Below are 228,347 nucleotides of genomic sequence, written 5' to 3' on the forward strand. Positions count from 1 at the left end.
ACGCGAACAGAAGATCCTCACCCTCCGCTTCTACGGCAACCTCACCCAATCCCAGATCGCCGACCAGATCGGCATCTCCCAGATGCACGTCTCCCGCCTGCTGACCAAGGCGCTCACCAAGCTGCGCGGCCAGCTCGCGCCGGATGCGATCTGACCCGGTTCGCCACGATCGGGGGTGCCGGCTGAGGCCGGTGCCCCCGTTCTGCACCGGTCCTGTGCGGTTACTACTCCCGGCTGCCGCTACCGTTTAGCGGATGCCACCTACTGCCGACCTTCCCGGGTTCCTGCACAACGTGGCCCCGATCCTGGACAGCTGGGGTTATCTGGCGATCGGCGGCGTCATCGTGGTGGAGAGTTTCGGCGTGCCCGCGCCCGGACAGACCATCATGGTCGCGGGGTCGATCTACGCCGGTGCGGGGCGGATGAACATCTTCCTCGTCGCGCTGATCTCGTTCGTGACGGCGGTGGTCGGCGACAACATCGGCTACTGGATCGGGCTGCGCGGCGGCCGCAAGATCGTGAACCGGTGGGGGAAGTACATCTTCGTGACACCGGCGCGCCTGGAGAAGGCGGAGCAGTTCTTCGCCAAGCGCGGTAACCGGATCATCGTGGTGGCCCGGTTCATCGACGGGCTGCGGCAGCTCAACGGTGTGATCGCCGGGATCACCCGGATGCCGTGGAAGACGTTCCTGCTCTACAACGCGATCGGGGCGGCGCTCTGGGTCGGGTGGTGGTGCACGGTCGCGTACCTGCTCGGCGCCAATCTGGTGCCCATCATGGGGCGGGCCCACGAGTACCGGTGGCCGATCATCGGCGTGCTCGGGGCGGCTCTGGCGATCTACGTGTCGCTGCATGTACGGCATGTCCGCAGGCGCCGGGCCCGGTCCGCTCAGCTCGCGCTCGAGGAGAGTCAGAGCCAGGCGTGACACGAGGACGGTCCCGGTTTCTCTGCTGACGGGGTGAAGATTGCCGAGCCGGGCTATGCGGATCCTGTGCGGTCGTTAGGCACCGGTGGTTGTCAGTCACCGAAGGGAGTCTGGACAGTGCAGCGGTTCACGTTCGCGGGGCGTACCTGCGTGATCACCGGGGCGGCCGGCGGGATCGGGGAGGCGCTCGCGCTCGATCTGGCGCAGCGGCGTGCCGAACTGGCCCTGGTGGACCGGGACGTCGAGGGGCTGGAGCGGGTGGCCGGGCTGGCCCGGGAACTGGGGGCGGCGGGCGTCACGGCGTACCCCGTCGATCTGAGCGATGGCGGCGACCGCCTGGACCTGGCCGCGGAGATCTCGTCGCGCCAGGGCCCGGCCGATCTGTTGATCAACAACGCCGGGGTGACGCTGATCGGGACGTTCGAGGAGAACCACACCGCCGACATCGACTGGCTGCTGGAGATCAACCTGCACGCGGTGATCCGGATGACCAAGGCGTTCCTGCCACAGCTGCTGTCCCGGCCGGGCGCGCACCTGGTCAACATGTCGAGTCTGTTCGGGCTGTTCGCGCCGCCGGGCCAGGTGGCGTACGCGACGAGCAAGTACGCCGTCCGCGGTTTCACCGAGGCGCTGCGGCACGAACTTGCGCCCCGTGGTGTCGGGGTGACGGTGGTGCACCCGGGCGGGGTCCGCACCAACATCGCGACGAGCGCCCGGCTCAGCGGAGTCGACCCGGACAGCGAGGAGACCGCGGAGGGCCGCCGGTTCGCCGCGGCGGCGCTGACCCTGCCGCCGGAGGAGGCGGCCCGGCAGATCGTGGCGGCCGTGGAGAACCGGAACCCGCGGCTGGTGATCACCCGGGAGGCGAAGGCCGGCGACCTGCTGACCCGGATCGCCCCGGCCCGCTACTGGGCGATCACCCAGCGGCTGAGCCGCCGCCGGGTCCGGGTGGACTAGAAGCGGGCGAAGCGGGGCCGGTCCAGACCGCCGATCGCGGTGAAGTCGCCGCCCGCGTCGAGGACGCCGATCGGGTCGGTGGTCAGGACGCGGACCCCGGCGACACCGTTGGCTTGCGGGTTCCACTCGGTGAGGCGGCCGTCGCCGGTGACCGCGGCCAGTTTGACGCGTGGGGCCGAGCCGTCCAGGCAGGCGCCCCGCGGTCCGTTGCGGGTGGTGAGGCAGACCCGGTCGAAGTGGCCGCCGACGTACGTCACCTCACCGACCGTGGTGATCGCGGTGGCGTCGCCGTCGAAGACACGCTGCCAGCGGGTCGTGCCGTCGAGGGTGTACGCGACGGCACGGCCGCCCTGTCCGCCGGTGGCCGCGTACACGCCGGCGCGGTTCACCGTGATCGCGTTGACCTCGGCGGCGACGCTGGGCCGGAAGTAGCGGTCGAGGACGCCGGTGACCCCGTCGACGGCCGCCAGGCGTACCGATCGACGGTCGTCGTTGACCTCGCGGAAGACGCCGCCCAGGAAGACCTGGCCGCCGGAGACCGCGAGGGTGCGCACGCGGTCGTCGGCGCCGGCCCGCCAGCGGGTGTCGACGCGCCCGGTGGCCAGCGAGAAGGCGGCCAGGTTGCGCAGTGCGTGCCCGCTCACGGCGGTGAGGCTGCCGCCCAGGTAGAGGCGGCCGTCGCCGATCGCGAGGGCGTACGGCGTGCCGGCGATGTCGTGCCGGAACGAGGTGACGGTGCCGGCGACCGGGTCGATCCGGGCGATCGAGTCACGTTTCGCGCCGCCGACCCGGTGGAAGCCGCCGGCCGCGTAGACGGCGCCGCGGGTGGCGGCCAGTGCGCGAACCGTGCCGTCCGCCGGGGGCGCCCAGTCCAGGAGTGCCCCGGTACGCCCGTCGAACGCCGCCAGCCGCTGCCGTGGATACCTGCGCCCGCCCCACCGGGCCTCGGTGAACCCTCCGCCGACGTACACCGTGCCGCCCAGGTAGGCGATCGCGTACACGGTCCCGTTGAAGGTGGGCGCGGAGCGGGCGGCGGATTCGACGGCCCGGGCGGGGGCCGCCACGGACAGGGCGAGCAGGAGGATCAGAACGAGCAGTCGCACATCGGTCTAACCATCCCGGATGGGGGAAAGTCGCGCGATCTCCTCCGCCTGCGGGCCGCTCGCGGGTATCGGCGCGGGCCGCTCCAGCGTGGCCTGGTCCGGCTGGCGCAGGCCGAGCATGACCAGCCAGTCGACCAGTTGCCGGTGCACCGCGTCGGGCCCGTTCAGCTCGTGGGTGACCGGCCAGTCGGCGGGGTGGACCAGCATGGCGTCGGTCTGCCAGCCACCGAGCCCGCCGTGCGAGCCGACCAGTTCCTCGAAGGCGCACACCTCCAGCGTCCCCGGGTCCACCGAGCTGATCACCACGAGGTCGCCGACGTGCGCGGCGCTCTGGTGGCGTAGCAGGTCGGCGCGGGTGTACGGCCCGTACGGCAGGAGCGGGTCGGTCCCGGTGACCGCCCCGTCGCGCAGCCGGTGCGTGCCGCCCGGCCCGTACGCCACCGGCCCGTCCTCGTCCTGCACCACCACGAGACCGATCCCCGGGTGGGCGGTCAGCCCGGTGATCAGTTGCGGGTGGTCGTGCTCGATCACCGCCCGCCCGACCCGGCGCGGGAACCGGGTCAGGTAGATCATCGACAGGTTGCCGGAGGACACCACCAGCGCTTCCGCGGCCAGCCGCTGGACCACCTCGTCGAGGCTCTCGCCGAACCGCTGCCGGAAGGTGGGTCCCTGGCTCTGGCCGTGGTCGGAGAGCACCACGAGGTGGTAGCGGCGGGCCGCCTCCGGGGCGAGGCGTTCCAGCACGCCGAGCATCCGGTCCAGGTTCTCCAGCTGGCGCATCGACTCCGGGCGGGCCGGGCCGGCGTGGTGCGCCACCTCGTCGTAGTCGACCAGGTCGCAGTAGATCGCCGGGACGCCGCGGGCCATCTGCTCGGCGACCAGCGACACGTTCACGTCGCGCAGCAGCATCGAGGCCGGGCGCAGGGCCAGGAAGGCGCCGGACCGGCTGACCCGGGGTCGCAGGTTGCGGCGCCGCTGGAGGCGGGCCTGGTGCAGCTCGGTGAAGACCTCGGCCACCCCGAGGACGAGGGCGCGGGTGAAGCCGTACGGGGAGGCCATGAACGCCGCCCAGCCCCGGGCCGAGCGGCCGGGCAGCGCCGCGTGGCTGACGGTCAGCAGGTTGGTGGCGGCGTCGCCGCTGAACGCGTTGCCGATGCTGACCCCGCCGTCGCGCAGGAGGCCGCGGCCGTCGCTGAGCCGGGACTCGATGATCGCGGCGTCCCGGGGCCGGTTGGAGACCATCACCCGGCCGGTGTCCTTCTCGTACCAGCGGAAGCCGGGGATCTGCCGGGTGGCGCCGTGCAGGATGCCGGCCTGTGAGGCGGGGGTGGTCGACGGGAGGCCGGTGTGCCAGCCGCGTGCCGTGTGGCTGCCGGTGCGCAGCCAGTCGCCCAGGACCGGCAGGTTGCCGGCCCGGATCGCCCAGCGCAGGACCGGTTCGGCGACCCCGTCCAGCTGCACCATGAGCAGGCCGGGCTCGGTGCCGGCGGGCGGGCGGCGGAGGGTGAGGAGGCGGCCGGCGGCGCGGCGGCGGACCCCGCGCATCAGGCGGCGGGCCTCGCGGACGAAGGTGTCGTCGCTGCCGCTGTCGACCATCCAGTCGAGCAGGGCGGCCACGATGACGGCCAGGATCGCGGCGAACACCAGGCTGGGCAGCCCGCTGATCCGGCTGCCCGGGTCGAGCCGCAGCGCCACCACCATCACGACGACCTGGGCCACCACGCCGAGCAGCATGGCCGCCCAGCCGCCGAGCGCCGTGATGCCGAGCAGCAGCAGGGGCCGCAGCACCGCGCCGACGGCCGCGACCAGCACCACGAGCCCGAGGGTGTCGACCACGTCGGTGCCGGCCACCCCGGGCATCAGCCACAGGGTGAGGGTGAGCACCACGAACGTGAGGATGGCGCTGCGCAGCACGGCCCGGCCCCGGTGGACGGCCCAGCGTGCTTGGGTGCGAATGGCCACGAACCGACGATTACACACCGGTGCATCCGAACCCGAACGAGGGAAGGAGGTGCCACCCACCCCGAGGGGCGGATACCTTCGGGCCGATGCGCTTCCGGTCGGCGTTCTCGCTCCTGATCCTTCTGCTCGCCGGGTGCGGCGAGCCGCCGGCGCCCGTGCCCCGGGCGGAGCCGCTGGTCGTGGCGGGCTACCTCACCGAGTGGAGCGTCTACGGACGTGACTTCCGGGTGAAGGATCTGGCGGCCGAGCGGCTCACCCATCTGACGTACGCGTTCGGCCGGGTGACCGGCGGCCGCTGTGCGATGGGTGACGCGTGGGCCGCTCATCGGCGCCTGGTCACCGCGGCGGACAGCGTGGACGGCGTCGGTGACACGGCGGCCGACCCGCTGCGGGGCACCTTCGGTCAGCTGCGCAAGCTCAAGAAGCGGCACCCCGGCATCCGGCTGCTGTGGTCGTTCGGCGGCTGGACCGGCTCGGCCGGGTTCACCGAGGCGGCCAAGGATCCGGCGGGGTTCGCCGCGTCGTGCCGGCGGCTGCTCGCCGATCCGCGCTGGGCCGGGCTGTTCGACGGGATCGACGTCGACTGGGAGTACCCGAACGCCTGCGGCACGACCTGCGACGACAGCGGCCCGGGTGCGCTCGCCGGGATGCTGTCGGCGCTGCGTGCCGAACTCGGGCCGGGTGCGCTGATCAGCGCCGCGGTGCCGGGTGACCTGGGACGGTTGCGGGCCACCGACTACGCGTCGGCGGCCCGGCACGCGGACTGGCTGGGTGCCATGACCTACGACTACTTCGGCGCGGCCGGGAGCGGGTCCGGCACGGCCGCGCCGCACTCCCCGCTCGAGCCCTATCCCGGCATCCCGCGGGAGACCGCCACCACCTCGGCGACCGTGGACGAGCTGCTGCGGGCCGGGGTGCCGGCCGGGAAGCTGCTGATCGGGGTCGGCTTCTACGGGCGGGGGTGGACCGGCACGGCCCGTGGGCTGGAGGACTACCGGGTGCTGGTGGGCCGGTGCCCGCCGACCGGGACGCTGGGCGGTACGGCGTACGCCGACTGTGGCGACCAGTGGTGGTCGTACGACACCCCGGAAACGGTCGCCGCCAAGGTGGCGTACGCCCGGAAGCGCCAGCTCGGCGGGCTGTTCGCCTGGGAGCTGTCCGGCGACTCCCACGACGGCGCGCTTCTGCGGGCGCTCAGCGGGTGATCCGTACCCAGACGTTGTCCAGCACCCCGTTGAACTGGTCGTTGTCCCGGTAGGCGCCCTTCGACCCGATGCGCAGCGGCTGGTCGTTGAAGACGGTGAGCCCGGCCGGAACGGTGGTCCGGCCCCGCACCACGTTGTCGACGTAGATCGTGAGCGACGTGCCGCTCCGCTGGCAGCGCACCCGGTGCCAGCGGCCGTCCGCGGTGGTGACCACGCTGCGGGCGATCCGGATGCCGGGCTGCCGGACGTCGACCAGCACGCAGCTCGGATGGCCGGCGGCGCCGTCGATCTGGAGCTTGTACTGGCTGCTCGTGGTGGAGTAGCCCTTCTGGACGATGTTCTGCCCGGGGCTGGTCTGACCGGGTGGCAACAGCACGTCGGCGCCGAAGGCGATGTCCCGGGTTCCCGGATTGAGGTCGGCCGAGGTGCCGCTCTGGAGGACGACGTGCGGGCAGACGAGCCGGATGCACTTGCCGGGGAAGGCGACCGCCGCGCCGAGGCCGTGCGCCACGGTGCGGACCCGGCCGCCCTGGAAGGAGAGCATCCGCAGGGTGTGCCCGTTACCCGATTCGTCGGCCAGGGCGCCGGCCCGGGCGTTGAAGCTGTAGTGGGCGATGAGCAACGGCTCGTTCGCGTGCGCCGGCACGGCGGTCACGACGAGGGTCGCGAGCACCAGAGTCACCGCGGACAAACAAGATCGCATGCCCGAAATAATACTTATGCCCCATTATAGGACCCTTGGTCAGGGACGGAACTCCTCCGGACGCGCCGGTTTGCCCTCCTCCTTGCGGCCGAACAGCCGCCAGCTCCGCTTCTTCTTCTCCACCACCGGTACGGACTCACCGTTCAGCACGTCCAGACGGTGCTTGGCCACCGGGTTCTCCGGCTCCAGCCGCAACGACGTCTGCAACGCCTGCCGGGCCTGATCCACGTGCCCGAGCGCGGCAAGCGTCACGCCGTGCGTGAAGTAGTAGTGCGCCTCGTTCGGATCCAGCCCGACCGCGGTACGGGCCGCCTGCTCCGCGTCACCGAGCTGCCGGTCGGCGGCGACCAGCGCCCACGCCACCCGGTCGTGCCACAGCGGGTTCTTCGGCTCCACGATCACCGCGCGGTAGGCCATGCTCATCGCCTCCTCGTGCCGCCCCAGCAGGGTCAGCGCGCGGCTCGCGATGGCCAGCGGGCGCGGGTCCTCCGGCGCCAGATCGACGGCCCGGGTCGCCGCCTCCAGCGCCGGATCCACCTGATCGAGCGCCAGCCGGATCCGGGCCATCAGGATCCAGCCGGGCGCCGAGTCCGGCCGCTGCGCCAGCACGGGCGTCAGCAGCTCGACCGCCTTCTCCGGCTGCATCTGTTCGAACAGGGCCGCGGCACGCGCCACCCCGAGGTCGCCCGGATCGGCGAAGGCCAGCGCGGGGGCGTCGCTGGGGGAGGTCAGCGCCGCTCCGGATTCGCGGTCAGTGATCACGACGCCCTAATCGGCAAAAACCCGAAGATCTTTAGATGTACGGGAGTGCACAGCACCGCCCGTACCCCGCGATCTCTCTGCCGGGTCCGGACCGTGCCGCGCCCGCCGGGCGTGAGGGGGTGGTCACCGGGTGGCCGGGGCGGTGAGCAGGCGGACCGTGAACCCGGCCGCGGTGGCCGCGCCGAGCAGGCCGCCGAGCCAGGCGGCCGGGGCGACCAGCGCGGCCAGCAGCAGCACGAACGCCAGCCCGGCCGCCGCGACGGCGATCCGCTGGCGGCCGTGGGCGAGCAGGCCGCGCAGGTAGACGCGCAGCGACGGATCGAGACGGGCCACGAAGTAGCCGGCGTAGGCGACCGGGATCAGGACCGCCGCGGCGGCCGCCAGCCGGGCGCCGAGCACCGACGCCCCGGCCGTCCGCCAGCCGACGAAGGAGAGCAGAACCAGGATGATCGCCGTGTAGACCAGGAACTGGCGCAGCGCCACGTCCAGCAGGAACCGGCTGGCGTCCTGGCGCGGGTCCGCCCGCAGCGCGCCGACCAGCCCGGACGCGCCCCGGGCCAGCCGGGTCAGCGCGAACGGGTGATGGCCGACCACGTCGAGGGCGGCCAGCTCGTGCCGGGCCACCGCGTTGTCCGGGGCCAGGCCGAGCGCGTCCCGCAGCGCCTGGCGGGCCCGCTCGATGAGGTTCAGCTGCTTCATCACCATGGCGTAGGTGATCCGGAAGTCGGCCTCCTCCGGGTCCAGCCGGATCGCCTCGCGGGCCGCGTGCTCGGCCTCCACCGGGTGGCGGCCCTCCTCGAGCAGCGCCCAGGCCAGCCGGTTGTACCGGTACGGATTCTCCGGCTGCCGGTCGGCGGCGGCCCGGGCGGCGGCGATCGCCTCGTCGTGCCGGCCCAACTCGGTGTGCACCCGGCTGAGGACGGCCAGCGCGTCGGGCGACTCCGGGGCGTTGTCGACCGCACGCCGGGCCAGTTCGTCGGCGAGGTCGGGCCGTTTCAGGGCGAGCTGGGCGTGGGTCATCAGCACCAGTGCGGCCACATGGTCCGGTTCGGCGGCCAGCAGCGGGCCGAGCAGTTCGGCGGCGGCCGCCGGCTCACCACGGCCCAACCGGATCCGGGCCAGTTCCAGTTCGCGGGTCACGTCTGTGGGTCCTCGACCGGGACGGTGGCGAAGGCCCGGACCGGGAAGCTGCCGAACTCGGCGATCCGCGGCGGCACGGCGGTGAACCGGGCTCCGGACGGCGGCAGCTCACGCAGGTTGGTGAGGTGCTCGACGATCGGGATGCCGGCGGCCAGCAGCAGCGAGTGCGCGGGGCGCTCACCGCAGGTGGCCGGGGACATGTCGTCGATGTTGACCGCGTCGATGCCGACCAGCGCGGCGCCCCGGTCGACCAGGAGCCGGGCGCCGTCGGCGGTCAGGAAGGGCGCGCCGGTCGCGTACGCCGGGGTGGCCCAGTGCCGGTCGGCGCCGGTGTGCAGCAGGACCGCCCGCCCGGCCACCGTGACGTGCGCGAGCGTCTCGGCGGTGACCCCGCGCTCGCCGCCGACCGCGCGGACCACCACGGCGGGCAGCCCGGCGAGGCGCTCCAGCGGCAGGCCGGCCAGGTCGGTGCCATCCGGGTAGCGGTGGTACGGGCTGTCCACGTACGTGCCGGTGTTGCCGACCATGCTGATCCGCTCGATGCAGAACTCGGTGCCGGGCGCGTAGACGCCCCGGGACGCCTCCCGGGTCAGGTGCGGGGTGATCTCCGGGCCGGGCAGGCCGGGAAAGGTGACCAGGCCGGCCTCGATGACGTGGCTCAGCTCGACGTATCGCACCCGCTCGACCGGCGTGCGGCCGGCCGGCGGGTGCGGTTCGGCGAGGATCCGGATGCCGCGGACCTCGGCCCGCTCCACCCGCTGCGGGGCGAGCGCGGCCACCAGCAGCGCGGTGACCTCGACCTCGGTGACGTCGGCGTGCGGAATGTCCAGGCGGAACCCGCGCGCCCGCAACTCGCCCCCACCCTCGAGAGCGACCTCGGCGTCGAACTCGGCCCGGTAATCCAGCACGGCTCCCCCTATCGCAACTCGATCACACCTTCGGTGATCAACCAGATGCCGAAGATAGCGAAGAGTGTGGCAGCTCCGTACTTGATGACCTTTTCGGGCAGATGCTTCCCGAGGTAGCGGCCGACCAGGATGGCGAGCGCGTCGGCGGCCACCATGCCGATGGTGGAGCCGATCCACGTACCGAACCAGCCGTGCTGGGTGGCCAGGGTGATGGTCGCCAGCATGGTCTTGTCACCCAGCTCGGCCAGGAAGAACGCGCCGCCGACGGCCAGGATGGCGGATCCGGTGGAGCGCTCGGCCTTGTTCTTCTCGTCGTCGGTGAGGGCGTCGCCGCGCAGCGTCCAGGCGCCGAAGGCGAGGAAGGCGATGCCGGCGACCAGCGAGATCCAGCCGGTCGGGAGTGCGGCGCCCAGCCCGTAGCCGATGCCGACCGAGACCAGGTGCACCACGGCGGTCGCCACGGTGATGCCGATCAGCACCGGGACAGGGCGGTAACGGGTGGCGAACGTCATCGCCATGAGCTGTGACTTGTCGCCGAGCTCGGCGACGAAGATGACCGCGAAGCTGATTACCAGCGCGGCGAGGAAACCTTCCAACTTTCCACTCCCGGTGATCACGACCGGGCTCTGGGCGCAGGGCGACCTCGACCCGGCCGTCAATGAATACGGCCTGGTCGAAGGTCTCGCTCGCCTTGTTGGAGGCCGCGCGGCCGGAGCCCGGCTAACCGGGATCAGTATGTCGACCGCGACATTGGGAGCTACTCCCCTTCGCGTGGTCGAGCATAGCCCACGTCCTGGTCAGCGGCCCGGTGAGGAATCACACGGGCCGCTGACCGGCCGTCCGCTCAGCGGCCCGCGATGAACCGCTGCAACCGCAGGCGCTCGCTCACCGGGACCGCGCTCTTGCCGGTGGCGGCCAACGGGGTGGGCTTGGCGATCGGCTCGCACTGCTTGTCGGAACGGTTGCCCTTGACCCGGGCCGGCAGCGCGCCGGTGGCCAGGTAGTCGGCGATCGAGTTGTCGACGCAGGTGCTGCCGAACAGCGACCCGGCGTGGGTGGTCCCGTCCACGCCCTCGATCAGGGCCGCCCGCGGGAAGAGCTTGCGGGCGCGCAGGGCTCCGGTGTACGGCGTGGCGGCGTCCAGGGTCTCGCTGATCAGTAGTGCCGGCGGAGCCTTGGCGCCGTCCACCTCGACCGGGCGGCCGGGGTCGCCGGCCCAGTGCCGGCAGGGCGCGTTGTACCAGGCGTTGCCCCAGGTCTCGAACGGCGCCTTCTTGTGCACCTTCCAGTTGTCCCGGGCCCACTTCTTCCAGTCCGACGGCCAGGCGACGTCGGTGCACTGCACGGCCAGGTAGACGGCGTACCCGTTGTCGTTCCCGGCGGCCTGCGGGTGATCCTCGTCGTAGAGCCGCTTCAGGCCGGCCGGATCCTTCTTGGTGACCAGGTCGGAGAACGCGCGGGCGACCTCCTGCCAGCCGAAGACGTAGTAGCCGGCCTGGAGGAAGACGTCGGTCAGCTCGGCCGGGCCGATCACCCCGGCCGGTTGCGCCGTCAGCGCGGCGAGCTGCTGGTAGTAGGCCTTCTCCACCTCGGCGGCGGTCTTGCCCAGGTGGTAGAGCGAGTCGTACTTGGCGAGCCAGGCGAAGTACACCTTGATCGACTTGTCGAAGGCGACGTCCTGGTCGAGGTTGGAGCGGTACCAGACCCGGGTGGGGTCGACCACGCCGTCGAGGACCATCCGGTACACCCGCTCCGGGTACTTGGTGGCGTAGACCTGCCCGAGGTAGGTGCCGTACGAGAAGCCGTAGAAGCTGATCTTGTCGACCCCGAGCGCGGTGCGGATGCTCTCGATGTCGCGGACCGTGTCCACGGTCTTCATGTTGTCCAGCAGGGCGCCACCGGCCTTGGCGCAGGCGGCCGCGTACGCGGTGGTCCGCGCGTGCCAGGCCTTCTCCACCTCCGGGGTGCTGGGCACGTAGGCCGGCCGGTTGTAGCCCGTGTAGTCGTCGTCGCAGGTCAGCTTCGGCGTGCTCGTGCCCACTCCGCGCGGGTCGAAGCCGATCCAGTCGTACGCCTTGCCGGCCTGTTTCGGCACGTGCTCGCCGAGTGCCGCCATGCCCAGGCCGGCGCCACCCGGTCCGCCCGGGTTCACCAGGATGACGCCCTGGTACTTGTCCTTGGGCACGGTGGCCTTGACCCGCGAGACGGCGATCTGGATCTTCGTGCCGTCCGGTTTCGCGTAGTCCAGCGGCACGGAGAGCTGACCGCATTCGGCGCCGCTCGACTTGAGCGTCGCGTCGGTGCAGGCGCCCCACACGATCGGCGGCGGCGCGACGCGCGCCGGTTCGGCCCGCACCGCGGTGACCGTGGCACCGACCGTACCTAGCGCGACCGCGGTGGCGGTCACCCAGATTCTTCTCATTACCAGCCCCTTGTGTCCGATTCACCCCCATGCTGCGGGGCGGTCGGGCACCTATCACCCGCCCACGCCGAGACGCCACCTCATAAGGTACTTTTTCTGATAAGACAGATGATTGGCCTTATAGCGACCATTCCGGCAATCCACTCGGACGCGCCACCACGGAATCCCTACCGACCGCCGCCCAGTTTGCAACTATTGCGAACCATGGACGAGTTCTGGCTCCACCCACGGCTGGGGACGGCAACTCGGGACGGACAGGCGCCTCGGTTCTACCTGCTGGCGCTGCAACATGCCGTACAGACCCTGGACGCGGACCCGCGTTGGCAGCAGTGGTGGCACCGGTCCGGCTTCCTCGACTGTGAACTCGGCATCGTCACCGAGGGCCGGCTCGACCACCTGCGCCCCAGCGCCGACCTCCGGCGCGTCGACGACCGGCTGCGCGCGAACTTCACGTGCGCGCTGCCGCCGGCCGGGACCGCCCGCGACGAGCTGGTCCGGCGGGCGGCCACCGAGGTGCGCACCATGTTCGAGCTGATCCGCGAGGCGCTGGCCCTGCCCGACCTGCCGCCGCCGCCCACCCCGTCGGCCCCGCCGGAGGACGCCGGCGAGGTGCCGGTGACGGCCAAGGGCCTGCCGTCCATCCCGCGCGAGCTGGAGCCGCAGGGCTATCTGACGCTCACTCAGGTCCAGGACTTCTTCGGGTCGTGACCCGCTCGGGCCGGTGCGCGCCGGGATCGCGCTGCCGGGGGATCCTCGGCGCCCCGGGCTCGGCATGCGCGGCGGCCGGGGTGGGCGGCGTGGGCGGGCTCGACGGCGTGATCACCACGGCCGCGCCGGCCAGGCCGATGCCGGCATAGCGGACCGGGCGCAGCGCGCGCAGCAGCAGCGCGTGGCCGACGGCCAGCAGCACACAGCCCAGCAGGCAGCCCGGAATCGCCCGGACCAGCGGATATCCGGCCGGCATGTCGAGCAGGGCGGGCAGGTCGCGGAACGCCAGGACGGCGACCACCCCCAGGGACACTGTGGACAGAACGGGCGCGACGAAACGACCCCAGGCCCGCTCGGGGCCGGGGATCCGGTTCAGGTGCAGCAGCGCGGCCACCGCCACGAGCAGCAGCACCAGCAGGATGCTCAGGACACCGCCGACGATCAGCCAGCGGGCGGTGCGCGGGCCCGGCTCGGCGCCGGCCAGGTAGGCGCCGGCCAGCGTCGAACCCGCGATCAGCGACTGGGTCACCGAGGCGGCGCGCGGCGCGGCCGTCCGTCGACGGACATTTCCCAGTACGGCGGGGAGCACCCGTTCCCGGCCCAGCGCGAACAGGTAGCGGGTGATCACCTGGTGCAGCGCCAGCAGAGCCGCCACCACACCGGCCAGCAGCATGAACCGGCCCAGCGTGACGGCCCACGGGGCGAGCCGGTCGGCGGCCAGGTCGAAGAGCAGGTCGGCGCCGCGGACCTCGGCCACCACGGCGGTGCGGTCCGGGCCGGCGGCGACCAGCATGCTCCAGGAGAGGCCGCCGAGCAGCAGGGCGATCAGCAGCACCGCGAGACAGCCGCCGAGCCCGGCGCTGCGGCGGGGCTGGAAGCCCTCCTCGGCATACCCCGCGGTGGACTCGAAACCGGCGAAGGCCAGCACCGCGACGGCCAGCAGCAGGCCGATCGCCGGCCGGTCCAGCACGGTCCAGTCCGTGATCCGGATGGACTCGGCGGTGACCCGGCCGCCGAACGGCTGGAGCACGTTGGCCGCGCCGATCCCGGCGAGCACGGCCACCTGGGCGACCGCGAACAGGCCGATCACCCCGGCCGCCACCTCGATCCGCATGGTGCCGCAGAGCGCGACGACCGCCCAGCAGGCCGCCGCCACCGCCCACCACGGCACGCCACGGCCGAGAAAGCTCTGCGCCAGCGGCGCGGCGGCCACACCGGCGAGCGCGTAGAGACCGAACTGGATCGCGTGGTACCCGGCGATCGCCAGCCAGGCGGCGGCCATCCCGGCGGGCCGGCCGAGGCCCTTGACCACCTGGGCGTACGCCGCTCCGGCGCTCGGACAGCGCCGGATCATCGCGGACTGGGCGCCGCAGAAGAACAGGAGCAGGAGCCCGGCGGCGGCGAACGACCAGGGGACGAGCGGCCCCGCGCCGTCGGCCAGGACGGCCGGGACCACGGTGACCAGGGTGACGATCGGGGCGGCGGCGGCCAGCCCGAGAAAGGCGATCGAAGCGGCGCCGACCCGGCCGGCAGCCAGCCCCGGCGACGGATCCTCCTCGGAGATCTCCACGGGTCCATTCAGTCGCACCCACCCGGCTTTGACAACCGTACGTATCGACGCACTGACCGTTCGTGACCAGATTGGCACGAACCCCGAACCGCATGCGCGTTTTCCTCAGCTGCGCTCACGCCCCGCCGACTGCAACCAGGTGCTCGCCACCCAGCAACTGACGGACTTCCTTGCCGTCGTAGCCGACCGGCCCGACGAGGCCGCCGCACAGCGCGCCGCCGTGGAGTGCGCGCAGCGTGCGCTCGGCGCCGATATCGCGGTCCTGACCGTCGACTCCTGCGCGACCGCCGCCGTGGGCCTGCCGGCCGAGGAGATCCCGCTCTTCTCGCTGACCGCCGACCACCTGCCCGGGCGCCGGTCCACGATGTGGGCCGGCGACGTCCGCTACCACCTGGCGGTGGCCCCGTTGGGTGGCTCGTCCGCCGGCATGCTGGTGATCGGCCGTCGCTCCGGCGCGTTCACCGACGAGGAGGTCTGCCTGCTCCGCGGCATGGCCCGGGTCCTGGAGCTGAGTCTCCAGGCGGTGCACCTGGTCGAGGCCGAACGCAGGCAGTCCGAGGAGAACGCCCGCCTGATCGACTCGTTGCAGCGCCGGCAGCGCCTGTTCGACGAGCTCAGCTCGGTACAACGGACGATCGCGCAGCGCGAGCCGCTGAGCCGGATCCTGGACCGGATCGCCGGGGCGGCCGCCGAGCTGCTCGGCGTCGACATCGCCGGGCTCACCGTGCTGGAGAGCGACGACCCGGGCCGGATGAGCCTGATCTCCGCCGCCGGCATCCCGGACGAGCTGATGTCCCGGATGCAGCGGATCCCGGTCGCCACGCTGGGTGTCGTCGGCCTGGCGATCATGGGCGACGAGCTGGTCGCGGTGGACGACTACGCGGCCTCGCCGATGGCCGTGCCCGAACTGGTCCGCTCGCGGCTCCAGAGCGTGATGGCGGTGCCGGTGCACGAGAACGGCGTCGTGGTGGGCGCCATGTTCGCCGGTTCGCACACCGAGCCGCGGGAGTGGGACGAGACCTCGCGGGAGGTGCTGTCGGCGTTCGCCGAGCACGCCAGCCTGGCCGTCACCGACGCCCGGGCGCTGCACGAGATGAACGCCGCGTTCCACGACGCGCTGACCGGGCTGGCCAGCCGCTCGCTGTTCGTCACCCGGCTGGAGAACACGCTCGGCGGGGACCGTACCGGCGGGATCGCCACGCTGCTGATCGGCCTGGACCGGTTCAAGGTCATAAATGACTCTCTCGGGCACCAGGCCGGCGACCGCTTGCTGGTCATGGTCGCCGACCGGCTGCGTGACTGCCTGCGTCCCGACGACACGGCGGCCCGGCTGGGCGGCGACGAGTTCGCCGTGCTGCTGCCGGACAGCGGCACCGCGGACGCCGCCGTGCTGGTGGCCCGGCGGATCGTCACGGCGATGCGGGACCCGTTCGACCTGGACGGCCGGGAGACGTTCGTGACGTGCAGCATCGGCGTCGCCTTCGGGGAGGCCGGCACGCACGACGCCCAGGAACTGATGGTCCGCGGCGATCTGGCCCTGTTCGACGCCAAGAAGAAGGGCAAGGACCAGTACGCCGTGTTCGACCCGGCCATCCGGGAGTCCTTCCAGCGGCACCTGGAGATGGAGGCCGACCTGCGCCGGGCCGTGCTGCGGCACGAGTTCCAGCTGCGGTTCCAGCCGATCGTGCGGCTGGCGACCCGGGAGATCTCCGGCCTGGAGGCGCTGGTCCGCTGGCAGCACCCGTTGCGCGGGATGGTCCCGCCGCTGGACTTCATCCCGCTGGCCGAGGAGACCGGGATGATCGTCCCGATCGGCGAGTGGGTGCTGCGGGAGGCGTGCCGGCAGGCGGCCCGCTGGAACGCGCAGCGCGGCACGGACGCGCCGCTCACCGTGAGCGTGAACCTGTCGGCCGTCCAGCTGGACCGGGCCGACCTGCCCGAACTGGTGGAGTCGGCGCTGGCCGACAGTGGGCTGGCCCCGCACCACCTGGTCATCGAGCTGACCGAGTCGCTGCTCGTCGATCATCGCGCGGAGATCGTGGAACGGCTCAAGACGATCAAGGCCCTGGGCGTGCGCCTGGCGATCGACGACTTCGGCACCGGCTATTCGTCGCTGGCCTACCTGCGGCGCTTCCCGGTCGACATCATCAAGATCGACAAATCCTTCGTGGACGATGTCGGCGACGTGCCGGCGGCCGCGGCGCTCACCCACGGCATCATCCAGCTCGGCCAGGCGCTGCAGCTGTCCACGGTCGCCGAGGGCATCGAGGACGCCGGCCAGCTCAGCGAACTGGCGGACGGCAACTGTGAACTCGGCCAGGGCTACTACTTCGCCGAGCCGCTGACCAGCGACGCCATGCAGGAGCTGCTGTTCCCACCGCCGGCCGGGTGAGCGGGAAAGGGTGACCACGCACGCTCAGCCCGGCGGGCGCGGCACCGGGCGCGAGTCGCGACGGCCTCGCGGGTCTGGTACGGCGGGTACGCGCAGCCCGTACCGGTAAAGGTTTGTTGATTGGTTTGTAGCGAACAGCCAACCGGTGTTCCCCTCCGCTTCACGTCCGGGGCAGACCGTGGTCGGTATGCATGTTCTGCTGACCGTCGTAGTGCCGGTCTACGCGGTCGAGGGCTACCTCTACCAGTGTCTCGAGTCCCTTCGCGCCGGCCTGACCGCGGAGGAGAACGCCCTGGTCGAGGTCATCGCCGTGGATGACGCCTCGCCGGACGCCTGCGGCTCGATGCTGGACGGGTACGCCGCCCGCCACGGTGACCTGCGGGTCGTCCACCTGCCCGGCAACGTCGGGCTGGGCCTGGCGCGCAACGCCGGGCTGGCCGAGGCGCGCGGCGAGTACGTGTGGTTCGTGGACAGCGACGACTGGCTGCCGTCCGGCTCGGTCCGGGCCGTGCTGGAGCGTCTCCGCGAGACCCAGCCGGACGTGCTGCTCCTCGACCACCTGCGGGTGCACGAGAACGGCCGGTTGCAGACCGACGCCAGCTCGCCGCTGCTGGCCGGATCGGTGGACCTCTCCCGGTTGCTCGGCGTGCAGCACACCGCCTGGAACCGGGTCATGCGCCGGGAGTTCCTGGCCAAGCACGAGCTGCGCTTCCCGGCCGGGTGGTACGAGGACGTCCCGTTCAGCAACCCGGTCCTGATCGCCGCCGAGCGTCTCGACGTGCTCAACCGGGTCTGCTACCACTACCGGGTCGGCCGGTTCGGCGCGATCACGGCGACCCGCAGCGACCGGCACTTCGAGGCGTTCGAGCAGTGGGACCGGCTGCACGCGTGGTTGTCCGAGGCCGGTGTCGCGCCCGCGCTCAAGGTCCGCATGTTCACCCTGATGATCAGCCATCTGCTGGTGGTCGCCGGGAACGAGAGCCGGGTGCACCCGTCGCGGCGGCGCGCCTACTTCCGGCGGATCGCGGCGCTCTACCGGCGGCACCGTCCGGACGGCTACCTGCCGCCGGCCGGCACCCCGGGCCTCAAGCACCGGCTCGTGGCGGCGAACAGCTACAGCATGTACGCCGCCCTGCGCACCGGCTACCGGGTGGCCGGGCTGCGCCGCCGGGCCACTGAACGGACACCCGCGGTTTCCCGGGACGTCCCCGCGCCGCCACGGACGGTCCAGAGCACCTCCCTACGGTGACTCCCGTGCTTCGACCCGCCCGTGAAACCGACCGTGACCTGGTCCTCCCCTGGCGCAACCACCCATCGGTACGCGCCGTCAGCCTGACCACGCACGAGATCAGGCCCGCCGAGCACGCCGCCTGGTGGGCCGCGCGCGGCGGCGACGTCCTGATCTACGAGGAGGACGGCGTCCCGGCCGGCGTGGTGATCTTCAACGGCTCCACCTGGTCGTTCTACCTCGACGTCGAGGGGCTCGGCCCGCGCCTGCTACCGGCGTGGATGCGGCTGGAGAAGGAGGCCGTCGAGTACGCCTTCGGCACCCTCGGCCTGACGACTCTCGGCGGCGAGACGCTCGCCGACAACAAGCGGGTCCTCGCCCTGCACCGGCGATTCGGGTTCCGCGAGACACGCAGATACGAACGGCTGGTCGACGGCGTGCCGAAGACCGTCGTCTGGACGGAGAGAAGCAGATGAGCAGCAGGAAGCCGTACATCGTGGCGGAGATGTCGGGCAATCACAACGGTTCGCTGGACCGTGCCCTGGCCCTGGTGGACGCCGCGGCCGAGGCGGGCGCCGACGCCATCAAGATCCAGACATATACCGCGGACACCATGACCGTGGACGTCAAGCACCCACGTTTCCAGATCTCCGCGGGCCACGACCTGTGGGGTGGAGACCACCTCTACCAGCTCTTCGAGCGGGCGCACACACCGTGGGACTGGCACGCGCCGATCTTCGAGCGGGCCCGGGAGCGGGGCATCACGCCGTTCTCCAGCCCGTTCGACCGGACCGCCGTCGAGCTGCTGGAGAAGCTGGACGCGCCGATGTACAAGCTCGCCTCCTCGGAGATCACCGACCTGCCGCTGATCCGGCTGGCCGCCTCGACCGGCAAGCCGGTCATCATCTCCACCGGCATGGCGACGCTCCGCGAGATCACCGCCGCGGTCGAGGCCGCCCAGGGCGCCGGCGCCACCGACATCACCGTGCTGAGCTGCACCGCCTCCTACCCGGCGCCGCCCGAGGAGACCAACCTGCGGCGCATCCCGGTGCTGGCCGACGCGCTGCGACTGCCGATCGGGCTGAGCGACCACACCATGGGCATCGGGGTGCCGATCGCCGCGGTGGCGTACGGCGCCGTGCTGATCGAGAAGCACTTCACCCTGGACCGGGCCGACGGCGGTGTGGACTCGGCGTTCTCCCTCGACCAGGCCGAGCTGCGACTGCTGGTCACCGAGTCGGAGCGGGCCTGGCAGGCGCTGGGCACCACGGCCATCGGCCCCACGCCGGCGGAGAAGGAGAGCCTGCGGTTCCGGCGCTCCCTCTACGTGGTCACCGACGTCCGGGCGGGCGACCCGGTCACCGAGGAGAACGTGCGGTCGATCCGGCCCACCGGCGGGCTGGAACCCGACCTGATCGGGACGGTGCTCGGGCGGACCTTCACCGTCGGCGCGGCCAAGGGCACGCCGCTCACCTGGGACCTGATTTGATCATCCGGTAGGCGCGTTTCGCGGCCATCAGCGCCCTCCCGGTCACCCGGCTGCGGTGGAACCGGAGCTCCCACTCCATCCGGCTCAGCTGGGAGTCCCGGGAGGCGATGATCTGCTCGGTCCACTCCATCATGGCCAGCAGGTGGCTCGCCTGGTAGCGCTGCCGCCAGAGGGCCTCGGTCAGCTCGCCGTACCCGGCCACGTCCAGCGGCGCGGTGCCCGGCTGCACGGCGAGCAGTGCGAGCCGGTGGGCCCGCCGCTCGGCCGGCGTCAGCCCGAACTCGGCGGCGTCGATCGTCACCTGGAGGTCCACGGCCGCCCGCAGATCCTCCTCGGTCACGCTGCGCCCGGCCATGCCGGTCAGGATCGCGGCCAGGTCGGCCGCGCTCGCGGTGATCGGCCACGGGTGCGGGCGGGCCCAGGTGACCAGACGGACCGCGAACTGCCACAGGGCCCGGACCAGCGCGATCTGGGTGGGCATCGGCTCGGTCGGCGCCCAGCGCGCGGACAGCACCGCCGGGCCGTCCGGGGTGACACCGAGATCGGACAGATCGGCCAGGGCGGCGGCGCCGTCGATCAGGCCGTCCCGGGACTGTCCGGCCAGCCAGGATTCGTACTGGGCGATCTCCTGGCGGAGCCGCCGCACATCGGCCGCCGCGCACAGGTCGAGCAACCGCTCCTCCAACTGGTAGCCGGCGGCCGGACGCACCGTCCCGGCACGGCGCAGCCCGTGCGGGTCGCGCGGGGCCGGCCCGGTCCGGATCTCCGAATCCGGCGTGTGGATGCCGTGCTCGTCGCCGACCAGCACATCGGGCCGCCGCGCCGGCCGGTCCCGGTCACCGGGCGCGTGCGCGATGACCAACCATCCGCCGGCCACGGTGTCCTCCGCACCGGCCCGCAACGCCCGGTCGATCAGCCGGCGCGGGTCGCTGAGCACCGGACGGCCCCGGAAAGCCGTGGTGTAGGCCCGCGCCAGCACGGTGCGCAGCCAGGGCCGCAGCGGCGACGCGACGTCACCGAGGGTGTCACCCCCGATCAGTACGGTCGGCGCGCCCGGTTCCGGAAAAGCGGCATACGCCGTGCCGATCTCCAGGCCGGACCCGGTCAGGGCCGCGGTGAGCTGGGTGCGGGCGGCCGGGCCGTCCATCGCCTCCGCCGGGCGCCAGGCCGCGTCGTCACGGTGCCCGGCACCCGGGTCCAGCCGCACCGTGTGATGCGCCCCGAGCTGGTTGTCGTGCATGAGGATCAGGGCGCCGCCGGGGCGTACCGCTCGGGCCAGACGGTCGAGCAGCTCGGCGGCCGACAGCTGGTCACCCTCGGCCGAGTTGAGCCGCTGGATGCCGTCGGTGGCGACCACCAGGTCGTACCCGGCGGTCAGGTCGGCCTTGCCGAGCGCCCCGGCCAGCACGGTGACGGCGGGATGGGAACGGGCGGCCTGTTCGGCGTCGGTGAGCGAGCGCAGCAGCCAGGTCACCTCGGCACCGCCCGTGGTCAGCGCGGTGACCAGCTCGTCCGGGTGCGGGCCGGCGACCAGGACGGTCCCGCCGGGGCCGACCAGCTCGACGCTCAGATGGGTGAGCAGCGGGTTGTCGCGCGCGACCGGCTCGGTCCAGCTGAACATCTCACCGCCCACCCGCACCAGATCGGTCAGCGGTGGTGCGGCCGGCGCCGCGGCCATGTCCGGACGGTCCGGCATCAGACGTACCCTTCCTTCGACCAGCCCAGCAGCGTGCGCAGCTCCTCGGGTCCGGCCAGTTCGTCGGCGCCCAGCTGCGCCCGGGCGAGCCGGTGGCAGGCGGCGAAGTCGGTCTCCCGGCCGTACAGACCGGGCCATTGGCGGTGCAGCCGCGGCTCCCCGCCGAACGTCATGTCGGCGTTGTCGAGGACCATCGGGTCGCCGTAGACCGCCGCCTCCCGGCCGGCCAGCAGGCCGTACCAGATGGCGCTGCACAACCGGTTGGAGACCACCCGCCGGTGCCGCCGCAGCTCGGCGAGCTGTTTGACCAGGAAGTCCCGGTCGTGGTCACGCCACCAGAAGCCCCGGTAGCCGTGGCAGATCACCCGGAACCCGGCCCGCTCGTAGAGCCGGCGCACCGCGCCCATCCGGTACTCGTTCCAGTACAGGCAGGCGGTGACCGGGCCGTTCTCGGTCGCCCGCACCTCGTCGACGAGGCGCTGGTGGTCGCCGTGGACCTGCTGCCCCTCCCACCCGTGGAAGGGGTAGAAGATCGTCCCCTCGCCGGGTTCGCCGCCGGCCGGGGTCGTCTCCACCAGGTAGGCGAACGGGGCGCCCACCACGACCACGTTGCGCCGGCCCTGCGACCAGGACCGCCGCCGGGTCTCCTCGGACCAGACGAGCAGCCGGGAGCCGGCCACGTACGGCGTACCGGGGGCCAGGCCGTCCCCGATGTTCCAGCCGTGCTGGAGGTAGCCGTGGATCCGGGGCGGATGCGACGGCTCGGGCATCCCGCAGTAGCGGGCCAGGATGTGCGAGTGGCCGTAGTGATGGTTGGCGTGGTGCATGTCTGTCCGCTCCGTCCGCGTGCGGAGCCGCACGTTATCAGCCGTAACCGGGGCTGATCGCACCACTTTATGGCTGTTCAACCGATTCTCGCGCCACAGTTCACCGGCCCGCCCCGCAGAATTCAGGCGCCGGTCCCGCCACGGGGCCGCCTGCCCCCGAACGGCAATGTTGATCTACAGTGGATGCAGGTCGGGGTGGACGCCGCCACGTCCCCCCGGCCGCCGAATCCCTGATGGGATAACGTCCCAGGAGATGGACCCCTACCTGAACCGCGCCAGCCTCACGGCCGTCGCCGCGGGTGGCACGCTCGGAGCCCTGGTCCGCTACGGCATCGCCACCGCGTGGCCGACCGCACCGCACGGTTTCCCCTGGTCCACCTGGCTGATCAACGTGACCGGCTGCTTCCTGATCGGGGTGCTCTACTCCCGGGTCGAGCCGCGCCTGCCCCGGCTGTTCCTCGGCACCGGGTTCCTCGGCGGCTACACCACCTTCTCCACGGCGATCGTCGAGACGTCCCAGGCCGGGCTGGTCTACCTGGCGGCCACCCTGATCGGCGCGGTGGTGGCGGTCGCGGCCGGAAGCGCCCTGGCCCGATGACGGTCCTGCTGGTGGCCCTCGGCGCCGCGGTCGGCGCCCCGCTGCGCTACCTGACCGACCTGATGCTGCGAAACCGGTTCGGGGCGGCCTTCCCGTGGGGCACCCTCACCGTGAACGTCACCGGTTCGTTCGTCCTCGGCCTGGTGCTCGGGCTGCCGCTCCCGGCCGGCGCGGTGGCGCTGCTCGGCACCGGATTCTGCGGGGCGCTCACCACGTACTCGACCTTCAGTTGGGAGATCCTGACGCTGACCCGGCGCTCCGAGATCGTGGCCGCGGCCGGGTACGCGCTGCTCAGCATCACGGCCGGGATGGGCGCCGCCGGGATCGGCGGCGCCCTCGCTCAGGCGGTCAGCTGACCGGGGTGAGCTCCCGCTCGATCCGGGGCTCGTCCGGCTGCGCGGGCGGCTCGTGGGCCACCTCCGGCAGCCAGCCCAGCCACTTCGGCAGCCACCAGTTCGCCCGGCCGAGCAGTGCCATCACCGAGGGCAGCAGGACCGCCCGGATGATCGTGGCGTCCAGCAGGACCGCGGCGGCCAGGCCGATACCCAGCTCCTTGGTGGCGGTCAGCGGCAACGTGGCGAAGAGGGCGAACACCGCGACCATCACCACGGCCGCGCTGGTGATCACGCCGGCGGTCCGGCCGATGCCCTCGCGCACGGCGTCCCGCGTCGACAGGCCGCGGTCGTGGCCCTCGCGGATCCGGCTGACCACGAAGACGTGGTAATCCATCGACAGCCCGAACAGGATGACGAAGAGGAACATCGGGATCCAGTTGGTGATGCCCCCGCCGGAGACGAAGCCGAGCGGTTCCTCGAAATGCCCGTACTGGAATACGTAGACCAGCATGCCGTAGCAGGCAGCGACCGACAGCAGGTTCAGCACCAGCCCGGTGACCGCGACCACGATCGACCGGAACGACACCAGCAGCAGCAGGAACGCCAGCCCCAGGACGAATGCGAAGACCAGCGGCAACGTCCTGTCCAGCTGCTCGTTGTAGTCGACGCCGCCCGCGGTGGACCCGGTGACCAGCGCCGTGGCGCCGTCGATCCGGCCGAAGGTGTCCGGCACGACCTGATCACGCAGCAGGTTCAGCGCGTCGACGGCGACACTGTCGCTCTCCCTGCCGGCCAGGCCGACCGAGACCACCGCGACGTTCCCGGCCGGGTTGATCTCGACACCGACCGGCTCGGCCAGCTTCCCGCCGCTGTCCCGGACCGCGGCCTCGAGCCCGGCCAGCGCCTTCTCGAACTCCGCGCTCTTGACCGAGTCGTCCTTGACCACGATCTGCGCCGGGGTGGTCTTGCTGGGGAAGGACTCGCCGATGGCGAGGAACGTCTGCACGACCGGCGCGTCCGGCGAGACGTCCTGGATGGCCTGGCCCCGGGTCTTCAGATCGAGGGCGGGGTAGGCCAGCGCGCCGAGCGCCGCGACGGCGACGATCGCGGAGATCAACGGCTTGGCGAGTACGACGTCGAGCAGCGCGTTCCATACCCGGCCGTCACTGTTCCGCCGGTACAGGCCGGGGATCTTGAGGGCGTCGACCCGGTCGCCCAGCAGCGAGAGCAGGGCGGGCAGCACGGTCAGCGAGCCGAGCACGGCGGTGGCCACCACCAGGATGGTGCCGGCGGCGAAGCTGACGAAGACGACGTCCTGGGTGAAGAACATGCCGGCCATGGCGATCATGACGGTGAGCCCGGAGACCCAGATCGACCGGCCCGAGGTCTGTGCCGCGATCATCAGCGCCCGGTGCGGGTCGGCTCCCCGGCGGCGCTCGTCGCGTTCCCGGCGGATGTAGAACAGGCAGTAGTCGACACCGACGGCCAGGCCGATCAGCAGCATGACGTGCGTCGTCTCGTCGACCGCGGGAGCGAACCGGCTCGCGGCCGCCATCAGGCCGATCGCGGCGACCACCGACATGATCGCCAGGAGGACCGGGAGCAACGAGGCGACCACCGCGCCGAAGGCGACCAGCAGGATGCCCAGCGTCACCGGGATGGAGAGCATCCCCAGCCGGTTCAGGCCGCCCGTCAGCTCCTCGTCGACCAGCTGGTCGGCGCTCGCCGAGCCGGCCTCGGAGATGTAGAGGCCGGGGTGGGCGCTCTGCACCCTCGCCACCGCGTCCAGGGCCGGGCCGACCCGCTCCGCCGCGGTCCCCGGGTCACCGGTGATGCTGAAACTGATCAGCGTCGACCGGCCGTCCGCCGACTGGATCGGCTCCCGCACGCCGGTGACGCCGGCGGTCGCACCCAGAACCTCGGTGATCTCGGCGGTGGCCGCCGTCCGGTCCGACTCGGCCCGGTTCTGGATCAGCACCATCTCGCCGGCCGGCTGCTCCGGGAAGCCGGCCGCCGCGACGATCCGGTCGGCGTCGCCGGAGTCCCCGTGCCCGGCTGTGCCCTCGTCCGCCTGCTTGGTCCCGATCATGCCGCTGAGAACGACGGTGGCGGCCACGAAGGCGATCCAGCCGAGTATGGCGAGCACCCGATGGCGGGCGCTCCAGATCGCGGCACGAGCCGCGATTCCCTTGACGTCTTCCCTGTTCTCCATGGAAAAGACGCTATGGATTCCGAAGTGGCCGAACGATATGGCGGCCACCCGGATCCGGGGTAGGGCTAGCCCTACGCCTGGAGGTAGGCCAGCACCGCCAGGACCCTCCGGTGCTGCTCCTCGTCCTGATGCAGGTTCAGCTTCGTGAAGATGTTGCGGACGTGCTTCTCCACCGCGCCGTCGGTGACCACCAGCGCGCGGGCGATCGCGGCATTCGACATGCCCTCGGCCATCCGGCCCAGCACCTCACGCTCGCGCGGGGTGAGGCTGCGCATCGGGTCGTCGCGCCGGCGCCGCACCAGCAGCTGGGCCACCACCTCCGGGTCCAGCACGGTGCCGCCGTCGGCCACCCGGCCCAGGGCGTCGAGGAAGTCGCCCACCAGGGCGACCCGGTCCTTCAGCAGATAGCCGACCGCGCCACGGCGGTCGGCCAGGAGATCGTCGGCGTACGAGACCTCGACGTACTGCGAGAGCACGAGGATCGGGCTGCCCGGCACCGCGGTCCGGGCCTCGACGGCGGCGCGCAGCCCCTCGTCGGTGTGCGACGGCGGCATCCGGACATCCACGATGGAGACGTCCGGACGGTGCTCCTTGATCGCCTCGACCAGGGAGGGCCCGTCGCCGACGGCCGAGACGACGGTGTGACCGTTCTCCTCGACGAGGCGGATCAGGCCCTCGCGCAACAGCACGGCATCGTCGGCAATCACCACACGCATGCCGCCATGCTGTCAGATCGGCAGGGCCGCCGTGAGCCGTGTGCCCGCACCCTCCGGGCTGTCCACCGCCAGCACTCCCCCGGCGGCCCGGACCCGGTCGTCCAGCCCGGCCAGGCCGTGCCCCTTGGCCAGGCTCGCCCCGCCCACGCCGTCGTCGCTGACCGTGACGATCAGGCCGGTGGCGATCCGCTGCACGCTGACCTGCACCTCGTTGGCGTGACTGTGCTTGGCGACGTTGGTGAGCGCCTCGGCCACCACGAAGTAGGCGGTGGACTCGACGGCCGGGTCGAGCCGGTCGATCGGGGGCGCGTCCAGGTCCACCGGGACGGTGCACCGGCCGGCCAGCGCGGTCAGCGCCGCCCGCAGGCCCCGGTCCACCAGGATCGGCGGGGCGATGCCGCGGGACAGGGCACGCAGTTCATCGAGCGTCTCCCGGGTCTGGGTCAGGGCCTCGGCCACGATGGCGCGGGCCCGCTCCGGGTCGTCGGCGAACTGCTGCTCGGCCCGGCCCAGGTCCATGGCGAGGCGGACCAGCCGCTGCTGCGGGCCGTCGTGGATGTCGCGCTCCAGCCTGCGCAGCGCCACCGCCTCGGCCGAGACGGCCGCCGCCTTCTGCCGCTGCGCCACGTCGCGGGCCTCCTCGGCGGCGGCCACCTGCCGGCGCAGCTCCCAGGCGCCGATCAGAAGGCCGCGGGCGAAGTGCGCCTCCATCAGCGCGGCGCCGCGGACCACCCAGTACAGGGTGCCGGTGAAGAACAGGCCGATGCTCACGTTGAAGAGCATCCGGGTGCCCGTGCTGTCGTCGAAGCCGAGGAGTTCGTGCAGCTCGTAGTTGTCCGGCGGGTGCGGCAGGGCCCAGTCCCACAGCGGGTAGGTGAGCCCGGCGAGGGCAGCCGCCCACCAGGTGATGACGAAGCAGAAGGCAAGGGTGTTCGGGATGAAACGGAAGATCGCGTGCACCAGGTCGAGCCAGGACTGCCCATCGGAGAGCGGGCCGAAGGTGCGGCGCAGCAGCCCCTTGCCGCGGACCTTCTTGTAGATCGGCTGAGGGATGCTCCGGCCCAGCACCGGGGCGATCCGAGCCCGCTCGGTGATGGCGAACCCACGGGCGAACATCAGCGTGCCGACCATGATCGGCAGGCCGACCCAGATGACCACCAGGCCGATGCCGAGAGCGAAGCCGGTGATGCCGACGACGAGAGCGATCAGGCCGAGGGGGAATCCGACCAGCACGTACTGGGTGTCGATCCCCAACTGGCGCAGGAACCGCCGGGTGGGATGGGGAGCGGGCGCCGGCCCCGCGTCTGTGGTCGTCATGCCCTAGACGCTAGGCACCGGCGCCCGCCCGTGCGATCCCGTTGACCGCCGATCAGAAGGTAGGGATAACCCGACCTGTTCTCAGTGGTGGTCCGCCATGTGCTGGCGCAGCGGCACGATGAACGTGTCAGCGGCGGTCGCGGTGGACGCCGCCGAGGCCGACGACACCTTCCAGCTGCTGTGACCGGGCATGGCCGGGGTCTTCTTGCCGTACAGCCAGCGGGTCAGGAACGGCTTGAGGTTCTGGCCGGACACCTTCGAGGCGAGGGCGATGAAGTCCTGCGTCGAGGCCGACTTGCCGCGGTACTTGCGGACCCACTCGCGCTCGAGCTTGGCGAACTTCTTGGCGCCGATCTTCTGCTTGAGGGCGTAGAGGACGAGCGCGCCACCGGCGTACACGTTGGGGTTGAAGACGTCCCACACCGACGCCGAGCCCTTCGGGCGGGCGACCGGGCCGTACTCCGCGCGCAGCATGTCGCTGGCCTGGTAGACGGACTTGAAGTAGGCGTCCGGGTTGGCGAAGCCGGTGTACTTCTTGAAGGTCTTCGTGTCGGCGGCGTAGAGCAGCTCGTACCAGGTGGCGTGGCCCTCGTTCTGCCACACGTCGCTCCACGACTTCGGGGCCACGCTGTCGCCGAACCACTGGTGCGCCAGCTCGTGCACCATGATCGGGTTCAGGATGTAGGCCGGAGCGCCGAACAGGCCGGTGTCGTAGAGCGACAGGGTCTGGGTCTCCAGCGCGAAACCGAGGTCCGCGTCGATGACCAGGGACCCGTAGTTCTCGAACGGGTACTTCCCGACCTTCTTCGTCATGTAGGTCAGCTGGGCGCGCTCGACCTTGGCCTTGGCGAGCAGCTTGCTCGACAGACGGCGCGGGACCACGTCGCGGATCTGCACGCCGCCGACGGCCTTGCGGTTGTAGACCACGAAGTCACCGGCCACGATCTGGGCGAGCTCGCTGGCCATCGGCTTGCCCTCGCGATAGACCGAGGTGGTGTAGCCGCCGGCGGTGGTCGTCCTCAGGTGGCGGCCGCTGGCCACGCCCTTCCAGCCGGACGGGACGGTCACCGCGATGGTGTAGGTCGCCTTGTCCCGCGGGTGGTCGTTGCTCGGGAAGAGGTTGTGCGAGGTGTCCGGCTGGCCGGCGAGCACCGTGCCGTCCCTGGTCGCGATGAAGCCCTCCGGCGCGTCGCCGGTGGCCGAGACCGGGGTGGCGGTGAAGTTGTTGACGGTGACCCAGAAGCCCTTGTTCTTCGGCAGGTACGCCGACGGCGTGATCACCAGCTCCTCGCCGGACCGGCTGAACGTGGCCGACTTGCCGTTCACGTAGACCGAGCCGACGCTGTTGCCGGCGAAGTCGAGGTTGAACCGGGACAGGTTCTGGGTGGCAACCGCGCTGATCGTGACGCTGCCGTTGACGGTCTGCGCCGGGTTCTTCGCCGGGTGGTTGAGCCGCAGGTTGTAGTTGGTGACGTCGTAGCCGCCGTTACCGAGCAGGGGGTAGAGCCGGTCGCCGAGGCCCGCCGAGCCGGGGGTGGCGCCCGCGGACGCGGACGCGGGCGTGACACTCCCGGCGATGCCGACCAGAACGGCCGTGCTCACGGCCAGCGCCCCGGTCAGCCGGCCATTGATAATCTTGAACATGGACGCGACGGTACGCCCCCGGCGCAACGTCGATCAACGACCTTACGGCTGGACCACGGTGAGCCGGGTGAACTCGCTCGGCAGGTGGTAACCGTCCCAGACGGCGCCGAAGGTCAGGGCCGACCCGAAGGGCACGATCCGGTCCACCCCACGGCCGCCCAGCTCGGCCGCGAAGGCGTGCAGCTCGGCCGGGGCGAACCCGAAGTGGCTGACCGTCTGGTCCTGCCGGCTCATCGCCGGCACCAGGTCGGACAGCGAGTCCACCCGGGCGAACGGGAACGCGCCCGCGCCGATCCAGCGCCGGGGTGCCCGCTCGGCGCCGGCCAGGGTCACCGCGGTCACCCGGTTGTCCGAGAGGTCCAGTTCGGTGGCGGCGCCGGTGGCGGCCAGCCCGTACGCGTTGACCCGCTTCTCCACCGCCATCGCCGCGTCGACCGTCCAGCCGCGCCTGCCCACCGCGTCGAGCAGCAGCTCCAGGAACTCGGCCCGGACCTGGGCCGGATCCCCGTCGCCGACCAGGAACACGGTCCGCGGCGACGAACAGGCCGCCTGGTCGAACCAGTACGCGTCGTTGGCGAACCCGGTCACCGCCGCCCGCCGGGCGGCCGGGTCGGCGGCCCGCCAGCCGGGCACCGACAGCACCGCCCAGGACGTCCGGTCCGGGAAGGTGAGGTCTCGCGCCGACGGCCGCAGCGGGTGCCCGCGGATGGTGTCCACCGCGGCGTCCCCGCCCCAGATGACCCGCAGGTCGCACCACCGGCTGAGGGCGGCCGTGACCGCGTCGTGGTACCCGTAGGTGACCATCCGCTGGGTCCGCCCGATCACCGGGTCGCCGTCGACCGCGTTGAGCGCCTCCAGGATGGCCTCGGCCGCGCCCGCCGAGCGCGACGAGATCCGGACCACGTTGTGGTTGCCGGCCAGCGCCGACAGCGCCCACGAGTAGACGAAGATGGTGTCCACGTTGGCCGGGGGCAGATGGAAGACGTTGCCCCGGGGAAAGACCAGGGCGTCCGTGCGCCGCATGGCGGCGACCGCGCGGGTCAGCTCGGCCGGGCGCAGGAAGAAGCCGAGCGACCCCAGCTCCGGGAAGCGGCGGGCCACGGCCGGGGCGAGCAGCCGCCGGGCGAGCGCCGCGAGGAAGTCGACGACGCGCGGGTCGCCGACGGTGAGCCGGTCCTCCGAGGGGGCGGTGAGGTCGCCCTCGGCCCCGAACCTGAACCTCATGCCGCGCTCCGATACGTGTCCGAGCAGCCCCGGGCCTCGGCGCGCGGCAGCCGGCCGAGCACCGAGAACCGTTTGCCGGGCCAGACGCCGTCGTCGATGCCGTGCACCACGCCGAGGTCCTCGGTGAGCAGCACGTGCCCCGGGTACGACGTGGGCAGGGTGCTCACGACCTCCAGGAGGCCCGGTTCACCGGGCGGGAGCTCCGCCCAGGTCTCCGGGTCACGAACCACGACGTCCGCGAAGTCGGGGCAATACAGCGAACCACCGTCCGGGCCTTCAAGAAAGATCGTCCCGATCTGCTCGACCATGCCGTAGAAGTTGTGGATCCGGGTGAGTCCGGCCCGGCCCAGCCTTTCGCGGAACTCCTCCGGCGAGACGGCCTGATCGATCAGCTTCTTCCATCCACCGGAGTGGATCAGTATACCGTTGCCCAGGTCCAGCCCGTGCGCCAGCGCGGTCTCGTAGAGGTGCAGCCAGACCAGGTAGGTGAACCCGAAGATCAGGAACGGCTGGTCACCGTGCCGGGCGAGGAAGCCGCGGATTCCCTCGACGTCGACCGTGCCCTCCTCGTCGAGCGCCCAGACGTGGTCGCGCCCGAAGGTGGCCATGCCGAGCACGCCGGCGCCACGGGCGCTGAACGAGCGGCGGTCCTTGAGGATCGACCTGGTGTCGACGATCAGCATCGGCTGGCGTTTCGGGCCGAGCACGGTCTGGAGGGTGGCGCCGAGCTGCCGGGTCTGGGCCGCGGCGGCGGCTTTGTCGAGATAGACCCGGCTGACGTCTCCCGTGGTCCCGCTGGAGGTGAGCACCTTGAAGACCTCGTCGTCCGGGATGCTCTTCAGTTCCAGGGTCTTGAAGAGCCGGACGGGCAGCCAGGGAAGATCAGCCACCGAAGCGGCGGACGAAAAGCCGCTGGCAGCCAGGATCCGGTCGTAGGGCTCGCAGTGGCGACGGTGATGCGCCACCAGCTCCTCCAACTCGGGAAGAAGACGCTTCTCGCGATCGGTCTGCGGCAGGGTGAAGACACTCACAGCGACGCCTCCAGCGCCCGGTAGTCGGTCTTGCCGTTGGGCAGCAGCGGCAGCACCTCGACCGTGCGCACGTCGACGCCGGTGAAGTGCGCTCCGAGCCACTCGGCGATCTTGGTGCGCAGCGCCCGGACCTCGTCCTCGGAGAGCCCTTCGGCGAAGACATGGATCCGGTCGTCACCGGCCACGGCCGCGACCGGGAACTGCCGCTCCACGTCGTCCAGATTGATCCGGACGCCGAAGACCTTGCCCATCCGCTTGAGCCGGCCGGTGATGTACAGGAAGCCGTCGTCGTCGAGACGGCCCAGATCCCCGGTACGCAGGACGCCGCCCTGGTCGTCGCCCCGGGCCAGATCGGCGGCGGTCTCCGCGTACCCCATCATGACGTTGGGCCCGCGGTAGACGACCTCGCCGTCCTCGATGGTGAAGGCGCCGCCGGGCATCGCCCGGCCGACCGAGCCGGGCTTCCCGGCCAGGTGCGACGGTGGCAGGCAGGCCATCCGCGGCCCGGCCTCGGTCTGTCCGTACATGACGAACATCCGGCCGCCGGCGGCGTCCATCCGGCCCGCGAAATCGGAGACCAGGCCGGTCCGCAACCGGCCACCGGCCTGCGTGAGGGTACGCACGGACGGGTGCTTCGCCGGGTCGAAACGCAGTCGCCGCAGCATCTCGTACTGGGACGGGACGAACGCCATCGAGGTGACCCGGTGCTCGTCCACCGCGGCCCAGAAGTCCCGGCGCATGATCCCGGTCCGGTCCAGCACCACGGTAGCCCCGCGCAGCAGGTGCGAGTGCAGCACCGACAACCCGTACGAATAGAACAGCGGCAGCGTGGTGATCGCGACGTCGTCCCCGGTGACGCCGAGGCTCTCGGCGACCTGTTCGGCGTTGGCCAGCACCGCCGAGCGGGAGAGCCGGACGAGTTTCGGGTCGCCGGTGGATCCGCTGGTGGTGAGCAGCAGCGCCAGGTCCGGGTGTACGTCGGTGGTGGTGTACCGCGCGCGCAGCGGGGCCGGGTCGATGTCCGGGTCGAGCGGGAGGACCGGCACGCCGAGCCGCAACGCGGCGAGGTAGGTGGCCACCGCGGCCATGGTCGTCGGCATCGGCAGGAACAGCGTGGAGGAGGGAAGCGAGGCGGCAGCCGCGTCGATCATGGCCGGGGTCAGCGTCTCGCCGGTGGCCGCGTCGACGACCCGGGCGCCGGGGTGGAGCAGGTTCACAGCGTCAGACCTCCGTCGACCCCGATGACCTGCCCGGTGACGAACCGGGCCTGCTCGGAGAGGAGGAAGGCGATCACGTCGGCCACGTCCTCGGCGGTGCCGAGCCGGCCGAGGGCGGTGTTCGCGATCCGTTCGGCGCGGCCGGCCTCGTCCAGGGTGTCCAGCATGTCGGTGGCGATGAAGCCGGGCGCCACCGCGTTGACCCGGATGCCGCGCGGCCCGAGTTCCTTGGCGGCGGATTTGGCCAACCCGGCCACGGCGGCCTTGGAGGCGGCGTAGACGGCCTGCCCGGCCGCCCCCTGGGCGCCGGTGATCGAGGCGGTCAGCACCACGGCCGGGTTCTCGCCGCGGGCCAGCAGCCGGACCGCGTTCTGGAGGGTGTGGGCCGCGCCGGCCGCGTTCACCGCGAAGAGCCGCTCGATGGTGTCGTCCGCGGTCATGCCGAGCATGCCGGCGGAGTGTGTCCCGGCGTTGACGACCAGGGCGTCCAGCCGCTTGAACGTCTCGAAGGCCAGCCGGGCCAGGGCTCTACTGGTGGCCGGGTCGGCGATGTCGCCGGCCGCGTGCACGACCGTGACCCCGAACTTCCCGGCCAGCTCGGCGGCGGTATCGGAGGCGCCGGCCTCGTGGTGGCCGTGCAGGACCAGGTCGTATCCCCGTTCGGCGAGGCGGTGCGCGGTGGCCCGGCCGATTCCGCGCGACGCCCCGGTGATCAGGGCGGCACTCACTTGACGTCCACCCCGTATTTACCGAGGATTCGCACGGCCTCAGCAAAGCTGGACATATTGATGACATCATCCGTGTCAATCATTACCGAGAATTCATCTTCGATCGTCGCGACGAGTGACATGTGCGCCAGCGAATCCCACTTCTCATAGTCCTGGTAGTGCAGGTCGTCCACGGGCGCGTCCGCCGGAAGATCGAGGGCGGTACGAAACGCCTCGCGTAGTCTCTGCAGCTCAGTCACGAGATAGCTCCAAGGTGGGGTGTTCAGAGGAACCCACGATCCCGCAGGTTCCCGGTCGCCACGACCAATCCAGGCTGAACTGGGAATGAACTGATCGCAGCATTTTCCCGCTCTCCGGGAATTGCGGTCCGGGCTGGTTATGCTTCCGCCTCGTACCGGCCTTCCGCTCATCCCCCGGAGAAAACCTTGTCTGAAATCGCCGGCTCCTCGATCCTTGTCACCGGCTCCACCGGTTCCTTCGGCAAGGAATTCCTCAGGTACGCGCTGACCCACCTCGACCCGCACCGGATCGTGGTGTTCTCCCGCGACGAGCTGAAGCAGTACGAGGTCCGCCAGATGTTCGGCGACGACCCGCGCCTGCGGTTCTTCATCGGCGACATCCGGGACGAGAAGCGTCTCGCCCGGGCCATGCACGGGATCGACCACGTGGTGCACGCGGCCGCCCTCAAGCAGGTCGACACCGCCGAGTACAACCCGTCGGAGTTCGTCGCCACGAACATCAACGGCACCCAGAACGTCATCGACGCGGCCATCCACGCCGAGGTCAAGAAGGTCGTGGCGCTCTCCACCGACAAGGCGTCCAGCCCGATCAACCTGTACGGCGCCACCAAGCTGGCCGCCGACAAGATCGTGATCGCCGGCAACCACTACGCCGCCACCCACCCGACCCGGCTGGCCGTGGTCCGCTACGGCAACGTGATGGGCAGCCGCGGCTCGGTGGTCCCGTTCTTCCGAAGGCTGGCGGCCGAGGGTAGGAGCCTGCCGATCACCGACAAGCGGATGACCCGGTTCTGGATCACGCTGGATCAGGCGGTGAAGTTCGTCGTCGACTCGTTCGACGTGATGCAGGGCGGCGAGCTCTACGTCCCGCGGATCCCGAGCATGCGGATCATGGACCTGGTCGAGGCGGTCGCCCCCGGCGCTCCCACCCACGAGATGGGGATGCGGCCCGGCGAGAAGCTGCACGAGGAGATGATCGCCGCCGACGACAGCCGCCGCACGCTGCGCTTCAAGGACCGGTACGTGGTCCAGCCGGTGGTCGCCAGCTGGGGCTACAAGACGCCCGAGGGTGGCGAGGAGGTGGCCGACGGCTTCAACTACCGCTCGGACAACAACGACCTCTGGCTCTCGGTCGACGAGATGCGCGAACTGCTCGCGGAGAACTGATGCTGCCGTACGGACGACAGTCGATCGACGACGCCGACGTGGCGGCGGTCGTCGCGGCGATGGGCAGCGACTGGCTCACCACCGGACCGCGGGTCGCCGCGTTCGAGGCCGACCTCGAAGCGGTCGCCGGGGCGCCGTGCGTGACGGTCACCAACGGGACGACGGCGCTGCACGCGGCCTATGCGGCGACCGGCCTGACCGCCGGCGAGGAGGTGATCACCACGCCGATGACGTTCGTGGCCACCGCCTCGGGCGCGGCCGTGCTCGGCGCGACAGTGGTCTTCGCCGACGTCGAGGAGGACACCGCGAACCTCGACCCGGCCGCCGCGGAGGCCGCGGTCACGTCGCGGACCAGGGTGATCTCGGCGGTCGACTACGCCGGTGTGCCGGCCGACTACGACCGGCTCCGCAAGATCACCGACACGGCCGGGGTGTTCCTGCTCGGCGACGCGGCGCACTCGATCGGGTCGGCCTACCGGGGACGGCCGGTCGGCACGCTCGCCGACCTGACCACGTTCTCGTTCTTCCCGACCAAGAACCTCACCACCGGCGAGGGCGGGGCGGTCGCCTCGATCCGTCCGGAGCTGCTGGAGCGGGTGCGGGACTTCCGGACCGTCGGCTCGATCCGTGACCCGCGGCGACTGCGCCGCGCCGACGAGGGCGGCTGGCACTACGAGGTGCACGAGTTCGGCCTCAACTACCGGCTGCCGGACGTGCTCTGCGCGCTGGGTTCGGCCCAGCTGCGGCGGCTCGCCGCGTTCAAGGCCCGCCGGGCGCGCCTCACGGCACGCTACGACGAGCTTCTCGCCGATCTCCCCGGCCTGCGTCTTCCGGCTCAGCGTTCCGACGTGGACCCGATCAGGCACCTCTATCCGGTACGCGTGAAGGACGGCCGCCGCCGGGAGGTGTACGACCGGTTGCGCGCCGCCGGTATCGGGGTGCAGGTCAACTACATCCCGGTCTACTGGCACCCGGTCTTCGAGGACCTCGGGTACCGGCGGGGCATGTGCCCGGTGGCCGAGTCCTTCTACGCCGAGGAACTGTCCCTGCCGCTCTTCGCCGACCTCACCGACAGCGACCAGGACCGCGTGGTCGAGGCGCTGCGCGGGATCCTGGGGAGCTGACGGGTGCACCACGGGAACCACTTCTACGGGCACGCCCAGGTGCTCGCCGGGTACTGCGGGCTGGACCCGGACGATCCGCCCCGGATCGAGGGCTACCTCCAGCACGGCTGGAACGTGGTGGACGGGCTGGGCGGGGGCACGCCGTACGCGCCCGGCGCACCGATCTTCGTGTGGTCCGAGCGGACCCGCCGCCGGGCCTGGTCAATGGGCCGCCCACTGGCCACCGTGACCGGCGCCCCGTTCCTCTACCTGCTCCGATCCGAGCCGGACAGGGCGGACGAGGGCGAGCGGGAGGGCACGATCTGGTACCCGTTCCACGGCTGGGAGGGCCAGCGGGTCAGCGGCGACCACCTGCGCCTGATCGACGAGATCACAGCGACCGAGACCGGCCCGGTCACGTTCTGCCTGTACTGGAACGAGTACCGCGACGACCGGATCCGGGCCGCCTACGAGCACGCCGGCCGGGTCGTCTGCCACGGCTACCGCGGCTACATGCGGCGGCAGACCGACGCCCGGTTCCTCCACAAGCAACTCGCCGAGCTGCGCCGGCACCGCCGGGTGGCGTCGAACCGGCTGAGCACCGCGATCCTCTACGGCGCCGTGGCCGGGTGCGCCCCGGCCGTCTACGGCGACCCGATGCACCTGGCCGGGGAGGACACCCCGACCGCCGAGCGGATCCGCCGGGAGTGGCCGGAGCTGCACGGGACCGAGCCGGACCCGGACCGGGCACGGGCCGTCGCGCTGGCCGAGCTCGGCGACGGGCACCTGGCGCCGCCGGCCGAGCTGCGCGCGATCCTGGGCTGGCCGGCATGATCACCCTGATCGGCGGCGAGATGCCGGAGTACGCCGAGCAGCGCCCGCCGGCCGGCGGCCCGCTCCACCGGCGGCTGATCGGCCACCTGCCCACCGGCATCCGGGTGCTGATCGCCGGCCCGCACTCCGAGGCGCTGGTCCGGGCGGTGGCCGACCGTCGCGAGGTCAGCCTGCTGCTGCGCTCCCGGCCGGACGCCGAGCGGGTGGACGTCCGCGACGTACGGGTGCTCTGCGGCACGCTGTCCGAGTTCACCGACACCGACCGGTACGACGCGGTGATCGCCCTGGACGGCGCGGGCCGCCTCCACTCGCCGGAAGGCCCGCCACTGGACTGGGCGGAATCGGTCCGGGTGCTCAAGCGGGCGCTGCGTCCCGGCGGCACGCTGCTGCTCGCCGTGGAGAACGAGCTGGGCGTGCACCGCCTGGTCGATCCGGGCACCCCGACGGCGGCCCGGGCCGGGGACGCCTGGTCCCCGCTCGGCGAGTTCGGCAGCGCGCCCGGCCGTCCGGACCGGCTCGCCGCCGCACTCGGCGCCGAGGGACTGCCGGTCGCCGCGCTGGCCGCCGTCTGGCCGCTGCCCGAACGCCCGACCCTGCTGGCCACCCCGGAGACCCTCCGGTACGGGCCGCTGGACGCGCTGGCCGCACTGGCCTCGGCGGCGGCCGCTCCGGCGTACCGGGAAAGGTCCGTCCTGAGCGATCCCCGCCGGCTGGCCGCCGCGGCCGTGCGCCGCGGTCTCGGCGCCGAGCTGGCGCCCGCCTGGCTGGCCGTCGCCCAGCTCGCCAACCGCCCGGGCCAGGCCGTCCCGCTCCCGCCGGCACTGATCGCCGGCCCGGGCGGCGCGGTCACCGAGCTGGTGAAGAGCCCGGACGGCGCCTGGTCGCTCCGGGCCGTGCAGGGCTCCGGGGAACTGACCGGACCGCTGCCGTCCGGCCGGCTGCTGGAGGAGCGGCTGCTCACCGCCGCGCTCGGGCACGACCTGCCGGGCCTGCGCCGGCTGCTCACCGGCTGGATGACCGAACTGCCGAACGTGCCGGCCGGGAACGTGCTGGTGGACGGCGACCGGTACGCCCGGCTGGACCCGTCGGCGCCGGACCGGGCGGACGCGCTGGCCCGCTTCGCGCACACGCTGGCCACCGGCGGTTACCACCACCCGTGGCCGGGGGTCACCGACGTCGCCCGGCTCACCGACGTGCTCGCCGGGGCGGCCGGGCTGACCACCGCGCCGACGCCGGCGCCCACGGCCGGCGACGAGCTGCCGGACATCCGGCGGCGGCACGAGGAACAGCTCGACGCGGTGCGCCGCCGGCTGGCCGACGCCGAGGACCGCGCCCGGTTCTACGAGGTGGAGCTCGGCAAACGCGAGGCCGAACTGGGCCGCGCCAAGCTGCAGATCGCCGCGTTCAGCGGCTCCCTGGGATTTCGCGCCGCCAAGGCGGGCCTCGGCATCGCCCGGGCGGCCCGCAACCGCATCCGGAACAGAGGCAGGCAATGACGACGCTCGGCATCATTCAGGCCCGGATGGGCTCCACCCGGCTGCCCGGCAAGGTGCTGCGCCACCTCGGTGGCCGGACCGTCCTCGACCGGGTGATCCGCGCCGCCCGGGAAAGCGGCGTCCTGGACGACCTCGTCGTGGCGACCACGGTCGAGCCGGACGACGACGCGGTCGCCGCCGAGTGCGCGGCGATCGGGGTGGACTGCTACCGCGGGCCGGTCGACGACGTGCTCACCCGGTTCCTCGGGGTGCTGGAGACCCGGTCGGCCGAGCACGTCATGCGGTTCACCGCGGACTGCCCGCTGCTCGACCCGCGGCTGGTCGCCCGGGCGTACCGGGTGTTCGAGGCGGCCGGGGCGGACTACCTGACCACGTCGATCACCCGGACGCTGCCGCGCGGCCTGGACGTCGAGGTGGTCCGGGCGGCGGTCCTCAAGGAGATCGACAAGCTGGCGTACGACCATCACCGCACCCACGTGACGTCGTACGTCTACACCCACCCCGCCGAGTTCGACGTGATCGGCCTGACCGTGCTGCCGGACCTGTCGCACCTGCGGCTCACCCTGGACACCGAGGACGACTGGCGGCTGATCGAGGCGATCGTCGGCCACTTCGGCGACGCCCACACCTCGGTCTCGTCGATCGCCGCTTGGCTGGGCGACCGTCCCGAGCTGGCCGAACTGAACGCGCACATCCGGCAGAAGGAGCTGGAGCAGGCGTGACCGACTGCACCGAGCGGCACTCAGCCGCACCTGGCAACGGCCTTGCAGGCGAGGGCCAGGAGAGCACGCCGAAGGCAGGCACAGCGTGACGAGCATCGGGATCCGGTGTGACGCCGGACCGCGTACCGGGGTGGGCCACCTGGTGCGGTGCGTGGCGCTCGCCGAGGAGCTGACCGCCCGCGGGGTGGACGTGCACTTCCTCAGCGACCTGGGCGGGCTGGAGTGGGCCGCCGCGCAGCTCGACCAGCGCGGGCTGCCCTGGCATCCGGCGCCCTACGACGAGGTGGGACTGGTCGCGGCGGCCGAACGGCTGAACCTGGACGCGCTGGTGGTGGACTCCTACACGCTGCCACCGTCGCACAGCCGGGCGGTCCGTGGCACCGGCCGGACCGTGCTGGCCATCGTGGACGGTGACCCGCGCGGCCAGGACGCGGACATCTACGTCGACCAGAACCTGGACGCCACCATCGACATCGGGGACGTCCGGCTGGCCGGGCTGGACCATGCGCTGCTGCGTGCCTCGGTGCGGCGGTTGCGGCCGTCCGCTGCGCCGGTGCACTCGAATGCCCGTACGCCCAAGGTTGTCGCGTTCTTCGGCGGAACCGACGCCTACCGTGCCGCGCCGCGGGTGGCGCGACTGCTCGCCTGGACCGCGGCGCCCTTCGACGCCACCGTGGTCGCCGCCGACGACGGACTGCGCACCGAACTGCTCGCGGTCCCGCCCGGCGAGGGCCAGACCGTCCATGTCATCGAACCGACCGACCGCCTGCCCGAACTGCTCGCCGACGCCGATCTGGTGGTCAGCGCGAGCGGCACGTCGACGTGGGAGCTGCTGTGCCTGGGCCGGGCCGCCGCGCTGGTCTGGGTCGTCGACAACCAGATCCGGGGGTACGAACGGACCGTCGCCCGCGGTTACGCGGCCGGCCTGGGACGTCTCGGGGAGTTGGGCGGGGAGGCGGTGACCACACTGCGCCGGCTGCTGCTGAACCCGGGCGACCGGACCGCCCTGGCCGTCCGCGGATGGGCCGCGGTGGACGGCCGGGGTGTCGAACGGGTGGCGGACAGCCTGCTCAGGGAGCGGTCACCTCGATGACGACCTTGCCGACGGCATGGTTCTCGACGGCCTCGTGCGCCTCGGCGACCCGGTCCAGCGGGAACCGGATGATCGGCAGCCCGGCCTCCTCCCCGACCCGGAAGGCGCCCGCGTTGGCCGCCTCGGCGACCGCCGCCACCGCGTTCGCCTTCTGCTCGGGCGTGGTCGTGTAGGTGAGCACGAAGTCGAGGCTGACGTTCTTCAGCATCGCCTTGAAGCTGGGCACGCTGACCTTCCCGCCCACGTAGATGGCGATGTTGCCGCCCGGGGCGATCACGTCCAGGTCGAGGTCGAGGTTCGCGGTGTTCACCTCGACGATCACGTGCGGGCCGCCCGGGCTCAGCTCCCGGACCCGGGCCGCGACGTCCTCCTCCCGGTAGTCGATCACCGCGTCGGCGCCGGCGGCGAGCGCGAGGGCCGCCTTCTCCTTCGAGCTGACCGTGGTCAGCACGGTGGCGCCGGCCCACTTGGCGAGCTGGATGGCCGCGTTGCCGACCGCACCCGCGCCACCGGCGACCAGCACGGTCCGGCCGTCCAGCGCGCCCGGGGCCAGCCGGGCCGGGCCGTCGGCGGCCAGGGTGAGGCAGCGGTGCGCGGTGAGCGCCGGAATGCCCAGGTCGGCGCCGACCTCGAACGGGACGTCGTCGTTCATCCGGACCACCTGGTGACGGGGCAGCACCACGTACTCCTGGGCGGTGCCGTTCGCGCGGCCGTACCCGGCGTCCCACACCCACACCCGGTCGCCCGGCTCGAGAGCGGAGACGCCCTCGCCGAGGGCGTCGACCACACCGGCCCCGTCCTGGTTCGGCACCCGGGGTGGGGCCACCCCGTCCGGCACGCCACGACCGGCCCGGGTGCCGGTGTCGGTGGGGTTCACCGCGGAGAGAACGATCCGGACGCGGACCTCCCCGGCGGCGGCCAGCGGCAGATCACGGTCGACGAGTCGGAGGACGGAAGCGGGGCCAGTTTCGGGGAAGACGGCGGCGCGCATGTCTCCCACCCTATTCGCGCTCGGTAGCGGCAGCCCGCCACGTTCCGCCTAGAAGTGGGCGGTGATCCGGCGGCCCGGGCCGTCGACCGTGATCCGTCCGCCGTACGGCAGCACCCACTGCGGTGCGGTGTGCCCGAACTCCACGCCGAAGACCACCATGGCCTCCGGGTGGTAGGCGTCCAGCGCCTTGAGCACCGCGGCCCGCTGCTCCGCCCGGTACTTCTCCCGGTCCTCCGGCGGCTTCGGCGCCGAGAAGACGCTGGCCTTCGCGGTCGCCACCAGCACGGCCGGGAACTGCTCCAGAAGGCCGCGCTCGCCGGCGTTGCGCAGCATCCGGAACACCTCCTCGCCCGACGGCATCTCCTCGGACGTCTCCAGCAGCAGGACCGAACCGGCGTACCGTTCGGCCGGGTGGATCCAGCGCCCGGCGGCCAGATTCCAGTGCAGGATCTCCAGGCAGCCACCCCAGGTCGGCCCGCTCACCACCCGGTCCGCCCGGTGCCACTCCCAGCCCGGAGCGTTCACTGACGGCGCATGCTCGGTCAGCGACCGCGGATCCTCCCACCTGATCTCCTCCTCGCGGATCTCGGCGAGCGGATGGATCTCCAGGTCGGTCTGCTCGAACAGGGCCACCCGCAGGGAGGCCGCGTGCACCGGGTCGACCTCGCCGCCGGCGCCCAGGTGCAGCTGCGTCGAACCGCCGTGATAGGCCGGGAGGCCGTGGAACCAGAGCCAGTTCAGCAGGTTCGTGTTGTCCGAGAAGCCGAGGAACGGCTTCGGATCGGCCCGGAACACCGCCGGGTCGAGATGCCGCAGCACGGTGATCTGGTCGTCGCCGCCGATGGTGGCCAGCACCGCCCGGATCGTCGGGTCCGCCCACGCCGCCGTCAGGTCGGCCGCCCGCTCCTCCGGCGAGGCGCCGAACCGGCGGGTGGCCGGGTACTCCACCGGCTCCAGACCGAACTCCTCCCGGAGCCGGCGCATGGCCTGCTCGTGTATCTCCGGGAAGAGCGCGGGCGCGGCGAACGAGGGTGAGACGACGGCGACGCGATCGCCGGGACGGAGCTTCATGACTCTCATTCAACCCACCCCGGCAACCGCTTTCAGGCCACCGTCGCCGTGCCCAGCACCTTCCCGTCGCGGTCGGTGATCAGGATGGCGTCGACCTCGGCCGCCTTCACCGAACTGGCCCCGGTCAGCTTCGCCTCGCCGTCCAGCGTGTCGCCCCAGGCGGCGGCCTGCTCGGTGGCGCCGCTCCTGGTGCGCACCAGGCACAGGAAGGGACCGTTCCCGGACATCCGGCTCACGTCCAGCCCCACTTCGACACCCCACTTCTTGGGGGTGATCGACGCCTGGCCGGTGAGACCGCTGCCCGGCGCCGGCTGGAACCGCGCGCTGATCAACTGCACGCTGGGCAGCGCCTCCGGACCGCTCGGGGTGCCCTCGCCGGTGTTCGTCATGATCCCGTAGCCGATCGCGGCGGCCGCGATGAGCGTGACCGAGGCGGCGGCCAGCCACCGCACCCGGTTCACCCGGGTCTCCTTGAACTTCTGCTGCCGCATCCGGCTGAGCAGGTTCTCGATGTTCTGCGGGCTCGGCCGGGCGGCCGGTGAGACCGCGAGCGCCGCGCCGCCACCCAGCTGCCGCGCGTCCGGCAGACTCTGCAACATCTCCGGTACGGGGGAGAGCCGGTCTAGTTCGGCCCGGCACTCCGCGCAGTCGTGCAGATGTTCGTCGAGCCGGTCGGTGTCCGCCTCGTCCAGACCGCCCAGGAGATATCCGCCCAGCAGACGATGCAGAGCGCCGTGCTCGTCAAGATCGCTCATCGCAACATCCCCATCTCCTCGAAGACGGTTCGCAGTGCGCGGACGGCGTAGTAGGCCCGGGATTTGACGGTGCCCTCCGGCACCGACAGCTTCCGCGCCGCGTCCGCCACGCTCTGCCCCTCGTAATACATCGCCTGGATGACCGCCCGGTGTTCCGGCGAGAGGCGTTCCATCGCCTCCGCCACCAACCAGCCTTCCACCATCTGATCGACATTGTCCGCCGACGGCACCGAGTTGACCGCGTTCTCGTCGGCGACCAGCTTCGGACGGCGCTGTTCGGCCCGCCAGGCGTTGGTCACCACGTTGCGGGCGATGGTGAGCAGGTACGACCTGGTCCGTCCCGGTTCCGGGTCGAGGTGGTCGATGTGCTTCCAGGCTCGCAGAAGTGTCTCCTGAACCAGGTCCTCCGCCTTGTGCCGGTCGTTCACGTACCGGGAGACGAAGTTGATCAGGACGGCATAGTGTTCGGTGTAGAGCGCGGTCATCAGTTGCTCGTCGGGGTTCACCCGTCGCTTCATCGGCGCCAGCTCTCCCCTCGGGTTCGGCCCGGCCACCTCGGTGTACATCGTGGCATGTGGACCGGTTCAAGGAACGCCCCGGAAAACCGGAAAACGCCGATGCCCGGCACCCTTCAGGCGCCGGGCATCGAGTCTGGAGATTCAGGTCAGCAGGATCCGGGGCCGCCGTACCGGAAGGTCCGGGCGCTCAACTTGGTGACCGTGTAGAGGTCGCTGGTGCTGCGGATGTGCATCTCCGCCGCGGGCCCGTTGAGGTAGGTGAGGCTGCCGACCCGGGCGGCCGTCATGTCGTCGCCTTCCTTGCCGTTGCCCATCTGGGTGCAGGGGGCGGCGGTGGCCGCGGCCACCTCACCGAAGACCTGGACCAGGCCGGTCTTGGAGAAGTCCACGGTCGGCCACAGCCGCTCCGGGAAGTAGCCCACCCACTCGGTGTCGTAGGCGATCCACCAGGCCCCGTTGAAGTACTGGATCCCGAACCGCTTCGTGATGTCCCGCGGCAGCGTGTCGCCGGGCCGGATGTTGTCGCTGTACTGCACGAAGCCGCAGCCGTTGTAGCAGGTCGGCTTCCGGTCCACCCAGTGGTAGACGAACAGGTGCGGGTCGTCGTCGCCGTTGACCACGCGGTCCACGTTCCACCCGACCTCGACGATCTGGGCGCCGTCGGCGGACTGCACGGCCAGTTCGGCAAGCGTGTGGTAGTCGGATCGGGCCAGGACCGGCCGGCTGATCGTCAGGTTCGCGTACGCCCCGTCGGAGACCGCGGCCTGCGACCCGACGTTGTAGAGGAAGTGGACGGTCGGCCTGGCCGCGGCGGCGGTCGGGGTGGGGCTCGGCGGCTCCGGCGGCACGACCGTGGTCGTCTCCTTCTTGAGCACCCCGGAACGCGTGGAACGGCCCTTCGGCGCGTACTCCTCCTCGGCCTCCTCGCCGCTCGCGTCGGGCGCGGCCGCGTCCAGCCCGGCGGCCTTCAGTGCGCCGCTGCTGGCGCCGTCGCGCCCGGTCTGGAGCTCCTGGGGCCGCTGACCCCAGGGCAGCTTCGTCGGCGGGGCCTCGACCGGCGTCTCGCCACCCTCCGCCGGACCGGGGTCGGCCGGCGCCACCGCGGGGGCCGTTCTCTCCGGGATCTGCTCCGCACCCGCGTTGAGGGTTGAGACGACTCCGATGGAGCCGACCACGGCTGCGGTGAGGCCCGCGGCGAACAGCCCGCGGCGTGACTTCGACACGTGTCCGTCCTCGGTGTGGGGGCATCGGAGGCGGGTGCGACGGCCTCCGGCGACCGGTTCTCGGCGGCGCTGGTCACCATATAGCCATCGCGATTGGGCAGGGACCGCCTGAGCAGCGGATTCTGTCGAAACGGCCGATCGGGGTAGGCCGATCTGGTGACAGACCCCCCAAAAATCTCGACACAGTGTGGCGGCGTTGTCGCTCAACGCAGTTTTTCGCACCACGCCTCGAAAGAGGCAAAGCTCGCCAAGCCTCTTTCGAGCCCGAAGCCTCCGGTGAATTCGCCCCACACCGGTGGCGATCATGTGATAAAACCTATCTGGTCTATAGGTTTTGTATGCCTGCCGGGAGGCTGCCGTGTCCGACCACCTCGCCATCGCGCAGTGGCACTCCGCCACCGCACACGACTGGGCCGTCGCGCCCCGCTTCAATCCGGTGGACCGCTGGTACCACCGGCTCGCGGTGGCCGACGATCACGAGGTCTGGTTGCTCACCTGGCTACCCGGGCAGGCCACCGAGATCCACGACCACGGCGGCTCGTCCGGCGCGTTCTTCGTGCACAGCGGCGACCTCACCGAGGACACCGTGTCGACGGTCGGCGGCCGGCCCCGGATCGTCTCCCGGGAGCTGGGTGAGGGCGTGGGCCGCCGGTTCGGCGGCCACCACATCCACCGGATCGTCAACAACGGCATCCGGCCGGCGGTCAGCGTGCACGTCTACGGTCCGGCGCTGACCAGCATGACCAAGTACCGGCTCGGGCCGGACGGCCTGGAGGTCCTGACCGTGGAGCGGGCCGGCGCCGAGTGGTGAGCCCGGCTACTTCGGGTAGACCACGCCGGACCGGCCGCTGTACAGGTTCCGGGTGCCGTCCAACCGATGGCCGGTGTTCGGCGCGTCCAGCCAGATGATGTAGGCAGCGCCCGGGGTCAGCCCGGTTACCGTGGTGCTCACCGCGCACCCGCTGCCCGGCGCCACCTCCTGCCACACCGGTTGCGGCTGCGGGCCTTTCACCAGCTTCTGCGGCACGGCCGCCACCCGGTAGTTCGAGTTGAACTGGGTCGGCCAGTCGACCCTGAGCGAGCCCGCGCCCGGGGTCACCCGGACCGGGATCAGCGCCGGGTCGGTCCGCGGCCAGAGCTTCGTACATCTCGGGTCGGGGGTGGGCACGGAGAGCGAGACCTCCGGTGTCGGGCTGGGGGTGCCCATCGTGACCGACGGGGACGGGGTCGCCTGCCCCTGCTGCACGAGCAGCCAGGACTCGCCGTCCCGCGCGGCGCCGTCGGTCGTCGCGGTGCGCTCGCCGAGGCCGAGCGCGGCGCAGCCGCCGAGTGTGAGCGACGTCGCCGCCAGCGCGATCGCGATCCTGGTGTGCCGCACGTGCCGTCCTTCCGATCGGGGTCCCCTACTGATCGGCGGCGGCCACCGGGGTTTTAGGGCGCAGCGGCTCGGTGAATCGCCAGCCCTCGGCGAGCAGGTCGTCGACGGCCCGGATCGCGGTGCGCAGGCGGCGCCCGTACGGCCCGGTCAGCTCCACCCACGGCGTGCCGCCGGCCGCCAGCCCGGCCCGGAACCGCCCGGTCATCCACTGCCGCAGGTGTTCGCCGTCACGCAGCCCGTCGTCCTCGAACGGCACGTCCGCGCAGTCGGTCAACAGGTAGAGGTCCGGCGCCCGGACCAGCTCGCACACCGCGGGCGAGGCGCTGCCCAGGTAGCGCTCCTCCCAGACCGTGGTGGCGAAGGCGTCCGTGTCACCGAAGATCACCGGCGAGCCGGCACGGGCGGCCGCGTCCTCGTCCGCGCTCTGCTCGACCGCGACCGTCACGAAGTCCGCCCGGTCCCAGGTCACGTCGAAGACGGTGGCCTCCGGCCGGTCCGTCCGCAGCTCGGCGAGCTTGCGCTCGGTGAGCTGCCGGCCGAACTCGGGCACCCAGCGGGTGCCCGCCCAGACGCCGCCGCGGGTCCGGTAGTGCCGGGCCAGGGCACGGGCCATGGTGGTGGTACCGGTCGACTCGGCGCCCACCACGATCACCCGCCGGGCCAGGTGGCCCCGGGCGCCGGCCCGCAGCCGGTCCCAGTGCGCGGCCGGGTCGGCGCGGACCGCCGTGCCGGAGACCGGCACGCGGAGCCGGTCCGGGTCGAGCAGGACCGGCTCGGCGTGGAAACGGCGGGCCAGCTCGGCCCCGTACGCCTCGGAGGAGAACACCGCGTCCACCCGGTCGACGCCGGCCGCCTCCCGGAAGACCGCCATGTGCAGGTCCCACACCGCCGGGTCGGCGTAGTCGATCGGGTGGTCGTCGTGCACCCCGGCGAACCGGACGTTCGGTCCGTGCTCGGCGCGCAACCACGCCAGCCGATCGGCCAGCGGGATGCTCTCCGCCGAGGAGGGCGCCACCACCACGGTGACCCGTTCGCAGGCGGCGGCCGCGGCGTCGATCAGCGCGTGGTGGCCCTCGTGCGGCGGATAGAACTTCCCGACGATCAGCCCGTGCCGGTACCTCACGCCGGAACCGCCCCGTGCCGTGCCCGCAGCGCGACCCGCCACGAACGCAGGCCCAGCACGCACAGGAGCAGGAAGGCCACGTACAGGATCGCGGTGAGCCAGAGATCCTTGTACGCGTAGAGCGGGATGTAGATCAGGTCTGCGGCGATCCAGATCCACCAGCTCTCCACCAGCTTGCGGGTCTGGCCGTAGGTGGCCAGCAGGGACAGCGCCGTGGTGAGCCCGTCGGCCAGCGGGACCGTGGAGCCGGTGAGCCGGTCCAGGAAGAGCCAGAGACCGGCGGTGAGCAGCACCCCGGCCACGATCAGGCCGATCCACTCGGGACGGGTCGTGGAGCGGACCTCCAGGGCGGACCGGTTCTGGCCGCCGTACAGCCAGGCCCACCAGCCGTAGAAGCCGAGAATCACGTAGACGATCTGGAGGGTGGCGTCGGCGTACAGGCCCGCCGACCAGAAGACGACCATCAGCAGGAGCACGTTGAGGATGCCGAGCGGCCAGTTGAGGATGTGCCGGCGGACCAGGAGGCCGACATTCACGAGTCCGGTCAGGAACCCGAGCACCTCGGCCCAGGAGGTCGGCACGCCGAACGCCACCAGCGCCGGACTGTTCAACCAATCGATCATGGGGACAGCATCACCGCCGTACGCCCGGGAGGGAACCGGGTTATCCGGCGGGACGCAGGCGGTGGCCGGCCATCTCCAGCTCACCGTCCTGGACGGCGACCGCGGTCTGCAGGCCGGAGTCGTCCCGGAGCAGCACCGATCCGCCCTCGATCCGGTAGGTGCCGCGGGCCGGCCGTCGCCGGCCGGCCACCTCACCGGCGTACGTCCCGTCGGTCCGCAGACTCAGCCGGACCACGCCGTCGGCGCTGTGCCACGAGCCCACCACGGCGTCGCTGACCGCCAGCGGGGGCCGGGGGCCGCCGGAGCCGGAGTACGGGCCCGGCGAGCCCCCGAGCGCGATGGCCAGCAGCGAGGTGGCGTCGAGGACGGTGAAGTCGACACGGGAATCACAGACAGGGGTCACGATCAGCGGCTCCGGGGGTGTCGGGTCGGGGTCGGCCCCTACGGTCGGCACTTCCGGCCCGCGACGCTGGATTCGCTGAGTTGCGAACGGGAGCGGTCCGGTGCGCGTTCGGTTGCCGGTCAGCCGGTGGCGCGCAACGCCGCGGTCACCGCCACCGTGAACTTCTCCAGGTAGTCCTCGCCGATCGGCTGCCGGGCCACGGCCAGCCGCCAGTAGAGCGGGCCGAGGATCATGTCGACGGCCACGTCCGGATCGGTGCCCTCGGGCAGCTCGCCGCGGGCCACCGCCTGCCCGATCAGCTTCTCGCCGACGGCCTGCTGGTGGGTCCGGAGAGCCCGTTGCAGGGTCTCGGCGATCTGCGGGTTGCGGGCCGCCTCGGCCATCAGGTCCGGGATGATCTGGGACGCGATCCGGTGCTGGAGGGCCGTGCTCACGATCATCAGGAGGAGCTGGAGGTCGCCGGAGAAACTGCCGGTGTCGGGAAGTGGAACCTTCCGCTCCGCGACATCCGAGATTATCTCCATTACCATTTCTAGCTTGTTGCTCCATCGACGGTAGATCGCCGTCTTGCCGACCCCGGCACGGCGGGCCACCGCCTCGATGGACAACCGGCCGTAACCGACCTCCGCCAGCTCACTCATGACGGCGTTTCGGATCGCCACGGTGATATCGCCTCGGAGCACCGCCGCTCCGGCTGGTGCGCGCTTGATTGTCGCCACACGGTCACTATAGCGCTACGACGTAACGGTTGCGTTCCGCCGTTTGGTCAGCTACCGTCACAGCCACGTCGATACGAACCCGTTCCATCGGCATCGGCGGGGGCCTGTCATGCTGCATGCTGTGACCTCGCACCAGGCATCGGATCCCGCCGCGCCCTTCGGGCCGACCAGATCGGAGCACCACCCCATGCCAGAGACGGCGGTCGCCGAGACCGACGCCGGCCTCTCCCTCAAGGAGCTGGCCCGGCGCAACGGCCTGAGCGCGTCCGGGCGGCTTCCGAGCCTTCCGGACTACACCCGGCAGCTGTGGGCGTACCGGCACTTCATCCGGGCCCACTCCAGCGCGAAGATGACGTCCGCACTGGGCAACACCAAGCTCGGCGCGGTGTGGCAGGTGCTCACCCCGATCATCAACGCGGCTGTCTACTACGTCATCTTCGGCCTGGTCCTCGGGGGCCACGAGGAGATGCCGAACTTCATCGCGTACCTCTGCATCGGTGTCTTCGTGTTCCAGTTCACCCAGTCGGTGGTGCAGACGGGGACGAACGCGATCACCGGCAACCTCGGGCTGATCCGCGCGCTGCACTTCCCCCGGGCCAGCCTGCCGCTCTCCGCCTCGCTGGTGGAGATCCGCAACTTCATGGTGGCGGTGTTCGTCCTGATGGGCATCGTGCTGATCACCGGCGAGCCGATCACCGTCGAGTGGCTGATCGTGGTGCCGGCCCTGGTCCTGCAGTCGTTCTTCAACGTCGGCCTGGGCCTGTTCATGGCCCGCTACGGCTCCAAGGTGCGCGACGTCAAGCAGCTGATCCCGTTCATCATGCGGTTCTGGCTGTACGGATCGGCCGTTCTCTACCCGGTGACGAAGTTCCAGGATCTGCTGAGCGGCTGGCAGCTCCAGGTGGTCGAGGCCAACCCGCTGCTGGTCTACATCGAGCTGATGCGCCACGCGCTGCTCGAGGAAGCGACCCTGGCGAACTCCCCGACCGTGCTGTGGATCGAGGCGGTCGTGTGGACCGTGGTCGTCGGCATCGGCGGCTTCGTTTACTTCTGGCGCGGAGAGAAGGGCTACGGCCGTGGCTGACAACGAGCGGATTCCCACCGTCATCGCCGACGAGGCCCACATCATCTACAAGGTCCACCAGGCCGGTGCGTCCAGTTCCAGCCCGCTGGCCAGCTTCAAGCGCCTGGCCACCCGGAGCAAGAACTCGAACATCCGTGAGGTGCACGCGGTCAAGGGTGTCAGCTTCGTGGCCTACAAGGGCGAGGCGATCGGCCTGATCGGCACCAACGGCTCGGGCAAGTCGACCCTTCTGCGCGCGGTGGCCGGCCTGCTGCCGGTCTCCCGGGGCGCGATCTACGCCTCCGGCCAGCCGTCCCTGCTGGGTGTGAACGCGGCACTGATGAACGAGCTGCCCGGCGACCGCAACGTCGAGCTGGGCTGCCTCGCGATGGGCATGTCGCCGGCCGAGGTGCGGGCGAAGAAGGACGAGATCATCGAGTTCTCCGGCATCAACGACAAGGGTGACTTCGCCACCCTGCCGATGCGGACGTACTCCTCGGGCATGTCGGCCCGGCTGCGCTTCTCGATCGCGGCCGCCAAGCAGCACGACGTGCTCCTGATCGACGAGGCGCTGGCCACCGGTGACGCCAAGTTCCGCAGGCGCAGCGAGGCCCGGGTCCGGGAGCTGCGCGCCCAGGCCGGCACGGTGTTCCTGGTGAGCCACAGCGAGCAGTCGATCCGGGACACCTGTGAGCGGTGCATCTGGCTGGAGGCCGGCTCGATCCGCGCCGACGGCCCGACCGACGAGGTGATGAAGGAGTACGAGGCCTTCGCCCGCAGGTAGGCCCCGCACTCCCCCGGTGGTTCAGTTGACCGACAGGTGCACGTGGTTGGTGTGGTCGCTGGACGGGTCGCCACCCGCCCCGCTGTACGACTTCCAGCCACTGCTCGGCAGCCAGATCCGGCGGTACCAGATCACGTACAGGACGTCCAGGTCGTCCGCGTTGTTGATGAAGTAGTTCGCCAGGTTGTTGCCGTACGTCTTGTCGGCTCCCGTGGCGTCCCCGCCGAAGGTCCCCTTCTCCGCGGAGAAGTCGCAGGCCCGGCCCTTGGGGTGCTCGCCGCTGTTCTGCGTACGCCAGCACTTGGTGAACCGGGTGAAGCCGTCCGCCCGGGCCTGCTTGTAGGCGTGCAGCAGGGTCGCGGTGATGCAGCCGCCGGTGCCGGTCGGGTCGTCCTGGTTGCAGCTCGATCCGCCCGGGCCCGGCTCCGCGTCGGCACTGCCGCCGCCGTCGGAGGAGGACGAGGCGTCCGAGCCCTGGTTCGCCGCCTTGAGCGCGGCCTCGGCCTTGGCCTTCTGCTTCGCCATCACGGTGACCTGCTTCTGCTGGTCCTTGATCGCGATGTCGATGGAGTCCTTGGCCTTCTGGCGGTCCTCGCGGGTGGTCTTCAGTCCCTGGATCGCCCGGCTCTGGTCGGCCGCCACGATGGCCAGGGTCTCGGCCCGGCCCAGGAAGCCCTCGGCCGAATCGGCGGCGAGCACGGCTGACATCGGCCCGGCCCGGCCCGCGGTGTACGCCTGCGTGGCGATCAGGTCGAGCTGCTCCTGCTGTGGCCCGAGCTCGGTGTCCAGGCGCTTGAGCTCCGAGGTCAGCTTGGTCTGCTGCTCCTTGGAGGTCTTCAGCTTCTTCTTGGCCTCGATGTAGCCGCTGGAGGCCTTCTCGAGTTGTTCGATGAGGGACTTCGATCCGCCCTCACCGTCGTCCCCGGTGTCTCCGGGGGCGGCGAGCAGCCGGGGGGCCGCGGTGGCCGGCGACGCGACGACGGCCAGTCCGCACGCGGCGACGAGCAGCGCCAGCAACGCCGCTAATCGCCGCGCAGTGTTCTGCTGCACAGGCATTTCCTTCCGTCGGCCGCCGGCCGGGTTAGCTGACGGGTTCGGGACGAAGGAAATCCCTACCGCGAGTAAGCGGATTCACCCCGGGATGCGGCTTATTCGCGACCTACCTTGAGCCTCGCTCGCCGTAGGCCGACAACGGTGGCCCTCACCGTCGCGAATACGTCGCACATTGGTTCCCCGGCTCGCCATTGACGGCGATTAGGCGGCGGCCCCCGCGCGGGAACCGCACCGACCATACCCACTCGATCGACAGATCGACAGTTCTCGTACGCACCGCAATTGCCCCGACACGACAGGTGATTGCAATTACGGAATGTGTTTGCGAGGTAACTCTTTTAGCGGTTCCCGGGGTCTGATCCACAGCGATATCTCGGGTAAACTGGCCGCCGGTCCTGCCAGGACGGCACCGCCCCCGAGTTGCCGGCAGGCCGCCGCCCAATCGTCGCGAGACGAGCCGGGGAACCAGGTTCACTGGGGTGTATCCGCAGTTTGCGGTAGGGATTGCTTCCGTCCCGAACCCGTCAGCTAACTCGGTCGGCGGTGTCACGGAAGGAACTGTTGATGGCAGCAAGTCCCCGCCGGTGGCTGATACTTGCCCTGGCGCCGCTGGTGAGCGCCCTGATGTTCATGGCGCCCGCGACTCCGGCCGCGGCCGAGCCAGGCGGCTCCTCATCCTCCGCACAGGAGGAGGACGAGGACGCAACTCTCAACGACGTGATCGAGTCGACCAACCGGCGCTACGCCTCCGCGAAGTCCGCGGTGACGCAGTCCACCAAGACGCAGGCCAAACTGGCCAAGCAGATCCAGGCGGCGGAGGCCCGGCGGGACGCACTGATCCCCGAGGTCGACCAGATCGCCAAGCAGCAGTACATGACCGGCAACCTGAGCGCCATGGGCTTCCTGCTCAGGTCCCAGGACTCGGGCGACTTCCTGACCAAGGCGGTCTCCCTCGAAGAGATCAACAAGCTGCACGACGCCAAGCTGCACGAGCTCAACGCGGCGATCACCGAGATCTCGGAGAGCAAGGCGCAGCTGGATGCCGAGGTCAAGGCGCAGCAGCAGAACGCCGCCGTGATGAAGAAGCAGAAGGACGCGGCCGACAAGGCGTTCCAGCTGGTCGGCGGCAAGTCGGTGACCAAGGGCCTCGTGGTGGCGGACTCACCGGAGGCCGACCCGGCGCCGCGGAACGGCTCCGGCGGTTTCTCGTCGGAGGGCTGCACCGAGGACGACCCGACCACCGGCGGCTGTGTCACCAAGCGCACGCTGCACATGTACAAAGAGACCAAGAAGGCCGGCTTCAACATGTTCGTCGGCTGTCACCGCACCGGCGGGCCCTTCGAACACCCCAAGGGCCGTGCCTGCGACTGGTCGTTGCAGAAGAGCGGATTCTCGTCCTACGACACCGACAAGGAATTCCGGTACGGCAACAACCTGATGGCGTTCCTGGTCCGTAACGCCGACGAGCTCGGCATCTACTACGTGATCTGGAACAGGATGATCTGGTTCCCGGCGTCGGGCTGGAAGGAATACCACGGGGTCAGTGCTCACACCGACCACGTACACGTCTCGATGCTCTGACGGACTTCACGAGAACGGCCCCCGCCCATCCGGGCGGGGGCCGTTTTCACGTGCTCAGTGCACCGCGCGCCGGACCGGAGCGCGGCCGTGCGGCTGGGCCGGCGCCGGGCCCGGCGGCACCGCGGCCGGAATCGGCATGGTGACCGGTCGCACCTGGGTCACCTCGAGCTCCTTGCCGTGGTGGACCAGGGTGAGCCGGGCCTGCCCGCCGCCGTTGCGCAGCGAGTAGGTCACCTCGTCGGATGTCACGTTGACGCGCAGCCGCAGACCCCGCCAGAGCAGCGAGAACTCCAGGTTGTTGATCCGGCTGGGCAGCCGCGGCGCGAAGCTCAGCTGGCCGTTGAAGTCCCGCATGCCGCCGAGGCCGGCGACCAGCGCGATCCAGGAGCCGGCCAGGGACGCCACGTGCACGCCGTCCCGCGCGTTCCGGTGCAGGTCGTGCAGGTCCATCAGGGCGGCCTCGCCCAGGTAGTCGTGGGCCAGCTCGAGATGCCCGGTCTCGGCCGCCATGACCGCCTGGATGCAGGCCGACAACGACGAGTCCCGGACGGTACGGGCGTCGTAGTACGCGAAGTTGCGCGCCTTCTCCTCCGGGGTGAACGCGTCGCCCCGGATGTACATCGCCATCACCAGGTCGGCCTGCTTGACCACCTGCTTGCGGTACAGGTCGAAGTACGGGAAGTTGAGCAGCAGCGGGTAGCCCTCCGGCGGGGTGCCCTCGAAGTCCCACTCCTGAAGCCGGGTGAAGCCCTCGCACTGCTGGTGGACGCCCAGCTCCTTGTCGTACGGGATGTGCACGGCCGCCGCCGCGTCCCGCCAGGAGGCCGCCTCCTCGTCGTTGACCCCGAAACCGCGGGCCAGGTCCGGGTGCCGCTGGCAGGCGTCGACGGCGGCCATCAGGTTCTGCTGCGCCATCAGGTTGGTGTAGATGTTGTCGTTCACCACGGCGGTGTACTCGTCGGGCCCGGTGACGCCGTCGATGTGGAACCGCCCGTGCCGGTCGTGGTGGCCCAGCGACCGCCACAGCCGCGCCGTCTCCACGAGCAGCTCCAGGCCGACCTCACGCTCGAAGTCGAAGTCCCCGGTGGCCTGCACGTAGCGGCGGACCGCGTCGGCGATGTCGGCGGCGATGTGGAAGCCCGCGGTGCCGGCCGGCCAGTAGCCCGAGCACTCCTGGCCGCGGATGGTCCGCCACGGGAAGGCCGCCCCCGACAGGCCGAGCGTCTGCGCCCGCTCCCGGGCCAGGTCCAGCGTCGAGTGCCGCCAGCGCAGCACGTCGGCCGCCGCGGAGGGCTGGGTGTAGGTGAGCGCCGGCAGCACGAACGTCTCAGCGTCCCAGAACGTGTGGCCGTCGTAGCCGGGGCCGGTCAGGCCCTTGGAGCCGATCGGCCGCTTCTCCGCCCGGGCGCCGGCCTGGAGCGTGTGGAAGAGGCCGAACCGAACCGCCTGCTGCACCTCCGGGTCGCCCTCGACCTTGACGTCCGAGTGGTCCCAGAACGCGTCCAGGTAGTCCTGCTGCTGCTGGACCAGACCCTCCCAGCCGTCCAGCCGGGCGCTGGCCAGGGCCGCCCCGACCTGGTCGCGCAGGGCGGGCAGCGAGCGCATGCTGGACCACCCGTACGCCGCCAGCTTGACCACCCGCAGCTTCTGCCCGGGCTCCAGACGGCAGGCGACCGTGGTGCGCAGCCAGTCCGGGTGGCCCTCGGTGGTGATGGCGTGCCGGCCCGGGGTCTCGACCAGGTGCTCCATGGCCGCGGCCATCCGCAGGTCACTGGCCTTGGTGCGGTGGATCAGGATGCCGCCGGCGGGCTGCTCCATCATCTCCTCGGCCAGCAGCGGGCGGTCCAGCACAGCCGCCACCCGCGGGTCCTTGCTCATCGGCGGCAGCTGCTCGTTCGCCACCAGCTCGGATTGCAGGATCAGCCGGGCCGAGGTCTCGAGGGGCTCCACCTCGTACAGGAAGGCCACGACCGCGCGCTGGGTGAACGAGACCAGCCGGACGGTCCGCACCCGGACGCCCTGGCCGGACGGGGACACCCACTCGACGCACCGCTCCAGCAGGCCCGCCCGCAGGTCGAGGCAGCGCTCGTGGGAGCGCAACTCGCCGTACCGGACGTCGAACGGCTCGTCGTTGACGAGCAGGCGCATCAGCTTGGCGTTGGTGACGTTGACCATGGTCTGGCCGGACTCGGGAAAACCGTATCCCGCCTCGGCGTGCGGCAGCGGCCGCAGCTCGTAGAACGAGTTCAGATAGCTGCCCGGCAGACCGTGCGGCTCGCCCTCGTCCAGGTTTCCGCGTATCCCGATGTGGCCGTTCGAGAGAGCGAATACCGACTCTGACTGGGCCATCAGGTCCAGGTCGAGCCGGGTCTCCCGGATGTGCCAAGGGTCGACGGGATAAGCCCGTTCACGGATCACGGTCGTGCCTCTCGTAACTGATTTCAGAGGAGGTCTTTGAGATCTTGCACCACGACGTCGGCGCCGTGTTCGCGCAGCGCGTCGGCCTGGCCCACCCGGTCCACGCCGATCACGATGCCGAAGCCACCGGCCCGGCCGGCGGCCACGCCCGCCTGGGCGTCCTCGAACACGGCGCAGTTGGCCGGGTCGAGGCCGAGCAGCTCGGCGCCCTTGAGGAAGGTGTCCGGCGCGGGCTTGCCGGGCAGACCCAGCTCACGCGCGACGACGCCGTCCACGCGGGCCTCCAGGAGGTCGGCGATCCCGGCCGCCTCCAGGACGTCCTTGCAGTTGGCGCTCGCCGACACGACCGCACGGCGTAGACCGGCGGCCCTGGCGGCCTTCAGGTACTCCACCGATCCGGGGTAGACCTGGACGGCGCCTTCTTTGATCTTCTGTAGCACGAGCACGTTCTTGCGATTGCCGATGCCGTTGACGGTCTCCCGATCGGGGGTGTCGTCCGGGTCGCCCTCGGGCAGGGTGATGCCCCGGGACGCCAGGAACGTCCGGACACCGTCGGCACGCTGACGGCCGTCGACATAACGGTGATAGTCGACGCCGGAATCGAACGGGACAAAAAGTTGATCATGATTTGCCGCCCACGATTCCAGGAACGTATCGAACGTCTGTTTCCATGCGGCGCTGTGCACGAGCGCGGTCTGCGTCAGCACGCCGTCAAGATCGAAAAGGCAAGCGGTCACCTGTGAAGGAAGTCCGAGCACGCGCCCAATGTAGCCGGACGCGATCCACGAGGAGCGCGGAAGGGCGTCTTCACATTTCCATGATGTTTCACAAGGCGTTCAACCTGCTGTTTCACCGGGGATCCGGCACGGACTCCAGACCGATACGTAGGCCGATCGAGGTACCGATCGGCCCGGTGGCCGTCGTGACCTCGTCACAGAGCTGATGGGCCAGCCAGAGACCCCGGCCGCCGACCTCGAACGTCTCCGGCGTGCGCACGCGGTCCAGATAGGCGCTCGGGATGCCCGGGCCGGAGTCGGTCACCACACACCACACCGAACCGCCGTCGATCCGCAACACCACCCGGCCCCACCCACCCGCGTGCAGCACCACGTTGGTGATCACTTCGTTGACGGCCAGCACGAACCCGTCCCGGCGGTCACCGGCGAGCCCGGCGACGCCCAGCAACCGGGTGATCTCGTGCCGCAGGATCGTGATGTCGTCCCGGCCGAAAGCACGGTCCAGCAGCACCGGCCACGCCCGCGAGGGGCCGGAAGCCGCGCGCACGCCCTGGCCGTTCCTCTCCTCCACCGTGCAGCAGCCTACGCGCTGTGGCCGACCGGTAGCGGGAGGCATCCGTGAACGCGCCCGGAAGTGGCGCGGGACCCCCGGTCAGCGCCAGCCGACATCGATCCGATCACCCCGCTCGTCGAAGAAGTGCACCGCGTCCATCCGCACCGACACGGCCAGCGGATGACCGGGACCGATCGCCGGGTACGGCGCCAGGCGCACCGCCAGCTCGGCCGGCTTGCGGTGATGCTTGCCCACCTCGCTCAGCACCCCGACACGGCCCTGCGGGGCCACCGGCTCCGGCGTCTGGCCGGCCAGACGTTGCAGCGCCTTCCTGAACCCGCCACCGACGCTCCGGGTCTCGGTCACCGGGCCGCTCATCTCGTCCACCACGATCGCCGTGGCGCCGATGTCCAGGTACGCGAGCGACTCGTGCCCGTGGTGCTCCAGGAAGCGGATCCGCCCCTGGAAGACGGGCCCCTGCGTGTCCGGCGTGACCGGGGTGAGCGCCTCGGCCCGGATGCCGACCACGATCCGCTCGCCGTGGTAGCGGGCCACCGCCCGGGCGCGTGGGTCGTTCCACGGCATGTAGAGCGTCTGCTCGCCGAAGCTCAGAGCGATGTACTGGTCCAGGTGCACGTAGACCGCGGCCTCGAGCAGGTTCATCTTGGGCGAGCCCAGGAAGGCGGCGACGTACAGGGTGGCCGGGCGCCGGTACACCTCGGTCGGCGTGCCGACGTCCTGGAGCACGCCCTTGCGCATGATCGCGACGCGGTCCGCCATGGTCAGCGCCTCGGCCTGGTCGTGGGTCACGTACATGGTCGTCACACCCAGCTCACGAGTCATGCTCGTGATCTCGGCGCGCAACTCGGCGCGGAGTCCGCTGTCCAGGTTGGACAACGGCTCGTCCATCAGGAAAATGCCTGGTCGGCGCACCATGGCGCGGCCCATCGCGACCCGCTGCCGCTGACCGCCGGAGAGCTGACTCGGCCGCCGCGCCAGAACCTCGCCGATGCCGAGCGCGCCGGCGATCGCGTCCACCCGCTCCTGCCGCGGCGTCGGCTCGATACCGGACAACTTCAGCGGGAAACCGATGTTCTCCGAGACGGTCATGTGCGGATAGAGCGCGAAATCCTGAAACACCATCGCGATGCTGCGGTCCCGCGGCGGCAGCTCCAGCACCGGCTCGCCGTTCAGGAGGATGTCCCCCCGCGTGGGATCCTCCAACCCGGCGATCATCCGCAGCACGGTCGACTTTCCGCAGCCCGAAGGCCCGAGCAGGACCATGAACTCCCCGTCCTGCACATCCAGGCTGACGTTGTCGACGGCAGTGGTGCCGTCTGGCCAGATCTTGGTGACCTCTTTCAGCGCGACGGTGGACACCGTCAACCTCCCGCATCGACTGTGATCCCGATCCCACGACGGTCGGCGATCGGGTACTGACTCTGCGAGTGGCTTCGATGCTTCGCCATCGGGCGAAAGTGCCATTTGCGCATAGTGATCAATCGATTACGGAGATCGCACGTTTTTCCCGCTCTCTCATGTGCACGTGCACAGAAAAAACATTTTTCATCGGTACGCGACACAAGCCCACAAAAGCACTTTCTCGCCCCGCCAAGCCCCGCGATCAATTGCCACTCAAGCCTGTGCCGCGCCCGCCGGGCTGAGCTCGGTGGCCCATCCACCCACCCACGCGGCCCACCCACCCACCCACCAAGCCGATCCCGAACGCCCGACCCCACCAGCCCCGTTCTCGAACGCTTCCCCCGCCAGTGCCAATCTCGGACGCTTGCCCCCGCCAGCGGCGATCTTGGACGCTTCCCCTGCCAGCGGCGATCTTGGACGCTTCGCCACCGCGGGCGGTGGTCAAACGTCCAAGATCAGCGCACAAGCTTGCGGGTGCTCACGGCGGAAGCGGAAGCTGCCTGAACAGCAGCCAGCACCGCGCCCCTCCACTCTCCCAGCGGCAATCTTGGACGCTTTGCCACCGCGGGCGGTCGTCAAGCGTCCAAGATCGGCGTAACGGAGTAGCGGACGCTTTGCCACCGCGGGCGGTGGTCAAACGTCCAAGATCGGCGTGGCGGGGTTGCGAGGGCTAGCGGGACGCCTTCCAGTCCTTCACGGCGGTGAGGGTGAACGTGAACAACACGGCGGCCGCCAGGAGGGCCGTGGCGAAGATGGCATAGCCCAGGAGGGCCACGACGACCAGGAGGAGGACACGCCCGTCCCAGCCGAGGACGGCGCCGCCCGCACCGGTCGCCGGGGCGCCCTTCTCCATCCGGGCGGTCAGGTCGTAGTGACGCATGGCCAGGGCGAACAGCAGCAGGAAGACCACGGCGGGCGGAACCGGCCCGTAGAGGCCCACGGCCGCCACGGTCAGGTATTCGGCGGCCCGCAGGGCGGCCGGCACCAGCCAGTCCAGGGAGCCGTCGTGCCGCACCCGGGCGGGGAAGCCGCTGACCAGCACCGGGATCACCACGAGCGCGAGCACCCACGGGCGATGGCCCGGCCCGGCGGCGGCCGTCGCGGCCACCGCGGCCATGGCGTAGACCGTGAAGAGGGCGGCGAACGGCAACGGCCGCCCGGCGCCCACCCGGCTCAGCACCGACCGCACCAGCGGCCCGTCGTCGCGGTGCCGCATGGTGTCGACCGTGTGCAGCACCCCGACCCGCATGGAGAGGGCCCGCAGCGACCGCAGCCCCAGCGTGTAGGCCGCCGCCAGCAGACCGAAACCGACCAGGGCGGCCAGCGTCACCCGGCCGTCGGTGAACGCGGCCAGCACGGCGATCAGCGCCCACCGCTCACCGATCGGGAAGACCACGATCCGCTTGGCCCAGTAGATCAGCGACCCGCGCTGGCTCTGCGCCTTGACCGAGGCCGCGGTGAGCCGCGCACCCACGCCACCGGACGCGGCCGGGGCGGGACGGGCGGCGGCCTCGTCGTGCAGGGCGCCGTACCAGGTGTCGGTCATGTGCCGGGCGGTCTGGAGGATGATCGCGGCGATCGCGAGCGGCCACGCGTACGGCAGCCCGATCCGCTCCGCCCCGGCCGCCAGCCCGGCGTAGACCGCGTACTCCTTGGCCCGGTCGGCCATCGTGTCGAGCCAACCGCCGAAGGCGTCGAACTTCCGCGTGTACCGCGCGAGTTGCCCGTCCACGCAGTCGAGCACGAACCCGAGGTAGAGCAGCACCCCGCCGAGCACCATGGCGACCCGGGAGGCCTGCCAGAACAGCAGCGCCGCGGCGACCGCGAAGAGCACCGACAGCCCGGTCACCGCGGTCGGTGTCAGCCGGAGCCGGGCGGCGGCCCGGGTGACCAGCGGCGACCAACTGCTCACCGCGTACGTCGTGAAGAAGTCGTCCTGTTCCTTGACGGCGAGCCGGAGGCGCGCCGCGTCCTCGTCCACCGCGGCGACCGCGTCCCGTGCCCCGGCCAGTTCCGCCTCGGTGGTGACCTGCTCGGCGTGCAGCAGGCGCACCCGGGTGGCGACCGGCACGAACCCGTCGGCGAGCATCTCGGCCAGCACGTCGGGGTGGTCGGCGGCCTTCTCCAGCAGCGGCAGCTCGGCGGGGGCGATGCACATGGCGCCCAGGTAGCGCACGGTCCCGCCGCCGGGCGGGGCGGCGATGACGCGGCCCCGGTCCTCTTTGAGCTCACCGGCCGGGTCGGCGGCGACGAGCACGGTGCTGCGCCCGGCCGGTTCGGTGGCCAGCGTCCAGAGCAGGCTGCCGTGCGCGACCAGGTTGTCGGCGCAGATCAGGAGGGGGACACCCGCGTCGCGGGCCTGCCGGGCCAGCTCCCGCAGGCGGACGGCCTCGCCGTCGCCCGGGGTGAGGCGGTGGACCGCCGGGATCCCGGCCGCCCGCAGCGCACCGGTCAGGTCGCCGGCGAGCCGGTCGGCGTCACTGTCCGGGATGGCGGGGCCGGTTCGTGCGGTCAGAACGGCCAGCGTCACCGGAGCACCACCGCTTGCCTCCTCAGCCTGACGGACCGGTCCTCACCAGGCCCGAAACGCGGTCCAGGTTAACAGCGGGCGTCACGTGGGTACGGGTCACCCTTACGGGAGCTGACTCGCTCGCATCCACCCGTGGAACGAGGGACGGCCCGGCTCCCGTACCTACCGTCGAAGTGGCCACGGCAGAGAGCCGGGGCCGCCGCCGAAGGAGTGGATGACGTGACCAGCCCCCTCAGGACCCGCTCGTTCTCCCGCCCCCGTCACAACCGCCGGATCGCCGGTGTCTGCGCCGGGTTGGCCCAGCGTTTCGGGATGCGCCCCGGCACCGTCCGGCTGCTGTTCGTCCTGTCCTGCCTGCTCCCGGGCCCGCAGTTCCTCGTCTACCTGGTCCTCTGGGCGCTGATGCCCAGCGAGTGACGCCCGTCGGAGGGCGTGAGCCCGAAAACGGGTAGGCGACACCGGCCTGGTCGGCTCCCCCCGTACGCCGGCCGGTGATCGCCGGTGGCGTGGGGGGGGCGGGCGGGGGGGGCGGGGGGGGGCCCCCCCCCCCGGGGGAGGGGGGGGGGAGGGGTACCCGGGCCGGGGTTAGCGCTCTCCGGGCAGTGCGGCCCGGAGAGCGACGACCACCCTGGGTCATGGGTTGGCGAAGGTCACCGTGACCGTCGAATAGCCCAGCCGTGCGAAGAGGCTCTCCAGCATGCGCTGCGTGTTCTCCCGGGCCCGCTCGTCCAGCCCGCTCGCCCGGGCCGCCTCGGTGATCCGCTGCTGGGCGAGCTGATAGACCTGCTGCTGCTTGCCGGGATCGTCGCGGAAGGCGTCACCGATCCGGTTGAAGAGCCCGCGCTCCTCGGCGACCACGTAACTGCGCTCCATGTCGAGAGCGGCCGTGGACTGCTGCGGGGCGGGCAGCCTCAGCTCGATCGTCTTCTTCTCCTCATCCACCTTGAGCGCGTCACCGGCCAGGCCGCCGAAGTCGACATAGGCCTCGACGGTGCCCGAGCCGACGAACAGTGTCCGCCGGTTGATCAGGAAGTCGGGGATGTTGTCCCGGTTCTCCTGGAGATCGACGATGACCTGGAACGTGCCGTCGGCCGCCACGAACCGCTCCAGGTCGCGCATGGACTCGAGGAGCACCGGCTGGCTGCGGTCGGTCGTCCGGTCGGCGAACGGGTTGTCGAAGGTGGGCAGCACGTTGATCGCGCGCAGCCCGAGGCAGGACGCCACCAGCAGGGCGAAGACGACGCCCACGAAGATCAGCAGCCGGGCGAACCCGCTGGGTCCGCGCTGAACGGCCGGGAACTCGCTGGTGGGCTCGGGGTCGGGGGATGCGGGGGCGGGCGATTCAGCCATGTCTAAACGGTACGGAGGGGGTACGACAATCCGCGACCCGAGCACCCACCCGGACGCCTCACCGCGCGAAAGCGTTCAAACCGGTCAGCTTCTGCCCGATCGACAGCTGGTGGATCTCCGACGTCCCCTCGTACGTCAGCACGCTCTCCAGATTGCTGGCGTGCCGCATCACCGGGTACTCCGCCAGGATCCCGTTGCCGCCCATGATCGTCCGGCACTGCCGTGCGATCTTGATGGCCTCCCGCACGTTGTTGAGCTTCCCGACGCTGATCTGCTCCGGCCGCAGCGGCCCGTCCTGCCGCTCCCGCCGCCGCCCCAGATGCAACGCCAGCAGGAACCCCTTCTGCAGCTCCAGGGCCATGTCCGCGAGCTTGGCCTGGGTCAGCTGGAACCCGGCGATCGGCCGCCCGAACTGCTCCCGCGCGGCCGCGTAGTCGAGCGCCGTGTCCAGGCAGTCCCGGGCCGCCCCGAGCACACCCCAGATGATGCTGAGCCGGGCCTCGGTGAGGCAGGACAGGGGCGCCATCAGGCTGCGGGCGCCGGGCAGCCGGGCGCTCTCCGGCAGCCGGACCTCGTCCAGGACGATCTCGCCGGTGCTGGACGCGCGCAGCGACATCTTGTGGCTGATCTCGCGGGCCGTGTAGCCGCTCACGTCGGTCGGGACGACGAATCCGGCCACGCCCTTGTCGGCTCGGGCCCAGATGATCGCCACGTCGGCGATCGGCGCGTTGAGGATCCAGGTCTTCACGCCGTCGAGCACCCAGTCGTCGCCGTCCTTACGGGCCCGGGTGGACATGCCGGTCGGGTCGGAGCCGTGGTCCGGCTCGGCCAGGCCGAAGCAGCCGATCGCCCGGCCGGACGCCAGCGCCGGGAGCCAGGCGAGTTTCTGCTCCTCGGAGCCGTAGCGCCAGATCGCGTACATGACCAGGGAGCCCTGCACCGAGATCAGCGAGCGGATCCCGGAGTCGGCGGCCTCCACCTCCATGCAGGCCAGGCCGAGGGCGACCACCGACGAGCCGGCGCAGCCGTATCCCGTCAGGTGCATGCCGAACAGGCCGGCCTTGCCGAACTCGACGGCCAGCTCCCGGATCGGGGCATCGCCGTTCTCGTACCACTCGGCCACGGCCGGACGAACGTGATCGTCGGCGACGCGGCGGGCGAGAGCGCGGGCGTCGCGCTCCTCATCACTCAGCAAATCGTCAAGATCCAGCAGGTCAAGAGGTCGAACACCCATGACTCAAGCTAACCGCCGGGCGTCCAACATCGACAGACCCGGATGAGATCAGGCCTCCAGGACCAGCACCCGCGCGTGGATCTCCTTGCGCTGCTGCAGGGCCGCGCGCAGGGCGCGGTGCAGACCGTCCTCCAGATAGAGGGCGCCGTGATATTCCACGACATGGGGGAAAAGGTCGCCGTAGAAGGTGGAATCCTCGGCGAGCAGCTTGTCCAGCGCCAGCTCGCGCTTGGTGGTGATGAGGTCGGCGAGCCAGACCTTGCGCGGCGGAATGTCCGCCCACTCCTTGAGCGTGGTCTGGTGATCGGGGTACGGGGCTCCGTCCCGGACCGCTTTGAAGATCACGGCGGCTGCCCTTTCCGTGAGAACCGTATGCCAGCGTAACCCCGGGCCGGTCAGACCTCGCCCGCCGAAGTCCACCGGCCATGATGCACCACGGAGTCCACCGGACGGTGCCCACGCCGCAGTGACGGTGACCTCTTGTCCTCCCCCCGGTACCCGATCGTCAGTGCTCCGATCGGGCGGAACTCCGGCGGCACCCCGAACGCCTCCTTGAAGGCGTCCACCCGGCCGGCGGGCAGCCCGATGAAGCACGACCCGAGGTCCTCGTTGACCGCGGTGAGGTGCATGAGCAGGGCGGCGAACCCGGTGTCGATGTCCCAGAACGGCGCGGGCCAGCGGGACTCGTCACGATCCGCCCAGCCTTTGTCGGGCTGGGCGTAACGCTCCAGATAGGCCGATTTGTTGGACAGCGCCACGATGATCAGCGGCGCCGTCCGCATCCGGGCCAGCCAGCCCTCGGCCGGCCCCTCGGCATCCGCGGTCGCCGCCCAGAACCGGTCGCGATCGGCCCGCCCGGTGAGGACCAGGAAACTCCAGCCCTGCGAGAAACCGGCCGACGGCGCCCGCAGCCCGTGCCGGACGATCTTGTCGACCAGCTCCGGCGGGACCGGGCGGTCCGGGTCGTAACCGCGCACCATCCGCCGGCGGCGGACCACCTCGTCGAACTCCATCAGGCCCGGATGCCCCAGGACGTCGACCAGGCGACACCGGGCTGAAGGACGACCAGGTCACGCCCGGTCCGGAAGGCATCCGGCGGGCAGGTCATCGGCTCCACCGCGACGGACCGGCGGAACCGCTCGCCGTGCAGGGTGTCGGCGGTGAAGACCTGCCAGTAGCGGTACTTGTCGTCGGCCCAGACCACGATGTCGCGGCCGGAGGCCGGGTCGGACAGGGTGACCGCGGTGATCCCGTCGGGGCCGAAGTCGATGTCCCCGAAGGTGGTGTCCAGCACCAGGTCACCGATCCGGCGGGGCTCGCTGAAGTCGAACTCGGTCCCGGCGATCTTGGTGGCGCCGATCGGCAGCAACCGGTTGTCCGCCAGGATCCGCGACCTGGCCGGCACGTGGAGCACGGTGTCCTCCACGGTCACGCCGGGCAGCCGCAGGTACGGGTGGACCGAGTACCCCCAGGGCGCGTTCGACTCCGAGGTGTTCACCACCTCCTGCACCGCCCGGAGCCCGTCGGCCGACACCGACCAGCGGTTGCGCAGGCGCAGCGACCACGGGTAGCCGACCTGGGCGGGCAGGTCGTACTCCAGCGTGACCGCGTCGGCGGTCTGCTCGACGGCGTGCCAGCGGGACCAGTTGACCAGCCCGTGGATGGCGTTGTGCCGGGCCGGCTCGGTGAGCGCGAGCTGGTACGACCGCCCCTCGAACTCGTACTTCCCGTCCCGGATCCGGTTGGGCCAGGGCGCCAGGATCTGCCCGGCCGAGCCTGGGGCGATCTCGTCCTCACCGAAGCCGTCCAGCAGTTCGGCGCCGTCGACGGAGTACGCCCGCAGCGTGCCACCGATCTCGGTGACGACGGCGCGGTGCCCCGCCTCCTCGATCGACCACTGGCTCCCGGACCTCGCGGCTGACTCTGCGCTCATACCCGCGACACTATCCGGCGTCCACCCGCTCCGGCTCGGACTGGTAGCGGATCAGCGCGGGCGAGGTACACGCGAGCACCACGGCCAGTCCGGCGGCGACGAACCCGCCGCCCACCCAGGACGTGCCGACGCTGGTCAGGTCGGCGGTGGCCCCGGCCCGCAGGTCACCGAGGCGGGGTCCGCCGGCCACCACCACGGTGAACACGCCCTGGAGGCGACCGCGCAGCCGGTCCGGCGCGAAGGTCTGCATGATCGTCTGCCGGTAGACCGCGCTGACCAGGTCGGCCGCGCCGGCCAGGGCGAGCATCAGCACCATCACCCACAGGTGGTCGGCCAGCCCGGAGAGGCCGATCGCCACACCCCAGCCGACCACCGCGACCACCAGGGCCAGCCCCTGCCTGCGGACCCGGCCGATCCAGCCCGAGGTGAGCCCGCCGATCATCGAGCCGATCGCGATCGCGCTGTACAGCCAGCCGACCACCGAGCCGCCGCCGAACTGGACCGCGATCGCCGGGAACAGCGCCCGGGGCATGGCGAACACCATGGCGATCAGGTCGATGGCGAAGGAGAGCAGCAGCACCGGCTGGGTGACCAGGAACCGCAGGCCGGCGAGGATGCCGCGGAGTCCGGCGCTGGGCCTCTCGGCGTGATCGTCGTGGACCGCGGGCGGGATGTCCGGCAGCCGCCAGGTGGCCCAGAAGGTGACGGTGAACAGCAGGGCGTCCACCGCGTACGCCACGGTCACGCCGGCGCCGGTGGACCAGACGCCCATGATCACGCCGGCCGTGAGCGGCCCGAGCACCCCGCCGGTCGTGATGGCCGTGTAGTTCAGCGTGTTGGCGGCCGGGACCAGGCCCTCCGGGACGATCCGCGGCACGATCGCCTGCCGGGCCGGGGAACTGACCGCGAACCCGGCCGACTGCACCGCGGTGAGCGCCAGCAGCAGGTGCCCGCTGCGCACCCCGAGCAGCGCCTGGATCAGCAGCGCGAGCGTGCTGACCCAGGTGATCACCGAGCTGCACAGCAGCAGCCTGCGCCGGTCCACCACGTCGGCCACCGCGCCGCCCCAGAGACCGAAGATCAACAGCGGGAGCAGCCCGGCCACGCCGAGCAGGCCCACCCAGGTGGGCGATCCGGTGATCGCGAACATCTGCACCGGTACGGCCACCGCGGTGAATTGGAAGCCGAAGTACGACGCGCCGTTGCCGATCCAGGTCCGCCGGAACGTGGGCACGCCCAACGGCCGCGTGTCGATCATCCAGGACCGCGGCCGCCGGATCGCCTGCGTCAAGGCGCCAGCCTCTCCACCACCCAGCCCGGACCGGTCGCGCGGTAGCGGAGGCGGTCGTGCAGCCGGCTGGTCCGGCCCTGCCAGAACTCCACGGCGTCGGGCCGCACCCGCAGCCCGCCCCAGTGCGGCGGGGCCGGCACCGGACCGGTCCCGAACCGCTCGGCCACCGCGGCCAGGCGATCGTCCAGCGCCTCCGGCCCGGGCAGCACCGTCGACTGCGGGCTGGCCCAGGCGCCGAGCTGGGAGCCGCGCGGCCGGGACGCGAAGTACTCCTCGGTCTCCGCCTGCGAGACCCGCTCGACCGGGCCGGTCACGATCACCTGGCGCTGCATCGGAAACCAGGGGAAGACCAGGCTCGCGTACGGATTGGCGGCCGTCTCCCGGCCCTTGCGCGACTCGTAGTTGGTGAAGAAGACGAAACCGCGGTCGTCGTACCCCTTGAGGAGAACGGTCCGCGCCGAGGGACGCGCCCCGGCGTCCGCGGTGGCCACGATCATCGCGTTGGGCTCCGGCAGGCCGAAGGCCGTCGCGTCGGCGAACCAGAGCGCGAACTGCTCCGGCCAGGTGGCCGCCAGAACACTCTCGGTCAGCGGCGGCCACTCCCCGTAGTCACGGCGCATCCCGGCGGGTGACGGTGCTTCGGCGCCCATGCCGCTCCCTCGCTCTCGACCCTTCCCCGGCGCAAACTACTGAGGTAACCCCGGGATGTGAAACGAACCGTAAATCCCCCACCGCGAATCGTCAGTTGAACCAGGATGGGTGTCATCCAGAGCACAATCGCGATGGGTCGACCATGCCGTTACCCGGCGGGCAAGATGAATGGCCCACCGCAGTTCGGTTCCACAGGGAGTGCCGTGACCGACTTCAAGCCGGGGCTCGAGGGCGTCATCGCGTTCGAGACCGAGATCGCCGAGCCCAACCGTGACGGTGGCGCCCTGCGATACCGCGGCGTCGACATCGAGGACCTGATCGGGCAAGTCTCCTTCGGCAATGTCTGGGGCCTGCTGGTGGACGGCAGGTTCGGCCCGGGGCTGCCACCCGCCGAGCCGTTCCCGGTGCCGGTGCACTCCGGGGACATCCGGGTCGACGTGCAGTCCGCCGTCGCGATGCTGGCGCCCTACTGGGGCCTGTCCCAGATGCTCGACATCAGCGACGAGCAGGCCCGCCGCGACCTGGCCCGGGTGTCGGTGACCGCGCTGTCCTTCGTCGCCCAGGCGGCCCGCGGGCTGGGCCTGCCGGCCGTCCCGCAGAAGGACATCGACAAGGCCGAGACCATCGTGGAGCGGTTCATGCGCCGGTGGCGTGGCGAGCCGGACCCGCGGCACGTCAAGGCCGTCGACGCGTACTTCATCTCCTCCTGTGAGCACGGTCTCAACGCGTCCACCTTCACCACCCGGATCGTCGCCTCCACCGGCGCCGACGCGGCCGCCTGCATCTCCTCCGGGATCGGCGCGCTCTCCGGCCCGCTGCACGGCGGGGCGCCCACCCGGGTGCTGCACATGATCGAGGCGGTCGAGCGCAGCGGCGACGCGGCCGGCTATGTGAGGGACCTGCTGGACCGTGGCGAGCGGCTGATGGGCTTCGGCCACCGGGTCTACCGCGCCGAGGACCCGCGGGCCAAGGTGCTCCGCCGGATCGCGAAGGACCTGGGCGCCCCGCGCTTCGAGGTGGCCGAGGCACTGGAGCGGGCCGCGCTGGCCGAGTTGCACGAGCGCAAACCCGACCAGCATCTGTGGACGAACGTGGAGTTCTGGGCCGCCGTGGTGCTCGACTTCGCCGAGGTCCCGGCGCACATGTTCACCTCGATGTTCACGTGCGCCCGGGTGGCCGGGTGGAGCGCGCACATCCTGGAGCAGAAGAAGCTCGGGCGGATCCTGCGGCCGGGTCTCCACTATGTGGGACCGGAGCCGCGGAAGCCGCAGGAGGTCGAGGGCTGGGATCAGCTCCCGCATAATGTGTGACCGTGGCTGACATCCGGATCCCCGACACGATCAAACCCGTAGACGGCCGTTTCGGCTCGGGCCCGAGCAAGGTCCGTCCCGAGGGTGTCGAGGCGCTCTCCGCGGTGTCCCGCACCTTCATGGGCACCTCGCACCGGCAGAGCACGGTGAAGGACCAGGTGGCCCGGCTGCGCCGTGGCCTGGCCGAGTTCTTCTCGATCCCCGACGGCTACGAGGTGATCCTGTCCAACGGCGGGACCAGCGCCTTCTGGGAGGTCGCCACCTTCGGCCTGGTCCGGGAGAAGGCCCAGTTCGCCGAATTCGGCGAGTTCGGCGCCAAGTTCGTGCAGGCGGTCACGGACGCGCCCTTCCTGGCCGAGCCGACCGTGCACCGGGCCCCCGGCGGCCAGGCGTCGTATCTGAGTGCCGAAGCCGGCGCCGACGTCTACGCGACCGTGCAGAACGAGACGTCCACCGGTGTGGCCGTCCCGGTCCGCCGGGTCGAGGGCGCCGACCCGGGCGCGCTCCTGCTCACCGACGCCACGTCGGGCGGCGGCAGCCTCGACGTGGACGTCCGGGAGACCGACGTCTACTACCTGGCCCCGCAGAAGGCGCTCGGCTCGGACGGCGGGATCTGGCTGGCCCTCATGTCGCCGGCCGCGATCGAGCGGGCGTACCAGATCAAGGCGTCCGGGCGGTACATTCCCCAGTTCCTGGACCTGGTGACCGCGATCGAGCAGTCCCGGCTGGAGCAGACCTACAACACTCCGGCGCTGGCCACCGTCTTCCTCGCCGCCGAGCAGGTCGACTGGATGAACGCGCAGGGCGGCCTGTCCTGGGCGGTCAAGCGCAGTGCGGAGAGCGCGGCGGCGATCTACGGCTGGGCCGACCGGTCGTCCTTCGCGCAGCCGTTCGTCACCGACCCGGCGCTGCGGTCGGCCGCGGTGGCCACCATCGACCTGGAGGGTGTGGACGCCGCGACCATCGCGAAGGTGCTGCGCGCCAACGACGTGGTGGACACCGAGCCCTACCGCAAGCTGGGCCGCAACCAGCTCCGTGTCGCCCTCTACCCGACCGTCGACCCGTCCGACGTGACCGCTCTCACAGCCTGCATCGACTATGTGGCCGAACGTTTGGGTTAGTCATATTGACGGCGCTCCGCGCGTACCGATAAAGGTTGAAGGAAGCCGCCGCCGGAGAACGAAGATCATCTCCGCTGGTCAGCAGTTTGACGGCGTGGCTTACCCCCATCGGGTGACCAAGGGGCGTACCGTGTTCCGAAACGCGCCCGGGTGAATGACTCTCGGGAGCACAGGCCAACGCGACGAGACGGAGGCAACGCATGCGGCCGGTACGCTTCGTCGCCCTCTCTGAAGACGGTCAGGCTCTCGTGCTCGCCGACGAGGTCGGGCGCCTGCTGGCTCTCCCCATCGACGAGCGCGTCTCCGGGCTCCTCACCGAGGGTCCCGCGGCTCCCGGCACGGCCGTGGCGGTCCTGTCCGGCGAGTCGGCGCCCTCGCTGTCCCCGCGTGACATCCAGGCCCGCATCCGGTCCGGCGAGTCCGCCGAGGATGTGGCCCGCATCGCCGGTGTCCCGGTCGACCGGGTCCTGCGCTACGCCGGCCCGGTCTTGCAGGAGCGGGCCATGCTGGCCCAGCACGCTCGCCGGACCAGGCTGAAGACATCTGACTCCGGTCAGCCACTGTCCGAGGTGGTCGACGGCCGTCTCGCGCAGCACGGCATCGACACCGAGAAGATCTCGTGGGACGCGTTCCGCCGCGACGACGGCACCTGGCGCATCGTCGCCACCTGGCCGTCCGGCAAGGCCACCGCTCAGGCCATCTGGGATCTGGACAAGGGCCGTCAGGTGGTGTCGCCGCACGACGACATGGCTCAATATCTGTGCGCCGAGCGCCCCACCCAGATCCTCGGCCAGGAGCCCGCTCCCGAGCGCGGCGGCCACGGTCTGCCCGGTCCCGCCCGGAGCACCGAGCCGAGCCGTGGCGGCCACGGTCTGCCCAGCGCCGACCCGGTGCCGTCCCGTTCGGGCCGTGACCCGATCCGGGCCGGCCGTGACGCGCTGCTGGCCTCGCTCGACCGGCCGCTCGAGAGTTCGTCCGGCCGTGGCCTGGAGCCGGCTCCCCGCCGCCCGGTCGCCGGGGGCGCCGCGGCGCTGATGGGCGGTGGTTCGGGTTCCGCCTTCGACGACGACGCCGACCTGCCGAAGGAGGTGCCGGCCGTGCCGTCCCTGGCGGTGCTGCGCCCGCGCCGCACGGTGGGCCAGAGCACCTCGGCCAACACCGAGTCGGAGGAGAGCAGCAAGCCGCGCAAGCGTCTCCCGAGCTGGGACGACGTGTTGTTCGGCGGCGGCCCGGCGGCCCGCGAGTCGTCCTGACCGGCACACGCCTCTTCGTCGCCGTCTTCCCGTCCGCGGAGGCCCGCGATCATCTGCGCCGTCACCTGCCGGCGCACGCCGCCCGCCGCCCGGACAGGTGGCATGTCACCCTGGCGTTCCTCGGCGAGGTGCCGGAGGAGCCGGTCGTCGAGGTCCTGACCACGGTTCCCCGTCCCGGCCCGGTGCGCCTGCACCTGGCCGGCAGCGGGCGGTTCGGCCCGGTGCTCTGGGCCGGTCTGCTCGGTGATCTGGAGCCGTTGGCGGCCTTCCGCGAGCGGGTCCGGGTCGCGCTGACCGAGGCCGGGTTCCCGATCGACGGGCGGCCGTTCCACCCCCATCTGACGATCTCCTACCGGTTCGACCGCCGCATCGTGGCGGCGCTCGCCGACTATGCCGGACCGTCCTGGGAGGTCGACGAGTTCTCCCTGGTCAGCAGCGCGGACGGCGAATATCACCGGCTCTGGGCCGGTCCGCTCTGACTCCTCAGGCGGACGGGCCGGTCTCCCGGCGCAGGATCAGGCCGGCCGCCTCCAACGTGGCCTCCACGCGGAGCCGCTCCAGATCCAGGTCCGAGCCGGTCAGCGACTGTAAACGCTCCGGGACGCCCAGGCAGCGGCACGCCATCCGCAGGTAGGTGTCGTAGGCCAGCATGACGGCGTTGAACAGCGCCTCCGACTGCGCCACCAGCCCGCTGCGCCGCTGGTGGTCGAGACGGCGCAGCTCGTACGCGATCCGCTCGATCGGCGGCAGGCGCAGCGCGGCCAGGCGGGACGGGTCCCAGCTCTTCATCCCGCGCTCGAGGCGCCGCAGCGAGGCGCCTTCGTGGCGGCCTCGCGGGCCCCGCTCGACCCGGCGGCGGGACCGGCGGGCCAGGTGGCGTTGGGCGGCGCGGTCGCGGCCGTTACGGGCGCGCAGCTCGCGGCGCCCCCGGCGGGTGAGCAGATGACGCAGGTCGGACGCCTGGCCGCTGAGCATGATGGTGGCGGCGCACGGCAGGATCAGCAGCGCCGAAAGCGCCGCCGACAGCACAGCGAGATGCGCGATCGCCACGGTTAGACGCTAGGCCCTGTCCGGCCAGGCGGGAATACCCGTTTGGTGGACCCGGCCTGCCGACCTTGCCGGGATCCCGGATTTCTCCGGGATCCCGGACCGATCAGACGTTCACGCCGGAACCGGAGTGCGCGAGCGGTTCGGCGTGCGCGCGGGACGCACTCCGCGGCCGCGGCACCACCGGGGTGACGGCCAGCCGGATCCGCCGGCTCGACCGCCTCTCGATCCGCAGCCGCTCGCCGCTGGCCCGCAGCTGCCAGGCCAGTGCGCCCAGGGCGGCCACGAAGCTGACCAGACCGGCCGCCCAGATGCTCGACGGCACCCCGAAACGCTCGCCCCACCAGCCGGAGAGCGTCGCCCCGATCGGTGTCGTGCCGAGGAAGACCAGCACGTACAGGGCCATGACCCGGCCCCGGTACTCCGGGTCGACGCCCATCTGCACCCGATGGTTCGCCCCCTGGGCCAGGTAGATCGAAAAGAAGCCGGTGGGCACCAGCAGCAGCGCCGCGACCGCGAAGTTAGGCGCGAACCCGACCGCGAACTCGAACACCCCGAAGAACAGCGCCGCGCCGATCACCTTGTAGACGCCGGGGCGGGTCCGGCGGCGGGTGCCGGCCAGCGCGCCACCCAGCGAGCCGATGGCCAGACACGTGGTGAGCAGGCCGAACGACGACGGGCCGGCGTTGAACTCGATCTTCGCGAGGGAGGCCAGCGTGACCGGGAAGTTGAAGCCGATCATGCCGATCACGGCCATCATGCCGATCGGCAGCAGCAGGTCGTGCCGTTTGCCGACGTAGCGCAGGCCGTCGATCACCCGGGCGTCGGCACCGGCCCGGCGGTCGGTGCCGTGCAGCTCGGCCTGACGCATCCGCAGGTAGGTGAAGACCGGCGCGACCGCCAGCACGGTCGAGATCAGGAACACCCCGGGCGTGGAGAGCACCGCGAGCAGCACGCCGGCCAGGGCCGGGCCGCTGATCCGGGCGATGTTGAAGGTGGCCGCGGAGAGCGCCAGCGCGTTCGGCAGCAGCCGCAGCTCGACCAGCTCGGAGACGAACGCCTGCCGCACCGGGGTCTCCACCGCGTTCGCGATGCCGAGGAGCAGCGCGGACACGAACACGTGCCACAGCTCGACCACGCCGGCCGCGACCAGCACCGCGAAGAGGATCGCGAAGGCGGCGAAAGCGGCGTTCGCCGCGACCAGCAGCTTGCGCTTGTCGTACCGGTCGGCCAGGCGGCCACTCCAGAGGGTCAAGACCATCACCGGTACGAACTGAAGCGCCGTGACCATGCCCAGTGCCCCGGGTGAGTCGCCGGAGAGCTCGAGTACCAGCCAGTCCTGGGCGGTGAACATCATCCACACCCCGACCAGCTTCACCAGCTGCCCGCCGGCGAACAGTCGGTAGTTCGGAACCCGCAGGGATATGAATGTGGTGTTCAGGGCTGCCCGCACGCGGTATGCGCCTCCTAGGTCGTACGCGTCATCGCCGAGTGATGAAGCGGAACGACCTCGGGTCGGGGTCAGCCCCGGGCGACCCGCTGCAGGATCTCCGCAGCGTGTGCCAGGGTGTCCCGTTCCTCGGGAGTGAGCCGGTCCAGCTGGACGGCGAGCCACTCGTTACGGGCCCGCTCGTGCAGTGCGTAAACCGCCCGGCCCTCGTCCGTGGCGGCCAGGATCACCTGGCGCCCGTCGGTCGGATGCGGCGTACGCGCGACGAGCCCGCGTTCCTCCAGCTTCCCCACGATCTTCGTCATCGTCGGGGGCTGGACGCGTTCCACGTCGGCGAGCTCACGCGGAGTCAGCGCGCCGGCCAGCTGGAGGCTGGTCAGCGCGGACAGCTGACTGAACGTCAGATCACCCACGGGGCGGGCCTGCCGGACCCGCCGGCTGAACCGGATGATCGCATCCCGCAGCGTCTTGGCCAGCGATTCCGCTGTCGTGCGCTCCGTCGTCATCACCCGCTCCATCACGGTCCTTAGCCTAGCTAATGAGCATGGCTAACGACATCCGATTATCCGTATGACAGCCGTCACCGGGCACGCTAGCGCACCCGGTTGACGGCCGAGAATCCTCAGAGGATCCAGGACTCCAGCGGACCCCTGGTGAAGTACAGGACGAACAGGGCGGCGATGCCGTACATCATCGGGTGGATCTCCCGTGCCCGGCCGGTGGCCACCTTCAGGACGACGTAGGTGATGATCCCGGCCCCGATGCCGTTGGAGATCGAGTAGGTGAACGGCATCAGCGTGACGGTGAGGAACGCCGGCAACGCGATGGTGTAGTCCGTCCAGTCGATCTGCCGGACCGCGGTCATCATCAGGAAGCCGACCACCACGAGCGCGGTCGACGCCGCCTCGAACGGCACCACCTTCACCAGCGGCGCGAAGAACATCGCCACCAGGAAGAGCGCACCGGTGACCACGCTGGCCAGACCGGTTCGGGCGCCCTCACCGACACCGGACGCGCTCTCCACGTACGACGTGTTGCTGGACACACTGGCCGCGCCACCGGCCGCCGCGGCGATCGAGTCGACGAGCAGGATCTCGGTGGACCGCGGCGGCATGCCGTCGGCGTCGAGCAGCCCGCCCTCCTGGCCGACCGCGACCATCGTGCCCATGGTGTCGAAGAAGTCCGTCACCAGCAGCGTGAAGACGAACATCAGCGCGACCAGCGGACCGGCCGTCGACCACGAGTCGAGGACGTTGAACTTCCCGATCAGCGACAGGTCGGGGGTGTCGATGATCTGCTCGGGCAGCGCCGGCACGTTCAGCGACCAGCCACCCGGCTTGACCACGGCCGGGCCGAGACCGGCGATCGCCTCCACGATGATCGCGATGACCGTGGTGCTCAGGATGCCGATCAGGATCGCGCCCTTGACCTTGCGGACGAACAGCACCAGCGTGATCATCAGGCCGACCACGAAGACGAACGTGGGCCAGGTCACCAGCTTGCCGCCGAGGCCCAGCTCGACCGGGACGGTGGTGTTGGCGGCGTCCGGCACCCGGTGCACGAACCCGGCGTCGACCAGGCCGATGATCATCAGGAACAGGCCGATGCCCACGCCGATCGCCGTCTTCAGCTGCGTCGGCACCGCCTTGAACACCGCGGTACGCAGCCCGGTCAGCACCAGGATCGCGATCAGCACACCCTCGATGACCACCAGGCCCATCGCGTCGGCCCAGGTCATCTCGGGCGCGATCTCGTACGCCACCAGGGCGTTCACACCGAGGCCGGCGGCCAGCGCCAGCGGGAACCGGGCGACCACACCCATCAGGATGGTCATCACGCCGGCGACCAGGGCGGTACCGGCCGCGAGAGCCGCGATCGGCAGCTTGGCGCCGGTCCCGTCCGTGCCACCGGCCAGGATCAGCGGGTTCAGCACCACGATGTAGGCCATCGTGAAGAACGTGACGAAGCCGCCACGCACCTCGCGGCTCATCGTCGAGCCGCGCTTGGATATCTCGAAGAACCGGTCGAGGGCCTTCTTCGCCGTGCCGGTGCCCGGTTCGCTATCTACAGACATGGGACCTTCCGAAAGGGGGCGCATGAATGAACGCGCGCATGCTTTCAGATGCAACTACCTCGGTAAAAGCCGTGCGATGTTACAACTCTCACGCGCTGCGCCGATGCGATCCGTAATGGCCGTACCCTGGCGGAGTGAGTGACCTGTCTCCCGCCACGCACACCGGCGACCCGTTGCCGGCCCTCACCGTGGTGACCGGGACGAAACCACGGCCCGCACCACTCGATCCCCCGATGGTCCCGTTCGCGCTGGCCGGCGTCGCGGCCTTCGCCGTCGCGACGTTGATCACATGGTTCACCGATGCGCCCGACCTGTGGTTCCAGACATCCCTGGCCGGGCTGCTGTGGGGCATCCCGGGCACACTGACCATGGTCGTGCACGATCGGAACAGGCGGCGCCGCCGGGCGCTGACGCACCCGGAGTTCACCGTCGACGGCTAGCTGTGGCCGTAATCCTCGGCCGGCTCGCCGGACTCCACCGAGCCGTGCCCGCGGCTGACCGCCACGGCCTCCACCTCGCTGTCGTCGTACACCGTGGGGAGTTCGTCGACCGGCTGCTCGGCCGCGCTGAGCAGCGCCTCCGAGTGGGCGCCGCAGCCGTGGTCGGCGCTGACCGCCCGGCCGTCGTCCGGCGCGTACAGATTGCCGCACACGCCGAACATCTGCCGCATCGTCCCGGCGAGCGGAAGGTAGAAGCCACAGGTGCCGCAGCGGGCGTTGCGCGGGGCGGCCGCGGAGATCGGCGCCTCCGGGCCGGCGTCGCCGTCATACCACCGCTGGGCCGTCTCCATCCGGCCGTCCTTGGACATCACCCGGGACCGGCCGAGGCCCAGCTCCCAGGAGACGTCCTCGACGGCCGCGTCGTCGCTGAGCACATAGCCCGGGGTGAGCCGCTCGTCGTCGGGCGCGGTCGGCATCAGGTCGCCGACACCCAGATCGCCCGGCTGCACCCGCTCGTTCCACGGCACCCAGCCGGGGGCGAGCAGCGCGTCCGGCCCGGGCAGCAGCACCGTCTCGCAGACCGTGACGTGCCGGCTGCGCGGGACGCGGGTCACCGTCACGGCCCAGCGCCAGCCCTGGTAACCGGCCAGATGGCTCTCGAAGAAATGGGTGACGACACGATCGGCCTCGGCGACGGCTTCGAGATGCTCACCGATGTCGCTGGGATCCACTTCGGTGATGGCACCACGGGCCACCCCGACAGCATCGGCACAGACCTGGTCGAGTCGGGCGGCGCGGGTGGTGGTCCTGGAGGTCACCCGCCCATTGTTGCCTACCGAACCCGGGTCCCCGCAACGACTCCCCAGATAGACCGGCGCGGAACCGGGCGCGGGTCGCCCGCATCAGTCAGGATGGTTCCCATGCCGCTGCTTCCCACGCTCGGACGCACCGTCGGCACCGGCATCAAGGCCGCCCGCCTGCTGGTGCGCGGCTCGGTGCGCGGCGGCGCCTGGGCCACCCGCCGCGTCGGCTCGGCCCGCGCCCGCGGCGCCGCCAACGAGATCGGCATGATCCGGCTCTTCGACCTGCACGCCGTCTCGTGCGCGGGCGACGCCCTCATCGCGATCGGCCTGGCCGGCACCATCTTCAGCGTCCCGCTCGGTGAGGCACGCAGCAAGGTGGGGCTCTACCTGCTCATCACGATGATCCCGTTCGCGCTCCTCGCGCCGATCGTCGGGCCGCTGCTCGACCACTTCCGGCACGGCCGGAGGTATGCGCTGGCCGCCACCTTCCTGGGCCGCGCCTTCCTGGCCTACGTGATGTCCGACAACCTGCTCGAGTGGGGTCTCTATCCGGCGGCCTTCGGGGTGCTCGCGCTCTCCCGGGCGTACGGGGTGGCCCGCTCCGCCGCCGTGCCACGCCTGCTGCCGGAAGGTGTTGGGCTGTCCCAGGTGGGTGCGCGGGCCAGCGTCTACGGCACCTTCGCGGGCATCCTGGTGGCGCCGATCGGCCTGCTCGCCTTCAAGTTCGGGCCACAGTGGCCGCTGCGGGTCGCGACCCTGATCTTCCTCATCGGCATGGTGGTGTCGCTCCGCCTGCCGCCCCGCGCCGACTCCGACCCGCCCGAGGAGCTGCCCCGTGCCTGGCACACCGTGCTGCGCATGGGCCGCGGCGGGGACCGCCCGCTCTCCGGCCCCCTGGTCGTCGCCACCCTGATCGGCAGCAGCAGCCTGCGCCTGCTCTACGGCTTCCTGCTGCTCTTCCTCACCTTCGCGATCATGGGTGGCCAGCTGACCACCTCGGTCCTCGGCGTGGAACTCGCCCGCGGCGCCGCGGTCGGCCTGGTCGGCGCGGCCCTGGCCATCGGCACCTTCGTCTCCACGGCGGCCGGCACCGGCCTGCGCATCCGCCGGCCCCTGGCCCTCCAGTCCAGCGGCCTGATCGTCACGGCCGGCGTGGCGGTGCTCACCACGATCTTCTACAACCTCGCGACGGTCACGCTGCTGGCGCTGCTCACCGCGATCTTCAGCGGCATCGCCAAGCTGACCGTGGACGCCAGCATCCAGGAGCGGGTCCCGGAACGGCAGCGGGCCACCGCCTTCGCCCACTCGGAGACGGCGCTCATGCTGGCCTGGGTGGCCGGCGGCGGCCTCGGCATCATCCCGTTCGACGGCCGTCTCGGCATCGGCTTCGCCGCCCTGCTCGCCGTCCTGGCGGCGGCCCGGGCCGCCTGGTCGGCCGCCCGGCTGCACAACGAACGCCTCGCGGGCCGCCCCGACGCCCTCCCCCTCGACCCCGACGCCGAGCCGGACCAGGACGTCACCGGCCCCACCCCGGGAACCCGCCGGACCACGGGCCCTCTCCGGTCCTCCCACGGCGCCGACCCGGACACCACCGATTTGGACGACCTCTGGACCTCGACCACCATCGACCCCGAACCGACGAGCGGGTCGCGGCCCATCCCGCCCGGCCCCGGCGGTGACCCGGCCCGCCGCACCACCGCGAAGGCGCCGCGCGCGGCCGGCCCGACCTCCCGGACCCGCAAGGTCGCGGCCGCCACACCCACCCCTCGCCGCCCATCGGACACACCGGCCCCTCGCCGCCCGGCCGACACCGGGTCCGGCGACACCGAGCGGCTCGATCCCCCGGCAGGCCGCCGCTGGTGGGGAGGCAAACGCAAGAGCACGGCAACGGGCCCCGCGCGTGAGCCGGACGGTGCGGCCCGCCCCACCGCACGCACCAAGAGCCACGACTGGGACGACCTGGCCGACGACGAGCCCACCACCCGGGATCCGGCGGCGCCCCCCGGATTCCACGTCTACCGGCCGTCCTCCGCCCCACGCGACGACCCCGAATCGTGAAGCGGGCCACCACAGCCCCACACGCCGCGCCCTTGGGTGTTGAGAGGCCTCCGCGAGTCGACCAGAGCCCAAGATTGAAGACGCAACGTGGATCTTGAGGATTGGGGCACCGCCAAGAGCCTTCTTCTTGACTGCCGACGGCCGAGTCCGCAATCCCTCGCCGATAGGACGTGTCACCCGGCGCGTTCTTGAACGATTTGCCACCGCTGTGGGTGGCCAATCGTTCAAGAACGCATAACGTTGGCATCCAAAGCGGGCGAAACGGGCGCCTGATTCCGACCAAAGACCCATTTCAGCCTAGTGCGGTGGACGGCGGGCCCATTCGGCGATTCGCCCGACCGGGCGCTTGACGTAGAACCACGAACACCCAGGAAGAAGACTCCCAAGCGGCACCCAGCACTCAAGATCAGGACCGTGCCAGAGCCATGACCCGGAGAGCCTCGCCGCACGACATCAAGCCGGGGCGGCGCGGGAGAACACGACCACGACAAAGACGGAGCGCGTGCCGGAGAACACGACCGCGACTTGGCGAATCGCCGTCGGCCGCACGAGACTGATCCGGTGAACGGCGAGGACCTGTGACCGCGTACCCCCTCTTGATCGTGACCGCGGTGGCCGCCGAGGCCGATGCCTTCCGCGCCCACCTCGACCCGGACCGTGCCGTGGTCGAGGCCGTAGGCGTCGGGCCGGCCGCCGCCGCCGCCGGAACCGCCCGCCTGCTCGCCACCGGCCACTACCGCTCGGTGCTCAGCGCCGGCATCGCGGGCGGTTTCCCCGGCCGGGCCCCGGTCGGCAGCCTGGTGATCGCCACCCGCAGCATCGCCGCCGACCTGGGCGCCGAATCGCCCGACGGCTTCCTCCCGATCGAGGAGCTCGGCTTCGGCAGCAGCGTCCTCGACGCCGATCCCACCCTGGTCAAGGCCCTAGGAACCGCCCTGCCCGAGGCGATCCCCGGCGAGATCCTCACCCTCGCCACGGTGACCGGCACGGCGGAGACCGCCGACCGCCTGGCCACCCGCTTCCCTCTCGCCGCGGCGGAGGCGATGGAGGGGTACGGCGTCGCCGTCGCCGCATCCGGAGCCGGCCTGCCCTTCGCCGAACTCCGCGCCGTCTCCAACCCGGTCGGCCCCCGCGACCGTGCCGCCTGGCGCCTGGCCGACGCGTTCGCCGCCCTCCGCGCCGCCACCCCGGCCCTCAACGCACTCCCTTGATCAAACCCCTTCCCTGTACGCCGAAGCCCGCCCGCCTGCCCCCTCAACGGACGGCATCGCCTCCTGAAGGGGCTGTTTGAGGGGCGCGCGACAGCGCTGGCCGGCTGAGGGAACGGCAGGGCGGTGGTGTGCGCAGGCCGTACCGGAGAAGTGCGGCGGTTTGCGGGGAACTGACCTGATCGCGGGCTTCCCGAACCCTGATCACGAAGGCCGCCGAGTGGATCATTTACATCGAGGCTGTTGCCGTTGGCGGCCGCGGGCGGCATGCTGCGCTGAACAAAGGATGTGACCGGGAACACCGCCGCCGGCTCCGAAGCGAGGATCGATGAACGACGTCAGCGGCACCGCAATGTCGGCGGGAGCCCGGGCCCGGTTGATCGGCGCCGGATATGCCGCGCAGGGGCTCGGTTACGCGACGGTCGTGACGGCGCTGCCGGAGTTCAAGGACCGTCAGGGCATCGACGACACGTTCGTCTCGGCGATCCTGCTGCTGGTGTGCGTCGCGGCGGCGGGCGGCTCGGTGCTGGCCGACCGGATCGCCGCCCGGTGGGGCAGCCGGTACGCGCTCGCCTCCGGCCTCCTGATCGTCGGTCTGGGTCTGGCCGGGACCACCTTCCGGTCGCCGAACGCGGTGTTCGCGGCCATCCTGCTCGCCTACGGGGTGGGCCTGGGCGCGGTGGACGCCTCGCTGAGCATGCAGGGTGTGCTGGTGCAGGCCCGCCTCGGGCGCAGTGTGATGAGCCGGCTCTTCGCCGCCTACACGGCCGCGGCCATCGTGGCGGCGCTGCTCATGTCGGCGGTGCTGGCTGGCGGCGTGGGGGCGGCCGTGGCGGTGGCGGTGGCGGCGCTGTTCGCGATCGTCGTGGGACTGGTGGGCTGGCGGCTGTTCGAGCCGGGGCGCACCCTGCGGTCGGCGGTCGCGCATGCCGGGGGCGGTCGCGGCGTACGTAGGGTCGTGGTGGTCTGCGGGATGTTGATCTTCACGGCTTTCCTGGTGGACTCGGCGGTCAGTACGTGGAGTTCGGTCTACCTGAAGGACTCGCTGGCCGCGGCCGCCTCGGTGGCGCCGCTCGGGTACGCCGCCTACCAGGGTGCGGTGCTGGTCAGCCGGCTGGTGGCCGACCACATGACGCCGCGGGCCGGGCGGGTGCCGCTCGCGATCGGTTCCCTGGTGGTGTGCGGCGTTGGCTGCGGTCTGGTGGTCGTGCTGCCGGCGGTGGGCGCCGCGGTGACCGGGTTCGCGATCGCCGGCGTCGGGGTCGGCGTCCTGGTGCCGCTGGCCTTCAGCGCGGCCGGTGAGGCGGCTCTGGCCAGCAGCGACGAGGTGATCGCGAAGGTGAACCTGTTCAACTACGGCGGCGCGCTGGGCGGGGCGGTGCTGATCGGGGCGCTGTCCGAGCCGATCGGGTTGCGCTGGGCGTTCCTGATCCCGGTGGTGGCGGTGATCGCGACCCTGCCGCTGGCCCGGCGCCTGGCCAACCTGACGGTAACCGCACCGACGGTCGACAAAGCGCCGGCCTGACGGTGACCCACCGACCGTGGACAAAGCGCCGGCCTGACGGTGACCGCGGCGAACAAAGCCGCCGGACCGACGGTGACAAGGACCGCCGGACCGGCGGTGGGCGCCCGCGGAGGCATAAGCTGTCGCCGTGCCGAAGCTGGTGGATCACGACCTGAGGCGGGCGGAGCTGCTGGCGGCGGCCTGGCGTGTGGTCCGGGCGCGCGGTGTCGAGGGCACCACCACCCGGGCGATCGCCGACGAGGCGGGTTGTTCGCTCAGCGTGCTGGCCCACTTCCTGGGCGGCAAGGACGACATCCTGGTGGCCGCGCAGCGGGCGGTCTACGACCGGATCGTGGAGCGCGCCTTCCGGATCGGTGGTGACCTGTTCGGGCTGGACGCGTTGCGCGCCGCTCTGGAGGCGGTGCTGCCGATCGACGAGGAGCGGGCCGCCGACGCGCATGTGAACGTGGCCTTCGCCGGGGCGGCGCTGTCGCATCCCCGGCTGGCCGAGTCACGCCGTGCCTCGCACCGGGAGATCCGCGGCCACCTGCGGACCTGCCTGCGGGAGGCGCGCGAGCTGGGTGAGCTGCGCGCGGGGGTCGACGACGAGGCCGTGATCGACGACTTCATCATCCTGGTCGAGGGCAGCACCCTGCTCAGCCTGGTGGACGGCTGGGCGGAGGAGGGACGCGCCGAGCGGCTGTCCCGCCTCGCCACCACATTCACTGATCAGTTGCGTGGCTGAGCCGCGATCAGATCCCGGTACCAGAACCAAGAATCCTTTTTCGTACGCTCAAGCGTCGAAAAATCAACGTAAATGAGCCCGAAGCGCTCGTCATACCCCGCGGCCCACTCGAAGTTGTCGATCGCCGACCAGACGTAGTAGCCGTCCACCCGTACCCCGGCGGTGATCGCGTCCGAGACCGCACGCAGGTGAGCGTCCAGGTAGGAGATGCGCCGCTCGTCGTGGACCCGGCCGTCCGGCCCGGGCGGCGAGTCATGGAACGACGCCCCGTTCTCCGTGATGATCACCGGAGGCAGGTCCGGGTACCGGTCGCGCAGCGTCACGAGGATGTCGGTGAGCCCGGCCGGCACGACGGCCCACCCGAAGTCGGTCCGCTCGTCGCTCTTGACCGGCACCGGCGAGAACGGCATGTCCGCCGGAATGTCCACTTCGAGCACACCGGAGTAGTCCTTCCCTGCCTTCGGCGCCTCGATCATCGTCGGCTCGTAGTAGTTGACCCCGTAGAAGTCGAGCCGCGCCCGGATCAGTTCGAGGTCCCGGTCGAGCTGGGCCTCCGGCACTCCGACCCCGGCCCGGATCAGCTCGTCCGGATAGTCGCCGAGCAGGATCGGGTCGGAGAAGGTCCAGTTGGTGAGCGCCGAGAAGATCGCCGCCGCCTCGACGTCGGCCGGATCGTCACTGGCCGCCGTGACCGGGAAGTGCTGCTGCGCCACCCCGATGGACCCGGCCCCGTGGGTACGCAGGACCCGCACCGCCAGCCCGTGCGCGAGCAACTGGTGGTGCGCCGCAGGCAGGGCGCCCAGTCCGAGTCCACGGGCCGGGGCGTGGTCGGCGAGCGCGTACCCGTACAGGGTGTGCACGTTCATCTCGTTCATGGTGATCCAGTCCCGGACCCGGTCGCCGAGGCGCGTCACGAGGGCACTGGCGTGGTCGGCGAGCCGGTGCGCGGTGTCCCGGTTCATCCAGCCGCCGGCGTCCTCCAGTTCCTGCGGCAGGTCCCAGTGGTAGAGCGTCGGCACCGGCCGGACCCCGGAGGCGAGCAGCCTGTCCACGAGCCGGTCGTAGAAGTCGAGGTCACCGGCGAGCACCCGGGGCCAGGAGAACGAGAACCGGTAGTCGTGCACACCGGCCTCGGCGATGAGGTCGACGTCCGAGGCGTACCGGTGGTAGTGGTCGCTCGCCACCCGGGCGTCCTGGCCGTGCCGGACGGCCCCGGGACGGGCGGTGAAGGTGTCCCAGATGCTCGGGCCCTTGCCGCCCGCGTCGGCCGCGCCCTCGATCTGGTACGCCGAGGTGGACATGCCGAACCGGAAACCGGGTGGGAACTGGGGGTACACGGTGGTTCCTTTCAACGCAACGCCCGCAGGCGGGGCAGGAGGGCCAGCGCGACCAGCGCGATGGCGGCGGTGAGCAGGTAGAGGGTGGGATAGCCGCCGAGACCGGTGACGATCGGCGCGGCCAGCACCGGGGCGAGCAGTTGCGGGAGGGTTCCGGCGACGTTGGCGACGCCGAGCATGGTGGCGCGGGTCTCGGCGTCCGGCAGGACGTGGGTCATGACCGCCATGTCGACCGCGATGTAGGCGCCCCAGCCGACCCCGACCAGTACCGACGCCCCGATGACCACCGGCACGACGGGGACCAGGGCCATCAGCGCGGTGCCGAGGGCGAGCAGGACCGCCCCGGCCGCCACGAAGACCTTGCGCCGTTCCCAGCGGTCGGACAGCACTCCCCCGGCGAATCCGGCGATGCCCGCGAAGAGCACGTTGACGACGGTCACGATGAGCACCCAGGTGGCCGCGTCGCCGACGCGCACCCGGTCCGACAGGTAGTAGAGCAGGTAGACCAGGACGAGGGCGTTGACCAGGTTGAGCAGGAAGCGGATCAGCCAGGCCCAGGCGAACTGGCCGCCCGGCCACGCCCAGTGGATCCGCTCGCGGGCGGAGACCACCGGTACGTCCCGGTAGACGAGCAGCAGCGCCCCGCCGAGCGCCGGGACCGCGATCGCCACCGCGACGTAGCCCCACGATCCGGAGCCGACGGCGACCGCGATGGCGGTGCCGAGCACCACGCCGACGATCTGGGCCACCCCGAAGAGGGCGCCGACCGTGCCGCGCTGGTTCTCCGGCACCCGGTCGCCGATCATCGCGGCCAGCGCGGCGAGCGGCCCGTTCAGGCCGACCTGGACGAGGATCCAGCCGGTGGCCATGGTGCCGGTGGTGTCCGCGCCGGAGAGCACGAGCAGTCCGGCGACCCCGGTGACGGTTCCGGCCAGGAAGATCGGCCGACGGGCCCGCAGCCGGTCGGAGAGGATCCCCCACAGCGGGTTGGCGACCATGGAGGCCGCCGCTCCCCAGGCCGTGACCAGGGCGAGCAGCGCCTCCTTACCGTCGTCACCGGCGAGCCGGGCGGCCTGTTCGGGCAGCAGGATCTGGATCGGCCCGAACCAGCCGGCCGCGATCCCGATCATGGCCAGCGCGTAGGCCGTCATCCAGCGACGGCCGACGCGCGCCTCGACAAGGGTCACGCACGTGCCCTTTCCCACATCACCGTGTACGCCTCGGCGCCGCTCAGCAGTTGCGACCGGAGCAGCGGCCCGTCGGATCCGGCCTGGTTGATCAGGTCGGTGACCCAGTCGGCGTAGAGGCCGTACTGGGCGACGCCGTCGGTGTTGAGGTCGAAGGTGCGGGTGCCGTAGACCTGCCGGGTGACGGTGGTGCCGTTGACCGCGGTGAACGGGTAGGTGAGCGGGCTGGATCCGGCGTTCAGACGGGGCGCGGCCTGCGGGCCCAGCCCGTTCACGTCGGTGCCCACGCCGTACCCGGTGATCTTCGAGCCGTTGGAGAGGGCCCGATGGGTGCGCCATTCGTCGAGGAAGGTGCCGGTGGCCTGGCCGTCGTCGGTGGCCGAGAACGCGTAGCTGGCGACGAAGCCGCCGAGCCCGAGGAGGCGGTTGACCATGGAGGGGTCGGACCAGGTGTGCACCGAGGTGACGCCCGGGTAGCCGGCCCGCTCGGCGAGATCGAGGACCGCCGACGCGGTCTTCACCCCCATGTGGTCGATGTGGATGATCATGCCGCGGGCCATCATCGCTTCGACGAGGTACGTGCCGAGCTCGGTCAAGCCGCGCGTGTTGCAGATCTTCCCGCTCGGGTAGACCGGCAGGATCGTCCCGGCCGGCAGGCTGATCCCGAGTGCGAGCAGCTTGGCGATGTCGTCGCTGACCAGCGGCTGCTCGTTGTCGGACGGCCCGGTGCAGCTGGTCGCCTGCCACCAGTGCCCGGTGGAGATCAGGTTGCCGACGTTGACGGCCGCGCCGGTGACGCCCTCGTCGAAGCGGGTGCCGCCGAACGCGTTGTCGAACTTGTGTACCGGGTAGAAGCCGCTGACACCCATGCTCGCCAGCTCGTCGAGCCCGGCGTCGATGTCGGCCGTGGTGCACTGCGGCACGCCCTTGACCTCCCGGCAGCCGAAGATCTCCGAGTTCTCCACGCCGATGGTGACCGCGAGCTTGCCCTGCGCGGCGATCTGCCGGACCTGCTCCGGGGTGGTGGCCAGGCGGAACCAGCCCTTGCCGGGCCCGCCGCTGCGGGCGTCCACGTAGTCCTGCATCTTCCGGAGATAGGTGGACTGCGCCCTGATCTGGTCCATCTCGTCACAGGAGGTGTGCTCCGCGGTCAGCCCGCAGATCACCCGGTTGGCCACCAGCAGCACGTTGAGCACCCGCTGGCCGGACTGCCAGGCCCGTTCCAGGCTGCGGAAGTAGGACGCCTCGTGCAGCATCGTGTCGTGTTGCGGCCAGTCGCCGAAGGTTGGCCAGCCGTCCTCTGCCGAGCTGATCGGGTCGGTGCCCGCGATGATGGCCTCGAGCAGGGCGCCCCAGCCGAGGGTGGCGTGCGAGGCGCAGCCCCGGAGCGCGACCGGGGCGCCACCGGAGGCCCAGGCGTCCCCGCAGTGCAGCGACCCGCCGAACGCCTCCGCCGCCGTGATGTGGGCGTGCGCGTCGATCCAGCCGACCAGCCGGCCCTGCGCGTCGACGCCGGCGGCCGGGGTGCCGCTCACGCCGGTGGCGATGTCCGGGATCGCGGCGCAACCGGTCGCCGGGGTGAGCACGAAGGTGGAGCCGCCGGCGCCCAGGCCCCCCAGGTAGTTGCCCATCTGCTGCCCGGTGGCCGTGGACACCAGGCGGTGCTGGCCGTCGGCGGCGCTGACCGTCCAGTCGGCACGGTCGCCGTACTCGGAGCCGGCCCAGACCCAGCCGAGGACGCTCTGATAGATCGCGGCGCCGGTCGAGTCGCGCACCTGGTAGCGGCCGAGCTGGGTGGCCTCGAAGCGGAACTTCTCGGCGCTCGACGCGGTGCCGGTGAACCCGTACCCGACGCTGTCCTTGAAGACGTACCTGTTCGAGGTCTTGAGGGTGACGCACGCACCCTCGAGATCGTTTGCCGGCGCCCAGTTCGCGGCGGCGTAGGCGGGCGCGGGCAGCCCACCGACGAGGCCGAGCACCAGGACGCCCGCGACCAGCGAACGAGCCACGCGGCACCCCCTTGGTAGATCATTTGATCCGACAAGGCGGAGTGTAAGAACGGTCACACCTTCGAGGCCAGAGGGAGACGTGAATATTTTTCTCTGGAGTCAGATGAGAAGTAGCGTTGTGGCGTGACGCTCTCCCTGGCGGTCTCCCCGTGCCCCAACGACACCTTCGTGTTCCACGCGCTGATCCACGGGCTGGTGCCCGGCGCCCCGCCGGTGGACCTCACCTTCGCCGACGTCGACGTCACCAACACGGCGGCTCTCGACGGCCGGTTCGACCTGGTCAAGGTGAGTTACGCGGCACTGCCCTGGCTGCTCGGCGACTATGAGCTGCTGCCCTGCGGGGGCGCGCTCGGGCGTGGCTGCGGCCCACTGGTGCTGACCCGGGACCGCGCGGACCTCAACGGCGCGACCGTGGCGGTGCCCGGTGACCGCACCACGGCGTACCTTTTGTTCCGCCTCTGGGCCGCCGATCAGCGCCCGGCCCGGATCGAGGTCGTCCCGTTCCACGAGATCATGCCGGGGGTGGCCGAGGGCCGCTTCGACGCCGGCCTGGTGATCCACGAGGCCCGGTTCACCTATCCGAGGTACGGGCTGTCCGCACTGGTCGACCTCGGTGAGTGGTGGGAGACCGACACCGGCCTGCCGATCCCGCTCGGCGCCATCCTCGCCAAGCGCGGCACGGTCGACCCGGCCGCCGCCACCGGGTGGATCCGCGAGTCGCTACGGCACGGCTGGCGTGACCCGGCCGCCAGCCAGGACTTCGTCCTCGCCAACGCGCAGGAGATGGAGCCGACCGTGGTGAAACAGCACATCGAGCTGTACGTCAACGAGTTCACCCTGGAACTGGGCGAAGACGGACTCGCCGCCGCCGACGCCCTGCTCGGGCGCGCGGCGGCGGCGGGTCTGACGCCTGCGGTGCCGTCCTTGCGGTAGCGGAACCTAGATCTCGAACTCGCGGGCGACCGCGTGCACCAGCTGCGCGATCTTCAGCGAGGTCTTCTTGTCGGGGTAGCGCCCACGCTGCAACGACGGCTGCACCGTGCTCTCCAGCACCTTGATCATGTCTTCGATCATGCTGGCCAGCTCGTCCGCCGGGCGGCGGCGCAGCTCGGCCAGGGAGGGCGGCGCGTCCAGCAGCTTCACACCGAGGGCCTGCGCGCCCTTGCGGCTGTCGACGATGCCGAACTCGATCCGCTGTCCCGTCTTCAGCTCGGTGACCCCCGCCGGCAGCGATCCCTTGGGCAGGAAAACGTCACCACCCTCGTCACTGGTGACGAACCCGAATCCCTTCGTCGCGTCGTACCACTTCACTCGACCCGTGGGCACCGCTGACCTCAACTTCACTCAATGGACACAACCGCTCACGGCTAGGCTATCCAGAGGAGCGCTCGGACCCAACTGCAATCTCACTCAACACTGCCGGGAATGTGGTGAGATCGGACAGAACGCGAGACGCCCCGGCCTCCCACAGCTCCCGCTCGGAACAGGGGCCGGTGAGCAGCCCGATCCCGGGGACGCCGGCGGTGCGGGCGGCCACCATGTCGGCCGCATGATCACCCACATACCACCGCACCCCGTGCTCCACCAGCGCGGACGCCTTGCCCTCGGCGAACAGGTCACCGGCCAGTTCGTCGGCCCGCAGGCCCAGGTGGTCGAGATGCAACCGGGCCAGCCGGCCCAGCTTCGAGGTCACCACCACGACCCGCAGCCCGGCCGCCCGCACCGCGGCGAGCGCCTCGACGGCGCCCGGCATAGGCCGGCTCGGGGTGACCGCGTGATCCGGATAGAGCCCCCGGAAGGTGGTCACCGCCTCCTCGACCGCCTCCTCCGCGAACCAGTGCCGCAGCTCGGTCCGCAACGGCGGACCGAGCCGGGAGACGGCGAGGTCAGCGTCCACGTGCACACCGGTGAGAGCGGTGAGCGCCCGGTACGTCTCCCGGATGCCCGGCCGGGAGTCGATCAGGGTCATGTCCAGGTCGAAACCGACCGCACCACTCACGGGTGACGGCTGGCGGCCCGGTAGCTCAGGCTCTCCACCGGAAGCGGGAAGGTCTGGTCGTCACCGAACGGGGACGGAGCCGCGGCACGGTCGGAGATGAGCTCGGACACGTGCAGCTTGCCCTTCATGTCCACGCCCCGCAGTCCGGCGACCTCGTTCGCCGGCGTCGACGAACCCGCGGTCTGTGCCTTCGCCACTTTCGGTCCTCCTCAGATCGAGGTCCGGCCACGCCCGGACCGGACACCATCGTCCCATGAACGTTAGCGTTGAAGACGATGGCCACCACATTCGCCGATCAACTCCGGTCGCTGCCCGACGAAGCACTGGGCGCGCTCATACAACTGCGCCCCGACCTCGTCGTGCCGGTGCCCGCCGACATCTCGGCCCTCGCCGTACGCGCACAGTCCCGTAACTCGGTCGCCCGCTGTCTCGACGGCCTCGACGAGTTCACGCTCCTCGTCCTCGACGCGGCCCGCCTGAGCCGGGCCGCCGACACCGCGCTGACCTCGGTCGACGCGATCCTCACGCTGACCGAGGGCGCCCCCGGGGAGGACACCCGGGTCGCGATCGACCGGCTCCGGGTCCGCTTCCTGCTGCACGGGCCGCCCGAGGCGCTACAGATCGTCGGCGCGGTCGACGAGGTCACCTCCCCCTACCCGGCCGGGCTCGGCAGGCCCGCCGACTACCTGGACGCGCGGGCCGCCGCGCTCTGCGCCGACCGGGCCAAGCTGCGCCGCACCGTGCTGGCCGCGCCGCCCGGCGCCCGCGCCGTGCTGGACCGGCTGGCCGCGGGTCCCCCGATCGGGGCGCTCAACCGTGACTCCGTGGCCGAGCCGGTGAAATGGCTCGTCGACCAGCACGTGCTGGTCCCGGTCTCGGAGGCGGGCCGCGCCCCACGGCCGGACGGCGACCTGGTCGAGTTGCCCCGCGAGGTGGGCATGCTGCTGCGCCGCGACACCGGACCGCTCGGTGTGCTGCGGCCGGTCGCGCCGGTGCCGGACGGCCCGTCCCGCGACCCGCAGGCCGCCGACTCGGCCGGCGCCGGGCAGACCATGGAGGCGGTCCGCGCCACCGAGGCGATCCTCGAGGCCCTCGCCGCCGAACCCGCCGCCGTGCTGCGCACCGGCGGCCTCGGCGTCCGCGACCTGAAACGGCTGGCCAGAGCGGCCGGCATCGACGAGACGGGCGCCGCGCTGCTGATCGAGACGGCGTACGCGGCCGGTCTCCTCGGCGAGTCCGAAGCAGCGCCGGCCCGGGCCACCACGCCCGCGCAGGACGTGTTCCTGCCCACCGGGGCGTACGACCTGTGGCGCGCCATCGGAGTCGCCCACCGCTGGGCCGCCCTGGCCCGGTCCTGGCTCGCCATGACCCGGCAGCCCGGACTCGTCGGCCGCCGCGACGAACGCGACCGGCCGGTCAACGCCCTCGCCCCGGACGCCGAACGCGCCGGCGCCCCACAGGCCCGCCGGGAGGCCCTCGGCACCCTCGCCGACCTGGAACCCGGCGCCGCGCCCACGGTCGACGACCTGCTCGGGCTGCTGTCCTGGCAGGGCCCACGACGCGCCCGCGGGCGGGAGGCGGCACACCGGGACGCGTACTCCGGCGCCGCCCTGCTGGGCGTCACCGGATTGGGGGCGCTCACGTCGTACGCCCGATTGCTGCTCGCCGGCGGAGAGACCGACGGCGGCGACCCACTCGGGGTGCATCCGGAGGATGCCCATGCCGACGCGGTGCGCGCACTGGACCGGCTGCTGCCCGCCCCGGTGGATCACGTGCTGGTGCAGGCCGATCTGACCGTGGTGGTGCCCGGCCCGCCCGAGCCGGAACTGGCGGCGGAGCTGGACGTGCTGGCCGAGCCGGAGTCGGCCGGAGGCGCGAGCGTCTTCCGGGTCACGCCGGCCAGCGTGCGGCGTGCCCTCGACGTCGGCTATCAGGCCGCCGACCTGCACGAACTGTTCCGTCGCCGCTCCCGGACCCCGGTGCCGCAGACGCTGACCTACCTGATCGACGACGCGGCCCGCAGACACGGCGGGCTGCGCAGCGGCTCGGCCGGCTCCTACCTGCGCAGCGACGACGAGGCACTGCTCGCCGAGGTGGCCGGCGACAAGCGGCTGACCACCCTCGACCTGCGCCGGATCGCGCCGACCGTGCTGGTCAGCCCGCGCCCGGTGGCCCGGCTGCTGGGCGCCCTCCGCGAGGCCGGGTACGCACCGGTCGCCGAGGACGCCGGCGGCGCCACCGTGCTGACCAGGCCGAAAGCGCGCCGGGCCCCCACCCGCACCGCCCGCGCCCCCGAAACGGCCGGACCGGTGCTGATCGGTCCCCGGCTCGCCGGCGTGGTGGAACAGCTGCGGCGCGGCGACATCGCCACCCGGGCCGCGCGGCGCGCGCCGGTCACCGTGCGGGCCGCGCACGGCCACGCGGTGCCCGGCCTGACCGCCGTCCAGCAGCACACCCAGGCCATGGCGGTGCTCCAGCAGGCGGTCCGCGACAAGGCCCGGGTCTGGGTCGGCTACGTCGACTCGCACGGCGCGACCCTGTCCCGGCTGGTCCGCCCGGTCTCCCTGAGCGCCGGTTACCTACGGGCCGAGGACGAACGCGGCGAGAGCCTGCACACCTTCGCCCTGCACCGCATAACAGCGGCGGTCACCGAGGAGTGAGAGCTTTTGCCGGGTCGCGCGCCCCCGTATTGCGCACGACCCGGCACCAGTGACACGCGCCAGGGCGGCGGAACGTTGCAGTCGATTTCAAAGATCGTGTTGTTTCTGGTCAGGCCCTCGTCGTCCCCGTACCGCCGGACGCGTGGCAGACTGGAGGGTCGGTTTTCCCCAGGTTCGGAGGCGTACAGGGTGAGCGGCGGACCACTGATCGTGCAGTCGGACAAGACCCTGCTCCTGGAGGTCGACCATCCGGACTCGCAGGCCTGCCGGATGGCGATCGCGCCGTTCGCCGAGCTGGAGCGGTCACCGGAGCATGTGCACACGTACCGGTTGACCCCTCTCGGCCTGTGGAACAGCCGGGCCGCCGGGCACGACGCGGAGAGCGTGGTCGACGCGCTGATCAAGTTCTCCCGCTACCCGGTGCCGCACGCGCTGCTGGTCGACGTCGCCGACACGATGGACCGGTACGGCCGCCTCCAACTGCTGAACGACCCGGTGCACGGCCTGGTCCTGCGCGGCCTCGACAAGATCGTTCTGATCGAGGTGGCCAAGTCGAAGAAGCTGGCCGGCATGCTCGGCGCCCGCCTCGACGACGAGACCATCGCGGTGCACGGCTCCGAGCGCGGCCGCCTCAAGCAGGCGCTGCTCAAGCTGGGCTGGCCGGCCGAGGACCTGGCCGGTTACGTGGACGGCGAGGCCCACCCGATCGCCCTCAAGGAGGACGGCTGGACCCTGCGCTCCTACCAGCAGGAGGCGGTGGACGGGTTCTGGGCCGGCGGCTCGGGTGTCGTGGTGCTGCCCTGCGGCGCGGGCAAGACGCTGGTCGGCGCGGCCGCGATGGCGCAGGCGTCGGCGACGACCCTGATCCTGGTGACGAACACGGTGGCCGGCCGCCAGTGGAAGCGGGAGCTGCTGGCCCGCACCACACTCACCGACGAGGAGATCGGTGAGTACAGCGGCGAGCGCAAGGAGATCCGCCCGGTCACCATCGCGACGTACCAGGTGCTCACGTCACGCCGCGGCGGCACCTTCACCCATCTCGACCTGTTCGGCGCCCGTGACTGGGGCCTGGTCGTCTACGACGAGGTCCACCTGCTGCCCGCGCCGATCTTCCGCTTCACCGCGGACCTCCAGGCCCGGCGCCGCCTCGGCCTCACCGCGACTCTGGTACGCGAGGACGGTCGCGAGGGTGACGTGTTCTCGCTGATCGGCCCGAAACGCTACGACGCCCCGTGGAAGGACATCGAGGCCCAGGGCTGGATCGCCCCGGCCGAGTGCGTCGAGGTCCGGGTCACCCTCACCGAGGCGGAGCGGATGGCGTACGCGGTGACCGAGGCCGAGGAGCGTTACCGGGCCGCGGCCACCGCGCGTACCAAATTGCCGGTGGTGAAAGCCCTGGTGAAGAAGCACCCGGGCGAGCAGGTGCTGGTCATCGGCGGTTTCCTGGACCAGCTGCACGAGTTGGGCGAGTTCCTGGACGCCCCGATCGTGCAGGGCGCCACCACGAACAGGGAGCGGGAGCGGCTGTTCGACGCGTTCCGTGACGGTTCGCTGCGGACCCTGGTGCTGTCGAAGGTCGGCAACTTCTCGATCGACCTGCCCGAGGCGGCGGTGGCGATCCAGGTGTCCGGCACGTTCGGTTCCCGCCAGGAGGAGGCCCAGCGTCTGGGCCGGGTGCTGCGCCCCAAGGGCGACGGCCGCCAGGCCCACTTCTACACGGTCGTCTCCCGCGACACCATCGACACCGAGTACGCGGCCCATCGCCAGCGCTTCCTCGCCGAACAGGGCTACGCCTACACGATCGTCGACGCCGACGACGTCCTCGGCCCGCCCCTACCCAAGGTCGACTAGCTCAGCAGTGCCGCGATCAGGGCGATGGCCACGACGGCGACGGCGATCACGTTGAGGGCCATCACTCCCCGGAAGCCGCTGGATTTCTGCTGGCCGGGTGCCCCGAGCCGGCCTTTGGCGAAGGTGACGGTGGGTGCCATGTACTCCAGGGCCACCCCGGTCTCCGGAACGGTGAGGTCAAGGGTGGCCCGGCCGGTCCGAGGGGGGAGGAAGTACGGCACGTACACCTCGACGCGGTGCGGGCCGGGGGCCATGCCGACCGGCCGCTTGCCCCAGCCCGTACCGGGCTGCTCGACCCCGTCGACGAAGATCTTCGGCGAGAGCGCGGCGTAGAGGAACGCCGACGGCGGGTATCGCAGGTCGATGATCGAGGGGTTCATGTCCTAGCGCTTCCAGATCCGTGTGGGTGAGGTGGTCACGTTGCCGGCCTTGTCGTACGCCCGCAGCTGAAATTTGATCGTCTTGCCGTACTTCTTGGTGTTGATCGAGAAGGCGTAGCCGGCCTTGAGGTCCTTGGCGACGACCTTGCCGTTGATCATCAGCTCGACCCGGGCGATCCCGTTCCTGTCGCTCGCCGCCGCGGTGACCTTGACGGTTCCGGTGACCTTCGCCTTGTTCTTCGGCGCCTTGGTCACGGACAGTTTGGGCTTGGTGTTGTCCACGATGACCGGCCAGTTGAACCGCTTGGAGTTGCCGAGCCGGTCGGTAACCGTCCAGGTCAACGTCCTGGCGCCGTCGGCACCGGCCGGGATCGACCCGGTGTAGGGAGCCACGGTGTCCGCTGCGGACCCACTGAGCTGTGCCTTCGCGACACCGGCCCGGTCGGTGGCGGTGATCGTGCTGTAGATCCGGGTGCCGCGGACGAGTGAGTTCCAGGCCGGCGCCACCGAGGTCACCTGCGGCACGTCGGCGTCGACGAAATACCCGGTGGTGATGGTGCTGATGTTGTCATTCTCGTCACGCAGGGTGAAGACCGGCGGGGTCATGCCTTTGCGGGCGTTCCACTTGAAGGTCCACGGGCCGCTGGTCCGCCAGGTGGTCCCGATCGGTTCCGGCGCGTCCATGGAGATCTCCAGGATGTCGCTGGGGACGTCGGTGAGCTCGATGGTCAGGGGCAGCGCCGGGATGACCGTGCCGAAGGCCGGGGTGATGGTCGCGGTCGGCAGGTCGCGGTCGATGTTCACGGTGGTGGTGGCCGTGCCGACGTTCCCGGCCGCGTCGTGGGCACGGATCAGCAGGTCGACCGGCCCGGCCTCCCGGATCCCGCCGAGGTAGGGCTTGAAGCTCACGGTTTCCCAGACGCCCGTGCCGGAGTCGGCCAGGCGCATCGGACCGTGCCACACCTCGACCCTGACCACACCGACGTTGTCGCTCACGGTCGAGGTGAAGTAGGGGTTCAGCCCGACAAGGGTGCCGGACGGGATACCGAAGTCGTTGACGACCGGCGCGACGGTGTCGGCCACCGGGTCGTCGGCGGCTCGGGCCGGAAGTCCCGCCGATAGCAGCAGCAGAGTGGACAGTGCGCTGACGGCGCCCCCGCGTCGCATGATCATGGGCGACAGGCTATCCAGGGCGAGAACCAACGTCGATCGTACGTTTGGACGATCCCGTACCGTTCCCCCTCTATTCGGGCACGATCGGGCCTGGCTGGAGCATCGCGGCGAGCAGGTCGCCGCGTTCCTCGACGCGTTGCAGGGTCTCGATGGCGCCGCACTGCCCGGAGGGGATCTCGCCGGTGGCCATGGCCATCACCTCGTCCCAGGTCAGCGGGGTCGACGCGGTGGGTGTGGCGCCGGCCCGCAGGGAGTACGGCGCGACCGTGGTCTTGAACGCGTTGTTCTGGCTCCAGTCGATGAAGATCTTGCCGGGGCGCAGCTGCCTGGCCATCTTCGCGGTGATCGAGCCGGGCACGATCTTCGCCAGCTCCTCGGCGACCCTTTTCGTGTAGCCGGAGACCACGTCGGACGACTGGGTTCCGGAGATCGGGCAGCACAGCTGCATGCCCTTCTTGCCGGAGGTCTTGGGATAGGCGGTGATGCCGTCCGCGCTCAGCCGGTCGCGCATCAGCATGGCCACCGCGCAGCACTCGCGCAGACCGGCCGGCGCTCCCGGGTCGAGGTCGACGACCAGCAGGTCCGGGTCGGCGCCGATCCGCCACTGTGGGGTGTGCAGTTCGATGGCGGCCAGGTTGGCCAGCCAGACCAGGGTGGGCAGGTCGTCGACGACCACGAAGTCGATGGTCTCCCGGCTCTTCGTGGAACCGGGTACCGGCAGTCTTTCCAGGCGTACCCAGTCGGGGGTTCCGCCGGGTCTGTTCTTCTCGAAGAAGTGCGCCTCGTCGACCCCGTTGGGGTAGCGGATGCGGGTGACCGCCCGGTCCCGTAGGTGCGGCAGCAGCACCGGAGCCACCCGGGTGTAGTAGTCGATCACCTCGCCCTTGGTGAATCCGGCCGACGGGTACATGACCTTGTCCAGGTTCGAGAGTTCGAGGTCGCGGCCCTCGATGTGCACCAGGAACCGGTCACGAGGCATCGTCGGCGCACTCCTCCGGCTTCTTGTCGTCGCGCAGCCGCAGGAAGCGGGGGAAGCGCAGGCGACGGTCGGGGGTCAGGTTGCCGTACCGGATCTCGGCCACGAGCTCCGGTCGTACCCAATGGGCGCCTTTGGAATCCACCCGCGGCACCGCGCCGGCGGCGAAGGGTGAGTCCGTGGTGGCCAGCGGCGCCAGCCGCGAGAGAAGGTCCTTCTCGGCGGCGGCGCCGATGCCGCCGCCGACCCGGCCCCGGAATGCCAGGCCGTCCGGGGTGGGTACGCCGACCAGCAGTCCGCCGAGTTTGCGCACGCCGGGCCGCCAGCCGCCGATGACGTAGTCGCCGGTCCGGTCGAACTTGACCTTCACCCAGTCCGCGGAGCGCTGTCCGGGCAGGTAGACGGAGTCGGAGCGTTTGGCCATCACGCCCTCGAGATGGTTCTCCCGGGCGGCCGTCTCGGTGGCCGGGCCGTCGCCGAACGACGGTGGGACCATCCAGCGGGTGCCGGCCAGGTCGAGTTCTTCCAGGCGCTCGCGGCGGGCCAGGTACGGCAGTCCGGTGTAGTCCATGCCGTCGAGGAACAGCAGGTCGAAGATGAGGTAGGTGACCGGGAGGCCGGCCGCCAGCCGGGTCGCGCGGTTGCGGTCGCGGACGTGCATGCGCTCGGCCAGCGCCGTGAAGGACGGCCGCCCGGCCGCGTCGAGGACGACCATCTCGCCGTCGAGCAGGGTGCCGTCCGGCATGCTCAGGTCGGCGATCTCCGGGTAGGCGGCGGTGACCAGCGCTCCGGACCGCGCGTACAGGGCCGGTGGCCCGCCGCTGAACAGGGCCAGCACCCGGACGCCGTCCCACTTGAACTCGTAGCTCCAGTCCGGGCCCACCGGCAGCCGGCCCGCGGTCGCGAGCATCGGGGTGAGCGGTGATCCGGACACCCGATCACCATAGGCAAAAGCGTTCACCTTACGCAGGCGTCCCAGTGATGCCATTCTGAGGAGCATGCGAGCGATCTGGAAAGGCGCTGTCTCGTTCGGTCTGGTGTCGATTGCGGTCAAGCTGTATTCGGCGACCGAGGAGAAGGACATCCGCTTCCACCAGGTGCATCGCACCGACGGCGGGCGGATCAAGTACCAGCGCACCTGCTCGGTGGACGGCGAGGTGGTCAGCTATGACGACATAGCCAAGGGGTACGACATCGGCGGCGGCGAAATGGTGATCTTGACGGATGAGGATTTCGCCGAGCTGCCGTTGAGCACGTCGCGAGCCATTGACGTCCTGGAATTCGTTCCGGCCGAGCAGATCGACCCGATCCTGTTCGCCAAGGCGTACTACCTGGAGCCGGAGGGGCAGGCCGCGAAACCGTACGTGCTGCTGCGCGACGCCCTGCGGGACGCCGACCGGGTGGCCATCGTCAAGATCGCGATCCGGCAGCGCGAGCAGCTCGCCACCCTGCGGGTCCGCGACGACGTGCTGGTGCTCAACACCATGATGTGGCCGGACGAGGTGCGCACCCCCGAGTTCGGCTTCCTCGACGACGACATCGAGACCCGGCCGGCCGAGCTGGCGATGGCGAGCTCGCTGATCGACTCGATGGCCGGCAGCTTCAAGCCGGACGAGTTCACCGACAACTACCGGACCGCGTTGCAGGAGGTCATCGACGCCAAGGTGGAGGGCCGCGAGGTGGTCCAGCCGGAGGAGGCCGAGGAGGCGCCGGCCGCGGCGATCGATCTGATGGCGGCGCTCAAGGCCTCCGTCGAACGCGCGCGCCAGGCCCGTGGTGAAGATCAAAAACCTTCCGGGGGTACGGGCGAAGCGTCCCCACCCGCGAAGAAGGCGGCCACGCCCCGGAAGAAGGCGGCTCCCGCCAAGAAGGCCGCCCCGGCCAAGAGCACGACCGCGAGGAAGACCACGTCCGCCGCGAAGGCCACGAAGAAGTCCGCATGACTAGGCTCCTCCCATGGGTGATGTATGTGGGGTGGCCCGATGGCGTTGACGTGGGCGGAGTCTTACCTGGGGCGGGTGCGGGCGAGCGTCGGCGACTCCGACACGATCTTCTTCGTCGGCGCCCGGACGATCGTGCTGGACGAGCAGGGCCGACTGCTGCTGATCCAGCGGTCGGACAACCACCGGTGGGCGATTCCGGCCGGCGCCATGGAACTCGGCGAGAGCATGGCGGAGTGCGCCGTCCGTGAGCTGTGGGAGGAGACCGGTCTGCGGGCCACGTCTCTGACGCCGTACGCGTTCTACACCGCGTATACCTACACCAACGAGTACCGGCACACGTACCAGCAGGTTTTGATGTCCTTCGTCGTGCACTCGTGGGAGGGCGAGCTTCTGCGGCAGACCGAGGAGAGCGTGGACGCCGGGTTCTTCCCGCTCGACGCGCTGCCCGGGCAGAAATCGTTCGTGATCGACGAGGCGCTGGCCGACCTCGCCACCTTCCAGAAGACCGGCATCCTGGTGATGAAGTAAGGGTGGCCTAAATCGCGATGCGGTCTCCTGTTCGCTGAGGCAGGATTGCGCTTCGTGAGCACCAAGCGCCGCCGGCTGAGCCTGGATCTGTCCCCGTTACGCACGTCCCGGGACTTCCGGCTCGTCTTCACCGGTGGGGTGGTGACGGCTTTCGGGTCGTTCATCAGCTATGTCACCATTCCGTACCAGGTGGCGGAGCTGACCAAGAACCCGCTCATGGTGGGCCTGATCGGCGTCTGCGAGCTGCTGCCCCTGCTGATCATGTCGTTCGTCGGCGGCGCGCTGGCCGACTACATCGACCGCCGCCTGCTGGTCCGCGGCAGTGAGTTCGCGCTCGCCCTGATCTGCGGCATTCTGCTGGTCAACTCGCTCTCCGACGAGCCGCACCTGTGGCTGCTCTACGTGGCGGCGTTCCTGACCGCCGCGGTGGCCGGCCTGCAACGTCCCGCACTGGACGCGATGCTCCCCCGGCTCGTGAAGCCGGAGGAACTGCCGGCCGTCATGTCGCTCCACTCGCTCGGCATGCAGTTCGCCCAGCTCTTCGGCATGCCGCTGGCCGGGATCCTGCTGGCCAGCTTCGACCTGGCCTGGGTGTACGCGTTCGACCTGCTGACCTTCGCCGTCTCGCTGATCTGCCTGACCCTGGTGAAGGCGGTCCCGCCGCCGGTGGCCGCCGACCGCCCGTCGCTGAACAGCGTGGTCACCGGTCTGAAGTACGCGAAGTCCCGCCCCGAGCTGCTCGGCACCTACCTGGTCGACATCAACGCCATGTTCTTCGGCATGCCGTCCGCGCTCTACCCGTTCCTGGCCCAGAGCCTGGGCGGTCCGAAGGTGCTGGGCCTGCTGTACGCCGCACCCGCGGTCGGGTCGCTGATCGCCACGTTCGGCTCCGGCTGGACCGCCCGGGTGCACCGGCACGGCCTCATGGTGCTGATCGCGGCCGCGTTCTGGGGTGTCGGCATCATCGGTGTCGGCCTCTCCGGCACCCTCTGGCTGACACTGTTCTGCCTGGCCTTCGCGGGTGCGGCGGACATGGTCTCCGGCCTGTTCCGCATGATCATCTGGAACCAGACCATCCCCGACCATCTGCGCGGACGGCTGGCCGGCATCGAGATGCTGTCGTACACCACCGGCCCGTTGCTGGGTCAGCTCCGGGCCGGCGCGATGGCCCGTACCGGCCTGGGCGTGACCGGCTCCATCTGGATGGGTGGCGTCCTGTGCGTGGCCGGCACCGTGGCCCTGGCCGCCGCCCTGCCGAAGTTCCTCAAATACAACGGCAAGGACGGCATGGCCCTGAAGAAGGCCGCGGACGAGGAGTGGGTGGCCACCGCCGACGCCCGCGCCGGGCGATGAGCTACTTGACCTTGACCGCGTCGAACCTGGTCTGCGGCTGCCGGATGCTGCTGCCGGCGTAGACGACCATCCACGTACCGGACTTGGTGGCCTTGAACTTCTTGCTGTACTTGCCACCGGTGCCGGTCGTGGTCTGCCCCTTGTACGTGTAGCTCTTGGCGCCGCTGGCCTTGAAGTAGAACCGCAGCACCGCACCCTTGAGGCCGTACTTCGCGCCGTACCCCACCGGGTCGGCTTTGAGGACGCCCTTGTGGGTCAGCGCGCTGTTCTTCCTGACCGGCTCCGGGGTCGCGTCGTAGGTCAGCGATGTCGGCCGCTTGACGTAGAACGTGTCGACCCGCTCCACGACGTGATCGACCAGGTCGTCGCCGAACCACTCCAGCTCGGTCCGGATGGTGTACCGGCCGGGTCCGTCCAGACCGCCGCAGATGAAGACGTAGTCCGTCAGGTAGGCGTAGTCGCCGCTGCGTGAGGCCTGCTTCGGGAACAGGAAGTCGACCGCGTCGCCGTCCGGTCCCATGACGTCCGCGGAGACGCTGACGTAGTCGTCCTCGGCCACCGGGTCGTACACCTTGAAGGTCACCTTCACCCGGTTGGCGCAGCCCGCGTCCCCGTCGAGCACCACGGTGCCGGTCGACAGCGTGACACCGGCGAGCCCGGGCGCGGCCTGCGCCGGTGAGGCGGCCAGCGCCACGGTGGTGAGCCCGGTGAAAACGGCCAGAGCCGCCGCGGCGCAGCGGCGGGCAAGTGACTTACGCATGGATTCCTCTCCCCCAACGAACGGACGGTTCCGTCTCGTTGTCACGCGAGAGCATCCTCCATGCACCCGGTCGCCACTTTCCAGACGAGGAGCGCACTTCTGGCCTTCGGTATGTACAACCACTGGCCGAACAGTCAGACCGAAAGAGCCGAGACGGCTTTGCCGCTTTCCAGGCGTCACTAGTTCCGGTTGCCGACCGCGGCCCGGGCGAACGCGGGCGCCCGGCCGTTGGCGACCTCACCGGCGAACCACGCGCCGAACCCGGCCAGCACCAGTGCGAGCAACTCGACGGCGAACAGCCCACCGCTCACCACCCGGTCCGGCTCGCGCACCCGCAGCATCGCGATGACCGCGAAGACCACCAGCACGCCCACGCTGAGCAGACCGTGCAACACACCGAGGCGGCGGTCCCGGGCACGCCGGGCGAACATGACGTCGACGGCGCCGGCGACCATCACGAGGGTGCCACCGATCAGGCCGGCCACGATGTTCCAGTACGCCAGGGCGCCCAGGATGTTAGGGCCGCCCAGCAAGTCGGCGATATCGAACAAAACCGCCATAACGAACAGGCCGAGCGGGAACATCACCAGAATCGGGTGAACCGCCTGGCCCGCGACATTCAACCGGGTCTCCATCAGGTCTTCGCCTTCCCACCTGCGAAAATACAGGTTCGTCTCCGCGTCCGGAGTTGGCCTACCCGGTGTTTTCGACGGGCAAACGCCTCGGTGCCCACTGATGAAGCAGACGAACCCGCACTGAGCGGCTTGTTCGCAATCTGCGACATGGCAGGTTGAGTGATGGCGGACTGCTGGGTGGCGTGCTTCACTGCAATGAGAGCAAGGGCGGAGTTGGAGGGAGAGACAAGCAACGGCACCCGGCGGCAAACGGGTGCCGTTGTCCGCCTCTGAGCCTTCGTTCGTTGCGACTCGAGCGAGGCGGGAAAGAGTCTCGCGCCATTGGTGGCTCCGCTCGTTCCCTCCTCGCAAGAAACAGCGATGAGGAGTTCGCCATGCGCACACGGATCTACTATCGCGGTCCCGACGCCCTGGTGTCCGACGATCAGTTCGTCTGGCACCCCCATTCCGCGCCGCAAGTGTTCGCCATCTCCGATCTGCGCAATGTCGGCCTCGTGCAGGCGCCCTCACGCATCCGCCCGTACGCTCCGGCTCTCGCCGCGGGCGCTCTCGCCGCCGCGGGCGCCGGCTGGACGCTGCTACCGGATCCGGCGATCTACGTTCTCGTCTTCCTCGGACTGGCGGTACCGGGCGTAGCCATGCTCTGGCGCGAGCCAGGCCGCTGGGAGTTGCACGCGCAGTACCGTGGGACGGCCGTCGTGCTCTACTCCTCCGCCGACGCGAGAGTCTTCAATCAGGTGAGCCGGGCCCTGCGCCGCGCCATGGAGGACACCCGGCGGACACCCTGGGGTTACGGGCTCGCAGCCGCCTGACCTGCGCCTTCGCGAGGATCTCTCGGGTGATGTTGCTTTTTGATCAAAACCGCCCCTGACAGCGGTCGTTCTGATAGGACAGTACTAGGATGTTCCGCGACCTCGCTGGTTGCCATGTGGCAGACAGCCAGGTCGCAGGCCGAGACTTCACCACTACCCAGCGTCACTCCACTTCGACGATGAAGGACTCATGACCGAGGGTGACTCGCCGACCATCGCGCGCCGGCGCGTACGTCTCGCGCTCCGCGAAGCGCGCGAGCAAGCCGGGCTCACCCAAAATCAGGTCGCCGAAGAGATGGAGTGGTCGCACAGCAAGGTCATCAGAATCGAGCGGGGCGATGTCAGCATCTCCGCGAACGATCTGAAACCGCTGTTGAACTACCTCGGAATCAAGGACAAGGCGATCGTCACGGAGTTGCTCGCCGATGCCCGCCTCGCCCGCACACGCCAGCGAAAAGCGTGGTACCAGGCCCCGGAATTCCGCGACACCCTCACCGATGACCTGCGTAAACTGATCGAGTACGAGAATGAGGCCGCGGAGATCCGCTCCTACTCGATCTATTACATACCTGGCCCTCTGCAGACACGCGACTACGCGACCGCACTGATGGCCCGGTATGAGGACGAGCTGAGCGAGGACCAGCGCAGGTGGCGGGTCGAGGCCCGAACGAAACGTCGTGAGACTCTGCTCGGGCGCGCCGGGGACGTGCAGATACTGCTGATGGTCGACGAGTCCGTGCTGAGCCGCGCGGTCGGCGGGCCGGCCGTCTTCGCGGATCAACTGCGCGACCTGAAGCAGCATGCCGAGGACGGTTCGGTCCGGGTCCGGATGGTGCCGTTCTCGCTCGACGCCTCGGTCACCAACAACGCAAGCTTCGACCTGCTCATGCTCGGTGGCGGCGAGGTGCTGTACCGGGAGACCGGCTTGACTGACGAAATGGTCGAGGACCAGGAGATGGCCGCGAAACACCGCGCGCGATACGACCGGGTCTGGCAGGAGGCCGCGGATGAAGCGGACACGATTCAATTCATCGAACGGCGGATCAAAGAGCTGGAACGCGCCGATACGGACCGGCCGTCCCGGTAACCGATTTTGACAACACGAGCATGATTCCTTTGAAAGGTCCCCAATGCAGAACGAGATGAACGTGCCCGCCTGGCGTAAGAGCAGCCGGTGCGGCACGTCGACGTGCGTCGAGGTCGCGAAGGTGAACGACCAGTACCTGATCCGCGACTCGAAGGACCCCGAGGCCGCCCCGCTCAGCTTCGACCAGAGTGAGTGGGACGCCTTCGTGGAGGGTGTGGCCGCGGGCGAGTTCCGCTTCTGAAGTCGTCGGCCCGCCCGCTCTGCACATAACGTTCTTGCAGAGCGGGCCGGTCAAAACTATTCGCAAAACAGCTTTATCCCAATAAATTGGCGCCGCATATCTCGCATTCCGTGAGATAAGCGGCATTTTCTCTTTTTCATTCATGTACGTGCTCAGCCGAGTCCGGTTCATTCGCATACCGTGGATTCCGAACCGTCACGGAGGTGCACACACATGATCAAACCGACGGAAGAGCCACGGTGGCGCCGGAGTGGGCGATGTGCGACCGGCACCTGTGTCGAGGTGGCCAGGATCGGGAACCGGTTCCTGATCCGTGACAGCAAGAACCTCGGTGCCACGCCCCTCGACTTCACGAAGGAGGAGTGGGACGCGTTCGTGGCCGGAGTCAAGGCCGGAGACTTCGGTTTCGACGAATGACTCACCTTCCTCCGATGGGTCCGGATGCCGCGGGCCGAGCGCGGCATACTGCAGTGGTGGACGGCAACCCGGACGCCACCGACCCCGACCGCTTCGCCACGCTGCACGAGGCGGCCGAAACCCTGCTGGACGAGCTCACCGAGCGCTACCAGGTGGAGCGCCGGGAGGGCAAGGAACCACTCGGGCGCGACGAGGCGCTCGTACGGACCGTCCGGCTCATCCCCCGCACGCCCACCGCGGCCCCGCTGGCGGTCCAGTTCTCCGACCCGGGCCTGCGCCTGCGCTTCGGCCGCTGGTGGGACGAGTCTCTGCCGACCTGCTCCTGTGACGCCTGCGACGAGGACCCGAAAGTCCTCATCGACCACCTGCGGACCCACGCCGATGCGCTCATCGAGGGCGGGCTGTGGGAACGGGTCCGCCGAGGGCTGAGCGGGTCCTGGTTCGAGACCCGGCTGATCGGCTCCGGAGTGAAATCCGACCGCGAGGGACCCCTCTCGGCGGACGGGGCCAGGGACGCCCGGCGTGGTGGTTTCGCCGCGCCGATCCAATGGGCGCCCTGGCAGCTCCGCTCGAATTAGCCGTGTGCCGGCCGGCCGGGCTCATCCGGCCGGCCGGCCGCCCAGCAGACTCACCGCCGCGCCGACGGCCCGCCGCCGCAGCACCCGGGCCATCGAGAAGTCGCCCTGGCAGAAGCGCGTGAAAGCACGCCAGCCCAGCGGGCTGGCCAGCACGGCGTGGACCAGCCCCGGGTGGCGGCCGAACAGGCTCAGCAGACGGCGCCCGGCCGCCATCTCCGGGGCGAGGTCCGCTCCGATCAGGCGGTCGTACTCGCTCAGGTCACCACCGCAAGCCGCGACCGTGCCGGCCCAGGTGCCCGAGCGCAGCGCGTAACTGATGCCCTCCCTGGTCCAGGGTTCCAGCAGACCGGCCGCGTCACCGGCGACCAGCACCCGGCCACGGCGCACCGGGGCGGAGTCGCTGCGGCAGCGGGTCAGATGGCCGGAGTCGCGCAGCACCACACGGTCGGCCAGGCCCAACCGGGCGACGAACTCCCGCAGATAGCCCTTCGTCTCGGCGCCACGGCCCTTCGCCATGATCACGCCCACGGTGAGCTGGTCGCCCTTGGGGAAGAGCCAGCCGTACGAGCCGGGCACCCGGCCCCAGTCGAGCAGCAGCCGGCCCCGCCAGCGGCGCCGGTCGGTCTCGCTCGCGGCCAGCTCCACCTCGAGCCCGAGATCCTGCTGGTCGAAGACCACCCCGACGTGCCGGGCGGTCACCCCGGCCGAACCGTCCGCGCCGATCACCACCCGCGCCGTCACGGTGCTGTCGTCGGCCAGGGTCACGGTGGCCGTACCCTCCCCCTGGAAAACGGCCCGGACCAGGGCGTTCTCCCGTACGATCGCTCCGGCTCGAACCGCGGCCCGGCACCAGGCGTGATCGAAGTCATCGCGCTGGACCATGGTCACGACCGGCCCGTCCGCGGAGCGGCGGGTGAAGCCGCGGCGACCGTCATGGGTGAAGGTCACCGCGTGGATCCGATCCCGGGCCGGCACGTCGAGCCGGGGCGCGCTCAGGCGCATCGAGACGCCGAGCAGGCCACCGCCGCACGTCTTGTAACGCGGGTGCTCGGCCCGCTCCAGCACGATCACCCGAGCCCCGGCGGACGCCGCCGCGTGCGCCGCGGACAACCCCGCCGGACCTGCTCCCACCACCGCGACGTCCCACTCCGGCCCCTGCTGCACAGTCCGAAGTTTAGATAACGTGACTTGTGAAAACGCTTTCACGATCACACGGGGTCATCGCTTGAGCACGGTCGAGACGTCAGAACCGCGGGTCAGCACCCGCTCCGTCTACATCACCTTCATCTTCCTCGGGGTCGCCATGGCGACCTTCGCGTCCCGGATCCCGCAGATCCGCGACCACCTGGGACTCACCCCGTCGGAACTCGGGCTGGTCCTGCTCGCCATCGCGGCCGGCTCGATCACGTCACTCCCGCTGGCCGGTCACCTGGTCCACCGGTTCGGGTCGCGGGCCATGGTCGGCACCATGGCGATCATGCTCGGCGCGTCGCTGTCGGCCGCGGCGGTCGGCTACCACTTCGGAGTCGTCCCGGTGGTCGTGGCGCTCTACCTGTACGGCTTCTCCACCGGCGCGTGGGACGTCGCCATGAACGTCCAGGCCGCCGTCGTGGAACGGAAGATCGGCCGCTCGATCATGTCCCGGTTCCACGCCGGGTACAGCGTCGGCACGGTCGCCGGGGCACTCGTCGGCGCCGCGGTCGTCCAGGCCGGGATCGGGGTCACCTGGCACGTGGTCCTCGCCTGTGTGCTGGTGACCGGGGCGGTCGTCGTGTCGGTCCGCGGATTCGTGCCGGACGAGACCGAACCCGAACCCGGCGGCGGCACGTTCAGCGCGCTGGCCGCCTGGCGCGAGCCGCGCACCCTGCTGATCGGCGTGTTCGTGCTGGCCTTCGCGCTCACCGAGGGCGCCGGCATCGACTGGATCAACATCGCCCTGATCGACGACTACGGCACCACTGCGGCCACCGGCACGCTGGCCTTCGCGCTGTTCCTCGCCGCCATGACGGTCGGCCGCTGGTACGGGCCCAACCTGCTGGACCGCTACGGCCGGGTCCCGGTGCTACGGGCGCTCGCGGTGATCGGCCTGGGCGGCCTGCTGCTCTTCGTCTTCGGACCGTCCACCCCGGTCGCCTTCGCCGGCGCCCTGCTCTGGGGCCTGGGCGCGTCCCTCGGCTTCCCGGTCGGGATGAGCGCCGCCGCCGACGAGCCGGCCCGCGCCCCCGCCCGGGTCGGGGTGGTCGCCTCGATCGGCTACTGCGCCTTCCTCGGCGGGCCACCCCTGATCGGCTTCCTCGGCGACCACTACACGGTCTCGCGAGGACTGCTCGCGGTGGCGATGCTGCTGGTCCTGTCGATCGTGCTGACACCGGCCCTGCGCGCGCCGGCTTGATCCAGGACCACTCGGACAAGGGTGAGTGGGCAGCTCAGCCCGGCGGGCGCGGCACCGGGCGCGGGTGGGCAGCGGCTCGCGTGGAACCGGCGGGACGGCGCGGGTTCGGCGGGGGCGGTGTTCGCGCGTACCCCTAGATGGGTTTTAGTTGATCCTGATCGGAGGCTCGATGCGGTGCGCGGTCAACGGTGAGGCCGGGCGCAGCCAGGACGCGTGCGGATCGCCGTCGGGGTCGGCCACCCAGTCGTGACAGATCCGGTCGACGCCGATCGGGTGGATGGTGAGCGAGCCGTCGGGCGTGATGTGCATGCGCAGAAAGCTTTTGGCGTCCTCGATGCCCTGACCGGCGAACAGCTCGTTGACGTTTACGTCGAAGCGGGTGGCGATCAGCAGGTACAGCGCCACCACCTGGCTGGAGGCGAGCGCGATCACCGGGCCGTAGACGAAGGCGGCCACCGCCAGTGGGCCCGGCCACGGCCAGTCCCGGAACGGGAGCTGCAACCACACCCACGTGCCGCCGATCGCCAGGGCGATCTGGGTCAGGCCGTGCGCCACCCCGAGGACCCAGTGCCGGGCATGGCCGTCCGGTTTCGCGAAGGCGATGGTTCCGGCCATGATCAGTACGAGCATGAGCACCAGCGGGATGCTGAACAGCCGCTGGATGTTGCCGCCCTGACTGGCCGCGCCCGCCATGGCCAACATGGTCAGCGTGTGGATGACGCCGAGCAGGTTGGCGAACCCGGCGTTGCGCCGCGGGATCCGGTGGAAGACGCCCCAGCCCATCCGCCGTGAGGTCGGCGCGTCCGGGAAGGCGCCGCGCAGGTCGTACCGGAGGCTGCGGCTCCGGCTACGGGTCAGCGTCTCCTTCGGCGGAACCATGATGTGGTCCGGCAGGTTCTGGGTGCCCAGCGTGTACGCCCCACCGCCCCCACAGGTGATCAGCTCCCGGTCCTCCCCGGAGAACCGCGCGTAGTGGTGCAGGTCCCCCGACACCAGCACCCGCACCTGCGCCTGTGTCGGCGCCAGGATGGTCCGGATGAAGTAGTCGACGGCGTCGTACGCGTGCGGATTGTCCTTCGCCTTCACCCACGTCGGCGACGGCGTCATGATGATGACCCGGTCGTCCGCGCCGACCTGCTCGGCGGCCTTCTCGAAGTACAGCAGCTGCGGGTCGTCGATGTACGCCCCGAACTGCTCGTCCACCGCGAACAGCCACCAGTCGGCGGGCAGCTTCACCGCGAAGTACGAACGGCGCTGCTCGGTACGCCAGCCGCCGATGTGCCCGTCCTTACGCCGGGCGAACAGGCGCAGGAAGGCGGTGAGCCCGTCGTACCAGTCGTGGTTGCCGGGCAGCGCGAACAGGGTCGGCCTCGGCGCACCGGCCGGCGCCTCCGGAAGAGCCGCACGGTACGGGCCCTTCATCCGGTTCTCGTAGCCGTCGCCGCTGGCCAGCGGATAAACCTGGTCGCCGCCCATCAGCAGCAGCCGGCCGCGGGGCAGCCGCTCGCCGTCGACCTCCAGCTCCTCCTGCGACAACAGGTACGCCACCGAGTATGTGGCGTCGAACCCGTCCCCCAGGTCGGCCACGTAGTCCAGCCACAGCTCGCCGGTCGCCGTGGTGGAGTGGTCGAAGACGTCGCCGTCCAGTGCGTTCTGCAACTCACGCTTGTCCAGGTACGCCCCGAAGAACAGGTGCAGCACCGCCCGCAACCCGGTGCTGAGCAGGAGCAACGGCGCCAGCCAGCCGATCGGCCCTTTCCGCGTGAAGCCGAGCTCCTGTGGGTCGAGGCTGCGTGGCCGGTTCGGCACATTCGTCTCGGGCCGGGCAGGGTGCTGTCGGGGAACGATGGCCACCGAACGATCCTCCCCCGATGAGCGGGTGTCCGTCTATGCAGTAAGATGACTAACCGTTGCCGCCTTAGCTCAGTCGGCTAGAGCGACGCACTCGTAATGCGTAGGTCGTCGGTTCGATTCCGACAGGCGGCTCAGTGAGAAAACCCCAGGTCAGTGACCTGGGGTTCTTCTTTTGAACAGGTCCACGACGGTGTCCGGAGCGGTCCCGGTCCGCATATAGTCCGCACCCCGAGCCGCCTGATCGAGGCGGTCCGCCACTTGGTCGAGGTCGTCCTCGAACAGGTCCGCGTAGACGTCCAGCGTCATCGCCGCCGAGGCGTGGCCGAGCATCCGCTGAACCGCCTTGACGTTGGCGCCGGCCGCCACGGCGAGGGAGGCCGCGGTGTGCCGCAGGTCGTGCGGGGTCATACCGGTCAGGCCCACCGACTCGGCCGCCGGCGTGAAGAACCGGGGACGGAAGTTCGTGTTGCGTAGCGGGCCGCCATTCGGGGCGGTGAACACGAGCGCGTCCTTCGGCTTTCCAGCCACGTGGGCGGCCAGCTCGTCGACGAGGAAGCGCGGGATCGGGACCGAGCGCCGCTGGTGGTTCTTCGGGGTGCCCTCGATCAACTGGCCGCGGACCTCGCTGAACGCCACCGCCACGGTGACCCGGCGCCGCAGCAGATCCAGCCTGCCGACCCGCAGCGCCGACATCTCGCCCCACCGCAGGCCCGTGTAGGCCAGGAAGCGGACCAGCAGGCCGTACGGTTCGCAGGCGTCCGCGAGCGCTGTCACCTGGGCGTGGTCGAGGAACACCGGTTCCTCCCGCAGGACCCGGGGCAGGCGTATGCCGTCTGCGGGGTTCCGGGAGATCCGGCCGTCGCGGAGAGCATGGCTCAGGATCATGGAGAAGACGCGGTGCGCGTACCGGACGGTTGCCGGAGCGAGTCCCGAGGCGGTCATGCGCTGCACCCAGGCGGACACCTCCGCGTACGAAACCGCGGACAGCGGCATGTCTCCCCAGGTCGGGAGGATCTGCCGCCGGAGCGCTACGCCGTGCCGGGCGCGGGTGGTGGGTTTGAGCTGGACTTGCGCCTCCAGCCATTGCGCTGCCCAGTTGCCGACCGTCACCTTGGCGCGGGCCGGGTCGGTCCAGTCGCCGCGCGTGATTGCCGAACGGGAAGCCGCCTCCCAGCGCTCAGCGTCGACCTTGCGGGGGAAGTGGCGCGAGTGCTCCTTGCCGGCGGCGTCACGGACTCGGGCACGCCATTTGCCGTTGGGCCTCTTCTCGATGCTCATGGTCAGGCCGCCTCTTCTAGCCAGGACTGCACCTCGACGGGGTCGTAGCGGAGGTGTCGGCCTACCTTGCGGGCGCGCGGACCCTGGCCGCGGTGGCGCCACTGGTAGAGGGTGCCGACCGGGATGCCGAGGAAGTCGGAGACGTCCCCCACCGACCAGAGCCGGGGCGCGATCGGGAGTTGCCGAACAGTCGCTCGCTTCACCTGTGGGTCACCTCTCGGGTCAGGCCGGACGGACAGTCAGAGGAGTTCGGTGGGTCGGAGCCGACGCGTTGCCGAGCGGCGTTCAGTTGTGCCCGGCGGTGGATTCGTTCGGATATCGCCCGTAGTAGTCGGTGTTCCAGTGCGGGCAGGTCGGGGTCGTCGTGCCGGGCCATCTCCCAGGCGACGGCCGGCTTCTCCGCGGCATCGGGTTCCGGTTCGTCGGTGGTGATGCCGAGCAGTGCCTTGACCCAGGCGTGGGCGTCCGCCCGGTGGTCGGCGAGGGTTTTGCCGGACCAGTCCCGGGAGACGAGCACGCGTCGTCCGCCGATGCCGAGGGTCGTTTTCTGGTGCACGCGTCCTTTGCAATGGCCGGGCCGGAGCCTGCCGTGGGCCTTCTTCGGCTGCACGCCGTAGAGCAGCCAGTTCGAGCACCGCTCGGAGCACGGAGTGACCCGCAGTTCGTGCCAGAGCCGGTCGAGGTGCTGGCGTTGCGGGTCGCTGCTCACCTGGTGACAGTCCGCGGCCGACTTGGTCACGTACTTGGTGATGTAGCCGATCGTCCGTTCGGCATCCCGCGTGCCCGGGTCGACACCCTTGGCCTTGACCTGGGCACCGAACCGGACCAGATGGGCGGGCTCAGCGTCCGGGTCGTCGTCGATCGCGTCGAGAGCCTCGCCCCAGGTCGACAGCGGGCGCCCGGTGTCCGGGTCCACCCACGACTCCGTCTTGCTGTCCCAGGTCGGTGGTCGGTCGATCGGGTAGCGGAGCCGGTCGGCCGCCGGCCACCACACCTGGTGATAGGTGGCGGTGGCGACCAGCTCCAGCATCGCCCGCGGGATGGTGCCCCGGATCGCGAAGTGCGCGTGCGGCGCGAGCCGCCGTTGAGGCTCGACACAGCCCGCGTACTGGACGTTCCAGCCGACCGCGCGGCGCAGGTTCTGCCAGTACCGGTCGAGCAGCCGCGGGAAGTGCACCGCATCCCACGCCGCGCGCCGGTAGTCGTACTTGCTGGGGTCGACCGGCGTCCCGAGTAGCGGGTCACCCTCGGTGTGCCAGCGTCGGCACGAGCAGGGCCGCCCGGTGTGGATGGAGTGCACGGGGCCGTAGCTGTCCAGGGTGAGGGTGAGCCACATCGACGGCCGATGTTCGACCCCATCGCTGCCGACGTAGGTGCGGCCGACGGTGCGCGCCTCTACTTTCTGCCGGGGTAGGTCGGGCACGTCCTGGCGTCGCTTGGTCGACCGCACCCGCCGCGGGCCGCCCTCGTCGTCGTCTTGGGCGTCGCGGTTGTGGCCCGGCGCGATGCTGCCCCGCAGCCCTTCCGCGGCGATCTCCTGCTCTACCGCGCCGATCGCCGTGTCGATCCGGTCCAGCTCTGTGGCCCGCTGGTCCGGGTCCATCGCGGCGAGTTGGAGAGCGGCCCGCTCGAACTCCAGGTGTGCCCGTGCGGTGATCAGGTCCCGCTGCCGGGGCGTGGCCGGTGCCGGACCGGGCAGCGGCTCATCGGCCCGATGCCAGCCCTCCCGGATCTGGACCTGCCGCAACCGTCGTGCCCGCTTCGCACACGGCGGGCACTTCGCTTCCAAGGTGGCGCCGCACGGCAGGTCGACGAGTTCCGTCTTCCCGGTGGCCAGGTCGGTCCGGCGGAGCGCGATCGGGCGGATGCAGACGCCGTGGTCGATGGCCAGATCTTTGAGCGCGTCGACGGCGCGAGGCTGGGCGAGGCGCGCGGCCCGGGAGCCCGGCCGAGGCGTAAGCGTCTCGGCCGGAGCGGGGATCAGGGTGGGTGTGGTCATCGGGTCACCTGCCCGATGACCGGCACCCCGTTGGGCCGAGCGACCGGACGCACCGGTACCGCGTTCACCACGAGAGTCGGAGCCGTAGTCGGAGCAGAGACCGGAACCGGGGCGGCGGGTGCCTCAGTGGGAGCCGCTGGCGGTGTGCCGGTGAAGACGAGCTTGACCAGGGCCATGAACGCCAGCGCGGGGACCGCCGACAGCAGCCACCCCGACGGACTGGGCTGGGCGACGGCGAGCTGCGCGCCGAGAGACAGGGTGCCGGCCGCGACGAGCAGGCAGAGCGGGTAGCCGATGGAACCGCCTGTCCGACGCCGCCGCTTGATGGTGAGTAGGGCGGCGACGGGGACGAGTTCGGAGATGACGGCGTTGACCCAGCCGAACGCGTCCGGGGTTCCGGTCGGGACGTGCCGCATGGTCCAGTCGTGGACGTGGGAGAACGACGCCCACCCGGCGGCCAGCGCCACGGTGGCCAGGATGGCGGTCAGGGTCAGGCCCTCGATGCGTTCGGCGGTCAGCTTCATACCGCACCCCCGTAGGTTTTGGCCATGTCGCGGACGGTGTCGTCGTCGCAGTAGCTGAGCCGGACCCGCATCGGTGTCGGGTCACCTTCCAGGACGACGTAGCCGATGCCGGGTTGGGTTTGCGGGATCCGGTCGCACAGGGCTCCGCGGTCGCGCATGCCGTCGCCCAGGACCATGTCGACCTCTGCCGGTTCCGACAGGCGTAGCCCGATCCGGGTCGGGAACAGGCCGCGGGCGGGCAGCACCTCCTTACGGGGGTCCTGGATCGCCGCCACCACATGCACCCCGACGGCGCGGCCCTGGGTGAGCACGATGCCGAGTGCGGCCTTGATCCGGTCCTTGAGCTGCCGCTCGGTGAGGTAGGCGGTCAGGTTCGCCAGCTCGTCGACGACCAGCACGATCAACGGCTCACCCGGGGTGGGCAGGTGCTGGCGGGTGTGGCCCGCCAGCCTCGCGGCGCGTTCCTGGGCGACCTGGGCCGCCCGCTCGATCAGGGCGGCCATCTCGGCGAAGTCGCGGGACGCGAACCGGGCGAACAACGGCCGACCGATCCCCAACTCCATGCCGCCCTTGGGGTCCAGGCCCCACAGCTCGACCAGCCCCGCTTCGACGCCCCCGGCCAGCGCCCGGACGATGGACCAGATCACCGACCCCTTGCCCGAGCCGGTGGCCCCGACGATCAGGACCTGGGTGCCGAACAGCCGCAGCCGGTAGGTTTCGCCGTCCTCCTGCACGCCGATGGGTAGGGAGGTGTAGTCCGGCCGGTAGGGCACGGGCAGCGGCTCGACCGTCTCGTGCAACGAGTCGCCGCGCATCAGGACCAGGACCACGGTGGCGTAAGTCGGGCCGGGCATCGCCTTGACCTGCCGCACGCCGAAGGTATGGGCGAGCCGCTCACTGGCTTTGGCGAAGTCGTCGGGGATCTGGCCGGTCACCATCCGCACCAGCACCTCATCGCAGTCGGCGCGGCATCGGACTCGGCGGATCTGCGGGATGATCGTGCGTTTGTCGTAGGAGATTGACAGGTTTGCGGTGACCATTGCGGCCATCCATCGCCGCCGGTAGAGCAGCCGCCGGGCCTTGGCGAGGATCGGCCACCAGCCGAACCGCAGCCACGTCGGCCGATGCCCGAATGCCCAGCCTGTCGAGGCGACTGCGATCCCGCCGACGAGCGCGGCGAGGGTTTGCCAGCCGTGGACGGCGTAGAGCCAGATCAGCCCGGTGACCGGCAGTGTGGCGTACCAGTGGCGCACGTAGGTGGTGGTCAGCCAGGCCAGGGCTTTGACCGTTTCCCAGACGACGACGGCCCAGATGGGGAACTTGACGACGGGGGTGCGGACGTTGAGCGGGGCGACGGGGATGGTCTCGCCCCGGATGATGTTGATCAGCGGCATGGTCAGCTCACCGCCTTGCCGTCGGCCTGGTCGAGGGTGGCCAGGGCCTGCCGGATGTGGTCGAGGCGTTTGGCGTCGCTGACGTTCGGGATCAGCAGTGCCCACGCCTCGATCCGGCCGATCACTCCGGCGTAGCGGTTGACGTGTTCCCAACCGGTGAGCGTGCGTTCCCGGAGTTCCTCCTGATCGGCCGCGTCCTCGCAGTTGTCGCAGCGATCCACGTCCGCGGTGAGGGGCTTGGTGTCACTGCAACCGATGCAGGTACGCCATACGGTGTTGGACGGTGTGGTGACGCGGGCAGCGTCGACTACCTTGGGCATCACAGCCCACTCCTTCACTGGGGTGGTGGTTGGAGCGGCCGGGGCGGGGAGAACTTCTTGGCGGTTGTTGGCCCCGCTCCCGGACGCGACTACATGCAGGTCAGCCAGCCTTCGCGCGGCTTGCCTGCTGCGGTGCGGTCATGCCGGTGGCCTTGACCGACCAGGCCAGCCGCGACCGACACTTGTTTGCCGTGCCCTTGCACTTCTGCGAGTCCACGTACGGCGTCAGCATCACGTCCGTGAACTCGACCATCGGCGGATAGCCCGGCACCGCCGAGGCGGGCGGAACCGGCTGCTGCGCCGCGACGACCTTGACCTTGAACTCCTTCGACCCACCGAACTTCCCGGCCTCCGGGTCCAGGTCGAGCATCCGGACCAGCCAGACCCGTTCGCCGGTCTCCTTGTCCCGCAACTGGTCATCACCCTGGCCGCGCTTGTCGAAATCGGTGGCCGGCTCCACCCCGAGGCAGAGCGCACCATGCGGCGCCACGTACTCCCACGGCACCGGCACCTTGATCGAGTTCGGAATCACCGAACAACTCCCCTCCGTCGACACTTGGTTACTTGACTAACCAAGTTGGACAGAAAGCTAGCACATGTACAGCATGGCTAGCCAAGTAAAATCTCTACCGAATCGAGAAGAGTTCTTCGATGCCTGACGGGGGCAACGCGCCCGCAAGATCAACCGCTAGCAGCGGAAATGCGGCTGCGGTGCGCACTACCAGCAGGATCGCCAGGACGGCCGTGCCCGGATCGAGAGCGAGGAGCGTCGATTCGCGGGGTGTCGCCGGCCGCACCGACATCCGCTCAACCACGTCAGCCGCGACGAGACGGCGGCACTGTTCCAGGTGATCGAGTACGCCCTCGCGGAGCGGCCCGGCGTCAGCGAACCGGCTGCCGACCGCCGCAGCCGCCGGAAGGTAGACCGTGGACAGCGTCGCCCAGCCGGTCGCGGTGCCCTGCATGACCCGCTGCCGGGCGATCACCGGCTCACCGGCCGGAACGGCGAGGATCGAAGCGATCCGGGAAGAGGCCGGCGCGCGACCCGTTCCGATGAGCGTGCCGTTCCCGACCTCCGCCAGGTGCAGCGCCTCATGCGTCCGCCGGGGCGGTGTCGGCCGACGCCGCGGGGGAGTCCCGAGCACGAGGCGCCCCTTGCCCTGCAAGCCCTCCAAGTAGCCGAGCTGCCGCAGGTACTCCAGCGCCCGCACCACCGTCGAGCGGGAAGCGCCGAACTCGCGCACCAACTGCGCTTCGCTGGGCAGCATCGACCCGGGCGGGTACGTGCCATGCGCGATCCGCTGCTGGAGCGCGTCGACGATGTGCGCGTACTTCACCGAACTCGGGCCGACCGGCACGCCGCTCACCTCGCGCGATGCCCGGCGAGGGCACCCAGGTCGCAAGCCGTGACGTGCACCAGGGCTTGCGTCCACCGCAGCCGGTACCCGTCTTCGGCGAGTTCGTCGCCCTCCACCCAGACCCAGAACCCGCCATACCACCACGAGATGTCGAGACGAACGTGCCGGACGAGCAGGACAAGGCCGTCGCTGCGGTAGCGGCACGATCCGGCCGGGACATGCAGGACCCGGCCGACCATCTGATCAGCCGGGACCGACAGCAGCGGCGGCATGGAGATCGACAGCACGCTCATCGGTTGTCACCGGCCTCGGTCACCAGTGATGACCTTTGTTGGCAGGGCGCGGCCCGGCCGACGCGGAGCCCATCGCGGTCGCCAACCCGAGGTCCGCGAGCCGCCGCGCCATGCAGGGGTAGACGATCGCGGGCCGACAGCTCAGACACCAGCCGTCCGGGCCGGGCTGATGATCGGCATACAAGCGCCGGGCCAGCCGCCACACGAGCGGACTGTTACAGCCGGTAGGCGGATCGATCGGCGGTGTCTGCCCGCCGAAGTCGAGCGGTTCGGGCATGACGGGACCTCCGCAGCAACGTGGAGAGACACCGAGGCGGACCAGGTGAAAGTCGCGTAGCTGGCCCGCCCCGGTGCCGATCGCCCCCGCTGGACAAGGTCAGCCGCCCGGATCAAACGCAGCGAGCAACGTCAAGCGAAGGCTCAATCTGACTAGCTTGGCTAGTCAGATTGACCGTACGGCTGTCCCCAGACATCCGCAACCCTCTACGTCCCGAAACACCTAGCCTGGCTAGCCAGGCCGTAAGCTGTCGATTGTGAACGTGGAAGCCCGCGACCTCGACGACCTGGAGCCGGACGACGCCCGCCCGGCCTCACAACAGATCGCAAACGTGCTGCGCGCGGCGATCCTGACGCGTCGCTTCGCCCCCGGAGAACGCCTGCCCTCCCAAAACGATCTGGCCGAGCGCTACGGCGTAGCCCGCGAGACCATCAAGTCCGCGCTACGCATCCTCCGCGACGACCGCCTGATCATCAGCCGCCAGGGCAGCGGCGCGTTCGTCCGCGCCCAGACCGACCGCCCTGTCGGCCTACGCCCACACATCGAGGCCGCGTTCGAGCAGTCCCACATCACCATCGACTTCGCCGGCTTCTCCAGCGAAACCCTCCACGGCGCCATCCAGGAACCACTGGACAAAATCCGCGCCGGACGCCTGACACCCGACTCGATCGCCATCCGCATCCTGCTACCCGACCTGGCCTTGCCCGCGGTAATCCCGTCCCGCGCCGAGCCCGCCGGAGACGATCCCGCCGTCCGTGAACGGGCCGCCCGGATTGCTCGTCGTCACACCGAGGCAATCGTCGAATCGGTGGGGGAGCTGGCGACCCTGGGCCTGGTCCGCAACGCCACCACCGAGATCCGGGCCTACGGCACCACGGTTCTGTCGAAGCTCTACATCCTCAACCGCGACGAGGTCTTCTTCGGCTTCTACCCCGTCGTTCGCAACACCGTCTCGGTAGACAAGCAGGCGGTCCCGATCTTCGACGTCCTGGGCAAGGACGTTCCGCTGTTCCACTACGCCGTCACGGGCGACGAGGGCGACGCCGGAGACCAGTTCGTCCAACAGTCCCGAGCCTGGTTTGACAGCATCTGGGACACCATCGCCCACGAGTACACCCCGTGACCCTCACCGACCTGCTCGCCCGCACTCGGTGCCTGCTGATCGACTTCGACGGCCCGATCTGTTCCGTGTTCGCCGGCCACCCTGCCACCACGGTCGCCGATGAGCTGCGGATGGTCATCCGTCGTCGCTTCGGCGGCGAGCTGCCACCGGCTATCGCCGGACTGGACGCCGACCCACTCCAGATCCTCATCGCAGTTGCGAGACTGGACGACGAGCGACTAACCCGCGAGGTCGCCGACGCGGGCCGGGACGCGGAAGTCACCGCCGCGGAGACCGCCGCACCAACAGCGGGTGCCGATGAGGTGCTCCGAGCAGCTCGCGACAAAGGCCGTCAGGTCGCCATCGTCAGCAACAACGCCAATGCCGCCATCCGCGCCTACCTCCACAACCACGACCTGGCCCGCTACATCGACGGGATCGTCGCCCGCTACGACGGCATGGACCCACGCCTACTCAAGCCACACCCTTTCCTCCTGGAACGGGGCCTTGCCGGCATGAACGCAACGCCAATGACCACAGCCTTCATCGGTGACTCAGTGACCGACATCGAGGCAGGCCGAGCCGCCGGCATCCCCACTATCGGCTACGCCAACAAACCAGGAAAACGCCAGCGCCTCACCAACGCCGGAGCCGACATCGTGATCGACTCCATGCACGAGCTAACGGAAGCGCTACACAAGACCGAGACCAGGCCAGCCCGGTGACCGACCAACTCACAGTGCCAGCTACCGTCCTGGCCAACATCCGCCGCCGCTGGCCCGACATCGCCGAACCCTGGGCCGCCCAAGTCGGCACCGAATTCCGCACCCTCTGCGACCGCTACCAGGCCACCCCACGCGAGGTCCTGCCGGCCCGCTACGGATTCGTCACCGCCGTCGACACACCACACGGCCCACTCGTACTACGCAGCAGCCCCGACCCCCACGGAGCCGACCAAGCCGCCGTCGCCACCGCACTCGCCAACCTAGACGCCGCCCCACGAGTCCACGAAGCCGTGACCACCGATCATGGAACCTGGACCGTAATCGACCGCGTCCTACCCGGCACTCCTCTCAGCCAGGTAGCTCCTGCAACCGTCGATCCTCAAGCCCTATTTGCACCGCTGGCGGCGATGCGGGACCAGCCACCACCTCGGCTGGGAATGCCCTCGATCTTCGATTGGCTCCGCGAACGCCTCGAAGACGACCAACTCATCGACCTCCGCCCCGGCACCACCATCGCCCCCGTCAACGAGCGACAAACCGCGCTCGCGCTCTTGGACGACCTAGCCCGCGGCCACGCACCGGCCCTGTGCCACGGCGACGCCTCCAGCGGCAACATCATCGCCAGCGGCCCCACCCACTGGGCGTTCATCGACCCTCGTGGCGTAACAGGCGAACACACCTACGACGTCGCCGTACTCGCGATCCGAGTCACCGCGGCGTTCCCCGCCTCCGAGATTCGGACGTACATCGCCGAGTTGGCCCAGGTCAGCCCCGCCCGCCTTGATGCGTGGATGGCAGTCGCCCAAGCGGCGCGGGTCTAGCACGCCCCCGGTAAGAATTTCGGTACGCGGCAGGCTGGTGGCCTGCGGCAACCCGCGGTGCCACTGCCCTCTTATCTCAAGTCGCATTCGCCAAGGTCTCATTGAGGGTGGACCCCTGCAGCCCAAGATTGTTAGAAGGGCGGCTCGTCGTCGAACTTCCAGTCCGGAGCCGGGAGTTTGAACTCGCCCGGCGGAACTGCCGCATCATCCGGCAAGAGCGGTGGACGTTGCCATCCATATGGTTTCGAGTAGTCGACGATGCATCCTTCAAAGAGGACTTTGCTGAAGTTGGCGTGGCCGTTAGCCGTGGAGGCGAAGTCGAAATTCATTGACCCGCCAAGGAGTCTAGAATTCCGAAAATGAACCCCCGTCCCTTCGAATTTAGTGTGTTCGAAGGAGACATTACCGCCGGTAATTTCGAGGTTGAACGAGCAAGAGGGAAAATTTCCAGAGTCGCCCAGGAATTTGGAGAAAGAAAGATTAATACTGCCGCCTTCGATCTTTACCCATTGTTGAGGATAACTGCCGAAGGTCGCACCACTATTGAAGGTGCAGCTCCGAAGGTCGAGGAGGCCGCCATTGATGCTAGCCGAGTCGAACCCAGCGCCCCATCCGAAAAATTGGGAACCTTGAAGATTGACCAGCCCTGCCTCTAATTCCAACCCTGAAAGCTCGACTCCTTTCGTGAAGTTGATTCGAGTCAGGTGTACTGATCCGCCCGCAACCTTCATGTTTCTAAAGGAGGGCTGAGTTTTTGCGCCGCCAAAACTTGCCCCTTCAAGGTTTAGTACGGTCGACTTCCCAACAGCGATATTCCGGAAGTCCCACTCGTTAATCTCGCTATCGGCCAAGTCGAAACGATGGCCCTGCCAGGAAATTCGGGCGCCGACTCGAAGATGGGCAACAATGATCCGCGCGATTGTGCGCCGCACCTCGTTGTCATCGGTGATATTGCCGGGGGTCATTCGTAGATATCCGCAGAGAACATCGATACAGGTTTGGCGTTCTTCCGGCCAGTCGTCGGCAAGGCTTGCCATCGAGTAAGCGCCTGCAAGTCGAATGGCTGGATGGTCCGAACCTAGTTGCTCAGCAGATTTCGTGAATCTTTCGTTGAGGAGGCGAATTCCACTGCGGTCGTTCTCAATTGAAGCACGTCTGTCGGCGGCTTCGGCAAGCAATCTCGATGCTTCCGCGCGTTCGTCGGCAAGGTGTGCTAGTGCTGAGTTGATCTCTGCCAGTTTGTTTGAGGATTCGACAACGCGCTGTCGCCGGTAGGCAACAATCAGGGCGACGATTCCGCCGATTCCTGCGACGACGGCGAAAGCAAGCTTCAGGAACTCTATTAGGGTGGTTGCGGATACTGACCCATCGCGCTTTAAAGTGGGGAATCCGATTTGCCATAGCCCTGCCCAAACAAAAGCGGTGACCAAGGCTATCCCGCCGAGCATTGCAAGTGCTACGGCATAGTGGATCGGCCATAGGTGCAGTTCGGGAATATCTTTATGGGTGCGCGCCTTTTCGGTCTCTCCAGTCTTCGGGAGGCGGGAGTCGATGGCCTCTTCAGGCTTATCAAGCACGGGCAGAATGGTACAGCAGTCCTGCAACACTGCCTTCGCTGGAAAGCTAGTGATCTAAATCTGGTTCGAGGGCGGCGATAGCCGCGAAGCTCGCAATCTGTGCCAGATGCTGTCTTAATCGTGCGAAGTTGTGTGAGCGGCGGTGAGCAGCCGTTTGTACTGCTGAATTGATCTCTTCTGGATCAAGGCGCCGCGCAAGCGCGGCGCTGGCCGGTTGCGCTCGGCCTGCTGGCGGGCTCCGCCCGGCATCGGCCGGCGAACCGGCCGAAGATCTAACCCAGAAGGTCAATGGTTCGCTAGCTATGACCGGTGCGGCTTGGGTGTCTTGGTATCGATCACCGGTGGTGGCAGATCTGGCCAGTTTCCCCGCCGGGAACGCTGCCACCACCACATGCCACGGCGCCACCAAGAGGCTGGCTTCCATCCCGCTCGCGGCATCTGGGGATGCTCCTCGACTCCCAAGTCAATGCGGCAAATCTGATCGAAGATGACCATCGCGAATCCAACGGCGCTTTGATTCGCCGCATGCTGATCGTGAGCTCCCACAGGTGTACTCGCGAGGTTGCCGAGCCGATCAGCAACCTCGCTGGCAGCACTGACGACCACATTGGGGGCCAGGACTCTAAGCGCTCCATAGGCACCCAGCAAGTCGCCATGGGCCATCAGGGCTCGTTCGGTGATTCGGACGAACATGGAGTGGTACCCAAGGCCGCCACCGAACTTCCGCCCAGCGATCGGCTCTATGGCACGCACAGAGCCGTCGCTCTCGACCACCGACCAGACCGCCGCAGCGAAGCGCTCGTATGCCGTGACTCGACGGTCAACGGGGACGCGTCCGGACTGGGCCAACTTCGGGAGCTGCTGAACCGCCGCAAGCCCTGCTTTCAGGGCGGCTGCGGTCACGGAGGCGGGTTCCACCGGCGCACTATGACAGCGCACAGGTGTCCACAACAGACGCCTTCCGGTGTGTCGTTCCGGCGTATAGGCCAATCACCCTTGCCCCGTTTGGATGATCCGTCCGGATGTCCCAAGCTACGGCGCCGTCGGCGGCTCGTCGGCCGTCTGACTGCCGCGCCGCTTCGCGGCTTGCCCTCGACTCAGGTGGTCGCCGCAGGCGGGGCTCCAGCGGGGTGCTCAAGGTGGGCCGGACCGTGCCAGATTCGTGCCATTTCGGCGTGCCGCGGACGGTCTCCGGCGGTCATGATCAGGCAGCCGGACAGGGCCTCTGCACAGGCATTACGGGCGGATCATGACATGGCGTAGCGATCTTCCGAACTGGATGCAGTGGGTCGCCGTCGAAGAAGTCAACGGTCGGGTGATGCGTCGGCTTGGAGCAGTGCGACGCCGAAGCGGTCGGCTAGGTGCTCAAGCCATCCAGGTTCCTCGTAGACCAGGTCATCGCCCTGCGCTTCGCGGAGACCGCGGAGAAGATCGCGAACCCGGTTCTCCGGGGTGCGCTTGCCAGGCTTGATCCGCCTGTCCGAGGTGATCCACCGGCGCACCGCGGTGTCGATGTAGCCCGCCGGCTCGTGCGGCTGCCAGTATTCGGCGACCTGAACCTCTCGGAGTAGCGCGGTTAGCGCGACAGCCCGTTCCTCCCGCGATTGCCGAACGCTCATGAAGAGATCATGCCGCGACCGGGCTGCGCGGTGCACCCGAGTTCCCTCTGCCAGCGCCTCCCTGCCCTCAAGATCGAGTAGTCCGCATTCAGTCCGCACGAAGTCCGCAGAGGCAGCGGAACGCTGTCAGATCTTGACAAGCGTTTTCGCAGCTCAGCGGACATCCGCGCAGCTAGATCAACGATCTCGTTTGGTCTCGTAATGCGTAGGTCGTCGGTTCGATTCCGACAGGCGGCTCAGTGAGAAAACCCCAGGTCAGCGGCCTGGGGTTTTCCTATTACAGGTCTCCGGTGAGGTCCAGGTCCGCATCGAAGCTTGGTCAAGCTCCGGCCAGGCGCGAGGACGCGAGTGCGTTCAGGGAGACGCCCTGCTCGGCCGCCCGGATTGCCAGGCGGCGGTGAACCTTTTCGGGTACGCGGACCTGGAACTTGCCTGAGTAGTGCCGGTCGGCGATCGAGAATCCCGGAGCTGGAGGAACCTCTACTCGGCGTTGTAGTGGGCGTCGTGGGCCTGGCGGGGAGCGCAGACCGAGGCGCGGCTGCAGGAGCAGCGGGAGCCGTCGGCGTCCATGCGGACCACGACCGCGTCCTTGGGGACGCTGTGGGCCACCACCCGGCCGTCGCCCTCGGGTGTGGTGACGCGGGATCCGACGGCCGGGGCCGAGGCCTGGAACTTCTGGTACAGAGGGTGTTCGTACTTGAGGCAGCACATCAGGCGGCCGCACGCGCCGGAGATCCGCAACGGGTTCAGGGGGAGGTCCTGGTCCTTCGCCATGCGGATGGTGACCGGCTCGAAATCGGTCAGGAAGGTGGCGCAGCAGAGGTCGCGGCCGCACGAGCCGATGCCGCCCTGGACCCGGGCCGAATCGCGGGCCGAGAGCTGGCGCAGCTCCACCCGGCAGTGCAGGGTGGCGCCCAGGTCGCGGACCAGGGAGCGGAAGTCGACCCGGTGCGGGGCGGTGAAGTAGATCGTCGTGCGGGCGCCGCCGTTGCCGGGCTGGTCGAGGACGTGGTCGACGGCCACGACTTTCATCGGCAGGTCGTGGGCCTTGATCAGCTTTTTGGCGGCGACCTTGGCCTCGGCTTTGCGCTTGCGGAGTTGCTCGTCGCGGCGTAGGTCACGATCGTCCGCCAGACCGGCGACCTTCGGGAAACCCGAGGTGTCCTCGTCGACCCATTGCGGCGCCCAGACGCACTCCGCCACCTCGGGACCGTCGTCGGTCGGGACCAGAACACGGTCACCGACGGCCGGGGTGAAGCCGGCTGGATCGAGGTAGTAGAGGCGGCCGTACCGGTTGAAACTGACCGCGCACAGCATGCCCATGCGATCAACCCTACGACGGTTCGCAAGCCGTACCAAATGCCGGGTTTGAACTACCCGCGAGGGTTGTCGCATAGATGCTGCGCAACCGGCCCAATCGACCATCGTTGGCCAGTCCCGTAGACGCCGCACGCCTCGAAAGGACTCTCCATGAACCCCGCCAGGTCGGTGGCCGCAAGTGTCGTCATGCTCGGGTTCCTGACCGCCCCTACGCCGGCGTTCGGTGCGCCGGTCACCTGCGCTCAGCCCGCCCGGTTCGCCGCGCAGTCATCGGCGGAGTTGCTACGGATCGATCGGCTTGAGCTGGGAATCGCCGGCCGGCGCGGGAACGGGGCGGACGTGGAGGGCGACGGCCCGCGCGGCGGGGACGGTCGCCCGGGAGCGGATGGGGGCGGGTCGAAGCCGAGTGCCGATGGCGCTTCGGGCGTGAGCAGCGGTCCGGCCGGTGGAGCCGTCGATGGGCCGGGGAACCACGGGGGCGAGGACTCGGCCGAGGAGCCGATCGGGTCGGAGGACATCGACGGCGACGGCAGTGCCGGCGGATCACGTTCCGCCGGTGCGGACGGGAGCGGGTCGGCTTCCGGCGGCGCGGGCGCGGTTGGCGGCAATGGCATTCTTGGGGGCGAGCAGCGGGCGCGGACTCGGCCTGCCGGGGAGCAGACGGGCAGCGGCCGGAATTCCGCTATCGGGGGTGTCGGTCTCGGTGAGGCGCGCAGCGTGCTCGTCGCCGATGGGCCGGTCAAGTCGGCGGGCGCGGCACGGATCCTCAACGGGCAGGTCGGCCGGGGCGGCGCCGGCGACTTCGTGGTGCAGCAGGCTCCGCCGGTCAAACCCAAGGCCGAGGAGCGGGGTACGGGGGCCGAGCAGTTCGGTCCGGTACGGGTCGGGGCGGGGCGGCTCCGGGCGCGGGCGGTGTGGGCGGCCGGGATGGAGTGCGGGGCCACCGAGGGTGACGCGTCCTCGTCGGCGGCCGAGATCAGCCGGGTGACGGTCACGGGTGGGGGGATCGGTGCGCTGGTCCGCGTACCGGAAATGGTCTCCAGCCGCACCGGGACAGCGCTGCGGCAGCACGCTGGAGGCGCACAGACCGTCGCGTCGGCGACTGTCAACGCGGGACGGATCAGTCTGGTCGACAACGAGGTTCGTATTCGGGTGGTGCGCGCGCCGGAACTGCGGGCCAGCATGACCGCGGGCGGCGAGGGACGGGTCGACTACCGGCCCGCCGTCGTCGAGGTCACCGCCCGGAACGGCAAGCAGACTCGCCTGGCTACCTCTGGTGATCACGTTGACATCACCTTGAGTGAGGAGATGCGATCGCTCGAGTCGCTTCCGGCTCGGCTGACTCCGATCGACGGGCTGCCGCTGCCGAAGGTGCCGGGAATTCCCGGGCTCGGCAAGCCGGAGTCGAGTGCCGTGCCGGTCGGTGGGTCCGGTCTGACACTGCGCATCGCGCTCGGCGAGGTACGTCAGGCGACCTCGGGGGACGCGATCGCGGCCCGCGCCACCGCGATCCGGGTGACCCTGGTGTGCGATGAGGACGCGCCCGGTTACGGTCGGTCCGGGGTGGTCGCTGACCTGGGCATCGGCATGCTGGAAGCGGCCGCGGTGGCCCCGGAGAACGGTCCCGGTCAGGGCAATCCGGGCGGCACCGCCGGAGGCGAAGCGGGACTGCCGATCACTGGCCCGCGGGTCGTCTTCCTGTTCATCGCGGGCGCGGCCCTGGTGCTCGGCGGCCTCGCCGCGGTGTTCCTCACATCACGCCGCCGTCGCAGCGACTCCTGACCCGCACTCCGCCGCCCGGGAAACCCCGAAGCGCGTCGCAAGGCTTACGACACGATCCCACGTGTCGCAAGCCTTGCGGCACGTCCCCGGATAGCCCGCGCGGAACGATCGTGAAGGCCGGGAGCCAGCGGGGGACGGCGGCGGGGCTGGGCCGGTGGAGAGGGGCCGGGTCAGACCAGCAATGGCCCGGAGGCCGGCGGAGTGGGGCCGGGTCAGACCAACAGGGGGGTCTGGAGGGCGGTGGAGCCGTCGAGCAGGCCCTCGGCGCGGTCGTAGGAGTCGGCGATGGTGCGTAGCAGGACGGCACCGAGGGTGGCGGCCGCGGTGGCTTGGGCGTCGGGGGGATGGTCGCCGCCGGCGAGGGTGATCGCCTCGGTGGAGAGGGACGCCTCCGCCAGGGTGACGGCCAGGTCGTCGCGGGTGCGGATCATCCAGTCGGTGAGATCGTCGGCCAGGTCGGCGGTCGCCTCCATGCGGCTGCCCAGGCTGTCGGGGCCGCCGTTGAGGTGCTCGGCCGCACGGCGGCGGGCCGCCTCATACGCTTCGGCGGCCTCGCCCGACCAGCTCCCGGCCGGGGGTAGCGCGTCGGCCAGGTCGGCGTAGGCCCGGGCGTCGGCGCGCAGCTCAGGGACGGCGTCCAGGATGGATGCCGGGTGCAGGGCCGCGACGGCGCGGGCCGCGTCGCCGGGCAGGAGGCGGACGCGGCGCAGCTCGGCCCAGACGTCGTGGCCCTCCGGCGCGCCGATGGTGGCGAGCACCTCGTCGACCCGGTTGAGCAGCGGGGCCGCCGCGTCGAGCAGCTGGTCGAGCCGATCCATCACTGCTGGCCCCGCAGGAGGCGGCGCCGGACGGTCTCGTCGGTGTCGGCGTAGTGCCGGGCACCGGAACGCACGGCGCCCGCCATCTCGGAGAGGCGGTCGGCGGCGTCGGCGGCCTCTCGCGCCCGCGCGGCCAGCACGGCCGTCCAGCCGGCGTAGAGGGCGCGCCCGATCCGCCCTGGGCGGCCGGCGTCGTCGGCGCCGAAGGCGACCGCCGCCGGCGCCAGGTTGGGCATCCGGCGGTCCACGGTGGTCAGAGCGGCCGCCGCATGGTCGATCTGGTCGGCGAGTCGATCCATGTCAGTGCCCCTCCAGCGTGCGGAACTGTCCGAAAACCTCGGCATGCAGCTTCTCCCGGGCCCAGTGGGCGGCCTCGGCCGCACTGGTCACGACGGCGCGCATCTCACGGGCGAACTCGGCCGGCTCGCGATGACGCAGCGGGCCGTGCACCTGAACGTCCACGATGTCGCCCGCGGCGGTCACGACCACCTCGATCGACTGGTCCGGCGAATGCACTGAGACGGTGTGAGCGGACACGGCCTTGTCGAAGTCGGCACGCAGCTCTTCAAAGCGCCGATATCGGTCGATCGCCTCGTCGATCCACGCCTCGTCGATCTCGCGGGCCATCCATGGCTCCTCACCGCGCGTCATGTCGCCGTCGCGTTCCGGGTTGAGACCGTACCCGCTCAGACGACCGTCCCGCTACGCCGCCGCATCCTTTGTGGATAACTCCGGCGGGGGCGACTGAGGGTGACGGCACGCTCTCAGGGAACTACCTTTCGTAATCAACTCGATCCGGTGGCACTTTTCGTCGTACCGGCGAAATACCATCGTCGGGTGAGTCCGCATGAAGTCTTCTCCGAGCTGGTGGGCCAGGACGAGCCGGTCGTGACGCTGCGCCGGGCCGCCGCCGCGGCCGCCCGGATCGTGGCGGGCGAGCCGGAGTCCGGCGGCATGACGCACGCCTGGATCTTCACCGGCCCACCCGGCGCGCGCCGGACGGTCGCCGCGCGGGTGTTCGCGGCCGCGCTCCAGTGCGAGCGGGACGGCACAGGCTGCGGTGAGTGCCACGGGTGCCACACGACGCTCGCCGGCACCCACGCGGATGTGCAGGTCGTGACGACCGAGGGTCTGACCATCAAGACCGAGGAGACCAGGGCCGTGGTGCTCCGGGCGGCGAGCGCGCCGACCGGCGGCCGCTGGCAGGTGGTGATCATCGAGGCGGCCGACCGGCTTCACGAGCGGGCCAGCAACGCGCTGCTCAAGGCGATCGAGGAGCCGTCTCCGCGGACCGTCTTCCTGCTGTGCACGCCGTCGGTGCACCCGGACGACATCCTGGTGACGATCCGGTCCCGGTGCCGCCTGGTGTCGCTGCGCCAGCCACCGGCGGCCGCGGTCGCCGACGTCCTCGTGCGGCGACACGACATCGCGCCGGACCAGGCGGCATGGGCCGCGGCGGCGTCACAGGGCGACGTGGAGCGGGCCCGGCAGCTGGCCGCCGATCCGGAGGCCCGGGGGCGGCGTGACGACGTGCTCTCCGTTCCCCGCAAGCTGACCAGCATCGGCGCCTGTTTCGACGCGGCGGCGCGGCTGGAGGCGGCCTCGAAGCAGGAGGCGGCGATCTCGGTGGCCGAGCTCGACGTGACCGAGCGCGCGGCGCTGGAACGGGCGCTCGGCGCGGGCGGCACCGGCCGGGGGGCCACGACGGCGATGCGCGGCGCCGCCGGCCAGCTGAAGGAGCTGGAGCGCAACCAGAAGCTGCGGGCCACCCGGACCCAGCGGGACGCTCTGGACCGGGCGCTCCAGGATCTGATCGGCTTCTACCGGGACGTGCTGGTCACCTCGATGCGCGCGCCCGTGCCGGTGGTGCACGGTGACCTGGCGGCGGTGTCGGCGGCGGCGGCCGGGAAATGGACGCCGGAGAGCACGCTGCGCCGCCTGGAAGCGGTGCTGACCTGCCGGGACGCGATCGATCGCAACGTGAAGCCACAGGTCGCCCTGGAGGCGATGATGGTCAGTCTCTGGCAGGGCTGAGCGCCGCCGAAATCCAGGACCGAACGCCCGGCGAAAGCAGGGCTGGGCGCCCGGCGAAAGGCAGGACTGGACACCGAGAGGGCGGGCTTAGCGACGGCCGAAAGTATCGGCCAAGCGGAGCAGACCGAGAGGGTTTCGGGCGGGCCGTGTGGCCCGCGCCGGCAAGACCCCGGCGCGGGCCACACGGTTCCCGGGGCCCGGATTCAGTGCAATGCGCTGGCTCCCCAAGCCGGACTCCCGAAACTTCCGACTCCTGACCGAAACGTTAGGCCGATTTGCTCCGGACGTCAACCTTGACGCATAGACGTTGATCGCTTTACTTTACGGACGTCCGACCGCCCGGTTTCCGAAAGTTTCGGAGTGCTCATGTCGACTCGACGCGAGGTACTGGCCCTGGCATCCGGCGCCGCGCTCACCGCCGCCGCCCTTCCCGGCCCAGCCGCCGCGGCCGGCCGTGCCGACGGGTGGGTCGCCACCTGGGCGGCCGCGCCGACCACGGTGCCACCCGGCGACCCGCTGATCCTGAACGGCCAGACCGTCCGGCAGGTGGTGCACACCAGCGTGGGCGGTGAGCGCCTGCGGATCCGGCTGACAAACGAGTTCGGCGCCACCCCGCTGCGGATCGGCGAGGTGCGGGTCGCGATCCGGGCCGGTGACGGCGCGAGCACCGACGCGGTTCCGGGCACCGACCGGCGGGTGACCTTCGGCGGGCGGGAGGCGGTCACCGTGCCGGCCGGGGCCCCGCTGGTCAGCGATCCGGTGCGCCTGGGCCTGCCGTCCGGCGCCGACCTGGTGATCAGCGTTTTCCTGCCGGAGCGCACGCCGGTGACCACGCTGGCCGCCTTCGCCTTCCAGGACAACGCGATCGCCGCCGGCAACGTGACCGGGGCGGCTCGGATCATCCCCACCAGCACGATCGGCCAGTACCTGTTCCTGTCCGGGATCAGCGTGCGGGGCGGTGACGGTGACGACGCCGGGGTCGGCGCGCGGGGCGGTGACGGTGACGACGCCGGGGTCGGCGTGCGGGGCGGTGACGGCACCGGGGTCGGCGTGCGGGGCGGTGACGGCACCGGGGTCGGCGTGCGGGGCGGTGACGGTGACGACGCCGGAGTCGGCGTGCGGGGCGGTGACGGCGCGGTCGTCACGCTCGGCGACTCGATCACCAACGGGGCGAACACCGTGACCAACGCCAACCACCGCTGGCCGGACCTGCTGGCCGCGCGGTTCCGGTCGGCCCGGATCCGGCTCGGGGTGGCGAACGTGGGCATCTCCGGGAACCGGCTGCTGCACGACCCGAACCCGCCGGCGGGCAGCGGAGCCGAGGCGTTCGCGGCATATTTCGGGCACAGCGGGCTGCGCCGGTTCGACCGGGATGTGGTGGCGCAGCCGGGGGTCACGCATCTCGTGGTGCTGCTAGGGGTGAACGATCTCGGTCATCCGGGCACGGTGGCGCCGCCCGGGGAGGTGGTCACGGCGGACGATCTGATCTGGGGGCACCGCCAGCTCATCGCACGGGCGCGGTTGGCCGGGCTGCGGGTGTACGGCGCGACGATCCTGCCGTTCAAGGACGACACGCTCGGCTTCTACACCGTCGAGAACGAGCGTAAGCGGGCCGCGCTGAACGCCTGGATCCGGACCTCCGGCGAGTACGACGCGGTGATCGACTTCGACGCGGCGGTCCGCGATCCGGCCGATCCGCTGCGGCTTGCCGCCCGTTACGACAGCGGCGACCACCTGCACCCGAACGACGCCGGCATGGCGGCGATGGCGGCCGCCGTGCCTATCCGGCTGTTCCGGCCGGGACCGGGCTGAGCAGCGACGACAGCCGGGCCTCGACCGCCCCGGCGATCTCCTCGACCGGCCGGGCGGCGTCCAGCACCAGGTAGCGCTTGGGGTCGGCGGCCGCCAGGTCGAGGAACGCGTAGCGGACCCGCTCGTGGAACGCCCGGGACTCGCTCTCCAGCCGGTCGGCGGCCTCGCCCCGGGAGTCGACCCGGGTCAGGCCGACGCCGGGGTCGACGTCCAGCAGGACCACCAGGTCGGGCTTGAGGCCGCCGGTGGCCCACGCCGACAGCCAGGAGATCTCCTGGACCGGGAGGGTACGGCCGGCGCCCTGGTAGGCCAGTGACGAGTCCACGTACCGGTCGCTGATCACGACGGCCCCGCGGCTGAGTGCCGGCCGGACCACCGTGGCGACGTGGTGCGCCCGGTCGGCGGCGTAGAGCAGGGCTTCGGCCCGGGCGGACGGCGTCTCGGCCCGGTCCAGGACGAGCCCGCGGATCCGGGCGCCGATGTCGGTGGCGCCGGGCTCGCGGGTGACCACCACGTCGCGCCCGTCCGCCTTGAGCGCCTCGGCGAGACGGGTGACCTGGGTGGACTTGCCGGCGCCCTCGCCGCCCTCGAAGACCACGAAGACGCCGGAGCGAGGGAACGCCTCGGGCGGCGACAGCGGCCGTCCGCGCAGTGACCCGATCAGGTCGGGCAGCACCGGGACACCGGGTTTGTCGTCCATCTGCCGGAACGCGCCGATGCCCACCCAGATGCCGATCGCGCCGGCCACCACGAGCAGCACCCGGGTGGCCGAGATGTCGATGTGGAAGAGGCCCATGTCGACCCGGCGGGAGCTGCCGAGGCCGACCAGGATGCCGGAGAGCGTGATGGCCAGCAGCAGGACGGTCCGGACGCCGATCTGCACGACGGCGAAGGTGCGGCCGCGCAGTTCGTCGGCGATCTCCCCGTACAGAAGGGTGGTGCCGGACAGGAACGCCATGCCGGCGCCGGCACCGACCATGATGGCGCCGAAGAGCGCCATGGAGAGGTGGATGGAGAACCCGAGGAACATCACCGAGCCGCTGGCCAGCACGATGCTCATGCCGAACCAGCGTTTGCGGGACAGCTCCTTGACGATCATCGGGCCCAGGCCGATGCCGATCGCGAGGCCCATGAAGATGGTGCCGAAGAGCAGATAGAAGGCCGCCTGTCCGGCGCCGAGCGACTTGGCGAACTTCTCCGCCGCGCCGATCACCACACCGCCGGCCCCGAACGCGCCGAAGATGCCGAGGACCAGGCCGCGCACCAGGGGGGTGTCGCCGATGAACTTCCACCCGTCCAGGAACTGGCGGGTCATGCTCTGCTGGGCGGCTTTCTCCCGGGCGGCGCTCTTGCCGCCGATCTCCTTGATGCCGAAGAAGACCACGAGCGCGGTGGCGAGCCGGGCGAACGCGTTGATGTAGAGCGCCAACTGGATGGGCTGGGCCCAGTCGGGCAGGGAGGCGCCGGACTGCTGGAGGCCGGCGGTGAGCGCGGCGAGCGACAGTGCGGCCAGGATCGGCGTGATCCCGTACGTCGTGATCAGGGTCAGCTGGTTGGAGACCTCGATCTGCGATTTCGGGATGAGGTTGGGGACCGCGGCCTCCTTGGCCGGGATCCAGATCAGGGTGATCGTCTCGCCGATGAAGGTGGCGATGGTGGCCCAGGCGACGGTCTGCGCCGGGGTGCCGCCGAACAGCGGGACGAGCGGGATCGACAAGTAGATGACGAACCGCAGCAGGTCGACGATCACCATGGTGTAGCGGCGGTCGAACCGGTCGGCGAAGACACCGGCGATCGGGCCGAGCAGGAGAGCGGGGATCAGGCGTACGGCGATGGTGCCGCCGAACGCGGCGCCCTGGGCTGCCGGGTTCTCGAACTGGGCGGAGGCGAACAGCGCGGTGGCGAGCAGGCCGACCCAGTCACCGAAGGAGGCGGCGGCGAGCACCAGCCAGAGCCGCCGGAAGGGGCGCCGCCGCAGAACCGAGCGCAGCGCCGCTATGCCCGAAATGTCGACGGGCCCCGGCTCCTGTTGCGTTTCCGTGTTGATGGCCCCTACCTCCCGTGGTCACTGCTCGGAGCACTGTAACCGTCCGGTCCATGGGTCGCGGGGCAACCACGATCGGGTGGAGCAGAGATGAATGTCTTTCGTGTTACCCATCTCACGGGATACCGTGCTGGCGTGCTCACCGACCGCGCCGCCCTGCACCAGCGACTCGACAGGGCCACGGGCCACCTGGAAACCCCGGTCGCGGTGGTGGACCTGGCCGCCTTCGACGACAACGCCGCGCGCCTGAGCGGGCGGGCCGGCGACAAGCCGATCCGGGTGGCCACCAAGTCGGTGCGCTGCCGGACCCTGCTGGAGCGGGTGCTGGCCCGGCCCGGCTGGCACGGGGTGATGGCCTACACCCTGCCCGAGGCGATCTGGCTGGTGCGCTCGGGCGTGACCGGCGACGTCCTGGTGGCCTATCCCACCGCGGACCGCACCGCGCTGGGCGAGCTGGCCGCCGACCCGGAACTGGCCGCCGCGATCACCATCATGGTCGACCACCCGTCCCAGCTCGACCTGATCGATGCCGTCGCCGCTCCGGGTGGGCGCTCACCCGTACGCCTATGTATTGATCTTGATGCTTCCTGGCGTCCCGCCGGGCCGTTGCACATCGGGGTGCGCAGGTCGCCGGTGCATTCGGCCACGCAAGCGGGCGATCTGGCCCGGACCATCGCCGGGCGCGAGGGGTTCCGCCTGGTCGGGCTGATGTGTTACGAGGCGCACATCGCCGGCGTCGGCGACAACCCACCCGGTCAGGCGCTGCGGGCGCGGGCCATCCGGATGATGCAGAGCCGCGCGCTCCCGGAGTTGCGGGAGCGGCGCGCCGCGGCGGTGCATGCGGTCCGCGAGCACGCCGATCTCGAGTTCGTGAACGGCGGCGGCACCGGCAGTGTGGCCACGACCAGCGCCGATCCCGCGGTCACCGAGGTCACCGCGGGTTCGGGCCTCTACGGCCCCACACTCTTCGACACCTACCGGAACTGGCAGCCCGCTCCGGCGGCGTTCTTCGCCCTCTCCGTGGTCCGCCGGCCGGCTCCCCGGATCGCCACCGTGCTGGGCGGCGGCTGGATCGCCTCGGGCGCGCCCGAGCCGTCCCGCCTGCCGGTCCCGTGGCTGCCCGAGGGGCTGCGGTTCAAGGCCGACGAGGGCGCCGGTGAGGTGCAGACGCCGTTGCTGGGCGCGGCCGCCGAGCGGCTGAGCCCCGGCGACCGGGTGTGGTTCCGCCACGCCAAGGCCGGCGAGCTGTGCGAACACGTCAACGAGCTACAGCTGATCGACGGCGAGACAGCGACGCCGGCCCCCACCTACCGAGGAGAAGGCCATGCCTTCCTGGGCTGAAAAAGGCTCAGGCCGACACGTGGCGGTGCAGGTATTCCCTTATCAACGCCTTGGCCTCGGTCAGCACCTCTTCGTCCCCGGACACGTCCCGGCGGAAGGCCAGCTTGATCAGCGCGTCCGCCGCCTCGACCGAGATCTGCAGGGCGAACCGCAGACGGGTCCGGTCGGCCAGGTTGAACTGCTCGATCAGCAGCTCGGCCAGGCGCTCGGCGATGACCGCGTTGTTGTCCCGGTCCGAGTCCAGCAGGTGCAGGTCGACCACGTCACCGAAGTGCAGCGTCCGGAAACCCGGCACGCTGCGGTGCATGTGGATGTAGGCGTCGATGGCTCCGTCGACCGCGTCCCACCAATGGGTGAAGGTCTCGCTGGCGAACCGGTCCGACAGACTCTGCAAATACGCGTCCATGTTGCGCAGCGCGAGGGCCTGGACGATGGCCCGTTTGTCCGGGAAGAACTGGTAGACCGAACCGATGGCGACTTCGGCGCGCTCGGCGAGCAGCGTCGTGGTCAAGCCCTCATAGCCCACCTCGTCCACCAGCTCGGCGCAGGCGTCGAGCATGCGCTGTACCCGGGCCACGCTTCTGCCCTGCACCGGAACCCGCCGCAGCGGGCCGGTGCTGACGGTTGGTGTCGACACGCGTCGCCACTCCCTCTCCGCAGTGAAATCCATCCACGACCATCTCCAACGTCATGAATAAATCTCATCGTTAAATCGAACGTTACTCGGATCAACGAGCGAGCCGCATCGACGGGACGCCGTGTGCCGGTGTCCGCTCGGACGGAGGACAAAGCCCGGAATGACTAGCGTCAACTCCCGCCGCTGGAGCAACTGGGGGCGCAACCAGGAATCGATCGCTGAGGTGCTGCTCCCCGGCGGCGTCGACGAGGTCGCCAGTCAAGTGAAGCAGGCCGTGGAAAGCGGGCGCCGGATCAAGGTGGTCGGGAGCGGTCATTCGTTCACGCCCATCGCCGTCGCCGAGGACCAGCGGATGTTCGTGCACCGGCTCGACGGGCTGGTGGCGGTCGACGGGCCACTGGTGACCGTACAGGCCGGAATGCCGCTGTCCACACTCAACGAGGTGCTGGCCGAACACGGGCTGGCCATGCCGAACCTGGGCGACATCGACGCGCAGACGGTCGCCGGGGCCATCTCCACGGGCACGCACGGCACCGGGATCGCCTACTCCACCCTGGCGTCCTGCGTCGAAGCCGTGACCATGGTGACCGGCGGCGGGACGGTGCAACGGTTCGCGGCCGGCGATCCCGAGTTCCCGGCGGTCCGGCTCGGGCTCGGCGCGCTCGGTGTGCTGGTCGACGTCACGCTGCGGTGCGTTCCGGCGTTCACGCTGCTCGCCGACGAGCGGCCGATGGCACTCGCCGACATCCTGGCCGGGATGGACGAGTGGATCGCGAGCGACCACCACGTCGAGTTCTTCTGGTACCCGTACACCGACCGGGCCCAGCTCAAACGCAACCGCCGGGTCGAGGCCGACGACCGGCCGCTGTCGCGGTTCCGCGGCTGGCTCGACGACGACTTCCTGTCCAACACCGTCCTGCAGGGCGCCTGCGCCGTGGGCCGGCGATTCCCGGCCACGGTGCCGGCGATCAGCGCGGTCTCCGCCCGCGCGCTCAGCCCACGGACCTACACCGGCCGGTCCGACCGCGTCTTCTGCTCACCCCGGCGGGTCAAATTCACCGAGATGGAGTACGAGGTCCCGCGCGCCGCCCTGCCCGAGGTGATCGACGCGCTCCCGAAACTGCTGGACTCGCTGCCGTTCCGGGTGCAGTTCCCGGTGGAGGTGCGGTTCACCGGGCCGGACGACGTGTGGCTGTCGCACGGGTACGGCCGGGAGTCCGCCTACATCGCGGTGCACCAGTTCATCGGCAGCCCGTACGAGCCGTACTTCCGGGCCTTCGAGGAACTGTGCACGCCGCTGGGTGGCCGGCCGCACTGGGGCAAGCTGCACTACCGGGACGCGGAGTCGCTGCGTCCCGCGTACCCCCGCTTCGACGACTTCCTGGCCGTGCGCGACCGGCTGGACCCCCACCGGGTCTTCACCAACGACTACCTGGTGAGGGTCCTGGGCCGATAGCTCACTCCGCCGAGGTGGCCGCCTTGCGCGGGGCGGCCTTCTTGGCGGGGGCGGCCTTCTTTGCCGCCGCCGTGGTCTTCTTCGCGGCCGTGGCCCGTTTCGCCGGCGCCTTCTTGGCCGGCGTCTCACCGCCCGCGGCCGCCGCCTTCTTGGCCGGAGCCTTCTTGGCGGCGGCCTTCTTCTTCGGCGCCGGGCCCTTGGCGCGCTTCTCGGCGAGCATCTCGGACGCCTGCTCCGCGGTGAGCTCCTCCGGGGTCTGACCGCGGCGCAGGGTGGCGTTGGTCTCGCCGTCGGTCACGTACGGCCCGAAACGGCCGTCCTTGACCACCATCGGCTTCTGCGTCACCGGGTCCGGGCCCAGTTCGGCCAGCGGCGGCTTCGGCGCACCCCGCTGCCCACGAACCTTCGGCGTGGCCAGCAGGGCGAGCGCCTCGTCCAGGGTGACGGTGAAGAGCCGGTCCTCGTTCTCCAGCGAGCGGGAGTCCTTCAGGCGCGAGATGTACGGCCCGTACCGGCCGTTGCGCGCGACGATCTCGTTGCCCTCGGCGTCCTTGCCGACCACCCGGGGCAGGGTGAGCAGCTGGAGCGCCTGCTCCAGGGTGAGCGTCTGCGGCGAGTGCGAGGCGAACAGGGACGAGCTGCGCTCGCCGCTCTGCACATACGCCCCGTAGCGCCCGGACTTGACCACCACCGGCTCGCCGGTCACCGGGTCGTCGCCCAGCGAGCGGTCGCCGTTGCCGGCCAGGAACAGCTCGGCCACCTTCTCCGGGGTCAGCTCGTCGGGAGCGATGCCGTCGGGGAGCGAGGCCTTGTCCTCGGGCGTGTCCTCGCCGCCGTCCACCAGCCGGCGTTGCAGGTAGGGGCCGAACTTGCCGACCCGGACGACGACCCGCCGGTTCTCCTCGTCGACGAAGAGCGGGATCGAGTTGACCTCGCGGGCGTCGATCGCGCTGAGGTTCTCGGTGACCATCTTCTTCAGGCCGCCGGCCCTGGCGATCTCCTCGTCCGTCCCGGACTCCGAGCTGCCGAAGTAGAAGGAGGTGAGGAAGGCGAGCTGGGTTCCGTCGCCGGCCGCGATGTCGTCGAGCTGGCCCTCCATGGCGGCCGTGAAGTTGTAGTCCACCAGCCGCGGGTAGTGCCCCTCGAGCAGGCCGATCACCGCGAACGCCAGGAACGACGGGATCATCGCCTGGCCGCGCTTCTCCACGTAGCCGCGGTCCTGGATGGTCTGCATGATCGACGAGTACGTCGACGGCCGGCCGATGCCCAGCTCCTCCAGCGCCTTGACCAGCGACGCCTCGGTGTAGCGGGCGGGCGGCGCGGTGTTGTGGCCGGTCGCGGCCAGCTGGTCGGCGGTGAGCGGCTGGTCCTTCACCAGGTTCGGCAGGCGCCGCTCGGCGTCCTCGGCCTCGGCGTTCTCGTCGTCCGACGACTCCACGTACGCCCGGAGGAAGCCGGGGTCGGTGATGGTCTTGCCGGAGGCGGCGAAGTCGGCCTCCTCGTTCGACGACGAGACGGCGCGGATCCGGATGCTCACCGAGTTACCGACGGCGTCGGTCATCTGGGAGGCGATGGTCCGGCGCCAGATCAGCTCGTAGAGCTTGAACTCGGCGCTGGTCAGCTCCTTGGCGACCTCGCCCGGGGTGCGGAAGTTGTCGCCGGCCGGGCGGATCGCCTCGTGCGCCTCCTGCGCGCCCTTGGCCTTGGTGGTGTATTTGCGCGGCTGCGGCGGCACGTTGTTCGCCCCGTACAGCTCGGCGATCTGCCGGCGGGCGGCGGCCACGGCGGTCTCGGAGAGGTTCACCGAGTCCGTACGCATATAGGTGATATAGCCCTTTTCGTACAGGCTCTGCGCCGTGCGCATCGTCTCCTTCGAGGAGGAGCGCAGCTTGCGGGCGGCCTCCTGCTGGAGCGTCGACGTGATGAACGGCGCGTACGGCCGCCGGCGGTACGGCTTCTCCTCGACCCGCGTGACGGTGAACGGGCGGCCCTCCAGACGGGCGGCCAGCCCGCGGGCGCCGTCGCCGTCCAGCTGCACCACGGTCGAGCCGGCCTTGAGCTGCCCGGTGGTGGGCTCGAAGTCCTTGCCGGTGGCGATGCGGTCGCCGTCCAGCGCGATCAGGGTGGCCTGGAACGTGCGCGGGCCCTCGACCTGCCCCTGCACGGCGAGGCTCGCCAGGATGTCCCAGTACTCCGCGGTCCGGAAGGCCATCCGCTGCCGCTCACGCTCGACGACGATGCGGGTGGCGACGGACTGCACACGGCCCGCCGAGAGGCCGCGCATCACCTTCTTCCACAGGACCGGGCTGACCTCGTAGCCGTACAGCCGGTCCAGGATGCGGCGGGCCTCCTGCGCATCCACCAGGGAACGGTCGATGTCCCGCGGGTTCGCCACGGCGGCCTGGATGGCCGGCTTGGTGATCTCGTGGAAGACCATCCGCTTGATCGGCACCTTGGGCTGGATCGTCTCGACCAGGTGCCAGGCGATGGCCTCGCCCTCGCGGTCCTCATCGGTGGCGAGGAAGATCTCGTCCACCTCCCGGGCCAGGCGCTTGAGCTTGGCCACCTGCTGCTTGCGGCTCTCGGAGATCACATAGAGCGCCTGGAAGCCGTTGTCGACGTCGACGCCGAGCCGCGCCCAAGGCTGCCCCTTGAACGCCTCGGGCACCTCGTCGGCGTTCTTCGGCAGGTCGCGGATATGGCCGACGGAGGCCTCGACCAGATAGTCGGGGCCCAGGTAACCGGCGATCGTCTTGGCCTTCGACGGGGACTCGACGATGACCAGACGGGTCGTCCTGGTGTCACTCGGCACGGCACTCCTTATTGACCTTCAGCGCTCCCTGCTCCGTCCGGCGGAGCACAGACGTTCAACGTAACGCGCCGGACAAGACTGCATTCCCAGGGAACCCCGCAGTCGGATGGTAACGGTCCGGCCACCGCATGCGTCTGACCGCGACACCGTACACCGGGAAGACACTGTTATGTCGGACACAATCCCGGAAGATCATGCGACTACGCTGCCCGGCCAGAACTCATCCGGAGCGGATGAAGGACGTTCCCCCACCAGCTCACGGAGCCGGCGCAGACGCCTGCGACCGGTGATCAGCCAGTGCCGTCCATCATCCGACACGCGGCCGGCCAGACCGGCCCGGACCAGCGCGGCCGCCACCCCGTGCGGATCCTTCGCCGGGTCCAGACCCAGGGCGAACCCACCCGGCAGGGGCTCACCGGCCGCCGCCACCCAGAGCCGCATCCGCGGCCCGGAGAGAAAGAGCTGCGCGGATGCCTCCGGCCAGGCGCGGGCAAGACCATTCAACCTCCGGGAGTACGCCGTGCGCACCTCGAAGATCGGGCGGGGCGGATCCTCCGGCTCGGGTGTGTCGATCGCCTCTTCCGTGACTTCGGGGCTCTCACCTCCTACCCCATCGTCCTGAAGGGGAGCCCAGGTGGCACTCAGGCCGCGCGCGGCCAGCTCGGTGACCAGGACGTGGACCCGCCAGGCGGCATCGACCCGGACCGAGACGCGGGCCGTGCCCCCCATCCGGCCGAGTCGGCCCGGCCCGGCCAGCAGGCCGGCCAGATCGGCGGGTGACGGCTCGGTGGTCTCGGCACTGAACATCGACAGCTGGCGCCCGCCCGGCTCGCTGGGCGCGCCACGCTGCGCGGGCTTCCGCTCCACCGGGATCGGTGGGGGCAGCTCCTCGCGCGGGATCAGCGGCCAGCCGGTCTCGGACATCCGGTCACTGGCATTCGGGCAGGGAGTCGAAGGCCTGTCTCAGCTCGACCGACTCCAGACTCGTGGTGTCCAGGCTGCTGCGCTCGTAATCCGACGTGAGTTTCTCCACGACCCGGGCGACCTCGGTGTAGAAGGACTTGGCCGGGCTGGTGGCCAGCGCCTCGATGCCGGTGCGGGCGGTGCCGTAGGCGTCCCGGATGCCGGCGAGCGAGCCCAGGAAGCCGTCGGCGATCTCCTCGCCGTTCGTCACGTCGGGGACGCCGGCCCGCTGCACACCGGCCCGCGCCTCCTCGCTGGCGCTCTCCGCGCCGTTGAAGAGACGGGCCAGATTCTCCTTCGCCTGGGCGGGCGTGGTCTCGGCCGTCATCTGCTGCTGTGTCCGGCTGGTGAGGGTGTCGATCTCGCTGCGCCACGGGCTCAGAGCGGTGCACACCAGCGCCGCCCAGGCCTGCGCACCGGGTTGGCTGGAGCAGCCGGCCAGGGGTGCGGCGAGCACGAGGACGAGGGCCAGGGTGATCGGTCGGACCGCGCGCATGGAAGCAGGGTACGACTAGGGCCGGACACTCCACACACCTCGATCGAGTCACCAAACGTTTTTCACGTGGCGGGGCCGTCGGCGCCCGGCGGCGGTTGACAACCGTTGCAGAAAGGCACCCGGCCGAGCCGGGTGCCTTTCGTCCTTGTCGGACCTGGTTCAGGAGACGTTGTCCTTCACCCGGGACGACTCCGTGGCGCGGGCATCCTGGACGGCCTTGGCCGTGTCGGCCGCACCGACAGCGGCGGCAGCCGCGGCCGCGGAGGGCTCGTCACCCATCGTGACCGGCTTGCGCTTGCTCCAGAACACCGCGGTCGCGACGATCGCGACCGCCACGACCGCGACGCCGACCCGCAGGGCGGTGTTCGCGTCCGCGCCGTAGGTCAAGGTCACCACGGCCGGGGCGATCAGCAGCGACACCAGGTTCATCACCTTGAGCAGCGGGTTGATCGCCGGGCCGGCGGTGTCCTTGAACGGGTCGCCGACGGTGTCGCCGATGACCGTGGCGGCGTGCGCCTCGGAGCCCTTGCCACCGAAGGCGCCGTCCTCCACCAGCTTCTTCGCGTTGTCCCACGCGCCGCCGGAGTTGGACAGGAAGACCGCCATCAGGGTGCCGGTGCCGATGGCGCCGGCCAGGTACGCCGCGAGCGCGCCAGGGCCGAGGCCGAAGCCCACCGCGATCGGTGCGGTGATCGCCAGCAGACCGGGAGTGAGCAGCTCACGCTGCGCGTCCCGGGTGCAGATGTCGACGACCCGGCCGTACTCCGGACGCTGAGTGCCGTCCATGATGCCCGGGAACTCGCGGAACTGGCGACGGACCTCCATCACGACCGCGCCGGCCGACCGGGAGACCGCGTTGATGGCCAGGCCGGAGAAGAGGAACACCACGGCCGAACCGACCAGCAGGCCGACCAGCGCCCGCGGGTTGGAGATGTTCAGCTGGGCCAGGATCTCGGCGCCGACGTTCGTCACCCCGGCCTCGGTCATCGCGCTGGCCAGGCTGTTCGTGTACGACCCGAACAACGCCGTGGCCGCGAGCACCGCGGTCGCGATCGCGATGCCCTTGGTGATCGCCTTCGTGGTGTTGCCGACCGCGTCCAGCTCGGTGAGAATCTGGGCGCCCCGCTCGTCGACGTCGCCGGACATCTCGGCGATGCCCTGCGCGTTGTCCGAGATCGGGCCGAAGGTGTCCATCGCCACGATGACGCCGACCGTGGTGAGCAGGCCGGTGCCGGCCAGCGCCACGGCGAACAGCGACAGCGTCAGCGACGAGCCGCCCAGCAGGAAGGCGCCGAAGACGCCCGCGCCGAGCAGCAGCGCCGAGTAGACCGCCGACTCCAGGCCGACGCTGATACCGGCCAGGATCACGGTGGCCGCGCCGGTCTGCGACGACTTGCCGATGTCCTGCACCGGGCGCCGGTTCGTCTCGGTGAAGTAGCCGGTCAGCGCCTGGATGGCGGCGGCCAGCACGATACCGATCACGACCGCGCCGACCGCGACCAGCTGCGGGTTCTGACCGCTGTTCAGGATGTCCTCGGCGATGCCCGCGTCACCGAACCCGGCGAAGGTGTCCGGCAGGTAGACGAAGCTCACCACGGCCACCGCGATCGCGGACAGAGCCGCCGAGATGTAGAAGGCCCGGTTGATCGCGGTGAGGCCGTTGCGGTCACTGGGCCGCAGACGGGTGATGAAGACACCGACGATCGCGATCAGCACACCGATCGTGGAGACGATCAGCGGGAAGATCAGGCCGTCCTGACCGAACGCGGCCGAACCCAGGATCAGGGCGGCCACCAGGGTCACGGCGTACGACTCGAAGAGGTCGGCGGCCATGCCGGCGCAGTCGCCGACGTTGTCGCCCACGTTGTCGGCGATGGTCGCGGCGTTACGCGGGTCGTCCTCCGGAATACCCTGCTCGACCTTGCCGACCAGGTCGGCGCCGACGTCCGCGGCCTTGGTGAAGATGCCGCCGCCGACCCGCATGAACATGGCCAGCAGCGCGGCGCCGAAGCCGAAGCCCTCCAGGACGGTGGGCGCGTCGCCGCGGAAGATCAGCACGACCAGCGCGCCGCCGAACAGGCCGAGGCCGACGGTGAGGAAGCCCACCACACCACCGGTACGGAAGGCGATGCCCATCGCCTTCTCCCGGCCGCCCTGCTCCCCGGCCGCCGCGGCGACCCGCAGGTTGGCCCGGGTGGCCAGCGCCATGCCGGCGCCGCCGATGAACGAGCTGAACACCGCGCCGACGATGAAGAACAGCGAGCGGCCGATCTTGACCCAGGTCTCGTTGTCCGTCTCGTGCACCGGCAGGAGGAACAGCAGGACGACCGCGATGACGACGAAGATGCCGAGGGTCTTGAACTGCCGGAACAGGTACGCCGAGGCGCCCTCCTGCACGGCGCCCGCGATTTCCTGCATCTTCGGGGTGCCGCGTTCGGCCTTCAGTACCGATTGGACGAACGCGGCGGCGAAGCCCAGGGCCACCAGGGCGAACACCAGGGCAACGATGACGAATGTGACGTTTGATCCGCTCAGGGACACTCCGCCGCCATCGGCGGCGAGGTCTACCGAGGTCCCGGACATCCTTGTCCTCCTACACCGATGGCGCCCGGACGGCGGACGAAGCCTTCCGAGCGCATTCCCCGGGGAGCCCGGGGAACGATCGACCAGACCCGCGGACGCGGGCCAGCAGTAGCTGATAACTCGCGTACTGTATAGGGCTTACGTGTTGGTCGTCACATGTAGCACCAGGCGTGTTTCTGCGACGATCGCCGCTATGTTAGGCCGCCGTCGATCCCGGGTGGGCAGGGATGTTCGACAGCTTGCAAATGCCTCGCCCGATCTTAACCACTATTTCTGGAAATTTCGCCCATAAGCGGACATAGCGGCGGGAGGTGTCGCGTCAGCGGCGGGTGACCGGCCAGACCATGCGGACCTCGGTGCCCGGGCCGTCCTCCACCGGGCGCACCTGCAGGTCGTCGACGAAACCGGCGAGCAGCGCGAAACCCACACCGGTGGTGAGCGCGTCGTCGGTGAGGTTCTCCGCGGCCAGCTCGTCCGGCGGCAGCTTGGCCAGGCCCACGCTCGCCTCGATCGGGGCGTGGTCGATGACCCGGACCGTGTACGAATCCGAGTCGGACATCTCCATCGTGACGAGATCGGTGAGGCCGTACTGGCGGTGCAGGGTGACCGCCCGGGTGCAGGCCTCACCGATGGCGAGCCGGACCTCGTCGAGCAACTCCTCCGCCACGCCGGCACGCCGGGCCACGGCGACGCCGACGAGCCGGGCGGTGCGCACATGCACCGGGGCCGGAGAGAAGGAGAGCCGAACGGTTGCCATCACGAAGTGGGACCGCTGCCGTCGCGTTCGGTGGCCGCGTCGACCGTTGGGAAGATCGGGAAGACCTGGTCCAGAGCGGTGATCCGGAAGATCTTGAGAAGCGGCTCCTTGGCGCAGACCAGACCGAAGGTTCCGTGCGCGGTACGCAGCCGCTTCAGTGCGCCGACCAGGACACCCAGGCCGGTCGAGTCGAGGAAGTCGACCCGCTCCAGATCGACGACCACATCACGGGCGCCCGCGTCGACCAGCTCGATGAGCCGCTCGCGCAATCGGGGGGCGGTGTAAACATCCACCTCACCGCCGACCTCGAGCACGGTGTGCTCGGCGACGGTCCGGGTCGTGAGTGACAGCTCCATCGGTCCTCCTCCCTGATCTCTCCCCCCGCGAAATCTAACCACCGACCGATCGGGGCCGACGCATGGCACCCACCGTCCTACCCGTTTGAGGTTCGGGGCATACCGGTGTCACAGTGCAATGCGTGACCTCCACCGCCTTCGGTCCTGCTGAACTGCTGCACCGGCTGCGGGCCCGCACCAACGGCACAGCGGTTTCGCCGGTCACCCACATCGAGCGGGTCCCCGCTCGCGAGGGCCGCCCGGCGCCGTGGCCCTCCTGGACCGATCCCGCGGTGCGTGACGCCCTCGTCGCGCAGGGAATCGCCGCACCGTGGGAGCATCAGGCGGCCGCGGCCACCCTCGCCCGGGAGGGCACACATGTCGTTCTGGCCACCGGCACGGCATCGGGCAAATCGCTCGCCTACCAACTGCCGGCACTCAGCACGCTCGCCACGGACCCTAAGGCGACGGTGCTCTATCTGTCACCCACCAAGGCGCTCGCCGCCGATCAACTGCGCGGTCTGATGCGGCTCGGGCTGGACGGGGTGCGGCCGGCCACCTACGACGGTGACACCCCACGCGAGGAACGGGAGTGGATCCGGCAGCACTCGCGCTTCCTGCTCACCAACCCCGACATGCTGCATCACAGCCTGCTGCCGGGCCACAGCCGGTGGGGGGTCTTCCTTCGCCGCCTCCGGTACGTGGTGATCGACGAATGTCACACGTACCGCGGGGTGTTCGGCTCGCACGTGGCGCACGTGCTGCGGCGACTGCGCCGGGCGGCGGCCCGGTACGGCGCCTCGCCGACATTCGTGCTGGCCTCGGCCACCTCCGGGGATCCGGCCGGGTCGGCGTCGAGGCTGACCGGGCTCCCGGTGACCGCGGTGACCGACGACGCCTCCCCGCGGGGCGCCGTGACGTTCGCCCTGTGGGAGCCGCCACTGCTCCCCACCTTCGAGGACTCCGCCGAGGAGGCGCCTCCCATCCGGCGGTCCGCCCTGCGGGAGACGGCCGACCTGCTCACCGACGCGGTCGTGGCCGGCACCCGCACGCTGGCCTTCGTCCGGTCCCGTCGCGGGGCCGAGGTGGTCGCCGCACTGACCCGGCAGTCGCTGGACGAGGCGGTGCCCGGGCTCGGTGACCGGGTCGCCGCCTACCGGGCCGGCTATCTGCGGGAGGACCGGCGGGCCATCGAGCGGGCGCTGCTCTCCGGGGAACTGCTCGGGCTGGCCTCCACCAACGCGCTGGAGCTCGGGGTCGACCTGGCCGGGCTGGACGCCGTACTGATCTGCGGTTATCCGGGCACCCGGGCGTCGCTGTGGCAGCAGGCCGGCCGGGCCGGGCGAGCCGGTGGGGAGGCGCTCGCCGTGCTGGTGGCCCGGGACGATCCGCTCGACACCTACCTGGTGCACCATCCGGAGGCGGTGTTCGGGCGGCCGGTCGAGGCGACCGTGCTCGACCCGGCGAACCCGTACGTGCTCGGTCCACAACTGTGCTGCGCCGCCTCCGAGGCGCCCCTCACCGACGCCGACCTGGGCCTCTTCGGCGACGCGGCGGCCGGGATCGTGCAGCGGCTGGTCGCCGAGGGGGTGCTGCGGCGGCGGCCGTCCGGGTGGTACTGGATCCATCGCGGGCGGCCGGAGGTGGACCTGCGCGGCACCGGCGGGGCGCCGGTGGCGGTCGTCGAGTCGTCGACCGGGCGGCTGCTCGGCACGGTCGACCCCGGTTCGTCGCACGTCATGCTCCACCCGGGCGCGGTCTACCTCCATCAGGGCGTGTCCTATGTGGTGGACGACCTCGACCTGGAGGACGCGATCGCGCTGGTCCACCAGGAGGAACCGGACTGGACCACGCACGCCCGGGACGTCACCGACCTCTCGGTGGTGAACGTCCGGTCGTATGTGGACGCCGGCCCGGTCGGCCTGTTCCTCGGCGAGGTGGACGTGACCAACCAGGTGGTGTCCTACCAGCGGCGACGGATCGGCAGCGGCGAGGTCATCGACACCCGCCCGCTCGACCTGCCGGTACGCGAACTGCGCACGGTGGCCGTCTGGTTCACCGTCTCGCCGCAGGCGCTGGCCGCGGCCGGGGTGGAGCCGAGCGAGTTCCCGGGCGCGCTGCACGCCGCCGAGCACGCCGGGATCGGCCTGCTGCCGCTGATCGCCACCTGCGATCGGTGGGACATCGGCGGGTTGTCCACCGCCGGTCACGCCGACACCGAGGCGCCGACCGTATTCGTCTACGACGGGCATCCCGGGGGCGCCGGGTTCGCCGAGCGGGCCTACGGAACGGCGGCGGAGTGGCTACGGGCGACCCGGGAGGCGATCGCGTCGTGTGTGTGCGAGGCCGGTTGCCCGTCCTGCGTGCAGTCCCCGAAGTGCGGAAACGGCAACAATCCGCTGAACAAGGAGGACGCCGTGAAGGTGCTCGACGTCGTCCTGGGCGCGCTCCCTCCTTCACCACCCGAAACCCGCTGACGCGGCCGGCGTACCGGTCATGTGGGAATAGTCACAACGGAGACCGGCCCCGCCCGGGAGGCGGCTTCCGCGCCGGCCGGGGCGAACCGGAACCGGACCTCGGCCCGGACCACGATCTCCAGCCCCGAGACGGCGCAGCCGGACATGCTCGCCCCGTTGGCCTCGACGTAGCGCCGTGCCACCGCGCAGGCCGCCGCCTGTCCCTCGATGGCGTGCGCTCCCCCGGCCAACGCCCCGAAGTCGGCCGCCACCTTGGCCTGGTGCCTGGCCACCCGGGCAGCGCCGACGGTGGCCAGGCCCGCGGCCAGCACGACCAGCACCGACCCGACCCCCGCCACCAGAATCGACGCGGAGCCCCGGTCTCTCACCGGACAGCCGAGGTCCCTCACGGGACCACCGCCCCCTCCGGCTCGCGGGCCGCGGACGCGCTGGCCCGGACGGTCATCCCCGGCAGGTCCGATCCGAGGATCCGCACCGGTGCCGACACCTCGGCCGTGACCGTCTCCCCGCCCTCCGACACCCGGATGGCGGCGCCCTCCGGAGCCATCCGGCCCGCCGCCGTGGACGGCTCGCCCCGGGCCGCGGACAGCGCGGCCTCCCGGGCCGCGTCCAGGCACTGCATCCGGGTCGCCACCGCCGTGACGGCGGTGATGCCCGCGCTGAGCAGCACCATGAGCGCCGGCAGCCCGGCCGCGAGCTCCGCGGTGAACGAACCCCGGTCCCGGCCGGGCCACCGGCGCCGTCTCACTTCAGCGCCCGGGCGATGAGCGCGCTCAACGCCGACTGCACGGTCCCGCTCGTGATGACCTTGAGCAGGACACCGGCGAAGGCCACCGCGGCGATGGTGCCCACGGCGTATTCGGCGGTGCTCATCCCGGCGTCCCCGGCTTCCGCCTGGAGCCGCCGGTAGTGGGCGATGAGTTTGTGCACTGGACCTCCTCGGTCGGTCGGGCACGGCGCCGGACACGCCGTGCCGGGTTCACAGCACGTCGCGAAGAATCGCGACCATCGACGGCACCAGGCCGGCGAGCACGAAGGCCGGCAGGAAGCACAGCCCGAGCGGAAGGACGATGAGGACACTCGCCCGTTGGGCGGCGGCCTCGTTCTCGACGGCGCGCTCGGCCCGCAGGTCACCGGCGAACCGTTCCAGAGCACCGGCCAGCGCGCCGCCGCTCGCGCTGGACCGGACGGCCGCGGCGACCAGCCGCTCGCTCTGCGGCACCCCGGCCAGATGCGCCCAGGCCTCGGCCGGGCTCGCGCCGAGCCGCAGCGACCGGGCGACCCGCTGGAGCCGGTCACCGAGCGGACCGCCCAGGGCGTCCGCGACGGCGGCGATCGACCGGTCCACCGAGGTGCCGCCCTGCAATGCGGCCGCCAGCAGGTCCGCGCCGAGTGGCAGGTCGGCCAGAGTCCCGGCACGTTCCTGGCGGACCGCGGCCGGTTCCCGGCCGCGCAGGAAGCGCTCCGTCCCGAGGCCGGCCGCCAGGCCCAGCGGGACACCCCACCGGCCGCCGATGAGGCCGGCGACGGCGAGCCCGGCCAGCACCGACAGCAGCACCCGGGTCCGCCGTCCGCCCGGTCGCCCGGATCGGGGGCGCGGCAGCCGCCGCCGACCGGCCGGAAGCATCAGCAACCCGGCAGCCAGCGCCGCACAACCCGCCACCACGATCCCGGTCATCGCGCCACCTCGGCAGGTTGCCCGCGGTCACCGTCCGGCCCGGTCGCCCGCCGAACAGCCGGGCCGGCAACGGTGTCCACCCCCGCCGGGGAGGCCAACCGCGTGGAACCGACCGCCGGGAAAGCCGCCCGTCCCGGTCCGACCCGCGCCGCGGCGCACGCCGAGGTCTCACCGCCCGCTCCGACCAGTGCCGCCGCGCAGCACTCCCGCAACGGGACCCGGACCGGCCCACCGGGGCGCAGCAGCTCCGCCACGCCGCACATCGGCGTCACCGCAGCACCCGCTCGCCGATGCGCTGCGCCCATTTCAGGCCACAGCACTGGAGGATCAGCGCCCCGATCGCGCACCCGGCGCCACCCGGCGTGCGCAGCAGAACGTCCATCGGGTCGCCGCCCAGCACATACCCGGCGCCGATCCCGGCGAACGGCAGCACCGCCAGCAGCCCGGCCGTCACCTGGGCCCCGGCCGCCTGGGCGCCCGCCTTCCTGGCGAGACGCCCGGTCTCCCGCGCGTCCGACTCGATCTGCTCGAGCAGGTCGGCGGCCGGCGCCCCGGTGTGCTCGGCGAGCCGCCACACCGCACCGGTCAGCCGCTGGATCCGCTCGTCCCCGGCCAGCCGGGCCCCGCTCGCCGAGGCGGCCGCCACCACGGCCGCCGGAATGCCCGCACGCAGGTCCGCCACCAGGGAGGTCAGCTCGTCGAGGGTCGCCATCCGCCGGACCGTGCCGCGTTTCCGCCGGTCCAGGCGTCGCCACTCGTGGACCGCCAAACCCGCGTACGCACCCGCAACGACCGCCGCGACCGGGCCACCGGCCGATCCGGCGGCCACTCCGGCGACGGCCGCGGCGCCGAGGGCGAGCCGCCACACCGGCCCGCCGAGCAGGACGACGAGCACCCGCCGCACCCCGGTGAGGTCCAGCCGGGTCCGCCGCCCAGGCAGCCGGTCCCGCGCCCCCCGCTCCGGCCCGGCGACCAGGAACACGCCCGCCACCAGCAACGTCACGAGCACCCAGGTCATGACCGCAGCACCTCGGGGACCGTGATCCCCCGCTCGGCGAGCAGCCGGGCCAGCACCCCGGCGCCCGGGCCGGGGCCGCGGTCGCGCTGCCAGGCCGGCACCACGGTCGCCAACCGCTCCTCCCCCGCCGGCACGAGCACGCTGATCGACTCCAGGAACCGGCCCGCACCGGCCCGCCGGACCTGCAACACCACCTGGAGCGCCGCCACCACCTGGGCGTGCAGCGCGGCCCGGGGCAGGCCGCCGAGCAGACCGAGCGCCTCGAGCCGGGCCGGTACGTCCCCGGGCGCGTTGGCGTGCAGCGTCCCGGCGCCGCCGTCGTGGCCGGTGTTGAGCGCACCGAGCAGGTCGACGATCTCGGCGCCCCGGCACTCCCCGATGACGAGCCGGTCGGGTCGCATCCGCAGCGCCTGCCGGACCAGATCGGTCAGCCCGACGGCGCCGGCGCCCTCCACATTGGCGGTACGGGCCTGCAACGCCACCACGTGCGGATGCACCGGGCGAAGCTCGGCGGCGTCCTCGACGAGCACGATGCGCTCGGTCGGCGGCACCAGCCCGAGCAGGGTGGCGAGCATCGTGGTCTTGCCGCTGCCGGTGCCGCCGGTCACCAGGTACGCCAGCCGCCCCGTCACCACGGCCGCCAGCACCTCGGCGGCGACCGCCTCCACGGTGCCGTGCCGAATCAGGTCCTCGAGGCTGAACGGCCGCTGCCGGAAGGTCCGCAACGACAGGTACGGCCCGTCCGTGGCGATCGGCGGCAGCACCGCGTGCAGCCGGGTGCCGTTCGGGAGGCGGGCGTCGGCGAACGGCTGCCCGTCGTCGAGCCGTCGCCCACAGGCCGCGACCAGCCGCTGGGCCAGCCGCCGCACCTCGTCGCCGTCACCGAACCGGATCGCCGTCCGCTCCAGCCCGGCGCCCCGGTCCACCCACACGTGCAGCCGGTTGACCAGCACGTCGGTGACGGTGGGGTCGGCCAGCAGCGGCGCCAGCGGGCCGGCCCCGATCAGCTCGTCACGCACCCGCCCGGCCAGGCGAAGCACGGCCGTGTCACCGAGCACCGCGGTCTCCTGCCGGACGGCGCTCACCACGGCGGCCGGCGTCGCCTCCACACCCTCGTACGCGAACCGGCGCCGCACCCGGTCCGTGACCCGGTCGCTCGCCAGCTCGCTCATTGCGCCACCTCCGCTGCGCTCCGGCATCGCAATGAGTCCATAACTGAGCCTGATGATTCGCTCGCAAGCTCGCTCATTGCGCCACCTCCGCTGCGCTCCGGCGTCGCAATGAGTTCATGACTGAGCTGAATGATTCGCTCGCAAGCTCGCTCATGCCGCGGCCGCCTTCGTGCCCGTTCCCATCAGTTCGCCGACCAGCCGCCGGCAGAGGTCGGCGAGCGGCCCTTTCCCGTCGGCCGTCGGCGCCGTACCGCGTTCGATGCCCTGGCAGACACCGGGCTCCGGCCGAAGGGTCCCGGCCAGCGGCAGGCCGAGCGCCCGGGCGATGTCGCGCGCCTTGAGCCGGCCGGGCGCCGGGCCGCGCACCACCACCGCCACGTCGTCGCAGTGGACCGACACGGTGGCCGCGATCCGGGCCGCCGACGCGGTGGCCCGCAGCTCGGCCGGCACCACGAGCAGCGCGCGCTCGGCCGCCTGGAGCGCGAGCACGGCCGCGTCGTCGAGTTGCCGGGGCAGGTCGGCGACGATCACGTCGCGGCCACGGCGGGCCGCGTCGAGCGCGGCCGCCATCGCCTCGACCGGCACGCCGGGCAGCTCGTCGCGGTCGAAGGAGAGCAGCACCAGGTCACCGCGGTGCGGCAGGGCGGCGAGCAGGGTGGGCGGGTCGACCCGCCCGTCCGCTCCGGCGAGGGCCGGCCAGCGCATCCCGTCCACCTGCTCCCAGCCGAGCACCAGGTCGAGGCCGCCGCCGAGCGGGTCGGCGTCGATCAGCAGGGTGCGGTGGCCGGCCCGGACCGCGGTGGTGGCCAGCCCGGTGGCGAGGATGCTCGCCCCGGCGCCGCCGCGACCGCCGATCACCGCGAGGGTCCGCGAGGTGGCGGGCGGATCGCTGCGCCCCGCGAACTGGTCGACCACCCAGGGGTCGGCCTCCGGCAGAACCGCCAGGTTGTCGGCGCCGATGAGGTCGGCCACCTGGAAGGCCGTCTGCATCGCCGCCGGGTGGCCGACCAGGATGAGCCGGGACCGCCGGGGCAGCCGGGCCCGGAGGCAGGCGGCCACCTGGTCGGCGCCGACCAGCACCATCGGGGCGCCGGTCCAGCGGGCTCGGGCAGCGGCCGGGTCGGGCGCCACCTCGACCTCGCTTCCGCCGGCCGCGGCGAGGCGCAGCAGGTCGTCGAGCAGGTCCTGGTCGGCGGTCACGATGAGGGGGCGGCGCGGAGCGGGCATCGGGTCTCCAGCGGGGGACGGCGGGGTTGGGCGCCCACCGTCGCCGAGCCCGTACGGCCGCGACAACCACCACCGGCCTCGACTGTGGATAACCACGGGCCCTGTGGACAACCGCTACGCACGGCGATGATCTGATAAGCCGCAGGCATGTGCGTGACCGAGTTGGGTATCTTCGGGAACCACACGGACCGATGGAGTCGCTATGGAGAACTCGATCCGGACCACGCGCGCCGATGACGGGTCGGTCACGGTCACGGTGCTGGGAGAGGTCGACTTCGCCAACTCCGGCATGGTGGCCCAGGGGGTCCACGACGCGATCACCGACTGGTCGCCCGCGGCCGTCCGGGTGGATCTGCGCGACGCCACCTTCATCGACTCGACCGGGCTCGGCGCGCTGATCGAGGGCTACCGCACCGCAGAGGCCAAGGGGGTCACCTTCGAGGTGGTCAATCCGAGCGACACGTTCCGGCGGGTGCTGTCGGTGACCGGTCTCTCCGACCTCTTCGGTCTCGTCCACGAGGACCGCGACGAGGAGCCGAGCCGCGCCTCCGGCGTCTAACGGGAACGACCCCCGTCGGGGGAGACGGGGGCCGCCCTGGGATTCGGCTCCGGGGGGGTCGAGCCGAATCAACTCGGTGATCGCGGGGGGCGCAATCACCGAGCGCCGAAATCACCGGGCGCAACGACAGCAACACACAACCCGGTAGCAAACACAAGTCTGCCTCAGGATCGGGTTCCCCGTCGAGTACCGAATGTGGCCCCTGCAACGCCTCCTGCCCGTCTGACCGTTCTCACAGCGCGTCACGAACAGGCGCGTCCCGCGTTCGGGGCAGTCGTTTCGAGCATGTTGCGGCTACACTTTCGGCCCGTGGGCCTCAGCGCCGCGTTTTTCGACCTCGACAAGACCGTCATCGCCAAGTCCAGCGCGCTGGCTTTCGGACGGCCGTTCTATCGTGATGGGCTGATCAGCCGCCGGGACGTGGTGAAGACCGCCTATGCGCAGTTGATGTTCCGGCTCGGCGGAGGCACCGACGAGCAGTCGATGGCCCGCACCCGCGACTACATGGCGGCCCTCTGCAAGGGCTGGCGGGTCGAGCAGGTGCAGCAGATCGTCGCGGAGACGCTCAACGATCTCATCAATCCCTATGTCTATGCCGAGGCGGCCGTGCTGATCGCCGAGCACCAGGCGGCCGGCCGCGATGTCGTGCTGGTCTCCGCGTCCGGGGACGAGATGGTCCGCCCGATCGGCGCGCTGCTCGGCATCACCGACGTGATCGCCACCCGCATGGCCATCGTCGACGGGCGGTACAGCGGGGCCGTCGAGTTCTACGCGGCCGGATCGGCCAAGGTCGTCGGCGTGAAGCGGCTGGCCGAGGAGCGGGGCTACGACCTGAGCCAGTGTTACGCCTATTCGGATTCGAGCAGTGACCTCCCCCTGCTCGAGGCGGTCGGTCATCCCAGCGCGGTCAATCCCGATCGCGCCCTGCGCCGCGTGGCCGCGCTCCGCTCCTGGCCGGTCATGGAGTTCCGCAACCCCGTACCCCTCGGGAGGCGCCTGCGTGACCGCCCGGCCGTGCCGGTCGCCGCGGCCCTGGGCGTCGGCGTCGGCGTCGCCATCGGCTTCGCCCTCTACGGCCGCCATCGCCGCACTCGCGCCTCCGCCGCCTGAAGATCAAAACCCTTGTCTCGTACGGCTACCCGAACCCGCCGTACCAGACCCGCGACCTCCTGCCACTCCAGACCATGCCGCGCCCGCCGGGCGTGAGTGGGTGGTCTGTCTTCGGGCGAATCGGTCTGAGCATTCGCCTTACGGGGCCTCTTTTCGGGCGAAATCTGGTGATCAAGCGGAGGGCGGCGTAGAAATGACTCGCGGGCCCGGAAACATCGGGCACCGTGCACGGCCACCGGGAACCCACGCGCGATCAGCCACGGCAGGCACGTTGCGGCGGGACCTCCGCTCGAAAGAGCGTCAGGACCGTCGACAACGACTCAGGTGCACGCTTGATAACCCGGTCCGGACGCGCGAAGCCGGCGCCCCCGCGAGGGACGCCGGCTCTCCATGTCTTACGGGTCAGTTCTCGGCCGCGGCCCGATGCCGGCTCCGGATCTCCTGGTAGACGGCGCGGAAGAGTTTCGGCCGGGAGTGGAAGTCGACGCCCCGCGCCCACAGTTCGGTGTTCACGGTGGCGCCGTCGTGCCGTTCGATCAGCACGGTGGTGTCGTTCTGCAACTCCCACCGCCCGAGCTTGTGGATGGACTGGTGCAGGTACACGCCGGCGATGTCGTGCCACCGCATGCTCCGCGAGCGCAGCAGGCCGCGGATGAGCACGCCGTCGCTGCTCACGTAGACGCCGTGCCGCAGGATCCGCCAGGCGCCGATCACCCAGACCGCGGCCAGAGTGCAGGCGACCGCCCGCACCCCGTGCCCGATCAGGTCGAACTGGCGGATCGAGGCCCAGGTGAGCAGTCCGAGAGCGACGGCCTCCCAGACGATGACGAGCCAACGGCCATTACCCGGCGTGTACGGGCGGACCCACTGCGAACCCACGTAGGAAGTATGCCGCCGGTCAGACCGCGGCCAGCACACCGTCTCCGATGACGGCGATCTCCTCGGCCCCGGCCGTGATCGCCGCGGCGTAGTGGCGCAGCCAGGACCGCACCCCGTCGGTGGTGCCGGTGGCGTAGGCGCCGGCCGATCCCACGTACTCCGGCTCTCGGGAAAGGTGACCCACCTCGGCCGTGACCAGGCCGCGGGGGTCGAAGCCCCGGCCGATCAGGGTGAGGCGGGCGGCGGCCCGGGCCACGACGCCGGCCGGCCCGGCGAACGGGCGCAGGGTGATCAGTTCGGCGTGCACCACGGCGGCGAGCAGCATGGGCGGGGTGGTCTCGTTCCCGGCGACCAGCCCGGCGAGCGCGTCGATCCGCTCGGCGCCGGAGGTGAGCCGGCCGAGGTCGTGGTCGTGGACGACACCCCGGGCGGCGAGCACGTGCAGCTTGGCCAGCACCTGACGGGGCGCGCGGGGCCAGAGGTCGACCAGGCCGGGCAGCGCCTCGGCGACCCGGAGCGCGCCCTGCACGACCGGATCTGTGACGGTGCCGCCACGCACGTCTTCGAGGTCGAAACGGCTGCCCTCGAGCGCGGCGCTGGCGACCGCGGCACGCAGGCTGGCCTCCGCGGCGACCTGGCCGCCGTGCTTGCGCAGGGCTCGATGGCGGTGGGCGGCGTCGACGGCGTCCCGCGCGCTCGCGAAGGCGGGCGCCACGTCGGCGAGGTCGAGCAGGGGTGCTAGTGGATCCACCTGAACACGGTAACCGGTAAAAGGACGGAAACACGGGGTGCACAAACAAGCTTGGAAATGGCAAGATTCGCGCAGTAGTGAGCATCAATCCGCCAGTCAGCGCGCGCACGACACCACCGGGCGCGGGCTGCGGCGCAAAACTTCGCGGGATCCTCCGGCGCAACTAGTGTGCAACGAGAGAGAGACCCCGGTCACGGCAGAGGAGCCGCCCTCATGAGTGAGACATTGGAGAACCTGTCCTCGGAGACGCGGCAGTTCCCGCCGCCCGCCGACCTTGCGGCGAACGCGAACGTCAAGGCCGACGCGTACGAGGTGGCCGCCGCCGACCGGCTGGCCTTCTGGGCCGAGCAGGCCGGGCGGCTCGCGTGGACGAAGCCGTGGGACCAGATCCTGGACTGGTCGAACCCGCCGTTCGCCAAGTGGTTCGTCGGCGGCGAGCTGAACATCGCCTACAACTGCGTGGACCGGCACGTCGAGGCCGGCAACGGCGACAAGGTCGCGATCCACTGGGAGGGCGAGCCCGGCGACACCCGCACGGTCACCTACGCCGACCTCCAGAAGCTGGTCAGCCAGGCGGCCAACACGCTCACGGGTCTCGGTGTGACCGCCGGCGACCGGGTGATGATCTACCTGCCGATGATCCCGGAGGCCGCGGTCGCGATGCTCGCCTGCGCCCGGATCGGCGCCACCCACAGTGTGGTGTTCGGCGGCTTCTCGGTGGACGCGCTGGCCACCCGGATCGAGGACGCCGACGCCAAGGTCGTGATCACCGCCGACGGTGGTTACCGCCGTGGCAAGCCGTCCGCGCTCAAGCCGACCGTGGACGAGGCGGTGGCCCGGACCGACCGCATCGAACACGTGCTGGTGGTCCGCCGGACCGGCCAGGAGGTCGCCTGGACGGACAAGGACAGGTGGTGGCACGAGACGGTCGAGCAGGCCAGCCCGGAGCACAAGGCGCAGGCGTTCGACTCGGAGCACCCGCTCTTCATCCTCTACACCTCGGGCACCACCGGTAAGCCGAAGGGCATCCTGCACACCACCGGCGGCTACCTGACTCAGGCTTCGTACACGCATCACGCGGTCTTCGACCTGAAGCCGGAGACCGACGTCTACTGGTGCACCGCCGACATCGGCTGGGTGACCGGGCACTCGTACATCGTCTACGGCCCGCTCTCCAACGGCGCGACCCAGGTGATGTACGAGGGCACGCCGGACACCCCGGACCGCGGCCGGTTCTGGCAGATCGTCGACAAGTACAAGGTGTCGATCCTCTACACCGCGCCGACGCTGATCCGCACCATGATGAAGTGGGGCGACGACATCCCCGCCAAGTACGACCTGTCGTCCCTGCGGGTCCTCGGCAGCGTGGGTGAGCCGATCAACCCGGAGGCGTGGATCTGGTACCGGCAGCACGTGGGCCGGGAGCGCACCCCGATCGTGGACACCTGGTGGCAGACCGAGACCGGCGCCATCATGATCTCCCCGCTGCCCGGGGTGACCGCCGCGAAGCCGGGTTCGGCGATGACCGCGCTGCCGGGCATCAGCGCCGACGTGGTCGACGACGAGGCGCGGTCGGTGCCGGACGGTGGCGGCGGCTTCCTGGTGCTGCGTGACCCGTGGCCGTCGATGCTGCGCACGATCTGGGGCGACGACCAGCGGTTCCTGGACACGTACTGGTCCCGTTTCGGCGCCGGCGCGGGCAGCGGCGACGAGTGGATCTACTTCGCCGGTGACGGCGCGAAGAGGGACGAGGACGGCGCGCTCTGGCTGCTCGGCCGGGTCGACGACGTCATGCTGGTCTCCGGGCACAACATCTCCACCACCGAGGTGGAGTCGGCGCTGGTGTCGCACCCGGCGGTGGCCGAGGCCGCGGTGGTCGGCGCGGCCGACGCGACGACCGGGCAGGCGATCGTCGCGTTCACCATCCCGCGCGGCAATGTCGACACCTCGGGTGACGCCGGTGAGGCCCTGATCAAGGACCTGCGCGACCACGTGGCCAAGACGCTCGGCCCGATCGCCAAGCCGCGTCAGATCATGCTGGTTCCGGAGCTCCCGAAGACCCGCTCCGGCAAGATCATGCGGCGGCTGCTTCGGGACGTGGCGGAGAACCGGTCGCTCGGCGACGTGACCACGCTCCAGGACTCGGCCGTCATGGACCTGATCTCCTCAGGTCTCCAGACGGCCAAATCGGAGGACTGACGACAGTCCATAGAGGCTGGTAGCGCGTCTGCGCTGCCAGCCTCTATGTCTTTTATGCCGGTATTGACAGTATGGCAAGGTCATACTGGATAACCGTTGGTCATCAATATGCTTTCAGTTCCCCGAACATCGGCTCGTTTGCATACGTTCACCTGAGTCCCGAACCCCGGGACCGTTTCACGCCGGACTCCACACCCGGAGCGCGGCATCGAAAACGGAGGTAAACGTAGTGCGCAAGGTGGTCGCAGGGCTGCTTGGCGCCGTGGTCGTGACCAGTGTCGGGGCGATGGCACCGACGATGGTCGCAGCGGCACCCCCCTCGGATCCAGTCCCGTCGTCAGCGGCCGGCGAGGCGGCCCACGTCGATGACCATGACCTGCCCAACCCCCTTGAGGAGAAGCGCCGCGCGTTGCGCGAGCAGGCAGTCTCCGAGGTGATCAGCGGTGAGGCCAAGGTCGAGACCCGAAACGGCAGCAAGGTCGTCAATCTGGGCCGGACCTACGGCAACGGGGGCTTCGGTCACCCCGGCAAGAACCAGTACGTGGAACTGGGCCGTGAGCAGACCGACAAGATCTTCGTGATCCTGACCGAGTTCGGCAACACGCGGCATCCGTCGTACCCGGACCAGGACACGACGACGCAGTACGCCGGCCCGTCGACCTTCGAGGGCCCGCTGCACAACGCCATCCCGGCTCCGGACCGGTCGGTGGACAACTCCACGGTCTGGCAGGCGGACTACGCGCCGGACTACTTCCGGAAGCTGTACTTCGGCACCGGCAAGGACGTCGAGTCGGTCAAGACCTACTTCGAGAGCCAGTCGTCCGGCCGCTACAGCGTCGACGGACAGGTCTCCGACTGGGTCAAGGTGCCCTACAACGAGGCCCGCTACGGCCGGTCGAACGACAACCCGATCGACGCCAACGGCGACGACCCGGCCGTCTGCGAGAGCAGCAACTGCACCAACGTGTGGGCGCTGGTCCGGGACGGCGTGAACCAGTGGTACGCGGACCAGAAGGCGGCCGGCAAGACCGAGGCCGAGATCAACGCCGCGCTCAAGGAGTACGACGTCTACGACCGGTACGACTTCGACGGCGACGGCAACTTCAACGAGTCCGACGGCTACCTGGACCACTTCCAGATCGTCCACTCCGGCGGCGACCAGGCCGACGGCGACCCGCAGCAGGGCGAGGACGCGGTCTGGAGCCACCGCTGGTACGCCTACTCCAGCAGCGCCGGGGCGACCGGCCCGGACTTCAACAAGCTGGGTGGCACCCAGGTCGGCACGAGTGGCCTGTGGGTCGGTGACTACACCATCCAGCCGGAGAACGGTGGCCTGAGCGTCTTCGTCCACGAGTACGCGCACGACCTCGGTCTGCCGGACGACTACGACACCAGCGGGCGCGGCGACAACAACAGCGAGCACTGGACGCTGATGGCGCAGAGCCGTCTCAGCGCCAAGAACGACCAGGGCATCGGCACCCGCCCCGGCGACCTCGGCGCGTGGAACAAGCTCCAGCTGAACTGGCTCAACTACGAGACCGTCAAGGCCGGCGCCAAGAAGGTCGTCAACCTGGGCCCGGAGGAGTACAACACCAAGAAGAAGCAGGCCGTCGTGGTGAACCTGCCGGACAAGCCGGTCACCACCAACCTCGGGGCTCCGTACACCGGATCCAAGCAGTTCTTCTCCGGCAACGCCGACGACCTGAACGTCTCGCTGTCCACGCCGATCGACCTGACCGGCAAGACGACCGCGAGCTTCAACGTCAAGGGCCGCTACGCGATCGAGCTGGACTACGACTACCTCTACGCCGAGGCCTCCACCGACGGCGGCGCGACCTGGACGAAGCTCGACGGTACGGCCGCGGGCGCGCCCTTCGTCAAGGACGGCGCGGGTGCTCCGGCGATCAGCGGCACGACCAAGGACGCCTGGGTCGACATCACCGTTCCGCTGGACGCGTACGCCGGCAAGAAGTTCGACTTCCGGCTGCGGTACGTGACCGACGGTGGCGTCTCGGAGGGTGGCTTCTTCGGTGACGAGCTGACCGTCACCGCCGACGGCGCCGTGCTCAGCACCGAGGGCGCCGAGGCCACCTCGACCTGGACGCTCGATGGGTTCACGATCGTGGGCGCCTCCGTCACCCAGAGCTACCCGAACTACTACATCGCCGGCTACCGCAGCTACACGTCCTACGACAAGTACCTGGCGACCGGGCCGTACAACTTCGGCTTCCAGAACACGAAGCCGGACTGGGTGGAGCACTACAACTACCAGCAGGGCCTGCTCATCTCGTACTGGGACACCTCGCAGGTGGACAACAACACCAACGAGCACCACGGTTCGGGCCGCAACCTCTACATCGACGCCCACCCGAAGCCGTTCCTGAACCCGAACGGGGTTCCGTGGCGGTCGCGGGTCCAGGTGTACGACGCGCCGTTCGGCTTCTACCCGACCGACGGGATGAAGCTGCACCTCAACGGCGTGGAGTCGGTGATCAAGCCGCTGCCCGGCAACCCGGTCTTCAACGACAAGGACAAGTACTACTACGAGGAGCTGCCGAACCACGGCGTCAAGCTCCCCGCGGTCGGCGTCAAGATCGCGGTGCTGAGCCAGGTCGGCACGTCCATGACGGTCGCCGTCTTCTGATTCGCACGGCAACACGCGGCGCCCGGGTCGACACGGCCCGGGCGCCGTTCCACGTTCGGGAACCGATGGCCCCGGCGATTCGTCCTACCTTCGACGCCTCACCCGGGAAGGATTCAGTCATGCGCGCTCGTCCTCCGTACCGGATCGGTCTGGCTTTGACGGCCGTGGCGATCGTCGCCGGCTGCGCCTCGCCCCCGTCCCTAGGCACTCCGCCGGCGTCCTCCTCGTCCTCGACGGCGCCGACACCATCGGAAGCACCGCCGTCGGAAGCACCGTCGCCGGAAGCACCGTCGTCTACGGAGCCTCTGCCGACGATCACGTTGACGAAGAAGCCGCCGAAGGAGCCCACCGATCCGCAGCCGAGCACCGGCTGGCTGGCCGGAATGGTCACCCGTGGGGGTAAAGGTCCGTGTTACGGCATGATCGCCGACGACGGCCAGCGGTACGCGCTCTACTCCACCGCGGGCGTCGAACTGGCCAAGGGCGACCGGATCAATGCGCGCCTGGAGACCACCATGCTGCGCATCTACTGCGGTCCGGGCACCCTGATGGCGATGACCGAGGTGGAACGGATCAAATGATCACGGTGTGGCTTGATTTCCGCACTGCCCGGCATCATGCGTGACAGCGGCGCATAGGCTGACAGGATGGGCGGTCGGGTGGACGAGTCGTGCGTGCTGACGGAAGGACCGTGGAAGCACCGGTTCGTCGGCGCGAACGGCAGCCGGTTCCATGTCGCTGAGGTCGGCACCGGCCCGCTCGTGCTCTTCCTGCACGGCTTCCCCGAGTTCTGGTGGGCCTGGCACGACATCATGGTCCGCGTCGCGGACGCGGGCTTCCGGGCCGCCGCCATCGATCTGCGTGGTTACGGCGCGAGCGACAAACCACCCCGGGGGTACGACGGCTACACCATGGCCGCCGACGTCACCGGCCTGATCCGGGCTCTCGGCGAACGGTCGGCCACCGTGGTCGGCGCGGGCGCCGGCGGCATGATCGGCTGGGCGGCCGCCTCGTTCCACCCGAAACTGGTCAACCGGCTCGTGGTGCTCGGCGCGGCGCATCCGCTGCGGTTGCGGGCCGCCCTCTTCGCCGACCCGCGGGGCCAGCTCTCCGCGTCGGCGACCGTCCTGCGATTCCAGGTGCCGCGCTTCGAGCACGTGCTGACCCGCGACAACGCCGCCCTGGTCGGCGAGCTGATGACCCAGTGGTCCAGCCCGCGGTTCGCGGCCTCACCGGAGTTCGCGGAGTACACGGCCCGCTGCCGGGAGGCGATGCAGATCCCGCAGGCGTCGTTCTGCGCGCTGGAGGCGTACCGGTGGGTGGCGCGCAGCGCTCTGCGGCTCCAGGGCTACCGGTTCGTGAAGCTCATGCAGCGGCCGTCGAGTGTGCCGACCCTGCAACTGCACGGCGAGCTGGACACGGCGGTGCTGCCCCGCACCGCACAGGGTTCGGGACGCTATGTAACCGCTCCGTACGAGTGGCGGCTGATTCCGGAGGCCGGGCACTTCCTCCATCAGGAGACGCCGGACATGGTCACCGGCGAGATCCTGCGCTGGCTCAAGACCCCATCCTGAGCAGCCCCTTAGGCTCGCCTTAAGTGATCTTTAGTGGACCGGTCAAGACCGCTCCGCCTGGCTTAGTGTCACGGTCGTGGGAACGGTGGCACCGCTCCCAGACATGCCACTCAACGTAGCCGCGCCCGGCAGAACGACGCAGTCCCCCACCGTCCCGACCGATGCCCGGCGACCAATCCCCTTTCTCTCCTCGCCGGTCACGGGCATCGGAACGGACAAGGGCTCCCCGCCTCCGAGGCGGGGAGCCCTTGCCAACTTCTGTGTCTCGGCCCTGCGCCGGGTCAGATGCGGTGCTCGTAGCGGTCGCGAACCTCGCCGGCCGGAGCCCAGCCCTGGTAGACGCCGTAGTCGAACTCCTCGAGCCCGAGCTGGCGGGCCACCGGGGCGCGGCCACCGGTGTACTCCAGGCGCAGCCAGTTGTCGGCCTCGGCCAGCACGATGAACGGCTCACCCCGCCAGGTGCAGAGGGTCCGGACGTAGGACATCTCGTCGTACTCGTCCGGATCCAGGACACGGACGAACCGGCCCGGCCGGATCTCCTCGAAACCGTCGAGCGCTGTGGTGCTGTAGATCCGGACCCGGTCGCCGTCGGGCGCCGCGTCGAACTCCTGCCCCTGCCAGGAGACCACGTAGCCGTCGCGCATCACTGCTCACCCACCCGGCGCCACAGCGGGCCGTCCATGTCGAAGATCGCGATCATCCGCTCATTGCCGTCCGCATCGACGCGCCACAGCTGTGCGCCGTGCGGCAGCCGGACACTGTCCACCTTGAACTCGGCGATGACGTCACGGCCCTCACCGGGCGCGAACCCGTTGCCGCGGAACGGGGGCCGCTCGATCACCCAGCCGTCCATGGCACGCAGCGCCTGCTCGTTCTGCCCGCCGTACGGAATCCGGTACAGGCTGGGCCGGTACGCCGGCCAGCGCAGCACGAACGCCTCCTTGGCGTCCGGTTGGAACGGGGACGCCTCGTAGTACAGCCCCAGCGCGCCGAACAACTCCCCCGGAGTGCTCAGGTGCTCGACCTCGGAGGCCCGGTGCACGAACCCGGCCACCCGGTCGTAACCCCGGTCCAGGTAGTAGTCGACCTGCTCGGCGGAGATCGTCTTCTGCATGACGGTGGCCTGCTGCGCCTCGTCGCTGGCCGGCTCCGGAGCCGGCACCGGAGTGGTCGGCGTCTCGGTGACCGGGCTCTCGGCGGGCTCGGCGCCGAGACCGGCCTCGGTGGCCCAGTTGGCCAGCGCGATGATCTGGGCGCCCGGATACTTCGCCCCGACCGGCGTGCCCGGGTTCACGGCGAACGACCAGGCCGGGTCGGGCCAGTTCCGGATCAGCTCGTAGAAGCGGACCCCGACCGTACGGGTCGGCTCGCCGAAGTGCTCGGAGAGGCGGTCCTTGCTGGTGAAGACGATGAGGTAACGCTCGCCCTCCACCTCCTCCGGCAGGAAGGCGAAGCCGGACTCGCCGGGCGCGCTGCCCGGACGGGAGTGGCTGGCGACCGGCACCAGGACCTTGGCGAGCAGCAGCGTCGACAGGAAGACGTCGGTGTTGCCGGTGTCCGCGGCATCCTGCAACTCGCGCTCGACATCGTTGGCCGGGACGAACTCGGCGGCGGCCGGCCCGCGTGCCCCGGTCGACGAACCCGCGACACCCAGGTTGGAGGCCCCGGACGGGGTATAGCCGGCGGTCGACACGGGCAGCGCCTGCGTCGCGAAGGTCTGCGTCGCGTAGGCGGAGGCCGGGCTGCCCTGCGGCGGCAGACCGTAGGCGATCGGACTGGGCGCCGTCGCCGGGTAACCGACGGACGCGGCCGGAACGGCGGAACCCTGACCGGGCCGGTCGAACCCGGACCCGGACGGGGCCGAGTAGGCCCGGTCGGCACCCGCGGCGCCCGGGATCACCGGTGGAATCAGGTTCGTCTTGGTCGTGGCCGCGGGATGCTCCTCGGGGCTCGGCGCGACGGGCAGCGCCGGTGCGATCGAGGGCGGCGGCCCGGAGGGGCCGAAACGGTCCGTGGACGGCGGCGGGGCCGCGCGGTCCCACGCCGCCGGGGCGGGCGGTTCGGTCGCCGGAGCACGGTTCACGCCGAGCGCCTGTGCGGCGGCGGCCATCGAGGCCGGACGCTCGGACGGCGGAGTGACCTGGCGGCGCGGCAGGCCACCGGGCCCCGGGCTTCCCGCTCCCGGACCATCGGCTCCCGGACCAGCGAGATCGGGGCCACCGAGACCCGGTGCGGACGACGCCGGGACGGAGGGGCTGACCGGCTGCGGGCCGGCGGCCGGGACGGAGCCGCCACCGGCCGAACCCGGGCCGAAGCCGGACCCCGGCGAACCCGGACCGAACCCGGACCCCGGCGAACCCGGGCCGAACCCAGGCGCGGGTGAGCCCGGAACGGGGCCGGCGACGGACGGGGCAGAACCGAAATCGGGGGCGGGTGAACCCGGAACAGGCCCGGCAGAGCCGGTAGGACCGAATCCGGGCGCCGGCGATGCCGGAGCGGGACCGCCCGCGGGAGAGGCGGGACGAATCGCGGGCGCCGGCCGACCGGCGTTGCTCACATTCGTCGAGGAAGGGACGAACCCGGCCATGCTCGACATGGAACCGCCGCCGGAAGACTGCCCAGGCTGGCGCCGCGGCAGAGCGGCACCCCCGATCGGTGAGCCCGACGACGGCGCGCCGCCGAACGGAGCACCCGCGGGCGGAGCGCTGCTGAACGGGTCAGCTGAGGGCGGGGCGCTGCTGAACGGAGCACCCGCGGGCGGGGCGCCGGCGGGCGGCGCACTCGCCGGGAGGGTGCCGCTGGGCGGGCCGCTCGCCGGGCGGGCGCCGGTGTTCCCGGCCCAGCTCGGGTTGATCTGCGCCTCAGCCGGGTCATACGGCGCGACGTGCTCGGGCACCGGCGGCGTGTTGGCCATCGGGGTGCGCGTCGGCAGCGGCGCGCGCAGGTCCTGGAGCGGCCCGCGCGGGTCCTCCTCGGGGCTGAACGGCATGCCGGGCCGCTCCCACCCGGGCGTGGCCATGCCCGACCCGGAAGCGCTCCGACCGGACGGAATCCCGGAGGACGGAACCGCCGACGCCGGCGCGAGACCGGGCGGAACGGACCCCGGGCCGACCGGGCTCTGCGGTGCGCCCGAAACCGGGGGCACCGGGTAGGCCGCTGGCGCGGGCGGAGCCTCGTAGGCGGCCGGAGGCGGGTAACCGGCGGACGCGGGCGGAGCCGGCGGCTGGTAGCCCGCGGGAGTGGGCGGGACCGGCGACTGGTAGGCAGCGGGAGTGGCCGGAGCGGTCGTCGCCGCCGGCGCGCGCACCGGCAGGCCGCTGGACGCGGTCCCGCTGGGCGTCCGCACCGGCAGGCCACCCGGCCCGACCGGAGGCTGTGCACCGCCGATGGCGCCCACCGGCGGGGCGCCCGGCGCCGCGGCGGCCGGCGCCTGGTCATAGGTCGGCCCACCGGCCGCGCTCTCCCCGGCCCGGCTCGCCGCCAGCGCCGCCGCGCCGAGCTCCTGGATCTTCGAGGTGGTGTGCGCCTCACGCCCGGGCCCCCGGGTGGGCAGCCGCAGGTCACCGCGAGCGAGCTGGGCCACGAACCAGGCCGGCAGGTAGCCCTCGATCGGCAGGCCGGGGTTGACCGCCAGCCACCACTCGAGGTTGGGCCAGGTGTTGGCCAACTCGGAATACGGCACCCGCCGCGCCGAACCGGCGTAGTCGGCGAGACAGGCCCGCAACGCCGCATTCGACGTGAACGCCAGCACATGGGTGCGGCCGCCGGTGCTCCAGGTGCCCCAGCCGAGCGGCGCGAGGCCGGCCAGTACGTCGGCGGAGACCGGTAACAACAGGTCGACACCGGCGAGAATGCGGAAGTAGGACTCCTGGTCGTCGGTGCGCAACGCATCGCGCATCGCAACCTCGGCGTCCGTAGCCGGTTCCCACTCGGACACGTCCACCCTCTCCCCACGCGTGCCAACGAGCCAACTCAACGCGTATAACCTACAAGGTCAGGCCACAATCACAATGGGCGGCGGTGTGCTGACAGGTAGGTCGCAACATCGGCACGCCGGGGACGAGATCACCCACGCCTCACAGGCGCTCATTGATCACCTGACGCGATCATTCAACAACCGATGGTAACCGCGAGAGCGGGGTAGACCATTACGCGAATGGGCGACCCCGACAGCTCACTGGAACCGCTGGGTCGCCGACCGCTCGGTGTCGAGGTAGTCGTTGCACGAGTGGTCCACGGCGCCCTTGATGTGCCGCAGGATGTGCGACAGGTCCTCGGAGGCCTGCCGCCACTTGGCTTGACGCTCCGCGTACGCCTCCTGGGCCGAACCCTCCCAGGTCTGGACCAGCGGGCCCGCGTCGCGCTCGAGCTGGTCGAGGTTCGACCGCAGCGTGTTCAGCGCCTTCTCGATGTCGGCGCCGGCCTGCTGGAGCGCGCCGAAGTTGACGAGCAGAAGACCGTCATTCATGGGATTCCTCCGATCGATCAGAGCGGCAGAGTGAACGTGCCGCCGGTCTGGCTGACCCGGGAAGCGGCATCGCTGTCGGCCGCGTCGTAACTGGTGCCGGACGAGCGAATCGCCTCGGCGGTCTCGGCGAGCGCGTTGTTGAGGCTGTTCAAGTCCGTCGCGTACTGCTGCTTGACGTGCTCGAACGCGTTCGCGCCCATGCCCTTCCAGGAACTACTGAGAACCGACAACTCGGACATCAGCGTGCTCAGCATGCTCTGCAGCGCGGCGTTCGTGTCGTCGAACTTGGTGGCGGTACTCGCCATCACCGCGGCTTCGGCTTGCGTCTGCGCCATCGGACGTCACCCCTCCCGTTCAGAAATCCGATTCGGACCAACGCTTCATCGACGTGGGCCACTAGGCTAGCCGGTCGCGGCCTGGACCGGGGCCCGCCGCGAACGACATCGGCGACGACGTTAGCGGCCCGGAGCGAGAGACGGCAGTCCTGGTGACGAACCTGTGGATAACTCTGTGATCGTTTCCGGCCCTGTGGACGAACCCCGGGTCCGGCCGCACGCTGCCCTACGATATGGGCCGCGCATGACCGTGGAGGAACGACCGACGACGGAGAGGGGCGGCTCGTGAGCATCGATGTCGCGGTCCCGATGACCGAGTCCCTGGTCCGCCCCCGGCGGCGCGGGCTCGGCGCGAGCACGGAGCAGATCGTGATCACCCAGGTGGCGGTGGTTCTGCTGCTGACCGGGTTCGCCATCGGCGGGATCGCGATGGTGCCCGCGGTGGCCGCCTCGGCCGCCCTGCTGGCGCTGACCTGGCTGCGCCTGCGCGGCCGATGGGCATTCCAGTGGCTGGGTGTCCTGATCCGGTTCGCCGGGCGCCGGCGGAGCGCCCCGATCGACGGCACCACCGCGCTGCTGGGCTATGCGGCTCCGCGGGTCCGGCCGACGACGCTGGATCTACCGGGTGAGCAGGCGGCGGCGCTCGCCGACGACGCCGGCCTCACCGTCATGATCGAGCTCGGTGACCCGGCCGACGAGGCGTCACCCGTCCCGTCGTTCGCGACGGTGCTGCAGGCCACCGGGCGCGACGGCGCCGCTGGCAAGGACCAGCCGGGTGTCCGGGTTCAGCTCGTGCTGAGCGCCGTCTCGGCGCCGACCGCGGGGTCCGGCACCGGCCCACCACAGAGCTCGTACCGGACTCTTGCCGAGGGCAGCTCGCTCGGCCATCTCCGCGCGGTGCTCGCGCTGCGTGTCTCGCGGGCCGGCGGCTGGTCGGAGGAGGAGCTGCACCGCAGTCTGGCCGGCATCACCCGGCGGGTGACCCGCCGGCTCGGCGCGGCCCGGCCGCTGGGCGAGGTGGCGGCCCTCCGGGCGATCGCCGACCTGGCGAACACCGACGCCTCCGGCGGTCCCGGCCCCGCCCAGGAGAGCTGGGCCGGGCTGCGGCTCGGCGGGCTGCTCCAGGCGACGTTCCACTGCCGGCCGGCGGCCGGCCGCGATCTGCCCGGCGCGCTGATCACCCGCATCCTGCATCTGCCCGCCGCGGCGACGACGGTGGCTTTGACGGCGACCGCCCTGTTCGTCCGGCTCGCCGCTCCGGACGCCCCGAGTCTGGAGGCGGCGAGCCGGGCGCTGCGCACGCTGCTCGCCGCCGAGCGGATCCGGATCCGCCGGTGGGACGGCGCTCATCTGCCCGGTCTGGCCGCGACGCTGCCTCTCGGCGGTCCGGCGCCGGACGGGCCGGCCTTCGGTGTCCCGGAGGTGCCGATCAGCCCGGCCGGTCTGATGGTGGGGCGAAACCGGCACGGCGGCCCGGTGCTGGTCCGGCTGTTCCGGCCGGAGCCGACCCGGGCGCTGCTGGTGGGCGGGCTGGGCGGCGCGCAGATGCTCGCGTTCCGGGCCATGGCGACCGGCGCCCGGGTGCAGGTCCGGACGACCAGGCCGCACGACTGGGAGCCGTTCGCCCGGGGCGCGGCCGTGCCCGGCGAGTCGATCACGATTCTTCCTCCCGGCAGCCCGTTCGAGGCTCCGGCCGGGTCGGTGCGGCATCCGGTGCTCACCATCCTCGACACCGGCGCGACGACGGCCGGCCGGGAGCCGTCCCGGGAGGGGGGCTGGCAGACCACGCTGGTGTTCCGGGACGAATTCGGGACGGCGGACGTGCCACACGCCACCGAGGCCGACGTGGTGGTGCTCCAGCCGCTGCTCCCGGCCGAGGCGACGCTGCTCGGTGGGGCGCTCGGGCTCGGTGACACCACGCCGTACCTCACCCGGATGCGGGCCGACATGATCGCCGTGGTGAACCGGCGGGCGGTCCGATGGGCCACCCTGTCACAGACGCCGATCGAGCAGTCCCTGATCGGGCCACCGGCGCGAAATCAGCCCGTCGGGTGACACCCTCGCGGGCATAGATCTCGAAAAGATCCCGGGTTGTCGTTTCCACGAGTGGATCACACATGGCACCATCGCACGCCATGGGCATCCTCATTCGGCTGGTGATCACCGCCGTTTCGCTGTGGATCGCGACCCTGGTGATCGACGGCATCCAACTGACGGCCGATACCGCCACGAGCAAGGCGGGCACGCTGCTCGCCGTCGCCGTGATCTTCGGTCTGATCAACGCGATCCTGCGGCCGATCATCAAGACCATCGGCTGCGGGTTCTACGTCCTCACGCTCGGCCTGGTCGCGATTCTCGTCAACGGTCTGCTGCTCCTGCTCACCAGCTGGATCGCGGGCAAGCTGGAACTGGGCTTCCACGTCGACGGGGTGATCGCCGCGATCCTCGGCGCGCTGCTCGTCGGTGTCGTGAGCTGGGTCCTCAACATGCTGGTTCCGGACGGCGACGACTGAGCCCGGACGACCAGGCCGCGAGTGCCGGATTGGCCTCGTGACCTGGTTCATACGCAAGGACCGCCGAATCCCCCTGCCCTTACCGTGGGGGGATGAGCGACGAGCGGCGTGGATATCTGTACGGCCTCACGGCGTACACGATGTGGGGTTTCTTCCCCATCTACTTCAAGCTGCTCCGCCCGGCCCCGCCGCTGGAGATCCTCGCCCACCGGGTGCTGTGGTCGGTCGTCTTCGTGGCGCTGCTGCTCTCCGCGATGCGTAACTGGCGCTTCCTGTCCCGCCTGCTGCGCACGCCCCGCCTGCTCGGCGGGATCACCCTGGCCGCGATACTGCTCGCGGTCAACTGGGGCACCTACATCTACGGTGTGAACTCGTCCCGGGTCGTGGAGACGGCACTCGGCTACTTCATCACCCCGCTGCTGGTCGTCCTGCTCGGCGTCACCGTGCTGCGGGAGCGGCTCCGGGCCCTGCAATGGGTGGCCGTCGGGATCGGTGTGCTGGCGGTGGCCATCCTGACGCTGGACTATGGGCGGCTGCCGTACATCGCGCTCACCCTGGCCGTCTCGTTCGGCTGCTACGGCCTGATCAAGAAGCGCATGTCGCTACCGCCCGCGGAGGGCGCGTTCGTCGAGTCGGGCGTTCTGGCGCTGCCCGCGCTGGCGTACCTGACCTGGCTCAACCTGTCCGGGAGCGCGGACTTCGGGCACGTGTCGGTCACTCACACGGTGCTGATGATGCTCTCCGGAGTGGCCACCGCGGTCCCCCTGCTGTTGTTCGCCGCGGCGGCGAACCGGGTGCCGTTGGTCGGGCTCGGCATCCTCCAGTACGTGGCGCCGATCCTGCAGCTCGCCGTCGGCCTGCTGATCTACCACGAGCCGATGCCGGCGGCCCGGCTCGCCGGGTTCGGGCTGGTCTGGCTCGCGCTGATCGTCTTCACCGTGGACGGCATCCGCAGCGCCCGGACCGCGGCCCGCAACCGCGCGGCCGCCGCGGCCGAGCCAACCCTCGAAGCCCTGCCCGCCCGCTGACCCGCACAGCGAGAGACAGAGACCGCGAATCACCGAGGCGGCTCGTACGCCAGCATCACCTTGCCGTCGTACCGGACCAGTTCCAACCGTGCCAGGCTGCCCTGGGCGAAGTGCGTGGCCGCCGGCATCGAGAACTCCGCTCCCGGCTGCGCCAGCCACGACCCGAGCTGCTCGGTCTGCTCGTCCGGCCCGTACGCGATGAGCCGGAACGTATACGGCTTGGCCGTCTTGCTGTAGGAGCACTCCATCTCCACCCGGCTCCCGCTGGGCGTGCTGGTGATCCGGACCGTGGCGGTGATCGGCGTGACGTCGTCGACGGGCGTCATGGCGATGGCCGGCCCCGGTGGCGGCGTGTCGGCCGGTGAGTCCCGCAGTCCCCAGAACGCCAGCCCGCCTCCGATCATCAGCACGAGAACCAGCGCGACCGCGGTGCTGAGAAGTCGCCGGGGAAGGGCCCGCACTCGGGGTGCCGCCGGACGGGAGGGCGCCGACAGACCGGGGTCGAGGAGGCGCGCGAAGTCCTCCGCGTCGAGCCGGTCGAGCATGTCCGGCACCTGGGCAAGATCGGCCACCGCTTCCCGGCAGAACGAGCATGTCGCCAGGTGGCGCTCATACGCGGCCCGTTCAATCGGAGACAGCGCACCGAGGACATAGGCGGCGTCGTCGTGCCCGTCCTCGCATCGCATCCGTACCGCCTCCCACCGGGTCACTGTTCCCGGTTTGTGGTACGCGGTTTCGGGCGCGAAGGTTCAACGCAGCCTTAAACCCCCACCTCAAGCCGTGGCGGCCCGAATTCGGAGAGCTATCGCTCGTTCAGGCGGTTGCGGACTCCCCTCCGGACAGCGCTTCGGCCACGTTGCGGGCGGCGACGGTGAGCTTGGCCCGCACCACGCGGGCCGAGGTCAGCATCTCGGCGGCGGGCATGGAGCAGGCGAGGACGAGACGGCGCTCCATGTCCCGGTCGGCCACGACGACGACGGCGGCGGACGCGAGGCCCTGCCGGAACTGACCCATCTCGATCTGCATGCCGCGCCGCTCGCCGGCGGCCAGGTCGGCCTCCAGCGCCTCGGGTGTGGTGAGGGTCGCCGGGGTGAAGGCCCGCATCCCGTAGTCGCGCAGGTATCGCGACCGTTGGTCGGGGGTGAGCGTGGCGAGAAGGGCCTTGCCGAGCGCGGTGGCATGGCCGCCCTCGTCGAAGCCGGGGGCCACGTCGTCCATGAAGGGGGATCGGGCGCCCTCGGCCGACGCCGTGACGGCTATCCGCCCGCCCACGAACCGCCCGAGATAGTGGCTGTATCCACTGTCGACGGCCGCGCGGCGCAGCGCCTCACCGACCGCGGGCGGCCCACGGAAGGCGGAGACCAGCTCCCGATATCGATCAGCGATCTCGAGGCCGACGATGTAGGTGCCGTCCTCGCGCCGGATCACGTAGCCCTCGTAGGCCAGTGTCCGCACGAGGTGGTACGTCGTCGCGACGGTCAGCTCGCACCTGCGGGCTATCTGTTTCACGGTCAGCCCTCGTGGAGCTCGTCCCACCGACTCCAGCACGCGCAGGGCGCGCGAAACGCTCCGGATGAGATCTGACGGCTCCGCTAGGGGGTCACGCACAGCTACCTCCGAAACCAGGGACTTACACCATATGAAGAATCGTGCTTCTACGGAATGCCAAATGCGTGTGGATCACGATCGATCTTCACAGTGGGTGCGATCAATGGAACTGTCCGCATCCGGATAGCCCGGCCCGTCGAACCGCTTCCACCAGCAAAAAGCCGGCGCCGCAACGAAGCGGCGCCGGCTGGCAAGCGAAAACAGCGAAATATGGAGATCAGCCGGTACGGTCGGCGATGAAGTCGCAGAGCGACTCCATGGCCCGCTTCGGCGCCCCATCGGGCAGCGGAGCGAGCTGGGTCCGGGCCTCCTCGGCGTAACTGCGGACCGTCTCCCGCGCCCGCTTCATCGCCGCCGACTCCCGCAGCAGGGACAGCGCCTCGGCGTGCAGCGTGTCGTCGGTGATCGGGCCGGCCGCCAGCAGCTCACGCAGCCGGACCGCCGACGCGTCGGTGTCGTCACCGGCCAGTGCGTACAGCACGGGGAGGGTCGGGATGCCCTCACGCAGGTCGGTGCCGGGCGTCTTACCGGACTGGACGGACTCGCTGGCGATGTCGAGCAGGTCGTCGGAGAGCTGGAATGCGATCCCGATGGCGTGCCCGTACCCGGCGAGGGCCTCCACATGCTCCGGCCGCGCTCCGGAGAACAGCCCGCCGAACCGGGCCGCGGTGGCGATCAGGGACGCCGTCTTCTCGGTGATGACGAACAGGTGGTGCTCGATCGGGTCGGTGCCGCGCGGCCCCACCGTCTCGGCGATCTGCCCGTGCACCAGGCGGGCGAACGTCTGCGCCTGCAGGTGCACCGCCTCGGTGCCGAGGCTGGCCGCCAGATCCGCGGCCTGGGCGAAGAGGTAGTCACCGACCAGGATCGCCACCGAGTTGCCCCAGCGCGCGTTCGCGCTGGACGCGCCCCGGCGCACGGCCGCCTCGTCCATCACGTCGTCGTGGTACAGCGTCGCGAGGTGGGTCAGCTCCACCACGTTGGCCGCGGCCACGACCTCGGGCGACGCCGGGTCGCCGAACTGCGCCCCCAACGCGACCAGCAGCGGCCGGAACCGCTTGCCGCCGGCATCGGCCAGATGCCGGGCCGCCTCGGCCACCAACGGATCGGCGCTGGTCACGTGGACCCGCAGCGCCTCCTCCACAGCGGCCAAAGTCGCCGACACCGACTCGTCCATCGCGGGATCGACGTCGAGGCCCAGCGATGACAGCGCCGTTTCGCGCGGGGTCGGATCACCGGTGCTCACCACGCTTTCACGATGCCATACCGTCCATCCGGTTTCTGTCCCAGGGTGGCACGCGACAAGATCAAAAATCCGACAGCACGGGTACGGGCGACGCGGCGCCCCCGGTAGGCAGGCGATTGAAGTCGGTCACGACCCCCGGGAGCCACTTCCCGAGGGCCCAGCTCGCCGGTGGGCCGCATGTGGATCTCATCCGGGACGTGGGGCGGCTCCCCCCGTACCAGAATCCGTCCTGGATCTTTCAGGACGGCGTCGTGGGGCCGGAGAAAGAGCGAGAGCCCCGACCGCCGGCCGGGGCTCTCGCGTACTGATCATTTTCAGCGCACGAACTCGGACGCTTCCCGGGTGAGATCGATCAGCGGCGCGGGCACCACGCCCAGGGCCACCGTCACGATCACGCCGATCCCCAGCACCGCCGAGGTGAGGAAGCCCGGGATCGACACGGTCGGCGCCGACTCGCCCGGCTCGGACAGCCACATCAGCACGACCACCCGCAGGTACGGGAAGGCCAGCAGCATGCTGGTGATCACGCCGAAGATGACGAGCCAGGTCTGACCGCCCTCGACGGCCGCCCCGAAGACCGCGAACTTGCTGGTGAAGCCGCTGGTCAGCGGAATGCCCGCGAAGGTGAGCAGGATGAAGGTGAAGACACCGGCCAGCAACGGGCTCTTCCGGCCGATGCCGGCCCACCGGGACAGGTGGGTGGCCTCGCCGTCCGCGTCGCGCACCAGGCTGATGATCGCGAACGCCGCGAGCACCGAGAAGCCGTACGCCACCAGGTAGAACATCGTGCCGCTGAGGCCCTCCTCGTTGAGCGCGAGCACACCCACCATCAGGTAGCCGGCGTTCGCGATCGACGAGTAGGCCAGCAGGCGCTTGAGGTCGGTCTGGGTGACCGCCAGGATCGCGCCGATGAACATGGTGAGCACCGCGATCGTCCCGAGGATCGGCTGGAAGCTCCAGCGCACCCCCTCGAACGCCACGTAGAGGATCCGCAGCAGGGCCCCGAACGCGGCGACCTTGGTGCAGGCCGCCATGAACGCGGTGACCGGTGTGGGCGCGCCCTGGTAGACGTCCGGCGTCCAGACATGGAACGGGGCCAGCGCCGCCTTGAAGAGCAGGCCGATCGCGACCATCGCCAGGCCCACGTAGAGCAGCACCTCGCTGCGCTGCGGGTTGGCGACCGCCTCGTGCACCACGTCGAGCTGGATCCCGCCCGCGTAGCCGTAGACGAAGGCCACGCCGAACAGGAAGAACGCCGAGGCGTACGAGCCGAGCAGGAAGTACTTGAGCGCCGCCTCCTGGCTGAGCAGGCGCCGCCGCCGGGCGAGCGCGCACAGCAGGTAGAGCGGCAGCGAGAAGACCTCCAGCGCCACGAACATGGTGAGCAGGTCGTTCGCCGCGACGAACAGGAGCATGCCGCCGAGCGCGAAGACGGTGAGCGGGTACACCTCGGTGGCGCCGGGGCGGCCACCGGCCTGCTGGAGGTCCTTCTGCGAGCCGACGGTGACCGCGGCCTGCGAGACGAACGCTCCGCCCTTCTCGATCGAGCGCTCACCGATCAGCATCAGCGACACCCCGCCGAGCACCAGGATCGAGCCCTGGAGGAACAGGGTCGGCCCGTCGACGGCGACCGCGCCGCCGATGGTGACGGTCCGGGTGCCGCGCTGCCACACCACCGCGGCCAGGGCCGCGACCACGGCGAGAAGAGCAAGACCCAGCTGTACGGCGTTGCGCGCCCGCTGCGGGATCACCACCTCGGCGACGACGCCGAGGCAGGCCGCCCCGAAGAGGATCAGCATGGGCAGCAGTGCCCCGTAGTCGATCGGGGGCAGTTGTAGGGATTCCATGGTCAGCCGCCCACCTTTCCGCCGGCCTCCACCGCGGGGACCGGGTCATTCGCGCCGACGTCCTGCATCGTCGCCTGCACCGCGGGGTTGATCACGTCGGTGACCGGCTTCGGGTAGAAGCCGAGCACCAGCAGGAGCAGGATCAGCGGCGCCACGACCGCCTTCTCCCGCAGGGTGAGGTCCTTCGACATGGCCGGCACCTCGGTGAGCGCCGGGTTGAGCGTGCCCTGGGTGGTCCGCTGGATCATCCACAGCACGTACGCCGCGGCCAGCACGATCCCGAGGGTCGCCACCACGGCGTACCCCTTGTGGGTGCTGAACGTGCCGATCAGCACCAGGAACTCACTGACGAACGGGGCCGTGCCGGGCAGCGCCAGCGACGCCAGACCGGCGAAGAACAGCACCCCGGCCAGCACCGGCACCAGCTTCCCGGCCCCACCGAAGTCGCTGACCAGCGCCGAGCCGCGCCGGGCCACGAACATGCCGACCACGATGAACAGCAGGCCGGTGGCCAGACCGTGGTTGACCATGTAGAGCACCGCGCCGGTCCCGGCCTGCGTGGTGAAGGCGAAGATGCCGATGCCGATGAAGCCGAAGTGGGCGATCGACGTGTACGACACGAGCCGCTTCAGGTCGTTCTGCCCGACCGCGAGCAGCGCCGCGTAGATGATGCCGATCACCGCGAGGACCATGGCGGCCGGTGCGAACCAGCGCGACGCCTCCGGGAAGAGCGAGAGGCAGTAGCGCAGGATGCCGAACGTACCGACCTTGTCCATCACGCCGACCAGCAGCGCCGCGGCGCCGGCCGGGGCGGCCCCACCGGAGTCCGGCAGCCAGGTGTGGAACGGGAAGAACGGCGCCTTGATCGCGAACGCCACGAAGAAGCCGAGGAACAGCCACCGCGCGGTGTTCTGGTCGATCTGGGCGGTGCCCTTCACCAGCTCGGCGAAGTCGAACGTGTGCCCGCCGAGCGCCCACAGCCCGATCACCGAGGCCAGCATGAAGAGGCCGCCGACCAGGCTGTAGAGGAAGAACTTGACGGCCGCGTACTGCTTCTGGCCACTGCCGAACGAGCCGATGATGAAGTACATCGGGATCAGCATGATCTCGAAGAACACGTAGAACAGGAACACGTCCGCCGCGGCGAACACCCCGATCATGGTGAACTCGAAGGCCAGCAACAGCGCGAAGTAGGCCGGCGCCGACCGGGTGCTCTGGTCGACGTCGTGCCAGCTCGCCAGGATCACGACCGGGAACAGGATCGCGATCAGCAACAGCATGACGAGCGCGATGCCGTCGGCCGCGAAGGTGAGCCGGGCGTCCCAGGACGGGATCCAGGCGTACGACTCACGGAACTGGAACCGGTCGCCGCCGATCGTGAACGCGCCCCACATGACGGCGCTCAGCACCAGGACGGCCAGCGACCAGCCCAGCGCCACGATCTTGGCGAGCTCCGCTTTCGTACGCGGAATGAAGGCCACCACCGCCGCGCCCACCAGTGGCAGGAACGTCAGGATGGACAGGAACGGGAAATCTTTCACGCCAACCACCCCAGCTGGATCGCGAGGAAGGCGCCGACCACCAGCATCGCGCCGGTGAGCATGGACAGCGCGTACGAACGAACGAATCCGGTCTGGAGCCGGCGCAGCCTGCCGGACCCACCGCCGACCGCGGCCGCGAGGCCGTTGACCAGGCCGTCGATGCCCTTGCCGTCGAGGTAGACGAGCGCCCGGGTGAGGTAGATGCCGGGCCGCTCGAAGACCGCCTCGTTGAACGCGTCCGTGTAGAGGTTGCGCCGCGCCGCGGTGACCAGGACCCCGGCCGGCTGCGGTTCGAGGGCCGTGCCCCGGCGGAAGAGCGCCCAGGCCAGGCCCGCCCCGATGATCGTGACGACCAGCGACAGTGCGGTGATCACGGTGTGCGAGAGGACGCCGTGCGCCTCCGCACCGTGCTCGCCGAAGACCGGGTTCAGCCAGTCCGGCACGCTGGTGCTCATCAGGAAACCGGCGCCGACCGAGCCGATCGCCAGCAGGATCAGCGGGATCGTCATGATCGCCGGCGACTCGTGCGGGTGCTGGTTGTCCTCGGTCCAGCGGGCCGGGCCGTGGAAGGTCAGCACGAAGAGCCGGGTCATGTAGAACGCGGTCAGGCCGGCGCCGATCAGCGCGGCCATCCCGAAGACCCAGGCCTCCCAGACGACCTCACGCTCGAAGGCGGCCGCGATGATCGGCTCCTTGGAGAAGTAGCCGGACAGCGGCGGGATGCCGATGATCGCGAGCCAGCCGGTGCCGAAGGTCAGCCAGGTGATCTTCATGTGCTTCGCCAGGCCACCGAACCGCCGGATGTCGACCTGGTCGTGCATCCCGTGCATGACCGAGCCGGCGCCGAGGAACATGTTGGCCTTGAAGAAGCCGTGCGCCAGCAGGTGCACGATGGCCAGCGCGTACGCCCCGCCGCCGAGCCCGACGCCGAGGAACATGTAGCCGATCTGGCTGACCGTCGACCAGGCCAGGACGCGTTTGATGTCGTCCTTGGCCGCACCGATGACACAGCCGATCAGCAGGGTCAGCGCGCCGACGCTCACCACGACCAACTGGAGCGTGGTGTTCGCCGAGAAGATCGGGTTGGACCGGGCGATCAGGTAGACGCCGGCGGTGACCATGGTCGCCGCGTGGATGAGCGCGGAGACCGGGGTCGGGCCCTCCATCGCGTCCGGGAGCCAGGCCTGCAACGGGAACTGGCCGGACTTGCCGCAGGCGCCCAGCAGCAGCAAAATTCCCATGACCAGGATGGTTCCGGCGGCCAGCGAGTCGACACCGTTGAAGACGTCCTCGTACTGGGTGCTGCCCAGCTCGGTGAACATCAGGAAGATGCCGATCGCCAGGCCGGCGTCGCCGACCCGGTTCATCAGGAACGCCTTCTTGCCGGCGGTGGCCGCCGACGGCCGGGTGTACCAGAACGAGATCAGCAGGTAGGACGCCAGACCGACGCCCTCCCAGCCGAAGTACAGCATCACGTAGTTGTTGCCCAGGACCAGCAGCAACATCGCCGAGACGAAGAGGTTGAAGTAGGCGAAGAACTTCCGCCGGCCGGGGTCGTGCTCCATGTACCCGACCGCGTACAGGTGGATCAGCGAGCCGACACCGGTGATCAGCAGGACGAAGACGCCGGCCAGCGGATCGAAGAGCAGGCCGAAGTCGACGTTCAGCCGGCCGACCACGATGAAGTCCCAGAGGCTGAGCTCAGCCGACCTCTGCGAGGCCTCCAGCCCGGACAGACTCACAAAGAAGATAAGCCCGAGTACGAACGAGGCCGCCACCGAGGCGACGCCGAGCCAATGGCCCCATTTGTCGGCCCGCTTGCCGAGCAGCAGCAGGATCGCCGCGCTGGCCAGCGGGATCGCCACGAGCAACCAGATGTTGCTCAGCACTCCCGTCGCCGGGGCGTAAGTGATTTCCACGTCAGGCCCCTCAGTACTTCAGGAGGTTCGCGTCGTCGACGCTCGCCGAGCGTCGCGTACGGAAGATCGACATGATGATGGCGAGGCCCACCACGACCTCGGCGGCCGCGACGACCATCACGAAGAACGACATGATCTGGCCGTCCAGGTTGCCGTTGATCCGGCTGAAGGTGACCAGGGCAAGGTTCGCCGCGTTCAGCATCAACTCGATGCACATGAACAGGACGATCGCGTTCCTTCGGACGAGCACCCCGGCAGCGCCGATGGTGAAGAGAATCGCCGACAGGACCAAGTAATAGTCAGGTGTCACTTCTCGGTTCCCTTCGGCGCGACCTCACTCGGGGTCAGCTCGCGGATCGGGAGGATCGGCGAGATGCTCCGCTCGGCTCCGTTACCGTCCGGCAGACGACCCGGCGCGGCCACCGACATGGTGTTCGCGTAGACGCCGGGGCCGGGCTTCGGACCCGGGTAGTTGCCCGGCCGGAACCGCTCCTTCATGAGCGTCAGCTGGTCCCGCTTGTCCTCCTTGGCCTTCTCGACGTGCGCCAGGATCATGGCGCCGACCGCGGCGGTGATCAGCAGCGCCGAGGTGACCTCGAAGCCGAAGACGTAGCGGGTGAACAGGAGCTCGGCGAGGGCCTCGACGTTGCCGTTCTGGTTGGCCGCGTCCAGGCCGACCGACGGGGTGTCGCCGAGCGCGCGGGCCAGACCGGTGCCGATCAGGGCGGCGAAACCGACGCCCAGCACGATCGCGGCGACCCGCTGGCCGCGCAACGTCTCGATCAGCGAGTCCGACGCGTCCCGGCCGACCAGCATCAGCACGAACAGGAACAGCATCATGATCGCGCCGGTGTAGACGATGATCTGGACGAAGCCCAGGAACGGCGCCGAGTTGATCACATAGAAGAACCCGAGGTTCAGCATCGTGACGACCAGCCAGAGCGCGGAGTGCACCGCGTTGCGGGCCAGCACCATGCCGAGCGCGCCGACCACCGCGAGCGAGCCGAGGATCCAGAAGGCGATCTGCTCCCCGGTGGACACCTCGATCATTCGGTGCCCCCCTGCGAGGTCGGGGCCTTCTCGGCGCCGACCGACGTACCGGGGTTGGTGAGCGCCCCGATGTAGTAGTCCTTGTCGGTCTCGCCCAGGCGCATCGGGTGCGGCGGCTGCTCCATGCCGGGCAGCAGCGGGGCCAGCAGTTCCTTCTTCGTGAAGATCAGGTCCTGCCGGTTGTCGCGGGCCAGCTCGTACTCGTTGCTCATGGTCAGCGAGCGGGTCGGGCAAGCCTCGATGCAGAGCCCGCAGAAGATGCAGCGCGCGTAGTTGATCTGGTAGATCTTCGCGTACCGCTCACCCGGCGAGAACCGCTGCTCGTCGGTGTTGTCGCCGCCCTCGACGTAGATCGCGTCGGCCGGGCAGGCCCAGGCGCACAGCTCGCAGCCGATGCACTTCTCCAGGCCGTCCGGGTGCCGGTTGAGAATGTGCCGCCCGTGGTAGCGCGGCGCCGGCTTCGGCGGGGAGAACGGGTAGTCGGTGGTGATCACCTTGCGGAACATGTGCGCGAAGGTCACGCCGAACCCTTTGAAGGAGCCGGTAAACGTGCCCACGTCACACCTCCTTCGTTTCGGGCTCGCCGCCGACGGTGGCGGGGGCGCGTTCGGCCACGGCCCGGCGGGCACGAGGGCTCGGCGGGACCTGGAGGTCCATCGGCGGGACCGGGAAGCTGCCCGGCGGCCGCTGGTGCAACTCCTCCTCGAGGGAGAGCTGCTTCGGTTTCTTCGGCGCCGGCCAGCCCCAGGCGACGGCCAGGACCAGGACCGCGACGATCGCGGTGGTGGTCCACTTGGCGGTGTCCGAGATCTGGCCGCTGCGGCCGACCTTGAAGAACGCCAGGCAGAGGATCCACACCAGGTTGACCGGGATCAGGACCTTCCAGCCGAACCGCATGAACTGGTCGTAACGCATCCGAGGAAGCGTGGCCCGCAGCCAGATGAAGCCGAAGAGCAGGATCAGCACCTTGCCGAAGAACCAGAGCAGCGGCCAGTAGCCGGAGTTGGCGCCCTCCCAGAACGTGGTGATCGGGGCCGGAGCCCGCCAGCCGCCCAGGAACAGCGTGGTCGCGAACGCCGAGACGGTGATCATGTTGATGTACTCGGCCAGGAAGAACAGCGCGAACTTGAACGACGAGTACTCGGTGTGGAAACCGCCGACCAGCTCGGACTCGGCCTCGGGCAGGTCGAACGGGGCCCGGTTCGTCTCACCGACAGCCGCGATCATGTAGATGATGAAGCTCGGCAGGAGCTGGACCGCGTACCAGCCGGGGGCGGTCAGCTCGGTGCCGAAGATCTCCACCGGGGTGCCGGCGCCCTGCGCCTTGACGATCTGCGAGGTGCTCATGGTGCCGGCGGTCATGAACACCGCCACGATGGACAGGCCCATCGCGACCTCGTACGAGATCATCTGAGCGCTCGACCGCAGGCCGCCGAGCAGCGGGTAGGTCGAGCCGGAGGCCCAGCCGGCCAGCACCACGCCGTAGACGCTCATCGACGAGCAGGCGAGCAGCACCAGCACCGAGACCGGTACGTCGGTGAGCTGGAGCGCGGTCTTCTGACCGAACATGGTCACCACGCCACCGAACGGCATCACCGAGAACGCGGTGAAGGCCGTGGTCGCGGAGATCACCGGGGCGATGAAGTAGACCACCTTGTCGGCGGTCTTCGGGATGATCTCCTCCTTGAACGGCAGCTTCATGCCGTCGCTGAGGCTCTGCAACCAGCCCTTCGGGCCGACCTGGTTGGGGCCCGGCCGGACCGCCATCCGGGCCACGACCTTGCGCTCGTAGTTGATCGTGAACAGCGTCAGCAGCAGGAGCAGGACGAAGACACCGACCAGCTTGATCAGAACGATCCACCAGACGTCGTTCTCGAACGTCTCCAGGGTGGGATCGACGGCGTGTGCCGCCACCACGAAAGAACCGCTCATCGCGCCACCTCTTCGGCGAGGATCGGGCCGGGAACCCCGGCGCTCAGCTTGACCACCGCGCCGGCGGTGACGCCGAGACTGCGCCGGACCGTCGAGCCCGGTGAGTTCGTCGGCAGCCACACCACCCGCGGCGGCAGGTCGGTGATCGCGGCCGGCAGTGTGACCGAGCCACGGGCGGTGCTCGCCGTGACCAGGTCACCGTCGCCGACACCCAGCGACTCGGCGAGATCCTTGCCGATCCGGGCGACCGGCGGCCGCGCGGTACCGGCCAGCACCTGGTCGCCGTCGAGCAGCGAGCCCAGGTCGATCAGCTGGTGCCAGGTGGCGAGGACCGCCTCGTCGCCGGCCGGATGAGCGGGCCGGGCCGCCTCGGCGGCGGGCTGTGCCGGGCTCGACGCCGTGCTGCCGGGAAGGCCGCCCAGCTCACGGCGGATCGCCATCACGTCCCCGGTGTTCAGGGTGACGTCGAGCAGGGCGGCGATCGCCTCCAGCACGCGGCCGTCGGTCATCGCCGTGCTCTTCAGCACCGCGCCGAACGACCGCAGCCGGCCCTCCCAGTCCATGTAGGTGCCGGCCTTCTCGACGGCCGGCGCGATCGGCAGGACCACATCCGCCCGCCGGGTCACGGCGGTCTGCCGCATCTCGAGGCTGACCAGGAAGGGCACCGCGTCGAGCGCCTCCTCGGCCAGCCGCGGGTCGGTCAGGTCGGCCGGGTCGACGCCGCCGACCAGCAGGGCGCCGAGCGTGCCGTCCGCGGCCGCCGCGATGATCCGGTCGACGTCCCGGCCGGCCGTCCCGGGCAGCGCGCCCGGCTCGGCCTTCCAGGCCAGCGACAGTTCGGCGCGGGCCCCCGCCTCGGTGACCGGGCGGCCCCCGGGCAGCAGGTTGGGCAGGCAGCCGGCGTCGATCGCGCCGCGGTCGCCGGCCCGGCGGGGCACCCACGCGAGGCGGGCGCCGCTGCGGTCGGCCAGGGCCGCCGCCGCGCTGAGACCACCCGGGACCTCTGCCAGCCGCTCGCCCACGATCAGCAGCGAGCCGGGCGCGCTGAGCGCCGCGGCGACCGCCGGGTCGGTGCCGAGCAGGTGGGCCTCGTCGCCCGGGACGGCCACGACGAGCGCGGCGCCGAGCTTCTCCAGACCCCGGGAGAGGTACGAGGAGATCGCGGTGACCCTGAGCTTGCCCTTGCCGTGGCCCTTGCGCAGCCGCAGGAAGAGGATCGGCGCCTCCTCCTCCGGCTCCAGGCCCACGATCAGCACCGACGGGGCGTTCTCCACGTCCTCGTACGTCACTCCGGTGCCCCCGGCGACGTTCGCGGCCAGGAAGTCGGCCTCCTCGGTGATCCCGGTCGACGATCCGGTGGCACGGACCGGCCGGGCCCGGAAGTCGATGTCGTTGGTGCCGAGGACGGTCCGGGTGAACTTCGCGTACGCGTACGCGTCCTCCACCGTGAGCCGGCCGCCCGGAAGGACCCCGACGCCGCGCTCCCGTGCGGCCTTCAGCCCCTCGGCCGCGGCAAGCAGCGCCTCGCTCCAGGCCGCCTCACGCAGTTCACCGGTGGCCGCGTCGCGGACCAGCGGCGTCATGATGCGGTCGGTGGCGGTGGCGTAGCGGAAACCCCAGCGGCCCTTGTCGCAGTTCCACTCCTCGTTGACCGCCGGGTCGTCGCCGGCCAGGCGGCGCAGCACCTTCCCACGCCGGTGGTCGGTGCGCTGCGAGCAGCCGGAGGCGCAGTGCTCGCAGGCGCTGGGTGTGGAGACCAGGTCGAACGGGCGGGCGCGGAACCGGTACTGCTCGCCGGTGAGCGCGCCGACCGGGCAGATCTGGATGGTGTTGCCGGAGAAGTACGAGTTGAACGGGACGTCGCCGTCGCCGTCACCGACCTCGCCGTCACCGGTGCCGTCGCCGCCGAAGAAGTCGTCCCGGTAGACGTTGATCTGCTCGGCGGAGGAGCGGTCCATCAGGTCGATGAACTTGTCGCCGGCGATCTCCTCGGAGAACCGGGTGCAGCGCTGGCAGAGCACGCAGCGTTCCCGGTCCAGCAGTACCTGGCTGGAGATGTGGATCGGCTTCTGGTACTCCCGCTTCTCCTCCACGAACCGGGAGTCGGCACGGCCGGTGCTCATCGCCTGGTTCTGCAGCGGGCACTCGCCGCCCTTGTCGCAGGTGGGGCAGTCGAGCGGGTGGTTGATCAGCAGCAGTTCCATGACGCCGGCCTGCGCCTTGGCGGCGACCGGCGAGCTGAGCTGGGTCTTCACCACCATGCCCTCGGCCACCGTCTGGGTGCAGGAGGCCACCGGCTTGCGCTGGCCCTCCACCTCGACGAGGCACTGCCGGCAGGCGCCGGCCGGGGCGAGCAGCGGGTGGTCACAGAACCGCGGGATGGCGATGCCCATCCGCTCGGCGACCCGGATGACCAGCTCGCCCTTCTCGGCGGTGACCTCGACCCCGTCGATGACGAGCTTGACGGTGTCGACCCTCTTGGATACGTCGGTCATCAGTGCGCTCCAACCAGGGACTTCTCGGACAGCCGCGGGGCGGTCCGGCCCTCGATGTAGTCCAGGTAGTCCTGCCGGAACCACTTGAGCGTCGACACGACGGGCGTGGCCGCGCCGTCACCGAGGCCGCAGAAGGACCGGCCGAAGATGTTGTCCGCGGTGTCCTGCAGGGTGTCCAGGTCCTTGTAGGTGCCCTGACCGGCGAGGATCCGCCGGTAGGTGCGCACCATCCAGTAGTTGCCCTCCCGGCACGGGGTGCACTTGCCGCAGGACTCGTGGTGGTAGAACTCCAGCCACCGCCACGTGTTGTAGACCGGGCAGTCCTGGTCCGAGAAGATCTGCATGGCCGTGGTGCCGAGGATCGACCCGGCCGCTGACACCCCTTCGAAGTCCATCGGGGTGTCGATGTGCTCGGCGGTCAGGATCGGTGTCGACGAGCCGCCCGGCGTCCAGAACCTCAGGTTGTGGCCCGGCTTCATGCCCCCGGCCAGCTCGATCAGCTCGCGCAGGGTGATGCCGAGGCCGCACTCGTACTGGCCCGGGTTGGTGATCCGGCCGGACAGCGAGTAGATCATCGGGCCGGCCGACTTCTCGGTGCCCATGCTCTTCCACCAGTCCGCGCCGCCCAGCACGATGTAGGGCACGCTGGCGATGGTCCCGACGTTGTTGACCACGGTCGGGCTCGCGTACAGGCCGGCGATCGCCGGGAAGGGCGGCCGCAGCCGCGGCTGGCCGCGGAAACCCTCCAGCGAGTCGAGCAGCGCGGTCTCCTCACCACAGATGTACGCGCCGGCGCCGCTGTGGACGACCAGGTCCAGGTCGAATCCCGAGCCGAGGATGTTCTTACCGAGGTAGCCCTTGGCGTACGCCTCCTGGACCGCGTTGCGCAGCCGCCGGGCGGCGTGCACCGCCTCGCCACGGATGTAGATGTACGCCCGGTTGGCCCGGATCGCGTAGGAGGCGATGATCGCGCCCTCCACCAGCGAGTGCGGGTCGTACGTCATGAGCGGCAGGTCCTTGCAGGTGCCCGGCTCGCCCTCGTCCGCGTTGATCACGAGGTAGTGCGGCTTGCCGTCGCCCTGCGGGATGAATCCCCACTTGAGCCCGGTGGGGAAGCCCGCACCGCCACGGCCGCGCAGGCCGGAGTCCTTGACCAGCTGGATCAGGTCGTCCGGGTGCACGTCCAGCGCCTTGCGCAGCGCCAGGTAGCCGTCGAGTCGTTCGTAGACCCCGATCCGCCAGGCGTCCGGCGAGAGCCAGCGCTTGGTCAGCACGGGGGTGAGCTTCTGGAGGACCTCCGGCCGTAGCTGGGTCACTTCTTCTCCTCGGTGACGCGCGGCTTGGTCTTGGTGATCGGGGTGTCCGGGTCGAAACCGGCCACCGTGACACCGTGTTCCTGTGCCAGCCGCACACCGCGCAGCGTGGGCGCGCCCGCCACCCCGTCGGCCACCGCGCCCTCGCGCGGGTCGGCGAAGCCGGCCAGCTGGTACTGCATCTCCCGCAGCGAGCAGATCCGCGCGCCCCGGGCGGGCGTCGGCCGATCCCCCTTGCGCAGGTTCTCCACCAGCTCGACCGCGCTCTCCGGGGTGGCCTGGTCGACGGTGAAGTCGTAGTTGACCGTCACCACCGGCGCGTAGTCGCAGGCGGCCAGGCACTCGGCGTGCTCCAGCGTGATCTTGCCGTCGGCCGTGGTCTCGTCGTGGCCGACGCCGAGGTGCTCGGCCAGCTGGTCGTAGACCTCCTGGCCGCCCATCACGTTGCACAGGGTGTTGGTGCAGACGCTGACCAGGTACTCACCGGTGGGCCGGCGCTTGTACATGGTGTAGAAGGTCGCGACCGCGCCGACCTGGGCCTTGTTGATGCCGAGCAGGTCGGCGCAGAACGCCACCCCGTTCGGGCTGACATGGCCCTCCTCGGTCTGCACCAGGTGCAGCAGCGGCAGCAGCGCGGACCGTTCCCGGCCGGCCGGGTAGCGGGCGAGGATCTCGAGCGCGGGCTCGAGAAGCTTCGCCGCCAGTGGTTCGGCGGCCGGCGAGAATTCCACCGTTGTCATCGGTCACACCCACCCATCACGGGATCCAGCGAAGCGCCGCCGGCGATCACGTCGGCCAGCAGGGCGCCCTCGGCCATCGCGGGGATGGCCTGGAGGTTCACGAAGCTCGGCTCGCGGTAGTGCACCCGGTACGGATGGGTGCCACCGTCGGAGACCGCGTGTACGCCGAGTTCGCCACGCGGGTGCTCGATGGCGACGTAGACCTGGCCGGGCGGAACCCGGAAGCCCTCGGTCACCAGCTTGAAGTGATGGATCAGCGACTCCATCGATTGACCCATGATCTTGGCGACGTGCTCGAGCGAGTTCCCGAGCCCGTCGAGGCCGAGCGCGAGCTGCGCCGGCCAGGCGATCTTCTTGTCCTCGATCCAGATCGGCCCGGGACGGAGGCGGTCCAGCGCCTGCTCGACGATCTTCAGCGACTCCCGGATCTCCGCCACCCGGACCAGGTAGCGGCCCCAGACGTCACCGGTCGTCGCGGTGGGCACGTCGAACTCGTAGTCCTCGTACCCGCAGTAGGGCATCGTCTTGCGCAGGTCCCAGGGCAGGCCGGCCGAGCGCAGTACCGGCCCGGTGATGCCCAGGGCGAGGCAGCCGGTCACGTCCAGCACCGCGACACCCTGGGTGCGCTGCTGCCAGATGACCTGCCCGGAGAGCATGGCCTCGTACTCCTTGAGCTTCTTCGGCAGGTACTTGAGGAAGTCGCGGATCTTCTTGACCGCGGACTCCGGCAGGTCCTGCGAAAGGCCGCCCGGGCGGATGTAGCCGTTGTTCATCCGCAGGCCGGAGGTCTCCTCGAAGATGTCGAGGATGTACTCCCGCTCGCGGAAGCCGTACAGCATCATCGAGATCGCGCCCAGCTCCATGCCGGTGGTGGCCAGCCAGACCAGGTGCGAGGCGATCCGCTGGAGTTCCATGAACATGACGCGGATCGTGTTGGTGCGCTCGGTGATCTGGTCGGTGACGCCGAGCAGCTTCTCCACGGCGAGGCAGTAGGCCACCTCGTTCGACATGTTGGAGAGGTAGTCCATCCGGGTCACGAAGGTGACGCCCTGGGTCCAGTTGCGGTACTCCAGGTTCTTCTCGATCCCGGTGTGCAGGTAACCGACGACCGGGCGGCACTCGGTCACCGTCTCGCCGTCGAGTTCGAGCACCAGCCGGAGCACACCGTGCGTGGACGGGTGCTGCGGGCCCATGTTGACGACGATCTTCTCGTTGCTGAGCGGGTCGACGCTGGCGGTGAGGGAGTCCCAGTCCCCGCCGGTGACCGTGAAGACCCGGCCCTCGGTGGTCTCGCGCTCGCTCGCGTACTCAGATGTGGTCACTGGTAGACCCTCCGCTGGTCGGGAGGCGGAATCTCGGCGCCCTTGTACTCGACGGGCACGCCACCGAGCGGGTAGTCCTTGCGCTGGGGGTGGCCCTCCCAGTCGTCCGGCATGAGAATCCGCGTCAGGTTCGGGTGGCCCGGGAAGACGACGCCGAACATGTCGTAGATCTCCCGCTCCTGCCAGTCGGCGGTCGGGTAGACCCCGGTGACGCTCGGGACGGTGACGCCGTCGGCCACCGCGACCTCCAGCCGCACCCGGCGGCGATAGGTCATCGAAGTCAATTGATAAGCGATGTGGAATCGGCGCTCATCGGATCCGAGATAGTCCACCGCGTCGACCGACGAGCAGAGCTCGAACCGGAGTGCGGCGTCGTCACGCATTACCTGACACACCTCGACGATGTGCTCCGCGCGTACGTGAAGTGTGAGTTCTGCCCTATCCACGACCACCTTCTCGATGGCTTCGGAGAGGGCCGGATAAGCTTCCTCCAACGCGTCATAGACGTCGTCGAAATACCCGCCGTAGGGTCGTGGGCTGTCAAAAGCAGCAGGTCGTGGGCGGGTCAGGCGACCAAAGCCGGAGACGTCTCCGGTGCCTTTGACGCCGAACATGCCCTTATCCGGGCTGGGCGGCGTCTGTGCGGGAGCACCCAATTCCGCGCCCACCGGAGCGCTACCCTCGGTTCCGGGCTGAATACTCATTTGTGAACCTCCCGCAAATGCGGCTGGAGCTTCATCCAGTTCTCGATCCGCAATTGCTCCTCGCGCCCTTCTTTCACGGCCTGGGTCCATTCCGCACGGCGGACCTTGTCCACGCGGTAGGAAGAGGGCATGGCGCCGGGCGCGACGATCGGAACCCGGCCCTCGGCCTGCCGGGCTTCGAGCATCTTGCGGCCGTTCGGGCCGAGAGGTTGCGCCATGACCTTCTCGCGCATCTTGAGAATCGCGTCGATCAGCATCTCCGGCCTGGGCGGACACCCGGGTAGGTAGATGTCGACCGGGACGATGTGGTCCACACCCTGGACGATGGCGTAGTTGTTGAACATGCCGCCGGACGAGGCGCACACGCCCATCGAGATGACCGACCGCGGCTCCGGCATCTGGTCGTAGATCTGCCGGACGACCGGGGCCATCTTCTGGCTCACCCGGCCGGCCACGATCATCAGGTCGGCCTGCCGCGGCGAGGCGCGGAACACCTCCATCCCCCAGCGACCCAGGTCGTAGTGGGGGCCGCCGGAGGCCATCATCTCGATGGCGCAACAGGCGAGGCCGAAGGTGGCGCCCCAGAACGACGACTTACGGGCCCAGTTGGATACTTTCTCCACGCTCGTCAGCAGGATGCCCGACGGGAGCTTCTCTTCGATTCCCATAACGCATCAGTCCCAGTTGAGTCCGCCGCGTCGCCACACATACGCGTAGGCGATGAAGACGGTGAGGATGAACAGGACCATCTCCACGAACCCGAACAGGCCGAGCGCGTCGAAGGACACGGCCCACGGGTACAGGAAAATGGTCTCGATGTCGAAGATGATGAAGAGCATCGCGGTCAGGTAGAACTTCACCGGAAACCGCCCGCCACCGATCGGTTGTGGCGCTGGCTCGATCCCACACTCGTAGGCGTCGAGCTTGGCCCGGTTGAAGCGCTTCGGCCCGACGATCGGCGCGATGGACACCGAGAACAACGCGAAGAGGGCGCCGAGGATCAGCAACCCGACGATCGGGACATAAGGGTTGATCGTCATGTCTACTCCCGTACGACTGTTAGCCGCTTCACACTAGTTACTGAGGTTGTGCTGTCCTTTGGTCGGGGGTGCCCTAATTCGTACTGACCGAGGTCAGACGGAGGGCGCCACCTTGGTCAATCCATTGATGATGCGATCCATGGCGTCGCCACCCCGGGGGTCGGTGAGGTTGGCCAGGAGCTTGAGGACGAACTTCATGAGCAGCGGCTGCGGCATGCCGTACTTGGTGGCCAGCCGCATGATCTGCGGGTTGCCGATCAGCTTCACGAAGATCCCACCGATCCGGTAATAGCCACCGAACCGGAGACTCAATTCGGCGGGGTACGCCTGGAGCGCGCGCTCGCGCTCCGGTCCGGCCGGCCGGGCCAGGGCTTGCACCGCCACCTCGGCCGCCATCTCACCGGACTCCATCGCGTACGCGATGCCCTCGCCGTTCATCGGGTTGACCATGCCGCCGGAGTCACCGACCAGCATCACCCCACGGGTGTAGTGCGGCACCCGGTTGAAGCCCATCGGCAGCGCGGCGCCCAGCGTCGGGCCGTCCGCATTGGCCTCCTCGCGCAGTCCCCACTCCTCCGGAGTGCTGCCCAGCCAGTCGGTGAGCAGATTTCGGTAGTTCGTCTTACCGAAGGCGTCCGAGGAGTTCAGGATGCCGAGACCGACGTTCACCCGGCCGTCACCCAGTCCGAAGATCCAGCCGTAGCCGGGCAGGAGCCGGCCCGGGTTCTGCGCGCTGCGCAGCTCCAGCCAGGACTCCAGGTAGTCGTCGTCCGCCTTCACGGCCGAACGGTAATAGCGCCGAACCGCCACGCCGAGGGGCCGATCGTCCCGCTTGGCCAGACCGAGCGACAGGGGGAACTTGCCGGACACGCCGTCCGCGGCGATCACCAGGGGGGCACGGAAGGAGACCGGCTCACGCTCCGGGCCGGACTTCGCCTCGACGCCGATCACGTAGCCGTCGTCGTCGGTCACCGCTCCGATGACATTCACCCCGGTGCGCAGGACGGCGCCGGCCTCCACGGCTTGCCGGGCCAGCATGTCGTCGAAGTCCATCCGGGTTCGGACGAGACCGTAGTTGGGGAAGCTGGCGAGATCGGGCCAGTCCAGTTCCAGCCGGACTCCGCCGCCGATCACCCGCAGGCCGCGGTTCTGCAGCCAGCCGGCCTTCTCCGAGGTGTCGATACCCATCCGGATGAGCTGGCGGACCGCGCGCGGGGTGAGGCCGTCACCGCAAACCTTCTCGCGCGGGAACTCGGTCTTCTCGAGCAGCAGAACGCGTACGCCGTGGCGAGCCAGGTGGTATGCCGCCGCGGAGCCACCGGGACCCGCTCCGACCACGATCACGTCCGCCTCGTCTACGACGGGCCCACTCGGGTGGTCGTTCACGGTCCAACCTCCGTCTCGCCCGGACGCTCGTGAATTAGTTCACAAGCATGCCTCGATCGGAGTGTAGGCCGACTATCGAAGATCTTTGCGCTCAGGTTCCCCTAATTGTTCCTGAAGGACTATCACCCCTGCTCAGGGGCAGGGAGGACCCGGTCCGCCACGCCGAGCGCCGGGCCGTCCAGGTGGTCGCGGATAGTGCCGCCCATCGCTTGGTCGAGCGCCACGATGAGCCCCTCCACGAGGTCCTGGGCAAGATCGGGATCCTGCGCCGCGACCCGGCGGAGCCGCGCGGCCAGCTCGGTTGCGCGGCGCGCGTCCGCCTCACCCTCGTCGATCGCGAGGTCGATGTCGGTGTCGTCGAGTTGTCCGAGATCAGTCATGACTCGAACTAAGCAGCACGTTCACTGCCTGGTGGGCGAAATGCCGTATTTACACCCGGGTGGCGCGGTGCAGCGCCACGATCCCACCGCTCAGGTTGCGCCAGCCGACCCGGTCCCACGGCCCGGCCGCGGCGATCCGGTCCGCCAGACCCTGCTGGTCCGGCCAGGCGCGGATCGATTCGGCCAGATAGACGTACGCCTCCGGATTGCTCGACACACCCCGCGCCACGGCCGGCAGCGAGCGCATCAGGTACTGCATGTAGACCGTCCGGAAGGCGGCGTTCGTCGGGTGGCTGAACTCACACACCACGAGCCGGCCGCCCGGCCTCGTCACCCGGGCGAACTCACGCAGCGCGGCGCCGGTGTCCACCACGTTGCGCAGCGCGAAGGAAATCGTCACCGCGTCGAAGACACCGTCCGCGAACGGCAGCCGCAGCGCGTCCCCGGCCAGCAGTGGCACCTCGGCCCGGACCCGGCGGCCGGCCTGGAGCATGCCCACCGAGAGGTCCGCGCCGACCGCGAACGCCCCGGACCGGCCCAGTTCCTCGGTGGAGATCCCGGTGCCGGCACCCACGTCCAGCACCCGCTCGCCGGGCCGCAGCCCCAGCGCGGTCCGGGTGGCCCGGCGCCAGCCCCGGTCCTGCCCGAAGGAGAGCACGGTGTTGGTGAGGTCGTAGCGTTTCGCCACGCCGTCGAACATCTCGGCGACCTCGTGCGGCTGCTTGTCCAGATCTGCGCGCGTCACGAGGTAACTCTCCCATTAGCCCGGCAAACAGCGCGGGCGGGATGGTTTCCCATCCCGCCCGCGCCTTGTGCGTTATATATACGACCGTCGTCGGTCGGGTCCGAATGCTCGTCACCGACGCGATCGCGACTGGCGACGTATGAGTGTTCCGTTGCCTTACAAGGGCAACGTAACCAGCAGCAACGACCCGGTACAGGCAACCGGCGGGCTCGTTACGAAGGAGCAACCCAGCCTCGCCGGTCCGACGATCCGAACCTGGCCGAACGGACGACTGCCACCCCCTGAAGGGGCCAGTTATCAGCTCGCCTCGACCAGCGGAAGCTGCTTACGGACCCCTCCACCGGGCAGCGCGATCGAGGAGAAGTGCGAGACCACGCGGTCGTCGGTGGGGTCGTCCGCGGCCGTCCGGTGCACGGCGAGGCGCTTGTACCAGGTGTCCCGCCACGCCGGGACGCGGTCCGCGGTGCGGATCATCGAGATCAGCTCCTGGAGGTTCGACCGGTGCTTGGCGCCGGCCGAGGAGATCACATTCTCCTCCAGCATGATCGAGCCGAGGTCGTCGACGCCCATGTGCAGCGAGAGCTGGCCGATGTCCTTGCCGGTGGTGAGCCAGGACGCCTGGAGGTGGGCCACGTTGTCGAAGAACAGCCGGGAGACCGCGATGAAACGCAGATACTCCATGGTGGTGGCCTGGGTGCGGCCCTTGAGGTGGTTGTTCTCCGGCTGGTACGTCCACGGGATGAACGCGCGGAACCCGCCGACCTCGTGCGACTGCTCGACCGGGACGTCCTGGTAGCCGTTCGCCACCGCCAGGTCCTGCACCTCACGGATCATCCGGATGTGCTCGATGCGCTCGAAGTTCGTCTCACCCGTACCCATCATCATGGTGGCGGTGGACGAGAGGCCGTGCCGGTGCGCGATGGCCATCACCTCGAGCCATCGCGCCCCGCTCTCCTTGAGCGGCGCGATGGCCTTGCGCGGACGCTCGGGCAGCATCTCGGCGCCGGCGCCGGCGATCGAGTCGAGCCCGGCCGCCTTGATCCGGATCACCGCCTCCTCGATGGAGACGCCGTCGACCTTGGCCATGTGCAGGATCTCGCTCGGGCCGATCGAGTGGATGGCGAGCTGCGGGAACGCCTGCTTGACCGAGGAGAAGAGATTCTCGTAGTACGCCACCCCGAACTCGGGGTGGTGCCCACCCTGGAGCATCACCTGCGTGGCGCCCAGCTCGACCGCCTCGCCGGCCCGGTGCAGGATCTCCTCGATCGGGTGCGCCCAGCCCTCCTTGTGCTTCGGGGCCCGGAAGAACGCGCAGAACTTGCACGCCGTGACGCACACGTTGGTGTAGTTGATGTTCCGGTCGATCAGGTACGTGACGATGCCGTCCGGATACCGGCGGCGCCGGACCGCGTCGGCCGCCTCGCCCAGCGCGTGGAACGGGGCCTCCGTGTAGAGCAGCAACGCCTCCTCGGGCGTGATGCGCCCACCGTCGGCTCCGCGCTGCAGGATGCTGTCGATCTCCGGATTCGCGGTCACGTCAGGAAGCGTACGTCCACCGGGTGCCGACCGTCAGCGGCGAGGGTCACGGGAGCCGGCCGTCCCGATCAGCGCGGCCAGGCCGTCCAGCACCCGGGCGAGCCCGAACTCGTACGCGTGGCCGGGCTCGTAGGCGGCGCCCATCGCGGACCCGGCGGCGGCCCCGACCCGGGTGGCGGTCGGGTACCGGTGCTGGTCGAAGACCAGCTCGAAGACCGGTCCACGCTCCTGCCACCACTCGAAGTCGGTGCTGCCGGTCCGTGCCTCCGCGGCCCGCACGTCCGCCTCCGACCGGGCCGCGGCCTGCACGAATCCGATCAGGAAGGTGAGCGCCGCGTCCCGGGTCACGTCGTCCAGCCCGCAGTCGTCGAAGGCGCGCAGCTCGTGCTCGTACTTCGCCATCAGGCCGGGGCCCAGCGGCGGACGGCTGGCCGGGAGGGTCGCCGCCCACGGATGGGCGGTGTAGAGCCGGCGGTTCTCCCCGGCGACCGCGGCCAGGCGCTCCCGCCACGGCCGGTCCGGGTGCTCGGCACGGGGCATCTCCAGGTAGAGACGGTCCAGCATCAGATCGAGAAGGGCGCTCTTGTCCGGGACGTACGTGTAGAGGGTCATCGGCACCACCCCCAGCTCCTGGGCGACCCGGCGCATCGACACCGCCTCCAGGCCCTCGGCGTCGGCCAGCGCGATCCCGGTCTCGACCACCCGCGCGACGGTCAGGCCGGGGCGGCGGCCACGGCGCTTCCCCTCCGGCTCGCCGTCCGGGAACCAGAGCAGGTCGATGGTGCGGCGCACTTCGGCCACGGGTGGCACTCCTTTCTTGTACGGCGTATTGTGTACGACGTACAAGTAACAGCTTCGGGGAGGCGCCATGCAGATCACCTCGTCCGCCATCTCGCTCACCGTCGACGATGTCCCGGCTTCCAGCAAGTTTCTCGCGGACCACTTCGGCTATGTCGTGCGGATGTCGGCAGACGGTTTCGCCTCGCTCGGCCGCGACGACGGTGGCGTCGACCTGATCTTCCTGCGCCGCGGCATCGAGGTGCTGCCACCCGAGCTGCGCCAGGTGCACACCGCCGGCACGATCGTCGCCTTCGTGGTCGACGACCTGGAGGCCGAGCAGGCCCGGTTGCGGGCCGAGGGGGTCGAGCCCACGCTGCCCATCCGTGAGGAGCCGTGGGGTGAGCGCCTCCTTCTGGTGGCCGACCCCAACGGTGTCGTCTACGAGTTGGTGGAGTGGCCGGACCGATAGGTTCTGTTCTCACGGATCGTTCAGGGGGTGGCAGTGCTCGTCGTTCACGGCGGCTGGGTGGCCGGGGCCGGGCGCCCGGGCCAATTGATCATCTGGGCCGAGGATCCGGCTCTTCCCACGTCGTCGACGTCCCGGGCGCGGTCGCGTCCACACCCGTTCGCGGCTCCCGTTGACGCGCTCCAGCAGGTGGTGCCCGGCGCGGAGGGCGGATCGCTGGCGCTCACCCTGCCCGGGAGCGGTCGTGGCCCCCTGCCGTCGCCCGAGACCGGGCACGAGGCGGCCACCCGCGGGATCAAGCTGGGCACGTGGACGGTTCCGGCGCTGTCGGTGCCCGGTGACGCGGCCATGGCGGTCCTCGGTGAGCTCGCCGACCCCGATCCGGACGGTCCCTGGCTCGCCGGGCCGTCGCTGCGCTATCTCACCCTGCTCGCCGGCTACGCCTGTGACCTGGCCGGGCGCGGGCGGATGCTGCCGCAGCTGACGGTCGAGGCCGGGATGCCCACGGCGCGCTGGCGGCCGGTGCTGACCGGGTCCGACACGGCCACCTTCCGCGACTTCGCGGCCGGCATGCCGCCGGTGGTGCGGGCCGCGGGGGACGGCCAGGCCGTCGGGCGGACGGTGCGGGACGCCCTGGAGTCGCTGCTGGACGGGGCGGCCCGCGCCACCCTGCCGGAGCGGCTCATGGTCGGCCAGCGGCCGGGGCCGAAGTCCGCCCTGCCGGACCGCTGGCTGGCCGCCCTCACCGGCGCCGATCCGGCGCTGCCCGGCGCCGCCGACGCCGACGTGCGCGACCTGCGCCGCGCGCTGGACGACTGGATGCGCGCGGCCACCGAGGCCCACGGCCCGATCCGGGTCAGCTTCCGCCTCTTCGAGCCGTCGCCGGAGGCGCCGCCCGGTGAGGGCGGATGGTTCCTGGAGTTCGCGTTGCAGTCGGCCGAGGACCCGGGTCTCTACCTGCCCGCCGACGACCTCTGGGAGGGTGCCCGGTTCCCCGGGCTGCCGCGCCGGCCCGACGAGACCCTGCTCGCCGGGCTGGGCCGGGCCGTCCGGCTCTTCCCCCTGCTGCACGTGGCACTGCTCGAACAGCGACCGTCCGCCATGCCGCTGACCACCGGCGAGGCCTATGACTTCCTGCGCCAGGCCGCGCCGCTGCTGCAGGCGGCCGGGTTCGGTGTGCAGCTCCCGTCGTGGGCCGGCCGGAAGGCGGTCGGGCTGAAACTCACCACGCGCACCCGGTCCAGGTCCGGGTCGTCGTCGCGGGCCGTGGCGGATTCCGGTTTCGGGCTCTCCGAGCTGGTCGACTTCCGGCTCGATCTGGTCATCGGCGACGGCGCGGTGACCGCCGAGGAGCTGGCCGAGCTGGCCCGGCTCAAAGTGCCGCTGGTCCGGGTCCGCGGCCAGTGGGTGGAGCTGGACGCCCGTCAGCTCAAGGCCGCGCTCAAGGCGGTCGGGGAGCGACGGGAGGGGCAGCTCACCGCGGGTGAGCTGTTGCAGCAGGTGGTCGACGGCGGCGACGAGGACCTGCCGTTGGTCGAGGTCGACGCCGACGGCGACCTCGGTGACCTGCTCTCCGGTCAGGCGGCCGAGCGGCTCAGCCCGCTGCCGACGCCGGCCGGGTTCCAGGGGGCGCTCCGGCCTTATCAGGAGCGGGGCCTGTCCTGGCTGCACTTCCTCACCCGGCTCGGCCTCGGCGGCATCCTGGCCGACGACATGGGTCTGGGCAAGACCGCGCAGACCCTGTCGCTGCTGCTCACCGACGAGGGCTCACGGAGCCTGCTGATCTGCCCGATGTCGCTGGTCAGCAACTGGCACAAGGAGGCCGGCCGGTTCGCGCCGGGCCTGCGGGTCTACGTGCATCACGGCGCCACCCGGATGCGCGGGCCCGAGTTCGACGAGGCGGTCGCCGGGGCCGACCTGGTCATCACGACGTATGGCACGGCGCTTCGCGACCTGGAGACGCTGCGTGGTGTGACGTGGAGCCGGGTGGTCTGCGACGAGGCGCAGGCGATCAAGAACAGCGGGACCAGGCAGTCGCAGGCGGTCCGCGCGATTCCGGCCCGCACCCGGCTGGCGCTCACCGGCACCCCGGTGGAGAACCATCTGGCGGAGCTGTGGTCGATCATGGATTTCTGCAATCCGGGGCTGCTCGGGCCGGCGAAACGGTTCCGGCGCCGGTTCCAGGAGCCGATCGAGAGCCGGCAGGACGAGGACGCGACCGCCGCTCTGAAACGGGCCACCGGCCCGTTCGTGCTCCGGCGCCTCAAAACCGACAAGACCATCATCTCGGACCTGCCGGAGAAGAACGAGATGAAGGTGTGGTGCTCGCTCACCCCCGAGCAGGCCACCCTCTACCAGGCGGTCGTCGAGGACATGATGGCCGAGATCGAGAGCACCGAGGGCATCCAGCGGCGGGGCAACGTGCTGGCCGCCATGATGAAGCTCAAGCAGGTCTGCAACCATCCCGCCCACCTGCTCAAGGACGGCTCCCGGCTGCCCGGCCGCTCCGGCAAGCTGGCCCGGCTCGAGGAGCTGGCCGACGAGATCATCGAGGACGGCGACAAGGCCCTGATCTTCACTCAGTACGCGGAGTGGGGCACGCTGCTCCAGCCGTACCTGACGGCCCACACCGACCGGCCGGTGCTGTGGCTGCACGGCGGCCTGAGCAAGGCGCGGCGCGACGAGCTGGTCGAGAGGTTCCAGACCTCCGGCGAGCCGATGCTGTTCCTGCTCTCGCTCAAGGCCGCCGGCACCGGTCTCAACCTGACCGCCGCCAACCACGTCGTCCACTTCGACAGGTGGTGGAATCCGGCGGTCGAGGACCAGGCCACCGACCGGGCGTTCCGGATCGGGCAGTCGCGCGACGTTCAGGTCCGTAAGTTCATCTGCACCGGCACCCTGGAGGAGAAGATCGACGCGATGATCGAGCGGAAGAAGGCGCTGGCCTCCTCGGTCGTCGGCACCGGCGAGGAGTGGATCACCGACCTCAACACCGATCAGCTGCGGGAGCTGTTCTCGCTCGACCCGGCGGCGGTGCGCTGACATGCCCTTCGACAGGTCCGGTCAGTTCTACGAGGCGGCCCGCCCGATCGAGGTGGACGGCGGCCTGAGCGTGCGGTCGAAGCGGGGCAAGATCGGTGAACAGTGGTGGTCGCGCAAGTTCGTGGACGTGCTGGAGGGTGTCTGCGACGCGGGGCGGCTGGCGCGCGGCCGGGCCTATGCGCGCAAGGGCCAGGTGATGGACTTCGCCCTCGAACCGGGGCGGGTGCTCGCCCGGGTGCAGGGGTCGCGCCCCCGGCCGTACGAGGTGACGATCCGGATCACCGCGTTCGACGACGCGCGGTGGGCCGACGTGATCGACGCGCTCGCGACCCGGGCGCTGTACCGTGCCGCGTTGCTGGCCGGCGAGATGCCGCACGAGATCGTCGACCTCTTCACCGAGCTGGGTCTGCCACTGTTCCCGAACCGGCTGGACATCGACTGTTCCTGCCCGGACTGGGGCGTTCCCTGCAAACACGGCTCGGCGGTGCTGTACGTGCTGGCCGAGGCGTTCGACGACGACCCGTTCCTGGTGCTGGCCTGGCGGGGCCGCGGCCGCGACGAGTTGCTCGGCGCGCTGCGCGGCACCCCCGAGCCGGAGGACATCGTCGACCCGCTGGCGGTCGAGGAGGAGCCGCTGGACGCCCGGCTGGCCGACTTCTACTCCCCCGCCATCAGCCTGGGCCGGCTGCGGGAGCGGCCACCCCGGGGCGGGCTGCCACCCGAGCTGCTGCTGCGGGCGCTCGACCCGCCACAGATCCGGGTCCGGCATGTGCCGCTGGTCGACGTCCTCCGGCCGGTCTATCGCGACCTGGGCACGACGGAGAAAGAGGAATGAGCGAGTCCGCCCACAGGGCCGCGCCCATCGTGAACCGATCGTGGGCGAGTCCACGATGGACGCGGCGGCTTGTCACGCTACCGGGCTTCGCCCGGTTTCGCCTCCCCGAAGGGTGACCTCAAGCTGGATAGCCGTCACCACCCGTGTCAATGCACATTTACCGATATCGGAGCACCGCATCATGAGTGAGATGACCTATCGCCGGCTGGGTGACTCGGGCCTGGTCGTGTCCGCGATCGGGATCGGCTGCAACAACTTCGGCCGCAAGCTGGACGCTGACGGCACCCGTGAGGTGGTCGACGCCGCGATCGACGCGGGGATCACCCTCTTCGACACCGCGGACATCTACGGCACCCCGCACGGCATGTCGGAGGCGTTCCTCGGGGCCGCGCTCAAGGGCCGGCGGGACGAGGTCGTGTTGGCCACCAAGTTCGGCATGAACATGGAGGGGCTCAACGGGAGGGACTTCGGGGCGCGGGGCTCGCGACGGTACGTCGTCCGCGCCGTCGAGGCCTCACTCCGGCGGCTGGAGACCGATCACATCGACCTCTACCAGATGCACGAGCCGGATCCGGCCACCCCGATCGACGAGACCCTGGCCGCCCTCGACGACCTGGTCCGTGCCGGCAAGGTCCGCTACCTGGGCAACTCGAACTTCTCCGGCTGGCAGATCGCCGACGCCGACTGGACGGCGCGAACCGGGAGTCTGACCCGGTTCGTCAGCGCGCAGAACAGGTACAGCCTGCTGAACCGCGGCGTCGAGGCCGAGGTGGTGCCGGCGTGCGAGCAGTTCGGGCTCGGGCTGCTGCCCTTCTTCCCGATCGAGTCCGGCCTGCTGTCCGGCAAGTACCGGCGCGGTGAGCAGGCTCCCGCCGGGACCAGGATGTCGCAGGAGCGCTACCGCCCATGGCTGGCCGACGCGGACTGGGACACCATCGAGGCGCTGACCGCCTTCGGGGCCGAGCGCGGTCGCACCCTGCTCGAAGTGGCGGTCGCCGGACTGCTCGCCCGGCCGGCGGTGGCCAGCGTGATCGCCGGTGCCACCACCCCGGAACAGGTCCAGGCCAACGCCGCAGCCGGCACGTGGGAACTCACCGCCGCCGACGTGGCCGCCCTCGACGCTCTCCTCGACTCGTAGGAGTCCAACCCCACCTCCGCCCCCACCTTGGGACCCCGCTCAGCGAAGACCAAAGGGCGGGCACAAGGCGCAGCCGCAGGCACAAGGCGCAGCCGCGGACACAAGACGCGAGCGCGGACACTAGGCGCGATTCGCGGACACAAAGCGTGGGCGCGAACACAACGCGTGGGGCGGGCATAACGCGTGGGGCGGGCATAACGCGCGGGGCGGGCATAACGCGCGGGCGCGGATACAAGACGCGGGCGCGGGCTGTAGGCAGCGGAAAGCGCGTGCGTGAGAGCGCGCGTCGGGCGTACTAGGAAACAGCGAGGCCGGGCACGCGGGAAGCGTGCCCGGCCCGGAGAGAGTGACTACTCGGCGACCGTGATGATGCGGCGGCGCCGAGCCACCCGGAAGGCGATGAAGCCCGCGGCCAGCAGGGCCGCGCCGGTGCCGGCGATCAGGCCGGCCGGGGCACCGGTGATCGGAAGACCGCCGCCGATGCCGCCCGAGGTCAGCTTGACGGTGAGGGCGGCCTTGTTGTTGTCCTTCTTCTTGTCCTGCACGCCGCCGTTGATGCTGACCGAGCCGGCCTTGTGCTCGGCCACGTCGAGGATCTCGGCGGAGAGGCTGAACAGGTAGCGGCCCTTGTTCGGGACACTTTCCACGACCAGGCAGACCAGGTCGGTGACCTGGGCCAGGTCGGTGACGGACTCGTCGATCTCGGTGAGCGAGGTGCCCGGCAGGCAGCGCTCGTCGATCTTCATGAGCTCGATGCCGGTCGGCAGCTTGATGTGCGCGTACTGGAGGGAGGCCATGCTCGGCGGGACGGTTCCGGACGGGCCCAGGTTGCGCAGGCCCACCTCGGCGGTGCGCTCCTCGCCGATCTCGCCGGTGAAGGAACCGCCGACGGCCGCGGTCTCCGCCGTCGACTTCGGCACGGTCACCGAGAAGATCGTGAAGTTGTCGTCCTCGTTGAGGTCCTCGGCGACCTCCGGCTCCTCGGCGGACACCGACGAGACGGCCTCCAGCGACAGCTCCTTGCCGGAGGCGCCGGCGGTGCGCTTCGTGAAGTCGAAGACGTACTTGTCGGTGAGGCCGATCGCGGCGATGTAGACCGGGTACTCGAACGGCCCGGCGGCGTCCGACGGCACCTTGACCCGCAGCGGCATGTTCTTCGGCAGGGTGAAGGCGCCCCCGCCGGCCAGCGGCTCGTTGAAGACGCAGACGAAGCCACCGATCTCGGCGTCCTGCTCGCAGTTGCGGTAGTTCAGCACCGGCGTCACCCCGTACGGGGCCATCACCACGAGACCGAGAGCCGCGACGTCCTTGTTGCCGGTGTTACGGACCAGGACCGGCACGTCGGCGCTCTTGCCGTGGGCCAGTTTCAGGTCGGCGACGTCCTCGACCTCGAGGTCGACGCCACCCTTGTCGGTGCGGACCACGGTGATCGACATCTCGTCGCTGGGCAGCTCGCCGACCGTCGTGCTGAGCGCGATGGTCTTGGCCGGGTCGGCGGCACCCGCCGCGGCGGCCGGCTTGATCGTGAACTTGATGCTGCGCCGCTGACCCGGCGCCAGGTCACCGATAGTGCAGGTGGTGGCGTCGCAACCGGCGGGCGCGGTGAATCCCAGGTCGGCGCTGATCGGCTTCGCGGCGCTGCCGAATGCGAGAACCACATTCTTGGCGGAAACGTCACTGAGGTTGTAGAGGTCGAATTTGACCGTCTTCGACTGACCGTTGATCACGGTCACCGTTTCCGGGCTGAAGATGCCGATATAGGGCACCTCGACCTCTTCCGCGGCCTGGGCCGGCAGGGAAAGGCCGGTGACGGCCAGCCCGGACGCCGCTGTGGTCAGGGCAAGACGGCTGAACAGGGCGCGCAGTCGCATGATCACCGATTTCGAACTGATACGGCCGGCCAGAGAATCGGCCGCGGAAAAGTTCGAGGATCTTAAAGCGCGTGAACCGGGAAGATCAAACGTCGGCGAAGAACGGGCCGTTCTCCGGCAGGCTGGGCACTTCGCCCCGTTCCGCCGCACGCCGGGCGAATTCGCGAACACCGGCGATCTGCCGTTCACCGAGCGAGAAGTCGAGCGCCCGGAAATAGTTGGCGAGCGTCGCGGCGTCGAACGGCTCCCAGCGGGCGGCCGACGCGGCCACCTCGTCCAATTCACCAAGACACAGGTCGCGGGACCGCTGGAAGGCTTCGTGGACATCCTTGACGAGACCGGGATGCGCGACCGCGAAGTCCCTCCGGACCGCCCAGACGGCGAAGACCATCGGCAGGCCGGTCCACTCCTTCCACGCCTCGGCCAGGTCGATCACCTGGAGGCCCTTGGCGGGTGCCTCGTACATCGCCCGGAGCGCCGGGTCGCCGATCAGCACGCCGGCGTCCGCCTCCATGAGCATCTGCGACAGGTCGGGCGGGCAGCGGAAGAACTCCGGTTCGGCGCCGAACCGCTCGGAGAGCAGCATCTGGGCGAGCATCACCCCGGTCCGGGAGGTGGAGCCGAGCGCGACCGGCCGCCCGTCCAGCTCGGCCGGCGGCCGGGTGGACACCAGGTTGACCGAGAGCACCGGCCCGTCGCTGCCGACCGCCAGATCGGGCAGCAGGAGCAGCTCGTCGGCATGGCGCAGGTACTCCACCAGGGTGATCGGCCCGATGTCGAGGTCACCGGCGACCAGGTCGGCGCTGAGCCGCTCCGGGGTGTCCTTGTGCAGGTCGACGTCGAGAAGAGCGCCCGAGCGCATCAGCCCCCAGTAGATGGGCAGGCAGTTGAGGAACTGGATGTGCCCGACCCGGGGCCGACGGACGCTGTCGCTCATGCTGCGACGTTATCCCCGATCTCGTCCCGCATGGTGGTCGGCGGGGTGGTAGGTGGCTCAGATCGCACCAGCGGCAGGCAGGCGGGCGCCGCCGACAGCCCGGCTTGCGCCCGCACCGGCCACCAGGATGCGTGGGTCGAGATGTCCGACGAGCGGCCCCGTTATTCGGTGGACAGCGGTGAGGAATCGCGTAGCGTTTAGGGCCGCTTGACGGCCGTGGTGAACATGCACCGCAGCGGGCGTCCCCGCGCCGAGGGGCGGCCGACCCGCCCTCCCGGATACGCGAGCAGACTCGATCCGCATTCTGAGGACGACCTGTGCCCACTACCGATCTGGACACCGAACTCGCCGCCGAACGAAGCCATCTCACCGAGTCGCGGGCCGCGCTGCGGCGGATGCGGGACCGCGCCGAGTCGCTCTTCGCCACCGGTGACAAGGTGGCCGGCGACTCGTACACCGCCGAGCAACTGGGCCGGCACATGGCCCGGCGGGTCAAGGAGCTGGCCGACGACCCGGACACCCCGCTGTTCTTCGGGCGGCTGGACATCGACGACAGCGCCTACCACGTCGGCCGGCGGCACGTCACCGACGACGCCGGCGAGCCGATGGTGCTGGACTGGCGGGCGCCGCTCTCCCGGTCGTTCTACCGGGCCAGCGTGCGCGACCCGCAGGGGGTGGCGGTCCGCCGCCGGTTCGGTTTCGTCAAGGGTGAGCTGACCAGCTTCGAGGACGAGCACCTGGATCGCGGCGAGGAGCTGGGCACCAGCAGCCGGATCCTGACCGCCGAGATCGAGCGGCCGCGTGTCGGGCCGATGCGGGACATCGTCGCGACCATCCAGCCGGAGCAGGACGAGCTGGTCCGGGCCGATCTGGCCGACTCGATCTGCGTGCAGGGAGCGCCCGGCACCGGTAAGACGGCGGTCGGCCTGCACCGGGCCGCCTACCTGCTCTATCTGCACCGGGAGCGGCTGCGGAAGTCGAAGGTGCTGATCGTCGGGCCGAACACGGCGTTCCTGTCGTACATCTCGGCGGTCCTGCCGACCCTCGGCGAGGTGGAGGTGCTCCAGTCCACCCTGGACGGGCTGGTGGGCCGGGCTCCGGTCAAGGCGACCGACACGGATGCCGCGAAAACCATCAAACATGACGTACGGATGGCCGAGGTGCTGAGCCGGGCACTGTGGAGCCGGATCGCCAAGCCGACCGAGCCGATCATGGTGTCGGACGGCTCGTACCGGTGGCGGATCGACGTCGAGCCGCTGCGCCGGATCGTCGACGAGGCCCGCCGTGAGGGCCTGCCGTATTCGGTCGGCCGGGAGCGGGTGCGGGCCCGGGTGGTGGGCCTGTTGCAGCGCCAGTCGGAGTACCGGACCGGCAACTCACCGAGCGAGTCCTGGCTGCGCCGGATGAGCCGGATCGCGCCGGTCACCGGGTTCCTCGAGTCGGTCTGGCCGGCCGTCACCCCGGAATCCCTGGTGGCCGGCGTGCTGACCGAGCCGGCCACGGACCTGCTCACCGAAGAGGAGCGGGAGGCGATCCGCTGGGTGAAGCCGCCCAAGACGGTGAAGTCGGCGAAGTTCAGCACGGCCGACCTGCTGCTGATCGACGAGGCCGCCGGGCTCCTGGAACGGGAGACCAGTTTCGGTCACGTGGTCGTCGACGAGGCACAGGACCTGTCACCGATGCAGGCCCGTGCGATCGCCCGGCGCAGCGAGCACGGCTCGATCACGCTGCTCGGCGACCTGGCGCAGGGCACGGCGCCGTGGGCCACCACCGACTGGCGGGACATCCTGGGGCATCTGGGCAAGCCGGACGCGGCCGTGGTGCCCCTGACGGTCGGCTTCCGCGTACCGGAAGTGGTGGTGAGGCTGGCCAACCGCCTGCTGCCGGCGCTCGGGGTGAATGTGCCCGCCGCGGTCTCGCTGCGGGCCGACGGCGATCTCGCCGTCGTGCCGGTCGCCGAGCCCGCGGATCTGGACGCGGTGACGATGGCCGAGCTGACCGCGGCGCTGGTGCACGAGGGGTCGGTCGCGGTGATCGCGGCGGACGCCGCGGTGGAGCGGCTGCGCGCGCATCTGGACGCCGCCGGCATCGAGCACGCGACCCCCGACGACGTCGATGCCGGGGCGCGCGTCACGGTGGTGCCCGCCACGCTGGTCAAGGGCCTGGAGTACGACCATGTCATCGTGCACGAGCCGGCCGACATCGTGGCCGCCGAGCCGAAGGGCCTGAACCGGCTGTACGTGGTCCTCACCCGGGCCGTGACCCGTCTTTCGGTATTGCACGCCAAGCCGTTGCCGGAAGCGCTTACCCTCTCGTGATGCCTCGTATCGGTGTGATGTTCGACCGTGACCGTGCCCCCGAAGAGCTGACCGGCTTCGCCACCGCCCTGGAGGAGGCCGGCGCCGACGACCTGTGGGTGGTGGAGGACCTGGGCTGGACCGGTGGCGTGAGCGCCGCCGCCCTGGCCCTGGCCGCCACCTCCCGGCTGCGGGTCGGCATCGGCATCGCACCGGCCCCGCTGCGCAGTCCCATGCTGTACGCCATGGAGATCGCCAATCTGGCCCGGGTGCATCCCGGCCGGGTGGTGGCCGGTCTCGGGCACGGCGTCCGGGACTGGATGCGGCAGGTCGGCGTGGCCCCGAAGTCGCCGCTGGCCCTGCTGGAGGAGAGCGTCACGGCGGTCCGCGGCCTGCTGCGCGGCGAGACCGTGACGCTGGACGGCCGGGAGGTGCACCTGGACGGGGTCCGGCTCGTGCACCCGCCCGAGGTGGTCCCGCCGGTGGTCACCGGGGTGATCCGGGAGAAGTCGCTGGAGTTGTCCGGCCGGTCGGCGGACGGCACCATCCTGGTCGAGGGCCTGAGCCCGGACCGGCTCGTCGAGGCGATCGGCCACCTGCGGCGCGGCGGCGCGGGCCCGGAGCACGAGGTGATCGGCTTCACCTTCCTGCACGTCGACGAGGACGCGGAGCGAGCCGCCCGGACCGCCGCGGCGGAGCTCACCGGTCAGGCCGGTTTCCTGGGCATCGCGCCGGAGGAGGTGTTCGGCCTGCTGGGCCCGGCCGGGGACATCCCGGCGAAGGTGGACGCCCTGGTCGAGGCGGGGGTGGACACGGTGATCCTGCGCCCGTTCGGCGACGACCACCTGGGCCAGTCGCTGGCAGCCCTCAAAGCGCTGGGCCGCTGACAGAAGACGCCAAGAGTTATCCACAGCCTGCGGTGCCGGGCTGTGGATAACGTACTCAGAGGGGCTTGACCCAGCGGGACCACTCGTCCTGCGGGGTGTAGCCGTGGCGCTTCCAGATTCGGTGGGCGGCCTCGTTGGCGTCCAGGACCATGGCGTCGGCGCGCGTACCCCCGAAGGATCTGAAGCGTTCCTCGGCAGCGGCGATGAGCCGCCCTCCGATGCCGGCCCGTCGCATGGCCGGCGCGACCGCGAGCCGGTAGAGGTGGCACCGCCAGCCGTCCCATCCGGCGATGATCGTGCCGACGATCTCGCCGTCGTCGAGGGCGAGGATCAGCGCCCCCGGATCCCGCTGGTGCAGCGCCGTGACGGCCTCCACTGTGTCCACCGGGCGGCTGTCGTTCTCCGCCGCGTCCTGCCAGAAGGTGAGCACCGCGGGGAGTTCCGGGGCCGTGGCCGCGCGCAAGATCATGTATCCAGCCTAGTCAACTTTATGGCACAAAGTTCTTTGACTTTGCGTCGTAAAGTAGGGCCATGGCATCGATGGATCCCTCTGAAGCGCTGGATCTGATCCGGCAGGAGCGGGCCAACACCGGCCGCGCGCTGACCCCCGATCCCCGGTTGATGTATTGGCCGTGGGGCCTCACCTGGCTGATCGGTTTCGGGCTGTCCTTCCTGAGTTACGGACCCGACGGCCGGACGCTGGTCGCCCTTCCGGAGTGGGTGCCGCTCTTCGGCCTGACCGCGCTCATGATCGCGGCCGGCCTCTTCACCGGCCTGGTCGGCGCGCGTTCCGGCCGGTCGGTCTCCGGCCCGACGAGCCGGCAGGGCATCTGGTACGGGATCGCCTGGTCCGCGGGTTTCACCGGCCTGGCGGTCGTCTTCGGCCGGATCAGCGAGGTGCTCCCGGAGCACCTGATGGGCCTGCTCTGGGGTGGCGGCATGGTCGCCCTGGTCGGCGCGCTCTACATGGCCGGCGGCGCGATCTGGAACGAGCGGACCATGTTCACGCTCGGCGCCTGGATCAGCGCGGTCAACGTGGTCGGCGTCCTCCTCGGGCCGGGCTGGCACGCGCTCGTCGCCTCGCTCGCGGGCGGCGGCGGCATGCTGGTCGCCGGGCTGATCGGCTGGATGCGGCTGCGATGACCATCGACGAACCCACCCTCCCCGACCTCGACCCGGTCATCCACGCACAGGCCCGGCTCCGTGTGGTGGCGGCGTTGTCGCAGCTCAACGGCGGCGACCGGATCGCCTTCCCGCGCTTGCAGGAAATCCTGCGGATGACCCCCGGCAACCTCTCGGTGCACCTGCGCAAGCTCGAGGAGGCCGGCTACGTCGAGGTCACCAAGACCCACCGGGGGCGCACCCCGGCCACGCTCGTCCAGCTCACCCGCCGCGGCCGGTTCGCCTTCGAGGAGTACGTGGCCGCCCTGCGCACCCTGATCGATCCGGGAGAGGAGCCGTCATGATCCACGCCCGCGCCGAGAGCGCCACCCGCCGGTTCGGCGCCACGATCGCCCTGGACCACGTCGATTTCGAGGTCCGCCGGGGCGAGATGGTCGGCCTGCTCGGGCCCAACGGCGCCGGCAAGAGCACCCTGGTCGGCCTGCTCACCGGCAGCCGGCGGCCGACGTCCGGGCGGGTCGAGCTGTGCGGCGGCGATCCGCGCGATCCGGCGAGCCGGCGCACGCTGGGCGTCACCCCGCAGGAGACCGGTCTGCCCGCCTCGCTCCGCGTCGGCGAGGTCGCCGACTTCGTACGGGCGCACTTCCCCGATCCGCTCCCCCGCGACGAACTGCTGGACCGGTTCGGACTGTCCGATCTGGTCCGGCGGCAGACCGGTGGACTGTCCGGCGGGCAGCGGCGGCGGCTGGCGGTGGCCCTCGCGTTCGCCGGCCGCCCGGAGATCGTCTTTCTGGACGAGCCGACCACCGGACTCGACGTGGAGGCCCGTCGCGCGCTCTGGGAGGGCATCCGGGAGTTCCACGCGGGCGGCGGCACGGTGGTGCTGACCAGTCACTACCTGGAGGAGATCGAGGCGCTGGCGAGCCGGGTCGTGGTGCTCGCCCAGGGCCGGGTGCTGGCCGACGACAGTGTGGCGGCGGTGCGCGGGCTGGTCGGGATACGGCGGATCAGCCTTACGTCAGCCGTACCCCTGACTGATTTTGATTTTGATGGCCTGGTGTCCGTGGAGCGTGCGGGTGACCGCGTGCATCTGCTCACGCCGGACGCGGACCGGATGGTTCGCACCCTGGTCTCGCACGATGTGCCGTTCCGTGATCTGGAGGTGCGCCCTACCTCACTCGAAGAGGCATTCCTCGCCATGACCGGAAAGGATCCGCAATGACCGCTCTCGCCCTGATCCATGCCCGTTTCCAGATCACCGAGATCTTCCGGATCCCGATCGCCGTGGTGGGCAGCGCGTTCTGGCCGGCCGCGTCGATGTTGGCGTTCGTCGTGCCGTTCGTCGGCGACGAGCCGGTCTACGCCACCTACGCGACCGCCTCGATGATCACGTTCGCGGTGATGAACACCAACCTCTTCCAGTACGGCATCGGCGTCTCCGAGGACCGTGCGCAACCGTGGGATCCCTATGTCCGGACGCTGCCGGCCGGAACGGCGCCCCGGTTCGCCGGCCGGATCCTGACCGGCCTGCTGATGATGGCGGTCTCGCTGATCCCGGTGGCGCTGATCGCCGCCCTGTTCACCGAGGCGACCGTCACGCCGGCCGCGTTCCTGCTCGCGGTCGCGGTCTGCGCCGTGATCTCGATCCCGTTCATCCTGATGGGCCTGTCGATCGGGTACGCACTGCCGTCGAAGGCCGCGCTCGTGGTGGCGCAGATCCTGTTCCTGCCGCTGGCCTTCGGTGGCGGCCTCATGACGCCGCCGGGTGGCGCGCCCGGTTTCGTCGAGGATCTGGCGCCCTACCTGCCGACGGGCGGCGCGGTCCGCCTGATGTGGGCGGCGGTGGGCGACTTCCCGTTCGATACCGCTTCGATGCTGGCCCTGGTCGCCTGGACAACCCTCTTCGGCGCCTTGGCCATCTGGTCCTACCGCCGCGACGAGGGCCGCCGTTTCGGCTGAAGGTTGACACTTTCATACAAGTGCTGGCATGGAAATGCCACGATGCCTGACATGACCGTTCCATCGCCCGGCGTGCCCAACTGGGTGGATCTGGCCACCGTCGACCTCGATGACGCGATCCGCTTCTACACCGCGTTGTTCGGCTGGACCGCGGAGATCTCCGGCGACGACTTCGGGGGCTACACCACCTTCCAGCTGAACGGGCTGCCCGTTGCGGGCGCCGGACCGCTCCTCGGCGAGGGGCAGCCGACCGCCTGGAGCACGTATTTCGCGGCCGGTGACGCGGACGCGGTCGCCGGGCGGGTGGAGAGCGCGCAGGGCAAGGTGCTGGTGCCGCCGTTCGACGTGATGGATCAGGGGCGGATGGCGGCGTTCCTGGATCCGGCCGGGGCGCCGTTCAGCACCTGGGAGGCCGGGACGATGCGCGGCGCCGAGGTGTTCGGCCTGCCCGGCGCCCTGACGTGGAACGAGCTGAACACCCGGGACCTGGAGGGCGCGATGGCCTTCTACGGCGCGGTGTTCGGCTGGACCTTCCGGCAGGCCCACGTCACCGGCCTGCCGTACGTGATCTGCGAACTCAACCGCACCCCGGTCGCCGGCCTCCAGTTGATGGTCGGCAGCGGCTGGCCGGACGACCTCCCGGCACACTGGCTCGTCTATTTCGCGGTGAGCGACTGTGATCGCGCCGCCGAGCACGCCGCCTCCCTGGGCGGCCGGATCGTGCATCCGCCCACGCCGATCGCGCCCGGGCGTTACGCGGTGCTGTCCGATCCGCAGGGCGGCACGTTCGCAATCCTCAACAATCATCGATAAAAGTCGTTGTCCGACTCCTAACCAATCGTTGATCTTCAATCAAAGGTTTCTCTCTAGCGTCTTCGCCAGGCGTCCAACAAGGACACCGGCCACGACCATGGAGGAACCCATGCGACCCGCCATCCGAGGTGCCGCGATCCTCGCCGGCTCCGCCCTCGCCCTCTCCCTCGCCACCCCCGCGCTCGCCGCACCGGCGACCGGCACGGTCCTGTACGCGAACAGCGCCGCCGCGATCGACGGCTCGTACGTCGTCGTCTTCAAGAGCGGCGACGCCGACCGCCCCCGAGCCGACCGGCTCACCAAGCGTTACGGCGGCAATGTCACCCGAGTCTTCGGCAGCGCCGTCGAGGGTTACACCGCGAAGTTGAGCGCCGCCCAGGCCGCCCGGCTCGCCGCCGATCCCGCCGTCGCGTCGGTCGAGGCCGACCAGGTCGTCCGGATCGCCGGCACACAGACCTCGGCGCCGTGGGGCCTGGACCGCATCGACCAGCGCGCGCTCCCGCTGAACGGCACCTACACGTACGGGGCGAGCAGCGGCGTCACCGTCTACGTGGTGGACACCGGCATCACGATCACCCACCAGGACTTCGGGGGCCGGGCGTCGTACGGCTACGACGCCGTCGACGGCGACAACATCGCGCAGGACGGCAACGGGCACGGCACCTTCGTGGCCGGGGTCGCGGCCGGCAGCACCTACGGCGTCGCCAAGAGCGCCAACGTGGTCGGTGTCCGGGTGCTCGACAACAACGGCTCGGGCACGACCGCCGGGGTCATCGCCGGCATCGACTGGGTGACCGCCAACGCGGCCCCCGGCCGTTCGGTGGCGAACCTGAGTCTCGGCGGCGGGGCGAGCAGCACCCTGGACGCGGCGGTGCGGCGGTCGATCACGGCGGGGATCCCGTACACGATCGCGGCCGGCAACTCGGGGGTCAACGCGAGCAACACCTCCCCGGCCCGGGTCACCGAGGCGCTCACCGTGGGCGCCACGAGCAACACCGACGCCAAGGCCTCCTGGTCGAACTACGGCTCGGTGCTGGACCTCTTCGCACCCGGCGTCTCGATCACGTCGGCGTGGCGGACCAGCGACACCGCCACCTACACCGGTAGCGGCACCTCGTTCGCGGCCCCGCACGTGGCCGGCGCGGTCGCCCTCTACCTGGCCGCCAACCCGGGCGCCCCGGTCAGCACGGTCAACGCGGCGATCGTGAACAACGCCACCACCGGAGTGGTCACCAGCCGCGGCACCGGGTCGCCGAACCGGCTGCTCTACGTCGGTTCCTGATCCTCCCCTGACGGAAGGGCCGCCCGGTTCGGGCGGCCCTTCTCAGGCGAGCAGGCTCGGCACCTTCTCGAAGAGCTCGGTGGTGAAGGTCATCATCGAGTGGAGCATCCAGTTGCCGGCCAGCAGCAGGGCCGCGCCGATCGCGATCGCCTTCGGGACGAAGGAGAGCGTAGCCTCCTGGATCTGGGTGACCGACTGGAAGAGGGAGACGGCGAAGCCGACCACGAGGGCGGTCAGGAGCACCGGCGCCGCCATCTTCGCCGCGATCGTCAGGGCCTGCATCGCCAGCTCAACCACCATCGTGTCCGTCATGCCCATCAGTTCGGGAACTTGAGGAAACGCCGGAGTGCGGATCGGGCAGGACCCGGTTGCCGTCGGGTTGTGCAAGATCAGCCGCGGACGGCCACCACGAGCGGTCCCCTGTCGCCCTCGATGATCCGGACCTTGACCCGGTAGTGCTCGGCCAGGTGCGGTTCGGTCAGCACCTCGGCGGGCGTGCCGGACGCGGCCACCCGGCCGGCGGCCAGTAGGAACATCCGGTCGGCGTACTCACCGGCGGTGGTCAGGTCGTGCATGGTGGCGAGAACGGTCAGGCCCCGCTCGGCGCGCAGCCGGTCCACCAGCTCCAGCACCTCCTGCTGGTGGCCGATGTCCAGGGCGCTGGTCGGCTCGTCCAGCAGCAGGATCCCGGCGCCCTGGGCGAGCGCCCGGGCCAGGAAGACCCGCTGCCGCTCCCCGCCGGAGAGGGTCTCGAGACGCCGGCCGGCGAAGGACTCCAGGTCCAGCGCGACCAGGACCTCCTCCACCGCGGCCAGGTCCGTCGCCGACTCCCGGCCCAGCGGCGGGATGAACGGGGTACGCCCGAGCAGCACGTAGTCGAACACCCGCATGGCCGGCGGCACCACCGGCGACTGGAGCACGGTGGCCACCGCCTTCGCCCGTTCGCGCCGGGACAGGCGGTCGGCCGGGACGCCGTGCCACCGGACCGTCCCGCCGAACGCCAGCAGCCCGCCGATGGCCCGCAGCGCGGTGGACTTGCCGGCCCCGTTCGGCCCGATGACGGTGACCCACTCGCCCTCGGCCACGTCCAGGTCCACACCGTCGACGATGAGGGCCCCGTCCAGCCGTACCGTGAGCCCTTCGACCTCGATCGCGCTCATGACGGCACCGACCGGTTGGTCCGCAGCACCAGCACGAAGAAGGGCGCGCCAAGAAACGCCGTGACCACTCCGATCGGGATCTCCGCGTCTCCGCCCGCGGTCCGGGCGACCAGGTCGGCGAGGACCAGGAAGGCCGCCCCGAACAGCAGCGACAGCGGCAGCAGCGCCCGGTAACTGGGCCCGGCCATGAGTCGCAGCGTGTGCGGCACGATGATCCCGACGAAGCCGATCAGCCCGGAGGCGCTGACCGCGGCGGCGGTGCCCAGCGAGGCCGCGATGATCAGCAGGTAGCGGGACCGCTGCGGGTGCAGGCCCAGGCTGGTCGCCTCGGCGTCGCCGACGGTCAGCACGTCCAGCTCGCGGCGCTGGGTCAGCACGATCACGGCGGTCACCACCACGTAGGGCAGGATCACCCGCACGTCGTGCCAGCCCGCGGTGGACAGCCGGCCGAGCGTCCAGGAGAACACCTCACGGACCGACTCGACGTTCCGTTGCAGCAGGTAGGTCTGCGCCGCGGACAGGAACGCCGACACCGCGACCCCGGCCAGGATCAGGGTGGCGGGCGACCGGTCCCGGCCCCCGGCCGCACCGAGCAGCCAGGTGAGGGCCACCGCGCCGACCGCGCCCACGAACGCCGCCATCGGCGCCCCGATCGGCAGTTCGGTGACCTCGCCGGTGGCCCGCAGGACGATCACCGCGGTCACCCCGAGACCGGCGCCGGCCGCCACCCCGAGCAGGTGCGGATCGGCCAGCGGGTTGCGGAAGGCGCCCTGGTAGGCGGCGCCGGCCAGGGCCAGCATCGCGCCGACCAGCGCGCCCAGCACCACGCGGGGCAGCCGGAGCTGGGTGAGGATCGCGACCTCACGGTCGGTCAGGCCGCTGTCCAGGCGTACCCCCGGAAGGAGATTGAGCATCTCCACCGCGACGCCGCCGGGCGGCAGCCGGACCGACCCGAAGGCCAGCGCCAGAACCATCGCGCCCAGCAGCGTGAGCACTCCGGCCGCCAGCCACGCCGGGCGCAGCCCGGCAGGCCGGCGCCGGCTCACGCGGGTACCTTGCTCACCGCGTCTCCCACGGCCTTGACCAGATCGACGGTACGGGGACCCCAGCGCGAGGCGATGTCGTCGTCGAGGGCGTAGATCTGGCCCTTGCTGACGGCGGCGATCGACGCCCAGCCGGGCCGCGCCTTCACCGTCTCCGGGGACTGCTGGCAGCACTTGGTGTCGGCCAGGAAGATCGTGTCCGGGTTCGCCTGGACCAGCGACTCCTGGGCGAGCTGCGGGTAGCCGCCGAGCTTGCCGTCCGGGTCGGCGGCGTCGGCCACGTTGGTCATCCCGAAGAGGTTGAAGACCGAGCCGATGAAGGTCTTTGAGGTGGCGGAGTACAGGTCCGGGCCCAGCTCGTAGTAGTAGCTGAGCGGCTTGCTCCGGGCCGGCACCGACTTGACGATCTTGTCGATGTCCGCGGCCATCCGCTCGTTCAGCGCCTTCGCCTCGGCCGGGTGACCGGTGAGCGCGCCGAGTTCGGTGATCTCCCGGTAGGTGTCGTCGAGGGTGGCGGCGGCCGGTGACACGAACGCCGGGATCGACAGTTTGCCGAGCTGGGCCACGATGCCGTCGGAGTCGTTGGACAGCACCACGAGGTCCGGGTCCTTGGCCGCGATCGCTTCGGCGTTCGGCTTGAAACCGGACAGGTCGGTCTTCGGCGCGTCGGCCGGGTGGGTGGACTGGTCGTCGACCGCGGTGACCTGCGACCCGGCGCCGATCGCGTAGAGCATCTCGGTGGCCGTCGGGCTCAGCGACACGATCTTCGCGGGCGGGGCGGTCAGGGTCACGGCGCCGACCGTGACCGGGTACGCACCGGCGGCGGAACTGGACGCGGTGGCGGGCGCGGGTTCGTCGCCCGCACATCCGGCGAGGAACAGTGCGGTGGCCGCTATGGCAGCGGTGAGCAGGCGTTTCATCGGTCCTCCTGTCGGCCGGTCAGGTGGTGCTTCGCCGACAGGGGCCACGCTGGCCGCCGCCCGCGAGGCGCCCCTCCCCGGGAGCGCTGAATCGCGACCGACGCCCAGGCGACCTGGCTAGACCTCCGAAGAGGGATCACAGTTGCGGGACAGCTCCGGTTTCACACCGGCTTCGCTGCGGCGCGGTCCCTGAAACGCTAACCCACGGCCGTCCCGCAACCTCATCGGCATCACATGACGAGCCTTCCGGTCACATCGTCGGCGCTGATCAGGCCCCAATGGCGGGAGTCGAAGGCCACCGGGCGGCTGTCACCGAGCACATAGACGGCGCCGTCCGGGACGGTGACCGGAGCGCACTCGGTGCCGACCACCTCGGACTCGAACGACAGGTACGGCTCGTCGAGCGCCGTGCCGCCGCGCAGCACCCGCCCGTCCCGGCACTCGATGCGGTCACCGGGCAGGCCGATGACCCGGAGCAAGTCTCGTGCCCGGGCGCGTCCGGGATCCGGAGAGCGACGATGTCGCCGTGGTCGATGCCGGTCACCCGGTAACCGATCCGGTCGACCAGGTGGCGGCTCGTGACGGCGAGGGTCGGAGTCATGGCGTTGCTCGGCACGAACCAGACCGAGAAGGAGAACGACGTGGTCGCGGCGAGCAGCACGGCGGCCAGCGCGACCCCGTAGGCGACCGGCCGCTCCCGCACCGCGACCCACAGGCCGCCGGCCGTCCAGCGCAGCGCCGCCCAGGTCCCGGTCGTCTGATCGAACTCGGCCAGCACCGCTTCGCCCCACGGCTTGCCCGTGACCGCGATCTTCAAGATCCGGTACAGCACCCGCCTCATGCCGGCCTCACGATCGCCAGGCTCGTGCCCCGGCGGGCCGCGGCCTTGGCCGCGGCGTCGGCCAGCCGGACCCGGGCCAGCGCCACCCCGTCGCCGGTCAGCCGGTAGGTGTGCCGGGGCGGGCGGCCCGGCTGGTCGGAGGGCTCCCAGCCGGCCTCCAGCAGCGCCTGCTCGGTGAGGCGCATCAGGATCGGGTAGAGCGTCCCGGACGCCAGGCCGGTCTCCCGGCTCAGGTCGTAGCCGTAACGCCAGGTGGAGGGGTCCTTCATCAGCGCCTCGAAGAGCCGCAGGGTCTGCGGCGAGGCATGCGGTGTCCTCGGCATGACCGAAACTCTACATAACTCGACTTACCCGAAGTCAAGGGGCCGGCATCGATCAGATGCCGGCTCAGGGGTTCTTGCCGTGCTCCACGACGTCGGCGGCGGCGACCCGGTCCCCCGCGGCGGCCGCCTCCTCGTCACCGGCGAGCGCCGAGCGCAACCGGTCCTTCTCCGCGGTACGGCGGGCCGCCATCTCGCCGAGCTGCTCGGCCATCTCGTCACGCCACCGGCGCAGCAGGATGAACGAGAGAGCCGCCGAGGCGACGAACGCCACCATGACGCAGACCAGGACGTTCAACGGCGTCAGGAGGAACGACACGGCGAAGGCGGCCACGAACAGTCCGAGGCGGCCGAGCGTGTACTTGACGGCGGGCTTCATGCGATATCTCCCTCAGCCGGACCGGTGACTGAGCCACCGGAGGCCGTAGAACCAGACCAGGCAGTACACGACCGTACCGGTCAGGGCGCCGGAGCCGCCGCTGACCAAGGGCGGAGCGACCTCGGACACCACACCGGCCACGGTCATCCCGGCCGCGACACCGAAGCCGGCGGCCAGACCACTCACCATGATCCGGTGTGCGCCGAAGCCCTCGGCCCGGAACTCCTCGACGAACAGCCAGACAGGCAGGATCAGCGCGAGCCAGCCGTTCGACTCACCGAACTCACCGAGGCCGGTCAGCGCCATCACCGCCTCGAATATCAACAGTACGGCGGCGCCGGCGGCCAACCCGGCGAAGGCGGAACCCAGCAGGTCACCGATCGTCGCCAGGCGGCCGGTCGCGTCCTTCTTCAGCTGGGTCATCAACGTCACCGTCCGTATGGGGTCAGGCCCAGATCTTCTGGGGCTCACTGCGGCGCTCGGCCAGCTTCGGCGCCTTCTCGTACTCGCGTACCACCTGATAACGAGTGTCCCGCTCGACCGGCTGGAATCCGGCGTCCCAGATCAGATCGAGCAGGTCCTCGCGGTGCATGGTGTGCGGGGTGCCGTACGAGTCGGCGTCGTGGGTGATCTTGTACTCCACCACCGAGCCGTCCAGGTCGTCGGCGCCGAAGTTGAGCGACAACTGGGCCACCGAGAGACCGTGCATGACCCAGAAGTTCTTCACGTGCGGCACGTTGTCGAACATCAGCCGGGACACCGCGAACGTCTTGAGCGACTCGGCCGGCGCCGCCATCGTGGTGCGCTCCTGGATCCGGTTACGGACCTTGCCGTCCGCCGAGTCGTGGAAGTCGTGCTGGTAGCGCAGCGGGATGAAGACCGCGAACCCACCGGTCTCGTCCTGGAGCTCGCGCAGCCGCATCACGTGGTCGACCCGGTGCCGCGGTTCCTCGATGTGCCCGTACAGCATGGTGGCGGGCGTCTTCATGCCCTTCTCGTGGGCCAGCCGGTGGATCCGGGACCAGTCCTCCCAGTGGCACGCGTGGTCCACGATGTGCTGCCGGACCTCCCAGTCGAAGATCTCGGCGCCGCCACCGGTCAGCGACTCCAGGCCGGCGTCCATCAGCTCGTCCAGGATCTCGCTCGCCGACAGGCCACTGATCTTCTCGAACCACTGCACCTCGGTCGCGGTGAAGCACTTGAGCTTCACGTTCGGCAGCGCGGCCTTCAGCTCACGCAGTACCTTCGGGTAGTACCGCCAGGGGAGGGTGGGGTGCAGGCCGTTGACGATGTGCAGCTCGGTGAGCTGCTCGTCCTCCATCTCCTTGGCCTTGCGGACGGCCTCGTCGATGCGCATCGTGTACGCGTCCTTCTCGCCCGGCTTGCGTTGGAAGGAGCAGTACGCGCAGCTGGCCGAGCAGACATTGGTGAGGTTGAGGTGCCGGTTGACGTTGAACATCACCCGGTCACCGTTCAGCTCGGTGCGCTTGTGGTGCGCCAGGCGGCCGAGCCAGGCGAGATCATCGCATTCATAGAGCGCGATACCGTCCGCACGGCTCAGCCGCTCACCGGCGTAGACCTTCGCTTCCAGCTCACGCTTCAACCCCGCATCCATGCGGTCGAGGGTACGTCCCGCCGCTCGGGTGGCCCGCGGCACCGTTGAGTCGAATAATTCTCAGCATGCTTTCACCTTCATTGGATCGACATGGGTGCGCGGCTTGCGGTATGAACCAGTAGGAACGACAAGCGGCGGTCGCCCACCGACGCGGACGGGAAGCTGATGTCCAAGGCATTGCGGCACGGATCGCCGAATCGCATGCGCTTCGTGCGGTCCCGCTTTCGACCTGTCGTGTGCTCAGCCGCGGTCGCGGCCGCGATCGCAGCGCTCTTCCAGCCGATCCCGGCGATGGCCGATCCGGTCTCGGTGACCGGCTCCACCTCGGTGCCGGACGCCGGGGCACGCCCCCCGCATCTCGCCTCGCTCGTCCTCCCCGGCGCGCAGACCGCCAGCCCCACCCCGACCACCCCGTCGCTCATCACGCCCGGAGTCGTCGCCAGCCCGGTCATTCAGAAGGTGGAGAAGGGCCGCGCCGAGATCGCCGCCCTCGGCGACCAGCTGATCCGGCTGGGCCAGGATCGCGACCTCGCCCAGACCCACCTCACCGCCGCGGCACAGCGGGTCACCGAGACCCAGCAGGCCGCCGCCCAGGCGAAGACGATCGCCGCCGAGGCCGCCGCCGCGACCATGCAGGAGGCCGCCGCCCTGCCGCCCGGCGCCCTCGACTCCGGTCTGCTCGACCTCGACGCGCTGTCCCGCATGCAGCGTGGTGACGCCACGTCGTACGAGGCGGCCGCCTCACGCCTGGCCGCCGCCGAGGCCGCGGTCAAGACCGCCACCGAGGAGCACCTGCTCGCCGGCAACCGGCACAGCAGCCTCTCCGCACAGTGGACCTCTCTGAACACGCAGATCGGCCGCAAACAGGCGGCCCAGAAGAAGTATGAAGACGAGCACCGCGACGAGATCAGCGCCGCCGAGAGCACGGCGAACGCGGCTGACCAGCAGCTCGGCGCCGAGTACCTGGCCGGTTCCCAGGAGGGCCGCGACGCCGACCCGCGCGCGGTGAAGGCGCTCGAGTTCGCGCTGGCCCAGCGCGGCGATCCGTATGTGTGGTCCGAGGAGGGCCCGGACCGGTACGACTGCTCCGGCCTGATGTACGCGGCCTACCGCTCCACCAACTACCCGCTCGTCCGGGTCTCCCGCGATCAGTACTACCAGACCCGTGACCGGGTGGTCTCCCGCTACTCGCTGCTCCCCGGCGACCTGCTCTTCTTCAGCTCCTCCAGCAGCTGGACGGGCATTCACCACGTCGCCATGTATGCGGGCGAGGGCATGATGGTCGAGGCCCCGCGGACCGGCCTGAACGTCCGTCTCACCCCGGTCCGGTGGAGCCGCCTGTTCGCGGCGACCCGGGTGTACGGGTCGATCGAGGGTGACACCGAGACGCCGGACCTCGGCGCTCCCGACCCGGACGAGCCGGCCACGTCGCCGAGCCCGAGTTCGACCACCAGCAAGCCGCCGACCAGCCCGTCGAGCAGTCCGTCGAGCAGCAAGACGCCGAAACCGAGCTCGTCCAGTTCAACGTCCCCGTCGGCCTCGCCGTCGACGTCGACGTCGCCGTCCACCTCACCGTCGCCGTCGGCCAGCCCGTCGCCGAGTCCCACCCCCAATCCGTCCGACAGCACGATCCCGGTGACCACGCCGACCCCTGGCGAGAGCGGTTCGTCGTCCTCGGCCGCCGCGACGTCGTCGTCGGCCGGCTCCGCGTCCGTGACGTCAGCGTCGAAGACCGCCGCCACGTCCGATTCGAAATCCATCTCCCCGTCCGCTTCGAAATCCGCCTCCCCGTCCGCTTCGTCCAGCGACTGAGCCAGTCGCGCCGGCGAGAATCGAGTAGTACGCCCGGAAAACGGCCCATCCGTCGATCGGACAACCGTCCCGCAGCGGGTGCCGCTGATGCCGGGTGTGTTCACACCGGCTGATGTGGCACGGTTAAGGTCAGCGCCCGACGTCCGAAACCGTCGGCAGCGGTGGTCGGTTCGGGAGGATTTCCATGGACGAGCAGCAGGCGACCAAGGACGGCGAAATCGGGACGCCGCCCGCTGCGCCGCCGCCCGCTAACGACGCCGAGGGGTTCGCTCCACCACCTCCGCCGGCGCCGGGCGCCCTGTGGGCCGCCTCGGACAGCGCGGCTCCCGTCTCCGACACCCCGGCCGCTCCGGCCGTCAAGGCGTCCGCTTCGGTCCCGGTCTCCGCAGCCCCCGCCACCGATGCGGCCAAGCCCGCCGCGGCCGCCCCCGCGGCCGGCTCGGCCAAGCCGGTCTCGGCCGCCCCCGCGGTCGGCTCGGCCAAACCCGTCTCGGCCGCCCCCGCGGTCGGCTCGGCCAAACCCGTCTCGGCCGCTCCCAGCAGCGGGACCGCACGCGCCGCCGTGCCCGGTTCCGTCAAGCCGGCCGCCGACGAGGTGCCCGCTTCCGCTCGCGCCACGGCACAACCGAAGGTCTACGGCTCGATCGCCTCGCTCGAAGAGCCCGCCGACCCGAAACCGGCCGAGCCCGAGCCCACCGACCCGAAGAAGCCCGAGCCGGACGAACCGGGCGAACCGGGCGAACCGGAGAAGAAGCCGGAACCGGAGAAGCCCGAACCGGAGAAGCCCGCCGACCCGGACGAACCCGAGCCGTCGCAGCCGAGGCCGGTGCCCCGCCCAGGGCCGTCGAAACCGGCCGAACCGGCACCGATCGAGCCGGAAAAGCCACCGACGCCGTTCCCGGTGCCGAACCCGGCGCCCGCACCCGGCCCGGTCAAGCCGGTCCCGGCGCCACCGAGCCCCGTCCCGCCCGGCCCGGTCCCACCCATCCCGGTGCCGCCGAGCCCGACCCCGCCCGGCCCCGGCCCGAGTCCGGTGCCCCCGAGCCCCGGCCCGAGCCCGGTGCCGCCCGGTCCCGGCCCCAACCCGGTGCCGCCGGGCCCCGGACCGGGTCCGATCCCGGGCCCGGTGCCGCCGCCCCCGGTGATCGGGAACGGTCTGCCCAGCTACACCCTGCCGCCCAGTGACGCTCCGGCAGGCCTGCCACCGACCTCGTACGGCACCCCGCGCGGAACGCCGTACCGGGGTTTCCCGTCGTCGCCGGAGAACATCGAGATGACCCAGCCGGTCCACACCGGAACGCCGCACCCGACCACCTACGGCAGCTCGCCGACCACCCCGGTCAACCCGACCTCGGGCGACGAGCCGCAACAGCGCGGGCAGGCCGGCACGGTCTACAGCACCGGCGGCTACCCGGCCATCGACATGACCATGCCGGTCTCCGACCCGGTGGAGAACTCCGGTTCGCTGACCGGGCACATCCTGGCCCAGGGCTGGTACGACGCCCCGGTCGACCAGCGCCGCAGCAACCTCAAGGTGGTCATCGCCATGCTCGCCGTCCTCGGCCTGCTGGTGACCGTGAGCCTGGTGTTCATCTTCACCGCCGGTGACGCCTTCACCGACTTCGTCGGCAATCTGACGGGTAAGTAGCCAACGTCACGTCACCGCGTGAGCAACTGACGCGAGTCCGACAGAAGCGCGAGGCCCCGGTGTTTTGCCGCTCGGGGCCCCGGCCGCCTAAGCTGGCTAGGTTTGCGCTTCGGGGTGAGACGGCCCACTACCCGGCCGGAATGCGGTCGGATGTTTCGACGTTCACCCGTACACTGATTGTTAGTTGTTGACGCGGCGTGCCCACCCGGTGCACGCCACGGGCGTTCTTGCGGGCATTTCAGCGGGCGGTTCCCGATCAGGGGCCGCGGCGGGCCATTCGCGAGCATGCGCCCCCGTAGAGAGGTTCTCTTGACCACTTTCGCTGATCCCAGCACGTTCCCGTCCGTCCTCGAGAGCACGACCCCCGACAGTGAGCCCGTCGAGCAGCCGGTCACCGAAAGTGACGTGCGTAGCTTCGCCGACCTGGGGCTCCCGTCCGAAATCGTTCGAGTCCTCAACCGTGAGGGCATCACCACCCCGTTCGAGATCCAGGCCGCGACCGTGCCGGACGCGCTGGCCGGCCGCGACGTGCTCGGCCGTGGCCAGACCGGTTCCGGCAAGACGCTGGCCTTCGGCCTGCCGGTCCTCGCTCGCATCGCGAAGGGCGGCCGCGCCCGCCCGCACCACCCGAAGGCCCTGATCCTGGTGCCGACCCGTGAGCTGGCCATGCAGGTCGCCGACTCGCTCATGCCGGTGGGCCGGGCGGTGGGTGTCTTCCTGAAGACCGCGGTCGGCGGCGTGCCGTACGACCGTCAGATGGACGCCCTGCGCCGCGGCGTCGAGGTGATCGTCGCCACCCCGGGCCGTCTCGCCGACCTGATCGAGCGCGGCGCCTGCAAGCTCGACGACGTCGAGATCACGGTGCTGGACGAGGCCGACCAGATGGCCGACATGGGCTTCCTGCCCGAGGTCACCGACCTGCTGGCGAAGACCCCCGCGTCGGCGCAGCGCCTGCTCTTCTCGGCCACTCTGGACGGTGACGTCGACACCCTGGTGCAGCGGTTCATGCACGACCCGGTGACGCACTCGACCGCCCCGGCCGAGGCCAGTGTCTCCACCATGGAGCACCACCTGCTGCTGATCCCGCCGGCCGAGAAGTTCCCGATCACCTCGTGGATCGCGAACCGGGACGGCAAGACCATCGTCTTCGCCCGCACCCAGATGGGCGTGGACCGGCTGGTCGAGCAGTTGGCCGCGGTCGGTGTCCGGGCCGGTGCCCTGCACGGTGGCAAGACCCAGCGCGTCCGTACCCGGACGCTCGCCGAGTTCAAGGAAGGCCGGACGAACGTCCTGGTCGCGACGGACGTGGCGGCCCGTGGCATCCACGTCGACGGCATCTCGCTGGTCATGCACGTGGACCCGCCGAAGGACCCGAAGGACTACCTGCACCGGGCCGGCCGCACCGCGCGGGCCGGCGAGTCGGGCGCGGTCGTCACGCTGGTTCTGCCGAAGCAGCGCCGCAGCACCCAGGCGATGATGTCGAAGGCCGGTGTCTCGCCGGGCGAGTTCCGGGTCCGCGTGGGCGACGAGAAGCTGGCCGAGGTCACCGGTGCTCGCGAGCCGAGCGGCGTCCCGGTGGTCGAGGAGCCGGAGCCCCGTCGCGAGCGTTCCGGCGGTTCCCGTGGCCGTTTCGGCGACCGTCCCCGTGGCGACCGTCCGCAGCGTTCCTACGGTGACCGGCCGCAGCGTTCCTTCGGCGACCGCAACGAGCGCAACTTCGGCGACCGCCCGCAGCGTTCGTTCGGCGACCGGCCCCAGGGCGACCGCTCCCAGGGTGACCGCTCCTACGGCGACCGTCCGCAGCGCTCCTACGGCGACCGCCCCCAGGGCGACCGCTCGTTCGGCGACCGCCCGCAGCGCTCCTACGGCGACCGCCCCCAGGGCGACCGCTCCTACGGCGACCGCCCCCAGGGCGACCGCTCGTTCGGCGACCGCCCGCAGCGCTCCTACGGCGACCGCCCCCAGGGCGACCGCTCCTACGGTGACCGTCCCCAGGGCGACCGCTCCTACGGCGACCGCCCCCAGGGCGACCGCTCCTACGGTGACCGTCCCCAGGGCGACCGCTCGTTCGGCGACCGCCCGCAGCGCTCCTTCGGCGACCGGCCGGCCGGCGACCGCTTCGGCGACCGCCCGTCAGGTCAGCGCCGCGACGGCCAGCGCACCGACCGCCGTGAGGGCCCGAACCGTTTCGGCTCCTCCCGCCCGGCTCGCAGCCACTGATCAACTGAAACACCACGAAGCCCCGGCCGCTCACGCGCCGGGGCTTCGCCCTTTCTGACGTCTGCCGCAGCGCTCTTTCCTTTTGGTACGGGCTACCCCGCCCCGCCGAATCCGGGCCGTCCCGTGGCACCCCGCGACCATCTGCCGGGTCAAGCCCGCGACGCGACCGCCGGGCTGAGCTCGGTTCTTCAGCTGGCCCCCAGTGCTGTCTCAACCGCATCGAAACAGCCGGACCACCGAGTTCAGCCCGGTGGGCGCGGCACAGGCTGGAGTGGCACCTGGCCGCGTGAACCGGCGGGACGGGGAGGATTCGGTGGGGGCGGTGTAGCCCGTACAAGAAAAGGAAAGCGCGCCGCGGCAGGTAGAAAAAGGTAGGTTACCGGCATGCCGTTGCCTATCGCCCTGTTCTGGGAGCGCAAGGACGTGCCCGGCGCCGAGCACACCATGCTGGATGTGGATCGGTATGCGCAGGGGACGATCCTGGCCGCCGCGCCGGTGCCCTATTCCTGCCGTTATGAGGTACAGACCGGGCCGGACGGGGCGACGAGCCGGCTGGACGCCCGCGCGGAGGGCGCCGGCTGGGCACGGACCGTGCGCCTGGAGCTGGCGGCGGGACGCTGGCGGGTGACCGCCTCCGAGCAGGGTGACCTCGACGCGGCGCTGGTGGCGAACGGGCACGCCCGTGCCGGGCAGCCCGGCTGTGAGGACCCGGATCTGCTGTACGGCGCGTTCGACGCCGATCTGGGCGGCTCCCCGATGTTCAACACGCTGCCGATCCGCCGGCTCGGTCTGCTGCGGGCGGAGGCGGGCGTGTCGCACCGGCTCAGCGTGGCCTGGGTGCTGGTGCCCAGCCTGGAGGTGGTGCAGGCGGACCAGATCTACACGTCGCTGGGCGACCGGCGGATCCGGTTCGCCAGTGAGACGTTCAGTGCCGACCTGACCTGTGACGACGACGGTTTCGTCGAGGACTACCCGGGGCTGGCGCGGCGGATCAGGTCCGCTGCTTGATCCAGCTGACGCAGGCCTTGTCGACGTTCTTGAAGGGCGTGCCGAAGGCGGCGCGGGAGGCCGGGTCGAGTTCCTCGCCGAGCTGAACCACCCGGTCGACGAAGTCGAGCAGTTTCTTGTCGCCGTACTTGGCGGCCATGCAGCCGGCCGCGAAGTGCCCGGTGGCGTAGAGCGTGGCGACGGTGAGGTCGTCCGACTTGGCGGTGAGCGGCTTCACGACGACCGTCTTCAGGTCGCCGCGCTGGCCGAAGGAGTAGCTCAGCAGGTCCTTGTTGTAGGTGGCCCCGGGCTTGGCGGGCAGGAAGCCGATGTACTCGGCGATGCCCTCGATCAGCCAGAGGTCCTCCTCCTCGTCGTAGTTGGTGGACGAGGCGCGGGTCACCACGTGGGCCAGCTCGTGCTGGATGATCGTGGTGAGTTCCTTGTTCGAGGACGGCATCTCGCTGATCCGGACGACCACGTCGCCGCCGACCCGGCCGAGCGGCAGCTGGTAAGCCACCGACCAGGCCGGATACTTTCCGCCGTACCAGCTGTTCCACGACTTGTTGTCGGCCAGGTAGACCCGGTAGCGGGCCTGCGGGTTGCCGGTGTATCCGGCGTACCGGTCGGCGACGGCGGCGGCCTTCTCGGCGACCTGGAGCACCCGGTTCAGGTGTTTACGCTGGGACGGCGGCGCGGCCACGATGACCCGCCGGCCGGCGGCGAAGGCGAGCTGGGTGTTCTCCCACGGCGCCGGCTGGAGGTAGTTCTCCTTGCCCGAGCCGGTCATCCCGGTGATCACGTATGAGCTGCCGCGGGGCTTCCAGGTGAGCTTGTAGCCGAAGTTCGGGTTCCCACCGCCGTCGCGGCAGAGCTGGGTGCTGAAGCAGTAGTCGAGCTGGAAGCCCACGTTCAGCGAGCCGCCGGTCTCCGGCAGCTGCTCGATGGTCAGCTTGGTGTAGGAGATCTCGAGCGCCCGCAGGTTGCGGTAGATGGCCCGGTAGCGCGCCTGCAATCTGGCGTCGACCGGGGCGAGCCAGCCCTTCTCGTCGCCCTTCGTCAGCGCGTCGACCTGGGCTTCGAGGAGCGCCTCGACCTGTTCGAGCGGGGTGGGCGGGGCCTTCGGCTCGATCGTCACGCGGCGGGCCGCGACGGCTGTGGTGCCGTCGCCGGTCGGCCACAGCACGATGCCGGCCGACGCCACCGCCACCAGGGCCACGAGCAGCACGGCCCCGAGACGTGAGTTTCTTCCATCCCCCATGGACGAGGATCTAATCACGCCTCTTCAGCGCACGTCACCCGGGCCATCCACCATCGTCAAGGAATCGGCGGATCACCCCGGAGTACGACGAAAGGTCCAGTTCCTGGGCGCCCACCCAGGCGTCGGAGTAATAGGTGTCGGCGTAGCGTTCGCCACCGTCGCAGATGAGCGTCACCACCGATCCGGTGCGCCCGGACGCCAGCATCTCGGCGATGAGCCGGAAGGCGCCCCACAGGTTGGTGCCGGTCGAGCCACCGACCCGCCGGCCCAGGACGGCCGAGCCGGCACGCATCGCGGCCAGGGACGCGGCGTCCGGGACGTGGATCATCCGGTCCACCACCGAGGGCAGGAAGGACGCCTCCACCCGGGGGCGGCCGATCCCCTCGATGCGGGAGCCGCGGCCGGTCACGACGCTCCAGTCACCGGCGAGATAAGCCTGCCAGAACGCCGACCCCTCGGGGTCGACAACGCAGACCTTGGTGTCGAGGCGGCGGTAGCGGGCGTACCGGCCGATGGTGGCGCTGGTGCCGCCGGTGCCGGCGCCGACCACGATCCAGGCCGGGACCGGGTGCCGTTCGCGCTCCAGTTGGTTGTAGATCGACTCGGCGATGTTGTTGTTGCCGCGCCAGTCGGTGGCCCGCTCGGCGTACGTGAACTGGTCCATGAAGTGCCCGCCCAGCTCGGCCGCGAGCCGCCGCGCCTCGGCGACCACCTGGGTCGGATCGCTCACCAGGTGGCACCGGCCGCCCTGGAACTCGATCAGCGAGATCTTCTCCGGCGAGGTGGCGGCCGGCATCACGGCGATGAACGGCAGGCCGAGCATTCGCGCGAAATAGGCCTCGCTCACCGCGGTCGATCCGGACGACGCTTCCACGATGGTCGTGCTCGGCCCGATCCAGCCATTGCAGAGCGCATACAGGAAAAGCGACCGTGCCAGGCGATGCTTCAGTGAACCGGTGGGGTGCGACGACTCGTCCTTGAGGTAAAGGTCGATGCCCCAGGCGGCGGGGAGCGGGAAGGGGAGCAGGTGGGTGTCGGCGGACCGGTTGGCGTCGGCCTCGACCTGACCGATGGCCTCACGTGCCCAGTCGCGGTTGACTCGCTCGCAGCGCCCGAAGTCGGTGATCTCCATTACCCGAGGCCCGGCTGAGGGCGGTTCTCCCACTTGGTGGAGAGAGCGATCGCGGTCCGGGTCGATGCGACGCCCGGGGTCCGGTTGATCCGCACGATCAGCTGCTCCAGTTCGGCGATCGTGCCGACCCGCACGATGAGCTGGTAGGACTCCACGCCGGCCATGAAATAGCAGCTCTCCACCTCGGGCATGGCGCGGACCGCGGCGAGGACGTCGTCGGTGTCGGCGCCGGAGTCCTCGATGATGCCGATCAGCGCGGTCACACCGAGCCCGATCGCCTCGTGGTCGATGTCGGCTCGGTAACCGCGGATGGTCCCGGCGGTCTCGAGCTTACCGACTCGCTCGTGCACGGCGGGGGCGGAGAGGCCGACCTTGCGGGCGAGTTCGGCGTACGACGAGCGGGCGTTCTCTCGTAGCAGGTCGATCAGCCGGAGGTCGATGGAGTCCATGGGAGAAACCCTAATCGGGTGGCGCTCCGGCCTTCACGCCCGGTAGCGGCGAATGGGCGGCAGGATAATGACCACTGTCGCAATCGGGGCTTTTTCCGCATTTCACGGACTTGGTTCAGGGGCGGTGCTCTAATGACTTTACGTCCCGATCGAGCACGCCGACACTCACCGTGACCACCGGCCGCTCCAGATAACCGAAAACCGAGGAGGGGGTTGTGGACACTGGAGATCGTCTGCTGACACCGGGCGAGGTGGCCGCGTTGTTCCGCGTCGACCCCAAGACGGTCACGCGCTGGGCCGCAGCCGGACGGATCGGCAGTATCCGTACTCCGGGTGGACACCGCCGATTCCGTGAATCCGAAGTGCGCGCGCTCCTTGAAGGTGATGGTGTGATCGAGGAGATGCGCGAGGACGACGCCGCCAACAAGCCCCGCAACAACGGCCCGAGCCATCCCGGGCCCGGCTACGGCCCGCCCAACGGCCTGCGCTAGGCGCGTCCCTCGCCCAGATCGCCGGTCCATCTGCGGAAGAGCGTGTGGGGTACGCCCAGCGCGTCGAGCACTTTTCCGGCCACGAAATCGATCAGTTGTTGTGCTGTCGCGCCGGCCCCGGAGCCGTAGAAGCCGGGGCTGGCCGGCAGCACCACCGCCCCGGCGTCGTGCAGGGCGATCAGATGCTCCAGATGACTGCGGGTGACCGGAGTCTCCCGGGGCACGATCACCGTACGGCGCCGTTCTTTCAGATTCACCTCGGCCGCTCGCTGGAGCAGGTCCTTGGAGAGCCCGATGGCGATGCCCGCGCAGGCCGCGGTGCTCGCCGGCACCACGGCCATCCCACGGACCGGGTAGGAGCCGCTGCTCGGGCCGGCGGCCAGGTCCCCGGCCGGCCAGTAGGCCAGATCGCCGAGGTCCCGGCCCAGCCAGGCGGCCACGTCATCCTTCCAGTGCGCGTCCCGGACCGTCGCGCCGGTCTCGTCCAGCAGGGTCAGCCGGGCGGCCCGGGAGACCACCAGGTCGACGGATTCGCCGGCGTCCAGCAGTGCGGTGAGCACCGCCTTGGCATACGGGGTGCCGGAGGCGCCGGAGACGCCGACGATCCAGGGTTCGCGCATGTCACCAGTGTGCTACTCGCCCTTGTACAGGTACTCCTCCGGGACCATCTGAGCGACCGGGACCCAGGTCGAGTAGTCGCCCGGGGTGGCCACCTCCAGCGAGTCGAGGATCTTCCGCGCCTCGGCCTTCGAGATCGCGCCACTGATGCTCACCTCGTGACCGTCGCCGATCTTCCGGTAGGCGAGACAACCGCAGCCGGCCGCACCGCCCGGCACCAGCGATTGCAACACGATCTGGATGCTGCCCTCGGTCCCGTTGATGGCCTCGTAGCGCCGGAGCGCCTTCCGCACCGGCTCACGCATCGCCGAAACCGGAAGGAAGTGGACCGCCGAGAACTCATCGCTCTCCTGGTTGACCGCCCGCAACCGGAAGTCGCCGGGCAGATAGCCGACCTTGAAGGCAGCCAGGACCGGCCGCTCCGCGGAGAGGCCGAAGCCCTCGGCCACCTCCCTCATCTCCTCGAGCTTCGCGCCCGTTGGATCCGGAGTCAGCACCGCGAAGGCATTGTCGGCGTACTCCCAGACCAGGCCCTGGCCGTCGTAAGGCGCGGGCCAGGACACGGTGAACGCCGGCCGGCCCTTGACCGGGGCCACGTCGGCGACCCGGGTGAGACCCAGACGGTCCACCGGATCGACGCCGGGTTCGTAGACCACCAACGACATCAGCCGCGACTCCTTCCGGCCGTTCTCGATCGGGGAGGCCCACGTTCCGGTGTAACCGGGGCCGACGCTCGTCGGGTCCCCGATCTTGAACGAGGCCGTCTGATATCCGTGGAATCGGAAAACGGACGGAATCTGGTGGTCCGGCGCCAGGGTCGGAGCCGGGGCCTGGGTGGCCGACGCGGCCGGCGGCTGTGGGACGGGCGCGGCACTCCGGGAGACGATCTGCGGAACCCCGATCGTGATGGCCACCGCCACCACGGCCGCGAGCGCCCACCCGGAGTTCCGGCGCCGGATCCGCCGCCGGCCCGCCGCGACCACGTGGTCGACGTCGTAGCGCGGTGGTGGCGCATCCACCTTGGCCTCCTGCAACAGCTCAGACAGCGGCTTCATGAACGGCCTCCCATTCAGTGCCGAGAATGCGGCGGAGCGCGTCGAGACCACGCGCGGTGTAGACCTTGACGGTGCCCTCCGGGCACTTCAGCGCCTCCGCGGTCTGCTGCACGCTGAGGCCCTCCAGGAAGCGCAGCGCCAGCACGGCCCGCTGCCGGGCGGGCAGGCCGTCGAGCGCCTCGCGCATCCGGAGGCGCTCGTCGACGGCCTGGGTGGCGTCACCGGGGGCGGGCGCGTCCGGCATGGCGTGGCTGCGGGACTGTTCACGCCGCCACCATGGGCGGCGGGTCTCGTCGATGGCCGCCCGCACCACGGCGGTTCGCGCGTACGCGTCCGGGTTCTCCACCCGGTTCCATTTCGCGTACAGCTTGGCCAGGGCGGACAGCACCGCGTCCTCGGCCACCTGCCAGTCACCGCAGGTGAGGTACGCGAGTCCCCGTAACGACTCCATCCGCACGCCGACGAACTCGCGGAAGTCGGCCTCTCTATCGCTCACGCGGATAAGACGGACGCCACCGGCCGATGGGTTACAGCACGTACAGATCGATCAGGGCGAAGACGAACAGGGCGATGGCGATGAACCCGTTCGCCGTGAAGAACGCCCGGTTGACCTTGGAGAGATCGTTCTCCGTCACCACGACGTGCTGGTAGACCAGACCGGCGCCGGTGACCAGCAGGCCGGCCCACCAGGCCCAACTGAAACCGGCGAGCTGGCCGAACCAGACGAACAGCGCGAAGCAGAGCACGTGGGTGACCGTGGAGATGTGCAGGGCGGTCCGCACACCGAACCGGGCCGGGGTGGAGTGCACGCCGATCTTCCGGTCCACCTCGACGTCCTGGCAGGCGTAGATGATGTCGAAGCCGCCGATCCAGAGGCCGACCGCGACACCGAGCACCCAGGCCGGCCACGAGCCGCTGAACGTGCCGGTGATCGCCAGCCAGGCACCGACCGGGGCGACCGCCTGGGCCAGCGCCAGCACGTAGTGCGGGAAGTTCGTGAACCGCTTGGCGTACGGGTAGATCACCAGCGGGACGACCGCGAGCGGGGAGAGAACCAGGCAGAGCGGGTTCAGCAGGCCGGCCGCGACGACCAGGACGACCAGCGAGATCAGGGCGCCGGTCCAGGCCGTCCGCAGGCTCACGGCTCCGGTGACCAGTTCGCGATTCCGCGTACGCGGATTGAGGGCGTCGATCTTGCGGTCCAGGATGCGGTTGGCCGCCATGGCGAAGGTCCGCCCGGACACCATCGCGATCGTGACCAGCGCCAGGTCGAGCCAGTGTCCGGCGACCGTCTCGTCGAGGGATTCGATGGCCACCAGCGACGACAGGTAGGCGAACGGCAGGGCGAAGATCGAGTGCTCGATCATGACCAGCCGCAGGAAGGCCTTGATCTTGCCGGGCTTCTCTTCCAGCGACGTCACAACCCGTATTCCTTCCACCGTTTGTCGACCAGGGAGACCACCTCGGGCGCCATCGTCATCTCCTCCGGCCAGCCGCGGGTGTAACCCTCGGTCGGCAGCTTACGGGTGGCGTCGACACCCGCCTTGCCGCCCCAGAACTGCTGGTAGGAGGAGTGGTCCAGGTGGTCCACCGGGCCCTCGGTGAGCATCAGGTCGCGGGCGTAGTCGACGTTGCCGAAGGCACGGAAGGCGACCTCGTTGTAGTCGTGCACATCGACGTCCTCGTCGACCACCACGATCAGCTTGACCAGCGACAGCAGGTGGGCGCCCCAGATCGCGCTCATCACCTTCTGCGCGTGCTTCGGGTAGCGCTTGCGGATGGAGACGATCA

At 70.5% G+C, this 228,347-nt stretch carries 220 protein-coding genes, 1 tRNA gene, 3 pseudogenes and 2 riboswitches (1 of these 226 running past the window's edge); of the genes and pseudogenes, 79 read left to right on the plus strand and 145 right to left on the minus strand.

The window, feature by feature from the left end:
• The 3 genes from KZ829_RS27890 to KZ829_RS27900 form a co-directional block, all read left to right on the plus strand.
• The coding region (locus tag KZ829_RS27890) for a sigma-70 family RNA polymerase sigma factor (RefSeq protein WP_220147108.1) at positions 1–154 on the plus strand (154 nt) is incomplete at its 5' end.
• Positions 155–254: 100 nt separating this feature from the next.
• Positions 255–926, plus strand: coding sequence for a DedA family protein (locus KZ829_RS27895; RefSeq protein WP_220146901.1), 672 nt, complete (start codon positions 255–257; stop codon positions 924–926).
• 117 nt (positions 927–1,043) lie between these two features.
• A complete protein-coding gene (locus KZ829_RS27900) occupies positions 1,044–1,883 on the plus strand; it encodes an SDR family NAD(P)-dependent oxidoreductase (RefSeq protein ID WP_220146902.1) in 840 nt (279 codons plus the stop codon).
• On the opposite strand, the gene KZ829_RS27905 is transcribed toward KZ829_RS27900, so the two are convergent.
• Both KZ829_RS27905 and KZ829_RS27910 read right to left on the minus strand, forming a co-directional pair.
• Complete coding sequence (locus KZ829_RS27905; protein WP_220146903.1) at positions 1,880–2,986, minus strand: NHL repeat-containing protein; 1,107 nt, start codon at positions 2,984–2,986, stop codon at positions 1,880–1,882. The genes KZ829_RS27900 and KZ829_RS27905 overlap by 4 nt on opposite strands.
• 6 nt (positions 2,987–2,992) lie before the next feature.
• Positions 2,993–4,948 (minus strand): alkaline phosphatase family protein, encoded by a 1,956-nt coding sequence (locus KZ829_RS27910; RefSeq protein ID WP_308285690.1) that lies wholly within the window; start codon positions 4,946–4,948, stop codon positions 2,993–2,995.
• Positions 4,949–5,034: 86 nt separating this feature from the next.
• Between KZ829_RS27910 and KZ829_RS27915 the strand changes: the two genes are divergently transcribed.
• A complete protein-coding gene (locus KZ829_RS27915; protein ID WP_220146905.1) occupies positions 5,035–6,153 on the plus strand; it encodes a glycoside hydrolase family 18 protein in 1,119 nt (372 codons plus the stop codon).
• Here KZ829_RS27915 and KZ829_RS27920 read toward each other — a convergent pair.
• The 6 genes from KZ829_RS27920 to KZ829_RS27945 all read right to left on the minus strand — a co-directional run bounded on the left by KZ829_RS27920 (position 6,143) and on the right by KZ829_RS27945 (position 12,088).
• Positions 6,143–6,856 (minus strand): LamG-like jellyroll fold domain-containing protein, encoded by a 714-nt coding sequence (locus tag KZ829_RS27920; RefSeq protein ID WP_220146906.1) that lies wholly within the window; start codon positions 6,854–6,856, stop codon positions 6,143–6,145. The genes KZ829_RS27915 and KZ829_RS27920 overlap by 11 nt on opposite strands.
• Positions 6,857–6,895: 39 nt before the next feature.
• The gene (locus tag KZ829_RS27925; RefSeq protein WP_308285691.1) at positions 6,896–7,618 is read right to left on the minus strand and encodes a tetratricopeptide repeat protein; all 723 of its coding nucleotides are present in this window, start codon (positions 7,616–7,618) and stop codon (positions 6,896–6,898) included.
• 123 nt (positions 7,619–7,741) lie between these two features.
• Positions 7,742–8,758 (minus strand): tetratricopeptide repeat protein, encoded by a 1,017-nt coding sequence (locus KZ829_RS27930; RefSeq protein ID WP_220146907.1) that lies wholly within the window; start codon positions 8,756–8,758, stop codon positions 7,742–7,744.
• Positions 8,755–9,666 (minus strand): cyclase family protein, encoded by a 912-nt coding sequence (locus tag KZ829_RS27935; RefSeq protein WP_220146908.1) that lies wholly within the window; start codon positions 9,664–9,666, stop codon positions 8,755–8,757. The genes KZ829_RS27930 and KZ829_RS27935 overlap by 4 nt, the downstream gene beginning before the upstream one ends.
• 8 nt (positions 9,667–9,674) lie before the next feature.
• Entirely contained in the window at positions 9,675–10,262 is a 588-nt protein-coding gene (locus KZ829_RS27940; RefSeq protein WP_183225271.1) for a TMEM165/GDT1 family protein, read from the minus strand.
• A gap of 248 nt (positions 10,263–10,510) precedes the next feature.
• Positions 10,511–12,088 (minus strand): alpha/beta hydrolase, encoded by a 1,578-nt coding sequence (locus tag KZ829_RS27945; protein WP_220146909.1) that lies wholly within the window; start codon positions 12,086–12,088, stop codon positions 10,511–10,513.
• Positions 12,089–12,292: 204 nt separating this feature from the next.
• Between KZ829_RS27945 and KZ829_RS27950 the strand changes: the two genes are divergently transcribed.
• The gene (locus KZ829_RS27950) at positions 12,293–12,796 is read left to right on the plus strand and encodes a hypothetical protein (RefSeq protein WP_183225273.1); all 504 of its coding nucleotides are present in this window, start codon (positions 12,293–12,295) and stop codon (positions 12,794–12,796) included.
• Here KZ829_RS27950 and KZ829_RS27955 read toward each other — a convergent pair.
• Positions 12,765–14,366: an APC family permease gene (locus KZ829_RS27955; protein ID WP_308285692.1), complete on the minus strand. Its 1,602-nt coding sequence runs from the start codon at positions 14,364–14,366 to the stop codon at positions 12,765–12,767. The two genes, KZ829_RS27950 and KZ829_RS27955, sit on opposite strands and share 32 nt — an antisense overlap.
• Positions 14,367–14,394: 28 nt before the next feature.
• Between KZ829_RS27955 and KZ829_RS27960 the strand changes: the two genes are divergently transcribed.
• From KZ829_RS27960 to pseI, 4 genes are all read left to right on the plus strand, one after another.
• On the plus strand, positions 14,395–16,758 hold the full coding sequence (locus tag KZ829_RS27960; protein ID WP_246636398.1) for a putative bifunctional diguanylate cyclase/phosphodiesterase: 2,364 nt from the start codon (positions 14,395–14,397) through the stop codon (positions 16,756–16,758).
• Between the two features lie 187 nt (positions 16,759–16,945).
• Positions 16,946–18,007, plus strand: coding sequence for a glycosyltransferase family 2 protein (locus KZ829_RS27965; protein ID WP_220146910.1), 1,062 nt, complete (start codon positions 16,946–16,948; stop codon positions 18,005–18,007).
• A complete protein-coding gene (locus tag KZ829_RS27970; RefSeq protein WP_220146911.1) occupies positions 18,004–18,462 on the plus strand; it encodes a GNAT family N-acetyltransferase in 459 nt (152 codons plus the stop codon). Before KZ829_RS27965 ends, KZ829_RS27970 begins: the two co-directional genes overlap by 4 nt.
• The gene (gene pseI / locus KZ829_RS27975; protein WP_220146912.1) at positions 18,459–19,475 is read left to right on the plus strand and encodes a pseudaminic acid synthase; all 1,017 of its coding nucleotides are present in this window, start codon (positions 18,459–18,461) and stop codon (positions 19,473–19,475) included. Before KZ829_RS27970 ends, pseI begins: the two co-directional genes overlap by 4 nt.
• Here the strand turns inward: pseI and KZ829_RS27980 are convergent.
• Both KZ829_RS27980 and KZ829_RS27985 read right to left on the minus strand, forming a co-directional pair.
• On the minus strand, positions 19,456–21,171 hold the full coding sequence (locus KZ829_RS27980; RefSeq protein WP_220146913.1) for a hypothetical protein: 1,716 nt from the start codon (positions 21,169–21,171) through the stop codon (positions 19,456–19,458). The genes pseI and KZ829_RS27980 overlap by 20 nt on opposite strands.
• Positions 21,171–21,998, minus strand: a complete 828-nt coding sequence (locus KZ829_RS27985; RefSeq protein WP_220146914.1) for a hypothetical protein — start codon at positions 21,996–21,998, stop codon at positions 21,171–21,173. Before KZ829_RS27985 ends, KZ829_RS27980 begins: the two co-directional genes overlap by 1 nt.
• A 253-nt stretch (positions 21,999–22,251) precedes the next feature.
• On the opposite strand from KZ829_RS27985, the gene KZ829_RS27990 reads away from it, so the two are divergent.
• Together KZ829_RS27990 and KZ829_RS27995 are read left to right on the plus strand one after the other, a co-directional pair.
• Positions 22,252–22,596, plus strand: a complete 345-nt coding sequence (locus KZ829_RS27990; RefSeq protein WP_220146915.1) for a fluoride efflux transporter FluC — start codon at positions 22,252–22,254, stop codon at positions 22,594–22,596.
• Complete coding sequence (locus KZ829_RS27995; protein WP_220146916.1) at positions 22,593–22,952, plus strand: fluoride efflux transporter FluC; 360 nt, start codon at positions 22,593–22,595, stop codon at positions 22,950–22,952. Before KZ829_RS27990 ends, KZ829_RS27995 begins: the two co-directional genes overlap by 4 nt.
• Here KZ829_RS27995 and KZ829_RS28000 read toward each other — a convergent pair.
• From KZ829_RS28000 to KZ829_RS28040, 9 genes are all read right to left on the minus strand, one after another.
• Complete coding sequence (locus KZ829_RS28000; RefSeq protein WP_220146917.1) at positions 22,945–25,143, minus strand: MMPL family transporter; 2,199 nt, start codon at positions 25,141–25,143, stop codon at positions 22,945–22,947. The genes KZ829_RS27995 and KZ829_RS28000 overlap by 8 nt on opposite strands.
• A 71-nt stretch (positions 25,144–25,214) precedes the next feature.
• Complete coding sequence (locus KZ829_RS28005) at positions 25,215–25,859, minus strand: LuxR C-terminal-related transcriptional regulator (RefSeq protein ID WP_220146918.1); 645 nt, start codon at positions 25,857–25,859, stop codon at positions 25,215–25,217.
• A gap of 12 nt (positions 25,860–25,871) precedes the next feature.
• Positions 25,872–27,176: a sensor histidine kinase gene (locus KZ829_RS28010; protein WP_220146919.1), complete on the minus strand. Its 1,305-nt coding sequence runs from the start codon at positions 27,174–27,176 to the stop codon at positions 25,872–25,874.
• Positions 27,177–27,257: 81 nt separating this feature from the next.
• On the minus strand, positions 27,258–28,820 hold the full coding sequence (locus tag KZ829_RS28015; protein WP_220146920.1) for a M1 family metallopeptidase: 1,563 nt from the start codon (positions 28,818–28,820) through the stop codon (positions 27,258–27,260).
• A 42-nt stretch (positions 28,821–28,862) separates the two neighbouring features.
• The gene (locus KZ829_RS28020; protein ID WP_220146921.1) at positions 28,863–30,044 is read right to left on the minus strand and encodes an acyl-CoA reductase; all 1,182 of its coding nucleotides are present in this window, start codon (positions 30,042–30,044) and stop codon (positions 28,863–28,865) included.
• The gene (locus tag KZ829_RS28025; protein WP_220146922.1) at positions 30,041–31,075 is read right to left on the minus strand and encodes a LuxE/PaaK family acyltransferase; all 1,035 of its coding nucleotides are present in this window, start codon (positions 31,073–31,075) and stop codon (positions 30,041–30,043) included. The genes KZ829_RS28020 and KZ829_RS28025 overlap by 4 nt, the downstream gene beginning before the upstream one ends.
• Positions 31,072–32,292 (minus strand): AMP-binding protein, encoded by a 1,221-nt coding sequence (locus tag KZ829_RS28030; RefSeq protein ID WP_308285693.1) that lies wholly within the window; start codon positions 32,290–32,292, stop codon positions 31,072–31,074. The genes KZ829_RS28025 and KZ829_RS28030 overlap by 4 nt, the downstream gene beginning before the upstream one ends.
• The gene (locus KZ829_RS28035) at positions 32,289–33,020 is read right to left on the minus strand and encodes an SDR family NAD(P)-dependent oxidoreductase (RefSeq protein ID WP_220146923.1); all 732 of its coding nucleotides are present in this window, start codon (positions 33,018–33,020) and stop codon (positions 32,289–32,291) included. The genes KZ829_RS28030 and KZ829_RS28035 overlap by 4 nt, the downstream gene beginning before the upstream one ends.
• Positions 33,017–33,259 (minus strand): acyl carrier protein, encoded by a 243-nt coding sequence (locus KZ829_RS28040; RefSeq protein WP_220146924.1) that lies wholly within the window; start codon positions 33,257–33,259, stop codon positions 33,017–33,019. The genes KZ829_RS28035 and KZ829_RS28040 overlap by 4 nt, the downstream gene beginning before the upstream one ends.
• 186 nt (positions 33,260–33,445) lie before the next feature.
• On the opposite strand from KZ829_RS28040, the gene pseB reads away from it, so the two are divergent.
• The 6 genes from pseB to KZ829_RS28070 all read left to right on the plus strand — a co-directional run bounded on the left by pseB (position 33,446) and on the right by KZ829_RS28070 (position 39,674).
• The gene (gene pseB, locus KZ829_RS28045) at positions 33,446–34,426 is read left to right on the plus strand and encodes a UDP-N-acetylglucosamine 4,6-dehydratase (inverting) (RefSeq protein ID WP_220146925.1); all 981 of its coding nucleotides are present in this window, start codon (positions 33,446–33,448) and stop codon (positions 34,424–34,426) included.
• Positions 34,426–35,550, plus strand: a complete 1,125-nt coding sequence (locus tag KZ829_RS28050; protein WP_220146926.1) for a DegT/DnrJ/EryC1/StrS family aminotransferase — start codon at positions 34,426–34,428, stop codon at positions 35,548–35,550. The genes pseB and KZ829_RS28050 overlap by 1 nt, the downstream gene beginning before the upstream one ends.
• A 3-nt stretch (positions 35,551–35,553) precedes the next feature.
• Complete coding sequence (locus KZ829_RS28055; protein ID WP_220146927.1) at positions 35,554–36,363, plus strand: hypothetical protein; 810 nt, start codon at positions 35,554–35,556, stop codon at positions 36,361–36,363.
• Positions 36,360–37,859, plus strand: a complete 1,500-nt coding sequence (locus KZ829_RS28060) for a hypothetical protein (RefSeq protein WP_220146928.1) — start codon at positions 36,360–36,362, stop codon at positions 37,857–37,859. Before KZ829_RS28055 ends, KZ829_RS28060 begins: the two co-directional genes overlap by 4 nt.
• Positions 37,856–38,581, plus strand: coding sequence for a cytidylyltransferase domain-containing protein (locus KZ829_RS28065; RefSeq protein ID WP_220146929.1), 726 nt, complete (start codon positions 37,856–37,858; stop codon positions 38,579–38,581). Before KZ829_RS28060 ends, KZ829_RS28065 begins: the two co-directional genes overlap by 4 nt.
• 85 nt (positions 38,582–38,666) lie before the next feature.
• Positions 38,667–39,674 carry a PseG/SpsG family protein gene (locus KZ829_RS28070; protein WP_220146930.1) on the plus strand — a complete coding sequence of 336 codons (1,008 nt, stop codon included), beginning with the start codon at positions 38,667–38,669 and terminating at the stop codon, positions 39,672–39,674.
• On the opposite strand, the gene KZ829_RS28075 is transcribed toward KZ829_RS28070, so the two are convergent.
• The 5 genes from KZ829_RS28075 to KZ829_RS28095 all read right to left on the minus strand — a co-directional run bounded on the left by KZ829_RS28075 (position 39,652) and on the right by KZ829_RS28095 (position 44,232).
• The gene (locus KZ829_RS28075) at positions 39,652–40,665 is read right to left on the minus strand and encodes an NADPH:quinone reductase (RefSeq protein ID WP_220146931.1); all 1,014 of its coding nucleotides are present in this window, start codon (positions 40,663–40,665) and stop codon (positions 39,652–39,654) included. The genes KZ829_RS28070 and KZ829_RS28075 overlap by 23 nt on opposite strands.
• 48 nt (positions 40,666–40,713) lie before the next feature.
• On the minus strand, positions 40,714–41,736 hold the full coding sequence (locus tag KZ829_RS28080) for a S66 peptidase family protein (protein WP_220146932.1): 1,023 nt from the start codon (positions 41,734–41,736) through the stop codon (positions 40,714–40,716).
• 32 nt (positions 41,737–41,768) lie between these two features.
• Positions 41,769–42,491, minus strand: a complete 723-nt coding sequence (locus KZ829_RS28085) for a zf-HC2 domain-containing protein (protein ID WP_220146933.1) — start codon at positions 42,489–42,491, stop codon at positions 41,769–41,771.
• Positions 42,488–43,009, minus strand: coding sequence for a sigma-70 family RNA polymerase sigma factor (locus tag KZ829_RS28090; protein WP_220146934.1), 522 nt, complete (start codon positions 43,007–43,009; stop codon positions 42,488–42,490). The genes KZ829_RS28085 and KZ829_RS28090 overlap by 4 nt, the downstream gene beginning before the upstream one ends.
• A gap of 146 nt (positions 43,010–43,155) precedes the next feature.
• The gene (locus KZ829_RS28095; protein WP_308285694.1) at positions 43,156–44,232 is read right to left on the minus strand and encodes a neprosin family prolyl endopeptidase; all 1,077 of its coding nucleotides are present in this window, start codon (positions 44,230–44,232) and stop codon (positions 43,156–43,158) included.
• A 358-nt stretch (positions 44,233–44,590) separates the two neighbouring features.
• On the opposite strand from KZ829_RS28095, the gene KZ829_RS28100 reads away from it, so the two are divergent.
• Positions 44,591–45,043, plus strand: a complete 453-nt coding sequence (locus KZ829_RS28100) for a cysteine dioxygenase (RefSeq protein WP_220146936.1) — start codon at positions 44,591–44,593, stop codon at positions 45,041–45,043.
• A 6-nt stretch (positions 45,044–45,049) separates the two neighbouring features.
• Here KZ829_RS28100 and KZ829_RS28105 read toward each other — a convergent pair whose 3' ends face one another.
• The 5 genes from KZ829_RS28105 to KZ829_RS28125 form a co-directional block, all read right to left on the minus strand.
• On the minus strand, positions 45,050–45,610 hold the full coding sequence (locus tag KZ829_RS28105) for a hypothetical protein (protein ID WP_220146937.1): 561 nt from the start codon (positions 45,608–45,610) through the stop codon (positions 45,050–45,052).
• Between the two features lie 25 nt (positions 45,611–45,635).
• Positions 45,636–46,733 (minus strand): AAA family ATPase, encoded by a 1,098-nt coding sequence (locus tag KZ829_RS28110; protein ID WP_220146938.1) that lies wholly within the window; start codon positions 46,731–46,733, stop codon positions 45,636–45,638.
• Positions 46,730–47,356 carry a nicotinamide riboside transporter PnuC gene (gene pnuC / locus KZ829_RS28115; RefSeq protein WP_220146939.1) on the minus strand — a complete coding sequence of 209 codons (627 nt, stop codon included), beginning with the start codon at positions 47,354–47,356 and terminating at the stop codon, positions 46,730–46,732. Before pnuC ends, KZ829_RS28110 begins: the two co-directional genes overlap by 4 nt.
• Positions 47,357–47,396: 40 nt before the next feature.
• Positions 47,397–47,810, minus strand: a complete 414-nt coding sequence (locus KZ829_RS28120; protein WP_308285695.1) for an Atu4866 domain-containing protein — start codon at positions 47,808–47,810, stop codon at positions 47,397–47,399.
• A 68-nt stretch (positions 47,811–47,878) separates the two neighbouring features.
• Positions 47,879–48,442 carry a TetR/AcrR family transcriptional regulator gene (locus tag KZ829_RS28125; RefSeq protein WP_220146940.1) on the minus strand — a complete coding sequence of 188 codons (564 nt, stop codon included), beginning with the start codon at positions 48,440–48,442 and terminating at the stop codon, positions 47,879–47,881.
• 223 nt (positions 48,443–48,665) lie between these two features.
• Here KZ829_RS28125 and KZ829_RS28130 point away from each other — a divergent pair, with 223 nt between their 5' ends.
• Together KZ829_RS28130 and KZ829_RS28135 are read left to right on the plus strand one after the other, a co-directional pair.
• Entirely contained in the window at positions 48,666–49,562 is an 897-nt protein-coding gene (locus KZ829_RS28130; protein ID WP_220146941.1) for an ABC transporter permease, read from the plus strand.
• Complete coding sequence (locus tag KZ829_RS28135) at positions 49,555–50,325, plus strand: ABC transporter ATP-binding protein (protein ID WP_220146942.1); 771 nt, start codon at positions 49,555–49,557, stop codon at positions 50,323–50,325. Before KZ829_RS28130 ends, KZ829_RS28135 begins: the two co-directional genes overlap by 8 nt.
• Positions 50,326–50,346: 21 nt before the next feature.
• On the opposite strand, the gene KZ829_RS28140 is transcribed toward KZ829_RS28135, so the two are convergent.
• Positions 50,347–51,381 (minus strand): coiled-coil domain-containing protein, encoded by a 1,035-nt coding sequence (locus tag KZ829_RS28140; RefSeq protein WP_220146943.1) that lies wholly within the window; start codon positions 51,379–51,381, stop codon positions 50,347–50,349.
• A riboswitch (cyclic di-AMP (ydaO/yuaA leader) is annotated at positions 51,380–51,596 on the minus strand. It overlaps the preceding gene by 2 nt.
• Positions 51,597–51,803: 207 nt before the next feature.
• Positions 51,804–51,938: riboswitch (cyclic di-AMP (ydaO/yuaA leader) on the plus strand.
• 4 nt (positions 51,939–51,942) lie between these two features.
• Here KZ829_RS28140 and KZ829_RS28145 point away from each other — a divergent pair.
• Entirely contained in the window at positions 51,943–52,959 is a 1,017-nt protein-coding gene (locus tag KZ829_RS28145) for a coiled-coil domain-containing protein (RefSeq protein ID WP_220146944.1), read from the plus strand.
• A 54-nt stretch (positions 52,960–53,013) separates the two neighbouring features.
• On the opposite strand, the gene KZ829_RS28150 is transcribed toward KZ829_RS28145, so the two are convergent.
• The 5 genes from KZ829_RS28150 to KZ829_RS28170 all read right to left on the minus strand — a co-directional run bounded on the left by KZ829_RS28150 (position 53,014) and on the right by KZ829_RS28170 (position 60,619).
• Complete coding sequence (locus tag KZ829_RS28150) at positions 53,014–55,377, minus strand: glycoside hydrolase family 65 protein (RefSeq protein ID WP_220146945.1); 2,364 nt, start codon at positions 55,375–55,377, stop codon at positions 53,014–53,016.
• Between the two features lie 23 nt (positions 55,378–55,400).
• Positions 55,401–56,135 carry a beta-phosphoglucomutase family hydrolase gene (locus KZ829_RS28155; RefSeq protein WP_220146946.1) on the minus strand — a complete coding sequence of 245 codons (735 nt, stop codon included), beginning with the start codon at positions 56,133–56,135 and terminating at the stop codon, positions 55,401–55,403.
• A 91-nt stretch (positions 56,136–56,226) separates the two neighbouring features.
• The gene (locus tag KZ829_RS28160; RefSeq protein WP_308285696.1) at positions 56,227–56,685 is read right to left on the minus strand and encodes an ATP-binding protein; all 459 of its coding nucleotides are present in this window, start codon (positions 56,683–56,685) and stop codon (positions 56,227–56,229) included.
• Between the two features lie 81 nt (positions 56,686–56,766).
• On the minus strand, positions 56,767–58,047 hold the full coding sequence (locus tag KZ829_RS28165) for an ABC transporter ATP-binding protein (protein WP_220146948.1): 1,281 nt from the start codon (positions 58,045–58,047) through the stop codon (positions 56,767–56,769).
• A gap of 712 nt (positions 58,048–58,759) precedes the next feature.
• Complete coding sequence (locus KZ829_RS28170) at positions 58,760–60,619, minus strand: DUF5941 domain-containing protein (RefSeq protein WP_220146949.1); 1,860 nt, start codon at positions 60,617–60,619, stop codon at positions 58,760–58,762.
• A 219-nt stretch (positions 60,620–60,838) separates the two neighbouring features.
• On the opposite strand from KZ829_RS28170, the gene KZ829_RS28175 reads away from it, so the two are divergent.
• Positions 60,839–61,036: a PspC domain-containing protein gene (locus tag KZ829_RS28175; RefSeq protein ID WP_220146950.1), complete on the plus strand. Its 198-nt coding sequence runs from the start codon at positions 60,839–60,841 to the stop codon at positions 61,034–61,036.
• A gap of 216 nt (positions 61,037–61,252) precedes the next feature.
• Here KZ829_RS28175 and KZ829_RS28180 read toward each other — a convergent pair whose 3' ends face one another.
• The 7 genes from KZ829_RS28180 to pdxH are packed head-to-tail and all read right to left on the minus strand — an operon-like array spanning position 61,253 to position 67,077.
• Positions 61,253–61,969 carry a DUF4230 domain-containing protein gene (locus KZ829_RS28180; RefSeq protein ID WP_220146951.1) on the minus strand — a complete coding sequence of 239 codons (717 nt, stop codon included), beginning with the start codon at positions 61,967–61,969 and terminating at the stop codon, positions 61,253–61,255.
• A gap of 58 nt (positions 61,970–62,027) precedes the next feature.
• Positions 62,028–63,203 carry an acyl-CoA dehydrogenase family protein gene (locus KZ829_RS28185; protein ID WP_220146952.1) on the minus strand — a complete coding sequence of 392 codons (1,176 nt, stop codon included), beginning with the start codon at positions 63,201–63,203 and terminating at the stop codon, positions 62,028–62,030.
• Positions 63,204–63,251: 48 nt separating this feature from the next.
• Positions 63,252–63,548: a type II toxin-antitoxin system VapB family antitoxin gene (locus KZ829_RS28190; protein WP_220146953.1), complete on the minus strand. Its 297-nt coding sequence runs from the start codon at positions 63,546–63,548 to the stop codon at positions 63,252–63,254.
• 50 nt (positions 63,549–63,598) lie between these two features.
• Entirely contained in the window at positions 63,599–64,216 is a 618-nt protein-coding gene (locus KZ829_RS28195; RefSeq protein WP_220146954.1) for a nitroreductase family protein, read from the minus strand.
• Positions 64,216–65,136, minus strand: a complete 921-nt coding sequence (locus KZ829_RS28200) for an aldose 1-epimerase family protein (RefSeq protein ID WP_220146955.1) — start codon at positions 65,134–65,136, stop codon at positions 64,216–64,218. The genes KZ829_RS28195 and KZ829_RS28200 overlap by 1 nt, the downstream gene beginning before the upstream one ends.
• A 10-nt stretch (positions 65,137–65,146) precedes the next feature.
• Positions 65,147–66,394, minus strand: coding sequence for an MFS transporter (locus KZ829_RS28205; protein WP_220147114.1), 1,248 nt, complete (start codon positions 66,392–66,394; stop codon positions 65,147–65,149).
• A gap of 29 nt (positions 66,395–66,423) precedes the next feature.
• Entirely contained in the window at positions 66,424–67,077 is a 654-nt protein-coding gene (gene pdxH, locus KZ829_RS28210; protein ID WP_220146956.1) for a pyridoxamine 5'-phosphate oxidase, read from the minus strand.
• Positions 67,078–67,281: 204 nt separating this feature from the next.
• Between pdxH and KZ829_RS28215 the strand changes: the two genes are divergently transcribed.
• The 4 genes from KZ829_RS28215 to thpR all read left to right on the plus strand — a co-directional run bounded on the left by KZ829_RS28215 (position 67,282) and on the right by thpR (position 71,241).
• Positions 67,282–68,388: a citrate synthase 2 gene (locus KZ829_RS28215; RefSeq protein ID WP_220146957.1), complete on the plus strand. Its 1,107-nt coding sequence runs from the start codon at positions 67,282–67,284 to the stop codon at positions 68,386–68,388.
• Between the two features lie 2 nt (positions 68,389–68,390).
• Positions 68,391–69,509 carry a phosphoserine transaminase gene (gene serC, locus KZ829_RS28220; RefSeq protein WP_220146958.1) on the plus strand — a complete coding sequence of 373 codons (1,119 nt, stop codon included), beginning with the start codon at positions 68,391–68,393 and terminating at the stop codon, positions 69,507–69,509.
• Between the two features lie 200 nt (positions 69,510–69,709).
• Positions 69,710–70,762: a septation protein SepH gene (gene sepH, locus KZ829_RS28225; protein ID WP_220146959.1), complete on the plus strand. Its 1,053-nt coding sequence runs from the start codon at positions 69,710–69,712 to the stop codon at positions 70,760–70,762.
• Positions 70,759–71,241 (plus strand): RNA 2',3'-cyclic phosphodiesterase, encoded by a 483-nt coding sequence (thpR, locus tag KZ829_RS28230; protein WP_281428267.1) that lies wholly within the window; start codon positions 70,759–70,761, stop codon positions 71,239–71,241. The genes sepH and thpR overlap by 4 nt, the downstream gene beginning before the upstream one ends.
• 4 nt (positions 71,242–71,245) lie before the next feature.
• On the opposite strand, the gene KZ829_RS28235 is transcribed toward thpR, so the two are convergent.
• From KZ829_RS28235 to KZ829_RS28250, 4 genes are all read right to left on the minus strand, one after another.
• A complete protein-coding gene (locus KZ829_RS28235) occupies positions 71,246–71,812 on the minus strand; it encodes a hypothetical protein (protein WP_220146960.1) in 567 nt (188 codons plus the stop codon).
• Between the two features lie 103 nt (positions 71,813–71,915).
• Positions 71,916–73,262 carry an MFS transporter gene (locus tag KZ829_RS28240; protein WP_220146961.1) on the minus strand — a complete coding sequence of 449 codons (1,347 nt, stop codon included), beginning with the start codon at positions 73,260–73,262 and terminating at the stop codon, positions 71,916–71,918.
• Between the two features lie 68 nt (positions 73,263–73,330).
• Positions 73,331–73,765 (minus strand): MarR family winged helix-turn-helix transcriptional regulator, encoded by a 435-nt coding sequence (locus KZ829_RS28245; protein ID WP_183225326.1) that lies wholly within the window; start codon positions 73,763–73,765, stop codon positions 73,331–73,333.
• Positions 73,766–73,881: 116 nt separating this feature from the next.
• Positions 73,882–75,333 (minus strand): NCS2 family permease, encoded by a 1,452-nt coding sequence (locus KZ829_RS28250; protein WP_220146962.1) that lies wholly within the window; start codon positions 75,331–75,333, stop codon positions 73,882–73,884.
• A gap of 233 nt (positions 75,334–75,566) precedes the next feature.
• Between KZ829_RS28250 and KZ829_RS28255 the strand changes: the two genes are divergently transcribed.
• Positions 75,567–75,773: a DUF2530 domain-containing protein gene (locus tag KZ829_RS28255; RefSeq protein ID WP_204297649.1), complete on the plus strand. Its 207-nt coding sequence runs from the start codon at positions 75,567–75,569 to the stop codon at positions 75,771–75,773.
• On the opposite strand, the gene KZ829_RS28260 is transcribed toward KZ829_RS28255, so the two are convergent.
• Positions 75,770–76,639, minus strand: coding sequence for a DUF3027 domain-containing protein (locus tag KZ829_RS28260; protein ID WP_221246041.1), 870 nt, complete (start codon positions 76,637–76,639; stop codon positions 75,770–75,772). The two genes, KZ829_RS28255 and KZ829_RS28260, sit on opposite strands and share 4 nt — an antisense overlap.
• A gap of 45 nt (positions 76,640–76,684) precedes the next feature.
• Here KZ829_RS28260 and KZ829_RS28265 point away from each other — a divergent pair, with 45 nt between their 5' ends.
• The 4 genes from KZ829_RS28265 to KZ829_RS28280 all read left to right on the plus strand — a co-directional run bounded on the left by KZ829_RS28265 (position 76,685) and on the right by KZ829_RS28280 (position 82,091).
• Positions 76,685–78,634 (plus strand): MFS transporter, encoded by a 1,950-nt coding sequence (locus KZ829_RS28265; RefSeq protein WP_372453907.1) that lies wholly within the window; start codon positions 76,685–76,687, stop codon positions 78,632–78,634.
• A 578-nt stretch (positions 78,635–79,212) separates the two neighbouring features.
• Positions 79,213–79,845, plus strand: coding sequence for a futalosine hydrolase (locus KZ829_RS28270; protein ID WP_220146964.1), 633 nt, complete (start codon positions 79,213–79,215; stop codon positions 79,843–79,845).
• A gap of 325 nt (positions 79,846–80,170) precedes the next feature.
• Positions 80,171–81,367, plus strand: a complete 1,197-nt coding sequence (locus tag KZ829_RS28275) for an MFS transporter (RefSeq protein ID WP_220146965.1) — start codon at positions 80,171–80,173, stop codon at positions 81,365–81,367.
• Positions 81,368–81,494: 127 nt separating this feature from the next.
• Entirely contained in the window at positions 81,495–82,091 is a 597-nt protein-coding gene (locus KZ829_RS28280; RefSeq protein WP_183225332.1) for a TetR/AcrR family transcriptional regulator, read from the plus strand.
• On the opposite strand, the gene KZ829_RS28285 is transcribed toward KZ829_RS28280, so the two are convergent.
• The 3 genes from KZ829_RS28285 to KZ829_RS28295 are packed head-to-tail and all read right to left on the minus strand — an operon-like array spanning position 82,076 to position 86,624.
• Entirely contained in the window at positions 82,076–83,428 is a 1,353-nt protein-coding gene (locus KZ829_RS28285; RefSeq protein ID WP_220146966.1) for a GH1 family beta-glucosidase, read from the minus strand. The two genes, KZ829_RS28280 and KZ829_RS28285, sit on opposite strands and share 16 nt — an antisense overlap.
• A gap of 11 nt (positions 83,429–83,439) precedes the next feature.
• Entirely contained in the window at positions 83,440–84,615 is a 1,176-nt protein-coding gene (locus KZ829_RS28290) for an MFS transporter (protein ID WP_220146967.1), read from the minus strand.
• Positions 84,612–86,624: an amidohydrolase family protein gene (locus tag KZ829_RS28295; protein WP_220146968.1), complete on the minus strand. Its 2,013-nt coding sequence runs from the start codon at positions 86,622–86,624 to the stop codon at positions 84,612–84,614. The genes KZ829_RS28290 and KZ829_RS28295 overlap by 4 nt, the downstream gene beginning before the upstream one ends.
• A gap of 123 nt (positions 86,625–86,747) precedes the next feature.
• Between KZ829_RS28295 and KZ829_RS28300 the strand changes: the two genes are divergently transcribed.
• Positions 86,748–87,557: a 1,4-dihydroxy-6-naphtoate synthase gene (locus tag KZ829_RS28300; RefSeq protein WP_220146969.1), complete on the plus strand. Its 810-nt coding sequence runs from the start codon at positions 86,748–86,750 to the stop codon at positions 87,555–87,557.
• Between the two features lie 6 nt (positions 87,558–87,563).
• On the opposite strand, the gene KZ829_RS28305 is transcribed toward KZ829_RS28300, so the two are convergent.
• The 3 genes from KZ829_RS28305 to KZ829_RS28315 are packed head-to-tail and all read right to left on the minus strand — an operon-like array spanning position 87,564 to position 88,820.
• Positions 87,564–87,950: a cold-shock protein gene (locus tag KZ829_RS28305; RefSeq protein ID WP_220146970.1), complete on the minus strand. Its 387-nt coding sequence runs from the start codon at positions 87,948–87,950 to the stop codon at positions 87,564–87,566.
• A 46-nt stretch (positions 87,951–87,996) separates the two neighbouring features.
• Entirely contained in the window at positions 87,997–88,623 is a 627-nt protein-coding gene (locus KZ829_RS28310; RefSeq protein ID WP_220146971.1) for an HAD family hydrolase, read from the minus strand.
• Positions 88,620–88,820, minus strand: coding sequence for a hypothetical protein (locus KZ829_RS28315; protein ID WP_183225337.1), 201 nt, complete (start codon positions 88,818–88,820; stop codon positions 88,620–88,622). The genes KZ829_RS28310 and KZ829_RS28315 overlap by 4 nt, the downstream gene beginning before the upstream one ends.
• Before the next feature lie 78 nt (positions 88,821–88,898).
• Between KZ829_RS28315 and KZ829_RS28320 the strand changes: the two genes are divergently transcribed.
• On the plus strand, positions 88,899–91,283 hold the full coding sequence (locus KZ829_RS28320) for a helicase-associated domain-containing protein (RefSeq protein ID WP_220146972.1): 2,385 nt from the start codon (positions 88,899–88,901) through the stop codon (positions 91,281–91,283).
• A 189-nt stretch (positions 91,284–91,472) separates the two neighbouring features.
• Positions 91,473–93,134 (plus strand): DNA repair helicase XPB, encoded by a 1,662-nt coding sequence (locus KZ829_RS28325; RefSeq protein ID WP_220146973.1) that lies wholly within the window; start codon positions 91,473–91,475, stop codon positions 93,132–93,134.
• Here the strand turns inward: KZ829_RS28325 and KZ829_RS28330 are convergent.
• The 4 genes from KZ829_RS28330 to ligD (KZ829_RS28345) all read right to left on the minus strand — a co-directional run bounded on the left by KZ829_RS28330 (position 93,131) and on the right by ligD (KZ829_RS28345) (position 96,597).
• Positions 93,131–93,514: a hypothetical protein gene (locus KZ829_RS28330; protein ID WP_246636402.1), complete on the minus strand. Its 384-nt coding sequence runs from the start codon at positions 93,512–93,514 to the stop codon at positions 93,131–93,133. The genes KZ829_RS28325 and KZ829_RS28330 overlap by 4 nt on opposite strands.
• A gap of 3 nt (positions 93,515–93,517) precedes the next feature.
• The gene (locus tag KZ829_RS28335) at positions 93,518–94,687 is read right to left on the minus strand and encodes an Ig-like domain-containing protein (protein ID WP_220146974.1); all 1,170 of its coding nucleotides are present in this window, start codon (positions 94,685–94,687) and stop codon (positions 93,518–93,520) included.
• A 70-nt stretch (positions 94,688–94,757) separates the two neighbouring features.
• Complete coding sequence (gene ligD / locus KZ829_RS28340) at positions 94,758–95,666, minus strand: non-homologous end-joining DNA ligase (RefSeq protein WP_220146975.1); 909 nt, start codon at positions 95,664–95,666, stop codon at positions 94,758–94,760.
• Complete coding sequence (gene ligD, locus KZ829_RS28345; protein ID WP_443611887.1) at positions 95,656–96,597, minus strand: non-homologous end-joining DNA ligase; 942 nt, start codon at positions 96,595–96,597, stop codon at positions 95,656–95,658. The genes ligD (KZ829_RS28340) and ligD (KZ829_RS28345) overlap by 11 nt, the downstream gene beginning before the upstream one ends.
• 64 nt (positions 96,598–96,661) lie before the next feature.
• Between ligD (KZ829_RS28345) and ku the strand changes: the two genes are divergently transcribed.
• Genes ku through KZ829_RS28360 form a run of 3 tightly spaced genes read left to right on the plus strand, consistent with a single transcriptional unit; the run spans position 96,662 to position 99,487 of the window.
• Complete coding sequence (ku, locus tag KZ829_RS28350) at positions 96,662–97,606, plus strand: non-homologous end joining protein Ku (RefSeq protein ID WP_220146976.1); 945 nt, start codon at positions 96,662–96,664, stop codon at positions 97,604–97,606.
• 39 nt (positions 97,607–97,645) lie between these two features.
• Positions 97,646–98,134, plus strand: coding sequence for an NUDIX domain-containing protein (locus KZ829_RS28355; RefSeq protein WP_220146977.1), 489 nt, complete (start codon positions 97,646–97,648; stop codon positions 98,132–98,134).
• Positions 98,135–98,188: 54 nt separating this feature from the next.
• Entirely contained in the window at positions 98,189–99,487 is a 1,299-nt protein-coding gene (locus tag KZ829_RS28360) for an MFS transporter (RefSeq protein WP_220146978.1), read from the plus strand.
• Between the two features lies 1 nt (position 99,488).
• Here the strand turns inward: KZ829_RS28360 and KZ829_RS28365 are convergent, their stop codons facing one another.
• Together KZ829_RS28365 and KZ829_RS28370 are read right to left on the minus strand one after the other, a co-directional pair.
• The gene (locus KZ829_RS28365; protein ID WP_220146979.1) at positions 99,489–100,247 is read right to left on the minus strand and encodes a hypothetical protein; all 759 of its coding nucleotides are present in this window, start codon (positions 100,245–100,247) and stop codon (positions 99,489–99,491) included.
• Between the two features lie 179 nt (positions 100,248–100,426).
• Positions 100,427–100,882: a DUF2231 domain-containing protein gene (locus KZ829_RS28370; protein ID WP_220146980.1), complete on the minus strand. Its 456-nt coding sequence runs from the start codon at positions 100,880–100,882 to the stop codon at positions 100,427–100,429.
• Positions 100,883–101,256: 374 nt separating this feature from the next.
• Between KZ829_RS28370 and KZ829_RS28375 the strand changes: the two genes are divergently transcribed.
• The 5 genes from KZ829_RS28375 to KZ829_RS28395 all read left to right on the plus strand — a co-directional run bounded on the left by KZ829_RS28375 (position 101,257) and on the right by KZ829_RS28395 (position 104,017).
• A complete protein-coding gene (locus KZ829_RS28375) occupies positions 101,257–101,694 on the plus strand; it encodes a DUF6232 family protein (protein WP_220146981.1) in 438 nt (145 codons plus the stop codon).
• 190 nt (positions 101,695–101,884) lie between these two features.
• Complete coding sequence (locus KZ829_RS28380; protein ID WP_220146982.1) at positions 101,885–102,781, plus strand: helix-turn-helix domain-containing protein; 897 nt, start codon at positions 101,885–101,887, stop codon at positions 102,779–102,781.
• Between the two features lie 43 nt (positions 102,782–102,824).
• Positions 102,825–103,022: a DUF397 domain-containing protein gene (locus KZ829_RS28385; RefSeq protein ID WP_183225350.1), complete on the plus strand. Its 198-nt coding sequence runs from the start codon at positions 102,825–102,827 to the stop codon at positions 103,020–103,022.
• 213 nt (positions 103,023–103,235) lie between these two features.
• Entirely contained in the window at positions 103,236–103,439 is a 204-nt protein-coding gene (locus tag KZ829_RS28390; RefSeq protein WP_208469940.1) for a DUF397 domain-containing protein, read from the plus strand.
• Between the two features lie 56 nt (positions 103,440–103,495).
• Positions 103,496–104,017 (plus strand): DUF6226 family protein, encoded by a 522-nt coding sequence (locus tag KZ829_RS28395; protein WP_308285697.1) that lies wholly within the window; start codon positions 103,496–103,498, stop codon positions 104,015–104,017.
• A gap of 21 nt (positions 104,018–104,038) precedes the next feature.
• On the opposite strand, the gene KZ829_RS28400 is transcribed toward KZ829_RS28395, so the two are convergent.
• Entirely contained in the window at positions 104,039–105,181 is a 1,143-nt protein-coding gene (locus tag KZ829_RS28400; protein ID WP_220146984.1) for a geranylgeranyl reductase family protein, read from the minus strand.
• Between the two features lie 61 nt (positions 105,182–105,242).
• Here KZ829_RS28400 and KZ829_RS28405 point away from each other — a divergent pair, with 61 nt between their 5' ends.
• Positions 105,243–106,409 carry an MFS transporter gene (locus KZ829_RS28405; protein ID WP_220146985.1) on the plus strand — a complete coding sequence of 389 codons (1,167 nt, stop codon included), beginning with the start codon at positions 105,243–105,245 and terminating at the stop codon, positions 106,407–106,409.
• Between the two features lie 144 nt (positions 106,410–106,553).
• Here the strand turns inward: KZ829_RS28405 and KZ829_RS28410 are convergent, their stop codons facing one another.
• On the minus strand, positions 106,554–108,263 hold the full coding sequence (locus tag KZ829_RS28410) for a metallophosphoesterase (RefSeq protein WP_220146986.1): 1,710 nt from the start codon (positions 108,261–108,263) through the stop codon (positions 106,554–106,556).
• 58 nt (positions 108,264–108,321) lie between these two features.
• On the opposite strand from KZ829_RS28410, the gene KZ829_RS28415 reads away from it, so the two are divergent.
• A tRNA-Thr gene (locus KZ829_RS28415) sits at positions 108,322–108,395 on the plus strand.
• A gap of 18 nt (positions 108,396–108,413) precedes the next feature.
• Here the strand turns inward: KZ829_RS28415 and KZ829_RS28420 are convergent.
• The 10 genes from KZ829_RS28420 to KZ829_RS28465 all read right to left on the minus strand — a co-directional run bounded on the left by KZ829_RS28420 (position 108,414) and on the right by KZ829_RS28465 (position 115,706).
• Positions 108,414–109,541 (minus strand): tyrosine-type recombinase/integrase, encoded by a 1,128-nt coding sequence (locus KZ829_RS28420; protein WP_220146987.1) that lies wholly within the window; start codon positions 109,539–109,541, stop codon positions 108,414–108,416.
• Positions 109,542–109,543: 2 nt separating this feature from the next.
• Positions 109,544–109,744 carry a helix-turn-helix transcriptional regulator gene (locus KZ829_RS28425; RefSeq protein ID WP_220146988.1) on the minus strand — a complete coding sequence of 67 codons (201 nt, stop codon included), beginning with the start codon at positions 109,742–109,744 and terminating at the stop codon, positions 109,544–109,546.
• Complete coding sequence (locus KZ829_RS28430) at positions 109,741–111,540, minus strand: replication initiator (protein ID WP_220146989.1); 1,800 nt, start codon at positions 111,538–111,540, stop codon at positions 109,741–109,743. The genes KZ829_RS28425 and KZ829_RS28430 overlap by 4 nt, the downstream gene beginning before the upstream one ends.
• Positions 111,537–112,064, minus strand: coding sequence for a DUF2637 domain-containing protein (locus tag KZ829_RS28435; protein WP_220146990.1), 528 nt, complete (start codon positions 112,062–112,064; stop codon positions 111,537–111,539). The genes KZ829_RS28430 and KZ829_RS28435 overlap by 4 nt, the downstream gene beginning before the upstream one ends.
• On the minus strand, positions 112,061–113,458 hold the full coding sequence (locus KZ829_RS28440) for an FtsK/SpoIIIE domain-containing protein (RefSeq protein WP_220146991.1): 1,398 nt from the start codon (positions 113,456–113,458) through the stop codon (positions 112,061–112,063). Before KZ829_RS28440 ends, KZ829_RS28435 begins: the two co-directional genes overlap by 4 nt.
• Positions 113,459–113,460: 2 nt before the next feature.
• A complete protein-coding gene (locus KZ829_RS28445; RefSeq protein WP_220146992.1) occupies positions 113,461–113,778 on the minus strand; it encodes a hypothetical protein in 318 nt (105 codons plus the stop codon).
• A gap of 100 nt (positions 113,779–113,878) precedes the next feature.
• Positions 113,879–114,310 (minus strand): hypothetical protein, encoded by a 432-nt coding sequence (locus tag KZ829_RS28450; RefSeq protein WP_220146993.1) that lies wholly within the window; start codon positions 114,308–114,310, stop codon positions 113,879–113,881.
• Between the two features lie 94 nt (positions 114,311–114,404).
• Positions 114,405–115,136 carry a GntR family transcriptional regulator gene (locus KZ829_RS28455; RefSeq protein WP_220146994.1) on the minus strand — a complete coding sequence of 244 codons (732 nt, stop codon included), beginning with the start codon at positions 115,134–115,136 and terminating at the stop codon, positions 114,405–114,407.
• A gap of 5 nt (positions 115,137–115,141) precedes the next feature.
• Positions 115,142–115,429: a hypothetical protein gene (locus KZ829_RS28460; protein ID WP_220146995.1), complete on the minus strand. Its 288-nt coding sequence runs from the start codon at positions 115,427–115,429 to the stop codon at positions 115,142–115,144.
• 19 nt (positions 115,430–115,448) lie between these two features.
• Positions 115,449–115,706, minus strand: a complete 258-nt coding sequence (locus tag KZ829_RS28465; protein WP_220146996.1) for a hypothetical protein — start codon at positions 115,704–115,706, stop codon at positions 115,449–115,451.
• A gap of 256 nt (positions 115,707–115,962) precedes the next feature.
• On the opposite strand from KZ829_RS28465, the gene KZ829_RS28470 reads away from it, so the two are divergent.
• Genes KZ829_RS28470 through KZ829_RS28480 form a run of 3 tightly spaced genes read left to right on the plus strand, consistent with a single transcriptional unit; the run spans position 115,963 to position 118,354 of the window.
• Positions 115,963–116,829: a winged helix-turn-helix domain-containing protein gene (locus KZ829_RS28470; protein ID WP_220146997.1), complete on the plus strand. Its 867-nt coding sequence runs from the start codon at positions 115,963–115,965 to the stop codon at positions 116,827–116,829.
• Positions 116,826–117,533 (plus strand): HAD family hydrolase, encoded by a 708-nt coding sequence (locus KZ829_RS28475; RefSeq protein ID WP_308285698.1) that lies wholly within the window; start codon positions 116,826–116,828, stop codon positions 117,531–117,533. Before KZ829_RS28470 ends, KZ829_RS28475 begins: the two co-directional genes overlap by 4 nt.
• A complete protein-coding gene (locus KZ829_RS28480) occupies positions 117,530–118,354 on the plus strand; it encodes an aminoglycoside phosphotransferase family protein (protein WP_220146998.1) in 825 nt (274 codons plus the stop codon). Before KZ829_RS28475 ends, KZ829_RS28480 begins: the two co-directional genes overlap by 4 nt.
• 131 nt (positions 118,355–118,485) lie before the next feature.
• Here the strand turns inward: KZ829_RS28480 and KZ829_RS28485 are convergent, their stop codons facing one another.
• The 4 genes from KZ829_RS28485 to KZ829_RS28500 all read right to left on the minus strand — a co-directional run bounded on the left by KZ829_RS28485 (position 118,486) and on the right by KZ829_RS28500 (position 122,873).
• Positions 118,486–119,931 (minus strand): hypothetical protein, encoded by a 1,446-nt coding sequence (locus KZ829_RS28485; RefSeq protein WP_220146999.1) that lies wholly within the window; start codon positions 119,929–119,931, stop codon positions 118,486–118,488.
• 1,304 nt (positions 119,932–121,235) lie between these two features.
• Entirely contained in the window at positions 121,236–121,550 is a 315-nt protein-coding gene (locus tag KZ829_RS28490; RefSeq protein ID WP_220147000.1) for a hypothetical protein, read from the minus strand.
• A 319-nt stretch (positions 121,551–121,869) separates the two neighbouring features.
• Positions 121,870–122,100, minus strand: coding sequence for a toxin-antitoxin system HicB family antitoxin (locus tag KZ829_RS44170; protein ID WP_220147119.1), 231 nt, complete (start codon positions 122,098–122,100; stop codon positions 121,870–121,872).
• Positions 122,031–122,873, minus strand: a complete 843-nt coding sequence (locus tag KZ829_RS28500; RefSeq protein WP_220147001.1) for a PSP1 domain-containing protein — start codon at positions 122,871–122,873, stop codon at positions 122,031–122,033. The genes KZ829_RS44170 and KZ829_RS28500 overlap by 70 nt, the downstream gene beginning before the upstream one ends.
• A gap of 714 nt (positions 122,874–123,587) precedes the next feature.
• Between KZ829_RS28500 and KZ829_RS28505 the strand changes: the two genes are divergently transcribed.
• Positions 123,588–124,652, plus strand: a complete 1,065-nt coding sequence (locus tag KZ829_RS28505; RefSeq protein ID WP_220147002.1) for a hypothetical protein — start codon at positions 123,588–123,590, stop codon at positions 124,650–124,652.
• 212 nt (positions 124,653–124,864) lie between these two features.
• Here the strand turns inward: KZ829_RS28505 and KZ829_RS28510 are convergent, their stop codons facing one another.
• The 3 genes from KZ829_RS28510 to KZ829_RS28520 are packed head-to-tail and all read right to left on the minus strand — an operon-like array spanning position 124,865 to position 126,097.
• Positions 124,865–125,470, minus strand: coding sequence for a hypothetical protein (locus tag KZ829_RS28510; protein ID WP_220147003.1), 606 nt, complete (start codon positions 125,468–125,470; stop codon positions 124,865–124,867).
• The gene (locus tag KZ829_RS28515; RefSeq protein ID WP_220147004.1) at positions 125,470–125,769 is read right to left on the minus strand and encodes a hypothetical protein; all 300 of its coding nucleotides are present in this window, start codon (positions 125,767–125,769) and stop codon (positions 125,470–125,472) included. Before KZ829_RS28515 ends, KZ829_RS28510 begins: the two co-directional genes overlap by 1 nt.
• Before the next feature lies 1 nt (position 125,770).
• On the minus strand, positions 125,771–126,097 hold the full coding sequence (locus tag KZ829_RS28520; RefSeq protein ID WP_220147005.1) for a YbaB/EbfC family DNA-binding protein: 327 nt from the start codon (positions 126,095–126,097) through the stop codon (positions 125,771–125,773).
• A 210-nt stretch (positions 126,098–126,307) separates the two neighbouring features.
• Here KZ829_RS28520 and KZ829_RS28525 point away from each other — a divergent pair, with 210 nt between their 5' ends.
• Positions 126,308–127,504, plus strand: a complete 1,197-nt coding sequence (locus KZ829_RS28525; protein WP_220147006.1) for a DNA polymerase III subunit delta' — start codon at positions 126,308–126,310, stop codon at positions 127,502–127,504.
• Positions 127,505–127,870: 366 nt separating this feature from the next.
• Positions 127,871–129,316, plus strand: coding sequence for an SGNH/GDSL hydrolase family protein (locus KZ829_RS28530; protein ID WP_246636403.1), 1,446 nt, complete (start codon positions 127,871–127,873; stop codon positions 129,314–129,316).
• Here the strand turns inward: KZ829_RS28530 and tmk are convergent.
• Positions 129,285–131,324 carry a dTMP kinase gene (gene tmk / locus KZ829_RS28535; protein WP_308285709.1) on the minus strand — a complete coding sequence of 680 codons (2,040 nt, stop codon included), beginning with the start codon at positions 131,322–131,324 and terminating at the stop codon, positions 129,285–129,287. The genes KZ829_RS28530 and tmk overlap by 32 nt on opposite strands.
• 126 nt (positions 131,325–131,450) lie before the next feature.
• On the opposite strand from tmk, the gene KZ829_RS28540 reads away from it, so the two are divergent.
• The gene (locus KZ829_RS28540) at positions 131,451–132,701 is read left to right on the plus strand and encodes an amino acid deaminase/aldolase (RefSeq protein ID WP_220147007.1); all 1,251 of its coding nucleotides are present in this window, start codon (positions 131,451–131,453) and stop codon (positions 132,699–132,701) included.
• A gap of 7 nt (positions 132,702–132,708) precedes the next feature.
• Here KZ829_RS28540 and KZ829_RS28545 read toward each other — a convergent pair whose 3' ends face one another.
• The gene (locus KZ829_RS28545; RefSeq protein WP_183225871.1) at positions 132,709–133,338 is read right to left on the minus strand and encodes a TetR/AcrR family transcriptional regulator; all 630 of its coding nucleotides are present in this window, start codon (positions 133,336–133,338) and stop codon (positions 132,709–132,711) included.
• Between the two features lie 160 nt (positions 133,339–133,498).
• On the opposite strand from KZ829_RS28545, the gene KZ829_RS28550 reads away from it, so the two are divergent.
• Positions 133,499–134,794, plus strand: coding sequence for a D-arabinono-1,4-lactone oxidase (locus tag KZ829_RS28550; protein ID WP_220147008.1), 1,296 nt, complete (start codon positions 133,499–133,501; stop codon positions 134,792–134,794).
• A gap of 1 nt (position 134,795) precedes the next feature.
• Here the strand turns inward: KZ829_RS28550 and topA are convergent, their stop codons facing one another.
• The 6 genes from topA to KZ829_RS28580 all read right to left on the minus strand — a co-directional run bounded on the left by topA (position 134,796) and on the right by KZ829_RS28580 (position 142,761).
• Positions 134,796–137,606, minus strand: coding sequence for a type I DNA topoisomerase (gene topA, locus KZ829_RS28555; protein ID WP_220147009.1), 2,811 nt, complete (start codon positions 137,604–137,606; stop codon positions 134,796–134,798).
• Positions 137,607–137,798: 192 nt separating this feature from the next.
• A complete protein-coding gene (locus tag KZ829_RS28560) occupies positions 137,799–138,530 on the minus strand; it encodes a hypothetical protein (protein ID WP_220147010.1) in 732 nt (243 codons plus the stop codon).
• A gap of 4 nt (positions 138,531–138,534) precedes the next feature.
• Positions 138,535–139,065, minus strand: coding sequence for a hypothetical protein (locus tag KZ829_RS28565; protein ID WP_220147011.1), 531 nt, complete (start codon positions 139,063–139,065; stop codon positions 138,535–138,537).
• A gap of 159 nt (positions 139,066–139,224) precedes the next feature.
• Positions 139,225–141,648: a sodium-translocating pyrophosphatase gene (locus KZ829_RS28570; RefSeq protein ID WP_220147012.1), complete on the minus strand. Its 2,424-nt coding sequence runs from the start codon at positions 141,646–141,648 to the stop codon at positions 139,225–139,227.
• Positions 141,649–141,967: 319 nt separating this feature from the next.
• On the minus strand, positions 141,968–142,408 hold the full coding sequence (locus tag KZ829_RS28575; RefSeq protein WP_220147013.1) for an ATP-binding protein: 441 nt from the start codon (positions 142,406–142,408) through the stop codon (positions 141,968–141,970).
• Entirely contained in the window at positions 142,405–142,761 is a 357-nt protein-coding gene (locus tag KZ829_RS28580) for an STAS domain-containing protein (RefSeq protein WP_183225878.1), read from the minus strand. Before KZ829_RS28580 ends, KZ829_RS28575 begins: the two co-directional genes overlap by 4 nt.
• Positions 142,762–142,874: 113 nt before the next feature.
• Here KZ829_RS28580 and sftH point away from each other — a divergent pair, with 113 nt between their 5' ends.
• Positions 142,875–145,217, plus strand: a complete 2,343-nt coding sequence (sftH, locus tag KZ829_RS28585; RefSeq protein WP_220147014.1) for a DEAD/DEAH box helicase — start codon at positions 142,875–142,877, stop codon at positions 145,215–145,217.
• Between the two features lie 17 nt (positions 145,218–145,234).
• Here sftH and KZ829_RS28590 read toward each other — a convergent pair whose 3' ends face one another.
• The 8 genes from KZ829_RS28590 to ssd form a co-directional block, all read right to left on the minus strand.
• Entirely contained in the window at positions 145,235–145,585 is a 351-nt protein-coding gene (locus tag KZ829_RS28590; protein ID WP_220147015.1) for an Rv3654c family TadE-like protein, read from the minus strand.
• 17 nt (positions 145,586–145,602) lie between these two features.
• On the minus strand, positions 145,603–145,965 hold the full coding sequence (locus KZ829_RS28595) for a TadE family type IV pilus minor pilin (protein ID WP_204297538.1): 363 nt from the start codon (positions 145,963–145,965) through the stop codon (positions 145,603–145,605).
• Positions 145,962–146,090, minus strand: a complete 129-nt coding sequence (locus tag KZ829_RS28600; protein ID WP_221246146.1) for a DUF4244 domain-containing protein — start codon at positions 146,088–146,090, stop codon at positions 145,962–145,964. The genes KZ829_RS28595 and KZ829_RS28600 overlap by 4 nt, the downstream gene beginning before the upstream one ends.
• Positions 146,091–146,196: 106 nt before the next feature.
• A complete protein-coding gene (locus KZ829_RS28605; protein ID WP_220147016.1) occupies positions 146,197–146,895 on the minus strand; it encodes a type II secretion system F family protein in 699 nt (232 codons plus the stop codon).
• Positions 146,892–147,167 (minus strand): hypothetical protein, encoded by a 276-nt coding sequence (locus KZ829_RS28610; RefSeq protein ID WP_220147017.1) that lies wholly within the window; start codon positions 147,165–147,167, stop codon positions 146,892–146,894. The genes KZ829_RS28605 and KZ829_RS28610 overlap by 4 nt, the downstream gene beginning before the upstream one ends.
• Positions 147,164–147,913 carry a hypothetical protein gene (locus tag KZ829_RS28615; protein ID WP_246636406.1) on the minus strand — a complete coding sequence of 250 codons (750 nt, stop codon included), beginning with the start codon at positions 147,911–147,913 and terminating at the stop codon, positions 147,164–147,166. Before KZ829_RS28615 ends, KZ829_RS28610 begins: the two co-directional genes overlap by 4 nt.
• The gene (locus tag KZ829_RS28620; RefSeq protein ID WP_220147018.1) at positions 147,910–149,085 is read right to left on the minus strand and encodes a TadA family conjugal transfer-associated ATPase; all 1,176 of its coding nucleotides are present in this window, start codon (positions 149,083–149,085) and stop codon (positions 147,910–147,912) included. Before KZ829_RS28620 ends, KZ829_RS28615 begins: the two co-directional genes overlap by 4 nt.
• A 150-nt stretch (positions 149,086–149,235) precedes the next feature.
• A complete protein-coding gene (gene ssd, locus KZ829_RS28625; protein WP_220147123.1) occupies positions 149,236–150,285 on the minus strand; it encodes a septum site-determining protein Ssd in 1,050 nt (349 codons plus the stop codon).
• A 229-nt stretch (positions 150,286–150,514) separates the two neighbouring features.
• On the opposite strand from ssd, the gene KZ829_RS28630 reads away from it, so the two are divergent.
• Entirely contained in the window at positions 150,515–150,871 is a 357-nt protein-coding gene (locus KZ829_RS28630; protein ID WP_220147019.1) for an STAS domain-containing protein, read from the plus strand.
• Between the two features lie 309 nt (positions 150,872–151,180).
• Positions 151,181–151,981 (plus strand): HAD family hydrolase, encoded by an 801-nt coding sequence (locus tag KZ829_RS28635; protein WP_220147020.1) that lies wholly within the window; start codon positions 151,181–151,183, stop codon positions 151,979–151,981.
• Between the two features lie 402 nt (positions 151,982–152,383).
• Here KZ829_RS28635 and KZ829_RS44665 read toward each other — a convergent pair whose 3' ends face one another.
• Positions 152,384–152,860, minus strand: coding sequence for a PH domain-containing protein (locus tag KZ829_RS44665; protein ID WP_220147021.1), 477 nt, complete (start codon positions 152,858–152,860; stop codon positions 152,384–152,386).
• Between the two features lie 19 nt (positions 152,861–152,879).
• Positions 152,880–153,611: a Fic family protein gene (locus KZ829_RS28645; RefSeq protein WP_308285700.1), complete on the minus strand. Its 732-nt coding sequence runs from the start codon at positions 153,609–153,611 to the stop codon at positions 152,880–152,882.
• 213 nt (positions 153,612–153,824) lie between these two features.
• On the opposite strand from KZ829_RS28645, the gene acs reads away from it, so the two are divergent.
• The 4 genes from acs (at position 153,825) to KZ829_RS28665 (ending at position 160,028) form a co-directional block, all read left to right on the plus strand.
• A complete protein-coding gene (gene acs, locus KZ829_RS28650; RefSeq protein WP_220147023.1) occupies positions 153,825–155,810 on the plus strand; it encodes an acetate--CoA ligase in 1,986 nt (661 codons plus the stop codon).
• Positions 155,811–156,096: 286 nt separating this feature from the next.
• Positions 156,097–158,454: an immune inhibitor A domain-containing protein gene (locus KZ829_RS28655; RefSeq protein ID WP_220147024.1), complete on the plus strand. Its 2,358-nt coding sequence runs from the start codon at positions 156,097–156,099 to the stop codon at positions 158,452–158,454.
• A 320-nt stretch (positions 158,455–158,774) separates the two neighbouring features.
• Complete coding sequence (locus KZ829_RS43360) at positions 158,775–159,035, plus strand: hypothetical protein (RefSeq protein ID WP_246636408.1); 261 nt, start codon at positions 158,775–158,777, stop codon at positions 159,033–159,035.
• Between the two features lie 66 nt (positions 159,036–159,101).
• Positions 159,102–160,028 (plus strand): alpha/beta fold hydrolase, encoded by a 927-nt coding sequence (locus tag KZ829_RS28665; protein WP_220147026.1) that lies wholly within the window; start codon positions 159,102–159,104, stop codon positions 160,026–160,028.
• Positions 160,029–160,309: 281 nt separating this feature from the next.
• Here the strand turns inward: KZ829_RS28665 and KZ829_RS28670 are convergent, their stop codons facing one another.
• From KZ829_RS28670 to KZ829_RS28690, 5 genes and pseudogenes are all read right to left on the minus strand, one after another.
• Positions 160,310–160,675: a UCP033725 family protein gene (locus KZ829_RS28670; protein ID WP_220147027.1), complete on the minus strand. Its 366-nt coding sequence runs from the start codon at positions 160,673–160,675 to the stop codon at positions 160,310–160,312.
• The gene (locus tag KZ829_RS28675; protein ID WP_220147124.1) at positions 160,672–163,047 is read right to left on the minus strand and encodes an SseB family protein; all 2,376 of its coding nucleotides are present in this window, start codon (positions 163,045–163,047) and stop codon (positions 160,672–160,674) included. Before KZ829_RS28675 ends, KZ829_RS28670 begins: the two co-directional genes overlap by 4 nt.
• A 504-nt stretch (positions 163,048–163,551) precedes the next feature.
• Positions 163,552–163,965: pseudogene (locus KZ829_RS45035) on the minus strand (SseB family protein); the annotation flags it as partial.
• A 237-nt stretch (positions 163,966–164,202) separates the two neighbouring features.
• A complete protein-coding gene (locus tag KZ829_RS28685; protein ID WP_220147028.1) occupies positions 164,203–164,496 on the minus strand; it encodes a WXG100 family type VII secretion target in 294 nt (97 codons plus the stop codon).
• 17 nt (positions 164,497–164,513) lie between these two features.
• On the minus strand, positions 164,514–164,831 hold the full coding sequence (locus tag KZ829_RS28690) for a WXG100 family type VII secretion target (protein ID WP_183225896.1): 318 nt from the start codon (positions 164,829–164,831) through the stop codon (positions 164,514–164,516).
• A gap of 285 nt (positions 164,832–165,116) precedes the next feature.
• Between KZ829_RS28690 and KZ829_RS28695 the strand changes: the two genes are divergently transcribed.
• The 3 genes from KZ829_RS28695 (at position 165,117) to rarD (ending at position 168,372) form a co-directional block, all read left to right on the plus strand.
• Complete coding sequence (locus KZ829_RS28695; RefSeq protein ID WP_220147029.1) at positions 165,117–166,886, plus strand: type VII secretion protein EccE; 1,770 nt, start codon at positions 165,117–165,119, stop codon at positions 166,884–166,886.
• A gap of 80 nt (positions 166,887–166,966) precedes the next feature.
• Positions 166,967–167,344 carry a phage holin family protein gene (locus KZ829_RS28700; protein ID WP_188120707.1) on the plus strand — a complete coding sequence of 126 codons (378 nt, stop codon included), beginning with the start codon at positions 166,967–166,969 and terminating at the stop codon, positions 167,342–167,344.
• Between the two features lie 92 nt (positions 167,345–167,436).
• Positions 167,437–168,372 (plus strand): EamA family transporter RarD, encoded by a 936-nt coding sequence (rarD, locus tag KZ829_RS28705; protein WP_220147030.1) that lies wholly within the window; start codon positions 167,437–167,439, stop codon positions 168,370–168,372.
• Positions 168,373–168,401: 29 nt separating this feature from the next.
• Here rarD and KZ829_RS28710 read toward each other — a convergent pair whose 3' ends face one another.
• The 22 genes and pseudogenes from KZ829_RS28710 to KZ829_RS28815 all read right to left on the minus strand — a co-directional run bounded on the left by KZ829_RS28710 (position 168,402) and on the right by KZ829_RS28815 (position 191,977).
• The gene (locus KZ829_RS28710) at positions 168,402–169,058 is read right to left on the minus strand and encodes an anti-sigma factor family protein (protein WP_220147031.1); all 657 of its coding nucleotides are present in this window, start codon (positions 169,056–169,058) and stop codon (positions 168,402–168,404) included.
• Between the two features lie 127 nt (positions 169,059–169,185).
• Complete coding sequence (locus KZ829_RS28715) at positions 169,186–169,980, minus strand: IclR family transcriptional regulator (RefSeq protein WP_220147032.1); 795 nt, start codon at positions 169,978–169,980, stop codon at positions 169,186–169,188.
• A gap of 217 nt (positions 169,981–170,197) precedes the next feature.
• Positions 170,198–171,157 (minus strand): polyprenyl synthetase family protein, encoded by a 960-nt coding sequence (locus KZ829_RS28720; RefSeq protein ID WP_183226004.1) that lies wholly within the window; start codon positions 171,155–171,157, stop codon positions 170,198–170,200.
• 383 nt (positions 171,158–171,540) lie between these two features.
• Positions 171,541–173,073: an NADH-quinone oxidoreductase subunit NuoN gene (gene nuoN / locus KZ829_RS28725; RefSeq protein WP_220147033.1), complete on the minus strand. Its 1,533-nt coding sequence runs from the start codon at positions 173,071–173,073 to the stop codon at positions 171,541–171,543.
• A gap of 2 nt (positions 173,074–173,075) precedes the next feature.
• Complete coding sequence (locus KZ829_RS28730) at positions 173,076–174,614, minus strand: NADH-quinone oxidoreductase subunit M (RefSeq protein ID WP_220147034.1); 1,539 nt, start codon at positions 174,612–174,614, stop codon at positions 173,076–173,078.
• Positions 174,611–176,533 (minus strand): NADH-quinone oxidoreductase subunit L, encoded by a 1,923-nt coding sequence (nuoL, locus tag KZ829_RS28735; protein ID WP_220147035.1) that lies wholly within the window; start codon positions 176,531–176,533, stop codon positions 174,611–174,613. The genes KZ829_RS28730 and nuoL overlap by 4 nt, the downstream gene beginning before the upstream one ends.
• A 10-nt stretch (positions 176,534–176,543) precedes the next feature.
• The gene (gene nuoK, locus KZ829_RS28740; RefSeq protein WP_220147036.1) at positions 176,544–176,843 is read right to left on the minus strand and encodes an NADH-quinone oxidoreductase subunit NuoK; all 300 of its coding nucleotides are present in this window, start codon (positions 176,841–176,843) and stop codon (positions 176,544–176,546) included.
• Positions 176,840–177,583, minus strand: coding sequence for an NADH-quinone oxidoreductase subunit J (locus KZ829_RS28745; protein ID WP_220147037.1), 744 nt, complete (start codon positions 177,581–177,583; stop codon positions 176,840–176,842). The genes nuoK and KZ829_RS28745 overlap by 4 nt, the downstream gene beginning before the upstream one ends.
• Positions 177,580–178,140: an NADH-quinone oxidoreductase subunit NuoI gene (nuoI, locus tag KZ829_RS28750; protein WP_220147038.1), complete on the minus strand. Its 561-nt coding sequence runs from the start codon at positions 178,138–178,140 to the stop codon at positions 177,580–177,582. The genes KZ829_RS28745 and nuoI overlap by 4 nt, the downstream gene beginning before the upstream one ends.
• Before the next feature lies 1 nt (position 178,141).
• On the minus strand, positions 178,142–179,515 hold the full coding sequence (gene nuoH, locus KZ829_RS28755; RefSeq protein WP_246636410.1) for an NADH-quinone oxidoreductase subunit NuoH: 1,374 nt from the start codon (positions 179,513–179,515) through the stop codon (positions 178,142–178,144).
• Complete coding sequence (locus KZ829_RS28760; protein WP_220147039.1) at positions 179,512–182,010, minus strand: NADH-quinone oxidoreductase subunit G; 2,499 nt, start codon at positions 182,008–182,010, stop codon at positions 179,512–179,514. The genes nuoH and KZ829_RS28760 overlap by 4 nt, the downstream gene beginning before the upstream one ends.
• On the minus strand, positions 182,010–183,326 hold the full coding sequence (gene nuoF, locus KZ829_RS28765; protein WP_220147040.1) for an NADH-quinone oxidoreductase subunit NuoF: 1,317 nt from the start codon (positions 183,324–183,326) through the stop codon (positions 182,010–182,012). Before nuoF ends, KZ829_RS28760 begins: the two co-directional genes overlap by 1 nt.
• 35 nt (positions 183,327–183,361) lie before the next feature.
• A pseudogene (gene nuoE, locus KZ829_RS28770) lies at positions 183,362–184,049 on the minus strand (NADH-quinone oxidoreductase subunit NuoE); the annotation flags it as partial.
• A gap of 10 nt (positions 184,050–184,059) precedes the next feature.
• Complete coding sequence (locus KZ829_RS28775) at positions 184,060–185,385, minus strand: NADH-quinone oxidoreductase subunit D (RefSeq protein ID WP_220147042.1); 1,326 nt, start codon at positions 185,383–185,385, stop codon at positions 184,060–184,062.
• Complete coding sequence (locus tag KZ829_RS28780; protein WP_183225911.1) at positions 185,382–186,089, minus strand: NADH-quinone oxidoreductase subunit C; 708 nt, start codon at positions 186,087–186,089, stop codon at positions 185,382–185,384. The genes KZ829_RS28775 and KZ829_RS28780 overlap by 4 nt, the downstream gene beginning before the upstream one ends.
• Positions 186,086–186,757, minus strand: coding sequence for a NuoB/complex I 20 kDa subunit family protein (locus tag KZ829_RS28785; protein WP_188120694.1), 672 nt, complete (start codon positions 186,755–186,757; stop codon positions 186,086–186,088). Before KZ829_RS28785 ends, KZ829_RS28780 begins: the two co-directional genes overlap by 4 nt.
• 6 nt (positions 186,758–186,763) lie before the next feature.
• Entirely contained in the window at positions 186,764–187,129 is a 366-nt protein-coding gene (locus KZ829_RS28790) for an NADH-quinone oxidoreductase subunit A (protein ID WP_203737666.1), read from the minus strand.
• A 93-nt stretch (positions 187,130–187,222) separates the two neighbouring features.
• Positions 187,223–188,515 carry a geranylgeranyl reductase family protein gene (locus KZ829_RS28795; RefSeq protein WP_220147043.1) on the minus strand — a complete coding sequence of 431 codons (1,293 nt, stop codon included), beginning with the start codon at positions 188,513–188,515 and terminating at the stop codon, positions 187,223–187,225.
• Positions 188,516–188,637: 122 nt separating this feature from the next.
• Entirely contained in the window at positions 188,638–188,895 is a 258-nt protein-coding gene (locus tag KZ829_RS28800; protein WP_220147044.1) for a hypothetical protein, read from the minus strand.
• 49 nt (positions 188,896–188,944) lie between these two features.
• A complete protein-coding gene (locus KZ829_RS28805) occupies positions 188,945–189,640 on the minus strand; it encodes a demethylmenaquinone methyltransferase (protein WP_220147045.1) in 696 nt (231 codons plus the stop codon).
• A gap of 297 nt (positions 189,641–189,937) precedes the next feature.
• On the minus strand, positions 189,938–191,176 hold the full coding sequence (mqnC, locus tag KZ829_RS28810) for a cyclic dehypoxanthinyl futalosine synthase (RefSeq protein WP_220147046.1): 1,239 nt from the start codon (positions 191,174–191,176) through the stop codon (positions 189,938–189,940).
• Between the two features lie 33 nt (positions 191,177–191,209).
• The gene (locus tag KZ829_RS28815) at positions 191,210–191,977 is read right to left on the minus strand and encodes a TetR/AcrR family transcriptional regulator (RefSeq protein ID WP_220147047.1); all 768 of its coding nucleotides are present in this window, start codon (positions 191,975–191,977) and stop codon (positions 191,210–191,212) included.
• A 67-nt stretch (positions 191,978–192,044) separates the two neighbouring features.
• Here KZ829_RS28815 and KZ829_RS28820 point away from each other — a divergent pair, with 67 nt between their 5' ends.
• The 4 genes from KZ829_RS28820 to KZ829_RS28835 all read left to right on the plus strand — a co-directional run bounded on the left by KZ829_RS28820 (position 192,045) and on the right by KZ829_RS28835 (position 197,437).
• A complete protein-coding gene (locus KZ829_RS28820) occupies positions 192,045–192,425 on the plus strand; it encodes a VOC family protein (protein ID WP_220147048.1) in 381 nt (126 codons plus the stop codon).
• 33 nt (positions 192,426–192,458) lie between these two features.
• Positions 192,459–195,464: a DEAD/DEAH box helicase gene (locus tag KZ829_RS28825; RefSeq protein ID WP_220147126.1), complete on the plus strand. Its 3,006-nt coding sequence runs from the start codon at positions 192,459–192,461 to the stop codon at positions 195,462–195,464.
• Between the two features lies 1 nt (position 195,465).
• Complete coding sequence (locus tag KZ829_RS28830) at positions 195,466–196,299, plus strand: SWIM zinc finger family protein (protein ID WP_220147049.1); 834 nt, start codon at positions 195,466–195,468, stop codon at positions 196,297–196,299.
• 190 nt (positions 196,300–196,489) lie between these two features.
• Entirely contained in the window at positions 196,490–197,437 is a 948-nt protein-coding gene (locus KZ829_RS28835; RefSeq protein WP_220147050.1) for an aldo/keto reductase, read from the plus strand.
• A 350-nt stretch (positions 197,438–197,787) separates the two neighbouring features.
• Here KZ829_RS28835 and KZ829_RS28840 read toward each other — a convergent pair whose 3' ends face one another.
• Entirely contained in the window at positions 197,788–199,308 is a 1,521-nt protein-coding gene (locus KZ829_RS28840; RefSeq protein ID WP_220147051.1) for a COG1361 family protein, read from the minus strand.
• 85 nt (positions 199,309–199,393) lie between these two features.
• Positions 199,394–200,245: a menaquinone biosynthetic enzyme MqnA/MqnD family protein gene (locus tag KZ829_RS28845; protein ID WP_220147052.1), complete on the minus strand. Its 852-nt coding sequence runs from the start codon at positions 200,243–200,245 to the stop codon at positions 199,394–199,396.
• Positions 200,246–200,562: 317 nt separating this feature from the next.
• On the opposite strand from KZ829_RS28845, the gene KZ829_RS28850 reads away from it, so the two are divergent.
• Both KZ829_RS28850 and KZ829_RS28855 read left to right on the plus strand, forming a co-directional pair.
• Positions 200,563–202,563: a HelD family protein gene (locus KZ829_RS28850; RefSeq protein ID WP_220147053.1), complete on the plus strand. Its 2,001-nt coding sequence runs from the start codon at positions 200,563–200,565 to the stop codon at positions 202,561–202,563.
• Positions 202,563–203,429, plus strand: a complete 867-nt coding sequence (locus tag KZ829_RS28855) for an LLM class flavin-dependent oxidoreductase (protein WP_220147054.1) — start codon at positions 202,563–202,565, stop codon at positions 203,427–203,429. Before KZ829_RS28850 ends, KZ829_RS28855 begins: the two co-directional genes overlap by 1 nt.
• Positions 203,430–203,484: 55 nt before the next feature.
• Here the strand turns inward: KZ829_RS28855 and KZ829_RS28860 are convergent, their stop codons facing one another.
• The gene (locus KZ829_RS28860) at positions 203,485–203,898 is read right to left on the minus strand and encodes a GNAT family N-acetyltransferase (protein WP_220147055.1); all 414 of its coding nucleotides are present in this window, start codon (positions 203,896–203,898) and stop codon (positions 203,485–203,487) included.
• Between the two features lie 62 nt (positions 203,899–203,960).
• Here KZ829_RS28860 and KZ829_RS28865 point away from each other — a divergent pair, with 62 nt between their 5' ends.
• The 6 genes from KZ829_RS28865 to KZ829_RS28890 all read left to right on the plus strand — a co-directional run bounded on the left by KZ829_RS28865 (position 203,961) and on the right by KZ829_RS28890 (position 208,605).
• On the plus strand, positions 203,961–204,572 hold the full coding sequence (locus KZ829_RS28865; protein WP_220147056.1) for a transporter: 612 nt from the start codon (positions 203,961–203,963) through the stop codon (positions 204,570–204,572).
• Positions 204,569–204,895, plus strand: coding sequence for a winged helix-turn-helix domain-containing protein (locus KZ829_RS28870; RefSeq protein ID WP_183225929.1), 327 nt, complete (start codon positions 204,569–204,571; stop codon positions 204,893–204,895). The genes KZ829_RS28865 and KZ829_RS28870 overlap by 4 nt, the downstream gene beginning before the upstream one ends.
• The gene (locus KZ829_RS28875; protein WP_220147057.1) at positions 204,892–205,773 is read left to right on the plus strand and encodes an ABC transporter ATP-binding protein; all 882 of its coding nucleotides are present in this window, start codon (positions 204,892–204,894) and stop codon (positions 205,771–205,773) included. Before KZ829_RS28870 ends, KZ829_RS28875 begins: the two co-directional genes overlap by 4 nt.
• A complete protein-coding gene (locus tag KZ829_RS28880) occupies positions 205,770–206,510 on the plus strand; it encodes an ABC transporter permease (protein WP_220147058.1) in 741 nt (246 codons plus the stop codon). The genes KZ829_RS28875 and KZ829_RS28880 overlap by 4 nt, the downstream gene beginning before the upstream one ends.
• A 51-nt stretch (positions 206,511–206,561) precedes the next feature.
• Positions 206,562–207,323 carry a VOC family protein gene (locus KZ829_RS28885; protein WP_220147059.1) on the plus strand — a complete coding sequence of 254 codons (762 nt, stop codon included), beginning with the start codon at positions 206,562–206,564 and terminating at the stop codon, positions 207,321–207,323.
• 109 nt (positions 207,324–207,432) lie between these two features.
• Positions 207,433–208,605: a S8 family peptidase gene (locus KZ829_RS28890; protein ID WP_281428264.1), complete on the plus strand. Its 1,173-nt coding sequence runs from the start codon at positions 207,433–207,435 to the stop codon at positions 208,603–208,605.
• A gap of 42 nt (positions 208,606–208,647) precedes the next feature.
• Here KZ829_RS28890 and fliQ read toward each other — a convergent pair whose 3' ends face one another.
• The 10 genes and pseudogenes from fliQ to mqnE form a co-directional block, all read right to left on the minus strand.
• Positions 208,648–208,917, minus strand: coding sequence for a flagellar biosynthesis protein FliQ (gene fliQ, locus KZ829_RS28895; RefSeq protein ID WP_183215336.1), 270 nt, complete (start codon positions 208,915–208,917; stop codon positions 208,648–208,650).
• A 77-nt stretch (positions 208,918–208,994) separates the two neighbouring features.
• Positions 208,995–209,765, minus strand: a complete 771-nt coding sequence (locus KZ829_RS28900; RefSeq protein ID WP_220147061.1) for an ABC transporter ATP-binding protein — start codon at positions 209,763–209,765, stop codon at positions 208,995–208,997.
• Positions 209,762–210,811, minus strand: a complete 1,050-nt coding sequence (locus tag KZ829_RS28905) for a FecCD family ABC transporter permease (protein WP_308285702.1) — start codon at positions 210,809–210,811, stop codon at positions 209,762–209,764. The genes KZ829_RS28900 and KZ829_RS28905 overlap by 4 nt, the downstream gene beginning before the upstream one ends.
• On the minus strand, positions 210,808–211,728 hold the full coding sequence (locus tag KZ829_RS28910) for an ABC transporter substrate-binding protein (RefSeq protein ID WP_220147062.1): 921 nt from the start codon (positions 211,726–211,728) through the stop codon (positions 210,808–210,810). The genes KZ829_RS28905 and KZ829_RS28910 overlap by 4 nt, the downstream gene beginning before the upstream one ends.
• A 230-nt stretch (positions 211,729–211,958) precedes the next feature.
• Positions 211,959–212,207, minus strand: coding sequence for a signal peptidase I (lepB, locus tag KZ829_RS44175; protein ID WP_281428265.1), 249 nt, complete (start codon positions 212,205–212,207; stop codon positions 211,959–211,961).
• A gap of 68 nt (positions 212,208–212,275) precedes the next feature.
• A pseudogene (locus KZ829_RS44920) lies at positions 212,276–212,569 on the minus strand (hypothetical protein); the annotation flags it as partial.
• Positions 212,566–212,892 carry a PadR family transcriptional regulator gene (locus tag KZ829_RS28920; protein WP_188120668.1) on the minus strand — a complete coding sequence of 109 codons (327 nt, stop codon included), beginning with the start codon at positions 212,890–212,892 and terminating at the stop codon, positions 212,566–212,568. The gene KZ829_RS28920 and the pseudogene KZ829_RS44920, both read right to left, overlap by 4 nt.
• Positions 212,893–212,956: 64 nt before the next feature.
• Positions 212,957–213,268, minus strand: coding sequence for a DUF4229 domain-containing protein (locus KZ829_RS28925; protein ID WP_220147064.1), 312 nt, complete (start codon positions 213,266–213,268; stop codon positions 212,957–212,959).
• 12 nt (positions 213,269–213,280) lie between these two features.
• The gene (locus KZ829_RS28930) at positions 213,281–213,691 is read right to left on the minus strand and encodes a hypothetical protein (RefSeq protein ID WP_183225941.1); all 411 of its coding nucleotides are present in this window, start codon (positions 213,689–213,691) and stop codon (positions 213,281–213,283) included.
• A 22-nt stretch (positions 213,692–213,713) separates the two neighbouring features.
• Positions 213,714–214,883 (minus strand): aminofutalosine synthase MqnE, encoded by a 1,170-nt coding sequence (gene mqnE / locus KZ829_RS28935; RefSeq protein WP_220147065.1) that lies wholly within the window; start codon positions 214,881–214,883, stop codon positions 213,714–213,716.
• 234 nt (positions 214,884–215,117) lie between these two features.
• On the opposite strand from mqnE, the gene KZ829_RS28940 reads away from it, so the two are divergent.
• The 4 genes from KZ829_RS28940 (at position 215,118) to KZ829_RS28955 (ending at position 221,571) form a co-directional block, all read left to right on the plus strand.
• On the plus strand, positions 215,118–216,695 hold the full coding sequence (locus tag KZ829_RS28940; protein WP_308285703.1) for a C40 family peptidase: 1,578 nt from the start codon (positions 215,118–215,120) through the stop codon (positions 216,693–216,695).
• A 184-nt stretch (positions 216,696–216,879) separates the two neighbouring features.
• On the plus strand, positions 216,880–218,343 hold the full coding sequence (locus KZ829_RS28945; RefSeq protein ID WP_220147067.1) for a hypothetical protein: 1,464 nt from the start codon (positions 216,880–216,882) through the stop codon (positions 218,341–218,343).
• A 309-nt stretch (positions 218,344–218,652) separates the two neighbouring features.
• Positions 218,653–220,563: a DEAD/DEAH box helicase gene (locus KZ829_RS28950; protein ID WP_246636412.1), complete on the plus strand. Its 1,911-nt coding sequence runs from the start codon at positions 218,653–218,655 to the stop codon at positions 220,561–220,563.
• Between the two features lie 384 nt (positions 220,564–220,947).
• Positions 220,948–221,571, plus strand: a complete 624-nt coding sequence (locus tag KZ829_RS28955; RefSeq protein WP_220147069.1) for a putative glycolipid-binding domain-containing protein — start codon at positions 220,948–220,950, stop codon at positions 221,569–221,571.
• Here the strand turns inward: KZ829_RS28955 and KZ829_RS28960 are convergent.
• The 3 genes from KZ829_RS28960 to KZ829_RS28970 are packed head-to-tail and all read right to left on the minus strand — an operon-like array spanning position 221,555 to position 224,392.
• Complete coding sequence (locus KZ829_RS28960) at positions 221,555–222,811, minus strand: gluzincin family metallopeptidase (protein WP_220147070.1); 1,257 nt, start codon at positions 222,809–222,811, stop codon at positions 221,555–221,557. The genes KZ829_RS28955 and KZ829_RS28960 overlap by 17 nt on opposite strands.
• A 34-nt stretch (positions 222,812–222,845) precedes the next feature.
• Positions 222,846–223,943 carry an L-cysteine desulfhydrase Cds1 gene (gene cds1 / locus KZ829_RS28965; protein WP_204297484.1) on the minus strand — a complete coding sequence of 366 codons (1,098 nt, stop codon included), beginning with the start codon at positions 223,941–223,943 and terminating at the stop codon, positions 222,846–222,848.
• The gene (locus KZ829_RS28970) at positions 223,943–224,392 is read right to left on the minus strand and encodes an Lrp/AsnC family transcriptional regulator (protein WP_183225949.1); all 450 of its coding nucleotides are present in this window, start codon (positions 224,390–224,392) and stop codon (positions 223,943–223,945) included. Before KZ829_RS28970 ends, cds1 begins: the two co-directional genes overlap by 1 nt.
• Positions 224,393–224,607: 215 nt before the next feature.
• On the opposite strand from KZ829_RS28970, the gene KZ829_RS28975 reads away from it, so the two are divergent.
• The gene (locus tag KZ829_RS28975; protein ID WP_183225950.1) at positions 224,608–224,883 is read left to right on the plus strand and encodes a BldC family transcriptional regulator; all 276 of its coding nucleotides are present in this window, start codon (positions 224,608–224,610) and stop codon (positions 224,881–224,883) included.
• Here KZ829_RS28975 and KZ829_RS28980 read toward each other — a convergent pair.
• The 5 genes in view from KZ829_RS28980 to KZ829_RS29000 are tightly spaced (at most 31 nt apart) and all read right to left on the minus strand, a layout consistent with a single transcriptional unit that may run on beyond the window.
• Complete coding sequence (locus KZ829_RS28980) at positions 224,880–225,503, minus strand: UbiX family flavin prenyltransferase (protein WP_220147071.1); 624 nt, start codon at positions 225,501–225,503, stop codon at positions 224,880–224,882. The genes KZ829_RS28975 and KZ829_RS28980 overlap by 4 nt on opposite strands.
• A 12-nt stretch (positions 225,504–225,515) precedes the next feature.
• Entirely contained in the window at positions 225,516–226,556 is a 1,041-nt protein-coding gene (locus KZ829_RS28985) for a hypothetical protein (RefSeq protein ID WP_220147072.1), read from the minus strand.
• Positions 226,540–227,052, minus strand: coding sequence for a SigE family RNA polymerase sigma factor (locus KZ829_RS28990; RefSeq protein WP_308285704.1), 513 nt, complete (start codon positions 227,050–227,052; stop codon positions 226,540–226,542). Before KZ829_RS28990 ends, KZ829_RS28985 begins: the two co-directional genes overlap by 17 nt.
• Positions 227,053–227,083: 31 nt before the next feature.
• On the minus strand, positions 227,084–227,977 hold the full coding sequence (gene mqnP / locus KZ829_RS28995) for a menaquinone biosynthesis prenyltransferase MqnP (RefSeq protein ID WP_220147073.1): 894 nt from the start codon (positions 227,975–227,977) through the stop codon (positions 227,084–227,086).
• A protein-coding gene (locus KZ829_RS29000) for a menaquinone biosynthesis decarboxylase (RefSeq protein ID WP_220147074.1) crosses the window boundary here: on the minus strand, positions 227,974–228,347 show its 3' portion. 1,087 nt of this gene lie beyond the right edge of the window; the window shows 374 of its 1,461 coding nt (coding positions 1,088–1,461); its start codon lies beyond the right edge, outside the window — the gene reads right to left on this strand; its stop codon occupies positions 227,974–227,976. The genes mqnP and KZ829_RS29000 overlap by 4 nt, the downstream gene beginning before the upstream one ends.

The organism is Actinoplanes hulinensis, assembly GCF_019429605.1.
GTDB lineage: Bacteria > Actinomycetota > Actinomycetes > Mycobacteriales > Micromonosporaceae > Actinoplanes > Actinoplanes campanulatus.

Bases quoted from the DNA above. Each gene is read 5' to 3' on its own strand.
- KZ829_RS27895 (WP_220146901.1), top strand. From the start codon at position 255: ATGCCACCTACTGCCGACCTTCCCGGGTTCCTGCACAACGTGGCCCCG.
- KZ829_RS27915 (WP_220146905.1), top strand. From the start codon at position 5,035: ATGCGCTTCCGGTCGGCGTTCTCGCTCCTGATCCTTCTGCTCGCCGGG.
- KZ829_RS27920 (WP_220146906.1), bottom strand. From the start codon at position 6,856: ATGCGATCTTGTTTGTCCGCGGTGACTCTGGTGCTCGCGACCCTCGTC.
- KZ829_RS27945 (WP_220146909.1), bottom strand. From the start codon at position 12,088: ATGAGAAGAATCTGGGTGACCGCCACCGCGGTCGCGCTAGGTACGGTC.
- KZ829_RS27950 (WP_183225273.1), top strand. From the start codon at position 12,293: ATGGACGAGTTCTGGCTCCACCCACGGCTGGGGACGGCAACTCGGGAC.
- KZ829_RS27965 (WP_220146910.1), top strand. From the start codon at position 16,946: ATGCATGTTCTGCTGACCGTCGTAGTGCCGGTCTACGCGGTCGAGGGC.
- pseI (WP_220146912.1), top strand. From the start codon at position 18,459: ATGAGCAGCAGGAAGCCGTACATCGTGGCGGAGATGTCGGGCAATCAC.
- KZ829_RS27980 (WP_220146913.1), bottom strand. From the start codon at position 21,171: ATGCCGGACCGTCCGGACATGGCCGCGGCGCCGGCCGCACCACCGCTG.
- KZ829_RS27985 (WP_220146914.1), bottom strand. From the start codon at position 21,998: ATGCACCACGCCAACCATCACTACGGCCACTCGCACATCCTGGCCCGC.
- KZ829_RS27990 (WP_220146915.1), top strand. From the start codon at position 22,252: ATGGACCCCTACCTGAACCGCGCCAGCCTCACGGCCGTCGCCGCGGGT.
- KZ829_RS27995 (WP_220146916.1), top strand. From the start codon at position 22,593: ATGACGGTCCTGCTGGTGGCCCTCGGCGCCGCGGTCGGCGCCCCGCTG.
- KZ829_RS28000 (WP_220146917.1), bottom strand. From the start codon at position 25,143: ATGGAGAACAGGGAAGACGTCAAGGGAATCGCGGCTCGTGCCGCGATC.
- KZ829_RS28005 (WP_220146918.1), bottom strand. From the start codon at position 25,859: ATGCGTGTGGTGATTGCCGACGATGCCGTGCTGTTGCGCGAGGGCCTG.
- KZ829_RS28010 (WP_220146919.1), bottom strand. From the start codon at position 27,176: ATGACGACCACAGACGCGGGGCCGGCGCCCGCTCCCCATCCCACCCGG.
- KZ829_RS28015 (WP_220146920.1), bottom strand. From the start codon at position 28,820: ATGTTCAAGATTATCAATGGCCGGCTGACCGGGGCGCTGGCCGTGAGC.
- KZ829_RS28020 (WP_220146921.1), bottom strand. From the start codon at position 30,044: ATGAGGTTCAGGTTCGGGGCCGAGGGCGACCTCACCGCCCCCTCGGAG.
- KZ829_RS28050 (WP_220146926.1), top strand. From the start codon at position 34,426: ATGCTGCCGTACGGACGACAGTCGATCGACGACGCCGACGTGGCGGCG.
- KZ829_RS28060 (WP_220146928.1), top strand. From the start codon at position 36,360: ATGATCACCCTGATCGGCGGCGAGATGCCGGAGTACGCCGAGCAGCGC.
- KZ829_RS28065 (WP_220146929.1), top strand. From the start codon at position 37,856: ATGACGACGCTCGGCATCATTCAGGCCCGGATGGGCTCCACCCGGCTG.
- KZ829_RS28075 (WP_220146931.1), bottom strand. From the start codon at position 40,665: ATGCGCGCCGCCGTCTTCCCCGAAACTGGCCCCGCTTCCGTCCTCCGA.
- KZ829_RS28080 (WP_220146932.1), bottom strand. From the start codon at position 41,736: ATGAAGCTCCGTCCCGGCGATCGCGTCGCCGTCGTCTCACCCTCGTTC.
- KZ829_RS28085 (WP_220146933.1), bottom strand. From the start codon at position 42,491: ATGAGCGATCTTGACGAGCACGGCGCTCTGCATCGTCTGCTGGGCGGA.
- KZ829_RS28090 (WP_220146934.1), bottom strand. From the start codon at position 43,009: ATGAAGCGACGGGTGAACCCCGACGAGCAACTGATGACCGCGCTCTAC.
- pnuC (WP_220146939.1), bottom strand. From the start codon at position 47,356: ATGATCGATTGGTTGAACAGTCCGGCGCTGGTGGCGTTCGGCGTGCCG.
- KZ829_RS28130 (WP_220146941.1), top strand. From the start codon at position 48,666: ATGCCAGAGACGGCGGTCGCCGAGACCGACGCCGGCCTCTCCCTCAAG.
- KZ829_RS28140 (WP_220146943.1), bottom strand. From the start codon at position 51,381: ATGCCTGTGCAGCAGAACACTGCGCGGCGATTAGCGGCGTTGCTGGCG.
- KZ829_RS28145 (WP_220146944.1), top strand. From the start codon at position 51,943: ATGGCAGCAAGTCCCCGCCGGTGGCTGATACTTGCCCTGGCGCCGCTG.
- KZ829_RS28180 (WP_220146951.1), bottom strand. From the start codon at position 61,969: ATGGCTGAATCGCCCGCCCCCGCATCCCCCGACCCCGAGCCCACCAGC.
- KZ829_RS28185 (WP_220146952.1), bottom strand. From the start codon at position 63,203: ATGGGTGTTCGACCTCTTGACCTGCTGGATCTTGACGATTTGCTGAGT.
- KZ829_RS28195 (WP_220146954.1), bottom strand. From the start codon at position 64,216: ATGGAGTTCGACGAGGTGGTCCGCCGCCGGCGGATGGTGCGCGGTTAC.
- KZ829_RS28200 (WP_220146955.1), bottom strand. From the start codon at position 65,136: ATGAGCGCAGAGTCAGCCGCGAGGTCCGGGAGCCAGTGGTCGATCGAG.
- KZ829_RS28205 (WP_220147114.1), bottom strand. From the start codon at position 66,394: ATGATCGACACGCGGCCGTTGGGCGTGCCCACGTTCCGGCGGACCTGG.
- pdxH (WP_220146956.1), bottom strand. From the start codon at position 67,077: ATGGGCGCCGAAGCACCGTCACCCGCCGGGATGCGCCGTGACTACGGG.
- sepH (WP_220146959.1), top strand. From the start codon at position 69,710: ATGCGGCCGGTACGCTTCGTCGCCCTCTCTGAAGACGGTCAGGCTCTC.
- KZ829_RS28245 (WP_183225326.1), bottom strand. From the start codon at position 73,765: ATGACGACGGAGCGCACGACAGCGGAATCGCTGGCCAAGACGCTGCGG.
- KZ829_RS28250 (WP_220146962.1), bottom strand. From the start codon at position 75,333: ATGTCTGTAGATAGCGAACCGGGCACCGGCACGGCGAAGAAGGCCCTC.
- KZ829_RS28255 (WP_204297649.1), top strand. From the start codon at position 75,567: ATGGTCCCGTTCGCGCTGGCCGGCGTCGCGGCCTTCGCCGTCGCGACG.
- KZ829_RS28265 (WP_372453907.1), top strand. From the start codon at position 76,685: ATGGTTCCCATGCCGCTGCTTCCCACGCTCGGACGCACCGTCGGCACC.
- KZ829_RS28275 (WP_220146965.1), top strand. From the start codon at position 80,171: ATGAACGACGTCAGCGGCACCGCAATGTCGGCGGGAGCCCGGGCCCGG.
- KZ829_RS28320 (WP_220146972.1), top strand. From the start codon at position 88,899: ATGGCCACCACATTCGCCGATCAACTCCGGTCGCTGCCCGACGAAGCA.
- KZ829_RS28330 (WP_246636402.1), bottom strand. From the start codon at position 93,514: ATGAACCCCTCGATCATCGACCTGCGATACCCGCCGTCGGCGTTCCTC.
- KZ829_RS28335 (WP_220146974.1), bottom strand. From the start codon at position 94,687: ATGATCATGCGACGCGGGGGCGCCGTCAGCGCACTGTCCACTCTGCTG.
- ligD (WP_220146975.1), bottom strand. From the start codon at position 95,666: ATGCCTCGTGACCGGTTCCTGGTGCACATCGAGGGCCGCGACCTCGAA.
- ku (WP_220146976.1), top strand. From the start codon at position 96,662: ATGCGAGCGATCTGGAAAGGCGCTGTCTCGTTCGGTCTGGTGTCGATT.
- KZ829_RS28355 (WP_220146977.1), top strand. From the start codon at position 97,646: ATGGCGTTGACGTGGGCGGAGTCTTACCTGGGGCGGGTGCGGGCGAGC.
- KZ829_RS28365 (WP_220146979.1), bottom strand. From the start codon at position 100,247: ATGCGTAAGTCACTTGCCCGCCGCTGCGCCGCGGCGGCTCTGGCCGTT.
- KZ829_RS28370 (WP_220146980.1), bottom strand. From the start codon at position 100,882: ATGGAGACCCGGTTGAATGTCGCGGGCCAGGCGGTTCACCCGATTCTG.
- KZ829_RS28375 (WP_220146981.1), top strand. From the start codon at position 101,257: ATGCGCACACGGATCTACTATCGCGGTCCCGACGCCCTGGTGTCCGAC.
- KZ829_RS28380 (WP_220146982.1), top strand. From the start codon at position 101,885: ATGACCGAGGGTGACTCGCCGACCATCGCGCGCCGGCGCGTACGTCTC.
- KZ829_RS28385 (WP_183225350.1), top strand. From the start codon at position 102,825: ATGCAGAACGAGATGAACGTGCCCGCCTGGCGTAAGAGCAGCCGGTGC.
- KZ829_RS28390 (WP_208469940.1), top strand. From the start codon at position 103,236: ATGATCAAACCGACGGAAGAGCCACGGTGGCGCCGGAGTGGGCGATGT.
- KZ829_RS28420 (WP_220146987.1), bottom strand. From the start codon at position 109,541: ATGAGCATCGAGAAGAGGCCCAACGGCAAATGGCGTGCCCGAGTCCGT.
- KZ829_RS28430 (WP_220146989.1), bottom strand. From the start codon at position 111,540: ATGACCACACCCACCCTGATCCCCGCTCCGGCCGAGACGCTTACGCCT.
- KZ829_RS28435 (WP_220146990.1), bottom strand. From the start codon at position 112,064: ATGAAGCTGACCGCCGAACGCATCGAGGGCCTGACCCTGACCGCCATC.
- KZ829_RS28440 (WP_220146991.1), bottom strand. From the start codon at position 113,458: ATGCCGCTGATCAACATCATCCGGGGCGAGACCATCCCCGTCGCCCCG.
- KZ829_RS28445 (WP_220146992.1), bottom strand. From the start codon at position 113,778: ATGCCCAAGGTAGTCGACGCTGCCCGCGTCACCACACCGTCCAACACC.
- KZ829_RS28460 (WP_220146995.1), bottom strand. From the start codon at position 115,429: ATGAGCGTGCTGTCGATCTCCATGCCGCCGCTGCTGTCGGTCCCGGCT.
- KZ829_RS28465 (WP_220146996.1), bottom strand. From the start codon at position 115,706: ATGCCCGAACCGCTCGACTTCGGCGGGCAGACACCGCCGATCGATCCG.
- KZ829_RS28490 (WP_220147000.1), bottom strand. From the start codon at position 121,550: ATGAGCGTTCGGCAATCGCGGGAGGAACGGGCTGTCGCGCTAACCGCG.
- KZ829_RS28500 (WP_220147001.1), bottom strand. From the start codon at position 122,873: ATGGGCATGCTGTGCGCGGTCAGTTTCAACCGGTACGGCCGCCTCTAC.
- KZ829_RS28510 (WP_220147003.1), bottom strand. From the start codon at position 125,470: ATGGATCGGCTCGACCAGCTGCTCGACGCGGCGGCCCCGCTGCTCAAC.
- KZ829_RS28515 (WP_220147004.1), bottom strand. From the start codon at position 125,769: ATGGATCGACTCGCCGACCAGATCGACCATGCGGCGGCCGCTCTGACC.
- KZ829_RS28520 (WP_220147005.1), bottom strand. From the start codon at position 126,097: ATGGCCCGCGAGATCGACGAGGCGTGGATCGACGAGGCGATCGACCGA.
- KZ829_RS28530 (WP_246636403.1), top strand. From the start codon at position 127,871: ATGTCGACTCGACGCGAGGTACTGGCCCTGGCATCCGGCGCCGCGCTC.
- KZ829_RS28540 (WP_220147007.1), top strand. From the start codon at position 131,451: ATGAATGTCTTTCGTGTTACCCATCTCACGGGATACCGTGCTGGCGTG.
- KZ829_RS28550 (WP_220147008.1), top strand. From the start codon at position 133,499: ATGACTAGCGTCAACTCCCGCCGCTGGAGCAACTGGGGGCGCAACCAG.
- KZ829_RS28560 (WP_220147010.1), bottom strand. From the start codon at position 138,530: ATGTCCGAGACCGGCTGGCCGCTGATCCCGCGCGAGGAGCTGCCCCCA.
- KZ829_RS28565 (WP_220147011.1), bottom strand. From the start codon at position 139,065: ATGCGCGCGGTCCGACCGATCACCCTGGCCCTCGTCCTCGTGCTCGCC.
- KZ829_RS28570 (WP_220147012.1), bottom strand. From the start codon at position 141,648: ATGTCCGGGACCTCGGTAGACCTCGCCGCCGATGGCGGCGGAGTGTCC.
- KZ829_RS28580 (WP_183225878.1), bottom strand. From the start codon at position 142,761: ATGGAGCTGTCACTCACGACCCGGACCGTCGCCGAGCACACCGTGCTC.
- KZ829_RS28600 (WP_221246146.1), bottom strand. From the start codon at position 146,090: ATGAGCACCGCCGAATACGCCGTGGGCACCATCGCCGCGGTGGCCTTC.
- KZ829_RS28605 (WP_220147016.1), bottom strand. From the start codon at position 146,895: ATGACCGGGATCGTGGTGGCGGGTTGTGCGGCGCTGGCTGCCGGGTTG.
- KZ829_RS28615 (WP_246636406.1), bottom strand. From the start codon at position 147,913: ATGACCTGGGTGCTCGTGACGTTGCTGGTGGCGGGCGTGTTCCTGGTC.
- KZ829_RS28620 (WP_220147018.1), bottom strand. From the start codon at position 149,085: ATGAGCGAGCTGGCGAGCGACCGGGTCACGGACCGGGTGCGGCGCCGG.
- KZ829_RS28630 (WP_220147019.1), top strand. From the start codon at position 150,515: ATGGAGAACTCGATCCGGACCACGCGCGCCGATGACGGGTCGGTCACG.
- acs (WP_220147023.1), top strand. From the start codon at position 153,825: ATGAGTGAGACATTGGAGAACCTGTCCTCGGAGACGCGGCAGTTCCCG.
- KZ829_RS28655 (WP_220147024.1), top strand. From the start codon at position 156,097: ATGGCACCGACGATGGTCGCAGCGGCACCCCCCTCGGATCCAGTCCCG.
- KZ829_RS28665 (WP_220147026.1), top strand. From the start codon at position 159,102: ATGGGCGGTCGGGTGGACGAGTCGTGCGTGCTGACGGAAGGACCGTGG.
- KZ829_RS28675 (WP_220147124.1), bottom strand. From the start codon at position 163,047: ATGGCCACGCCCGGGTGGGAGCGGCCCGGCATGCCGTTCAGCCCCGAG.
- KZ829_RS28685 (WP_220147028.1), bottom strand. From the start codon at position 164,496: ATGAATGACGGTCTTCTGCTCGTCAACTTCGGCGCGCTCCAGCAGGCC.
- KZ829_RS28690 (WP_183225896.1), bottom strand. From the start codon at position 164,831: ATGGCGCAGACGCAAGCCGAAGCCGCGGTGATGGCGAGTACCGCCACC.
- KZ829_RS28700 (WP_188120707.1), top strand. From the start codon at position 166,967: ATGGGCATCCTCATTCGGCTGGTGATCACCGCCGTTTCGCTGTGGATC.
- rarD (WP_220147030.1), top strand. From the start codon at position 167,437: ATGAGCGACGAGCGGCGTGGATATCTGTACGGCCTCACGGCGTACACG.
- KZ829_RS28710 (WP_220147031.1), bottom strand. From the start codon at position 169,058: ATGCGATGCGAGGACGGGCACGACGACGCCGCCTATGTCCTCGGTGCG.
- KZ829_RS28720 (WP_183226004.1), bottom strand. From the start codon at position 171,157: ATGGACGAGTCGGTGTCGGCGACTTTGGCCGCTGTGGAGGAGGCGCTG.
- nuoN (WP_220147033.1), bottom strand. From the start codon at position 173,073: ATGGAATCCCTACAACTGCCCCCGATCGACTACGGGGCACTGCTGCCC.
- KZ829_RS28745 (WP_220147037.1), bottom strand. From the start codon at position 177,583: ATGATCGAGGTGTCCACCGGGGAGCAGATCGCCTTCTGGATCCTCGGC.
- nuoH (WP_246636410.1), bottom strand. From the start codon at position 179,515: ATGAGCGGTTCTTTCGTGGTGGCGGCACACGCCGTCGATCCCACCCTG.
- KZ829_RS28760 (WP_220147039.1), bottom strand. From the start codon at position 182,010: ATGACCGACGTATCCAAGAGGGTCGACACCGTCAAGCTCGTCATCGAC.
- KZ829_RS28780 (WP_183225911.1), bottom strand. From the start codon at position 186,089: ATGAGTATTCAGCCCGGAACCGAGGGTAGCGCTCCGGTGGGCGCGGAA.
- KZ829_RS28785 (WP_188120694.1), bottom strand. From the start codon at position 186,757: ATGGGAATCGAAGAGAAGCTCCCGTCGGGCATCCTGCTGACGAGCGTG.
- KZ829_RS28790 (WP_203737666.1), bottom strand. From the start codon at position 187,129: ATGACGATCAACCCTTATGTCCCGATCGTCGGGTTGCTGATCCTCGGC.
- KZ829_RS28800 (WP_220147044.1), bottom strand. From the start codon at position 188,895: ATGACTGATCTCGGACAACTCGACGACACCGACATCGACCTCGCGATC.
- KZ829_RS28820 (WP_220147048.1), top strand. From the start codon at position 192,045: ATGCAGATCACCTCGTCCGCCATCTCGCTCACCGTCGACGATGTCCCG.
- KZ829_RS28830 (WP_220147049.1), top strand. From the start codon at position 195,466: ATGCCCTTCGACAGGTCCGGTCAGTTCTACGAGGCGGCCCGCCCGATC.
- KZ829_RS28835 (WP_220147050.1), top strand. From the start codon at position 196,490: ATGACCTATCGCCGGCTGGGTGACTCGGGCCTGGTCGTGTCCGCGATC.
- KZ829_RS28840 (WP_220147051.1), bottom strand. From the start codon at position 199,308: ATGCGACTGCGCGCCCTGTTCAGCCGTCTTGCCCTGACCACAGCGGCG.
- KZ829_RS28845 (WP_220147052.1), bottom strand. From the start codon at position 200,245: ATGAGCGACAGCGTCCGTCGGCCCCGGGTCGGGCACATCCAGTTCCTC.
- KZ829_RS28855 (WP_220147054.1), top strand. From the start codon at position 202,563: ATGCCTCGTATCGGTGTGATGTTCGACCGTGACCGTGCCCCCGAAGAG.
- KZ829_RS28860 (WP_220147055.1), bottom strand. From the start codon at position 203,898: ATGATCTTGCGCGCGGCCACGGCCCCGGAACTCCCCGCGGTGCTCACC.
- KZ829_RS28865 (WP_220147056.1), top strand. From the start codon at position 203,961: ATGGCATCGATGGATCCCTCTGAAGCGCTGGATCTGATCCGGCAGGAG.
- KZ829_RS28870 (WP_183225929.1), top strand. From the start codon at position 204,569: ATGACCATCGACGAACCCACCCTCCCCGACCTCGACCCGGTCATCCAC.
- KZ829_RS28875 (WP_220147057.1), top strand. From the start codon at position 204,892: ATGATCCACGCCCGCGCCGAGAGCGCCACCCGCCGGTTCGGCGCCACG.
- KZ829_RS28880 (WP_220147058.1), top strand. From the start codon at position 205,770: ATGACCGCTCTCGCCCTGATCCATGCCCGTTTCCAGATCACCGAGATC.
- KZ829_RS28885 (WP_220147059.1), top strand. From the start codon at position 206,562: ATGACCGTTCCATCGCCCGGCGTGCCCAACTGGGTGGATCTGGCCACC.
- KZ829_RS28890 (WP_281428264.1), top strand. From the start codon at position 207,433: ATGCGACCCGCCATCCGAGGTGCCGCGATCCTCGCCGGCTCCGCCCTC.
- fliQ (WP_183215336.1), bottom strand. From the start codon at position 208,917: ATGACGGACACGATGGTGGTTGAGCTGGCGATGCAGGCCCTGACGATC.
- KZ829_RS28900 (WP_220147061.1), bottom strand. From the start codon at position 209,765: ATGAGCGCGATCGAGGTCGAAGGGCTCACGGTACGGCTGGACGGGGCC.
- KZ829_RS28910 (WP_220147062.1), bottom strand. From the start codon at position 211,728: ATGAAACGCCTGCTCACCGCTGCCATAGCGGCCACCGCACTGTTCCTC.
- KZ829_RS28920 (WP_188120668.1), bottom strand. From the start codon at position 212,892: ATGCCGAGGACACCGCATGCCTCGCCGCAGACCCTGCGGCTCTTCGAG.
- KZ829_RS28925 (WP_220147064.1), bottom strand. From the start codon at position 213,268: ATGAAGCCCGCCGTCAAGTACACGCTCGGCCGCCTCGGACTGTTCGTG.
- KZ829_RS28930 (WP_183225941.1), bottom strand. From the start codon at position 213,691: ATGACCCAGCTGAAGAAGGACGCGACCGGCCGCCTGGCGACGATCGGT.
- mqnE (WP_220147065.1), bottom strand. From the start codon at position 214,883: ATGGATGCGGGGTTGAAGCGTGAGCTGGAAGCGAAGGTCTACGCCGGT.
- KZ829_RS28945 (WP_220147067.1), top strand. From the start codon at position 216,880: ATGGACGAGCAGCAGGCGACCAAGGACGGCGAAATCGGGACGCCGCCC.
- KZ829_RS28955 (WP_220147069.1), top strand. From the start codon at position 220,948: ATGCCGTTGCCTATCGCCCTGTTCTGGGAGCGCAAGGACGTGCCCGGC.
- KZ829_RS28960 (WP_220147070.1), bottom strand. From the start codon at position 222,811: ATGGGGGATGGAAGAAACTCACGTCTCGGGGCCGTGCTGCTCGTGGCC.
- cds1 (WP_204297484.1), bottom strand. From the start codon at position 223,943: ATGGAGATCACCGACTTCGGGCGCTGCGAGCGAGTCAACCGCGACTGG.
- KZ829_RS28970 (WP_183225949.1), bottom strand. From the start codon at position 224,392: ATGGACTCCATCGACCTCCGGCTGATCGACCTGCTACGAGAGAACGCC.
- KZ829_RS28980 (WP_220147071.1), bottom strand. From the start codon at position 225,503: ATGCGCGAACCCTGGATCGTCGGCGTCTCCGGCGCCTCCGGCACCCCG.
- KZ829_RS28985 (WP_220147072.1), bottom strand. From the start codon at position 226,556: ATGAAGCCGCTGTCTGAGCTGTTGCAGGAGGCCAAGGTGGATGCGCCA.